Source organism: Variovorax sp. 10N420 (assembly GCF_056394705.1).
Genome location: NZ_JBFTIJ010000004.1, coordinates 1 through 226,874, shown reverse-complemented (window position 1 = coordinate 226,874; position 226,874 = coordinate 1). Strand labels below are relative to the sequence as shown.

208 protein-coding genes and 2 pseudogenes (1 of these 210 running past the window's edge) are annotated in these 226,874 nt (G+C 62.7%); 82 read left to right on the top strand and 128 right to left on the bottom strand.

Going from position 1 to position 226,874, the window contains the following annotated elements; genetic code table 11:
* Positions 1-756: the 5' portion of a Nif3-like dinuclear metal center hexameric protein gene (locus AC1DEK_RS12175; RefSeq protein ID WP_478125491.1), read on the bottom strand. 21 nt of this gene lie to the left of the window's left edge; 756 of the gene's 777 nt are visible here — the first part of the coding sequence; the start codon lies at positions 754-756; its stop codon lies off the left edge, out of view.
* A gap of 143 nt (positions 757-899) precedes the next feature.
* On the opposite strand from AC1DEK_RS12175, the gene AC1DEK_RS12170 reads away from it, so the two are divergent.
* The gene (locus AC1DEK_RS12170; protein ID WP_478125490.1) at positions 900-2,063 is read left to right on the top strand and encodes a Do family serine endopeptidase; all 1,164 of its coding nucleotides are present in this window, start codon (positions 900-902) and stop codon (positions 2,061-2,063) included.
* A gap of 19 nt (positions 2,064-2,082) precedes the next feature.
* Here the strand turns inward: AC1DEK_RS12170 and tatC are convergent, their stop codons facing one another.
* The 9 genes from tatC to AC1DEK_RS12125 form a co-directional block, all read right to left on the bottom strand.
* Positions 2,083-2,880: a twin-arginine translocase subunit TatC gene (gene tatC, locus AC1DEK_RS12165; protein ID WP_478125489.1), complete on the bottom strand. Its 798-nt coding sequence runs from the start codon at positions 2,878-2,880 to the stop codon at positions 2,083-2,085.
* 60 nt (positions 2,881-2,940) lie between these two features.
* Positions 2,941-3,399 carry a Sec-independent protein translocase protein TatB gene (gene tatB, locus AC1DEK_RS12160; protein WP_478125488.1) on the bottom strand — a complete coding sequence of 153 codons (459 nt, stop codon included), beginning with the start codon at positions 3,397-3,399 and terminating at the stop codon, positions 2,941-2,943.
* A gap of 13 nt (positions 3,400-3,412) precedes the next feature.
* Entirely contained in the window at positions 3,413-3,649 is a 237-nt protein-coding gene (gene tatA, locus AC1DEK_RS12155; protein ID WP_478125487.1) for a Sec-independent protein translocase subunit TatA, read from the bottom strand.
* Positions 3,650-3,714: 65 nt separating this feature from the next.
* Positions 3,715-4,074, bottom strand: a complete 360-nt coding sequence (locus AC1DEK_RS12150) for a histidine triad nucleotide-binding protein (protein ID WP_478125486.1) — start codon at positions 4,072-4,074, stop codon at positions 3,715-3,717.
* Entirely contained in the window at positions 4,064-4,453 is a 390-nt protein-coding gene (locus tag AC1DEK_RS12145) for a DUF4870 family protein (protein ID WP_478125485.1), read from the bottom strand. Before AC1DEK_RS12145 ends, AC1DEK_RS12150 begins: the two co-directional genes overlap by 11 nt.
* 17 nt (positions 4,454-4,470) lie before the next feature.
* Positions 4,471-4,854 (bottom strand): phosphoribosyl-ATP diphosphatase, encoded by a 384-nt coding sequence (locus tag AC1DEK_RS12140; protein WP_478125484.1) that lies wholly within the window; start codon positions 4,852-4,854, stop codon positions 4,471-4,473.
* The gene (gene hisI, locus AC1DEK_RS12135) at positions 4,851-5,252 is read right to left on the bottom strand and encodes a phosphoribosyl-AMP cyclohydrolase (RefSeq protein ID WP_478125483.1); all 402 of its coding nucleotides are present in this window, start codon (positions 5,250-5,252) and stop codon (positions 4,851-4,853) included. Before hisI ends, AC1DEK_RS12140 begins: the two co-directional genes overlap by 4 nt.
* Positions 5,253-5,269: 17 nt before the next feature.
* Positions 5,270-6,049, bottom strand: coding sequence for an imidazole glycerol phosphate synthase subunit HisF (hisF, locus tag AC1DEK_RS12130; RefSeq protein ID WP_478125482.1), 780 nt, complete (start codon positions 6,047-6,049; stop codon positions 5,270-5,272).
* A gap of 19 nt (positions 6,050-6,068) precedes the next feature.
* Positions 6,069-6,911, bottom strand: coding sequence for a D-hexose-6-phosphate mutarotase (locus tag AC1DEK_RS12125; protein WP_478125481.1), 843 nt, complete (start codon positions 6,909-6,911; stop codon positions 6,069-6,071).
* Positions 6,912-7,048: 137 nt separating this feature from the next.
* On the opposite strand from AC1DEK_RS12125, the gene AC1DEK_RS12120 reads away from it, so the two are divergent.
* Positions 7,049-8,356: a dicarboxylate/amino acid:cation symporter gene (locus tag AC1DEK_RS12120; RefSeq protein ID WP_478125480.1), complete on the top strand. Its 1,308-nt coding sequence runs from the start codon at positions 7,049-7,051 to the stop codon at positions 8,354-8,356.
* A gap of 12 nt (positions 8,357-8,368) precedes the next feature.
* Complete coding sequence (locus AC1DEK_RS12115; protein WP_478125479.1) at positions 8,369-9,322, top strand: amino acid ABC transporter substrate-binding protein; 954 nt, start codon at positions 8,369-8,371, stop codon at positions 9,320-9,322.
* Positions 9,323-9,426: 104 nt separating this feature from the next.
* On the opposite strand, the gene hisA is transcribed toward AC1DEK_RS12115, so the two are convergent.
* The 32 genes from hisA to AC1DEK_RS11955 all read right to left on the bottom strand — a co-directional run bounded on the left by hisA (position 9,427) and on the right by AC1DEK_RS11955 (position 41,986).
* Positions 9,427-10,170 carry a 1-(5-phosphoribosyl)-5-[(5-phosphoribosylamino)methylideneamino]imidazole-4-carboxamide isomerase gene (hisA, locus tag AC1DEK_RS12110; protein WP_478125478.1) on the bottom strand — a complete coding sequence of 248 codons (744 nt, stop codon included), beginning with the start codon at positions 10,168-10,170 and terminating at the stop codon, positions 9,427-9,429.
* 153 nt (positions 10,171-10,323) lie between these two features.
* Positions 10,324-10,974 (bottom strand): imidazole glycerol phosphate synthase subunit HisH, encoded by a 651-nt coding sequence (gene hisH, locus AC1DEK_RS12105; protein ID WP_478125835.1) that lies wholly within the window; start codon positions 10,972-10,974, stop codon positions 10,324-10,326.
* Positions 10,971-11,600 (bottom strand): imidazoleglycerol-phosphate dehydratase HisB, encoded by a 630-nt coding sequence (hisB, locus tag AC1DEK_RS12100; protein ID WP_478125477.1) that lies wholly within the window; start codon positions 11,598-11,600, stop codon positions 10,971-10,973. Before hisB ends, hisH begins: the two co-directional genes overlap by 4 nt.
* The gene (hisC, locus tag AC1DEK_RS12095; protein WP_478125476.1) at positions 11,597-12,688 is read right to left on the bottom strand and encodes a histidinol-phosphate transaminase; all 1,092 of its coding nucleotides are present in this window, start codon (positions 12,686-12,688) and stop codon (positions 11,597-11,599) included. Before hisC ends, hisB begins: the two co-directional genes overlap by 4 nt.
* Before the next feature lie 5 nt (positions 12,689-12,693).
* The gene (locus AC1DEK_RS12090) at positions 12,694-13,059 is read right to left on the bottom strand and encodes a hypothetical protein (RefSeq protein ID WP_478125475.1); all 366 of its coding nucleotides are present in this window, start codon (positions 13,057-13,059) and stop codon (positions 12,694-12,696) included.
* Positions 13,060-13,086: 27 nt separating this feature from the next.
* Positions 13,087-14,403, bottom strand: a complete 1,317-nt coding sequence (hisD, locus tag AC1DEK_RS12085) for a histidinol dehydrogenase (RefSeq protein WP_478125474.1) — start codon at positions 14,401-14,403, stop codon at positions 13,087-13,089.
* A gap of 13 nt (positions 14,404-14,416) precedes the next feature.
* Positions 14,417-15,058 (bottom strand): ATP phosphoribosyltransferase, encoded by a 642-nt coding sequence (hisG, locus tag AC1DEK_RS12080; RefSeq protein ID WP_478125473.1) that lies wholly within the window; start codon positions 15,056-15,058, stop codon positions 14,417-14,419.
* Positions 15,055-16,341: a UDP-N-acetylglucosamine 1-carboxyvinyltransferase gene (gene murA / locus AC1DEK_RS12075; RefSeq protein ID WP_478125472.1), complete on the bottom strand. Its 1,287-nt coding sequence runs from the start codon at positions 16,339-16,341 to the stop codon at positions 15,055-15,057. Before murA ends, hisG begins: the two co-directional genes overlap by 4 nt.
* 18 nt (positions 16,342-16,359) lie before the next feature.
* Entirely contained in the window at positions 16,360-16,614 is a 255-nt protein-coding gene (locus AC1DEK_RS12070; protein ID WP_478125471.1) for a BolA family protein, read from the bottom strand.
* Positions 16,615-16,621: 7 nt separating this feature from the next.
* A complete protein-coding gene (locus AC1DEK_RS12065) occupies positions 16,622-17,386 on the bottom strand; it encodes an ABC transporter permease (protein WP_478125834.1) in 765 nt (254 codons plus the stop codon).
* Entirely contained in the window at positions 17,386-18,333 is a 948-nt protein-coding gene (locus tag AC1DEK_RS12060; RefSeq protein WP_478125470.1) for an ABC transporter ATP-binding protein, read from the bottom strand. Before AC1DEK_RS12060 ends, AC1DEK_RS12065 begins: the two co-directional genes overlap by 1 nt.
* A 34-nt stretch (positions 18,334-18,367) precedes the next feature.
* A complete protein-coding gene (locus AC1DEK_RS12055; RefSeq protein WP_478125469.1) occupies positions 18,368-18,640 on the bottom strand; it encodes an STAS domain-containing protein in 273 nt (90 codons plus the stop codon).
* A 6-nt stretch (positions 18,641-18,646) separates the two neighbouring features.
* A complete protein-coding gene (locus tag AC1DEK_RS12050) occupies positions 18,647-19,309 on the bottom strand; it encodes an MlaC/ttg2D family ABC transporter substrate-binding protein (protein WP_478125468.1) in 663 nt (220 codons plus the stop codon).
* 127 nt (positions 19,310-19,436) lie between these two features.
* A complete protein-coding gene (locus AC1DEK_RS12045) occupies positions 19,437-20,141 on the bottom strand; it encodes an MlaA family lipoprotein (RefSeq protein WP_478125833.1) in 705 nt (234 codons plus the stop codon).
* Between the two features lie 20 nt (positions 20,142-20,161).
* Entirely contained in the window at positions 20,162-20,650 is a 489-nt protein-coding gene (mlaD, locus tag AC1DEK_RS12040) for an outer membrane lipid asymmetry maintenance protein MlaD (protein ID WP_478125467.1), read from the bottom strand.
* 26 nt (positions 20,651-20,676) lie between these two features.
* Positions 20,677-21,459 carry a lipid asymmetry maintenance ABC transporter permease subunit MlaE gene (gene mlaE, locus AC1DEK_RS12035; protein WP_478125466.1) on the bottom strand — a complete coding sequence of 261 codons (783 nt, stop codon included), beginning with the start codon at positions 21,457-21,459 and terminating at the stop codon, positions 20,677-20,679.
* Positions 21,456-22,280 carry an ABC transporter ATP-binding protein gene (locus AC1DEK_RS12030; protein ID WP_478125465.1) on the bottom strand — a complete coding sequence of 275 codons (825 nt, stop codon included), beginning with the start codon at positions 22,278-22,280 and terminating at the stop codon, positions 21,456-21,458. Before AC1DEK_RS12030 ends, mlaE begins: the two co-directional genes overlap by 4 nt.
* 148 nt (positions 22,281-22,428) lie before the next feature.
* On the bottom strand, positions 22,429-23,907 hold the full coding sequence (locus AC1DEK_RS12025; RefSeq protein WP_478125464.1) for a glutamate synthase subunit beta: 1,479 nt from the start codon (positions 23,905-23,907) through the stop codon (positions 22,429-22,431).
* A gap of 33 nt (positions 23,908-23,940) precedes the next feature.
* A complete protein-coding gene (locus tag AC1DEK_RS12020; RefSeq protein ID WP_478125463.1) occupies positions 23,941-28,689 on the bottom strand; it encodes a glutamate synthase-related protein in 4,749 nt (1,582 codons plus the stop codon).
* Between the two features lie 181 nt (positions 28,690-28,870).
* Positions 28,871-29,566 carry a transposase gene (locus tag AC1DEK_RS12015; protein ID WP_478125462.1) on the bottom strand — a complete coding sequence of 232 codons (696 nt, stop codon included), beginning with the start codon at positions 29,564-29,566 and terminating at the stop codon, positions 28,871-28,873.
* A 25-nt stretch (positions 29,567-29,591) separates the two neighbouring features.
* Complete coding sequence (locus AC1DEK_RS12010) at positions 29,592-30,452, bottom strand: class I SAM-dependent methyltransferase (protein ID WP_478125461.1); 861 nt, start codon at positions 30,450-30,452, stop codon at positions 29,592-29,594.
* The gene (locus AC1DEK_RS12005; RefSeq protein WP_478125460.1) at positions 30,449-31,024 is read right to left on the bottom strand and encodes a DUF1415 domain-containing protein; all 576 of its coding nucleotides are present in this window, start codon (positions 31,022-31,024) and stop codon (positions 30,449-30,451) included. Before AC1DEK_RS12005 ends, AC1DEK_RS12010 begins: the two co-directional genes overlap by 4 nt.
* 1 nt (position 31,025) lies before the next feature.
* Positions 31,026-32,288, bottom strand: coding sequence for an MFS transporter (locus tag AC1DEK_RS12000; RefSeq protein ID WP_478125459.1), 1,263 nt, complete (start codon positions 32,286-32,288; stop codon positions 31,026-31,028).
* Complete coding sequence (locus AC1DEK_RS11995) at positions 32,285-33,415, bottom strand: deoxyguanosinetriphosphate triphosphohydrolase (RefSeq protein ID WP_478125832.1); 1,131 nt, start codon at positions 33,413-33,415, stop codon at positions 32,285-32,287. Before AC1DEK_RS11995 ends, AC1DEK_RS12000 begins: the two co-directional genes overlap by 4 nt.
* 20 nt (positions 33,416-33,435) lie before the next feature.
* Positions 33,436-34,536 carry a 3-dehydroquinate synthase gene (aroB, locus tag AC1DEK_RS11990; protein WP_478125458.1) on the bottom strand — a complete coding sequence of 367 codons (1,101 nt, stop codon included), beginning with the start codon at positions 34,534-34,536 and terminating at the stop codon, positions 33,436-33,438.
* Between the two features lie 36 nt (positions 34,537-34,572).
* A complete protein-coding gene (locus AC1DEK_RS11985; RefSeq protein WP_478125457.1) occupies positions 34,573-35,118 on the bottom strand; it encodes a shikimate kinase in 546 nt (181 codons plus the stop codon).
* Between the two features lie 189 nt (positions 35,119-35,307).
* Complete coding sequence (locus AC1DEK_RS11980) at positions 35,308-36,861, bottom strand: Ig-like domain-containing protein (RefSeq protein WP_478125456.1); 1,554 nt, start codon at positions 36,859-36,861, stop codon at positions 35,308-35,310.
* Positions 36,862-36,913: 52 nt separating this feature from the next.
* A complete protein-coding gene (locus tag AC1DEK_RS11975) occupies positions 36,914-39,046 on the bottom strand; it encodes a type IV pilus secretin PilQ (RefSeq protein WP_478125455.1) in 2,133 nt (710 codons plus the stop codon).
* A complete protein-coding gene (locus AC1DEK_RS11970) occupies positions 39,043-39,582 on the bottom strand; it encodes a pilus assembly protein PilP (RefSeq protein WP_478125454.1) in 540 nt (179 codons plus the stop codon). The genes AC1DEK_RS11975 and AC1DEK_RS11970 overlap by 4 nt, the downstream gene beginning before the upstream one ends.
* A complete protein-coding gene (locus tag AC1DEK_RS11965; protein ID WP_478125453.1) occupies positions 39,579-40,253 on the bottom strand; it encodes a type IV pilus inner membrane component PilO in 675 nt (224 codons plus the stop codon). The genes AC1DEK_RS11970 and AC1DEK_RS11965 overlap by 4 nt, the downstream gene beginning before the upstream one ends.
* 9 nt (positions 40,254-40,262) lie before the next feature.
* Entirely contained in the window at positions 40,263-40,910 is a 648-nt protein-coding gene (locus tag AC1DEK_RS11960) for a PilN domain-containing protein (RefSeq protein ID WP_478125452.1), read from the bottom strand.
* Positions 40,907-41,986 (bottom strand): pilus assembly protein PilM, encoded by a 1,080-nt coding sequence (locus tag AC1DEK_RS11955; protein ID WP_478098530.1) that lies wholly within the window; start codon positions 41,984-41,986, stop codon positions 40,907-40,909. Before AC1DEK_RS11955 ends, AC1DEK_RS11960 begins: the two co-directional genes overlap by 4 nt.
* Positions 41,987-42,226: 240 nt before the next feature.
* On the opposite strand from AC1DEK_RS11955, the gene AC1DEK_RS11950 reads away from it, so the two are divergent.
* A complete protein-coding gene (locus tag AC1DEK_RS11950) occupies positions 42,227-44,635 on the top strand; it encodes a penicillin-binding protein 1A (RefSeq protein ID WP_478125451.1) in 2,409 nt (802 codons plus the stop codon).
* Between the two features lie 46 nt (positions 44,636-44,681).
* On the opposite strand, the gene cyaY is transcribed toward AC1DEK_RS11950, so the two are convergent.
* Entirely contained in the window at positions 44,682-45,014 is a 333-nt protein-coding gene (gene cyaY, locus AC1DEK_RS11945; RefSeq protein WP_478125450.1) for an iron donor protein CyaY, read from the bottom strand.
* A gap of 12 nt (positions 45,015-45,026) precedes the next feature.
* On the opposite strand from cyaY, the gene lptM reads away from it, so the two are divergent.
* Together lptM and lysA are read left to right on the top strand one after the other, a co-directional pair.
* On the top strand, positions 45,027-45,323 hold the full coding sequence (gene lptM, locus AC1DEK_RS11940) for an LPS translocon maturation chaperone LptM (protein WP_478125449.1): 297 nt from the start codon (positions 45,027-45,029) through the stop codon (positions 45,321-45,323).
* Positions 45,320-46,603 carry a diaminopimelate decarboxylase gene (lysA, locus tag AC1DEK_RS11935; protein ID WP_478125448.1) on the top strand — a complete coding sequence of 428 codons (1,284 nt, stop codon included), beginning with the start codon at positions 45,320-45,322 and terminating at the stop codon, positions 46,601-46,603. The genes lptM and lysA overlap by 4 nt, the downstream gene beginning before the upstream one ends.
* Before the next feature lie 30 nt (positions 46,604-46,633).
* On the opposite strand, the gene AC1DEK_RS11930 is transcribed toward lysA, so the two are convergent.
* The 5 genes from AC1DEK_RS11930 to AC1DEK_RS11910 all read right to left on the bottom strand — a co-directional run bounded on the left by AC1DEK_RS11930 (position 46,634) and on the right by AC1DEK_RS11910 (position 52,609).
* Positions 46,634-47,281, bottom strand: coding sequence for a protein-methionine-sulfoxide reductase heme-binding subunit MsrQ (locus tag AC1DEK_RS11930; protein WP_478125447.1), 648 nt, complete (start codon positions 47,279-47,281; stop codon positions 46,634-46,636).
* Positions 47,282-47,292: 11 nt separating this feature from the next.
* Positions 47,293-48,291, bottom strand: a complete 999-nt coding sequence (msrP, locus tag AC1DEK_RS11925; protein ID WP_478125446.1) for a protein-methionine-sulfoxide reductase catalytic subunit MsrP — start codon at positions 48,289-48,291, stop codon at positions 47,293-47,295.
* An 85-nt stretch (positions 48,292-48,376) separates the two neighbouring features.
* On the bottom strand, positions 48,377-49,693 hold the full coding sequence (gene ccsB, locus AC1DEK_RS11920; RefSeq protein ID WP_478125445.1) for a c-type cytochrome biogenesis protein CcsB: 1,317 nt from the start codon (positions 49,691-49,693) through the stop codon (positions 48,377-48,379).
* Positions 49,690-51,828, bottom strand: a complete 2,139-nt coding sequence (locus AC1DEK_RS11915; RefSeq protein WP_478125444.1) for a cytochrome c biogenesis protein ResB — start codon at positions 51,826-51,828, stop codon at positions 49,690-49,692. The genes ccsB and AC1DEK_RS11915 overlap by 4 nt, the downstream gene beginning before the upstream one ends.
* Positions 51,829-51,934: 106 nt before the next feature.
* The gene (locus AC1DEK_RS11910) at positions 51,935-52,609 is read right to left on the bottom strand and encodes a c-type cytochrome (protein ID WP_478125443.1); all 675 of its coding nucleotides are present in this window, start codon (positions 52,607-52,609) and stop codon (positions 51,935-51,937) included.
* Between the two features lie 70 nt (positions 52,610-52,679).
* On the opposite strand from AC1DEK_RS11910, the gene yihA reads away from it, so the two are divergent.
* Together yihA and AC1DEK_RS11900 are read left to right on the top strand one after the other, a co-directional pair.
* A complete protein-coding gene (gene yihA / locus AC1DEK_RS11905) occupies positions 52,680-53,438 on the top strand; it encodes a ribosome biogenesis GTP-binding protein YihA/YsxC (protein ID WP_478125442.1) in 759 nt (252 codons plus the stop codon).
* Between the two features lie 75 nt (positions 53,439-53,513).
* The gene (locus tag AC1DEK_RS11900; protein ID WP_478125441.1) at positions 53,514-54,449 is read left to right on the top strand and encodes an alpha/beta fold hydrolase; all 936 of its coding nucleotides are present in this window, start codon (positions 53,514-53,516) and stop codon (positions 54,447-54,449) included.
* Here AC1DEK_RS11900 and AC1DEK_RS11895 read toward each other — a convergent pair.
* Together AC1DEK_RS11895 and AC1DEK_RS11890 are read right to left on the bottom strand one after the other, a co-directional pair.
* Positions 54,443-55,327 (bottom strand): LpxL/LpxP family acyltransferase, encoded by an 885-nt coding sequence (locus tag AC1DEK_RS11895; RefSeq protein WP_478125440.1) that lies wholly within the window; start codon positions 55,325-55,327, stop codon positions 54,443-54,445. The two genes, AC1DEK_RS11900 and AC1DEK_RS11895, sit on opposite strands and share 7 nt — an antisense overlap.
* Positions 55,324-56,214 (bottom strand): lysophospholipid acyltransferase family protein, encoded by an 891-nt coding sequence (locus AC1DEK_RS11890; protein WP_478125439.1) that lies wholly within the window; start codon positions 56,212-56,214, stop codon positions 55,324-55,326. The genes AC1DEK_RS11895 and AC1DEK_RS11890 overlap by 4 nt, the downstream gene beginning before the upstream one ends.
* Before the next feature lie 183 nt (positions 56,215-56,397).
* On the opposite strand from AC1DEK_RS11890, the gene metK reads away from it, so the two are divergent.
* Positions 56,398-57,579 carry a methionine adenosyltransferase gene (gene metK, locus AC1DEK_RS11885; protein ID WP_478125438.1) on the top strand — a complete coding sequence of 394 codons (1,182 nt, stop codon included), beginning with the start codon at positions 56,398-56,400 and terminating at the stop codon, positions 57,577-57,579.
* Between the two features lie 74 nt (positions 57,580-57,653).
* On the opposite strand, the gene AC1DEK_RS11880 is transcribed toward metK, so the two are convergent.
* Together AC1DEK_RS11880 and AC1DEK_RS11875 are read right to left on the bottom strand one after the other, a co-directional pair.
* Entirely contained in the window at positions 57,654-58,286 is a 633-nt protein-coding gene (locus AC1DEK_RS11880) for a phosphoribosyltransferase (protein WP_478125437.1), read from the bottom strand.
* Positions 58,287-58,305: 19 nt separating this feature from the next.
* Positions 58,306-60,423 carry a TonB-dependent receptor family protein gene (locus AC1DEK_RS11875; protein ID WP_478125436.1) on the bottom strand — a complete coding sequence of 706 codons (2,118 nt, stop codon included), beginning with the start codon at positions 60,421-60,423 and terminating at the stop codon, positions 58,306-58,308.
* Positions 60,424-60,541: 118 nt separating this feature from the next.
* Between AC1DEK_RS11875 and AC1DEK_RS11870 the strand changes: the two genes are divergently transcribed.
* From AC1DEK_RS11870 to AC1DEK_RS11830, 9 genes are all read left to right on the top strand, one after another.
* On the top strand, positions 60,542-62,140 hold the full coding sequence (locus AC1DEK_RS11870; RefSeq protein ID WP_478125435.1) for a phospholipase D family protein: 1,599 nt from the start codon (positions 60,542-60,544) through the stop codon (positions 62,138-62,140).
* Between the two features lie 128 nt (positions 62,141-62,268).
* Complete coding sequence (gene gnd / locus AC1DEK_RS11865) at positions 62,269-63,303, top strand: phosphogluconate dehydrogenase (NAD(+)-dependent, decarboxylating) (protein ID WP_478125434.1); 1,035 nt, start codon at positions 62,269-62,271, stop codon at positions 63,301-63,303.
* A gap of 19 nt (positions 63,304-63,322) precedes the next feature.
* Positions 63,323-65,392, top strand: a complete 2,070-nt coding sequence (tkt, locus tag AC1DEK_RS11860; protein ID WP_478125433.1) for a transketolase — start codon at positions 63,323-63,325, stop codon at positions 65,390-65,392.
* Positions 65,393-65,403: 11 nt separating this feature from the next.
* Positions 65,404-67,059, top strand: a complete 1,656-nt coding sequence (pgm, locus tag AC1DEK_RS11855) for a phosphoglucomutase (alpha-D-glucose-1,6-bisphosphate-dependent) (protein WP_478125432.1) — start codon at positions 65,404-65,406, stop codon at positions 67,057-67,059.
* 107 nt (positions 67,060-67,166) lie between these two features.
* Complete coding sequence (locus tag AC1DEK_RS11850) at positions 67,167-67,799, top strand: response regulator (protein WP_478125431.1); 633 nt, start codon at positions 67,167-67,169, stop codon at positions 67,797-67,799.
* 77 nt (positions 67,800-67,876) lie between these two features.
* The gene (locus tag AC1DEK_RS11845; RefSeq protein ID WP_478125430.1) at positions 67,877-68,251 is read left to right on the top strand and encodes a hypothetical protein; all 375 of its coding nucleotides are present in this window, start codon (positions 67,877-67,879) and stop codon (positions 68,249-68,251) included.
* Between the two features lie 136 nt (positions 68,252-68,387).
* Positions 68,388-68,549, top strand: a complete 162-nt coding sequence (locus tag AC1DEK_RS11840; RefSeq protein ID WP_478125429.1) for a hypothetical protein — start codon at positions 68,388-68,390, stop codon at positions 68,547-68,549.
* Entirely contained in the window at positions 68,549-68,962 is a 414-nt protein-coding gene (locus AC1DEK_RS11835; protein ID WP_478125428.1) for a hypothetical protein, read from the top strand. The genes AC1DEK_RS11840 and AC1DEK_RS11835 overlap by 1 nt, the downstream gene beginning before the upstream one ends.
* Before the next feature lie 43 nt (positions 68,963-69,005).
* Positions 69,006-69,401 carry an FHA domain-containing protein gene (locus AC1DEK_RS11830; protein WP_478125427.1) on the top strand — a complete coding sequence of 132 codons (396 nt, stop codon included), beginning with the start codon at positions 69,006-69,008 and terminating at the stop codon, positions 69,399-69,401.
* Between the two features lie 244 nt (positions 69,402-69,645).
* On the opposite strand, the gene AC1DEK_RS11825 is transcribed toward AC1DEK_RS11830, so the two are convergent.
* The 5 genes from AC1DEK_RS11825 to AC1DEK_RS11805 all read right to left on the bottom strand — a co-directional run bounded on the left by AC1DEK_RS11825 (position 69,646) and on the right by AC1DEK_RS11805 (position 75,605).
* The gene (locus AC1DEK_RS11825; RefSeq protein ID WP_478125426.1) at positions 69,646-70,086 is read right to left on the bottom strand and encodes a DDE-type integrase/transposase/recombinase; all 441 of its coding nucleotides are present in this window, start codon (positions 70,084-70,086) and stop codon (positions 69,646-69,648) included.
* A 151-nt stretch (positions 70,087-70,237) separates the two neighbouring features.
* Complete coding sequence (locus tag AC1DEK_RS11820) at positions 70,238-70,993, bottom strand: TniQ family protein (protein ID WP_478125425.1); 756 nt, start codon at positions 70,991-70,993, stop codon at positions 70,238-70,240.
* 939 nt (positions 70,994-71,932) lie between these two features.
* Positions 71,933-72,898: a TniB family NTP-binding protein gene (locus AC1DEK_RS11815; RefSeq protein ID WP_478125424.1), complete on the bottom strand. Its 966-nt coding sequence runs from the start codon at positions 72,896-72,898 to the stop codon at positions 71,933-71,935.
* Positions 72,899-72,915: 17 nt separating this feature from the next.
* Positions 72,916-74,892: a hypothetical protein gene (locus tag AC1DEK_RS11810; RefSeq protein ID WP_478125423.1), complete on the bottom strand. Its 1,977-nt coding sequence runs from the start codon at positions 74,890-74,892 to the stop codon at positions 72,916-72,918.
* A 14-nt stretch (positions 74,893-74,906) separates the two neighbouring features.
* Positions 74,907-75,605: a hypothetical protein gene (locus tag AC1DEK_RS11805; RefSeq protein ID WP_478125422.1), complete on the bottom strand. Its 699-nt coding sequence runs from the start codon at positions 75,603-75,605 to the stop codon at positions 74,907-74,909.
* Positions 75,606-78,579: 2,974 nt separating this feature from the next.
* On the opposite strand from AC1DEK_RS11805, the gene AC1DEK_RS11800 reads away from it, so the two are divergent.
* The 3 genes from AC1DEK_RS11800 to AC1DEK_RS11790 all read left to right on the top strand — a co-directional run bounded on the left by AC1DEK_RS11800 (position 78,580) and on the right by AC1DEK_RS11790 (position 81,020).
* Positions 78,580-79,413 carry a DNA adenine methylase gene (locus tag AC1DEK_RS11800; protein ID WP_478125421.1) on the top strand — a complete coding sequence of 278 codons (834 nt, stop codon included), beginning with the start codon at positions 78,580-78,582 and terminating at the stop codon, positions 79,411-79,413.
* A 176-nt stretch (positions 79,414-79,589) separates the two neighbouring features.
* Positions 79,590-80,249 (top strand): HAD domain-containing protein, encoded by a 660-nt coding sequence (locus AC1DEK_RS11795; RefSeq protein ID WP_478125420.1) that lies wholly within the window; start codon positions 79,590-79,592, stop codon positions 80,247-80,249.
* 153 nt (positions 80,250-80,402) lie between these two features.
* Positions 80,403-81,020 (top strand): hypothetical protein, encoded by a 618-nt coding sequence (locus AC1DEK_RS11790; RefSeq protein WP_478125419.1) that lies wholly within the window; start codon positions 80,403-80,405, stop codon positions 81,018-81,020.
* Positions 81,021-82,622: 1,602 nt separating this feature from the next.
* Here the strand turns inward: AC1DEK_RS11790 and AC1DEK_RS11785 are convergent.
* Positions 82,623-85,070, bottom strand: coding sequence for an ATP-binding protein (locus tag AC1DEK_RS11785; protein ID WP_478125418.1), 2,448 nt, complete (start codon positions 85,068-85,070; stop codon positions 82,623-82,625).
* Positions 84,964-87,201: an ATP-binding protein gene (locus AC1DEK_RS11780; RefSeq protein ID WP_478125417.1), complete on the bottom strand. Its 2,238-nt coding sequence runs from the start codon at positions 87,199-87,201 to the stop codon at positions 84,964-84,966. The genes AC1DEK_RS11785 and AC1DEK_RS11780 overlap by 107 nt, the downstream gene beginning before the upstream one ends.
* Positions 87,202-87,398: 197 nt before the next feature.
* On the opposite strand from AC1DEK_RS11780, the gene AC1DEK_RS11775 reads away from it, so the two are divergent.
* On the top strand, positions 87,399-87,617 hold the full coding sequence (locus tag AC1DEK_RS11775) for a hypothetical protein (RefSeq protein ID WP_478125416.1): 219 nt from the start codon (positions 87,399-87,401) through the stop codon (positions 87,615-87,617).
* A gap of 134 nt (positions 87,618-87,751) precedes the next feature.
* On the opposite strand, the gene AC1DEK_RS11770 is transcribed toward AC1DEK_RS11775, so the two are convergent.
* Both AC1DEK_RS11770 and AC1DEK_RS11765 read right to left on the bottom strand, forming a co-directional pair.
* Positions 87,752-88,063 carry a hypothetical protein gene (locus AC1DEK_RS11770; RefSeq protein ID WP_478125415.1) on the bottom strand — a complete coding sequence of 104 codons (312 nt, stop codon included), beginning with the start codon at positions 88,061-88,063 and terminating at the stop codon, positions 87,752-87,754.
* Between the two features lie 380 nt (positions 88,064-88,443).
* Entirely contained in the window at positions 88,444-89,691 is a 1,248-nt protein-coding gene (locus tag AC1DEK_RS11765; protein ID WP_478125414.1) for a hypothetical protein, read from the bottom strand.
* A gap of 1,221 nt (positions 89,692-90,912) precedes the next feature.
* On the opposite strand from AC1DEK_RS11765, the gene AC1DEK_RS11760 reads away from it, so the two are divergent.
* The gene (locus AC1DEK_RS11760; protein WP_478125831.1) at positions 90,913-91,326 is read left to right on the top strand and encodes a TRAP transporter large permease subunit; all 414 of its coding nucleotides are present in this window, start codon (positions 90,913-90,915) and stop codon (positions 91,324-91,326) included.
* Between the two features lies 1 nt (position 91,327).
* On the opposite strand, the gene AC1DEK_RS11755 is transcribed toward AC1DEK_RS11760, so the two are convergent.
* Positions 91,328-91,456, bottom strand: coding sequence for a hypothetical protein (locus AC1DEK_RS11755; RefSeq protein ID WP_478125413.1), 129 nt, complete (start codon positions 91,454-91,456; stop codon positions 91,328-91,330).
* On the opposite strand from AC1DEK_RS11755, the gene AC1DEK_RS11750 reads away from it, so the two are divergent.
* Positions 91,449-92,507 carry a Bug family tripartite tricarboxylate transporter substrate binding protein gene (locus tag AC1DEK_RS11750; protein WP_478125412.1) on the top strand — a complete coding sequence of 353 codons (1,059 nt, stop codon included), beginning with the start codon at positions 91,449-91,451 and terminating at the stop codon, positions 92,505-92,507. The genes AC1DEK_RS11755 and AC1DEK_RS11750 overlap by 8 nt on opposite strands.
* 25 nt (positions 92,508-92,532) lie before the next feature.
* On the opposite strand, the gene AC1DEK_RS11745 is transcribed toward AC1DEK_RS11750, so the two are convergent.
* Positions 92,533-93,975, bottom strand: a complete 1,443-nt coding sequence (locus AC1DEK_RS11745; RefSeq protein ID WP_478125411.1) for an alpha/beta fold hydrolase — start codon at positions 93,973-93,975, stop codon at positions 92,533-92,535.
* Positions 93,976-94,055: 80 nt separating this feature from the next.
* Here AC1DEK_RS11745 and AC1DEK_RS11740 point away from each other — a divergent pair, with 80 nt between their 5' ends.
* Positions 94,056-94,844, top strand: coding sequence for a class I SAM-dependent methyltransferase (locus AC1DEK_RS11740; protein ID WP_478125410.1), 789 nt, complete (start codon positions 94,056-94,058; stop codon positions 94,842-94,844).
* 208 nt (positions 94,845-95,052) lie between these two features.
* Here the strand turns inward: AC1DEK_RS11740 and AC1DEK_RS11735 are convergent, their stop codons facing one another.
* Positions 95,053-95,364, bottom strand: a complete 312-nt coding sequence (locus tag AC1DEK_RS11735; RefSeq protein ID WP_478125409.1) for a polyhydroxyalkanoic acid system family protein — start codon at positions 95,362-95,364, stop codon at positions 95,053-95,055.
* A gap of 160 nt (positions 95,365-95,524) precedes the next feature.
* Positions 95,525-96,760, bottom strand: a complete 1,236-nt coding sequence (locus AC1DEK_RS11730) for an alpha/beta fold hydrolase (protein ID WP_478125408.1) — start codon at positions 96,758-96,760, stop codon at positions 95,525-95,527.
* A gap of 182 nt (positions 96,761-96,942) precedes the next feature.
* Between AC1DEK_RS11730 and AC1DEK_RS11725 the strand changes: the two genes are divergently transcribed.
* Complete coding sequence (locus tag AC1DEK_RS11725; protein WP_478125407.1) at positions 96,943-97,653, top strand: hypothetical protein; 711 nt, start codon at positions 96,943-96,945, stop codon at positions 97,651-97,653.
* A 585-nt stretch (positions 97,654-98,238) separates the two neighbouring features.
* On the opposite strand, the gene AC1DEK_RS11720 is transcribed toward AC1DEK_RS11725, so the two are convergent.
* The 3 genes from AC1DEK_RS11720 to AC1DEK_RS11710 form a co-directional block, all read right to left on the bottom strand.
* Complete coding sequence (locus AC1DEK_RS11720) at positions 98,239-99,561, bottom strand: M16 family metallopeptidase (protein WP_478125406.1); 1,323 nt, start codon at positions 99,559-99,561, stop codon at positions 98,239-98,241.
* Positions 99,562-99,564: 3 nt separating this feature from the next.
* Positions 99,565-99,822 carry a helix-turn-helix domain-containing protein gene (locus tag AC1DEK_RS11715; RefSeq protein ID WP_478125405.1) on the bottom strand — a complete coding sequence of 86 codons (258 nt, stop codon included), beginning with the start codon at positions 99,820-99,822 and terminating at the stop codon, positions 99,565-99,567.
* Positions 99,823-100,231: 409 nt separating this feature from the next.
* Positions 100,232-101,089 carry a helix-turn-helix domain-containing protein gene (locus AC1DEK_RS11710; protein ID WP_478125404.1) on the bottom strand — a complete coding sequence of 286 codons (858 nt, stop codon included), beginning with the start codon at positions 101,087-101,089 and terminating at the stop codon, positions 100,232-100,234.
* Between the two features lie 225 nt (positions 101,090-101,314).
* On the opposite strand from AC1DEK_RS11710, the gene AC1DEK_RS11705 reads away from it, so the two are divergent.
* The 3 genes from AC1DEK_RS11705 to AC1DEK_RS11695 all read left to right on the top strand — a co-directional run bounded on the left by AC1DEK_RS11705 (position 101,315) and on the right by AC1DEK_RS11695 (position 104,382).
* Positions 101,315-102,184 carry a fumarylacetoacetate hydrolase family protein gene (locus tag AC1DEK_RS11705; protein ID WP_478125403.1) on the top strand — a complete coding sequence of 290 codons (870 nt, stop codon included), beginning with the start codon at positions 101,315-101,317 and terminating at the stop codon, positions 102,182-102,184.
* 11 nt (positions 102,185-102,195) lie between these two features.
* Positions 102,196-102,978, top strand: coding sequence for an alpha/beta fold hydrolase (locus AC1DEK_RS11700; RefSeq protein ID WP_478125402.1), 783 nt, complete (start codon positions 102,196-102,198; stop codon positions 102,976-102,978).
* A gap of 63 nt (positions 102,979-103,041) precedes the next feature.
* Complete coding sequence (locus AC1DEK_RS11695; protein WP_478125401.1) at positions 103,042-104,382, top strand: metal-dependent hydrolase family protein; 1,341 nt, start codon at positions 103,042-103,044, stop codon at positions 104,380-104,382.
* A 265-nt stretch (positions 104,383-104,647) separates the two neighbouring features.
* Here the strand turns inward: AC1DEK_RS11695 and AC1DEK_RS11690 are convergent, their stop codons facing one another.
* Positions 104,648-105,232, bottom strand: coding sequence for a flavin reductase family protein (locus AC1DEK_RS11690; protein ID WP_478125400.1), 585 nt, complete (start codon positions 105,230-105,232; stop codon positions 104,648-104,650).
* Positions 105,233-105,394: 162 nt separating this feature from the next.
* On the opposite strand from AC1DEK_RS11690, the gene AC1DEK_RS11685 reads away from it, so the two are divergent.
* From AC1DEK_RS11685 to AC1DEK_RS11675, 3 genes are all read left to right on the top strand, one after another.
* Complete coding sequence (locus AC1DEK_RS11685; RefSeq protein WP_478125399.1) at positions 105,395-105,826, top strand: VOC family protein; 432 nt, start codon at positions 105,395-105,397, stop codon at positions 105,824-105,826.
* A 10-nt stretch (positions 105,827-105,836) separates the two neighbouring features.
* Positions 105,837-106,736, top strand: coding sequence for an amino acid ABC transporter substrate-binding protein (locus AC1DEK_RS11680; RefSeq protein WP_478125398.1), 900 nt, complete (start codon positions 105,837-105,839; stop codon positions 106,734-106,736).
* Positions 106,737-106,862: 126 nt separating this feature from the next.
* A complete protein-coding gene (locus AC1DEK_RS11675) occupies positions 106,863-107,057 on the top strand; it encodes a nuclear transport factor 2 family protein (protein WP_478125397.1) in 195 nt (64 codons plus the stop codon).
* On the opposite strand, the gene AC1DEK_RS11670 is transcribed toward AC1DEK_RS11675, so the two are convergent.
* On the bottom strand, positions 107,023-107,976 hold the full coding sequence (locus AC1DEK_RS11670; protein ID WP_478125396.1) for a LysR family transcriptional regulator: 954 nt from the start codon (positions 107,974-107,976) through the stop codon (positions 107,023-107,025). The two genes, AC1DEK_RS11675 and AC1DEK_RS11670, sit on opposite strands and share 35 nt — an antisense overlap.
* A gap of 279 nt (positions 107,977-108,255) precedes the next feature.
* Positions 108,256-109,185 carry a class I SAM-dependent methyltransferase gene (locus tag AC1DEK_RS11665; RefSeq protein ID WP_478125395.1) on the bottom strand — a complete coding sequence of 310 codons (930 nt, stop codon included), beginning with the start codon at positions 109,183-109,185 and terminating at the stop codon, positions 108,256-108,258.
* 880 nt (positions 109,186-110,065) lie between these two features.
* Here AC1DEK_RS11665 and AC1DEK_RS11660 point away from each other — a divergent pair.
* Positions 110,066-111,512, top strand: a pseudogene (locus AC1DEK_RS11660) (IS1182 family transposase).
* 254 nt (positions 111,513-111,766) lie between these two features.
* Here the strand turns inward: AC1DEK_RS11660 and AC1DEK_RS11655 are convergent.
* On the bottom strand, positions 111,767-112,666 hold the full coding sequence (locus tag AC1DEK_RS11655; RefSeq protein WP_478125394.1) for a LysR family transcriptional regulator: 900 nt from the start codon (positions 112,664-112,666) through the stop codon (positions 111,767-111,769).
* 97 nt (positions 112,667-112,763) lie between these two features.
* Between AC1DEK_RS11655 and bla the strand changes: the two genes are divergently transcribed.
* Both bla and AC1DEK_RS11645 read left to right on the top strand, forming a co-directional pair.
* Positions 112,764-113,621: a class A beta-lactamase gene (gene bla / locus AC1DEK_RS11650; RefSeq protein ID WP_478125830.1), complete on the top strand. Its 858-nt coding sequence runs from the start codon at positions 112,764-112,766 to the stop codon at positions 113,619-113,621.
* A 50-nt stretch (positions 113,622-113,671) separates the two neighbouring features.
* Positions 113,672-114,043 carry a hypothetical protein gene (locus AC1DEK_RS11645; RefSeq protein ID WP_478125393.1) on the top strand — a complete coding sequence of 124 codons (372 nt, stop codon included), beginning with the start codon at positions 113,672-113,674 and terminating at the stop codon, positions 114,041-114,043.
* 144 nt (positions 114,044-114,187) lie between these two features.
* On the opposite strand, the gene AC1DEK_RS11640 is transcribed toward AC1DEK_RS11645, so the two are convergent.
* From AC1DEK_RS11640 to AC1DEK_RS11615, 6 genes are all read right to left on the bottom strand, one after another.
* Complete coding sequence (locus AC1DEK_RS11640) at positions 114,188-114,736, bottom strand: P-loop nucleotide/nucleoside kinase family protein (protein ID WP_478125392.1); 549 nt, start codon at positions 114,734-114,736, stop codon at positions 114,188-114,190.
* A gap of 124 nt (positions 114,737-114,860) precedes the next feature.
* Positions 114,861-115,427 carry a TetR/AcrR family transcriptional regulator gene (locus AC1DEK_RS11635; protein ID WP_478125391.1) on the bottom strand — a complete coding sequence of 189 codons (567 nt, stop codon included), beginning with the start codon at positions 115,425-115,427 and terminating at the stop codon, positions 114,861-114,863.
* A complete protein-coding gene (locus tag AC1DEK_RS11630; RefSeq protein ID WP_478125390.1) occupies positions 115,424-115,966 on the bottom strand; it encodes a dihydrofolate reductase family protein in 543 nt (180 codons plus the stop codon). Before AC1DEK_RS11630 ends, AC1DEK_RS11635 begins: the two co-directional genes overlap by 4 nt.
* A 316-nt stretch (positions 115,967-116,282) precedes the next feature.
* Entirely contained in the window at positions 116,283-116,780 is a 498-nt protein-coding gene (locus AC1DEK_RS11625) for an N-acetyltransferase family protein (RefSeq protein ID WP_478125389.1), read from the bottom strand.
* Between the two features lie 132 nt (positions 116,781-116,912).
* Positions 116,913-117,239 (bottom strand): hypothetical protein, encoded by a 327-nt coding sequence (locus AC1DEK_RS11620; protein WP_478125388.1) that lies wholly within the window; start codon positions 117,237-117,239, stop codon positions 116,913-116,915.
* Positions 117,240-117,469: 230 nt separating this feature from the next.
* Positions 117,470-118,657: an MFS transporter gene (locus tag AC1DEK_RS11615; RefSeq protein WP_478125387.1), complete on the bottom strand. Its 1,188-nt coding sequence runs from the start codon at positions 118,655-118,657 to the stop codon at positions 117,470-117,472.
* Positions 118,658-118,848: 191 nt separating this feature from the next.
* Here AC1DEK_RS11615 and AC1DEK_RS11610 point away from each other — a divergent pair, with 191 nt between their 5' ends.
* Positions 118,849-119,364, top strand: a complete 516-nt coding sequence (locus tag AC1DEK_RS11610; RefSeq protein ID WP_478125386.1) for a winged helix-turn-helix transcriptional regulator — start codon at positions 118,849-118,851, stop codon at positions 119,362-119,364.
* 434 nt (positions 119,365-119,798) lie between these two features.
* Here AC1DEK_RS11610 and AC1DEK_RS11605 read toward each other — a convergent pair.
* Both AC1DEK_RS11605 and AC1DEK_RS11600 read right to left on the bottom strand, forming a co-directional pair.
* A pseudogene (locus AC1DEK_RS11605) lies at positions 119,799-120,977 on the bottom strand (IS91 family transposase).
* A 10-nt stretch (positions 120,978-120,987) separates the two neighbouring features.
* A complete protein-coding gene (locus tag AC1DEK_RS11600; protein ID WP_478125385.1) occupies positions 120,988-121,860 on the bottom strand; it encodes a tyrosine-type recombinase/integrase in 873 nt (290 codons plus the stop codon).
* A gap of 447 nt (positions 121,861-122,307) precedes the next feature.
* On the opposite strand from AC1DEK_RS11600, the gene AC1DEK_RS11595 reads away from it, so the two are divergent.
* The 9 genes from AC1DEK_RS11595 (at position 122,308) to groL (ending at position 133,032) form a co-directional block, all read left to right on the top strand.
* Positions 122,308-124,248, top strand: a complete 1,941-nt coding sequence (locus AC1DEK_RS11595) for an ATP-binding protein (protein WP_478125384.1) — start codon at positions 122,308-122,310, stop codon at positions 124,246-124,248.
* Positions 124,248-124,994: a hypothetical protein gene (locus tag AC1DEK_RS11590; RefSeq protein WP_478125383.1), complete on the top strand. Its 747-nt coding sequence runs from the start codon at positions 124,248-124,250 to the stop codon at positions 124,992-124,994. Before AC1DEK_RS11595 ends, AC1DEK_RS11590 begins: the two co-directional genes overlap by 1 nt.
* A 6-nt stretch (positions 124,995-125,000) precedes the next feature.
* The gene (locus AC1DEK_RS11585) at positions 125,001-125,663 is read left to right on the top strand and encodes a PIN domain-containing protein (RefSeq protein ID WP_478125382.1); all 663 of its coding nucleotides are present in this window, start codon (positions 125,001-125,003) and stop codon (positions 125,661-125,663) included.
* Between the two features lie 383 nt (positions 125,664-126,046).
* Positions 126,047-126,343: a hypothetical protein gene (locus AC1DEK_RS11580; protein WP_478125381.1), complete on the top strand. Its 297-nt coding sequence runs from the start codon at positions 126,047-126,049 to the stop codon at positions 126,341-126,343.
* Between the two features lie 53 nt (positions 126,344-126,396).
* Positions 126,397-128,103, top strand: coding sequence for an ATP-dependent nuclease (locus tag AC1DEK_RS11575; RefSeq protein WP_478125380.1), 1,707 nt, complete (start codon positions 126,397-126,399; stop codon positions 128,101-128,103).
* Positions 128,096-129,529 carry a UvrD-helicase domain-containing protein gene (locus tag AC1DEK_RS11570; protein WP_478125379.1) on the top strand — a complete coding sequence of 478 codons (1,434 nt, stop codon included), beginning with the start codon at positions 128,096-128,098 and terminating at the stop codon, positions 129,527-129,529. Before AC1DEK_RS11575 ends, AC1DEK_RS11570 begins: the two co-directional genes overlap by 8 nt.
* Before the next feature lie 487 nt (positions 129,530-130,016).
* Complete coding sequence (locus AC1DEK_RS11565; protein WP_478125378.1) at positions 130,017-130,247, top strand: helix-turn-helix domain-containing protein; 231 nt, start codon at positions 130,017-130,019, stop codon at positions 130,245-130,247.
* 793 nt (positions 130,248-131,040) lie between these two features.
* On the top strand, positions 131,041-131,331 hold the full coding sequence (groES, locus tag AC1DEK_RS11560) for a co-chaperone GroES (protein ID WP_340341724.1): 291 nt from the start codon (positions 131,041-131,043) through the stop codon (positions 131,329-131,331).
* A 48-nt stretch (positions 131,332-131,379) separates the two neighbouring features.
* Positions 131,380-133,032, top strand: a complete 1,653-nt coding sequence (gene groL, locus AC1DEK_RS11555; RefSeq protein ID WP_478125377.1) for a chaperonin GroEL — start codon at positions 131,380-131,382, stop codon at positions 133,030-133,032.
* Between the two features lie 78 nt (positions 133,033-133,110).
* Here the strand turns inward: groL and AC1DEK_RS11550 are convergent, their stop codons facing one another.
* Complete coding sequence (locus AC1DEK_RS11550; RefSeq protein ID WP_478125376.1) at positions 133,111-134,577, bottom strand: sensor histidine kinase; 1,467 nt, start codon at positions 134,575-134,577, stop codon at positions 133,111-133,113.
* Positions 134,574-135,290: a response regulator transcription factor gene (locus AC1DEK_RS11545; protein WP_478125375.1), complete on the bottom strand. Its 717-nt coding sequence runs from the start codon at positions 135,288-135,290 to the stop codon at positions 134,574-134,576. Before AC1DEK_RS11545 ends, AC1DEK_RS11550 begins: the two co-directional genes overlap by 4 nt.
* Before the next feature lie 98 nt (positions 135,291-135,388).
* Between AC1DEK_RS11545 and AC1DEK_RS11540 the strand changes: the two genes are divergently transcribed.
* From AC1DEK_RS11540 to msrA, 4 genes are all read left to right on the top strand, one after another.
* Positions 135,389-136,024 (top strand): cytochrome b/b6 domain-containing protein, encoded by a 636-nt coding sequence (locus AC1DEK_RS11540; protein ID WP_478125374.1) that lies wholly within the window; start codon positions 135,389-135,391, stop codon positions 136,022-136,024.
* Entirely contained in the window at positions 136,021-136,821 is an 801-nt protein-coding gene (locus tag AC1DEK_RS11535) for a molybdopterin-binding protein (RefSeq protein ID WP_478125373.1), read from the top strand. Before AC1DEK_RS11540 ends, AC1DEK_RS11535 begins: the two co-directional genes overlap by 4 nt.
* Before the next feature lie 114 nt (positions 136,822-136,935).
* Positions 136,936-137,187, top strand: coding sequence for a pentapeptide MXKDX repeat protein (locus AC1DEK_RS11530; protein ID WP_478125372.1), 252 nt, complete (start codon positions 136,936-136,938; stop codon positions 137,185-137,187).
* Positions 137,188-137,233: 46 nt separating this feature from the next.
* Complete coding sequence (gene msrA, locus AC1DEK_RS11525; protein WP_478125371.1) at positions 137,234-137,977, top strand: peptide-methionine (S)-S-oxide reductase MsrA; 744 nt, start codon at positions 137,234-137,236, stop codon at positions 137,975-137,977.
* A gap of 10 nt (positions 137,978-137,987) precedes the next feature.
* On the opposite strand, the gene AC1DEK_RS11520 is transcribed toward msrA, so the two are convergent.
* The 3 genes from AC1DEK_RS11520 to tal form a co-directional block, all read right to left on the bottom strand.
* Positions 137,988-138,338, bottom strand: a complete 351-nt coding sequence (locus AC1DEK_RS11520; RefSeq protein ID WP_478125370.1) for a DUF805 domain-containing protein — start codon at positions 138,336-138,338, stop codon at positions 137,988-137,990.
* A 63-nt stretch (positions 138,339-138,401) separates the two neighbouring features.
* Positions 138,402-139,958 (bottom strand): glucose-6-phosphate isomerase, encoded by a 1,557-nt coding sequence (gene pgi / locus AC1DEK_RS11515; protein ID WP_478125369.1) that lies wholly within the window; start codon positions 139,956-139,958, stop codon positions 138,402-138,404.
* Positions 139,955-140,905 (bottom strand): transaldolase, encoded by a 951-nt coding sequence (gene tal, locus AC1DEK_RS11510; RefSeq protein WP_478125368.1) that lies wholly within the window; start codon positions 140,903-140,905, stop codon positions 139,955-139,957. Before tal ends, pgi begins: the two co-directional genes overlap by 4 nt.
* A 112-nt stretch (positions 140,906-141,017) precedes the next feature.
* Between tal and AC1DEK_RS11505 the strand changes: the two genes are divergently transcribed.
* Positions 141,018-141,686 (top strand): lipocalin family protein, encoded by a 669-nt coding sequence (locus AC1DEK_RS11505; RefSeq protein ID WP_478125367.1) that lies wholly within the window; start codon positions 141,018-141,020, stop codon positions 141,684-141,686.
* On the opposite strand, the gene AC1DEK_RS11500 is transcribed toward AC1DEK_RS11505, so the two are convergent.
* Genes AC1DEK_RS11500 through AC1DEK_RS11485 form a run of 4 tightly spaced genes read right to left on the bottom strand, consistent with a single transcriptional unit; the run spans position 141,632 to position 146,603 of the window.
* On the bottom strand, positions 141,632-142,261 hold the full coding sequence (locus AC1DEK_RS11500; RefSeq protein ID WP_478125366.1) for an HAD-IA family hydrolase: 630 nt from the start codon (positions 142,259-142,261) through the stop codon (positions 141,632-141,634). The two genes, AC1DEK_RS11505 and AC1DEK_RS11500, sit on opposite strands and share 55 nt — an antisense overlap.
* Positions 142,262-142,296: 35 nt before the next feature.
* On the bottom strand, positions 142,297-143,343 hold the full coding sequence (locus AC1DEK_RS11495) for an ABC transporter ATP-binding protein (protein WP_478125365.1): 1,047 nt from the start codon (positions 143,341-143,343) through the stop codon (positions 142,297-142,299).
* A gap of 10 nt (positions 143,344-143,353) precedes the next feature.
* Positions 143,354-145,579: an ABC transporter permease gene (locus AC1DEK_RS11490; protein WP_478125364.1), complete on the bottom strand. Its 2,226-nt coding sequence runs from the start codon at positions 145,577-145,579 to the stop codon at positions 143,354-143,356.
* A 1-nt stretch (position 145,580) separates the two neighbouring features.
* Positions 145,581-146,603 (bottom strand): ABC transporter substrate-binding protein, encoded by a 1,023-nt coding sequence (locus AC1DEK_RS11485; protein ID WP_478125363.1) that lies wholly within the window; start codon positions 146,601-146,603, stop codon positions 145,581-145,583.
* A gap of 141 nt (positions 146,604-146,744) precedes the next feature.
* Here AC1DEK_RS11485 and zwf point away from each other — a divergent pair, with 141 nt between their 5' ends.
* Positions 146,745-148,214, top strand: coding sequence for a glucose-6-phosphate dehydrogenase (zwf, locus tag AC1DEK_RS11480; RefSeq protein WP_478125362.1), 1,470 nt, complete (start codon positions 146,745-146,747; stop codon positions 148,212-148,214).
* 121 nt (positions 148,215-148,335) lie between these two features.
* Here zwf and AC1DEK_RS11475 read toward each other — a convergent pair whose 3' ends face one another.
* From AC1DEK_RS11475 to AC1DEK_RS11445, 7 genes are all read right to left on the bottom strand, one after another.
* Entirely contained in the window at positions 148,336-149,328 is a 993-nt protein-coding gene (locus AC1DEK_RS11475; protein ID WP_478125361.1) for an ABC transporter ATP-binding protein, read from the bottom strand.
* Complete coding sequence (locus tag AC1DEK_RS11470) at positions 149,325-150,317, bottom strand: ABC transporter ATP-binding protein (RefSeq protein WP_478125360.1); 993 nt, start codon at positions 150,315-150,317, stop codon at positions 149,325-149,327. Before AC1DEK_RS11470 ends, AC1DEK_RS11475 begins: the two co-directional genes overlap by 4 nt.
* Positions 150,318-150,330: 13 nt before the next feature.
* Positions 150,331-151,242: an ABC transporter permease gene (locus tag AC1DEK_RS11465; protein WP_478125359.1), complete on the bottom strand. Its 912-nt coding sequence runs from the start codon at positions 151,240-151,242 to the stop codon at positions 150,331-150,333.
* Positions 151,243-151,311: 69 nt separating this feature from the next.
* Positions 151,312-152,907, bottom strand: a complete 1,596-nt coding sequence (locus AC1DEK_RS11460) for an ABC transporter substrate-binding protein (protein WP_478125358.1) — start codon at positions 152,905-152,907, stop codon at positions 151,312-151,314.
* 26 nt (positions 152,908-152,933) lie between these two features.
* Positions 152,934-154,187: a M20 aminoacylase family protein gene (locus tag AC1DEK_RS11455; protein WP_478125357.1), complete on the bottom strand. Its 1,254-nt coding sequence runs from the start codon at positions 154,185-154,187 to the stop codon at positions 152,934-152,936.
* A complete protein-coding gene (locus tag AC1DEK_RS11450; protein ID WP_478125356.1) occupies positions 154,187-155,167 on the bottom strand; it encodes an ABC transporter permease in 981 nt (326 codons plus the stop codon). The genes AC1DEK_RS11455 and AC1DEK_RS11450 overlap by 1 nt, the downstream gene beginning before the upstream one ends.
* A gap of 150 nt (positions 155,168-155,317) precedes the next feature.
* Positions 155,318-156,601 carry a porin gene (locus tag AC1DEK_RS11445; RefSeq protein ID WP_478125829.1) on the bottom strand — a complete coding sequence of 428 codons (1,284 nt, stop codon included), beginning with the start codon at positions 156,599-156,601 and terminating at the stop codon, positions 155,318-155,320.
* Positions 156,602-156,894: 293 nt separating this feature from the next.
* Here AC1DEK_RS11445 and coq7 point away from each other — a divergent pair, with 293 nt between their 5' ends.
* Positions 156,895-157,524: a 2-polyprenyl-3-methyl-6-methoxy-1,4-benzoquinone monooxygenase gene (gene coq7 / locus AC1DEK_RS11440; protein ID WP_478125355.1), complete on the top strand. Its 630-nt coding sequence runs from the start codon at positions 156,895-156,897 to the stop codon at positions 157,522-157,524.
* Between the two features lie 15 nt (positions 157,525-157,539).
* Here coq7 and AC1DEK_RS11435 read toward each other — a convergent pair whose 3' ends face one another.
* Positions 157,540-157,989 carry an OsmC family protein gene (locus AC1DEK_RS11435; RefSeq protein WP_478125354.1) on the bottom strand — a complete coding sequence of 150 codons (450 nt, stop codon included), beginning with the start codon at positions 157,987-157,989 and terminating at the stop codon, positions 157,540-157,542.
* A gap of 246 nt (positions 157,990-158,235) precedes the next feature.
* Between AC1DEK_RS11435 and ilvA the strand changes: the two genes are divergently transcribed.
* Positions 158,236-159,798: a threonine ammonia-lyase, biosynthetic gene (ilvA, locus tag AC1DEK_RS11430; protein WP_478125353.1), complete on the top strand. Its 1,563-nt coding sequence runs from the start codon at positions 158,236-158,238 to the stop codon at positions 159,796-159,798.
* Between the two features lie 10 nt (positions 159,799-159,808).
* Here the strand turns inward: ilvA and AC1DEK_RS11425 are convergent, their stop codons facing one another.
* Positions 159,809-160,378, bottom strand: a complete 570-nt coding sequence (locus AC1DEK_RS11425) for a type II secretion system protein N (RefSeq protein ID WP_478125352.1) — start codon at positions 160,376-160,378, stop codon at positions 159,809-159,811.
* Between the two features lie 63 nt (positions 160,379-160,441).
* On the opposite strand from AC1DEK_RS11425, the gene gspG reads away from it, so the two are divergent.
* From gspG to AC1DEK_RS11360, 13 genes are all read left to right on the top strand, one after another.
* Positions 160,442-160,882 carry a type II secretion system major pseudopilin GspG gene (gene gspG / locus AC1DEK_RS11420; protein WP_478125351.1) on the top strand — a complete coding sequence of 147 codons (441 nt, stop codon included), beginning with the start codon at positions 160,442-160,444 and terminating at the stop codon, positions 160,880-160,882.
* Positions 160,857-161,360: a prepilin-type N-terminal cleavage/methylation domain-containing protein gene (locus tag AC1DEK_RS11415; protein ID WP_478125350.1), complete on the top strand. Its 504-nt coding sequence runs from the start codon at positions 160,857-160,859 to the stop codon at positions 161,358-161,360. The genes gspG and AC1DEK_RS11415 overlap by 26 nt, the downstream gene beginning before the upstream one ends.
* Positions 161,357-161,746: a type II secretion system minor pseudopilin GspI gene (gene gspI / locus AC1DEK_RS11410; protein ID WP_478125349.1), complete on the top strand. Its 390-nt coding sequence runs from the start codon at positions 161,357-161,359 to the stop codon at positions 161,744-161,746. Before AC1DEK_RS11415 ends, gspI begins: the two co-directional genes overlap by 4 nt.
* Entirely contained in the window at positions 161,746-162,393 is a 648-nt protein-coding gene (locus AC1DEK_RS11405) for a PulJ/GspJ family protein (protein WP_478125348.1), read from the top strand. The genes gspI and AC1DEK_RS11405 overlap by 1 nt, the downstream gene beginning before the upstream one ends.
* Entirely contained in the window at positions 162,390-163,466 is a 1,077-nt protein-coding gene (gene gspK, locus AC1DEK_RS11400; protein ID WP_478125347.1) for a type II secretion system minor pseudopilin GspK, read from the top strand. Before AC1DEK_RS11405 ends, gspK begins: the two co-directional genes overlap by 4 nt.
* Positions 163,467-163,602: 136 nt before the next feature.
* A complete protein-coding gene (gene gspL / locus AC1DEK_RS11395; protein ID WP_478125346.1) occupies positions 163,603-164,805 on the top strand; it encodes a type II secretion system protein GspL in 1,203 nt (400 codons plus the stop codon).
* Positions 164,802-165,377 (top strand): type II secretion system protein GspM, encoded by a 576-nt coding sequence (gspM, locus tag AC1DEK_RS11390; protein WP_478125345.1) that lies wholly within the window; start codon positions 164,802-164,804, stop codon positions 165,375-165,377. The genes gspL and gspM overlap by 4 nt, the downstream gene beginning before the upstream one ends.
* A 7-nt stretch (positions 165,378-165,384) precedes the next feature.
* Positions 165,385-166,182, top strand: coding sequence for a type II secretion system protein N (gene gspN, locus AC1DEK_RS11385; protein WP_478125344.1), 798 nt, complete (start codon positions 165,385-165,387; stop codon positions 166,180-166,182).
* Positions 166,183-166,184: 2 nt separating this feature from the next.
* Entirely contained in the window at positions 166,185-168,488 is a 2,304-nt protein-coding gene (gene gspD, locus AC1DEK_RS11380) for a type II secretion system secretin GspD (RefSeq protein ID WP_478125343.1), read from the top strand.
* A 10-nt stretch (positions 168,489-168,498) separates the two neighbouring features.
* On the top strand, positions 168,499-169,914 hold the full coding sequence (gene gspE, locus AC1DEK_RS11375) for a type II secretion system ATPase GspE (protein ID WP_478125342.1): 1,416 nt from the start codon (positions 168,499-168,501) through the stop codon (positions 169,912-169,914).
* Between the two features lie 125 nt (positions 169,915-170,039).
* A complete protein-coding gene (gene gspF, locus AC1DEK_RS11370) occupies positions 170,040-171,275 on the top strand; it encodes a type II secretion system inner membrane protein GspF (protein ID WP_478125341.1) in 1,236 nt (411 codons plus the stop codon).
* A 3-nt stretch (positions 171,276-171,278) separates the two neighbouring features.
* The gene (locus AC1DEK_RS11365; RefSeq protein WP_478125340.1) at positions 171,279-172,178 is read left to right on the top strand and encodes a 5'-nucleotidase; all 900 of its coding nucleotides are present in this window, start codon (positions 171,279-171,281) and stop codon (positions 172,176-172,178) included.
* A 31-nt stretch (positions 172,179-172,209) separates the two neighbouring features.
* Complete coding sequence (locus AC1DEK_RS11360; protein ID WP_478125339.1) at positions 172,210-173,628, top strand: 8-oxoguanine deaminase; 1,419 nt, start codon at positions 172,210-172,212, stop codon at positions 173,626-173,628.
* A 21-nt stretch (positions 173,629-173,649) separates the two neighbouring features.
* On the opposite strand, the gene AC1DEK_RS11355 is transcribed toward AC1DEK_RS11360, so the two are convergent.
* The 4 genes from AC1DEK_RS11355 to AC1DEK_RS11340 form a co-directional block, all read right to left on the bottom strand.
* Positions 173,650-174,777, bottom strand: a complete 1,128-nt coding sequence (locus AC1DEK_RS11355) for a TIGR03364 family FAD-dependent oxidoreductase (RefSeq protein WP_478125338.1) — start codon at positions 174,775-174,777, stop codon at positions 173,650-173,652.
* Positions 174,774-176,381, bottom strand: a complete 1,608-nt coding sequence (locus AC1DEK_RS11350) for a putative 2-aminoethylphosphonate ABC transporter permease subunit (RefSeq protein WP_478125828.1) — start codon at positions 176,379-176,381, stop codon at positions 174,774-174,776. Before AC1DEK_RS11350 ends, AC1DEK_RS11355 begins: the two co-directional genes overlap by 4 nt.
* Before the next feature lie 92 nt (positions 176,382-176,473).
* Complete coding sequence (locus AC1DEK_RS11345; RefSeq protein WP_478125337.1) at positions 176,474-177,538, bottom strand: ABC transporter ATP-binding protein; 1,065 nt, start codon at positions 177,536-177,538, stop codon at positions 176,474-176,476.
* Positions 177,535-178,569 (bottom strand): putative 2-aminoethylphosphonate ABC transporter substrate-binding protein, encoded by a 1,035-nt coding sequence (locus AC1DEK_RS11340; protein ID WP_478125336.1) that lies wholly within the window; start codon positions 178,567-178,569, stop codon positions 177,535-177,537. The genes AC1DEK_RS11345 and AC1DEK_RS11340 overlap by 4 nt, the downstream gene beginning before the upstream one ends.
* A 238-nt stretch (positions 178,570-178,807) precedes the next feature.
* Here AC1DEK_RS11340 and AC1DEK_RS11335 point away from each other — a divergent pair, with 238 nt between their 5' ends.
* Complete coding sequence (locus AC1DEK_RS11335) at positions 178,808-180,580, top strand: ABC transporter ATP-binding protein/permease (protein ID WP_478125335.1); 1,773 nt, start codon at positions 178,808-178,810, stop codon at positions 180,578-180,580.
* Here the strand turns inward: AC1DEK_RS11335 and queC are convergent.
* Genes queC through AC1DEK_RS11320 form a run of 3 tightly spaced genes read right to left on the bottom strand, consistent with a single transcriptional unit; the run spans position 180,559 to position 184,011 of the window.
* Entirely contained in the window at positions 180,559-181,260 is a 702-nt protein-coding gene (gene queC, locus AC1DEK_RS11330) for a 7-cyano-7-deazaguanine synthase QueC (protein WP_478125334.1), read from the bottom strand. The two genes, AC1DEK_RS11335 and queC, sit on opposite strands and share 22 nt — an antisense overlap.
* A gap of 10 nt (positions 181,261-181,270) precedes the next feature.
* The gene (locus tag AC1DEK_RS11325) at positions 181,271-181,738 is read right to left on the bottom strand and encodes a cyanophycin metabolism-associated DUF1854 family protein (protein WP_478125333.1); all 468 of its coding nucleotides are present in this window, start codon (positions 181,736-181,738) and stop codon (positions 181,271-181,273) included.
* A complete protein-coding gene (locus AC1DEK_RS11320; RefSeq protein WP_478125332.1) occupies positions 181,735-184,011 on the bottom strand; it encodes a cyanophycin metabolism-associated ABC transporter in 2,277 nt (758 codons plus the stop codon). Before AC1DEK_RS11320 ends, AC1DEK_RS11325 begins: the two co-directional genes overlap by 4 nt.
* 127 nt (positions 184,012-184,138) lie before the next feature.
* Here AC1DEK_RS11320 and AC1DEK_RS11315 point away from each other — a divergent pair, with 127 nt between their 5' ends.
* From AC1DEK_RS11315 to AC1DEK_RS11295, 5 genes are all read left to right on the top strand, one after another.
* Complete coding sequence (locus AC1DEK_RS11315; protein ID WP_478125331.1) at positions 184,139-186,379, top strand: cyanophycin synthetase; 2,241 nt, start codon at positions 184,139-184,141, stop codon at positions 186,377-186,379.
* Between the two features lie 96 nt (positions 186,380-186,475).
* Complete coding sequence (gene cphA, locus AC1DEK_RS11310; protein ID WP_478125330.1) at positions 186,476-189,043, top strand: cyanophycin synthetase; 2,568 nt, start codon at positions 186,476-186,478, stop codon at positions 189,041-189,043.
* A 128-nt stretch (positions 189,044-189,171) separates the two neighbouring features.
* On the top strand, positions 189,172-189,549 hold the full coding sequence (locus AC1DEK_RS11305) for a hypothetical protein (RefSeq protein ID WP_478125329.1): 378 nt from the start codon (positions 189,172-189,174) through the stop codon (positions 189,547-189,549).
* 112 nt (positions 189,550-189,661) lie between these two features.
* Positions 189,662-189,913, top strand: a complete 252-nt coding sequence (locus tag AC1DEK_RS11300; protein ID WP_478125328.1) for a hypothetical protein — start codon at positions 189,662-189,664, stop codon at positions 189,911-189,913.
* 30 nt (positions 189,914-189,943) lie between these two features.
* Positions 189,944-191,467, top strand: coding sequence for a CYTH and CHAD domain-containing protein (locus tag AC1DEK_RS11295; RefSeq protein WP_478125327.1), 1,524 nt, complete (start codon positions 189,944-189,946; stop codon positions 191,465-191,467).
* Between the two features lie 10 nt (positions 191,468-191,477).
* Here AC1DEK_RS11295 and AC1DEK_RS11290 read toward each other — a convergent pair whose 3' ends face one another.
* The 9 genes from AC1DEK_RS11290 to AC1DEK_RS11250 all read right to left on the bottom strand — a co-directional run bounded on the left by AC1DEK_RS11290 (position 191,478) and on the right by AC1DEK_RS11250 (position 203,519).
* Positions 191,478-193,214 (bottom strand): IlvD/Edd family dehydratase, encoded by a 1,737-nt coding sequence (locus tag AC1DEK_RS11290; protein WP_478125326.1) that lies wholly within the window; start codon positions 193,212-193,214, stop codon positions 191,478-191,480.
* A gap of 32 nt (positions 193,215-193,246) precedes the next feature.
* Complete coding sequence (gene yjfF / locus AC1DEK_RS11285) at positions 193,247-194,281, bottom strand: galactofuranose ABC transporter, permease protein YjfF (RefSeq protein ID WP_478125325.1); 1,035 nt, start codon at positions 194,279-194,281, stop codon at positions 193,247-193,249.
* Positions 194,278-195,339, bottom strand: coding sequence for an ABC transporter permease (locus AC1DEK_RS11280; protein WP_478125324.1), 1,062 nt, complete (start codon positions 195,337-195,339; stop codon positions 194,278-194,280). Before AC1DEK_RS11280 ends, yjfF begins: the two co-directional genes overlap by 4 nt.
* A gap of 130 nt (positions 195,340-195,469) precedes the next feature.
* Positions 195,470-196,996: a sugar ABC transporter ATP-binding protein gene (locus tag AC1DEK_RS11275; protein ID WP_478125323.1), complete on the bottom strand. Its 1,527-nt coding sequence runs from the start codon at positions 196,994-196,996 to the stop codon at positions 195,470-195,472.
* Entirely contained in the window at positions 196,993-198,216 is a 1,224-nt protein-coding gene (gene mmsB, locus AC1DEK_RS11270; RefSeq protein WP_478125322.1) for a multiple monosaccharide ABC transporter permease, read from the bottom strand. Before mmsB ends, AC1DEK_RS11275 begins: the two co-directional genes overlap by 4 nt.
* Positions 198,206-199,729, bottom strand: coding sequence for a multiple monosaccharide ABC transporter ATP-binding protein (mmsA, locus tag AC1DEK_RS11265; protein WP_478125827.1), 1,524 nt, complete (start codon positions 199,727-199,729; stop codon positions 198,206-198,208). Before mmsA ends, mmsB begins: the two co-directional genes overlap by 11 nt.
* A 73-nt stretch (positions 199,730-199,802) precedes the next feature.
* Positions 199,803-200,876, bottom strand: coding sequence for a multiple monosaccharide ABC transporter substrate-binding protein (gene chvE, locus AC1DEK_RS11260; RefSeq protein ID WP_478125321.1), 1,074 nt, complete (start codon positions 200,874-200,876; stop codon positions 199,803-199,805).
* A 174-nt stretch (positions 200,877-201,050) separates the two neighbouring features.
* Positions 201,051-202,016 (bottom strand): ABC transporter substrate-binding protein, encoded by a 966-nt coding sequence (locus tag AC1DEK_RS11255; protein ID WP_478125320.1) that lies wholly within the window; start codon positions 202,014-202,016, stop codon positions 201,051-201,053.
* A 51-nt stretch (positions 202,017-202,067) separates the two neighbouring features.
* Positions 202,068-203,519: an aldehyde dehydrogenase family protein gene (locus AC1DEK_RS11250; protein WP_478125319.1), complete on the bottom strand. Its 1,452-nt coding sequence runs from the start codon at positions 203,517-203,519 to the stop codon at positions 202,068-202,070.
* Between the two features lie 88 nt (positions 203,520-203,607).
* On the opposite strand from AC1DEK_RS11250, the gene AC1DEK_RS11245 reads away from it, so the two are divergent.
* Positions 203,608-204,567 (top strand): LysR family transcriptional regulator, encoded by a 960-nt coding sequence (locus tag AC1DEK_RS11245; protein WP_478125318.1) that lies wholly within the window; start codon positions 203,608-203,610, stop codon positions 204,565-204,567.
* Positions 204,568-204,585: 18 nt separating this feature from the next.
* On the opposite strand, the gene AC1DEK_RS11240 is transcribed toward AC1DEK_RS11245, so the two are convergent.
* Entirely contained in the window at positions 204,586-205,350 is a 765-nt protein-coding gene (locus tag AC1DEK_RS11240; RefSeq protein ID WP_478125317.1) for an SDR family oxidoreductase, read from the bottom strand.
* 190 nt (positions 205,351-205,540) lie between these two features.
* On the opposite strand from AC1DEK_RS11240, the gene AC1DEK_RS11235 reads away from it, so the two are divergent.
* The 4 genes from AC1DEK_RS11235 (at position 205,541) to AC1DEK_RS11220 (ending at position 211,456) form a co-directional block, all read left to right on the top strand.
* The gene (locus AC1DEK_RS11235; RefSeq protein ID WP_478125316.1) at positions 205,541-208,327 is read left to right on the top strand and encodes an ATP-binding protein; all 2,787 of its coding nucleotides are present in this window, start codon (positions 205,541-205,543) and stop codon (positions 208,325-208,327) included.
* 177 nt (positions 208,328-208,504) lie between these two features.
* A complete protein-coding gene (locus AC1DEK_RS11230; RefSeq protein WP_478125315.1) occupies positions 208,505-209,242 on the top strand; it encodes a response regulator transcription factor in 738 nt (245 codons plus the stop codon).
* 45 nt (positions 209,243-209,287) lie between these two features.
* Entirely contained in the window at positions 209,288-210,646 is a 1,359-nt protein-coding gene (locus AC1DEK_RS11225; RefSeq protein WP_478125314.1) for an alpha/beta fold hydrolase, read from the top strand.
* Positions 210,647-210,664: 18 nt separating this feature from the next.
* The gene (locus AC1DEK_RS11220; protein WP_478125313.1) at positions 210,665-211,456 is read left to right on the top strand and encodes an SDR family NAD(P)-dependent oxidoreductase; all 792 of its coding nucleotides are present in this window, start codon (positions 210,665-210,667) and stop codon (positions 211,454-211,456) included.
* A gap of 3 nt (positions 211,457-211,459) precedes the next feature.
* Here AC1DEK_RS11220 and AC1DEK_RS11215 read toward each other — a convergent pair whose 3' ends face one another.
* Together AC1DEK_RS11215 and AC1DEK_RS11210 are read right to left on the bottom strand one after the other, a co-directional pair.
* Positions 211,460-211,891, bottom strand: a complete 432-nt coding sequence (locus AC1DEK_RS11215) for a glycine zipper 2TM domain-containing protein (protein ID WP_478125312.1) — start codon at positions 211,889-211,891, stop codon at positions 211,460-211,462.
* A 98-nt stretch (positions 211,892-211,989) separates the two neighbouring features.
* Positions 211,990-212,865: an RNA polymerase sigma-70 factor gene (locus AC1DEK_RS11210; RefSeq protein ID WP_478125311.1), complete on the bottom strand. Its 876-nt coding sequence runs from the start codon at positions 212,863-212,865 to the stop codon at positions 211,990-211,992.
* Positions 212,866-212,993: 128 nt separating this feature from the next.
* Between AC1DEK_RS11210 and AC1DEK_RS11205 the strand changes: the two genes are divergently transcribed.
* Positions 212,994-213,887 (top strand): SDR family oxidoreductase, encoded by an 894-nt coding sequence (locus AC1DEK_RS11205; RefSeq protein WP_478125310.1) that lies wholly within the window; start codon positions 212,994-212,996, stop codon positions 213,885-213,887.
* Positions 213,884-214,276, top strand: a complete 393-nt coding sequence (locus AC1DEK_RS11200; RefSeq protein ID WP_478125309.1) for a nuclear transport factor 2 family protein — start codon at positions 213,884-213,886, stop codon at positions 214,274-214,276. The genes AC1DEK_RS11205 and AC1DEK_RS11200 overlap by 4 nt, the downstream gene beginning before the upstream one ends.
* A 17-nt stretch (positions 214,277-214,293) precedes the next feature.
* Here the strand turns inward: AC1DEK_RS11200 and AC1DEK_RS11195 are convergent, their stop codons facing one another.
* Positions 214,294-215,244: a LysR family transcriptional regulator gene (locus AC1DEK_RS11195; RefSeq protein ID WP_478125308.1), complete on the bottom strand. Its 951-nt coding sequence runs from the start codon at positions 215,242-215,244 to the stop codon at positions 214,294-214,296.
* Positions 215,245-215,298: 54 nt separating this feature from the next.
* Between AC1DEK_RS11195 and AC1DEK_RS11190 the strand changes: the two genes are divergently transcribed.
* Complete coding sequence (locus AC1DEK_RS11190; protein ID WP_478125307.1) at positions 215,299-215,736, top strand: GlcG/HbpS family heme-binding protein; 438 nt, start codon at positions 215,299-215,301, stop codon at positions 215,734-215,736.
* 46 nt (positions 215,737-215,782) lie between these two features.
* Here the strand turns inward: AC1DEK_RS11190 and AC1DEK_RS11185 are convergent, their stop codons facing one another.
* The 6 genes from AC1DEK_RS11185 to AC1DEK_RS11160 are packed head-to-tail and all read right to left on the bottom strand — an operon-like array spanning position 215,783 to position 221,878.
* Positions 215,783-216,859: a tartrate dehydrogenase gene (locus tag AC1DEK_RS11185; RefSeq protein WP_478125306.1), complete on the bottom strand. Its 1,077-nt coding sequence runs from the start codon at positions 216,857-216,859 to the stop codon at positions 215,783-215,785.
* 24 nt (positions 216,860-216,883) lie between these two features.
* The gene (locus tag AC1DEK_RS11180) at positions 216,884-217,846 is read right to left on the bottom strand and encodes a PDR/VanB family oxidoreductase (protein ID WP_478125305.1); all 963 of its coding nucleotides are present in this window, start codon (positions 217,844-217,846) and stop codon (positions 216,884-216,886) included.
* On the bottom strand, positions 217,843-218,691 hold the full coding sequence (locus AC1DEK_RS11175) for a fumarylacetoacetate hydrolase family protein (protein WP_478125304.1): 849 nt from the start codon (positions 218,689-218,691) through the stop codon (positions 217,843-217,845). Before AC1DEK_RS11175 ends, AC1DEK_RS11180 begins: the two co-directional genes overlap by 4 nt.
* Before the next feature lie 28 nt (positions 218,692-218,719).
* Positions 218,720-219,703, bottom strand: a complete 984-nt coding sequence (locus tag AC1DEK_RS11170) for a Bug family tripartite tricarboxylate transporter substrate binding protein (RefSeq protein ID WP_478125303.1) — start codon at positions 219,701-219,703, stop codon at positions 218,720-218,722.
* Between the two features lie 24 nt (positions 219,704-219,727).
* On the bottom strand, positions 219,728-221,062 hold the full coding sequence (locus AC1DEK_RS11165; protein WP_478125302.1) for a Rieske 2Fe-2S domain-containing protein: 1,335 nt from the start codon (positions 221,060-221,062) through the stop codon (positions 219,728-219,730).
* Positions 221,063-221,071: 9 nt separating this feature from the next.
* The gene (locus AC1DEK_RS11160; RefSeq protein WP_478125301.1) at positions 221,072-221,878 is read right to left on the bottom strand and encodes a hydroxypyruvate isomerase family protein; all 807 of its coding nucleotides are present in this window, start codon (positions 221,876-221,878) and stop codon (positions 221,072-221,074) included.
* Between the two features lie 87 nt (positions 221,879-221,965).
* Between AC1DEK_RS11160 and AC1DEK_RS11155 the strand changes: the two genes are divergently transcribed.
* Positions 221,966-222,871, top strand: a complete 906-nt coding sequence (locus AC1DEK_RS11155) for a LysR substrate-binding domain-containing protein (protein ID WP_478125300.1) — start codon at positions 221,966-221,968, stop codon at positions 222,869-222,871.
* Positions 222,872-222,956: 85 nt separating this feature from the next.
* On the opposite strand, the gene AC1DEK_RS11150 is transcribed toward AC1DEK_RS11155, so the two are convergent.
* Entirely contained in the window at positions 222,957-223,343 is a 387-nt protein-coding gene (locus AC1DEK_RS11150) for a carboxymuconolactone decarboxylase family protein (RefSeq protein ID WP_478125299.1), read from the bottom strand.
* A 162-nt stretch (positions 223,344-223,505) separates the two neighbouring features.
* Here AC1DEK_RS11150 and AC1DEK_RS11145 point away from each other — a divergent pair, with 162 nt between their 5' ends.
* Positions 223,506-224,375 (top strand): LysR family transcriptional regulator, encoded by an 870-nt coding sequence (locus AC1DEK_RS11145; RefSeq protein ID WP_478125298.1) that lies wholly within the window; start codon positions 223,506-223,508, stop codon positions 224,373-224,375.
* A gap of 54 nt (positions 224,376-224,429) precedes the next feature.
* On the opposite strand, the gene AC1DEK_RS11140 is transcribed toward AC1DEK_RS11145, so the two are convergent.
* The 3 genes from AC1DEK_RS11140 to AC1DEK_RS11130 all read right to left on the bottom strand — a co-directional run bounded on the left by AC1DEK_RS11140 (position 224,430) and on the right by AC1DEK_RS11130 (position 225,950).
* Complete coding sequence (locus tag AC1DEK_RS11140) at positions 224,430-224,867, bottom strand: VOC family protein (protein ID WP_478125297.1); 438 nt, start codon at positions 224,865-224,867, stop codon at positions 224,430-224,432.
* Positions 224,868-224,930: 63 nt separating this feature from the next.
* Positions 224,931-225,518 (bottom strand): hypothetical protein, encoded by a 588-nt coding sequence (locus AC1DEK_RS11135; RefSeq protein WP_478125296.1) that lies wholly within the window; start codon positions 225,516-225,518, stop codon positions 224,931-224,933.
* 81 nt (positions 225,519-225,599) lie between these two features.
* Positions 225,600-225,950, bottom strand: a complete 351-nt coding sequence (locus tag AC1DEK_RS11130; RefSeq protein WP_478125295.1) for a hypothetical protein — start codon at positions 225,948-225,950, stop codon at positions 225,600-225,602.
* Positions 225,951-226,874: the final 924 nt, after the last annotated feature.

Below are 226,874 nucleotides of genomic sequence, written 5' to 3'. Positions count from 1 at the left end.
GATGAATTCGTGCGCGAGACCCAGTTGGGCGGCCACATGGCCGGCGACCGCAGGTGCGCCGTAGCGTTCCGTTGCGTGATGCCCGCACGCTAGGAACGCCACGTTCATTTCACGCGCATAGTGAGCCTGGGGTTCGGAGATTTCGCCGGTGATGAAGGCGTCCGCGCCCGCCGCGATCGCCGCCTCGAAGTAGCCCTGGGCCCCGCCCGTGCACCAAGCCACGCTCCTGATGGGACGCTGCTGCGCGGGACCCACCAATGTGACTTTCTTTTGGAGCGCTTTCTCGGCATGCGCCGCCAGCGCGGCGGCGTTGGCAAAGACTTCGCCGTCCGCTCGTCCACCGAAAAATCCGAGTTCCTGATCCCCGAACCGCCCCGTTGAGCCGGCGTGGGCGGTCAGTCCGAGCTTTGCGCCCAATTGAGCGTTGTTGCCCAACTCCGGATGTGCATCAAGGGGCAAGTGATATGCGAAAAGGTTGACGTCATCGCCGAGCAGCAGGCCGAGGCGCTGACGCATCCAGCCAGTCACGCGCCCGTCCTGGCCGCGCCAGAAAAGCCCGTGATGGACAAAGATGGCATCGGCTTCGGCGTGAATGGCGGCTTCGATCAGCGCGCGGCTCGCAGTCACGCCGGAAACGATCTTCCGGACGGTCGTGCGGCCTTCGACCTGGAGGCCGTTCGGTCCGTAGTCCTTGAATCGCTCGGGAGCAAGCAGCACGTCGAAGGCGAGAAGTAGTTCATGGCGGGTCGTGCTCATCGCGCCATTGTGGACCCGGCAGACGCCGGCTGCATGCCAGGGGCGCGGCTGCAGACCCGGAAACCTGTCGCGCGTTGAGGGACAATGAAAAGCACTGCGCCCACCCACAGAGGCGCATTTACTTCCTCGGATCAGTTCTTTTCATGAAACGCATCTGGCTGCTGTTTGCCCAAGCCGTTACCGTTCTTCTCGCGGCCTATTTTGTCGTTGGAACACTCAAGCCCGAGTGGCTCGACAGGCAAGCAAACGGGCTGCGAGGCACGATTGCCTTGACGCAGGCGCCCCCCGTAAATCCACAGGCGACGGCGCCCGGTAGTCTGAGCGGCGCGGCCAAGAAGGCGTCGCCCGCGGTTGTCAGCATCAACACCAGCAAGGCGGCACAGCTGAATCCCCGCAATAACGACCCTTGGTTTCGCTTCTTTTTCGGCGACCCGGGCGCCAACCAGCCGCAGGTTGGACTGGGCAGCGGCGTGATCGTCAGCGCGGACGGTTACATCCTCACCAACAATCACGTGGTCGAGGGCGCCGACGAAATCGAAGTCACGCTCAACGATGGCCGCCACGCGCACGGCAAGGTGATCGGGACCGATCCGGATACGGATCTGGCCGTCCTCAAGATCGATCTGGACAAGCTGCCGGTGGTGGTCCTCGGCGACTCCGATGCGTTGCAAGTGGGAGACCAGGTGCTCGCCATCGGCAATCCGTTCGGGGTCGGTCAGACCGTCACGAGCGGCATCGTTTCGGCGCTCGGGCGCAACCAACTCGGCATCAACACCTTCGAAAACTTCATCCAGACCGATGCCGCCATCAATCCGGGCAATTCGGGCGGCGCGTTGATCGACGTCAACGGCAATCTCGAAGGCATCAACACCGCCATCTATTCGCGTTCGGGCGGCAGCATGGGGATCGGGTTTGCCATTCCGGTCTCGACGGCCAAACAGGTGCTGGAGGACATCGTCAAGACCGGCAAGGTCACGCGCGGATGGATCGGCGTGGAGCCGAACGAACTGTCTCCCGAGCTGGCCGAGACCTTCGGCGTCAAGGCCAAGACTGGCGTGATCATCACTGGCGTGCTGCAAAACGGGCCGGCGGCGAAGGCGGGCGTTCGCCCTGGCGACGTCATTACGGGCGTCGGCAATAAGGACATCCGAAATGTCCAGGAGCTGCTGACCGCCGTGGCCGGTCTCAAGCCAGGCAATTCGACCCGATTTGCCATGCAGCGGGGCGGCGACAAGCTCGAACTGGAAGTGACCGCAGGCGCGAGGCCCAAATCGCCGGTCCGACGCGTGCCCTCGGAGACCGAGTGACAGAGGCGACCGCTGCCGCTCAGGGCTGAGCGGAGTCGGCGCTTTCTTCCGGCGCCTTGGTGTACTTCGAGAAGTAGCGCGCACCGATGATGCCGACTTCGTACAGCAGGCACATCGGGATCGCGAGCGCAAGCTGAGAAACGACATCCGGCGGCGTCAGCACCGCCGCGACCACGAAGGCGACGACGATGAAATAACCGCGGAATGAGCGCAGCTTTTCGACGGTAACCATCTCGAAGCGCACCAGCAACATGACCACGATCGGCACCTGGAAAGCCACGCCAAAAGCGATGTAGAGCGACAGGATCGCCTCTACGTACGACGAAATATCCGGAGTGGCGGCGACAGACGGCGGCGTGAATCGCTGGATGAAGCCGAACATCTTATCCAGAACGAAGAACTGGACGAACGCGATGCCGGCGTATGCGAGCAGGCTGCCGAAGATGATCAGCGGCAGCGCAAACTTCTTTTCGTGGCTGTAGAGCCCCGGCGCCACGAACATCCAGACCTGGTACATGAGCCAAGGCAGCGCCAGGAGCACCGCGGTCATTGCCAGCACCTTGAGCGGCACGAAAAATGGCGAGAAAACACCCACCGCGATCAACTTCGCGTCGTGTGGCATGTGGTTGCGGATCGGCACGGCGATCAGGTCGATCAAACCGCTGGGGCCCGGCCAAATGGCAAGCAGGATGCCGGCAACCACGAGGCCATAGACGCAATAGAGCAGGCGATCCCGCAGCTCCATCAGGTGTTGGACGAAAGGCTGCTCGGTGCCAGCCAGTTCGTCTTCTTTGTTCTTGTCGGTGGAGTCGGCCATGTGGGGGGCGCTGCGGACGGGAATTCAGGGCGCGCTCGATGCACCCGGATCGCGCCGAAACTAGTTGATCTTGTGAGGACGGTAACGGGCTACACGCGCTGCGCCCGAGAGCGCCTTGGTGCGCACCCCGTTGCGCGCCTTGTACCACTGCGGCGTGGCGCCCTGCTTCAAGCGCCAATTCTTGCGTGGGTGCTTGTATTGCGGATAAGCGGCGAGCACCGGCTCTTGATCGGCGGGCGTGTGGCCGATATCAGAAATCTGCTTTTCGAACTCGCTCGCGCCCGATTGGATGCTGTGCTGGACATCGCGAGCGGCATCCTGCACCGTATCTTTCATCTTGCGCAACTCGTCCAGGTCCATCGATCGATTGACCTCGGCCTTGACGTCGTTGACGTAGCGCTGCGCCTTGCCGAGCAGCGTGCCCACAGTGCGGGCAACGCGCGGCAGCTTTTCAGGTCCGATGACGATGAGTGCGACTGCGCCGATCAGCGCGAGTTTCGAGATGCCGAGATCGATCACGGACGTTTGTGGCTCAGGACTTCTGACGCGCTTCGACGTCGATCGTCGACTTGTCGGCAGCGCCGGTGTTGGTCACCTGAGCGTTCGGGTTGGCTGGCGTTTCAGGTGCCGAGCCGTCGCGCATGCCGTCCTTGAATCCCTTGACCGCACCGCCGAGGTCCGAGCCCATGTTGCGGAGCTTCTTGGTGCCGAAGATCATCACCACGACGAGCAGCACGATCAGCCAGTGCCAGATGGAAAGTGAACCCATGGATTACTCCTGAAGAATATGAGAGATTTTAGACGGCGCGCAAATGCCGCCTGATGGGGCGGGAATCACCCTCTGAGCCATGGCCGGGGGCCGCCCATGACGTGTATGTGGAGATGGTGGACCTCCTGCCCGCCCTCGGCCCCGGTATTGACGACGATACGAAAACCGCCGTCCGGATAGGGCCTGCAACCCTGCTCGGTGGCCAGCTTGGGAGCCAGGACCATGATCTTCCCGAGCAAAGGCGCGTCTTCAGGGCTGACCTGTGCCATCGAAGGGACATGCCGCTTCGGCACGATCATGAAATGCACTGGCGCCCACGGCGCAATGTCGTGGAAGGCGAAGAGTTCTTCATCCTCGTAGACCTTGCGCGAGGGAATCTTGCCCTCGATGATCTTGCAAAAGACGCAGTTCGGGTCAGAGGACATTCGATGGCTCCATGGATCGGCCCGCGTTCATTCGCACCATCCCCTTGACGATGCGATAGAGGAACCAAAGGGAAATCAGGGCCCAGGCGATCCAGCCCGGCACGAAGAGAAGCAGCCACAGCCATGCCGTGAGCACATACAGCACGCCGGCCAACACGACCGTTCGAATGCGCCAGCTGAAATGCGATGCCTGCCAAGTGCCTGCCGCCTCGTCGCGCTTGACGAGGTCGATGATCAGGGCGATCAGCAGCAGGCCGACGGAAGCCTGTGCACCAGGCAGGACCGCGCCGATTGCCACCACGAGGTGCAGGATGTAACTGACCCAGCCCCAGGTCTTGAGGGAGTCGTTGGGTTCGACAGTCACGATGTCGTTGGGCATGGTGTCCTCTCGTTTCCTCAGTCGTTGGAAGCTTCGCGATCCTGCGCCTTGCGCAGGGCTTTTTCCTCGATGCCGCTGGTACCTTCACGGCGCTCGAGCTCTGCGACCACGTCGCTTGGCGAAAAGCCGTAATGCGCGAGCGCCACCATGCTATGGAACCAGAGATCGGCCACTTCGTTCACCAGTTTGGAGCGATCGCCGCCATGGTCAGCATCCTTGGCCGCCATGACAACTTCGGTCGCCTCTTCGCCGATTTTCTTCAGGAAAGCGTCCGGCCCCCGATGAAGAAGGCGCGCGACGTAGCTCTTGTCGGGATCGCCGCCGCGCGCAGGCAGCCGGCTCTCGATCACGGCAGCCAGCCGCGCCAGTGCGTCCGCGGAGTTGGATTGTGTGTCGCTCATCTTGGGGACGATGTGTAGATCGCGGCAGGGTCTTTCAAGACCGGTTCGGCAACTGTCCAACGGCCGTTTTCGTATTTGCTGAAAAAACAGCTGTGGCGGCCCGTGTGGCATGCAATCCCCGGCTCGTGTCCGAGCTGAGTGACCTTCAGTAACACGACGTCATTGTCGCAATCGATACGAATCTCATGGACGGTCTGCACGTGGCCCGATTCCTCGCCCTTGAACCAGAGCTTGCCGCGGGATCGGCTGAAATACACGGCGCGACCGATTTCGGCGGTCTTTGCCAGTGCTTCGCGGTTCATCCAGGCGAACATCAGGACGTCCTTGCTGCCCTGCTCCTGTGCGATCACGGGCACCAGTCCGTTTGCATCCCACTTCACTTCGTCGAGCCAATTCATGGCTGAATTGTCGGTCATCAAAACCGCACGGGAATGCCCCGCGCCGCCATCTGCGCCTTCGCTTGGCCCACGGTGAATTCGCCGTAGTGAAAGATGCTTGCGGCAAGGACTGCATCGGCGCCGCCCGTCTGTATGCCGTCAGCTAGGTGTTCGAGGCTGCCGACCCCGCCCGAAGCGATCACGGGCACGCTCACGGCGTCACTGACGGCGCGCGTGAGTTCGAGGTCGAAGCCGCTCTTGGTGCCGTCACGGTCCATGCTGGTCAGGAGAATCTCTCCGGCGCCGCGCCGCGCCATCTCGACCGCCCATAGGACTGCGTCGAGACCGGTGTTCTTGCGGCCGCCGTGGCTGTAGACGTCCCAACCCGGTCCACGGGTTGCAGCGTCCTCCACCGTGCGGCGCTTGGCGTCGATTGCCACCACGATGCACTGGGCGCCGTATTTCTGGGACGCGTCTTCGATGACCTGCGGATTCGCGATGGCTGCCGAGTTGAAGCTGGTCTTGTCCGCGCCGGCATTGAGCAAACGGCGCACATCCGCCACGGTGCGCACGCCGCCGCCGACTGTCAGGGGAATGAACACCTGCGAAGCCACGGCTTCGATGATGGGGAGGATGAGGTCCCGCTCGTCGCTCGTGGCGGTGATGTCGAGGAACGTGAGCTCGTCCGCGCCCTGTGCGTTGTAGCGCGCGGCGATTTCGACCGGGTCGCCGGCGTCGCGCAATTCGACGAAGTTGACGCCCTTGACGACGCGGCCGCCGGTCACGTCAAGGCAGGGAATGATGCGTTTGGCAAGCATGGATTCGAGGGTCAGGAATTCAGGAAATAGTGAGTTGCTGCCAGCCTTGCCACTGCGCACCCGGCACCAGAAGGACAGGCTCGTCGATTCGCGCCGCCTCGACGCAAAGCATGTGGCGCCATCCATCATCGGGCAGGTCGTCGAGCTTGGTGCTCAAGATGGGGCCGGGGTTCCAGACCACCGTCTCGGTGCAGCTCGCACTGTGCGATATCTCGAGCGTGCCTGAAGGCTGGATCAGCCGCAGCGGACGCGCGGGGGATGCATAAACGCTGTCGAATTCAGAGCCGAAGCTGAGCGCGGGCGCCAGTTCGACGTGGCGATCGTCACGCACGGCATCCCAGCGATTGGCGCCTTGCAGGCCTTCGAGCCGAAGCGAAGTCACGTCGTCGACACGCAAATAGGTGTGCAGCGCAGCCGCAAAGGACCAAGGGCCGCTCCCGGGATTGTCGACCGTGAGCGCAACGCGCAGCGAATGCGGCGCAAGAGTCACTGTCAGGCGCAGGCGAAACGCATGTGGCCAGATGGCGCGTGTTGCCTCGTCAGCCTGCAACAAGAGGACGGCCGTGCTGCGCTTGCCATTGGTTTCCTGCGATTCAGGCTGCCACGGCACATTGCGCACGAACCCGTGCTTGGGCAGCGACCCACGCATGTTGAACTGCGGCCAGCAGATCGGCACGCCCCCCCGAATGGCGCTGTGGCCGTCGAAACGGGCATCGGGGCTCAGGTATAGGCGCTCCACGCCATCAGCGGTCATCCAGGACAGCACGTGCGCACCGTGGAGGGCGACCATGCAACTGTCGCCGGCGGGAAGCGCAAGGCGCACCACCGGTTGGCCGCGAAAAGCTGACGTTTGGACAGACATGGCCCGATTCTAGGTTTCGCCTGTGTCGGGATTGCGGCCAACACAGATTTCGCTTGAAATCGCGTCAGCGGGCGCTCGCGACGGCGGGATGTCGGCCATAGAAGATCCTCCCGCACGTATTCGCAAGGAGAGCACCCATGAGAAGGAAACTGCCCCCAGCCGTTTGGATCCTGATCGCGATGGTGATTGGGATCATCGTGGGCTACATGGTCTTCGTGAACTTTCCGGACAAGAAGACCGCAACGGAGATCGCCGGCTACATATCGATCATGTCAGACGTGTTCTTGCGGCTGATCAAAATGCTGATCGGTCCGCTGGTGTTCTCCACGCTGGTGGTGGGCATCGCGCACATGGGCGACGCGGCCGCGGTCGGGCGCGTATTCGGCAAGGCGCTGGCATGGTTCGTCACTGCTTCGCTGGTATCGCTGATCCTGGGGCTGGTCATGGCCAACATCCTGCAGCCGGGCCACAACCTGGGTCTGCCGCTGCCGGACATTGGCTCGTCCGCCAACCTGGCCACCTCGAAGTTCACCCTCAAGGACTTCGTCAGCCACATGGTGCCGCGCTCCTTTGTCGAATCGATGGCCAACAACGAGATCCTGCAGATCGTCGTCTTCTCGATGTTCTTCGGCGTGGCGCTGGCCTCGCTCGGCGAGAAGGCCAAGACGCTGGTCAGTGCCATCGAGGAACTCTCGCACGCGATGCTCAAGATCACCGGGTACGTGATGAAGCTCGCGCCCCTGGCGGTGTTGGCAGCGATGGCAGCCACCGTTGCCGTTAACGGGCTGGACATCCTGCTGAAGTTCGCCGTCTTCATGGGCGGCTTCTACATCAGCCTGTTCATGCTGTGGGGCTTGCTGGCTCTTGCAGGCTTCATCTTCCTGGGGCCGCGAATCTTGAAACTGCTGAGCTACATCCGCGAACCGTTCCTGCTGTCGTTCGCAACGGCCAGTTCCGAGGCGGCCTACCCGAAGATCCTGATCGCTCTCGACCGGTTCGGCGTGAAGCGCAAGATCTCCAGCTTCGTCATGCCGATGGGCTACTCCTTCAATCTTGACGGCTCGATGATGTATTGCACCTTCGCGGTGCTCTTCATTGCGCAGGCCTATGACATCAACTTGCCCATCGGCACGCAGATCACCATGCTGTTGATCCTGATGCTGACTTCGAAGGGGATGGCTGGCGTGCCGCGCGCATCGCTGGTGGTGATCGCCGCCACCCTCAACCAATTCAACATTCCGGAGGCGGGGCTGCTGCTGATACTGGGTGTGGACACCTTCCTGGACATGGGCCGCTCGGCGACCAACGCCGTCGGCAACTCCATCGCCACCGCGGTCGTCGCGAAATGGGAAGGCGAACTGATGACCCAAAGCGAGGCCGAGGCGAACGCCCGATCACTGGACGCCGAGCTCGCCGCCACCATCGCCCATCCGGCCCATGCCTGAGGACGAACGGCCATGGCGCTCTTGCGAACGCGAATACTGTCGGGCGCAGCCGGTCTGATTTGCGGCTTTGCGGCCCTTTCAACGCCGTCGACGCGGGCGTGGGCACAGTCCGACCCAGCGCCCGCCACGCCCGCCGCGCTGGCCGGGACGCTGGCCAAGGTGCGCGATGCCGGAGCCGTCACCATCGGCTATCGCGAGTCTTCGATTCCGTTTTCCTACCTATCGTCACGCAATGAGCCGATCGGCTATTCGATCGAACTTTGCAAGGCGCTGGTCGAAGCGATGAGCGACTCGGTCCACAAGACGCTCGCGACCCGGTGGGTTCCAGTGACGTCCGAATCGCGCATCGATGCCGTCGTCAGCGGCCAGGTGGATCTCGAGTGCGGCTCCACCACGAGCAATCTCGAGAGGCAGAAGCGCGTGAGCTTTTCGCCCACGATCTTCGTCTCGGGCACCAAGCTGCTGGTCCGAAAGGATTCGCCGATCCAATCGTTCCGGGACCTGGCCGGGAAGTCGGTCGCCGTAACGCGCGGAACGACCAACGAAAAAACCATGCGCGACATCTCGGAACGCTTCAAGCTCAACCTGAATCTCGTGGTGTCGCACGACCATGCCGAATCATTTGCGCTGGTGAAGTCGGGCAAGGCGGAGGCATTCGCGACCGACGATGTGCTGCTGTACGGCCTGATCGCCCAAGACCGCGGAAGTGCGAACGCCCCGAGCGACTACCAGGTTGTCGGCGAGTTTCTGTCGTATGACCCGTACGGGGTGATGTATCGCAAGAACGACCCTCAGATGGCTGCCGTTGTCAATGACACCTTTCACGACCTCGCGGAGGATGGCGAGATCGAGCGCCAGTACAAGCGCTGGTTCCTGCGCAAACTGCCGTCTGGCACGAGCCTGAATCTTCCGATGAGCCCCCAGCTGGAAACAATCATCCAGATGATGGCAATCAAGGCGGAGTAGGTTTCAGTGCGCGAAGCGCCGCGGAACCGGCTTCGCCGGGCCGCTGGCGCTGCCCCCGGCAGGGGGTGGGCGACCACACGAAGTGAGTCAACCTGGGGGCGAGCCTATTGTTCGGCGAGTTCGTCCGCGCGGGCCTGCGCGGCGGCAAAGTCCAGGTCGCCGGAGTAGATCGCTCGACCGCAGATGACGCCCTCGACACCATCGGGTTCGACAGCGCAGAGCTTGTCGATGTCCGCCATGTTCGACAGCCCGCCAGAGGCTATGACGGGGATCGTGAGCGCCTGCGCCAGGCGCACGGTGGCGTCGATGTTGATGCCCGACAGCATTCCGTCGCGGCCGATGTCGGTGTAGATGATCGATTCCACGCCGTAGTCCTCGAACTTCTTGCCCAAGTCGGCGACTTCATGGCCTGTGAGCTTGCTCCAGCCATCGGTCGCCACCTTGCCGTCCTTGGCGTCAAGCCCGACGATGATGTGGCCACCAAAGGCACTGCATGCGTCTTTCAGGAAACCGGGATTCTTCACCGCCGCGGTTCCGATGATCACATAGCGCAGGCCATCGTCGATGTAGCGCTCGATCGTGTCCAGGTCGCGGATGCCGCCGCCGAGTTGCACGGGGATGTCATCGCCGACTTCCCTGAGGATCGACTTGATGGCGGCGTGGTTCTGCGGCTTTCCGGCAAAGGCGCCGTTCAGGTCGACCAGGTGAAGCCGCCTCGCGCCGGCTTCCAGCCATTTGCGCGCCATTGCGGCTGGGTCTTCGCTGAAAGTGGTGGACTGATCCATATCGCCCTGCTTGAGGCGAACGCAGTGGCCGTCTTTGAGGTCGATCGCAGGAATGAGGAGCATGGTGCGAAATTGCTTGGAACGAGCGATGGAAGAGGAATCGCGGGAAATCGAAGCGGACGGATGAAAGTGGGCGGCAGGAAGCGGGATCGTACTCAGATTCCGGCAGGGCCTGCGGGCGCAGACCGGAGCCGGGTATTCGGTGCGTTCACTGCGTCAAGGATTCCAGTGGAGGAAATTTCGGTAGAGCTGAAGCCCGTCGTTCGCACTCTTCTCCGGGTGGAACTGGGTGGCAAAAATATTATCGCGTGCGACGGCGGCGGTAAAGCGGCCGCCGTAGTCTGCCTCGCCCACACTGTGGGCGGCATCGGCAGGCTTCACGTAGAAGCTATGCACGAAATAGAAGTAGCTTTGGTCGGGCACGCCGGCCCACATTGCATGCTTGCGCGCCTGCACCACCTGGTTCCATCCCATTTGCGGGACCTTGTAGCGGCTGCCGTCCGGCTGCACGCGGCCGGCCAGGTCGAACTTGCGGACGTCGCCAGGGATCAAGCCGAGACCTTCGGTCGGTCCTTCGTCGCTGTGTGACAACAGCATCTGCATGCCCACGCACACGCCAAAGAGCGGCTTGGAAGCCGCGGCTTCGAGAACCGGCTCGAGCAAGCCCGAATCGCGCAACTCGCGCATGCAGTCGGGAATGGCGCCCTGCCCCGGCAGCACGATCCGCGTGGCCTTACGTACGACGTCCGGGTCTGAAGTGACGAACACTTCCACCCCCACCTGATCGGCCGCATGCTGGACGGCCTGCGACACCGACCGCAAATTGCCCATGCCGTAGTCGACGACGGCAACAGTGTTCTTTGTCAGAGCGAACCCTTCGTGGAAGGAATGACCCCGGCGGAACGCGGATCGAGTTCCAGCGCCGCACGCAGCGCCCGGGCAAAAGCCTTGAAGACAGTCTCGCACTGGTGATGCGCATTGACACCCTTCAAGTTGTCGACGTGCAGCGTGACGAAAGCGTGATTGACGAAGCCGTGGAAAAACTCGGAGGTGAGTTGGGTGTCGAAGGTGCCGATCATCCCGCTGGTGAAGGGGACATCCATCACCAGGTCCGGGCGGCCCGAAAAGTCGATCACCACGCGGCTGAGCGCCTCGTCCAGCGGTACATAGGCATGCCCATAGCGCCGGATGCCCGTCTTGTCGCCCACTGCCTTGGCAACAGCCTGCCCCAGCGTGATGCCGACGTCTTCCACGGTATGGTGGCCGTCGATGTGCAGGTCGCCCTTGCAGTCGATGTCGAGGTCGATCAGGCCGTGCCGCGCGATCTGATCGAGCATGTGATCGAAAAAGCCGATCCCGGTCGAGAGCTTCGAGCGGCCGGTGCCGTCGAGGTTGACCTGGACCGTGATCTTGGTCTCGGCGGTGTTGCGCGTGACGGACGCCACGCGCGCGCCAGCTGCGACGACTGCTTCGGGTGCCGTTGGAGTGTTCATAGTGAAGCTTCGAGCGCCGCGATCATCCGCGCATTCTCGTCGGCGGTTCCGACGGTCAGGCGCAGGCAATTCGCGAGCAATGGGTGCATTTTAGAAACGTTCTTGACCAGTACGCCGGCCGCCTTCATGCCCTCGAAGGTCTTCGAGGCATCCGGCACCCGGACGAGGATCATGTTGGCTTCGCTCGGCCAACTCTTCACGCGGGGCAGACGGCCCAAAGCCTCGAAAATCCGGTTTCGCTGTGTTCGAATGTCCGCTGCCTGGTTGGCGAACACGTCCGCATGCTCCAGCGCGAAAAGCGCGCACTCACAGTTCAGGACGCTGATGTTGTAGGGTGGCCGGACCTTGTCGATCTCGGCGACCAGCGCTGCCGGCCCCATCATGTAGCCCAGCCGAACCCCGGCCAGGCCGAACTTGCTGAGCGTGCGCATCAGCAGCACATGGTCATGGCGGCTCACGCGATCGATGTAGCTCTTGCCGGCGAAGGGCTGGTAAGCCTCGTCGATGACGACCAGACCACCCTGCGCGCCTTGCGCTTCGACGATCTTCTCGATCGCTGCGTCGTTCCAGAGATTGGCCGTCGGGTTGTTCGGATAGGCCAGATAGACGATGGCGGGCTTTTCGCGCTCGATGGCCGCGAGCATCGCTGGTTCATCCAGCTCGAAATCGGCCGTCAGCGGAACGCCAACGAAGCGCAGTCCCTGCAACTGGGCGCTCATCGCGTACATCACGAAACCCGGGACGGGCGCCACGATGGTTGCTCCCGGCAAGTCGCAGGCCATGGCAAGGAGCGAAATCAGCTCGTCCGAGCCGTTGCCGAGCATCAGGGCAAAACCTTCCGGCATCGCGGCGTATTTCGCCAGTGCGCGTTGCAAATCGGCGCCCCGAGCGCCCGGGTAGCGATTCAATGCAAGGGCACCGAGGCGCTGTCCCAAAGCCGTCTGCAACTCTGGCGACAGGCTGTATGGGTTTTCCATCGCATCGAGCTTCAGCAGGCCACGCGCGTCTTGGACGGCATAGGCGTGCATGGATTGCACATCAGCACGAATGCGGCCGAGTGCGCGGTTTATGGCGGTCATGGAAGTCATTCGATTCAAGGCGCGCAGCGATAGCTGTTACGCAAGGCAGCGGCAAGCACCAGCTGCACGGGCATGTCCGCTTCGTAGTTGTCGGCGTTGCGGGTCAGTTCGGTTTGGTAGAGCGAGCGCGCCATGACGGGCTCGAGTTTGCGGCCGTTGACGCAGAAGCGCGGCTTGAGGTGCTCCCGCTGATCCGCGTCATTGGCTTCACGCAGACCCTCCATGACCCCGACGAGGTAGTAGTTCGCGTAGAGCTTGCCGTCTTTCTCGTTCGCTTCGAGGGTGCGAAGCTCGCGGATGGTCATGGCTTGCGCACTTGCAGCGAAGACCCACACTGCCAACGCCAGCGCAGCGCGGAGCGTGTTCAGTCGGTTTTGCATCACTTCAGGAATTCCTTCCAAAGACCATCAGCGCAGTCGCATGCGTGCAGCCTCGGCGTGCGCGGACAGCCCCTCGCCCTCTGCCAGAACCATGGCGACGCGCCCCAGAACCTGCGCGCCGGCTTCGCTGACCTCGATGAGGCTCGAACGTTTCTGGAAGTCGTACACGCCCAGCGGAGAGCTGAAACGCGCCGTGCCGCTGGTCGGCAGAACGTGGTTCGGGCCCGCGCAGTAGTCGCCCAGGCTTTCGCTCGTGTACGCACCGAGAAAGATCGCACCCGCATGCTTGAGCAGCGGTTCCCAGCGATGCGGCTCACGGCTGCTCACCTCCAGATGCTCCGGCGCAATCCGGTTGCTGATCTCGCACGCCTCTTCCATGCTTCGCGTGTGGATCAGCGCGCCACGTCCGCTGAGGGACGCCGCGATGATTGCCGCGCGTGGCATGGAGGGCAGGAGTCGATCGATTTCCTGCTGAACGCGCTCAATGTAGGCCGCATCAGGGCACAGCAGAATGCTCTGCGCCAGTTCGTCGTGCTCTGCCTGGCTGAACAGGTCCATTGCCACCCAATCCGGCGGCGTCGTGCCGTCGGCAAGCACCAGGATTTCGCTGGGGCCCGCAATCATGTCGATGCCGACGGTGCCGAACACGCGGCGCTTCGCGGCAGCCACATAGGCATTGCCCGGACCCGTGATCTTGTCCACCGCGGACACCGAGCCAGTGCCGTAAGCCAGCGCCGCCACCGCCTGCGCCCCACCGATGGTGAAGGCGCGCGTCACACCGGCGACGTGCGCCGCGGCGAGCACCAGCGGATTCTTTTCGCCGCCGGGCGTCGGCACGACCATGATGATTTCGCCGACACCGGCAACATGCGCAGGAATGGCGTTCATCAGGACGCTCGACGGATAGGCGGCCTTGCCTCCAGGAACGTAGATGCCGACGCGGTCCAGTGGCGTGACTTTCTGCCCCAGCAGCGTCCCGTCCGCGTCGCGGTAGCTCCAGCTTTCGCCGCTCGCCGTCTTCTGCGCTTCGTGATAGCTGCGCACGCGGCTTGCAGCGGCTTCCAGCGCTTCTCGCTGGGCGTGAGGAAGCGACTCGAAAGCTTCGCGCAGTTCGACGGCCGTGAGTTCGAGTGCGTCCATGGTGGCCACGTCGAGCCGGTCGAACCGACGGGTGTATTCGAGCACTGCCGCGTCACCACGACGTTGCACGTCGGCAAGAATGTCCGCCACGACCTGCTCGATTGCAGCATCTGCCTCCGCGGACCAATGGAGGCGTGCCTTGAATTCGGCCTCGAAGGTGGCCGAACCGGTCGACAGACGGGCGGGGACTGCTTTCAGGTTCATGGCGGGTGCACTGTCACGAAGAAGGTATGGCAGATTCGAAAGCATCGACGATGCGACGGATCGCTTCACGCTTGAGCTTGAGCGCAGCCTGGTTGACGACCAACCGTGCGCTGATGTCCATGATGCGTTCGACTTCCACCAGTTGATTGGCTTTCAAGGTGTTGCCCGTCGACACCAGATCGACGATGGCGTCCGCCAGACCCGTCAGCGGAGCGAGCTCCATGCTGCCGTACAGCTTGATCAGGTCCACGTGCACGCCCTTGCTCGCGAAGAAGTCGCGCGCCAATCCGACGTACTTGGTCGCGACCTTGATGCGCGAACCCTGCTTCACGGCCGAAGCGTAATCGTAGTCGGCGCGAACCGCGACACTGAGGCGGCAGGCCGCGATGCGCAGATCGAGCGGCTGATACAAGCCCTGGTTTCCGTGCTCGAGCAGAACGTCGAGCCCGGTAACGCCGAGGTCGGCGCCACCGTACTGCACGTAGGTCGGCACATCGGACGCCCGCACCAGCACCACACGCACTTCCGGCCGAGTCGTAGCCAGAATCAGCTTGCGGGACTTCTCGGGATCTTCCGTCACCTCGATGCCGGCAGCAGCAAGCAGAGGCATGGTCTCCTCGAAGATTCGTCCCTTCGAGAGCGCCAGCGTGATCATGGCTGCACCTCGGCAGGCCCGGCGACGCGTTCAATGTCGGCACCGAGTCCGCGCAGCTTGGTTTCCATTCGGTCATAGCCGCGGTCCAGGTGGTAGATGCGATCCACCAGCGTCTCGCCGTCCGCCACGAGTCCTGCGATGACAAGGCTGGCCGACGCGCGCAAGTCGGTTGCCATCACCGTTGCACCCGACAGCTGCGGTACTCCCTCGAGCACTGCCACCTTGCCGTCGGTCTGGATGCGGGCGCCCAGGCGCAGCATCTCGTCGACGTGCATGAAGCGGTTCTCGAAAATCGTCTCGGTCACCGTCGAAGTGCCCTCCGAGATTACGTTCAGCGCCATGAACTGCGCCTGCATGTCCGTCGGAAAGCCGGGGTATTCGGTGGTGCGGAAGCTCTGCGCCTTGAGGCGGCCGCGACTTTGCACGCGGATGCCACCATCGACGGCGGTCACTTCAGCCCCTGCGGCGCGAAGCTTTTCGATCACGGCATCGAGATGGTCGGCCCGACCGTGCTTGAGGAGCACGTCGCCGCCCGTAGCCGCCACGGCGCACAGGAAGGTGCCCGTTTCGATCCGGTCCGCCACCACCTGGTGGGTGCATCCGCGCAGCTTGTCCACGCCCTGAATGCGGATGCGGCTGGTGCCGTGCCCTTCGATCTTTGCGCCCATGGCGATCAGCATCTCGGCAAGGTCGGCAATCTCGGGTTCCTGGGCGGCGTTCTCGAGCACCGTCTCGCCCTCTGCCAGCGCGGCTGCCATGAGGAAATTCTCGGTACCGGTGACGGTGACCATGTCGGTGGTGATGCGCGCGCCATGCAGGCGCTTGCGGCCCCCACCGACGCTCGCGACCATATAGCCGTGCTCGACCACGATGTCAGCGCCCATGGCCTGCATGCCCTTGATGTGCTGGTCGACAGGGCGCGATCCGATGGCGCAGCCGCCCGGCAGCGACACCTTGGCCTTGCCGAAGCGCGCAAGAAGCGGCCCCAATGCAAGCACCGAAGCGCGCATCGTCTTGACAAGTTCGTACGGCGCTTCGGGGACTTCGAGCGATCGCGCGTTGATGCGGACTGTGCCGTTGTCATCCCGCTCGGCTGCGACACCCATGTTGTGAATCAGCTTGAGCATCGTCGCCACGTCCTTGAGGCGAGGCACGTTGTGCAGCGTCACCGGTTGATCCGTCAGCAGTGCCGCGCAGAGTTCGGGCAAGGCGGCGTTCTTGGCGCCGGAAATGAGTACCTCGCCGCGAAGCGTACGCCCGCCGCGAATCAGAAGTTTGTCCATGTGAAATCCAGCGGAGGTCTAGCGAGAAGGCGAAGAGTTCTGGCTCGCCCATTCGGCGGGCGTATACGTTTTCATCGAGAGCGCATGCACCTCGTCGGTATGCATTTTGGCACCCAGGGTGGCGTAAACACGCTGATGACGCTGGATGGCGCGCTTGCCCTCGAACTCCGCGGAGACGATCGTCGCGTACCAGTGCCTGCCATCTCCTTCGAGCGCGATGTGCTCGCAGGCCATGCCTGCCGCGATGATCGATTGAAGTTCTTCAGCAGTCATATCAGGGTTATCCGCGAATCTTGTAGCCGATGCGCAGCAAGTGAACGGCGATCGCACTGACCACCAACCACGCAGTGCCGACGATCGCGAAACTCAGCCATGGCGACACGTCGCTGACACCGAAGAAGCCATAGCGAAAGCCGTCGATCATGTAGAAAAACGGGTTCAGGTGACTGACGGTCTGCCAGAAAGGGGGCAGCGAGCCGATGGAATAGAACACGCCCGACAGGAAGGTCATGGGCATGATCAGGAAATTCTGGAACACGGCCATCTGATCGAACTTCTCGGCCCAAAGACCTGCAATCAGCCCCAACGTACCCAGAATGGCAGCACCCAGAAAGGCAAAAATGGCGATCCACCACGGTGCGACGAACCCCGGCACGGCGAACAACGCCGTCACGACGAACACACCCAAGCCGACAGCCAGCCCGCGTACGATCGATGATCCGACGTAGGCAAAAAACCAGCCCCAGTGAGACAAAGGCGTGAGCAACACGAATACCAGGCTGCCCATGATCTTGCTCTGGATGATGGACGACGAACTATTGGCAAAAGCGTTTTGCAAGACGCTCATCATCACGAGGCCCGGTACTAGAAAAGCCGTATAGCTCACAGTCCCGTAGACCTTGACGTGGTCTTCGAGCACATGCCCGAACACCATCAGGTAGAGCATTGCGGTCAGCACCGGGGCGCCGACGGTCTGGAAGCCTACCTTCCAGAAGCGCAGTGTTTCCTTGTAGAGCAGCGCGCGCCACCCGAGCGCATTGACCATCATCTTGCGACCTCCAAGGGCGTCTGCTCGCCGGCCATGAGGTCGATAAAGACGTCTTCCAGGTCAGCCTTGCGCATTTCGACATCCTCGACATCCAGGCCGGCTTCGCGGATTGCGGCAAGCAATTGCTCGACTTCGCGAGCATTCTGGGCAGGCAGTTGGACGATGCGTCCGGTGACGCGCGCGTGCTGCGCAATGGACCATGGCAGCATGCCGTCGGTCTTGAAGCGCAAAACGTTGCTCGCGGCGGAGCGGAGGAGTTCGCTCGTACGGTCCAGCGCGATCACTCGACCCAGTTTCAACATGGCAATGCGATGGCATAGTGCCTCCGCTTCTTCCAGGTAGTGCGTGGTTAACAGCACCGTGCTGCCTTGCTTGTTGAGCTTGGCGATGAACTGCCATAGGGTCTGGCGCAATTCGACGTCGACCCCTGCGGTCGGTTCGTCGAGCACGATTACCGGCGGCTTGTGCACCAGCGCCTGGGCGACCAGCACGCGACGCTTCATGCCGCCGGAGAGCTGACGCATGTTGGCATTGGCCTTGTCGGCCAGCCCCAGGCTGTGCAGGAGCTCGTCGATCCAGTCGTCGTTGTTCTTGATGCCGAAGTAGCCGGATTGGATGCGCAAAGCTTCGCGCACGTTGAAGAACGGATCAAAAACCAGCTCTTGCGGCACCACGCCAAGTTGGCGGCGCGCTTCAGCGTACTGCTTCTGGACGTCGAAGCCGTGCACGCTGATTGCGCCTTCCGTCGGACGCGAAAGTCCGGCGAGCATGCTGATGAGGGAGGTTTTGCCTGCGCCGTTCGGGCCGAGAAGGCCGAAGAATTCACCTTCCTCGATCTGGAAGGTCACGTTGTCGACGGCGCGTAGACCCGGTGTTCCCTGGGCCCGTTGCTGGCGTGAGGCAGGATAGGTCTTTGAGACCGATTGAAAGGAGATCGCGGGCATGGGAACCCGCGATTTTAGAGGTCTGGCCGCTTCTTTATGGCGCGGCAGGCAAAAGTCCCGCAACGCCGTACAAAGAAGCAAGCTCTCGCAGGCGTGGTGGCAGGCCCTTTACGGCGAAGCCGCGTCCTAGCGCGCTCGACTCTCGCCGACATTCGAGCAGCACCGCGAGCGCTGAAGAATCGAAGTGCTGCAACGCAGTGGCATCGACCACCGTGGCGGTGTCCGTCTGCCCGGCCAGACCGCGCTGGAGCATGTAAACGCAAGCGGGCGCTTCGTCGTGGGTCAGCTTCTGCGGCAGGACCAGCATGGCCGATCAGCCCTTGCCGTTGGCAGAATTGCTCTTGTTCCGCGCAACCAGCGCGTCGATCAAGCCGTCGATGCCCTTGCTGTTGATCTGCTGCGAAAACTGCGTGCGGTAGGTGTCGACGAGCCAGACGCCCAGCACATTGATGTTGTAGATCTTCCAGCCGCCTGCTTCGCCGGGCGTTTTCTCAAGCCGATAGTCGAGCTGCACGGGATCGCCGCCGCCGCGGATTTCAGTGCGAACCAGCACTTCCTTCTCGTCTGGCGAGCCTCTGAAAGGCCGCACGCTCACGGTCTGATCACTGACTTGATCGAGCGCCCCCGCGTAAGTCCGCACCAGCAGCTTCTTGAATTCCTCTTCCAGCCGTTGCTTCTGGTCGGGCGTCGCCTGACGCCAGGCAGGCCCGACCGCGGAAGCAGTCATGCGCTCGAAGTTCACGTTGGGCATGATCTTGGTGTTCACCAGCGCCATGATCTTGTTGATGTCGCCGGCCTTGATCGACTTGTCAGCCTTGATGGTGTCGAGCACGTCCGCAGAAATGCGCTTGACGAGCGCGTCGGGCGATTCGTCGGCTGCGCGGGCAGGCTGTACCAACGTCAAGGCCGCGCCGACCATGAGCAGGCCGGCGAGCGCAAGGCGCCCCAAAAATCGGCGTTGAAAAATCTGATTCATCGGTCTAATCCCTTGTTCGAAGTCTTGATCGGTCGAGCGGTGTTGGACGCCGCACCAAGTGCCACGGTTCCATGGCCTCACGAGGCTCGCAGCAACGGATTGCAAACCCCGCAGTCATCCAACGGCTTCAGTCGTCGGACAATTTGCCATCGTTAATGTCATTGCGGCGACGTTGCAAGAAGGCGTCGCGGGTGAACGAATACTTGTCAAGCGCGGCATCCTGCAAAAGCTGCCCCGCGCGCAGAAGGTTGGAGCGCAGGTCCACCAAGCGAAGTGCATACATGGAGTTTCGCAGCGGAATATTGGTCACATAGTTGACGGGGTCGCCGTTCACGTCCACCACGAGCGCAGCGGTATCCCGGAACGTCGATGGACCGAGCAGCGGAAGCACCAGGTAAGGACCGCTTGGCACACCCCAGTGACCCAGCGTCTGGCCGAAGTCCTCGGTGTGGCGATCGATTCCGGCCTCTGTCGCGATGTCGAGCAATCCGCCAAGCCCGAAGAACGTGTTGACGTTCACGCGCATGAAGGTTTGTGCACTGTCTTGCAGCTTGAGCTGCGCCACGCTGTTGGCAAAGCTCCACACGTCCGAGAGATTGCCGAAGAAGTTGTTCACGCCCGTGCGAACCGGTGAGGGAAGGAATCGGCGATAGACCGTCGCGACCGGGCGCAGCACGGCGTCGTCCACGGTGTCGTTGAAGCGCGCGACCTGGCGATTGAGCGGCTCGAGCGGGTCAGCCGGATTGGCGTTCGGGCCAGTTGCGCAACCAGCGAGCACGACAAGAGCGCCGACGGTCAAGCCTCGCAGGCACGCAGCAAGCGCATTCGACATGGCAAAAAGGGATCGTGGGTTCATTTCTTGTTTGAATTGCCTGACGGCGTGCTGCCCTCTGCAGCCTTGCTGTATAGAAACTGACCGATCAGATTCTCGAGCACGACTGCGGATTGCGTCGACGTGATGACGTCGCCGGCCTGCAGGTTCTTTTCATCGGCGCCAGCTTCGATTCCGACGTATTGCTCGCCCAGCAAGCCGCTGGTCAGGATCTTGAGCGAACTGTCCTTCGGGAAACTGTATCGGCTTTGCAGCGCAATCGCGACGCTGGCCTGGAAGTTCTTGTCGTCAAACGTGATCGATTCGACACGCCCAACAACGACGCCCGCGCTTTTGACCGCCGTCTGCGGCTTCAAACCACCGATGTTGTCGAAACGCGCGGTCACTGTATAGGTCTTCTGGAAGTTGAGGCTCAACAGGTTGGCCGACTGGAGCGCGAGAAAAAGCAGCGCGGCGGCACCAATCAGCACGAACAGGCCGACCCAGATATCTTTGTTTGAACGTTGCATGTCTTGCACTCTCCTGATCGTTTTTTCTAGATGCTGAACATCATGGCGGTCAGCAGGAAGTCGAGCCCCAGCACGGCGAGCGAAGCGACGACCACAGTGCGTGTAGTGGCGCGGGAGACGCCTTCAGGGGTTGGCTGTGACGCATAGCCTTGCAGCAGTGCCACGAAGGTGACCGTCAGCCCGAACACGATGCTCTTGACGACACCATTGCCAACATCCTTCCAGACATCCACGCCAGTCTGCATCTGCCCCCAGAATGCCCCAGGGTCGACGCCCAGCATCAGGACGCCCACGACGTAACCACCCAACACGCCCACAGCGCTGAACACCGCAGCCAGCAGCGGCATCGTGATGACGCCGGCCCAGAACCGCGGGGCAAGAATGCGTTGCACCGGATCCACAGCCATCATTTCCATGGCACTGAGCTGCTCGCCAGCCTTCATCAGGCCGATCTCCGCCGTGAGGGAAGTGCCCGCCCGCCCGGCGAACAACAGCGCCGCAACAACCGGGCCGAGTTCACGGACGAGGCTGAGTGCCACGAGCAATCCCAGCGCCTCGGAGGAACCGTAGCGCTGCAATGTGTAGTAGCCCTGCAGCCCGAGCACGAACCCGACGAACAGACCGGACACCGCGATGATCGCAAGCGAATAGTTGCCAAGGAAATGAATCTGGTCGCGCACCAGTCCAAAGCGGCGCAAGCTGCCCGCTCCGCGTATGAACAATCTCAGGAATAGCCGGGCGCCAAGGCCCAGGTCCGCGAGCTTGCTGCGCACTGCGAAGCCAATGTCCGCCGGCCGATACCAACTCATGCCCGCCCTCCCTGGGCGTTGCCGAAGTCGTCCTCGACCGCTACGGCCGGATAGTGGAAGTGCACCGGTCCTTCGGGCAGCGCATTGACGAACTGATGAACCAGCGGGTCGTTGCTGCGACGGACTTCTTCAGGGCGGCCCTGCGCCGCAATGCCGCCGTTGGCAATGATGATCACGTGGTCGGCAATGCGGAATGTCTCTTCGAGATCGTGCGAAACGATGATGCTGGTCAGACCCAACGTGTCGTTGAGCTGCCGGATCAGTCGCGCTGCCGTGCCTAGCGAAATGGGATCGAGCCCCGCAAAGGGCTCGTCGTACATCACGAGATCGGGATCGAGTGCAATGGCCCGGGCCAATGCCACGCGCCGCGCCATGCCGCCCGACACTTCGCTGGGCATCAGCTGCCGCGCGCCGCGCAAGCCGACCGCGTCGAGCTTCATGAGCACGATGTCGCGAATGAGGGATTCAGAAAGCGCCGTGTGTTCGCGAAGGGGAAACGCGACGTTGTCGAACACACTCATGTCGGTGAAGAGCGCTCCGAACTGGAACAGCATGCCCATTCGGCGCCGTGCGGCATAGAGGGCGTCGGAATCGAGCTTGCCGACATCCTGCCCGTTCACCAGGACCTCACCGCGCTGCGCGCGCAACTGGCCACCGATCAGCCGCAGGACCGTCGTCTTTCCGCCGCCAGACGCTCCCATGAGGGCAGTTACCTTGCCGCGCGGCACGGAGAACGTAACGCCGTCGAGGATGGCACGCGCGCCGTATCCGAAGATGACGTTGTGAAATTCGACAACTGAGGTGGGAGGGGATGTGTCCATGGGCAATGAAAAAGCCGGGCACCCTAAGGCATCCCGGCTCGCGGTACGGCGCAATGATACGGGAAGCACAAGCGGCCGGCCGGCCCAGACAAATCCGAAAGCGGGGCCCCTTTTTCCGCCCGCTGCTTCCCTCGCTTCGGCCGCCGCTTCAGCGTGGCAGGTCGCTGAATCCCATCAGGAATTCATCCACCGCGCGCGCTGCCTGGCGGCCTTCGCGGATGGCCCATACCACCAGTGACTGGCCGCGGCGAATATCACCGGCGGCGAACACCTTGGGTACGTTCGTTGCGTAGCCACCGATGAAGTCCACCGTGGCCTTTGCATTGCCGCGCGCGTCCTTTTCGACACCGAACGCATCCAGCACATTGGCGACGGGGCTCACAAAGCCCATTGCGAGCAGTACGAGGTCGGCCTTGAGCACTTGTTCGCTGCCGGGCACCTCGACCATCTTGCCGTCCTTCCACTCGACGCGAACGGTCTTGAGGCCCGTGACCTTGCCTTTTTCGCCGATGAACTCCTTGGTCGAGATGGCGAATTCGCGTTCGCAACCCTCTTCGTGGCTCGAACTGGTGCGCAGCTTGTACGGCCAGTAGGGCCAGGTGAGCGGACGGTTTTCCTCTTCCGGCGGCTGGGGCATGAGTTCGAACTGCGTCACGCTCACTGCGCCATGGCGATTGCTGGTGCCCACGCAATCGGAGCCGGTATCGCCGCCGCCGATCACGATGACGTGCTTGCCGTCGGCGCGAAGCTGGCCCTTGACCTTGTCGCCCGCATTGACCTTGTTCTGCTGCGGCAGAAACTCCATCGCGAAATGGATTCCGTCGAGATCACGGCCGGGCACGGGCAAGTCACGCGACTGCTCCGCGCCGCCGGTGAGCAGTACCGCGTCGAATTCCTTGTCGAGCTGCTCAGGCGTGACGGTTTCCTTGGCCCAATTGGTGACCTTGGAGCCCTTGCCCAGCGGATCCTTGGCAGCACCGACCATCACGCCGGTACGGAAGGTCACGCCCTCGCCCTTCATCTGATCGACGCGGCGATCGATGTGCACCTTCTCCATCTTGAAGTCGGGAATGCCGTAGCGCAGCAGGCCGCCAATGCGGTCGTTCTTCTCGAAGAGGGTCACGTCATGGCCGGCGCGCGCCAATTGCTGGGCCGCCGCCATGCCGGCCGGACCGGAGCCGATGACCGCGACCTTCTTGCCGGTCCTGTGCTTGGCAGGGCGCGAAGTGACCCAGCCTTCATCCCAGGCCCTGTCGATGATCGCGTGCTCGATCGACTTGATCCCCACTGGATCGTCGTTCACATTGAGCACGCAAGCCGCCTCGCAGGGCGCGGGGCAGATGCGGCCGGTGAACTCCGGAAAATTGTTGGTCGAATCGAGCACCACGAAAGCGCTTTGCCAGTCGGCGCGATAGACCAGGTCGTTGAAGTCCGGAATGATGTTGTTGACCGGGCAGCCGCTGTTGCAAAACGGCGTGCCGCAATCCATGCAACGCGCGCCCTGCACCTTGGCCTGCGTGTCGTCCAGTCCGATGACGAATTCCTTGAAGTGCTTGACCCGTTCGTCGACGGGCTTGTAGCCCTCCTCGATACGCTCATGCTCCATGAAGCCGGTGATTTTTCCCATCGTGCTTTCCTCTGTTCTTCGTTCTCGTGCGCGTCAGACTGCAGCGACGGGCTTGGCAGCCGTTGCTGCATGCGGCTCCATGCCGGCATGCGCGTTGTTGCCGCTGCTGGTGAGTTCGACCTCGCGGTCGTGCATCTCGGCCAGTGCGCGCTTGTATTCGTTCGGGAACACCTTGACGAACTTCGTGCGGGCGACCGCCCAGTTGTCGAGCAGTTCGCGCGCGCGCTTGCTGCCCGTCCAGCGGTGGTGGTCTTCGAGCAGCTTCCTGAGCTGCGCTTCATCGGTCTCGCCGTCGTGCCAGATCTTGCGGTGCACGCTGGCCACCTGCTCGGCCGAGGTCAGCACCTTGTCCAGCGACACCATCGAGAGATTGCAGCGCGAAGCAAATTGGCCGTCTTCGTCGTAGACGAAAGCGACGCCGCCGCTCATGCCCGCCGCGAAGTTGCGGCCCGTCTTGCCGAGCACGGCCACCGTGCCGCCGGTCATGTATTCGCAACCGTGGTCTCCGGTGCCTTCGACCACTGCCGTGGCGCCCGACAGCCGAACTGCAAAGCGCTCACCCGCGACGCCGCAAAGATAGGCCTCTCCCGTGGTTGCGCCGTAGAGCGCGGTGTTGCCGACGATGGTGTTGCGTATGGCCTCTCCGCGGAAGTCCAGGCTTGGTCGAACCACGACACGGCCGCCCGAAAGCCCCTTGCCTGTGTAGTCGTTCGCGTCGCCGATCAGGTACAGCGTGATGCCGCGCGCCAGGAAGGCGCCGAAAGACTGGCCGCCTGTGCCTTCGAGCTGGATGCGAATCGAGTCGTCCGGCAAACCTTGAGGGTGCACCTTCGTCAACGCGCCGGACAGCATCGCACCGACCGAACGGTTCACGTTGCGCGCCACCTCGATGAACTGGACCTTCTCGCCCTTGTCGATCGCCGGGCGCGAACGCTCGATCAGCTTGTTGTCCAGGCTCTTCTGAAGACCATGATCTTGCGATTCGACGTGGTAGCGCGGCACGTCGGCCGGCACGTTCGGCTGCGCGAAGAGGCGGCTGAAGTCCAGGCCGCGCGCCTTCCAGTGCTCGATGCCCTTCTTGGTGTCCAGCAGGTCCGCGCGGCCGATGAGGTCGTCGAACTTGCGCACACCGAGCTGCGCCATGATCTGACGGACTTCTTCGGCGACGAAGAAGAAGTAGTTCACCACGTGCTCAGGCTTCCCGGAGAACTTCTTGCGCAGCGTCGGATCCTGCGTGGCCACCCCGACCGGGCAGGTGTTGAGGTGGCATTTGCGCATCATGATGCAGCCCTCGACCACCAGCGGCGCAGTCGCGAAGCCGAACTCGTCGGCGCCCAGCAGCGCGCCAATGGCGACGTCGCGGCCGGTCTTCATCTGGCCGTCGGCCTGCACGCGGATGCGGCCGCGCAAGCGATTGAGCACCAGCGTCTGCTGCGTCTCGGCCAAGCCGATTTCCCACGGGCTGCCGGCATGCTTGATCGACGACCAGGGCGATGCGCCCGTGCCGCCGTCATGACCGGCGATCACGACGTGGTCGCTCTTGCACTTGGCGACGCCGGCCGCGATAGTGCCGACCCCCACTTCGCTCACCAGCTTGACGCTGACGCTCGCATGCGGCGCGACGTTCTTCAGGTCGTGAATCAACTGCGCGAGATCTTCGATCGAATAGATGTCGTGGTGAGGCGGCGGCGAAATCAGGCCGACGCCAGGTACCGAGTAGCGCAACTGGCCGATGTAGTTGGACACCTTGCCGCCTGGCAATTGGCCGCCTTCACCGGGCTTGGCGCCCTGGGCCATCTTGATCTGCAACTGGTCGGCGGACGAGAGGTACTCGGCCGTCACGCCGAAGCGGCCGGACGCGACCTGCTTGATCTTCGAACGCAGCGAGTCACCGTCCTTCAGCGGAAGGTCCACCTCGACGTTCGCCTCGCCGATCACGCTCTTGAGCGTGTCGCCGACCTTGATCGGAATGCCCTTGAGCTCGTTGCGATAGCGGGCCGGGTCTTCGCCACCCTCGCCGGTGTTGCTCTTGCCGCCGATGCGGTTCATCGCCACAGCCAACGTCGAATGCGCTTCGGTGCTGATGGAGCCGAGCGACATCGCACCTGTGGCAAAACGCTTGACGATCTCCGCTGCCGATTCGACCTCGTCCACCGGAATCGCCTTGGCCGGATCGATCTTGAACTCGAACAGACCGCGCAACGTCAGATGACGGCGGTTCTGGTCGTTGATGATCTGCGCGTATTCCTTGTAGGTGTTGAAGTTGTTGGCGCGGGTGCTGTGCTGCAGCTTGGCGATCGCGTCGGGCGTCCACATGTGCTCTTCGCCACGCGTGCGCCAAGCGTATTCGCCGCCAGCGTCGAGCATGCGCGAGAGAACCGGGTCATCGCTGAAAGCCGCCTTGTGCATGCGGATCGCCTCTTCGGCGATATCGAACACGCCAATGCCTTCGACGCGGCTCGCAGTGCCGGTGAAATATTTCTCGACCGTTTCGCTGTTGAGGCCGATGGCTTCGAACAACTGGGCGCCGCAGTAGCTCATGTAGGTGCTGACACCCATCTTCGACATGATCTTCGACAGGCCCTTGCCCACCGCCTTGACGTAGTTGTAGATGGCCTTTTCTGCGCTCAGGTCGCCTGAGAGGTCTTCATGCATCGCGGCGAGTGTTTCCATCGCCAGGTAGGGATGCACGGCTTCCGCGCCATAGCCGGCGAGCACGCCGAAGTGATGAACTTCGCGCGCAGAACCTGTCTCGACGACGAGGCCCGCCGTGGTGCGCAGTCCCTCGCGAACGAGGTATTGATGAATCGCCGACAACGCCAGCAGCGCTGGAATGGCGATTTGCGTGGGACTCACGCCGCGGTCGCTCACGATCAGGATGTTGTGTCCGCCCTTGATTGCATCGACGGCTTCCGCGCAGAGCGAGGCCAGCTTGGCTTCGACGCCTTCTTCGCCCCAGCCGAGCGGATAGGTGATGTCGAGCGTATAGCTCTTGAACTTGCCCTGCGTGTACTTGCCGATGTCGCGCAGCTTGGCCATATCGGCAAAGTCGAGGATTGGCTGGCTCACTTCGAGCCGCATCGGCGGGTTGACCTGGTTGATGTCCAGCAGGTTCGGCTTCGGTCCGATGAAGGACACGAGCGACATCACGATGGCTTCGCGGATCGGATCGATCGGCGGGTTCGTCACCTGCGCGAACAACTGCTTGAAGTAGTTGTAGAGCGGCTTGTTCTTGTTTGAGAGCACGGCCAGCGGGCTGTCGTTGCCCATCGACCCGATGCCCTCTTCGCCTGCCGCGGCCATCGGGCTCATCAGGAACTTGATGTCCTCTTGCGTGTAGCCGAACGCTTGCTGGCGGTCGAGCAGGCTCACCTGGCTCGACGGCGGCTGCACCGTCTCAGCCTCGACGCTGTCGAGCTTGATGCGCAGGTTTTCGATCCATTGCTTGTACGGCTTGCTGTTCGCGAGGGTCGCCTTGACTTCCTCATCGTCGATCATGCGGCCTTGCTCGAGGTCGATGAGGAACATCTTTCCCGGCTGAAGACGCCACTTGCGGACGATCTTCTGTTCAGGCACGGGCAGCACGCCGGATTCCGAACCCATGATGACCAGATCGTCATCCGTCACGCAGTAGCGCGAGGGACGCAGGCCGTTGCGGTCGAGCGTAGCGCCGATCTGCCGGCCGTCCGTGAAGACGATCGAAGCCGGGCCATCCCACGGCTCCAGCATCGCGGCGTGGTACTCATAGAACGCGCGGCGACGCGGATCCATGGTGGCGTGCTGTTCCCACGGCTCGGGGATCATCATCATCACGGCCTGGCTGATCGGATAGCCAGCCATGGTGAGCAGTTCGAGGCAGTTGTCGAAGGTCGCGGTGTCAGACTGGCCGGCAAAGCTGATCGGATAGAGCTTCTGCAAGTCGGCGCCCAGTACTGGCGAAGACATGACGCCTTCGCGCGCCTTCATCCAGTTGTAGTTGCCTTTGACAGTGTTGATCTCGCCGTTGTGCGCCACGTAGCGATACGGGTGCGCGAGCGGCCACTCGGGGAAGGTGTTGGTCGAGAAACGCTGGTGCACCAGGCCCAGGGCCGAGACGCAACGCTTGTCCTGAAGATCGAGGTAGTAGGTGCCGACCTGATCGGCGAGCAGCAGACCCTTGTAGACCACCGTGCGGCTCGACATGCTCGGAACGTAGTATTCCTTGCTGTGCTTGAGCTTCAGGCGCTGGATGTTGGCGCTGGCGGTCTTGCGGATCACATAGAGCTTCCGCTCCAGCGCGTCCTGCACGATGACGTCGTTGCCACGGCCGATGAAGACCTGACGCAACAGCGGCTCCTTGGCGCGCACGTTGGGCGACATCGGCATGTCGCGGTTGACCGGCACATCACGCCAGCCCAGCAGGACCTGGCCTTCGACCTTGATGGCGCGTTCCATTTCCTGCTCGCAGGCTTCGCGCGAGGCGTGCTCTTTGGGCAGAAAGATCATGCCGACGCCGTACTCGCCAGGAGGGGGAAGCGTGACGCCCTGCTTTGCCATCTCTTCGCGGTACAGCAGGTCCGGCAGCTGGATCAGGATCCCCGCGCCATCGCCCATCAGTTTGTCAGCGCCTACTGCGCCGCGGTGGTCCAGGTTCTCAAGTATCTTGAGGCCCTGCAACACAATGGCATGGCTCTTTTCGCCCTTGATATGGGCCACGAAGCCAACGCCGCACGCGTCGTGCTCGTCAGCGGCGGAATAAAGACCGTGTTGTTGGAGATGCTCGATCTCGGCAGCCGTCGTCATGGGCGTGCTCCTTCAGTTTTCGCAGGGAAAAGGAGCATATTGCTTTGCACAAATAATGCCAAACAGTTTAAAGGGGGTCAGATCAATATTTACCGGCGACGGTTCCGTTTTTTTATTAATCGGGGACACATCAAAAAGCATAGCGCTCGATCACCGGCTGGCGCAGCGTGCAGCCGGTCCATCAATGTCCGCGCGTCGCCCGCGGACGTCCCGGACGGCCTTTGTGCGTCCGACGGCCTGTCGTTTTTTGTAACGACTCCAGAAAACCGCCGTCGCCGACCGCCCAACCATGGAGTGTGGCGTCCGTCAGCATTGCCTGATCGACACTCGAAACGCCTCTGCGCACCAATTCGGCATACGCGGCTTCTCGAGCGAACGGCGTGTTCCCCAGCGCCCAATAGAGCGAATGCGGCGTGACCAGCTTGTCGTGGCGCAGGCCCGCATAGTGGCCGTAACTTGACCACGGATAGTCTCGCGCGTCCTCGACGATGCCGGCGCGCACGGGGTTCAGGTCCATGTACGCCATGCATGCCAGCAGATAGCGATCCGTCTGGATCAAGGTCGACTTGTAGCGCCCTTCCCACAAGGTGCCAGAGCGGCCGTGCCTGTCGTTGAAATACCGAACGTAGCGCCTGCCGATCGCCTGCATCCATTGCGGCAGCGCTTCGGCGGTCGATGGCGTCGCCAGGAGATGGAAATGGTTGTCCATCAGCACGTAGGCATGAAGGGCGACGCCCGAAGCGATGGCGTTCTCCCCGGCGAGGGCCAAAAACATTTCGTGGTCCGCCCGATCGACGAAGACAACTTGTCGATTGTTGCCACGCTGGATGATGTGATGCGGCTGGTCGGCCAGCGTGAGGCGGGGCAGTCTTGCCATGGCGCGAATATGGAGGATGAACGACTCAGGAAAGCCTGAAGCGTGTCTCCATCAGCGACTCGAGACCGAACTCGCCCAGCAGGTCCCGCAAGCGCGCCGCCGCACTGGCCTTTCGTTGCCCCGTGTGGCGCGCGATGATCAGCTCGTTCTTCATGCTGTGTTCCCAGCCCACCAGTTCGGTGACGGTGACCTGATACCCATTGGCTTCGAGGTACAGGCAGCGCAACACGTTGGTGAGTTGGCTGCCAATCTCGCGCGTGTGCAGCGGATGACGCCACAACTCGGCCAGTGGCGTACGCGACAACGCCAGCGCCTTCGTCTGGCGCAGACACGCAGCAATCTCCGCCTGGCAGCAAGGCACAAGCACCATGAAGCGCGCCTCTTTCGCGAGTCCGAAAGCGATCGCGTCGTCGGTGGCTGTGTCGCAAGCGTGCAGCGCGGTCACCGCGTCGATGCGGGGCGGCAAGGCGGCAGATGCCGCAGATTCCGCCACCGTCAGGTTGAGAAACGACATGCGACTGAATTGCAGCCGCTCGGCGAGCGCGCGTGATTTGTCGACGAGATCCGCCCGAGTTTCGATGCCGTAGACGTGACCGCCCTCTCGCGCACGAAAGAACAAGTCGTAGATGATGAATCCGAGGTACGACTTGCCCGCGCCGTGATCGGCCAGCGTGGCTTGCGCGCCTTCTGCGGGCAGTTCATGCAGCAGCTTTTCGATGAACTGGAAGAGGTGATAGACCTGCTTGAGCTTGCGCCTCGAATCCTGATTGAGCCGGCCTTCGCGCGTGAGGATGTGCAGTTCCTTCAAAAGCTCCACCGATTGCCCCGGGCGCAGTTCGTTCAACACGTCGGCTTCAGCCTTGGAGGTTTTTGCTGTCTTGTTCATCGCCCCGCCCCTCCCGGCCCGACGTCCAGCGCGCGCCATCCCTCGGCGCCCAGCGTTTCCAGCGTCTCGATGTTGCGGCCAAAGATGGCTTCCGCGTCAGGAAAGGCTTCAACCGCGCGGCTTACGCTGTCTTCGCGCAGGAGATGCAAGGTCGGGTACGGCGCGCGGTTGGTCGAGTTGGTGATGTCGTCCGCAGCGGTGCCGGCGAACTGAAACTGGGGATGGAAACTGGCCAACTGGAATTCGCCACCATAGCCTTCGCGCGCCAGCCGCCGCTCGGCGCGGGCGGTAAAGTCATTGAAATCGAGAAAATCTGCCAAGGTATTCGGTGCAATCAAGAGTGTGGTGTCGCGCTCGGCGGCGGCCATGGCGCAAAGCGCTTCGGCTTCGACAAGCAGCACGTCGATGAGTTCGGAGTCGCTGTCGGGCAGATAGACCGAATAGTGGATCTGGCCCCTGACATGCACCGCCTTGGCAAACGGGCACAGGTTGAGCCCGATCACGGCGCGCTCGAGCCATCGGCGCGTATCCGCCTCGGCCTGTAAAGGTGACACGACCCTGGGAGCGCTCATCTCATGCCGCTTCCGTACGCGGAACTGCCGGCGAAAGCCTGGCGGCGAATGCGAGGCCCGCCAGTGAGCAGGCCAATGTGACCACCCAGGTCCACTGCCAGCCGCCTGCGCGGTGCGCGATCCACGCGACGACTGGCGGCGCGATGAACTGGCCCAGCGACGACGCCTGCTGCATCAGCCCGATCGTCGTCGACACCGTCGATGGCCCAGGAGCGAGCCGCACGCCGAGCATGAACAACGTCGCCGGCACCACGCCCCCGCCGAGCGAGAACATGCAAACTGCCAGGTAGCGCAGCGCGGGAGGAAGGCCGAGCGCGTCGTGCGAGCCGCCGATTTGCGCGAACGCCGCAACACTTCCGAGCGCCATCACGACGAAGCCCCACCGCAGCAATCGATCAGGCGCCACCCCGCGCTGCAGCAGCCGCCCACCCGTCACATTGCCGACGATGTTCATTGCGGCGGCAAGCGCCGTCAACGCCGCAGTCCATGTCGCCGGAACGCCTGCTTCGACATAGATGGCCGGCAAAAAACCGATCACGGCCATCCATTGCGACGAGTACACCGCGAAAGCCAGCGCGAGCGTCCACGGCCCGCTGGCGCCCGCCGTGACACGCAATCGCGCCGTCCAGGGCTCTGTCGATGCGCTCGCCGCCGGTCGTCGGGCGCTGTCGCGAGGAACCACCAGCGCCACCCAGATGGCCGCGGCCGCGGAGACGCACGATAGCGTCCACCACCAGCCCTGCCAGCCAACGCGCGAGATCAGCGCCGGCCCGACAAGCAGCGCCAGCGCCACGCCGATGGGCATGTAGGCGCCCCACAAACCCATCGCAGCCTTTTCTGCGCTGGCGGGCGACAAAGCCCGGATCAGCCCGGGCCCAGGCATTGCCGCGAGCAGAAAGCCGAATCCCTCGATCGCCCGAAGCGCAAACAACAACGGCAGCGCCTGCGACTTGTCACCAGCCCAGACTCCGACCGCGCCGCCCAGCAAACTGGCGAGGGTGACGACGATCAGTCCGGTCAGCATGCTCCGCCGGAGCCCGATGGCATCCGCCGCCAGGCCGACGAAAAGGCCGAGCGTCATGCCGGCGACCTGCACGAGCGAAAGCAGGAACCCGGCTTCGACCAAACCGATGCCGAGGTCGAGTTGCAGAGCCGGGACTGCCGGCGGAAGCTTGCCAAGGTGCAACGCGGCGGCGACGCCCGCGGCAATCACCGCCAGTGCGGCGGCGGGTATGCGTGTTCCGGCTCGGCCAGGCGTCGTCATTCGGTCCACCGCTGCCCAGTGAGGCGCTCGTATTCGCGGATCGCAAATCGATCGGTCATGCCGGCAATATAGTCCGCCACCGCGCGGTACCGGTCGTCGCGCGCGGCATAGGCTTCGGGCATCAGGGCGGCATCGTTGACATAGGCAGCGAAGAGCGATCGGACGACGTCCTGCGCCTGATTGGCCGTTTGCATCACGCGCGGATGCCGATAGAGATTGCGATACAAAAAACGCTTGAGTTCGGTGGACTCCAGTCGCATCGCTTTGCTGAACAACACCAAGGGCGGCGCCTTGCGCACCGCGTCGGCATCCGAAGGCGCAGTCGATTCCAGGGCCGCCGTCGTCGCATCGATGACGTCGTAGACCTGATCGCTGAGCATGCGCCGGATGGTTTCGTAGAGGACTCGCCTGCCTTGCAGCTCCGGATATTCGTCCAACGTTTGGCGGCGGTACCGGTCGAAGAGCGCGACTTCGCTCAGCCGCTCGATGCCGATCAGGCCCGACCTCACGCCATCATCGATGTCGTGCGCGTTGTAGGCGATCTCGTCCGCGAGATTGCAAAGCTGCGCCTCGAGGCTCGGCTGCGTGCGATCGCAAAAACGTCGCGCGACGCCGCCGGGTTCCTGAGCCTCGATCCGCTCGGCGTTGGCACGCGAGCAGTGCTTGAGAATGCCTTCACGGGTTTCGAAGCTGAGATTCAGGCCGTCGTACTGCGGATATCGATGCTCCAGTTCGTCCACCACGCGAAGGCTCTGCAGGTTGTGCTCGAAACCGCCGTGATGCTGCATGCATGCATCGAGCGCATCCTGCCCCGCATGGCCGAATGGCGTGTGCCCCAGATCGTGCGCCAGCGCGATGGCTTCGACCAGATCCTCATTGAGTCGAAGCGCGCGGGCAATCGATCGCGCAAGTTGAGCCACCTCGATCGAATGAGTCAGCCGCGTCCGGAACAGATCCCCTTCGTGGTTGAGGAACACCTGGGTTTTGTAGACCAGCCGCCGGAACGCCGTCGAATGCACGATGCGGTCGCGGTCGCGCTGGAACGCGTCCCGCGTCGGTGCGGGCGCTTCGGCATACCTGCGCCCGCGCGAGTGCGCGGCATGGCTTGCGTAAGGAGCGAGGCTCACTTCGGCTGCGGCGGTGCCGCTCAGTGTGCGCTGCAATGCGCGATCACCTCTCGCACCATCGCATCGGGGGCGCTGCGCATCACAGCCGATCCCGGCTTGTCGATCACGACGAAGCGAATCTCGCCGGCCTCGGACTTCTTGTCGATGCGCATCAGTTCCAGATAGCGATCTGCGCCAAGCGCCGGCGCGACCACCGGAAGGCCGGCCTTCTGGATCAGTGCCGTCAACCGCCGCACAAAAGCGGCGTCGACGCCGCCAAGGCGCTGCGACAGGTGCGCGGCCATCACCATCCCGCAGCCGACGGCTTCGCCGTGCAGCCACTCTCCATACCCCAGGCCGGATTCGATGGCATGCCCGAAGGTGTGGCCGAAGTTCAGGATCGCGCGAAGCCCGGTCTCCCGCTCGTCCTGGCCGACGACTGCGGCCTTGATCTCACAGCTCCGCTTGACGGCGAGCGCCAGTACAGCGGGTTCGCGCGCCACCAGAGCGTCGATGTTCGCTTCAATCCACGACATGAACTCCATGTCATAGATCGGGCCGTACTTGATGACTTCCGCCAGCCCGGCGCTGAGTTCGCGGGCCGGCAAAGTCGCGAGCGTTGCCAAGTCGCACAACACGAGCTGCGGCTGGTAGAACGCGCCGATCATGTTCTTGCCCCTCGGATGATTGATGGCGGTCTTGCCGCCAACCGATGAGTCGACCTGGGCGAGCAGAGTGGTCGGTACCTGGACGAACGGGACGCCGCGCATGTAGCTCGCGGCGGCAAAGCCTGTCATGTCGCCCACCACGCCACCGCCGAGCGCGAACAATACCGTCTTGCGATCGCTCCCGTGAGACAGCAGTGCGTCGAAGATCAGGTTGAGCGTTTGCCAGTCTTTGTGTGCCTCGCCGTCGGGGAGTTCGAGGACGTGCACGGAGGGGTAGCGTTCGGCCAGTGCATCACGCAGGGCAGTGGCATAAAGCGGCGCCACAGTGGTGTTGGTGACGATCAGGGCCGTTGCTGCTGCGGGCAACGCCGCGAAACTGTGCGGGTCTTCGAGCAGCTCGCTGCCGATGAATATGGGGTAGCTGCGCTCGCCGAGGTGGATCTCAACGCTTTCAGGGGGGACGGACAATCGCATGACCCCGAGTTTAGGTCCATGCCGCCGCTGGCCGACTCAGTCCGGAAGATCGCCTTCTGCGCCCGGCGAAACGATGCCCGCGAGTTCGAGTTGCATGACGATGATGTTGACGAGCATGGCCACAGTAGGGCGGCCTGTTTCGACCACGTCGTGTGCGGTTTCGCGGTAGAGCGGGTCGCGTGCTCCATAAAGCTCACGCAAGCGGCCCAGAGGATCTGCCACTTGCAATAACGGGCGCTTTACGTCATGGCGCAACCTGCGAAAGAGGTCCTCGGGCGCTGAGCGCAGATAAATGACGTGGAAACCCTTCCGCAGCTGGATACGGTTGATCTCGCGCAATACGGAGCCGCCGCCGGTCGCGACCACACCGTACGGCGTCGCTGCCAATTCTGCGATAACCGTCTGCTCCAGTTCACGGAAACGGGCCTCCCCTTCACGTTCGAAAAAGTCCCGGATCGAGCAACCGATCCGCTCCTCGATCACATGGTCGCTGTCAATGAAGGGCAGTTCAAGGCGCTGGGCGAGGCGTCGACCCACTGCGGATTTTCCGGCGCCAGGCAAGCCGACGAGTGCAACCGCCATGCTATTCATCCATCGCGGACTGAAGCGACGGGCTGCCGGGACTCTGGAAGTATGAGCGCAAGATGGTTCGCATAGTAGATGCAAAAGATAGCATCCCAATTGACCGGAAGCCGAACGTACAAAGGCCTCCGGGTGCCGAGGCAGCCGGAGGCCCCAGGGCGGCAATGATGCCGCCCCTGCCTGGTACTACTACCTCAGGTAGTTCACCGTCAGGCGACGCGACGAGACGATTCCGTCGGCCGCGAATTCGACGTCGAACGAAGCCGTAGTCGGGGTGGAGCCGGCGGGAGCGCAAGGATTCGTCGTCAAAGCGCTCAGATCCAGTTGGAAGTCCATCGAAATACGGCTTGGGACCACGCTGAGTTGATCCGTCACCGGTGACGCCGAGATCAGCTTGGCCGTCAACCCGGCAGTCACCGGCTTGAGGGTGATCGTCGTTCCGGCCGCGGGTGGGAAATTCGCCGGAGTGCCCACGAACGCAGAGAACGTCTCAGCGGCGCACGCGTTCTTGAACACCTGTGCGACCACGGTCCCGCCGGTACTTGCACTAAACACATTGAGCAATCCTGCATCAACCATGCGGAAGGACAGCGACTTGCCGATCGGCGTGCCATCACCGAGTGCAGTCGACGCGGTCACCGTGGCCGGCACGCCATCAGCGGGCCGCGGATCCTGGACAAGATAGTCAACCGAACACGCGCCGCCCGATGTGACACAACCACCGCGAGTGGACGTGCCAACCACGCCGTAGTCCGCAGTCACGACGATCGGAAGGCCGTCTGACACGGGGTTGCCATGTGCATCCCGAACCCGGATCGTGACTGTGGATTTGTCACCCGTCTTGTTGAGGTTCAGGTTGTATTTGCTCGCCGACATGTCAAAGCCCTCTTGGGTCGCGACACCGGTGGTCACAGTCAACTGATCAGACTGGGTGCTGACTGTCTTGCCGTTGATCGTGGCTTTGACGACAACGGCAGTCGGGACCGTTTTCGAGGAAACAGTGGTCACCACCACTCCGTCGGAATCGCTTGTGGCAGTTGGGATGTTCAACGTCACGTCCGCCGCGGGGGTAACGGAGAAGGTCGCACCAGCACCTTTGACCGGACTGTTGTTCGAGTCCACGATCCGGAAGCGAAGGGTTGCGGACTCAAGCCGGCCATTGCCGCCCGAACCCTTCAGGACAATAGAACTGTCCGAAGGATTGACATCCAGGAAGTTGATTGCCGTCGCCAGGAGTTGCGGATCGGTCGTACCGCTGGAAGGCGCGCTCGTAATGGCTATGGCCTTCTGCGCGGTGACCGCGGTCGTCCCGACTGTCGCGCCCGCGGAAACAGCTGTGGCGCCGGTATTCGCCGCAGACGCAGCGCGGATTTCCACCACGGCGGTCCCCGTGGCATCCGTCAGAGCGGTCTTGGAGGACGGTGAATAGGTGAGAAGCGAGCCGCCAGTTTCGCTGAAGGTAACGATCGCGCCTGGTACCGCAGCCCCCTGGGAGTCCTTCAACACCGCCTTGACCTGGGCGATTTCCACGCCAGAGATGCTGGAAGTGGAACTTCCACTTCCATTGAACACATCGACCGAGACTTTCGGCGCAGGCGTTGCCGGTTGACCAGTTGAGCCGCCGGGGGCGGTACCTGTACCGGTATTCGCCACGGGTGGCAGGCCGGGGCTGCCGCCCCCACCACCACACGAAATCAATGCGCCGGCCATCAAAGCGACAGCCAGGAATTTCCTATATCTCATCAGTTCCCTCAGATTTCGTGTCACGTGTCACGTGATATGGTGAATTAAATTGTCAGCGAGCCGCATTGCGGTCGGTGATCATCTTGGGCGAAATAAAGACCAGCAATTCAGTCTTGTTCGCCGTGCGATTTCGCGTACGGAAAAGCGCTCCGACGTAAGGCACTTCGCCGAGGACCGGGATGCGCGATTCATCGGTCGCTTCCGTCAATTCAAAAATACCGCCGATCACCACGGTGCCGCCGTTTTCAACGAGCACCTCGGTTTGAACGTGCTTGGTGTTGATGGCAAAACCAGCCGTTGTGTTTTGGCCGACGGTGTCCTTGTTGACGTCGAGCGTCAGGATGATGTTGCCTTCCGGGGTGATTTGCGGCGTCACCTCGAGCTTCAGGTTGGCCTTGCGGAAAGCGATGGAAGTGGCACCGCTGGATGTCGCGACCTGGTACGGGAGTTCCGTACCCTGTTCGATCAAAGCCTTGGTTTGATCGGCCGTCACGACACGTGGGCTCGACACGACCTTGCCCTTTCCGTCAGCTTCAAGTGCGGAGATTTCCAGATTCAGAATTCTCGACAAGCTCGAATTGAACAGCGAAATCGCGAAGGTTCCAGCCGCATTTCCGTTGCCTGCAACACCCGTCGAAGGCAGGTTCACGAAATTGGAATTCGTGAAAACCGTCGTTGCCGTTGGCTGGTTCTGGAACACGCCATTCACGACCGGATTCGGCGTGACGATGGGGTTGGCTCCAACTGTGCCGTTGGTGTTGATGATGCCGCCGCCGAGCTTGACGCCGAGCGACTTACCGAACGTGTCGGTCGCCTCGACGATGCGCGCCTCGATCAGCACCTGGCGAACAGGCACGTCCAGTTTCTGGATCAGTTCGGCCACCTGCGCCAGGCGCGAGGGGATGTCGGACACAAAGATCTGGTTCGTCCGTGCTTCGGCGAGCACGCTGCCCCGAGGGCTCAGGATTCGCGTCGCCGTACCGCCGCCACCACCGCTGCCCGAACCCGTGCCGGTCAGGCCCTGCGCAATCTGAACTGCCTTGGTGTAGTTGAGCTGAAAGGACTGCGTGCGCAGCGGCTCCAGGTTCTGGATGGCGTTCTCGGCTTCGAACTGAAGCTTTTCCTTGGCGTTGATCTCATCCTTCGGAGCAATCCAGAGGACGCTGCCGTTCTTGCGCATGCCGAGGTTCTTGGCCTGCAGGATGATGTCCAGCGCCTGATCCCATGGAACATCCTTCAGGCGAAGCGTCAGCGCACCGGTGACCGAATCTGACGTCACGATGTTGAAGTTCGTGAAATCGGCAATCACCTGGAGGAGCGACCGCACCTCGATGTTCTGGAAGTTCAGAGACAGTTTTTCGCCGCTGTAGCCAACACCCTGGGTCAGCTTGGTCGGGTCGACCTTGCGTGGACGAACTTCAACGACGAACTGGTTTTCGCTTTGGTAGGCGCTGTGCTCCCACTCGCCCTTGGGCTCGATGGTCATGCGCACGCGATCGCCGACTTGCTGCGTCGTCACCAACTGAACGGGCGTTCCGAAATCGGAAACGTCGAGCCGGCGACGCAAGCCTTCCGGCAGGGTCGACTTGGTGAACTCGACGACCAGGTTCTTGCCTTGCTGGCGGATGTCCACGCCAACCTGGTTGTTGGCAAGATCGACAATCACGCGACCGGTGCCATCGGATCCGAGCCGGAAATCGACGTCTCGAAGAGGCAGCATGTCCCGGTTGCGGTTTTCCGCAAAGGTCGACTGCGCCATGGTGGTCGCCAGGGCCGCGCCAGCGACGGGCTCGAGCGACACCAGGAGCGACTTGCCCTGGATTTCGGTCTTGTACGCCGTCGCCTGCTTCAGGTTAAGGACCAGACGCGTGCGTTCGCCAGCCTGAACCACATTGACGGACTTCAGGTTGCCCTGGTTCACTTCGACGGCCGAGCGTCCGATGGCATTGGTGACGCCCGGAAAATCGAGCGCGACGCGTGCCGGCGATTGGATGGCAAAGCCGGTCGGCGGCGCAGCCAGCGGTTGCGTGAAGTCGATCCGGACGACCTCCGAACCGGACTGCATCGAACTCGTGACCGACTCGATCGCGTTCTGGGCATGGACGACGGCAGCGGCACTGAGGGCCAGCACGGCCGCGCCGGCAGCGCGCAGCCACTGCGCAAGCATTGATTTTTCTTGGTTCATTTCGTCCTCTCTTGCAACTGCAGCGTCGCCACGCGTTCGATCCATTCACCGGCGGCGTCCTGCACGATTTCACGCAAGCCGAGTTCGGTTTCACTGATATGGGTGATGCGCCCGTAATTGAGTCCGAGGTAGTTGCCGACCCGGACCTGATAGAGCAACTTGTCGACACTGATCAACGCGACCGGTTGGCCATTGCGATTCAGGCTTCCCACCATCGACATCGAATCGAGCGGGAATGCTTCCAGCGCTTCCTTGCGGCGGGTCAATTCCGGAGCGATGAGTGCGGAGGTGCTGGGCTGGCTGGAGTCGCGACGCAGCGCCTGCGTCAGCTTCTGCATGTCGAACGGTTCGACGGCGCTGCCTTCCGTATAGGCTTGCGGAGTGAACTTCTTGGGCTCCGTGATCGGAGGCACGGTCGGCTTGACCTGCGCGCGCTGCTCGTCCATCCAGCGCTGCAGATCCTCTTGTTCGGACCCCATGCAGCCGCTCAGGACCGCCGCGGCGACACAGAGACCCAGAAAACCGAGCGTTCTCATTTCTTCTTTGCCCCCGCCGCCGCACGCTTCTGCATGTTTTGCTCTTCCTCATCCAGATAGCGGTAGGTCCGCGCAGTGGCATCCATGACAAGGGCCCCGTCTTTTTGCGGAGTCACGGAAAGATTGTTCAGGGTCACGATGCGCGAGAGGTTCGCGACGTCGGCCGCGAATGCACCCATGTCGTGGTAGCGACCGGTCACGCGCACAGCGATCGGCAGTTCGGCGTAGTAGTCCTTCACCGAAATCTGCCCGGGCCGGAACAGTTCGAACTGAAGGCTGCGGCCAAGCCCCGCCTGATTGATGTCGGAAAGCAGGGCATCCATTTCAGCCTTGCTCGGCAATTGCTTTTCAAGCAGCGTGACGTATTGCTGGACCTGTTCGCGCTGCTTCTTGAGCAGTTCGAGGTTGGCCGCTTGCGCGACCTTCTTCTGGTAATCGGCACGGAGAGTGACTTCCTTTGCACGCGCCGCTTCGAGCTCGTCGTTCGAATTGGTCAGCCAGACAAACCACAGAGCTGCCAACACGGCTGCGGCGACGGCCACACACAGCGCATAGCGAGGCACAGGCGGCCATACCGAAGGATCGTTCGGATTCAGTCCCTGGAATTGCCGGCCCAGGCGCTGCACTGCGGCGCCCACGTCGAACTTTTGGGAAGAGCGTTTAGTTGCCATGATGAACGCCTAACCCTTGGCTGCTGGTGCTGCTGTTGTTGCTGGTGCCGCAGGCTTGCCGGCCGCGGGCTTGCTGGCCGCGGGCTTCTGCGCATCGGTGGGCCGTTTGAGGCCGATGCGCATCGTGAAGTTCGCTACTCGTCGCTGGTCGCGCGGGCTCAGGCTGACACTGCCCGATGTGATCTCGATCAGTTCCGGCTTGACGAGCCATGGACTGTTGTTGCCAAGATTGCGCAGCAACTCGGACACGCGCTCGTTGGACTGCGCCATGCCTTGCAGGGTCACCGTCTGGTTGTCCTGCTTCATGTTCGTCAGGTACACGCCGTCAGGAAGTTGCCTCACAAGCTCGTTGAGCAAGTGCACCGGCATATTTCGATCGCCCTGCAGATCTTCGACCGCCTGCTGCCGCGCGCGCAGTGCTGCGATTTCAGCTTGCAGGGTCGAAATTTCCTTGATTTCGGTTTCGAGCTTGGTGATGGAGGTTTGCAGCAGGCTGTTCTTGGCCTGCTGGCCTGATATCTGGGCCTGGTACCAGAGGTAAGTCCCGCCGGCGAGCACCGCGCCCAAAATGGCGGCAAGCCCCAGCGTCGCGTAAAAAGTCTCTCGACGACGCTTGCGCGCAGCTTCCCTGTGAGGGAGCAGGTTGATGAGGATCACTGCAGGAACCTCCGCATCGCCAAGCCGCACGATGTCAGGTAGGAGGGCGCTTCACGGCGCACCTTCTTTTCCCGGATCCCGCTGCCAATTTCCATTCCGTCGAAAGGATTGACGAGCGAACAAGCGAACGAAGTCTGGCGCGTGACCGCGCTGGTCAGGCCGGGGAGCGATGCCGAGCCGCCGGCCAACAGCACGTAGTCGACGCGGTTGTGCGGTGTGCTCGTGAAGAAGAATTGCAGCGCCCGGGCAATTTCCTGGGCGATGCTGGCGACGAAGGGCTTGAGCACGCCCGAGCCGTAATCTTCGGGCAGATCGCCGCTTCGCTTCTTGGCTTCGGCTTCCTCTGCGGAAAAGCCGTATTGGCGAACAATGAGCTGGGTGAGCTGAGCGCCGCCGAATGCCTGGTCCCGGTCATACAGCACTTCCTGGTTGCGCAGGACCTGCATGCTGGTCGTGAAGGCACCTACTTCGAACAATGCGACGACGGCGTCACGACCTTGACCGGGAAGTTGCTCGATGAGGCGCGCAGTCGCCAAACGCGATGCGTAGGATTCAACATCCAGAATCACCGCCTTGAGGCCCGACGCTTCAGCCAAGCCCTGGCGATCCTGCACTTTTTCCTTGCGCGATGCGGCAATCAATACCTCGACGTCGCCCGCCGAACTCGCGCTCTGGCCAATGACGCAGAAATCAAGACTCACCTCGTCCAAGGAAAAAGGAATGTATTGATTTGCCTCGGACTCGACTTGAATTTCGAGTTCTTGCTCGCTCATTCCACCCGGCAAGACTATTTTTTTGGTAATTACCGCAGACGGCGGCAAAGCAAGCGCGACGTTTTTGGTGCGCGTGCCGCTTTTGCGCACGACGCGCCGCACGGCCTCCGCCACCTCATCGAATTTTTCCACGTTGCCGTCGGTGATCCATCCGCGCTCGAGCGGCTCTATGGCGCATCGCTCCAGCACCAACTTGCCGCTCGCGTCACGGCCCAGTTCGACCAGCTTGACGCTGGACGAGCTGACGTCCAGCCCGAGCAATGGCGCGGGCTGGCGGCGAAACAACGATCCCAAGTCTGTCAAGTTCGATCCGTCCGTTTGTAACGATTGGAAAAATTTGCGTGTGGTTGCATGCTAGCAGCAGGTAGTACGCCAACCAAGAGACGAACCCCTCACGGCATCACCAATCGTTGTCAAAAGTCGACGCAACAGTTCCCATCTGCAACTTACGTCACAAATAGGAGTACTTGGGTCCTAACTGATACGAACTCTCCGCCTCCATCAAGCGCGTTTTTATAATGCTCAAAGACTCAAACAGCCTCAATGCCAGAAACTTCCCGACCCAAGGGCGCCGCAAAAGCCCCTGCTCCTGCCCCCAAACGACCGGCCTGGCTGAAATGGTTGATCCGAATCATATTGTGGTGCCTGGGCCTCGCTGCCGCGGGCGCGATCGCCGTCATTTGCGTCATTGCCGTCGCGTTGGCCGTCGCTTATCCGAACCTTCCGGACATCTCCGAGCTGGCTGATTACCGTCCGAAGCTTCCCCTGCGGGTTTTTTCGTCCGAAGGCATCCTGATCGGCGAATTCGGCGAAGAGCGCCGAAATCTGACGCCAATCGCCACCGTTCCCAAGGTCATGAAGGATGCCGTCCTCGCAGCCGAGGACGCGCGCTTCTACGACCATGGCGGCGTCGACTACAAAGGCATGCTGCGGGCCGGACTCGCGAACATGAATCGCGTCAAGAGCCAAGGGGCGTCGACCATCACCATGCAGGTCGCTCGAAACGTCTACCTGAGTTCCGAGAAAACCCTCACCCGCAAGATCTATGAGGTCTTGCTGACATTCAAGCTGGAGCACCTGCTCACGAAGGACCAGATCCTCGAGATCTACCTGAACCAGATCTATCTGGGCAATCGGGCCTATGGTTTTGCGGCTGCGTCGGAAGCGTATTTCGGCAAGCCCCTGCAGGACATCACCATTGCGCAGGCGGCGATGCTGGCGGGCCTCCCGAAGGCGCCGGGCGCGAACAATCCCGTCAACAATCCGACGCGCGCACGCGGCCGGCAGCTCTATGTGATCGACCGCATGCAGGAAGCGGGCTTCATCACCGCCGAACAGGCGGCCGAAGCCAAGAAGGAAGACCTTCACCTGCGCGACGCCGCCGACCCCACGCGCCTGCATGCCGAATACGTCGCCGAAACGGTTCGGCAGCTGATGTATGCGCAATACGGCGACAGCACCTACACGCGCGGCCTGAAGGTCTACACCACGCTGGTGGCGGACGATCAGGCAGCGGCGTACCGCGCGCTTCGCAAGGGCATCATGGACTACGAGCGCCGCCAGATCTACCGCGGGCCTGAAAAGTTCGTCGATCTTCCGAACGACCCGAAAGAACTCGACGAAGCCGTGGACGATGCGCTGGCCGAACATCCCGACAACGGCGATGTGATGTCGGCGGTCGTGCTCAAGGCCAACGCCAAGGAAATCACCGCGGTTCGCAGCAACGGCGACACCTTGCAGATCGTGGGTGACGGCCTGAGGCCCGCGCAATCCGGCCTCTCAGAAAAGGCACCGCCCAACATCAGGGTTCGCCGCGGCGCAGTGATCCGCGTGGTCAAGACGCCGAAGGGATCATGGGAAATCACCCAATTGCCCGAGGTCGAGGGCGCTTTCGTCGCAATGGACCCGCGCGACGGGGCCGTGAAGGCAATGATCGGGGGCTTCGATTTCGACAAGAACAAGTTCAATCACGTCACTCAGGCTTGGCGGCAACCCGGCTCGAGCTTCAAGCCATTCATCTATTCGGCGGCGCTGGAAAAGGGCTTCACGCCCAGCACGGTGATCAACGACGCGCCCTTGTTCTTCGACGCCGGCACGACCGGTGGCCAGCCCTGGGAGCCGAAGAACTACGACGGCGCTTTCGAAGGGCCCATGCCCTTGCGTCGCGCGTTGATGAAGTCGAAGAACATGGTGTCGATCCGGATCCTGCAATCGATCGGAACGCGTTACGCACAGGACTGGATCACCAACTTCGGCTTCGAGCGAGAAAAGCACCCGGCCTACCTGCCAATGGCCCTTGGTGCCGGTTCGGTCACGCCGATGCAGATGGCGACCGCCTATTCCGTGTTCGCGAACGGCGGATATCGCGTCAATCCTTATCTCGTGACGCGCGTGACCGACCACAAGGACAAAGTCTTGGTGGACAAGCAGCCGCCCTTGCTCAACGAATCGATGCGAGCGATCCCGCAGCGCAATGCCTACATCATGGACAGCCTGCTGCAATCAGTGGCGAGCGGCGGCACGGCGGCCAAGGCGCAGGCTACGCTCAAGCGGACGGACATTTACGGCAAAACCGGAACCACCAACGATTCGCTCGATGCGTGGTTTGCGGGATTCCAGCCAACAATGGCTGCCATCGCGTGGATGGGCTATGACACGCCACGCAAGCTCGGCGATCGCGAAACCGGCGGCGGCCTGAGTCTGCCGATCTGGATCAACTACATGGAGACCGCCATCAAGGGCGTTCCAGTCGCTGAAGTACCCGCGCCTGCCGGTGTCGTCAACGTGGGCGGCGAGTGGTACTACGACGACTACGCACCGGGGCGGGGCGTTGCGACGCTGGGTGTCGAAAGCGGCCCGACGCAGCCGGTGGAAGCAATCAGCGGAGCACCGATCAGCCCGACGCCGGCGCCGGAAGAACGCAGCAAGATCCTCGACCTGTTCCGCAACTGACCTGTCGAACCGGCCGAATCGAACGAGCCGGGCGAATGATGGGTCGTCAGTCGGCGGAGAACCTCAGAGGTTGACCGGCCTGGAGGGTCGCTTCGCGCGAGAGATTCTCGAAGAATTCCTCGCGCGTCTTGGTGTCCACCCAGGCGCTGCCGTCATGGCGGTAGTGATAACCGCCAGAACGCGCGGCCAGCCAGATTTCCTGCAAGGGTTTCTGCAGGTTGATGATCAACTGGCTTCCATTGCGAAACGTGATCGTGATCATCCCGCCAACGCGCTGGTTGTCGATGTCTGCATCGGTCGAATCGTTGATGCGATCGCAACCACGTTCGATCGCTGCGAGCGCTGCTTCTGCGCGGTCCATGTACTCGGGGTCGGTCATTACAATTTCGCCATGTTGAATGTTCGCCAAATTCTAGTGAGCGCCGTCGGCCTCACGCTCGTTGGGGTCGCCTTGACGGGCTGCGGCCAGAAGGGTTCGCTCTACCTGCCTACGGATCCCGCCGCGAAGGAGCGTGCCACGCTGCCGCAGGCATTGCTTCCGGGCATTGGAAAGCCCGACTCGGCGACAAAGACCGCCCCTGGGCCAGAACAATCGACACCTCCGACGAACGCCGCCCCGCCGCCGTCCACACTGAACGACTCGACTGCGCCGAACGCACCGGCGACGCCGCACGGAGATACCAAGTGAGCGAAGTCGCACGACTCCCCGGCCACCCTCACATTGCGCGCAGGGACGGCGAATTGCATGTTGAAGGACAGAAGCTTTCCGCACTCGCCCGGGAGCACGGCACTCCTCTCTTCGTCTATTCCAGGCAATGGATGCTGGACGCGCTCGCGGCCTACCAGCGCGGCTTCGAAGGTCGCGACGCGCTGATCTGCTATGCCATCAAGGCAAATTCATCGCTCGGCGTGCTGCGCGTGTTCGCGGAGGCCGGCTGCGGCTTCGACATTGTTTCCGGCGGCGAACTGGCACGCGTGCTGGCAGCGGGCGCTGATCCCGCCAAGGTGATCTTTTCCGGAGTCGGAAAGACGCGCACTGAGATGCGCCAGGCGCTCGCCGCCGGCATCGCATGTTTCAACGTGGAAAGCGAAGCGGAAATCGACGTGCTCAACGCAGTCGCCGTTGAAGAGGGGCGCCGCGCTTCCATCAGTGTGCGCATCAACCCGAATGTCGACCCGAAGACGCACCCCTACATTTCCACCGGCCTCAAGGGAAACAAGTTCGGCGTCGCCCACGACCGGGCAGTGGCAATTTATCAGCACGCGGCTTCTCTCAAGGGATTGCAGGTCGTCGGCATCGACTGCCATATCGGCTCGCAGATCACCGACACATCCCCCTACCTCGAAGCGCTCGAGCGTGTATTGGACCTCGTCGAGGCTATCGAAAAGACCGGCATCAAGCTGCACCACCTCGACTTCGGCGGTGGGCTCGGCATCGATTACAACGGCGATACACCCCCCGGTGCCGATACGCTTTGGCGCCAGATGCTGGCCCGTCTCGATGCGCGAGGCTTCGGCGGGCGTCGGCTCATCGTCGAACCTGGCCGTTCGCTGGTGGGCAACGCGGGCGTCTGCGTGACGGAGGTGCTCTACACAAAGCCCGGCGAAGAAAAGAACTTCTGCATTGTCGATGCGGCAATGAACGATTTGCCGAGGCCGGCCATGTACCAAGCCTTCCACCAGATCGTTCCTGTCGCGGAGCGGCAGGACGGTGCTTTCGTGCTGTACGACGTGGTGGGCCCGATTTGCGAAAGCGGCGACTGGATCGGGCGTGATCGTGCCCTGCGTACCGAAGCCGGCGATCTGTTGGCTGTGCTCTCGGCCGGCGCCTATTGCATGGCAATGGCCAGCAACTACAACACACGCGGCCGCGCGGCTGAGGTCCTCGTCAGCGGACAAACCGCGAAACTGATCCGCCGCCGCGAAAGCGTCGAAGAGCAACTCCGAAGCGAACGCTTCAGCGACTGAGCGTCCGCCGCCGCAGACCGCCGAAAACTCTTACTTGCTCAACTGCGCGCGGGGGGCGACCGAGGGCGCCAGCTTCTGCTTTGTCTTGCTGGCGAAGTTCCACAGCCGCCATCCCAGCAGAACAGCAATGATCCCGGCGTAGACGAACACTTCAGAGAAGTTGTTCTTGCCCGCGCGCATCCAGAAGAAGTGCAGCAAGCCAAGCCCTGCGACCACATAGACCAGCCTGTGCAGCGCCTGCCAGCGCTTTGCGCCCATCGCCTTGATGGCCCGATTGAACGATGTCGCGGCGAGCGGCGTCAGCAGCACAAAACCGGTGAAACCCACCAGGATGAACGGCCGCTTCGCGATGTCCTTGGCGATGTCCTGCACTTCGAAACCCATGTCGAACCAGCTGTAGCTCAACAGGTGGACAACAACATAGAAGTACGCAAAGAGCCCCAGCATCCGGCGAAAACGCGCCAACGCGTTCGTCTTGGTGATCACCCGCAAAGGTGTCACGGCCAACACGATGCAGATGAAGCGAAGCGTCCAGTCACCGGTCGAGCGGATGAGGTGCTCCGCCGGATTCGCGCCCAGCCCGTCGGTGAGCGCGCCGTAGAACAACCACGCGAACGGCAGAAGACAGGCGACGAACACCGCCGGCTTCGCGGCCGGGTGCATCAGGAGCTTGTTCACGACAGGCTCGCTCAGTAGTACTTCTTGAGATCCATGCCGGCGTACAACTGACCGACCTGGGCCTCGTAGCCGTTGAACATCTGCGTCTTCGCCCGCTTGGCGAACAGGCCGCCGCCGTCTCCGATGCGGCGCTCGGTCGCCTGGCTCCAGCGCGGGTGATCGACGTTGGGATTGACGTTGGAGTAGAAGCCGTACTCCTGCGCCGCGGCCTTGTTCCACGCGGTGCCGGGCTCTTTTTCGACGAAGCGGATCTTCACGATCGATTTGCCGCTCTTGAAGCCGTACTTCCAGGGCACCACGATTCGCACGGGGGCGCCGTTCTGATTCGGCAGCACCTCGCCATACATGCCGAAAGTCAGCAAGGTGAGCGGATGCATGGCCTCGTCCATGCGCAGGCCTTCGGTGTAGGGCCAGTCGAGAACGCGCGAGCCGACAAAGGGCATGGTCTTCGGATCAGCGAGCGTCACGAACTCCACGTACTTCGCGTTGCCCTGTGGTTCGACCTTCTTGATCAACTCGGCCAGAGAGTAGCCAACCCACGGAATGACCATCGACCAACCTTCGACGCAACGCAGCCGGTAGATGCGCTCTTCCTGGGCGCTGAGCTTGATCAGGTCTTCGATTCCGTACTTGCCCGGCTTCTTGACGAGGCCTTCGACTTCCACCGTCCAAGGCTTGGTCTTGAGCGTGCCCGCGTTCTTGACCGGATCTTCCTTGTCGGTGCCGAACTCGTAGTAATTGTTGTAGCTGGTGACGTCCTTGTAGTCGGTCAGCTTTTCCATGGTCTGCGCACCTGGAACGGTCGACTTCACACTTGGAAGCGGCGCCAGCTTGCCGGGTGCGGCGACCTGTGCGAGCGCCTCGCGGGATGCCCACGACGCCATCGCGGCGCCCGCTACGCCGGTGGCGAGCCACTTCAGCGTGTCACGCCTGCCTTCGTACACGCCTTTGGGCGTGATTTCGCTCGAATGCGGATGGATAAAGCCGTTGTCACGAGACCGAATCAACATGGGACGCCTTTTCGACAGAATGGGTATGCATGACTGAGTTCGTTCCCGGCAACGATCTGGTTACGCGGCAAGCCGATTCACGGCTCTACAGGGTTCCGTAGCTGTGCAATCCGCTCAGGAACATGTTGACGCCCAGGAACGCGAAAGTGGTTACTGCGAGTCCGCCAAGGGCCCACCAAGCGGCCACAGTGCCGCGCAACCCCTTGACGAGCCGCATGTGCAACCAGGCCGCATAGTTGAGCCAAACGATCAGCGCCCAAGTCTCCTTCGGGTCCCAGCTCCAGTAGCCGCCCCAGGCGTCGGCCGCCCAAAGCGCCCCGAGCACGGTCGCGATGGTGAAGAAGGCAAAGCCGACGGTGATGGACTTGTACATGACGTCGTCCAGCACCTCGTTCGCGGGCAGGCGCGCAGCAATGCGGCGGCGGCCGAGCAGGATTCCTGCCGCGATCAGCGCCGAAATCACGGCATAGCCGACCCAGTAGCTGCCGCCGGCCTCCTGCGCCCGCTGGCGGAACGCCACGGGCACGAAGCACAGCGCCACCCCGAGCAGCCAGATAGGCGTGAGCTTGTACCAGCGGGTCTCATCCGCCTGTTCCTTGATCAGATAGGCGAAGGCCACCATGGCTGCAAGGGAGAAGGTGCCGTAGCCGATGAAATTGGCCGGCACGTGCAGCTTCATCCACCAGCTCTGCAGGGCCGGTACCAATGGCTGGATCTCGTGGGCATCGCGCACCAGCGTGTACCAAAGCAGAAAGCCCACCGCGGCGCTCACCACCAGCATCACGAAGGCGCCGAGCGCGCGCGTGCGATATCGCGACTCGAAGTAGAGATAGAAGCTCGCCGTCAGCCAGCAGAACAAGACGAATACCTCGTACAGGTTGCTGACGGGGATATGGCCGATATCCGGGCCCAGCTGATGGCTCTCGTACCAGCGAACCATCGTGCCGATCAGCGCCATCGTCACAGCGGCCCAGGCCAGCCGCGAGCCGATGAGATCCATGGCGTCACCCTGCTTGCCACCGAAGAAGCCGATCCAGTAGAACAGCGTGCTCATGAAGAAGAGCACGCTCATCCACAGGATGGCCGACTGGCTCGACAGGAAGTACTTGAGCCAGAAGACCGAATCGGCACGCGCCAGATCACCCTGGTAAGACGTGATCGCCAGCAGCGTCGCACACCCAACCACGATGGCGAGCACCCGCAGGGGCCGCCAGAACCAGCCGATCCAGACACCGGCGACCATCGCCGCGACCAGGATCACCTTTTCGTAATAGTCCATCGACCCGGCATAGCGCGAGAACGCAAAGAGCCCGCCCGCGACCACCAGGGCCGCAAAGATCCAGTCGAAGGTGTTTCGGCGCGACAGCCAGCTGTCGTTGAGCGTGAGGGTGGTGGTAGTCATGACGCCGTGTCTTTCCTGATGGCGAGCAGCTTGTCTTTCAGATGCTCGAATTCGCGATCGCTATCGATGGTCTTGCGATTGACCGAAAAAGCCATGGTGGCGGACGTTCCGGGTCTCGTCACGCCGTCCTTCGTCAGCCAGACCCACAGTCTGCGCTCCCGGACGTAAAGCATCGCAAAAATGCCGATGATCAGCAACAGGCATCCAAGATAGACGATGTTCTTGCCCGGCGCCCGAGCCACCTGAAAGACACTGGCCTGCACTTGCTTGAAGTCCGTCATCATCATCGCCACCGGGGCGGGATAGAAGTGCGCATCGCTGATCGCCAGGACGGCCTGGGTGAGAAATGCCTGCGAGGTCTCGTCAGGCGGCAGCGGAGCGAGACTCACCCTCTCCCGGCTCACATTGAGCACTTCAAAGAGCACATCGTTGAGGATGCGCACCAGCACCGCGCCCGCGCGTTCGCGCTCGGCCTCGGGCACGTTCGCCTCCATGAATTCGGCAATGGCCTGCCAGCCGCCGGTGCTCACCGCATCGGCCTTGGCCCGTTCCGTGCCCGCGAACAGCGCGAGCGCGCGCGCGGCCGACGTGCGCAGTTGGTTCGCCAGCTCGGGACGTTTCGGATCGGTGGTCCGCTCGATGTAGCGGTCGATGGCGAGCGCTCGCCCCTTGGGGTCCGCGAGCGTCTCGCGCATGCGCACGAAACCGTCCATTGAGCCCTTGTCGTCGGCGGGCACGCGAAGATAACGGAAGGGATCTTCAGGGCGATCACGCACGCCGAGCAGGAAGACCGGGTGGCCGTCGCCGGTGTCGACGGGGACCATGTAGTTCTGGTATTCGCGCGCTTGACCGGCGGCGTCGCGAAGCTTGTAGCCAATGCTCGGGCCGATGTTGCGCAACGTTTTCGGCTTGTTGGTCTTGTTGGCGGCGCCAAGGCGAGATTCGAGTTCCCCGCGCAGATCGACCTTGCGAACGTCAGCCCCGCTCGTCATCTCGCCAGTGCTATCGCCGAAGTTCTCGACGTTGATCACGCGCAGGGCCGTGTACTCGAGCGTGAGCCGATCGCGGCCGTTGGTGATCTCCGTGCTGCTCCCGATGGTGCCTTCGATCTCGAACGGCTTCGATGCCGCACCCATGGGGACGGCCTTGAGCTTCACGGTCGACCCGCCATCGTCGAAGCTCGATTGATAGATCTCGACGCCTTTGTAGCTGGCCGGATGGTTCACCTCGATGCGCGCCGGAATCTCCTTGCCCGTCTCGCGATCGTGCAGCACCACCTCGCTCGCGAACAGCTTGGGCATGCCGGTCGAGTAGTAGTCGACGATGAACTTCTTCAGCTCGATCGAAAAGGGCAGATCCTGGAGCAGCACCCCGTCTGCCTGATTCAGGATCGCCACGCTCGACTGTCCGCCCTCCGGCACCAGGATGTTGCCCCTGAAGGTCGGATTGTTCGGCGACAGCCGGTGCTGCGGTGCAACGTCGGAAATCAGTCCGCCGCCCGTGTAGACGCTCTTTCCGTTGAACCAGGTCTGGGCGCGCACGACAAGGTCACCGTCGAACAAGCCGCCAATGCACACGAGCACGATAGCGCTGTGCGCGGCGATGTAGCCGAGCTTGTGTGCGCCGCCCGCGCGCGCAGCGACCATCCAGCCTTTGCCCTCGCGCTGCTGGAGCTTGACCTTCCAACCGCCGCTGACCAGAAGTTGCCCGATTCGATTGGCGGCGACGTCAGGCGTTTCGTCGAGCACGGTTTCGGCGCGCTGGCCGAATGCCTTGAGGCTTTGCGCCCGGATGTCTTCCTTGTAGGTCTTGAGGTCCGCAAAGATGCGCGGCGTATTGCGCGCGATGCACAGCGACGTGCTGATGACCAGGAATGTGAGGATGAGCAGGAACCACCAGGCGCTGTAGATCGTGTCCAGCTTCGCCGTGTGAAAGAGCTCCGCCCAGAAAGGTCCGAACTGGTTGACATAGTTGCCGATTGGCTCGTGCTGCTTCAGCACGGTGCCGATGATGGATGCAGTGCAGATGATCGTCAGCAAGGCGATCGCAAAGCGCATCGAAGAAAACAACTCCACCGCCGCACGGACCGCCTGGGGACCGTGTCGTACTCGAAGCCCGTGCGTGGAAACTGACATGGAGAGCAAGTCGTTGAAAAGCAAAAAGGCGGGCCATCCTGTCTGGATCGGCCCGCCCTGTTTGGGGTTTGTTGTTGGCGGTTAGTTCACGATGAACCGCAGGGGGTCAACGCAGTCCGGCAATGTAGTCGGCCACCGCCCTGATTTCGCGATCGCTGAGCTTGGCGGTGACGCCCTTCATCTGCGGCGAATTGAGGCGCCCGCCGTCGCGGAACATGGTCAACTGCGCCACCGTGTACTCGGCATGCTGGCCACCCAGGCGCGGGTATTGCGCGGGAATGCCGGCACCGTCTGGGCTGTGGCAGCCGGCGCAGGCCGGAATCTGCCGATCGGCCAGGCCGCCGCGGAAGATTTTTTCGCCAAGGCCTACGAGGTCCTTTTCCTTCGAATAGCCGATCTTGACCTTCTTGGATCCGACGAACCAGGCGATGTTGCGCATGTCCTCTTCAGACAGGCGCTCGGCCATGGGCCTCATGATCGCGCTCTTGCGCTTGCCAGACTTGAAGTCCTGCAACTGCTTGAAGATGTATTCGGGATGCTGTTGCGCCAGCTTGGGATTGCCCGCAATGGCCGAATTGCCGTCGGCGTTGTGGCACGACGCACAGCTCTGGCTGTTCGGAGGTGCCGTATTGAAGAGGGTGTCCCCCTTGGCCGGATCCGGCTTGGCCGCTTTGGCGGGTGCTTCGGCAGCCGCCTTGTCGGCAGGCTCGTCAGCCGCGAAGCTGACATTGGCGGCGGCGCCCAGAAGGGCTGCAAGCAGAAAATGGGCAAACAACTTCATATCGGGGGCTTAGATTTATGGCGCAAAACCCGGCGATTCTACAATGGCGCCCCGCTACGAAAGCTCATTGATGACCACCCCGCCGCGCAAGCCGGCCGCATCCTATTCCCGCACGGCGCCCGCCGTCGACGCCGCGACCGCCGAGCGCGTTCGTGTCGCGCGCGGATGGCTGCACACCGCCCACTTCCTCACCAGTGCTCCGCAGCTGGAGCACCTGCCCATGTTCGACCTGCCGGAGATCGCCTTCGTCGGTCGCTCCAACGCGGGCAAGTCGACTGCCATCAATACGCTGACCCAGCAGACCCGGCTCGCCTTCGCATCCAAGACGCCGGGCCGCACGCAGCACATCAATCTCTTCGGCGTCGGCAAGCAGAAGGTCGACGACGCAGTGCTGGCCGACCTCCCCGGCTACGGTTACGCAGCAGTGCCCAGGGAAGCCAAGTTGCGGTGGCAGCGCGTCATGGGAAACTATCTGATGACGCGCGAGAACCTGCGGGGTGTCGTGCTGATGTGCGACCCGCGCCACGGCCTCACCGAACTGGACGAGATCCTGCTCGAGGTCATCCGGCCGAGGGTCGAGCAAGGGCTCAAGTTCCTCGTGCTGCTCACCAAGGCCGACAAGCTCACGCGCTCCGACGGAGCGAAGGTGCTGTCGATTACGCGACTGCAAGCCGGCGGCGGCGAGGTCAAACTGTTCTCGGCATTGAAGCTGCAAGGGGTGGACGAAGCCGCCGAGTTGCTGTGGCAGTGGGCGCATCCGGGCGACGCAAATGCTGCCGAGCCGACCGAACCGGCTGGGTCGGCCGGATCGGCTGACGAAGGGCCCTGACGCGACGGCGACTCCTTCTTCCTCTTGCCTCCGGACGAACCGTGACATTCAACGAAGCGCAATGAAGGAGACCCCGTGATCGAAACTTTCGCCCGCCAGCTCCCCAACGGCACCACGCTCAGCTGCAGGGCGACCGGCGCGCCCGGCCGGCCGCTGATGCTGTTCCTGCATGGCTTTCCCGAAGCGGCTTTCATCTGGGACGAATTGCTCGAGCACTTCGCGAAGCCCGAGCATGGCGGCTTTCGGTGCGTGGCGCCAAACCTTCGGGGCTTCGAGAAATCCAGTTCGCCCAAAGACGTGGCGGCCTATCGCCCGCATCTGCTCGTGCAGGACGTCTTCGAGCTTGCCGCAAGCGAAAGCAAGGACGGAAAGATCGACGTGCTCGTCGCGCACGACTGGGGCGGTGCATTTGGCTGGGGCTATGCAAACCAACATCCCGACAAACTCGGCAAGCTGGTCATCATCAATTCGCCGCACCCGGGCACGTTCATGCGAGAACTGCAGAACAACCCCGCACAGCAGGCCGCCAGCGCCTACATGAACTTCCTTGCACGACCCGATGCCGAGACGCTGCTTTCAGCCGACGACTATCGCCGCATGTGGCCGTTCTTCGAACTGATGAAGGCCGGCGCCGATGGCTTCGGCTGGCTTACGGAAGACGTCAAGAACCAATATCGCGAGGTATGGGACGCCGGCCTGACCGGGGCGTGCAATCTGTACCGCGTGACTCCGCTGAAGCCGCCGATGCCCGGGCAGCCGTCACAGATTCCGACGCTGCCGAGAGAACGCTTGACCGTCAGCGCCCCGACGCTGGTGCTCTGGGCCATGGATGATGCAGCGCTCCTGCCGGGTCTGCTCGACGGTCTGGACGACTACGTGCCGGACCTCGACATCAGGAAGATCCCGGGCGCTACGCACTGGATCGTTCACGAACAGTCTCAACGGGTCGCCGCCGAAATAGAAGCCTTCGTCAAGGGGAACCGAAATCCCTCTCGAAAGCCCTCTCAATAGACGCTCGCTTCTCCTTCGGGTCGCGTCTTGAAGCGGCGATGCACCCAGTAGTACTGCGACGGCATCGTGTCGATATAGCCTTGCAAGCGCTCGTTCATGAGCGTCGTATCGGCGATCACGTCATCGGTCGGGAAGTTCTGCCAGGCGGGCAGCACCTGGATTTCATAGCCCCCCTTGACGAGCTTCGACACGATCGGCACCACCTTGGCGCGCCCCAACCGCGCGAAGCGCGAGAGCGACGGCACGGTGGCAGCCTGTACACCGTAGAACGGCACGAACACAGTCTGGTCGCGGCCGAAATCCATGTCCGGCAAGAGGTAGAGCAACCCTCCTTTTCGCAGACCCGCGATGATGGGCTTGATGCCGTCGACGCGGTTGAGCGTGATCACGTTGCCGAAGCGCTTGCGGCCTTCGCTGATCCACTCGTCGATCAGGGGGTCGCGTTGCGTGGTGTAGATGGTGGTCGAAGGACGCGCCGTATGCATGGTCAGCGCCGTGGCTGCGGCATCGAGGCCGTAGAAATGCGGCGCGAACAAAATCATCGGCTCCTTGCCATTGGCAATTTCGTCGATTTCGCTGGCAGCGCCCACCACCTTGAGCCGGCTGGCGACAACGTGCTCCGGCGCATGCCAGAGCCAGCTTCGGTCCAGCCACGATTGCGCCACGTAGACAAACGTCTCGCGCGCGATGCGCCGACGCTCCGCCGCGGATTTTTCGGGAAAGCACAGCGCCAGATTGGCATCCACGACACGCCGGCGCGGCGCGGCGAGCGCGTGCAAGACCGGCCCGAGCGCCTTGCCGAAGCCGCGTATCAGTGGCAATGGCACATGCGCCAAGGCCCGCATGAACTCGATGCCGAGCTTGGAAGTCAGGCTCATGCGCGATCCCCTGGCGATGCCGCCGTGACCGTTTCGGCGCGCGGCTGCTTGTAGCGCGCGTAGTCCCAAACGTACTGGCCAGGAAGGCTGCGGATCAGCCGCTCGATGCCTTGGTTCATCGCGGTGGCGGCGGCCTCTGGCGTGGCCTTGGGATCGCTCATGGCGGTGCCATCGAATGGCTCGAAGCGTATGGCGTAGCCTGCGCCGCGAGGTAGCCGCTCGCACACGCCGAGGAAAACGCGAGCGCCCGTCTGCTGAGCAAGACGCGGCAGCAAGGTCATCGTGTAGGCCGGCCGGCCGAGAAACGGAGCCCAGACGCCCTGCCCGAGCGGCGGTACCTGGTCGGGCAGGATGCCGGTGTAGCCCCCCCCGCGCAACGTGCGGATGAGTCCACGCACGCCGGAAACAGTGGTCGGCAAGGTCTGCAGACCAGGCCTGTCGCGCGAGCCGGCAATCAGATTGGCCATGAATTTCTTGCGAGCGGGTCGAAAGAGTGCCGTGATCGGTCCGTACTTCTCGAAGAAGCGTTCGCCCACGGCTTGGCCAAACGTTTCCCAACTGCCGAGATGAGGCGACACGAGGATCACGCCCTTGCGTTCGGCCAGCGCTGCTTCGAATGCCTCGATGCCGTCCCATCGCACGATGTGCGGCAGCAGGCTTTCACCCCGTGGCCGAGCCCAGACCCACGGAAGTTCGCCCACCATGGCCCCCGCCGCGGCAATGGCCGGGCGGTACTCGCCGGGCGTGAAGCCGGCTGCCTCGGCGTTTTCCCTAAAGCGCCGGCGGTAGTCCGGCGCCGTCCACCAGACCAGCCAGCCCAGGCCGCCGCCGAGCGCGTGCATCCACGGCAACGGCACACGAGCAAGCAATCGGAACAGAAAAATCATCGAAGCAAGGGGGGTGAAACCATGACGCGCGCGCAGCCTACAGCGCGGCTCGAATAGAATCCAAATTGTCGCTGAGTTATGGAACTACTTGCAGGGCGACCTTAAACAACACTGCTAAAGCGTTCGCCAAAGCTCCAATAGGGTTGGCAACGCGCCAACCGACCAGCATGGAGTTACATCGAAATGGCGAACGACTTTCTCTTCACTTCCGAATCGGTTTCCGAGGGCCATCCAGACAAGGTGGCCGACCAGATTTCCGATGCAATCCTCGACGCGATCTTTGCACAGGACCCCCGCTCGCGCGTCGCTGCCGAGACGCTGACCAACACCGGTCTCGTCGTGCTGGCCGGCGAAATCACCACCAACGCGCATGTCGACTACATCCAGGTAGCGCGCGATACCATCAAGCGCATCGGCTACGACAACACCGACTACGGCATCGACTACAAGGGCTGCGCAGTAATGGTCTGCTATGACAAGCAGTCCAACGACATCGCACAGGGCGTGGACCACGCGAGCGACGACCACCTCAACACCGGCGCCGGCGACCAGGGCCTGATGTTCGGCTATGCCTGCGACGAGACACCCGAACTGATGCCGGCGCCCATCTACTACGCCCATCGCCTCGTCGAACGCCAGGCCCAGTTGCGCAAGGACGGCCGCCTGCCCTTTCTGCGTCCCGATGCCAAGAGCCAGGTGACGATGCGCTATGTCGACGGCAAGCCGCACAGCATCGACACCGTCGTGCTTTCCACACAGCACCACCCTGACCAGAGCGAGACCGCAACCCAGATGAAGCCTTCCTTCGTCGAGGCGGTCATCGAGGAAATCATCAAGCCGGTGCTGCCAAAGGAATGGCTCAAGGACACGCGCTACCTGATCAACCCGACCGGCCGCTTCGTCATCGGCGGCCCACAGGGCGACTGCGGCCTCACCGGCCGCAAGATCATCGTCGACACCTACGGCGGCGCTTGCCCGCACGGTGGCGGCGCGTTCTCGGGCAAGGACCCGAGCAAGGTCGACCGCTCGGCCGCCTACGCTGCACGCTACGTCGCCAAGAACATCGTCGCCGCCGGGCTGGCGCGGCAGTGCCAGATCCAGGTCGCCTACGCGATCGGTGTGGCAAAGCCGATGAACGTGACCGTCTATACCGAAGGCACGGGCGTGATTTCCGACGACAAGATCGCAGCGCTGATTCAAGAGCACTTCGATCTGCGTCCCAAGGGCATCATCCAGATGCTCGACCTGCTGCGCCCGATCTATGCCAAGACCGCGGCTTACGGCCACTTTGGCCGCGAAGAGCCCGAGTTCACGTGGGAGAGCACGGCACAAGCCGCCGCCCTGCGCGAGGCAGCCGGTCTCTGATTCAGTTCGGCGCATCGCCGACCAAGGCCCGCAGACGTTTCAAGCGTCCGGAGGGCCTTTTTGCTTTCTCGAAGTCAACGGCTGCCGGTCAGCAATTGCCTGACCTCTTCATCGCTCGTCTGCTCGAAGTCCTGGTACCAGAGGCCCACGGCACGAAAGTGCTCCGGCGCGAAAACACAAACCACCTCATCGGCAACCGCACCCACACTCTGCACGGCCTCTGAAGACGCTACGGGTATCGCGACGATGATCCGTTCAGGCTTGCCCGCCCGAGCCGCCATCACGGCCGCGCGCATGGTGGCACCCGTTGCCAGGCCGTCATCAACGATGATCAGCACGCGCCCTGCCAGTTCCAGCGGCGGCCGGCCGCTGCGATAAAGCTGCTCCCGGCGCACCAGTTCGGCCCGCTCGCGGGCAACCACCGCTTCGACCGCCTCTTCGGACACGGGCCAGGCGTGGCTCAGCTCTTCCATCACCCGCACGCCGCCCGATGCGATGGCGCCCATCGCGAACTCTTCGTGCCCCGGCAGGCCCAGCTTGCGCACGACCAGCACGTCCAGCGGCGCTCCCAATGCTTGCGCGACCTCCCACGCAACGGGCACACCGCCGCGCGGCAGCGCCAGCACTTGCACATCCTGACGCCCGCGCCATGCATCGAGCGCCTTGGCGAGCACGCGGCCCGCATCGTGTCGATCCTTGAATTCCATAGGCACCCCCTGTCGGAATTCAGAAACGATACGCCCCACTCACGCCCAGCGTCCAGTTGCGCCCTGGTGCCGGCTCGAAGTAACGAAAGTTGCCCTCGTTGACGATGACCGAGCCGATGTAGCGCTTGTCGAGCACGTTGTCGATGCGCGCGAAGGCATTGATTTCCCAGTGCTCCCAATGCTTGACGTAGCCCGCGAACAGCGCCAGCAGGCCATAGCCCGGCGCGCTGATCGTGTTGCGATCGTTGGCCTGCACGCTCGCCATCGCTCGCACTTCGGTGCCCGCGCGCCAGCCCTCAGGCGGCACCCAGCCGAACGAGGCGAAGAACATCTGCGGCGCAATGCCCGGGATGTGATTGCCGGCCGGCACGAAGCTGCTCGCGTTGCACGGCACGGTCGAGCAAAACGGGTCGCTGTAGCGCGCATCGAGCCAGGTGTAGGCAAGCTGGGTGCGCCAGTGGTTTTCCGTCTCGTGCTGCCAGGCCAGTTCGAAGCCATCGCGCCGGGTGCGGCCGGCGTTTTGGTAGGTTGCCCGGCCCCCGACGTTCGTGGCGGTCACGATCTCGTCGTCGGTGCGCGTCTGGAACACCGCGGCAGTGAGCAGGCCCCCTGCGATGCGCGCCTTGGCTCCCACTTCGACGCTTTCGTTGGTCGCGGGTTGGAGCGCGAAATTCAGCCCGCCCAGGCCGTCAGCGCGGTAGGACAACTCGTTGAGCGTCGGCGTCTCGAAGCCGCGGCCCACGGAGGTGTAGAACGCCAGGTCGCGCGTCGGCTGATAGCGCAGCGACGCCACCGGCAGCGTCTCGGCGTAGCGAGCGCTGCCGCTGTCGTCCCGGTTCGTACCGATGATGTATTGATCCCGCGAATCGAAGTCGACCGTGCTGCGGCGCACGCCCCCTTCGAGCGTCCAGCGCTCGGCAAAGTGCCAGGTGCCCTGCACATAGGGGTCCAGGTTGTGCACCGTATTGGTCTCGTTGCGCCGCAGCCTGCCCTGCACGCCCAGGATGGGCTTGGAAACCGCGCCGATGTAGTTCTCGTAGCCGGTGCGGTGCTCGCGCAGGTCGTCATAGTCCAGCCCCGCAACGAGCTCGAAAGGGCGATCGGCCAGCTTCATCTGCGACGTCCATCGCAGGTCGACACCGCCGAAGTCTCGCGCGAGGCCAATCACGCCACCGGCACTCAGCGGGCTCACCTGGGCCGAAGGCGGAATGGCCTGGAACTGGCTGGTCTTGCGCTCACCGCCATACACCATGAGGCGCAATGTGTTGTCCGCGTCGATGCGGCGGTCGTAGGTCAGGCCTGCTTGCGTCTGGTCGACGCTCTTGCGGGTGTCGAACTGCGTGGCCACGCTCGCGCTGCGGGGGTTCAGCGCATATTGATCGGCGGTGAGCCCCAGTGGGTCCTGGGCATCGAGGTGCACCGTGTTGGCGACCAGGCTGAGGCGGCTGCCGTCGTCGAAGGTGATGCCCAACTTGCCGTTGACGATGTCGCGCGTTGCGGCGCTGTGGTCGCGATAGCCGTCGGTCTCGAAGTGGCTGCCGCTCAGCAGGTAGTCCACCGCGCCGGAAGAGCCGCTGATGATCGAACCGATCCGCAGCGTGCCGAAGCTCCCCCCGGCGATCGAGAAGCCCAGTTTGGGCGGACCTTCGCCGGTCTCGGTAAAGGTCTGGATCACGCCGCCCGAGGAGTTGCCGTAGAGCGAGGAAAAAGGCCCGCGCAGTACTTCGACGCGGTCGATCGAGCCGATGTCGATGTTGGAGGTCTGCCCCTGTCCGTCGGGCAAGGTCGCGGGGATGCCGTCGACGTACAGCCGCACGCCGCGCACGCCGAAGCTCGAGCGCGCGCCGAAGCCGCGGATGGACAACTGCAGGTCCTGCGCGTAGTTCTGGCGGTTCTGGATCTGCAGCCCGGGCACTGAGTTCAGGCTCTCCGACAGGTTCACGCCCAGCCGGCTGTCGCGCATGTCTGCGCCTTCCACACGATCCACGGAGCCGGCGACATCGAAGACCGGCTCGGTCCCGCGCGGCGTGGAGACGGTGACCTCGCCGAGTGTCGGGGGGTTGCCGACGTCTTGCGCATGGGCCGCCAAAGAGTTGGCGAGCAACAGGCAGGCAGAGGCGACAACGGAAAACTTCATCGCGGCGATTCTGAGGCGGCCGCGCGCCTGCGATGCGGGGACTGACCCTAGGATCGCCCCTATGCAGCCAGGACGCGCGGGCGCGGCTACCATCCGCCCGCCGGTTCACCGGCGGTCCATGTCCAAATCTCGCGTGTTGCTTGCTACTGCGTTTCGTTGTTTCGCGATCGCGCTCGTCTGCCTGGTTTCGGCCTGCGCCAGCTTGCCATCGCGCACCGCAGTGAGCTATGAGCCGGCCGCCACCTTTTCCCCGGCTACCGAACTGGGCAGGCTGACCGCGGCCTTCCATGCGGAGCCCGAGGGCTTGTCCGGCGCGCGGGTGCTGCCGCAGGCGGCGTACGCGCTGGATGCGCGCCTCGCCCTCATTCGGCACGCCCAGACCGCGCTCGACCTGCAGTACTACCTGCTGGGCAACGACAAGACCGGCAAGTTGATCCTGCGCGAGTTGCGCGACGCTGCTCGCCGGGGTGTGCGCGTCAGGCTTCTGCTCGACGACTTCTACACCACCAAGCTCGACCCGATGCTGCTGGGGCTTGCCGCCTATCCGAACGTGGAGATCCGGCTCTTCAACCCCATCGTTGCGGGTCGGGACCACAGTGCGACCCGATGGCTCAACTTCGCGACCGACTTTCGGCGACTCAACCATCGGATGCACAACAAGCTCTTCGTCGTCGACGGTGCCATCGCGATCGCGGGGGGGCGAAATCTCGCTGACGAGTACTTCCTGCGCAGCGCCGGCGCCAATTTCATCGACCTCGACGTGCTGCTTGCGGGGCCGGTGGTGACCGAACTCGAAACCATCTTCGACAACTACTGGAACAGCGAAGTGGTCTATCCGCTGCACGACATCGTGCAGCCCACTGAACCACCAGAGGCGTCGCGCGCAAGGTTCGACAAGCTGACTTCGCCGACCGAGGCGCCGCCGCCTCCACCCCTCGCGGATGGCGACATGTTCGGCGACCCGTCCGTGAGCGCCGCCCTCGCGCAAGGCAAGCTGGAGTTGGTTCCGACCCGCGCCAATGCCGTTGCGGATTCGCCAACGAAGGCGCTTCTGCTGGAGGACGACGACGAGCCCCCGCCGAATCGCCCACCCACCGTCGCCGAGCGGATGCGCGAGCTTTTCGACGAGGCCAAGTCGGACATCAACATCATCACGCCGTACTTCCTGCCGGGCGATGCGGGCATGGATCACATTGCGCGATTGCGCGCGCGCGGCATCCGCGTCACCGTCGCAACCAATTCGCTGGCCGACACCGACGAGCCGCTCGTCAACTTCCACTACAACCGCTTCCGAGTCGAGATGCTGAAGCTCGGTGTCACACTCTATGAAGTGAGCTCCGAACAGATCAAGCGAAGCGTCAATCTGCGCAAGGTGTTCAAGCAGTCGCGCGGCGCCCTGCACGCCAAGCTCGCGCTGATCGATCGTGAATGGGCGCTGGTCGGCTCGCTCAACTTCGATCCGCGTTCGGCCTACATCAACACCGAACTCGGCGTGCGCCTGCAAAGCTATGAGGTGACGCACCGGTTGCTCGATGCGTTCCAGATCGACAACGTCGAAAGCGTCTACAAGGTCCGGCTGAAGCCGGGCACCGACACGATCCAGTGGGTCACCACCGACGGCGAAAACATGGTCCTCGATCGGGAGCCCGACGCCAGCGCGCTGGTCAAGCTGAAGCTGCTGCTGTTCTCGTGGTTCGTGCCGACCGACCTGCTCTGATCGCCTCTGAAGGATGGGTTCAGAAGCGCGGTTGGCCTACAGGGGCGCGCTCGACATTTCGGTTGGCCGGGAAGATGATCGCCGATCACGATCCTCAACCAATGGCTTTGAACGGGCAGGAGCAAACGATGCAACTCGGCATGATCGGACTCGGACGCATGGGCGCCAACATGACCAGCCGCCTGATGCGCGGGGGTCACCAATGTGTGGTGCACGACAACGCCCCGGCTTCGATCGAACGGGTTGCCGCGCAAGGCGCGACCGGCGCGGCCACGCTGCAGGATTTCGTCGCCAAGCTGACGCGCCCGCGCGCAATCTGGCTGATGGTGCCCGCTGCGGTTGTCGATTCGGCGCTCGAAAGCCTGACACCGTTGCTCGACGCCGGTGACATCGTGATCGACGGCGGCAACTCCTACTACCGCGACGACATCCGCCGCGCGACCCTGTTGCGCAATTCAGGCCTGCACTACGTCGATGTCGGCACCAGCGGCGGTGTCGCGGGATTCGACCGCGGCTACTGCCTGATGATCGGCGGCGAGCCTGAGACCGTTCAGCACCTCTCGCCGCTGTTCGCGACACTGGCGCCCGGCGCGGGCGATCTCAAGCCGACACCCGGGCGCGTACCCGGCAGCGGAACCGCCGAACAGGGGTATCTGCATTGTGGGCCGCATGGCGCAGGTCATTTCGTCAAGATGGTTCACAACGGCATCGAATATGGCTTGATGGCTGCCTATGCGGAAGGCTTGAACATCCTGCGAGGCGCCGGGATCGGCAAGCACACGCACGACATCGATGCCGAAACCACCCCCCTGCGCGACCCCGAGCTTTATCAGTACGACATGAACCTCCCGGAGATCACGGAACTCTGGCGAAGGGGCAGCGTCATCAGTTCATGGCTGCTCGACCTGACTGCCGCCGCGCTCACGACCGATCCGGGGCTGGAGACTTTCCAGGGGCGGGTTTCGGATTCCGGCGAAGGCCGCTGGACCGTGCAGGCCGCCATTGACGAAGGCGTGCCGGCGCCAGTACTGACCGCAGCACTCTACGCGCGCTTCAGTTCGCGCGGCGAGGCGGATTTTTCGAACCGTGTCTTGTCGGCACTGCGGCACCAATTCGGCGGACATGCGGAAAAGCCCGAGCGGCCGCCGAAAACCCAAGGATGATCCTTCGGAGACGGATGCGATGACGCAAGACAAGACCCTCGACCTGCTGTGCATCAACACGCTGCGCACCTTGTCGATCGATGCGGTTCAAAAGGCGAACTCGGGACATCCGGGAACGCCGATGGGTGCGGCGCCCACTGCGTACTGCCTCTGGCAGCGCTTCCTGCGCTTCGACCCGAACGATCCTGAGTGGCTGAATCGCGATCGCTTCGTCTTGTCCGCCGGACATGCTTCGGCGCTGCTGTACAGCATGCTGTATCTGTGCGGCGTGAAGGGCAAGGGACCTCACTACGAGGGCGAAGGCCTTGCGGTCACCATGGAAGATCTCCAGACCTTTCGCCAGGCCGGAAGCCGTTGCACCGGCCATCCTGAATATGCATGGACTTCCGGTGTGGAAACCACCACCGGCCCGCTGGGCCAGGGCGCGGCGACCAGCGTCGGCATGGCCATCGCGGGGGAATGGCTGGCGGGCACCTACAACAAGCCGGGCCATGCGCTGTTCGACTACAACGTCTATGCGCTGTGCGGCGACGGCGACATGATGGAAGGTGTATGTGCCGAAGCCGCATCGCTCGCCGGACACCTGAAGCTATCGAACCTCTGCTGGATCTACGACGCCAACCAGATCAGCATCGAAGGCTCGACCTCGCTGGCCTTCGACGAGAACGTCGGCGCCCGCTTCGAGGCCTATGGATGGAAGGTCCTTCGCGTTGCCGATGCAAACGACCTGGAAGCAGTGACCCGAGGCCTCGAGGAATTCAGCGAGACCCAAGACAGGCCGACGCTCATCATCGTCCGCAGCCACATCGGCTATGGCGCGCCGCACAGGCAGGACACCAAGGAAGCGCATGGCGAGGCGCTCGGCGCCGATGAAGTGCGGCTGGCCAAGCAGTTCTACGGCTTCGATCCGGACGCTCAGTTCGCCGTGCCGGACGGCGTGCGGGAGCACTTCCACGCGAACTTCGGCCAGCGCGGAACAAGCGCGCGCGATGCATGGAACGAACGCTTCGCCGCCTACCGCACGCAGCATGCCGACCTCGCGGCGCAAATTGAACACATGCAGCGCGGCGAACTCCCCGTCGGATGGGACAGCGATTTGCCGACCTTTCCGGCGGACGCAAAGGGCGTCGCCACGCGCGAATCTTCAGGCAAGGTGCTGAACGCCATCGCCAAGCGCATGCCGTGGCTGCTCGGTGGCGCTGCCGATCTGTCGCCGTCGACGAAGACCTCGCTCGGCTTCGAGGGCGCAGGCGAATTCGACAGTGCCGGACATCGCGGCCGCAACTTCCACTTCGGTGTCCGCGAGCACGCGATGTGCGCAGCCGTGAGCGGCATGACCCTGTCGAAGCTGCGCGCCTACGCGTCGACTTTTTTCATCTTCACGGACTACTGCCGCGGCGCGGTGCGGCTTAGCGCGATGATGGGCATCCCCGTGATCTACGTGTGGACGCACGATTCGATCAGCATGGGCGAAGACGGACCGACCCACCAGCCGGTCGAACAACTCGCCTCGTTCCGCGCCATGCCCGGCATGGTGTTGCTGCGTCCGGCAGACGCGAACGAAGTCGTCGAAGCCTGGCGGATCGTCATGCGCCTCACCGATCGTCCGGCAAGCCTCGTGCTCTCGCGGCAGGCGGTGCCCACGTTCGACCGCGGCAAGTACGCCAGCGCCAGCGGCGTAGCACGCGGCGCCTATGTGCTCGCCGATGCCGACAGCGGGCGACCGGACGTTCTGCTGCTGGGCACCGGAAGCGAGGTCAGGCTCTGCATCGATGCCTACGAGCAGTTGAAGGCAGAGGGCATCAAGGCACGCGTCGTCAGCATGCCTTCGTGGGACCTCTTCGAACAACAGCGCGATGAGTACCGCGACAGCGTGCTGCCGCCGGACGTTGCCGCGCGCGTCGCCGTCGAAGAAGCCTCGGCGCTGGGCTGGGAGCGCTATGTCGGCCGCGGCGGCGCGGTCATCGGCATGCGCAGCTTCGGGCTCTCGGCGCCCGGCAAGGTTGCCGAGGCGCATTTCGGCTTCGACGCGGCGCATGTCGTTGCTGCTGCCAAGGCGCAATTGGCGAGGCATGCGCATAACCCATAGGTGAGGCCTCCATGTCGACACGACTCAGTCCCCTCGCCGGAAAGCCGGCGCCCGAGGCGTCGCTGATCGACGTCGATGGACTCATCGCCGCTTACCGCGACAACGTTCCGGACCCCGGCGTTGCTGCGCAGCGCGTCGCTTTCGGCACGTCCGGGCATCGCGGCACGGCGCTGGAATGCTCGTTCAACGAATGGCATGTGCTTGCGATCACGCAGGCAATCTGCGACTACCGCAAGACCCAGGGCATCGATGGCCCACTGTTCCTCGGCATCGACACTCACGCGTTGTCGCGCCCCGCGGGCGAAAGCGCGCTCGAAGTCCTCGCGGCCAACGGCGTGGACGTCATGATCGCGACGAACGACGAGTTCACTCCCACGCCCGCCGTATCGCACGCGATCCTGACGCACAACCGCGGCCTTCCGGATCGCCTGGCCGACGGCATCGTGATCACGCCGTCGCACAACCCGCCGCGCGATGGCGGCTTCAAGTACAACCCGCCGAACGGGGGCCCGGCTGCCCAGGGCATCACGTCCTGGATGGAAGCCGCTGCCAACCGCTATCTCGAGCGGCGGCTCGATGGCGTCAAGCGCATTCCGCACGGCGCGGCATTGCGGGCTGCGACGACGCGCCGTCATGATTTCATCGACGCCTACGTGGGCGACCTGGGCAACGTCATCGACATGGACGCAATCCGTGGCGCCAAGGTCAGCATGGGCGTCGATCCGCTCGGCGGCGCAGGCGTGCACTACTGGGCGGCGATCGCAGACCGGTACAACATCGACCTCGCCGTGGTCAGCGAAGCGGTCGACCCCCAGTTCGGCTTCATGACGCTCGACTGGGACGGCCAGATTCGCATGGACCCTTCGTCCCCGTACGCCATGCAGCGGCTGCTCGACATGAAGGATCGCTTCGACGTGGGCTTTGCCTGCGACACCGATCACGATCGCCACGGCATCGTCACCCGCAGCGCGGGTTTGCTCGCGCCGAACCACTATCTGTCGGTGGCGATCGACTACCTGTTCCAACATCGACCCCAGTGGCCCGCCAGCGCCGCCGTGGGCAAGACTGTCGTCTCGACGCAGCTTATCGACAGGCTCGCCGCAAGGCTGGGCCTGCGCCTTTATGAAGTGCCGGTTGGATTCAAGTGGTTCGTGGACGGTTTGCAGGACGCGTCACTCGGGTTCGTCGGCGAAGAAAGCGCGGGCGCCACCTTCCTTCGGCGCGACGGCTCGGTGTGGACGACCGACAAGGACGGCATCACGGCGGCACTGCTCTCGGCCGAGATCACTGCGCGCACAGGCCGCGATCCGGGAGCGCTCTATGCAGCGCTTGCCGACGAATTCGATCATCCCGTGGGCGACCGGATCGATGCGCCAGCAACACCGCCGCAGAAGAAACAGCTGGCCGCGCTGTCTCCGCAGCAGTTGAGCGCGAGCGAACTCGCCGGAGACAAGATCGTGAACGTGCTGAGCCACGCACCCGGAAATGGCGCGGCCATCGGCGGCATCAAGGTCATCTCTGAAGGCGGATGGTTCGCGGCCCGACCCTCAGGGACCGAGAACATCTACAAGATCTACGGTGAAAGCTTTCGCGGCGCCGAACATCTGCAACGCATCTTGGCTGAGGCACAGTCCATCGTCGACAAGGCGATCGCGCCCGCCCCCTGACCTTCGGCGATCTTGGCCTCTCTCCTACGCGCCATCGGCGCCGAGGCAGACGGGCTCCTGCGTCCTTCGAGGGCATTCTCTCGGCTGCCAACAACGAGGGGAATCAGATGATCAAGATCGGAATCGTGGACGACCATGCCATCGTGCGTTCGGGTCTCCGCGACTTTTTCTCGCAGCATGTTGACCTGCGCGTCGTCGGCGAGGCATCCAGCGGCCGCGAAGCCATCGACCTCGTTCGCTCAACAGAAATCGACGTGCTGGTCATGGACCTCTCCATGCCGGGCCAGAGTGGCATCGATGCCATTGCGATGGTTCGCGCCAAGGCACCCGATACGGGCATTCTGATCCTGAGCGGCTATCCCGAAGAACACTACGCCATGAACCTGATCCGCCAGGGCGCGAGCGGCTACCTGAACAAGGAATGCGATCCGGCGGAGATCGTCGAGGCCATCCGCACGATTTCGCTGGGGCGTCGCTACATCACGCCCGGCGTGGCCGAACTCCTCGCGCGCCAGCTCGACCGGAACAACGATGTGGCACCGCACGAGCAGTTGTCGGAGAGGGAGTTCCAGGTGTTCCTCAAGCTCGCGACCGGCGAGACCGCCGGCAGCATCGCGGAACACCTCTCGCTTTCGGTCAAGACAGTGAGCACGTATCGCAGCCGCCTGATGGAGAAGATGAATCTTTCGTCCAACAGCGACCTGACCTACTACGCGCTGAAAAACCAGTTGATCAGCTGATCAGTTGACGAGTCGCAACTCTTCGGTCGAAACGCGCTCTTATCTTCATTCGCGCACCGCGTGAATGCGAGGTATCCATGAATGCGCGCTTCGTCTTTGCCGCAAGTCTTCTTCCGATATCGCTCGGGGCTCCGTGGTTTGCTGCAGCCCAGCAAGCCGTGGATGCTTCGCCGTTGTCGATCGAGCAACAGGAGGCCGACTACCGCGTGATCGCTGCGCGCTGTGGCACGCCGGCTTTCGAGAGGGGCTTCTACAAGCAGTCGAAGGCGGCCGTCGCCGCCGGCCTGGTCGTCAAACATCGGGATCCGGTGCAAGTCGAAAAGACCGTCACCACTCTGCGAAGAAACCCCGTCATGCTCATCGGAACCCAGGCCGATTGCCCTGCACAGCTGGATCAGCTCAGGCAACTGGAGAAAGACCGATCCAGGTTGCTCGGGTCGCGCCGGAAGTGAAGGAATCCGATGTCGAAAGCAATAGGTGCCGAAGGGCAACACCTGTCAACACCTGCCGACACCTGTCGATTGGCAGATATCCAATCGATCCGTCACGCTGCAGACTGCACGCATCGGAACAGCGAGGAATACGGACATGGAAACCGACTTCTACACCCTGGGCGTGCTTGCGATGGTGCTCATGTGCGGATGGCTGATGAACCATGCCGGACCATGGAGCAACTCCGATCTTGCGCGTGAACTCCGTCTGCAGCTCGGCCGGTCCGCTGACGCGATCGGCGGCACGCCAGACCGCTGATGGCGTCGATGCGGCCGCCGGCCGCCATTGCGTCGGTTCGTCGCAAATCTGCGCTTCTCGCCGCGGCGTCGCTCATCCTCGCGGCGCTGGGCCTGGAGGCATATACCGCGGGATATCCCCTTGCCATGGCGCTCCTGGCCGCCGCGACATTGCAGGCGCTCATCTGCTCCGCCATGTTTCCGAACCGATTGCTCGCGGTGGCGGTCGCAACCAACTTCCTTCTCTTCGTCATCCACGCGGTGGCTCTCAGCGGGTTTCTCGCTCAGCCGGATCCGGCGCCGGTGTTCCAGCTTGGCGACTTCTGCTTGGCCGTGTTTGCGAGCGCATCGCTTGTCTTCACCCCTGTCGAGACGATGGCGCTGATCGTTCGCGATGCCTACCTCAAGCGGCCGAGACATCGCACGCCCCCTTGACCGGGCGAAACAACTCATACTCCGCGACATGCCTCAATTGATCATGAAGACGATCTCTGGCGAAACGAGGTTGATCTCGCTCGCACCCAATGAAAACACCATCGGCCGAGGCCCGCAAAACAGCATCGCCGTCGACTCGCCCCAGGCAAGCCGCGTGCATGCGGTGGTCACGGTCGAGCCGGCATTCGTCACGATCACCGACCTGGGCAGCCGCAACGGCACCTTCGTCAATGGCGACCGGATCCTGTCCCAAATGCTGGTTCATGATGACGTGATCCGATTGGGCGAGTATGAAATCCGTTTCATCGCCGGCGACCAGGAGTTCAGCAAGGTCGAAGCCGAGCGGGTTTCCACCGTGCCACGCCTGCTGGTGGACCCGGACGAAGAGAACAGGCCGACCGCCCCGGGCGCAGCGCCGACCATCAGGGGTAAACCCTAAGACGCGGGTTCACGGGCCCAACCGGTCTCCCGTTCACGTGTCGATTCTCACTGAGCACCGAAGTCGGCTACCTAGGTAGGTAGCTGCTTTTCGCACCGAGCGTTGAACTCTCGTCCCGCTTAATGCTGAATCATCGCCAATCTGACTCGCTTAACTTTGAACTATTTCTTCGCGACAGCCAGAGTGCTTGCGGAAATTCGCGCCCTGATGGAACCGCCGTATCGCTGGCACCGTGGCGCGCAGATCAGCGCGACCACTTGCTGATGCAGCGGAGAACCTCGGCCTGCGCGCGATCGCGAGTCGGGTAAATCCCGTGACGAATTTGCTCTTTGCCAAGGAACTGGAAAAACCTCTCTGCGGCGCTCTTGCCGGGAAGGTAACGAGAACGACTCCAGGCAAGGTTGTGTTCGCAAAGGAACTCTTGCCAAACACGTCCGCTGTACAGTTGGCTGTGATCCGTCCTGACGGTGACAAGGCCTTTGGGCCGCCGACGTCGCAATGCGCTCCGCAACGCGCAGAGCACCAAGCCAGTGCCTTCGTGCTGACCCATGGACCAGCCAATCATGTCACGGAAGAACTGGCCCACGACGACGCTTAGATAAAGCGCACCTTCATGCGTCCCGATGCAAATGACATCGATCTCCCATGACCACTTTGGTTCACTTTCGGTGATACGCGCTGCCATGCGCCGATGCTCACGTCCCCGGACGGACCGGAGCCCGAAGCCATCCTGTACACGAATCTTGCTTTGCCTCATAGTCAATCTCCTTTGAAGCTGAACGAGCGGATCGGGGGCTACCGGTTTGAATCGAGGTCAAAAGTAGCGCTCCGGGCGCTCAAGCAGCTGTGCCCAGCTTGCGCCGTCGGATCGCGTCTGGTGAAGGAATCCAATCCCCAGGCAGGATTTCCAGTAAGTCGCCTTCCGACTGGAAAAGGTTTCCCGCACGAAACCACCGTGCAGTGAGGTCAAAAGCAAGCGCAGACGCGAATGCACAGCCGTTATCCAATTGCTCGCGTTCTTGCCAGCTCAAATCCTGGTAAGACAGCTCGCTCACGAAAACCGGCTCTGCCTTCGAAAGCAAATGACCACAGCACATGCACTGAGTCACAAATGCAATGGACGCTCGTGCAATTTCTGCACGCTGACGCGCCAACGTCACTGAGCGACCGCACAAAGAGCACATTCTTTCCATCAGGCATGAATGCCGGTAGCACATCTTGTAGGGCCGCAGCCTCCAATGAAGGGGAAAGAATGGCGTCTCCTGCTCGCGCAAACAAATGGAACAGAATTGGTAGGCAGCCTTTGAACCCGCCTGCAGTAGTGGGGGTTCGCCGTATCCCAAGGATTGGATCGACCTCAGCATTCGGCTTATGGGAAAGAAAGTGGTTTCCGCAAAACCGCACCTGCGCGCGATTGCCCGGACATTCGCTTCGGCGAAATTGATGTCTAAGTCGGGGCCATACTTGATTTCGAGCCATTTGCACAGCTCGTTTACTGGCACGCCTTGGCCAAGTGCGACGCGCACCAACCAACTGCTCGGCGCTTCCAAGAACTCGTATTCGCAAACCCCGTGAAGATCATGATCACTCATTGGCCAACTCCAAATAGTTCGAGTTGCCTTCCAACCCGTTGTTGGCGAAGACGAGCACCTGCGACCGGTCCAAATACCAAATCAAGAATGCTCAACGCGGCATCTCTGTCGGAGGCGATCGTCGGCCGCAGGGCTGTTGATTCCAAAGCGCCCTCCCAAACCAAGCCCCTCAGGTCCAGACCCGTGGCGCTCTCCAAAGTAGCCTCTCCCAGGAGACGCAGCCGCTTCAGTCCTCGGCTTACAAGTTCAGTCCACTCCCTGGTTGAGGTCCGATGCAGCGCTCCCCAACTGGGGGGCTTTGAGCTTGTCTGGACTCCGCATGCCAGCACGATCTGCATGAGACCGCTCAGCGAGATTGAGCGCCACCAAGGAAAGGCCTCCAAGAACGAGAAATCGCCCACGGTTGCTGCTCCAGAATCACCGCAGCACGATCTCGCGAGTACTTCGGAAGCAAACCAAACCACTTCAGACTCAGGCAGGCCGTGCCCGTCGTCATGCAGATAGGCGCCGCAATCGCAGACGTCCAACGCCGGGCGGAACCAACGTAAGCCACGCCCGCACCTTCCGCATCGATCAACGAGCCTGCACTCATGCGCCGTACAGACGCAGAAGCAAGAGAACTCCCACGCTGCATGGCAGAAGCCCGACTCATCAATGCACCTCACGCAAATCTGGGGCCGCCTCAATCGCAACAGAAACGGCGGCCAAATCAACTGACCCAAATAGCGAAGGGTCTCGCCGCTCCCGCCGCAACCGTCGACCTCGCGCGCCCTTGCAGCGCTCATCCATAGTCCGGTGCGCCTCACGTCGACATCACGCAGACCCCTAGCCCCCAACAGGCCAAGCAACTCGGGCATCGACAGGTCGTTGGCGACTGCCGTCCTAAAGAGCCAGCCGAGTGGAGCCTCCTGGTCATGCCTGCCCACCGCAACGGGAAGCTCATCGAGCGTTTTCATACGGGTTGACCATCGGTGTCGAGGAACCAAAGAAGGCGCGAAAAGCCTTCTTCACGTCCTCCAGCGTTATTTCTCGCGAGCCCCGTTCCGCCGCGCACAGCGCGCACTCAACTATAAACATTTTGAATAGCCCGGGGTTTCCAGTACAAACCGCATAAAGCTTTTCAGCCTGACCGTCCACCCAGAAGAAATTAAAATCAAAACGATTGCAACTGTCGAAAAAGGCCTTCACAAAGGACAACCAAGATTGCAATGCCTCAAAGTTACCTAGACGCTCAAATGTTTGAATACGACTTGCAAACAAGGGGTCGGCATCTTTTAGCGTCAACAATCGATCAGATCCAGCAAGAACGACGCCTATCTTCCGATCGTCCATTATTTGCGTGAGAACATCGGTTGCCGAGGATGCCGACCCCCGAGGCATTCCGGCCGGAACCAGCAAATTGTCGGCATTCCGGATGCAAATCACCTTCGTCCTTTTTTGTTCAATTGCAGCCAGAATAACGTTGATTCTCGCCTCAATTGAACCAGGACCAATTACCTTGATCGGATACCCATAGTGCCGAAGCAGCGCCGATAGGAGCGGTTCGGCGCGACCAGACCGAATGGCACGAATCATCACTATTTCGTGCCGCCTTACCGCGACGAGCTCACGCGACACGTGGGTTCGATAAAAATATTCCACAGCGGTCCATTTGCCCGTAAGGTGGGGGCCGTGAATGCAGAGCCCATACGGACGATCGGTGTCACGAGTCGAATGCGTATAAATGCGCTCAAGCGCATCTGTAACCTGGATAAACTCAGTCCACGCGACATTAACGGATTCTATCGACTCTACCGACTTCAATGCCAACTCGGAATAAGTCGCTTTGCGTCGAGTCAGCTGGGGCTCCTGGAAATATTCATACTCAGAGAAATCGGGATTAATGGCTTGATCTGACACTATCATTTCTGCACCTCATTAATTCAGAGAATAAAAGTTTCCAACGGCAGGATATTTTTAATATCCACAGGCGATTCCTCGCGTGCCACGAGTAGTCCAGGGCTAATTGATTGCGATGGAAGCAGCAACTGATTGGAGGAAATACCCATGAACTTAGCCCCTCTTTGCTGCGAAATTCGCTTTCTTGAATTCTGCATTTCGTTATGCCAAAAATCGCTGAGCGCGAGGCGCGATTGCATGAGAGCCTCTGCCCCATGGACAGCCTGGGAGCGTTTGAAGGTACGGATGGCCACGTGCTGCACCCACGACAGATCCTTGGTGTATTCGGGCTGCATGCTAGGTGCTATCACCCAAGCATCGTTCATCGGGTCCTTCACGTAAACAAAAGACAAATCGTCGGGACTCCATTTCACAAGCGTTTTGAATTTCGCTCCGGCGCGGCGCCGTAGATCACGCAGTTCAGAGCCTGCATAATTAAGCCCATAGAGCTCCACGCCGTGGTGGGCAATCGTCAATTCCTTGCTCATTGCCGCGATCAAGTTGAGGCGCTCAACGTCTAACGGAAATGCAGGGGGCGGCAAGAAATCCATGCCGTCCTTGAACACATCAAAGGGCTTTTCTAGACGCCGATTATTGAGCTCGAATGGATGAATCTCAACCACGAACTTGAGAAGACCAATCACGAAAGCCGAAAAGGTGATGCAGTTTTGTTTGGCTGCATCCGTGTACGTCACCTTCGGTGTTGGCTTTGCTATGCGGCCCTGCGTCAAAGTCAAATAGTCAAGCTCCGCAAAGAAACGTTCGACCCGCGGTTTTACCCAGGGCATTCGCGTGCGGCAGTACTTAATGTCTACACCGAGTTCCCATGCAACCAGGCGTAGCTGGCGCGAGTGAAATTCCAAGCCATTGTCAAATACAAGCATTTCTGGAATTCCAAACCCAAGCCACGGTTTCGAAAGGCCTGCCATTGCGGCCCAGTCATCCTTGGGCATGACTCCGTTCTTAATGACGTTTATCGCTGAAGTTAGGCCGGGTCCATAAAAGCTGACGTAAACGCCGACTATGTAGCCACTGTTTGAGTCGACCAGCACCGTCAGTGTTGGCCGACCCAATGGCAGCCACGTTCTGTCGCAGACGACGACGAAATTTAATGGCGTATGGTCACACTCCAGGCGCTGGAGGACGCGCGATGCACGATTTCCTTCGACCGTTGTGCGGTACTTCGCTCGGGCATATAGGGGCCCATACCGTGCTCGGTCGCGGTCATAGGGGTCGAACTCCTGCACCCGCCTGTGAATCGTTGCCAAGCTAACGCGAGCGTCACGTGCGGCCAGTTTCCCTTGGGCCACAAGGCTCTTGAGTTCCCTATGGATCAACTCATACGTATGCCGCAAAGTGTGGTGGAACGTCGTGAGGTAGACGGAGCGGATCTTTTTGTCCACGACCTCATTGACCTTGTCAGGAAGTCTCTTCTGCCGCCTTCTACAGCGATTACCGGACAGCAGCGCTGCTGGATTGCAAACCGACTTTTCGTAGACGCGCATCCACGTCATTACCGCCGCCGCGCTAGGCAAATTCTCTTTGGAACAATCGCCTGTCTTCTGGCGTGCTTCCTCTCGGCTCTTTGCGACTTTTGGAATTTCGTTTTCTATCCGAAATCGCTGACCTTTGGTGATATTTTTACGACGCATCCATAGGATGTAATCCATTGCGCGCTCAATTTGATTTCGATCCTTCTCCTTAAGTGACGCAAGGTCAATCAATATTACCGGCTGATTTTCTTGGTTTTCCGGATTAGAAGAATGCGGCGTATTCCCAAGTATCACCGTTAACCGCCCAGAGCCAATATCTGCAACAAGACGGCTTAACTTGAAATTTTGGACCATCCGGGTCCGCTTGTCCTCAAATTGGTATGTGTCCTTGTCGATTTGACGCAGATACTCCAAAGTTTGGCAACCACGCCGAAGGACCAAACCTTCTTCCAATACGAAGATGGACATGACCGCTCCTGCTCTTAATTTCCGCCATCGTTCCACGGCGAGCAGCCAAACCACTCTCCGAAGCTTTTCGAGCAATTACGGGGCAGCTTCGGCGCCAGGAAAACCGAGTCGTCATCGCTCATGTGGAGGTACCTGTCCAGCGAAATGACACGGCGGCACACGAGGTGGAGCACGTCCCATCTGGAAACACCGCACTTCTCCATCACTAGTCCGAATGCGAGCCCTTCAGGCCCCGCGATGGATAGCAGTTCCTCTACCGAGCTGCGTTTCTCGGGAGGGACCGTATGCATCCCGTACTTGCGGGCAATCTCCGCCCGCTCTGCTCTTCCTTCTGCATTGCTCTGCCCGTCATGGACGACGTAAAACTCGTAGCCTTTTGCACGAAGTTGGAATGCGACGTCGTTGAAGAGGCTGCGGTTCTCCTTCACGCGATTCCCCATCTTGACTTCTATAAAGGCTCCAGTTCGGTCCAGGAATTTCTGAGCAAAATCGGGCGTGTACTTGCGTGAACCGACCGTTAGCGTGCATGGCTGATGCACCAACGTGAGCAGCCACGGGCAAAGGAGCGCAGAGATGACGTAATTTCGTTCGTTGTCGCTTTCGTGTTCAACCGGGTGAGGCTGCGCCCAAGGCGCATTGACGAGACCCACAGTACGTGTGGGCGAGCGAGAGACGACCTCGCGGGCGCCGTCAAAAGGGATGTGTCCATGCATCGTTGCTCCTCAGGTTGATTTCCTGGAAAGCAGACGCAAGCGCCCCTTGACGCTATTGGCAGCACTGACGATACTGTCATGAGGGTCCCACAACCTCAGACGGCCCCGTCAGGGCGGTCGGCAGCGCCGGTTCTCGAAAGGGAGCTGGCGTTTGCTTTATCTATTTCAGCATCTGTGATTTAGGTAGTTGGGAGAAGATTAGAGTTCTTCTTTCTTTCAAGCAAATACCTCAACTGCCTAGAGTGAAACTGAATGTTTGAAGATTGCAGGCCCCATCTGCGCTAACGTCAATTCGCATTGCCGCTCGTGCCTCACGGACCGGAGGTACGTCTTCCAAACGGTTGCGTCAATCTGTTCGTCGCTCAAACTAATGCCTGTTCGCTTGCAGAAACGTCTGCGAGCGAACTCGGGGACATCTGCCATCCGGACAAATGCCGTTTGACCTGCGCGCGCGCGGATCGGTATCGAGCACAAGGCGGTCGGGAGCGCAGCGCACGCCTGCCGCCCCATCGTCGAGTTCACGGCCCAGACAACCGCACTTGCAGCGGTGTGTCTGATCATAGGCCCTGGCGAGCTAGCCTTCTCGACCAAGCTTTCATCCGTCACGATGCGGCACAAAAGATGTCGATCAGAGTATTCAATTTGGAGCAAAGTAGTCGCGAATACAGCTTGGGGATCCCGGCTTAAAGTGAGCGCCACCGTTGCCTCTTCGGGCAACTCCGAATTAAGCGGTTCGCTCAGGCCCCTCTGATTTAATAGCCGCTGCACAAGTACAACGGGCGATTCGACGTAGTGGGGATAGCTCTGGATCGCCGATACGCAGGAACCAGTAGCCAAGTCGAATAGTCGGACTGTGTCTACAAGCGACGGCCGCGATGACACTATTTCGCCTGTAAATCGGTTTACAGCCGAGCTTCCAATACTCACTTCAATCCGAATAAAACGATCCATTTGCGCACCTCACTGGACGAAAGATTGCGCCAGGTCGATTAAACGTGTCGATTAGCACATGCACTCTCTGGTGTGCGTCACACGCGAGGGACCATAGGATATGGAGCGAATTTAGTCTTAAGACGCATCGCTGATTTAAAGCAATTGACGCAGGAACGAGTTTGGTCGTCAAAGACGATGCGGCCAACTGGAAGTTGGCCGCATCAATAAATCACTTTAAGCCTCAGGCCGGTCAGCCAATCCCTGCAGACGGGTGCAGCGAAGCCGCTCTGCTTGAAGGGCAGCGTAAAGTTCAGCGACCAGCAATTGATGGTCTCGGCTTGCGCTCGATAGAGGTCTGGCCAGAGCTGCCCCAAGAGGACTGCGTTCGAGCTGCGCAAGCGTCGCAGACACGGCATCCTCCCCTCCCAAGAGGGCTTCGAGCTCGCTTAAACCGATCGCTCCGCTAGCGAGCAATACCTGGCTGGGTGGCCACTTTAAGTACACCGCAATGCTCTCGAGTGTCGGACGTTCACACCGGGCAAGGAGTTTAGGCGTTGCCCGCAAGCGATACCAGTGCGCGGGGTGCACTCCTATCGCGACAGCCAAATCCCGAACTGTGTGGCGCCGCCGAATCGCTTCGGACTCCAACGCTGCAACAAGCAATTGAGCGCTATACGGGCCCCTTCGCCCGCCCGCGCTGCTTTCACCGGCCGCCCTCAGCGCGGGCGGTCGAGAAGAAAAAGGTTCATTCATGTTGGCCTGACAAATACAGAGAGGGCCTCTGCGATCTGTCTAGCGATGCCGCCTAAGGCGGCCACGGGTTTCTGGCGACGGAGCCGAAGTTCGCTTAGCACGCAGCGTCCAGCAGTGCGCGCTGTGCTGAGCACGGCCCCTCATCGAGGAGCTTCACCCGAGTTCGCCTCTTCCAGGTCAAGGTGCAATCGGGCCAGCAGTTCGAGGTCCATCCACTCCCGCCCCGTCGCTCATGCCGCGCTACTGAACCGTGCGGAGAGGAGCCTTCGAATGCGCCGGGCGGGTGGGGGATGACGTGAACTTTTGAGCATGTCATCAGCATAGGGACGCGAAAGCGTCTACATGCGAGAAGAACTCCTATGACCCCTGCATGCCAGGAGACGTCTGCCTGCACGCGATGCGACATCACATGAGTCGCGGTTTAAAGTCAAGTAAAGCGCAGCCTTGCACTGCCCAGTCCGCGAATCTTTAAATCTATCGCAAGTTCGCCCCGTTTGCCCATACCGGTTAACGTAACGCCTGCTCGCTCGCCTGAATCAGAGTTCTCTCGTCAGCACCTGGGTTTAAGGTTCGCGTGCCGAAGCAGAGAAGCTCACTCGCATTGCCTTTCCTTCTGATCTTGAGCTCAAGGACACCGCTTCCTTGCTGGACTTACGCGACTTAAAGTGAGTGCCGTCGGCAACGCGGTCGCCACGGTCATACGCTCCGAAAGAAGACAGAGCTGGCGCTCGTTCATCGAAATTGCCTGCGTCCCGATGGCACTGAGGCGTGTGCCGATCCCATTCAGAAAAGCACCTCCAGATGTGGAGGACGGCGATAGCGTCCACCGCCTTCGACTAGTGATCGAGGCCGCGACGCTGAACGCCTAGGTCGGTGCATGAGCCGGCTCGGACCAGGTCTGCGCGGCCGCTGCTACGAGCCCCTTGTCCGCTGAATCGTTCGTCTCAGCGAACGTGGTCTTGACCAGATTGGCCAAACCCGCGCAACGGCAATCTAGCGTCCTCCGCATGACGCAACAGCGGCGAAACATGCCCTGAAGAATCCCGACAAGTGTGAGCGCGGCGACTGCAAGCGACCTGCCAATGTGGGCACATCGAGATGCGGGTATTACAAACTGACAAGGGCTTGCTGCGCCATTCGCGATATCTCGCCCGTCCGCTTCCCGTCCTCAGTCGGTTCGCCCGTCCCTTGATGGCGTGCAGTTTGTTCGCGAGACACACATTCGCCTCCCATCTTCGCAATTCCCCAGCCGCGTCGGGAAGGATAAACAACATCCGCTAGACGGCGGATGCACAAGCATCCAACCACCAGCACCCGTCCGTTCCTCAAGTGGGCCGGCGGCAAGCAGCGATTGCTCAAGTCTCTCCTTCCCCTTCTTCCGGCGGGCGCGCGTCTCATCGAGCCGTTCGTCGGTGCGGGCTCTGTCTTTCTGGCGTCCGACTACCCTGCGTACATCCTCAATGACGCCAATGCCGACCTCGTCGCGGTTTGGACGGCGCTGAAGCGGAGCCCCTGCGACTATGTGCGGGACGCTGCCGCGTACTTTTGCGAGACCAACCACAACCAGAGTAGCTATCTGGCTTTGCGCGAAACGTTCAACGCTTCGTCGGACCCGCATTTCCGCGCAACCTTGCTGCCGTATCTGAACCGTTTTGGATTCAACGGGTTGTACCGAGTGAACCGGGCCGGCGCATTCAACGTCCCCTACGGCAAGCCAGCCCAGCTACCTGTTTTCCCGATGGATGCCGCGCTGCAGGCCGCCAACCGTTTGCAGCGCGCGGCGGTCCAAGCGGGGGATTTTCAAGCTGCAATCGACCTCGCTGTGGCGGGGGACATCGTCTACTGCGACCCGCCCTATCACCGGTCAGCCCGCGGTGCCTCGTTTGCGGCGTATACGAGCGACGGATTCGGTGACGCGGATCACCTCCGCCTTGTCGACAGCGCCAGGGCCGCGGCGGCTCGAGGTGCGCGCGTCTTCATCTCGAACCACGACACCCCCGTCACCCGGGCTCTCTACAAGGACTTCAGAATTCACGAACTGCGTGTCAACAGGAGCATCGCATCGACGAAAGCCGGGCGGGGCACCTGCGGTGAGCTCCTCGCGGTACTCGAACGAAGCTGAGCGCGCCGTTCGGGCACACCCGGGCTTTCAAGTGATGTTTCTCCTTCGGGGCACTGGTTGCTCGCATGCCATGCATCAGGTAGCGTGCTTTCACTGCGTTTTTTTGAGCGGCGCGCATCTATGCTGGGGTGCATGCCGATAGCGCGTGGCAAGCCTCCAGACCTCGCATCTGCGAAATGGCGTGCCTTGAGAAGTTTGAGACCATGTCTCGGGGGACTCTGTACGGATGCCACTTTGCGGTGGCGCCGCTGGGCCCAGGAGCGCCCGTACTGAAGACAGAAGACAGTATGGGGTCGATGATCACGACAGCCAGTGCCCAAGACACAACGGAAAGGTGCGGGCCGGTTGTGTACCTTGACTTTGACGGTGTACTGCACAACGAAGAAGTGCTGTGGAGCCCAAAGCGAGGACCCTACCTGAAGACGCCGGCGAGCTACCGGCTTTTCCAGCATGTCGGATTGCTTGAATCGCTGCTGATGCCTTATCCCGACGTTCGCATCATCCTGAGTACCTCCTGGGTCTTGCGATATGGCTGTTTGCGAACCGCGCGCAGGCTTCCCATTGGATTGCGGGAGCGGGTTGTGGGCGCAACATTTCACAGCGCCATGGATTCGATCGACTTCCAGTCTCTGCCCCGCGGGTTGCAGGTTTGGGCGGACGTGCTTCGGCGCCAACCTCGGGACTGGCTCGCTCTGGATGACGACTACATGAATTGGCCAGCGTGGTGCAGAGACCAGTACGTCCGCACCGATCCTCTCGAAGGAATCAGTCACCCGAGCGTGCTGGGCGCCGTCCGGGAAGGACTGCGTCGGATCGCGGGGCCGGGCATACCTTAGGCCACTTCGCACTTCCATGGGCATGTCTCGCCGCAGCGAATAAACCGCGGGCATACACGTTAACGCGTGTCCCTTTGCGGACAACCCACCTGCATACCAACACCGGAGTGAATGCGAATGTTTCGAAAATGCGAACCCACCCTGAAGATGACCTTGCAGCAGGCTGCCGAAGGACAACCTGACTTTCTTCCCATTGTCCAGAGTCTTCGGGAGACCACCGATCGGCCAGGGGTCCTGGGCGGCGCTGTGGCGGGCGTCGTAAAGGCCAGGTACTTGCCCAAGATGAGCGCTGGCGAGCCGACTGTGGTCCTGATTTGTTTGCCCGAGCGAGTTCGCGACTCCTTGCCTGCCTTGCTCGAGGAAGACGCGGATATCGTGAACCTGACGTCTTTCGATTTGACGACATCGACCACCTGCCTGGTTCTCAAGGGGGGCGGCAAGTCCTTGGAGCTTGCAACGTATCCGATGGACGAATCTCTACGCAAACGAAGTGGAGCAATCGTTCTCGTCGTGGCTGTCGTGTGTGGAGAAGACGTCTGGGTACGGCGTCTCCACGCGGAGGATCCCGACCTATTGCTCGCTCGTGACCAAGCGTCAGGAATCGGGGCCGGCTACAACTTCGAGCCTTACCGTTGGTGGAGTGAAGAAGAACTGCAGCGTGCCGTAGTCGAGGCGCCGGCCGCTCAAAAGGCTTGGGAAGAAGAAGGATCCGCCTACCGACCGAAGTTCTGGGTCCATGCGCCGCTGGACGCCGCTACCGCCGGCACGTAAGAACGCCGAGGCCTAAGACTGGCTGCCAGCATCTGGTGCGATATGGCCGAATCTGTACGGCGCCCTCGCCGAACCGAAATGTCGCGAGGGCGCTCTTGCTGATTGGACTTGAGGTATGAGCAAGTGGGAAGTTGGACCAGTCGACGCTTTACCGACCAAAACGCTCGATGCTTGGCGAGTCTGTATCGTTCCCGCTGATGGACTAGACCGCCCCAGGACGGGCCACTTGTGGGGGTTTGTGCGCGAGACTTGCCGCGGCCGCGTCAGCACCGCGATTGCAAGGCTTGATCCGGTCAGTCGGCGTGTGTTGACTCGCTCAGGCCGCGTCTACCGGTTGGCCGGAGACTCCGGAGTCAATACTGACGCCCTGTACGTCTGGGGAGCATGGAAGCAAGCGAGAGGCATCCAGGTCGAAGATGAATTTGATGCTACTGACGAGGTCGAGACTGTTCTGTCTCGTCCTAGATAGATGACTGCCAAGCATCGACGCTTTGAAGAGGCGCGCTCGCACCGTCGCAACGGCTCTTAGGAACGGTTTGGGCTGAAAATCGTCTACTCTGGGTCGACCTTGGTCTGGGTCGACTGTGTCGAGGTGGCGCGCACAATATGGCCAAAGGAGAATTCGATGACCAGTATCGTTGGGCGCGCCATTTGTAGAGAGATGTCCCCGCGCGCCCAGCGGGTGCTCCGGAACATGGTCGAATCGGCAACCACGCCGTCCAAGTCATACAAGGTAAGAGCTGCCAGCGGAGGCTTCGTTATCTATCGGCCCGACCTACAGACCCGTCAGGGCATCTTCTCTCCGCGCCCGCCCATACTGAAGGCGGACGTATGAATCACTTATCTCGCAAGGTGAAGTGCCTGCTCCTCCGGCGTGGCCGGTAAGCCGTTAACGCGATTCGATTTCTTGATCTTGGGCCTGGGTTCCGGCGAAGCCCACCCGTGTTCTACGCCGTCGCCAAGTGAGCCGCTGCTGGTCGCTAGTCTTCGCGTCACTTTTCTATAGAAGCCCGCGCTGGAACTTGCCGTATCTTTTAATCCACTTGCCCTTGTCTGGGTGCCTTTGGTGGTCGTTGGTATTGACCTTCGGCGCTATCGCCCGGAATAGCCAACGACTTCTATTGGAGAGGTTGGTGAACAGGCAGTCCCGGCCATGAGCAACCGGTCGCGAGTCCACCCGCTACGACTGATCCACACTGGCTGCTGTCGGTCGAATTTTTCCGGCGAACGACGGAGATCGCCGATACCTGACGTCCGCGCCTTTCTTTGCGACTGACTGGTCTAGTCTGGAACTTGACTTCGGGATGCTCGTCCGCGGATCGGCGGGCGACTGGACGGCGAAAGTGACCGGAGCGGGTGAAGCAACCTGGCCGCGTCACATCGAATGGCTGCTTGCATCAGCGCCGGAATGGTGGTTCGGGCCCTAAGCGGTCACTGGGCTCGCTTCGAAGCAGTCATCTGCTGCGTGGTCATACCGGCTGTTTAATACCCCAGAAGCCGCTCGTCGATGCCGTCCGGAGGCATTCGCGTAAGGTGGGTTGATCCGGTGCAGCCGCGCAATCACCAGTGCCATCGACGACAACTCCGAGGCGCTCTCTGCGCCTACCTGCGCGAGGCCGCTGAGACTGTTTCCAACACGTCCTGCGGCGCGACAGGCTTCACCAGATGCCGGTCGAAGCCGACCTCGCGGGCGCGCGCCTTGTCCGCATCCTGCCCGTAGCCGGTGAGTGCGACAAGTTGGCAGTCGGTGCCGCAGATCGCGCGAATGCGCGCGCCCAGCTCGTAGCCATCCATGACTGGCAGTCCGATGTCGAGCAGGGCGACTTCGGGCAGCACCGCGCCGACGACCTCCAGTGCCGACACCGGGTCGTGGCACACGGTGACTTGGTACCCGTGCGCGCGCAGTAGTTGAGCGGTCGTGGAGGCGGCGTCGACGTTGTCGTCCACCAGCAAGATGCGCTGGCCGCGACCCACCGCGGCCGGCGCGTCGTCTGGGATGGTTGGTGCGCACGCCTCGGCCTCGGGAATAGCAAGCGGCAGATGCACCACGAATTCGCTGCCGCGACCGAGCCCTTCGCTTTGCACGTCAACGCTTCCGCCATGAAGACCGACCAGGCTGTGCACCAGCGCGAGGCCGATGCCCAGTCCGCCCTCGGCACGGTCGATGCCGCGCGGGCCCTGGTAGAAGAGCTCAAAGATGCGCGGCTGAATCTCGCGCGGAATGCCTCGGCCGTTGTCGCGAACGCTGATCGCGAAGCGCGCCTCGTCCACCGCCTTGCACGAGAGTTCGATGCAGCCGCCGGGTTCCGTGTAGCGAGCCGCGTTTATCAGCAGGTTGGCGACCACCTGCGCGATGCGAACGGGATCGCACACGCAACGCAGGTCGGGTTGCACGTCAACGCGCAGTTCGTGATTGCGCTGCTCCAGCAGCTCGCTCGCCTGTTCGACCGCCTTAGCGAGCAGCGCCTTTACATCGCTGGGCGTGCGCTTGAGCTCGATATTGCCGCGTGTGATACGCGAGATGTCGAGAAGGTCGTCCACGAGGCGCACCAAATGTTCGACTTGCCGCTGGATGATGCCCTGCTCACGCGCGGTGCCCGTGTCGCCGCGCATGCGCATCAGCTGCAAGGCCATCACGATCGGGGAGAGGGGATTGCGCAGCTCGTGGCCAAGCATGGCAAGGAATTCGTCCTTAGCACGGCTTGCCTCTCGCAGTTCTTCCAGCAGCTGCTCCCGCTCCGAAGCTGCGGCGAGTTGAGCCGCCTCACGCGCGATGCGCTCGGAGGCATCGCGGGTGAAGCAGCGCGTGTAGCGCAGCTCGCCGTCCTCGAAGTACCCGTTCGAGCAGATCAGGACCGTCTTTGTACTGCCGTCCCCGCAACGCATCTCGCCCGGTTCGTCGCGCAGCACCTCGCCGGCCCTGAGCCGGCGCAGAATTTGGTCGATCCGGGCAGGGTCGACATAGAACTCGGCGATGTTGTGGCCCACGTACTCCTCCCAGCGGTAGCCCAGCATCTCGAGCTCGGCCCGGTTGGCATAGAGGATTGCGCCGTCGCCGGCCACCTTGTGGATGCCTTCGCTCGCGTTGTTCAGGAAATCGGCGAGCTCGCGCTCTCGCTCGCGCAGCGTCTCCTCGGCGCGCTGACGCCTGCCTAGCTCGACGCGCAGCGCGCGCGTCTGCTGCTGCAGCTCGAGGAAGGTCATCGCCGCGGAGCCGGGCGGAGCCGCCGCTTCGTCGAGCGTATTGAGCACGCGCGAATGGGCCGCGCAGACATGTTGAAAGGCGCGAGCCTTCTCCGACGAGGAAAAGAGCTGCCAAGGATATGCGCAGAACAGCGCGAAGGCATAGCGCCGCGCCGCCTGGTTCCAGATCTGCTCTAGCTGCAGCGCGCCTTCGTAGTTGCCTTGCTCGCACAGCAGCGCCACCATTTCACCGAATGCGTGCAGCGGCTTGCCTGACCGTCCATTGCGCAACACCGGCCCCAGTGCCTCTTCGAACAACGCGGCGTCCGGCCGTCCATCGACCATGAAGCGCTCCAGGGTCTCTGCTGCATCGAGCATCACGAGCCGACCGGCAAATCCGCCGGTGATGTCGCAGGCTCCCTTGCCGAAGGCGCTCAGCCGCTGCGCAAAACAGGCGCGGTGCGCGGATGTCCCAATAGCCACGGCCATGCCCCCGGCGCGCAGAGCGGAGTCGAGGTGCTCGCAGACCTCATCGATCAACCAGTCGTCCCGGTCATAGAACCGGACTTCGTGGTCTTTGGGGAGGGACTCGGCGGTATTGGACATGTGTAAAGGCCGGGCTGGATCCGGAGTATGGACCACTCGACAGAAGACGGCAGAACCTACCGCGGCTTTACTCCGCCAGGATGCTTCGCCATAAATGACGTACCTTTTGGGGACCGAAGGGCGCGACGAACCGGGTGGCTGCTGGCGATCATTGCTATTTGTCGAGCACGTCACGTACCTTCGCGGCCAATTCGTCAAACGAAAACGGCTTCGTGATGAGCTGAACGCCCCGATCGAGGCGCCCATGGTGAACGATGGCATTGCGCGCATAACCGGTGGTGAAAAGCGCCTTGATGCCCGGCCACAAGGCTCGCGCGCGCGCCACCACCTCGGAACCGGTCATGCCTCCGGGGAGAACGACATCCGTGAACACGAGGTCAACGCTGCGCTTCTGCAGTACCCCGAGGGCCGCTGGGCCGTCCAGGGATTCGATCACCTGGTAGCCGAGCTCTCGCAATGCGTTGACTGTATACAGGCGCACGTCAGGATCGTCCTCGACCACCAGAATCGTCTCGCCCAATGCTTCGGGGGCCAACGCAGGCTCGGTCAACTCTTCCTGCGCCGTGTCGCCATGGCTGCGCGGCAAATACAGCCTGACAGTAGTGCCATGCCCCACTTCCGAATAGAGCTGCACATGACCGCCGGACTGCTTCACGAAGCCGTAGACCTGGCTCAGTCCCAAGCCCGTCCCCTTGCCTTCCGCCTTGGTCGTGAAGAAGGGCTCGAACACGCGGGTCATCGTTTGCGGGTCCATGCCGACGCCCGTGTCAGTGACGCTGATGACGACGTACTGACCGGGTATAACCTCAGCGTGCCGTGCAGCATAGGCTTCGTCGAGATGGCCATTGGACGTCTCGATCGTGAGCTTGCCCCCGGAGGGCATTGCATCCCGGGCGTTAACCGCCAGGTTCAACAGCGTGCTTTCCAGTTCGTTCGGGTCGACCTCGGTCGTCCAGAGCCCACCCGCTGCGACTGTTTCGAGTTGGACCGTTTCTCCGATCGCACGCCGCAACAGTTCCGAGATGCCCTGCACGACCAAATTCGCGTTCAAAGGCTTGGGATCGAGTGGCTGGCGTCGCGCAAATGCTAGCAGTCGCTGCGTGAGCGCTCCTGCTCGCCGGGCCCCGGACATAGCCTGGGCAGCAGCGCGGCGCAGGCGCGCCATTTCCTCGGGCAAGCTGCGCGACAGAATCTCGAGGTTGCCCACGATCACCTGAAGGAGGTTGTTGAAGTCGTGTGCGATGCCGCCGGTCAGCTGGCCTACCGCTTCCATCTTTTGGGCCTGGCGCAGGGCCTCCGTGCTCTGGACGAGATCTTCGGTACGCCGCCTGACCTGCTCCTCCAGGTCCAGGTTGAGTTCTCGCAATGCAGCTTCGATTCGACGGCGCTCGGCGATCTCTCGCTGCGTTTCCTCGAAAAGCCTAACGTTGTCGATTGCGACGGCCGCCTCGCCGGCGAGGCCGCTCAGATTGCGCTCTGAATCTTCCGTAAACACACCGCACTCGGAGTGGCCGAAGAAGAGACCGCCAATGACTGACCCGTTGCGTGAGATGACTGGCACCGCGAGGTAGCTGCACACTGGAAGGTGCCCCTTGGGCATTCCCCAGTGAGGCTCATTGTGTCCATACCGAGGATCGCGCGTGATGTCATCCGAGCGTACGATGCCGCTGCCTTCGAACGTCGGTGCGAAAACTTCGGTGTTCCGTGGCATGGGAAACTTTGAAAACGCCTCCTTTGGAACGCCGGAGATGCCGTAAAGCATGTAGCTCTCGCCGGCCGCATCCACCACGTTATAGAAGAACGCGCCGAACTGGGCGCCGGTCAGTGCCACGCCCGCGTCGGTGACGGTCTGAACGAGGGCGTCAAGGTCCGTTTCACGGGCGAGGGTCGCGCCAGCCTGGTTGAGGATTTCGAGCGCCCGCGTGCGCTCCCGCAGGGCCGATTCGACTTGACGGTGCGCTGTCCGATCTCTCAGGACCTTGACGAAGCCGCCACTGGGGTCCGTTCGATTCAAGGGCTTGGTCTCCCCTATCCCCCAGAAGCGCTCGCCGTTTTTGCGCAGACGCCAGCCCTCGGCGCCACCGGCGCCTTGTTCCACAGCAAGAGCGATCTCCGAGCGAAGCAATTGCTCACCGCCTTCCTCGATAGGGAATATTCGAGCGAGCGGCTGGCCCAGCATTTCCGCCTCGGTCCAACCGAGGATCTGGTGCGCGCCTTCGCTCCAGCCGGTGACGATGCCGTCGGCATCGATGGAGATGATGGCCGTCTCCGTCGCCCCATTGAGCACCCGGCGATAGCGGTCAATGACCGTTTGGCTCCATCGTGCATCGTCAGACCTTTCAGACGCGCTGTGAGTCGAGAGCGGAATCTGAACGCGGGGTTCGGGTGCCATGGCTGAATTTGGTGCTGAGGGTCTGGGCGTGGCTGTTTCGGAAGTAGTGCTAAATGTTACCGGACCCCTGGGGCAAGCGCCCAGTGGCCACATCCAGTCGGGCAAGGACGAGGCCCGCAGTTGGTGGCGTCCTACGACTGCGCTTGACGCTACGCCGAAAACTGCAAAAAGGAAATAAGGGAACAAGAAGGAACCCCGTGACCCGCCGTAGCGAGCTCGTTGATCTGATACAGGCCCTTTCGCGCGAGGAGAGCACCCGGCAACCCACGGCAGCTTCTTGGCTTGCGCAGCAGGACGCGAAGGATCGTGGTGGAAACAGCGAGCAGACTTCACACGACCAGGCTGCACCCGAAGGCAAGGTCAACGGCAACGAGTGGCGTACGACGAAAGATCCGTCGGATGCGCCCAAGTCCTAGCGAGCCCATAGAGGCTGGCGTTCGGCACCCGAAGAGGCTTTGCTTTGCCCCCGGCAACGACTGCTTCCAAGCAAATTCCGCCGGCAGGTTTAACTTCCGCTACTGGCCGCAACGCGCCTCTGCTCAGCCGAAGGCTAGTAGCCCGGCAGCCAAGGCTCCTTCTCAATAGCTGCGATGTTCCCCTCCGCCAAGCAACGCCACAGCTCCAGAATTTTGCTGGCCGGCACGTTGTCCATGTGCCGTTCGCCGCCGGTCTCCAGGTTCTCGCACACGACGTAGCCACCTCGGGAGACGGACACGCTCCATTCGGTCTCATGAGTAACGGCTACCGAGCCATGCTCGGTGTCTTCCGGGCGGTCGTCGAGCTCTCGCAGTAACGCCGCGAAATCAGATGACTGCTCCCCGGAGCTCATGCTGCCGTAGCGGTGGGTCAGGTGAAACGCCATAGTCGACGGTGGTTAGGGACCTTTGGAGGCGGCCGGGAAGGTAGATGACCTGCCGGATTCTGCCGGGATGCTGAAGGTCTGCAACTGGCCGGGACTGACTGTTCGCCAACCTCCCTGATAGCGGCCCTTGGGCTATCCGGGCGATAGCCCCGAGGGGCAGTAACAGGGACCGCAGCGGACTGGTACTCGCGGCCAGGAGCGGTAGTTCCCAAGGCCGCGCTGAATGTCGCCTTTCAGAACGGCAAGCAGTCAAACGCCGGGCTCATTGCTGGGGGCCGAACACGCTGCAGTTCGGTCCTACGAATTCGCTGACTCGCACCTGACCTTTCCGAGTGAACGCTATTCTGGGCTTCAGTAGCATTCAACTCACCTACGGCGCCTCACCGAAGCTCAAGTAAGCGCACCTGCTTCAGCCACGCCTGGGCCTCATTGTCGAGTTGCCTGAGGTCATCGTTGAAATGTGGGACGCGAATATGGACTAGGCAGAAGTCAGACTTCGTAGCGATGATCAGGATGTTGTCGTAGATGTAGTAAGTCGAGCTTTTTGATGGATCGTCCATTGCTAAAGACACTGCACGTCGGACTCTGGCGAATGACCCTGTATAACCCAGAGTGAGTTGTTCAATGTCGATTCTGCCCTCTTTGGAGGCTCCAAAAACATAAAAAAGAAGGCGTCCTATCAGCAGTCCGGTCTCGGGAGTAACATTCGTCAAGCTACCCATTCCGTTCCCGATCAGATGAGCTGGGAGATTTTGATATGAATCGAATAGTTGCTCAAAGTCCTTTTGAATGGAATCGAGGCTCGCTCCAATTTCCTCATTGTTCTTGCCAAGCGATTTGAAAAGCTGCGCGCGTTCCCGCGGGGTGAATAGCCATTCCATCCAACTGCCGACGAATTCATTCAGTCCCATTCTTTTTACTTTGTCCGTAATTAGTTTCACCTCTTCCTTTGAAAATCGTTTGTGAAGAAGATCATATGCGTCGGTCTGATATCGCTCAAGCATGGAAGATGCATCCTTGTTGATCGCCTTCATGAGCTTCTGTGCATCCTCTCTGGAGATCACTGACATTTGGATGTAGGGCAGCCATTCAGGATGGTGCTTGAGCTCTTGATCCTTTTCGATGGTCCAAATGAGTGGAGGATGGGCGCTATTGAATTCGAGAGTGGATGGCAACGTCTTGGCGGCAGAAGCGAGATCTGTCTTCGTGATTTCTGAGAGCAGAACTAGATCATTTCCCGCCTTTTTTCCTCCGGTGTCCGAAATGGTCAGGGGCATCCACCGCCCAGGCATTTTCCCCGTAAAGAGTTTTCCGTCGTGAGAGGTGACATAGCCGTTGTCGGCGACCTTCTGCGAAACAATGAAATCCTCAATCACAAACGGTCTCGTCTTGCCGTCAGATATGGCTACCTTTGCGAGGGTGTCGGTTAGGCGCGAATTCGCTTTTTTAAGCTCGAGAGCGCTGGGTGAAAGTTCGCCGCCAAGATAAAAAATACTCGACGCAACTCCGGCAGCGGCCGCCAAAGCAGCAGTTGCTTGTCCCAGAGTGAGCTTGGAAATAACCTTCCCCAAGGAAAAATCGAGGGGATTACTCTCACCTTTTTCATTCAAATTGGCTGGCCTAGTCATAAAGACCTTTCTCACAATGCACGCGCCAGAAGGAAGAAGGGCTCGCAAGACAGGACGAGCTAGCTTGCTAAGACTGAGGACCCAATGTATGCGAACTACATAGAAGACACCATCCCCAAGCTTCGGTAGCCGACGTTGGTCTGAAAAGCTCCCGTCGGCTCGCACGTGTTGTCAGGTCAGCGACCCCGTCGGTTCATATGCAACGCGGGAGGTAAGCCTGCCTTTTCGCGGGCATCGAATGGCAGACCCTTATGGCGATCCATCCATGTCAATCAATGTGCGGTTTCCGACCGGTTAGTCCACCGGATGCTGCGGTGGGAGCGGGGTTGCCCCGAGCGGCGTCAAAAATGCGGCAGCGCCCGGCTGAAAGCGCCCCGACCCCGCGCATCCCGTCGCGGACATTTGCTCGCTCGCGCACGGTCCTGGGCGAATGTCCGTTTTCCCGAGGCCGCTACTCCGCAATGGCACACAGTGGCCGAAGTGCCTTACTTCCGGCGAACCGCTTCGGTCATAGAAACCAGCCGTTCGGAGCGGCCCGCGTCTACGACCGGAATGGGCCCGAAGCTCCGATTCGCGCCTTGTGGAAGCTGTCGTCCGCGCACGATGCCGCCCTGCTCATCCGCTGCCACCCATGCTGAAGTTATCGCGACGTCGGCGAGGTCAAGTTCCAAAGTAGACCGGCCGTTCGTCAAGAAAAGGGCCAAGGTCGGGTTTCGGCGACCGCTGTCATTCGGCAGAGAAATTCGAACGACAGCAACAGTCTTTCTGAGACGTTCACCGCAAAAATCAGGCGTGACGCGCGCCGGAAAGGCCTCCCCCAGCTGCCGCGCCCGCTTGATCTCATCGGTATGAAGGTAGACGTCCCCGCTCCGTTGATGTCCAAGGGCTGCGCGAGGACTAACAACTCGCTCGCCAACTGCACATCACAGATCGCTGCCGAGCGGCTTGGCAGTCGTGAGGTTGATGAGGAGTTCGAAACTCGATCAGAGACTCGCTCTTAACCTTGGCGATCTCCTTCGGTTGCAGGCAGAACAGAATCTTGCGGCTGGCTCAAGCCTCTCCACTGCAAATGAGAAAGAGACTCCAAGCAGAGCGACTCCGAATCGCGTTCGGCACGCGCCTGCCCGCAGTGGCAGCGCGCCACTTCCATTGCAGGCCGTCCCAATAGGCGAACCGTGCAGGGCGAGGATCACCCTCAATCCTGTCGAGCCACCGGTGCCGATGCGCGAGATTCCGCTTATCACGCTTGACGCGTTGCCTGCATTGATGCTGCCGGTGGTGTTGCTGTTCGGCATCTACCGCGGCGTCATGACGCCGACCGAAGGCGCTGCCGCCGCAGCCGCCTATGCGCTGCTGGCGTCCGCAGTCATCTATCGCTCGATGACTTGGCGGCAGCTCTACAACGTGTTGCTGGGAAGCGCGCGGTCCACCACCTCGGTGGGCATGCTGATCGCCGGGGCCCTGGTCTTCAACTACGTGGTCACGATCGAGCAAGTCCCGCTGTCGGTGCAGCAGTTCATCAGCGGCTTACACCTGACGCCGCTCGTCTATTTTGCTGCTCGTGAAGGCCACGGCACTGCCCGCGCCTGCGATGTTGAACAGGTTCGGGAAGCCGGCCACCTCCAAGCCGGGTAATTCAATCGCCCGTCGCGCCACTTGTCCTGGATGCCGAGGCCGCCCTGGCGCGCAGGTCCAGCCGCATCAGTGTGCCAGTGACGGCGTCAAAACCGGTGGCCAGCACCAGCGTGCCGGATTGATTGGACACGCGCCAGACGCCCCATCACACTACTCTGGTGACCAAAGCGACGTCAAATAGTGTTGACAAGTCTGTGTCCCGCCCCACTGGGGTGGTGTCGCGGCGCGCGGTCTTCGCAGCCGGATGCGCCTTCGCCGCCTCATTCGTCGCGTCGGGTGCGCAGGGACAGACGCCATATCCTTCTCGGCCAGTGCGCTTGGTCGTACCCTTTCCCGCCGGCTTCTCGCCGGACGTGGTCGCGCGACTATGGGGCGAACGTTTCGCCAAGTCGACGGGCCAAACCGTCGTCGTTGAAAACCGCCCGGGCGCGGGCACGATCATCGGGGCGCAGGCCGTGGCCGCTGCCCCAGCTGATGGATACGCGCTGCTTTGGACGGTCAACAACACGTTCTCCATCAACCCCTTCATCTACCGCAGCCTGCCGTACCGCGCCGAGGATTTTGTCCCCATCACGCGCATTCTGTCGGTGCCATTCGTGCTCATCGTCTCCGCCGAGTCGTCGATACATCGCCTCGGCGATCTGGTCCAGGCAGGCAGGGACCACCCGGGGGCGCTGAACTACGCCAGTTCCGGCATCGGCACCTCGACGCATGTGATCATGGCGCGGTTGCTGAATACGGCCGGCATCACGATGACGCACGTGCCTTACAAGGAGTCCTACCTCCCCGACGTGATCGAACAGCGCATCGCAGTTGCATTCGAGCCCAGCACCACGGCGATGGGAGACCTGAGGGGTGGCAAGGTTCGGGCACTCGGTGTGTCGAGCAGGTCGCGGCTCGAGGTCTTGAAGGACGTGTCCGCAATCGCCGAGACCTTTCCCGGCTTCGTCGGCGAATCATGGCAGGGGATCTTCGCCCCCAAGGGCACATCTGGCAATGTCGTGGCCACAATAGTCGAGCAGTCACAGCGCATCGTCGAGGATCGCGAGTTTCGCGCGACGCTGACCGACTATGGCCTTGTGCCAATCGGCGGCACATCGGCCGAGTTCCAACAGTTCCTTGTGGAAGACGCACGCGCCTGGGCTCAGGTGGTGAAAGCAAACAACATCACCGTCAATTGATGCCGATGTAATCGACACCGGGAAGCTAGCTCTCCAGGAATGACCTCACCTGCTCGAGAAACTGCCGGGACGCTGGCTCGGTCTCGAAGAACAGGTGATTGCGCCCATCCAGGGCGACGAAGCGCGCTCCGCAGATGCCTGCTGCCATGCGCCGGCCGGCTTCGAATGGAACGCGAGCGTCACCTCGTGCGTGCATGACCAGTGTCGGCACGCAGACACGTGCCAGCAGAGCACTGACGTCGATTTCGCCCGCGGTTTCGAACATTCGTGCAGCCATGTCCGCCGACACGGTGATCCGTTGCAACTCATTGAACCAGTCGGCCTGTTCCTTGGTCGCGTCGGGGACGAACTGGGAGGTGAAAAGCTGACGAAAGGCCGGGTTGTCCTTTCCCCACCCCACCCGCATCAGCGTCAGCAGCGCGGCATCCTCTTCGATTTGCCCCGCTGTGCGAACGCGCTTCTTCGCGCCCTTCGCGAAGCCTCCGTAGAGAATCAGATGCGAGACCCGTTCAGGATGTCGGACCGCGTAGGCGATCGCGACCGCACACCCTTGGGAGATACCCAACAGAGCGAAGCGATCGATTCCGAGCGCCTCGACCACCGCCTCCAAGTCACTGACGTAAGCGTCGAACGAGATGTCCGCTTCACGGTCCGACAGCCCGTTGCCGCGCGCATCGTATCGGGCAAGCAAGTGTCCTTTCGCCAGATCGCGGAAGAGATGGCCCCAAATCGGGCTTTGGAGGTCGTACTCCAGGTGAGTCATCCAGTTGCCTGTCTTCAACAGCGCCGGGCCTTGCCCGATCTTCGAATAGGCAAGCTGAATTCCGTCGAAAGCGCTGCAGAAGTGGATCTCCTGGTCGAGGACGGCGGCATCGGGAGACCTCAGAGAGGATGCGTCGCCGTGCTGAGCGGGTGAGATGGCAAAGACATCCACCCGCTGCACAATGTTCTTCAAGGCACGCGGCCCCCATGACTCGAAGTTCGCCTTCAGGGTGTGGTTCACCTGCTCGTATACCTGGCGCGAGATGCAGATGCCGCCAGGCTCTGCGATGCCCTCGAGCCGTGCCGCCACGTTGACTCCGTCTCCGTATATGCGCGACTCGTCGTGAATCACGTCGCCGAGATTGATGCCGATTCGAAAAAGCATGCGACGACGCGTCGAGACACTCTCGTTGCGCGTCGCCATCACGCTCTGGATTTCGAGCGCGCACTCGGTTGCATTGATCACGCTTGGAAAATCAGCCAGGATGCCGTCACCGGCCGTATCTATGACGTGGCCACCATAGCGACTCACCAGGGGCAGCACGACGGCCTGATGGCTCTTGAGCGCGGCAACGGTCGCGCCTTCGTCTTCCCCCATCAATCGGCTATAGCCGGCGATGTCCGCCGCAAGAATTGCGGCGAGCCGACGATTGATCGTAGGCCCGCCCGCATTCGCATCCCCGGGCACGGCAGGGTCCCTGGTCATGGCACTTGCCTTGATAATGAGAGCCCATGGTATGCCCGATCCGGCGCTGCAGGCAATATCAGCGCTGAAGGAGGAAGAAGATGCAATCCGAACCGGTCCACTTCAGCGACGGCGTCGCCTACGAAGAATTCATGGGCCGGTGGAGCCAGCTGGTCGGCGACTCGTTCCTGCGCTGGCTCGAACCTTCGCCCGGCTGGCGCTGGCTGGACGTCGGCTGCGGCAACGGCGCTTTCACGCAAATGCTGGTCGAGCGCTGTGCGCCGGCTGCGGTTCAGGGCATCGACCCGTCGAGGGAGCAGATTGCCTACGCCCGCGAGCGAGCGGGCCGCGGCTCAGCGCGGTTTGATATCGGCGACGCGATGGCTCTGCCCTACGCCGACGCGAGCTTCGACGCCGCCGTCATGGCGCTGGTTATCTTCTTCGTTCCCGATCCGGCGAAGTCGGTCGCGGAGATGGTGCGCGTCGTGCGACCCGGCGGCAGCGTCTCGGCGTACTCCTGGGACATCCTCGGCGGGGCCTTTCCGTATGCGGCGTTGCAGGAGGAAATGGCCAAGCTCACGACGGCTCCACCGTGGCCGCCGAGCGTGGAGGCGGCCCGCATGGAGACGAAGAGGTCGCTCTGGACGAGCGCGGGCCTGACGCAGATCGAGACGCGACAGATCGAAGTCGAGCGAACGTACGCCGATTTCGATTCGTTCTGGCTGATCGCGCAGACCGGGCCGCGCCTAGCGACCAGCCTGGCAGCGATGCCGGAAGACGATCGTCAGCTCCTGAAGGAACGCCTGCGCGCCCGGCTGAGCGCCGACGCCGCCGGCCGGATCACGTACGGCGCGCGCGCCAACGCGATCAGGGGGCTGGTTGCGGCATAGCGCCGCGTCGGCTTTCCCTTCGCGATGTCGCCCCCATCGCCGTTGCCACCTGCCGAATTCATGGCCGACGTCGGCAAGGTCAGGTTCCGAAGTGCGGATGCAACCGGTCGATGCAACACACTGAAAACTGCCGTAGGCAGAAGGAGTGTTGCAGATGGCTTACCGGACGATTGCGTCGGAACTTGTCCTGTGCCCCTGCACAAGTGCGCTACTTCCTCGTCAATAGCACTTGTCCCATTTTCTCAAGTCTTTCCTTGAGGCTGCTGGCGATGACGCGGAGGGCACCGGGCAGTTCAAGCTCCATGATTGCTGTGGCATCGAGGACTTGGATCACGCCGGAGACGGTCTGACCCAAAGCCGCAACGCTGAAGATGAGCCGGTCGCCGCCCCAGCGCTCGCTGGGGGCCCCGCTGCTGCCGGGCAACAAGTTGATGATCTTCGCAAAATCGCCCTCGATGCGACGTCGCGCTCCGGCGCGGCCGAGCTGATGTGGAATGGTGATGATGATGGGCGATGCCACAGGCATAGGGTGCAGCGAATCGACGCGCTGGGCAAGGGCCTGCAGGGGACGGGGCAACTCCGCAGCGAAAGCGGCCCTTCAGGAAGGCAAGTACGGAAGACCGCTAGCCAGCGCTCTGCAGATTTCCTTTGCTGGGTACGCGAAGGCCACGTCCATCGGTTCAGGCTCGGCCGCGGACCATGTCGAGCAGGCGACCCACGATGCGCTCGCCATCGGCCCGCAGCCCGTTGTGTACGTACTCGTTGGTAACCCAGGCCCGCAGCCCACGAACGCCACGGGCCGTCTCCTCGGCAAATGATCGCTCCACGTAGACATCGTCGACGTACACGGTCGCTGCCATTGGGACCTCATTGCGGGCGAGGCGGTCAGCGTCGTACAGGCGCGGCCATGGATGCTGGGCCAGAAGCTGCGCCACCTCGCGGTGCGCGCGTAAGCCAGCGTAGTCGTCCCACATCCAAGGGAAGACGTGCTCTGCGCCAAGGAGGTCGCCGGTCATCGCCTCCTCGGGCGCGAGCCGGTGTGCCGACCAGCGAGTGGCACCCCCGTCGGCGTACGAGGACTCATGGAGCGTCGCGTAGATCGGATTGCGCTCCCAGGGTGACGCCATCTGCGCGTCGACCATGAATGCGGCCGAGCCGAAGGGCAGCTCGAGCAGGTGGTGAAGCCGTTCAAACCCAGCGCTGTCGCCGAGCCACATTCCGGTCTGCCGAAACCGACGCGATGTGAGCCGGTCGCCGTTGGGCAAGCGGACATCTTCCTCGTCGAGCCGGCGCAGGATCTTCCGCAAACGATCGAGGTCTCCTGGGTATCGGGCGTGATAGCGCTGGTTCGCTTCGCGCACACGCGCCCATGTCGCCGCGTAGACCTCGTCGACCGGCCGATTCGTGATCGGCGCGAGGCCGCCGGTAATCAATACCTCCCGCAGGCCCGCGGGCGCCAGCGACAGATAGGTGAGCGAGGTGAATCCCCCGAAACTCTGACCGAGCAGACTCCAGCAGTCGACGCCGAGTTCAGCGCGGATCAGTTCGAGGTCGCGCACGATCGAGTCGGCGCGAAAATGCGTGAGGTACTCGGCCTGATCGGCAGGCGCTGCTCCAGGAATGACTGGCCCGACGGGCGTAGAGCGCCCTGTGCCCCGCTGGTCAAGCAGCAGGACCCGGAAGTCCGCAAGGGCACGCGCCATCCACCCTGAGGGCGGGCTCGTCGGGCGGGCGGCCTCGAAGCCTGGGCCGCCCTGCAGGAACACGAGGTAGGGGCGATCAAGACCGCCGTCTGGCGCAGCAAGCTCGCGCGTGAACACACTGATCGTGCCACGCAGCGGGTCGCCGTGAACCAAGGGAACCGAGTGCTCGCGCTCGGTCAAAACTGCCCCGGGCATGCGGTAGGTCGTATCCATGGCTCGCATTAGAACCCGAACGCCCCCGGAGCGAGCGTCTCTGCGGCCCGGCGGCGAAAGCCGCCGTTCCTCTGGGTGAGCCCCGCCGTGATGGACGCGCTCCAGCCGGACAGGATCGGCGGGGGGCCCAACCGCGTCTGCGCACCACGAGGCGCGCACCCATGGTCGGCTAGCATCTCGGTATGAACCCAATGCCGTTCGAACTCGATCGCCTATACGGACTGGGTGCGAGCGCCTCGCACGGCGCTGCCCCAGCGGCGGCCCAGGGCGTTCGAGCGTTGGTGTTCGAGTTGAGGCCACCCGCGGGGTGGGCCCAGCTTTCTTCGGTGTGGATCGGCGTCCAATCGGACCTCGGCCTTCCTCCCCCTGCCATCGCGGTCTCAGGCGTCGACGCAGTGCAGCTCTGGTTCTCCCTTGCATCGCCGACGTTGCCGAGTGCCGGCGAGCTGCAGGGCCTGCGTGCACGGTATCTGCCCGACTTAGGATCGACCCACTTACGTCTGATCGCCGACGCGGCGCAACTCCCGTCCGCGCCGCCCTTGGAGACCAGCCCAGATCGCTGGTCTGCGTTCGTCGCCCCCGACTTGGCTTCGGTCTTTGCCGATATGCCGTGGCTGGACCTGGCCCCAAATGGCGAAGGGCAGGCAGCGCTTCTGCGCGCGCTCGAGCCCATCCGGCAAGTTGCCTTCGAAGCCGCGCTAAGACAGCTTGGCGTCTTGGAGGAAGTGCCAGCTGAGTTGAAGCTGTCCGGCTTGCCCGAAGTGCCCACCCACGATCAAGGGCGCGAAGACGCGGAGCGCTTCCTGAGACGCGTCATGAACGACGAATCGGTGCCTATGGCTTTGCGGATAGAAGCCGCAAAGGGCTTGCTTGGCCATGCCAAGCGTTCGTAGGCAGATCGCCGGACCATCAGGCAGATCCTTGGACAAGACTGCAATCTCGACTTTGGCTCGGTCAGCTGGATGTTTCTGGGCGGAAAGCATCGTTGACTATCGATGCTGAACTATTGGTCGCCGCAATCCGCACGGTCCGTCGTTCCGTGGGGCCTCCCACGGCAGCAGTGCATGCTTACAAAGAGGCAAGCCGTTCTGCTCGACGTAAGTGTTCTAGCTCTGAAGCGACGTCGCGTTTTCGGCCAGCCAAAGCTCCTCGCGACGAGCCGCTACGGCCGCGGCAACACCGGAGGTCATACGTCCAGCCGTTCTGGATGTCGCGACGCAGCGATAGGCCAAACCGGAACGACGGCAGTCTGCCGTCTACCCGACGGTCGGGATAGTCTTGAGAGTGTCGGAATCAAGATGGCCTTCCTCGGCTTCGCGAACAAATGCGAAGTGTCAACGACACAGTCGAATGTCTGATAAATCCCTTCCCAGTCCCCGGCCGCGACTGCGCGCGCCTTGACGCCGATCCTGCGGACGCAGTTCACAAAGAGCTCGTGGCCGCAATCAGTTCGCAGAGGTGTCCTTGACCACGGCCGATCAGCAGCCACCCGCAGCGAGTCGCGCTGCCAACTGCCTCGCCGTTCGTGCGCTAGCACCCTTGCCGGCAATCGCCACCGCCGGAGGGTTGGCCAGCATTCGCTCGAAGACAGCCTGCACCTCTGCTGCACAGATGTCGTCGATCACCGCAATCGCTCCGGCTATTGGCGTCACGGTTGCGCTGGCAAAGAGCTCCTCGACGGCCTGCTCCATCGCCGGGTAGGTCCGTTCTCCGGCACGCACACGCGACACGATCAGTTGGTTCTTCGCCCGCTCCAGGTGCACCGGATCGATATTCGTGGCCTGCTCACGCAACAAGCCGGCCGTCGACGACACCAGCGCGTCGACCTTGTCCGGGGTCGTGACCGCATGAATGACGAAGTTGGCCCAGACGTCCCCGGTGTCCATCGTGGAGTGCGCTGTGTAGGCCAAGCCGAGCTGCTCCCGGATTCTGTCGACCAGGGGCGCCGACATCCCGCCTCCAAACAGGTTGGCGGCCACCGACGCCGCAAGGCGCCAGCGCTGCTGCGAGATTTCATCGTCCCGCACAGGCGATAGTGGGTAGGCGATGTTGAGGAAGACTTGAGACACCTGCGGAAATCGCCGGGCCACGGCCAGCCCCACGTACTTCGCGGGCTTTGGCGGCAGCGGCCCGGGCAGCGGGGCCGAGGGCATCGCGTAGAAGAGTTCCCCGGCGAGCGCCAGCCAGGCTTCCACATCGAAGTTCCCGGCCGCCGCGACGACGGTGTTTTCCGCGACGTGGTGGGACTGGACATGCCGCACCAGTTCCTGCCGGGTAAAGCCTTCAATGTTCCCGACAGTGCCGATCACCGGCATGCCCATAGGGTCGTCGCCCCAGACGGCGCGGTCAAGCAGTTCGCTGGAAGCGTCCTCCGGGTCCTCCTCGTATTCGATGGCTTCCTGGCGGATCACCTCCAGCTCCCGCTGAAGTTCGTCTTCGGGAAACGTGCTGTTCAGGACGATGTCGGCCGTTATACGCAGCAGATGCTCCGCATGCCGGCCCAAGCCGGTCATGAAGTAGCCGGTGGTGTCCTTGCCTGTGAACGCATTGACCTCCGCGCCCAGCCGCTCCGCGTCCAGGTTGATGGCCTGCACGGAACGGGTGACGGTCCCCTTGAACGCCATGTGCTCAAGGACATGGCCGATGCCGTTCGTGAGCGGGGTTTCGTCACGGGAGCCAACGCGCAGGAACACACCCACACTGACGCTCTGCACGTGGGGCATGGGAAGCGCGAGCAGCCGCACCCCGTTCGCAAGCGTGCGAAGGACTACGGGGGTGGGCTCTGTCGAGAGCAAACCCATAGCTCAACGGTCCTCTGGCTGCTGCAGTCTCACGCCGATGCCGTAGAGCGCGAGCAAACCCAGCACGTGCCCGACAGCAACGCCGGGCTCCCCCGCTTCGATGCGCCCTATGGTTTGGATATGCACGCCCAGGCGCACGGCCGCTGCGGCCTGTCCCTCCCCGGCCGTCGTCCGGGCCAGCCTGGCCGCTGCACCCAATTCCCGAATCGAATGCAGGGCGTCACCACCGATGTCTGCCGAGATGCGCTTGCCTTTGGTCATGAGGGCATTGTCGCTGCCCGCACCTTGCCCCCAACTGTGACCCAGCGGCGGGGTGCCTTCGACCCCATGAGAGATTCTCAGCAGGCGACCCCGCGCCCGACGGGGCTTCCAATGGACGGTTTGCGCGGACGCTCGTTGAGCAGCGGCTCCGGTCCTTCCAGGTTGGATGGCGAAAGTACGCCGTCGCCCCGTTTCCAGTCGTCCAAGTCCGAGGACACCTCCGTATGGACGGCCGGTCCCAAGGCATTGCAGTCATCGCCCCTGCTTGCCCTCTAGAAACCTTGCCTTCGAAGAGTCAACGTCCGCTGTGTCCGGCGTCGAAATGGGAGTTCGGGCCCTGTGCTGCCGGTCGCGATCGACCGTCCTACGTCCAGTTTGCGGGCGAAAACAGACATCGATGTCGCTACCCCTAGATCCGCTCCCTGGGGATGCCGGTCACGGTCACAGGCGAGGGATCGCGCGTCGCCCGCTTGAAGATCGACGGCGAGACGCCGGTGTGCTCCTTGAAGAAGCGCGAAAAGTTGCCCGGCGCGGAAAAGCCCAGATCCATCGCGACATCCGTCAGTACACCACCTTCGGCGACTCGGCGCATGGCTTCCTCGACCCGCACGCCGCTCCAGAACACCTGTGGTGTCGTGTTGAGCTGATCGCGAAACAGGGCAAAGAAGTGCGCGCGCGACAGGCCGACTTTTGCCGCGATCTCATCAATGGTCGTGAGCTCCGACACGTGCTCGCGCATGTGTGCGATGGCGCTGCGAAGCCGGTGGTCGAGCATCACGCCCACACCTGCCACAGGCGCCTCCGCGCCGTCCGTGGTCGATGCCGCAATGGCGGCCTCCAGCAGTCGCTCTACCTCGTCATCGATGGCCGGGCGCGACTTGTCCGCGGAGATGATCAGGTCGAGCACGCGCCAGCACGAGCGGCGCATCGCCGAGCTGATGGGAACGCGCGGTGAAGGGAAGCGGAAGTTGCGCCCGGTTGAATTTCCCAGCGCGTCCAGCCATTGCTTTGAGATCATGAAGACGAGAAAGAGGCAGGAGCCGTTGCCTTCCATCACCATGTCGTGCGCCTCGAACGCGTTTACGCCCAGCGCGAGGTTTTCGCCGTAGGGCACGACCTCGGCGCCCACTTTCGCGACGGCGCGCGTGCCACCGAGCCACAGGGCCAGCTGCGATTCAGAATGGGCGTGCGACACCAGGTTGGCGCGCGATTCGAGAACGATCGCCGTCCCAAAAGCTCCCTCGTGCAGCGCGTAGGCCTCGGCCATGAATCCAGTCCTTCAAGGTGGTCGACGGGTGCAATTGTTCGCCTTCGCGAGGCCTGAAGCGGCCTGAACCCCGGGTAAGTCCCTAGCACTCCACCAGACTCCCTGATACGTCGCCGGATTCGTCGATAAGCGCCCAAAGCGCTGCGTTCTTAAAGTTGCTCCATGCCCGCGGCACCTTCACCGGAACCGCAAATCCGCAGAGAGAAATCACAGGAGCCAACAGAAATGCGCATCGCCACCTACATCGCCGACGGCATCCGCCGCGTGGGACTTGTATCCGACGACGGCCTCACCCTCCAACCCCTCGAACTCACGCCGCAGCAAGCAGCCGCGGGTGCCTTGAGCATCATCGAATCCATGGCCGAGGGTGGCGCTGCACCGGTCGCGACCGGCGCTGCCATCAAGGTCGCGGATGTCGCGCTCGACGCGCCGCTGCCCAAGCCCCGTCGCAACCTCTGGTGCGTGGGCCGCAACTACCACGCGCACGCCAAGGAACTCTCGGCATCGGTATTCAAAGACAGCGGCGCGAAGACCGACGAGTGGCCCATCGTGTTCACCAAGGTGCCCGAATGCGTGGTCGGCCCGCACGACGACGTGCTGGTGCCCAGCGCGATCTCGACGCAGATCGACTACGAGGCAGAACTCGCCGTGGTCATCGGCAAGGGTGGCAAGAACATCACGCGCGCTGCCGCCATGGAGCATGTCTTCGGCTACACGGTCGTGAACGACGTGACGGCGCGCGACGTGCAGATTCGCCACGGCCAGTGGGACATGGGCAAGTCCTTCGACACCTTCTGCCCGATGGGCCCGTGGATCGTGACGGCCGACGAGTTCGACGGCACCAAGACTCGCGTGCGCTGCTGGGTCAACGGCGAGTTGCGCCAGGACGGCCCGACCGAGAACATGATCTTCGACATCCCGACGCTGATCGAAACCATCTCGCGCGGTATCACGCTGTATCCGGGTGATGTCATCGCCACGGGCACGCCGGCCGGCGTCGGCATGGGCATGTCGCCGCCGCGCTACCTGAAGGCGGGCGACGTGGTGCGCGTCGAGATCGACCGCCTTGGCTCGATCGAGAACAAGTTCGTCTGAAGCGCAGCGCAATGACGACTCGATTCATCAACGAACTGGCCGTCGAGATCGACGGCAACGGCGAAGCGCTGCTGTGCATCCACGGACTCGGCGGCTCGTCGAACACATGGACGCCTTTGCTGGCCGCCCTGTCGGGCTTCAAGGTGATCCGGCCGGATTTGCCCGGAAGCGCACGCTCGGCGCTGTTGGCGGAGCCGCTCTCGATTGAAGGCTATGCCGCAGCGCTCGAAGCTTTGCTCGCTGAGCTGGGCGCCGAATCGGTGCACGTGATGGCGCACTCGCTTGGCACCGTCGTTGCGCAGCATCTCGCCGTGCGCAACCCTGGCAAGATCAAGTCGCTGGCCTTGTTCGGGCCGCTGGTTGCGCCACCCGAAGCGGCTCGGCCGAACATGGTGGCGCGTGCGGCGGCAGCGCGCGGCGGCGCGGCGGCCATACAAGAGATTGCCGACGCCATCGTCAAGGGCGCCACCAGCCAAGAGACGAAGGCTGAGCAGCCCGCAGTGCTGGCACTGGTGCGCGAAAGCGTGATGCGCCAATCACCCGAGGGCTACGCCCAAAGCTGCGAAGCGCTCGCCGCCGCGCAGTCGGCCGAGATCGACCGCATTGAAGTGCCAACGCTGCTCGTGACCGGCGACCAGGATGGCGTTGCGCCACCGGCCAACGTCGCCGCGATGGCGGCGCGCATCAACGGTTCGCGACAGGTGGTCCTTGAAGGCTGCGGCCACTGGACGACCTTTGAGAAGCCGCAACGCTGCATGCAGGAACTCGAACAGTTCCACGCATCGTTGCGCTGAATTTTTTCCACCGCCACACGTTCATCAACCCATTTCCGGCACCTCGGGCCGGAGGAGACAAGCATGACCCGCATCGCATTCACCAACGTCCGCATCTTCGACGGCACGGGCGAAGACACCTACACCGGCGACGTGCTCGTCGAAGGCAAGCGCATCGTCGAAGTCACCCGCGCACCGAAGCGCGTGAGCGTCGACGACGCCCGCGTCATCGACGGCAAGGGCCGCTTCCTGATGCCCGGCATGACCGAGGCGCACACGCATTTCTCGTGGAACGACCAGCCGAGCCTCGCCGCCATCCAGTTCATGCCGCCCGAGGAGCACATGCTGTGGTGCGTGCGCGTGGCCAAGCGCTATCTCGACATGGGTTGGACCTCGGCTATCGGTGCCGCTGCCGCGAAGCCTCGACTCGACGTGGTGCTGCGCAACGCCATCGATGCGGGCGAGTTCCCCGGACCGCGCTACCTCGCGGGCAGCCAGGAAATCACCACCATCGGCGCGCTCGGCGACAACACGCTGCCGCACATGAAGTTCGAGGAACTGAGCTTCGGCAGCGTGTGCAGCGGCCCGGAAGAAATCCGCAAGTCGGCGCGCACCTTCATCAAGTACGGCGTAGATCATCTCAAGATCAACTTGTCCGGCGAACCCATTGCCGGCCTGCCGGCCGAGATGTCACCGTTTGCGGAGGATGAGGTCGCGATGCTCGCGCAGGAAGCCAAGCGCTATGGCAAGCGCATGGCCGCGCACGCCCGATCAAGCGAGTCGGTCAAGCAGTGTGTGCGACATGGCATCGAGATGGTCTACCACGCCAGTTTTGCGGACGAAGAGGCGCTCGACATGCTCGAGGCCGCCAAGGACAAGCACTTCGTCGCCCCCGGCATCGGCTGGCTCATTCGCACGACCTTCAACGCCGCCGAGTACGGCATCACCGAGGCCGTCGCGACGCAAATGGGCTACAAGCGCGAGTTGGAGATCGCCTCTGCATCGCTGCGCAAGATGCATCAGCGCGGCATCCGCATCCTGCCGGGTGGCGACTACGGCTTTGCTTGGATGCCTCACGGCACCAACGCCAACGACCTGCAGTATTTCGTCGACTACATCGGCATGACGCCCAAGGAAGCGCTGCTCGCAGCGACCAAGCTGGGCGGCCAGATCATGCTGCGTCCGGACGAACTGGGGCAGTTGAAGGCGGGCTACCTGGCGGACATCGTGCTGGTGGATGGTGATCCGCTGAAGGACCTGTCGATCCTTACCGATCCGGCGAAGATCCAGCTCGTGATGAAGGATGGCGTGATCTACAAGGATTGCGCGACCCCCGTGCCTGCGGAGGCTGCGCTGCATCTGGAAGGGGCTGACTTTCCGCTGCGTGAGGAAGGCGTCAAGGAAGCGCTTGCTGAAATGCATTGAGCCAAACTAACCCAACGGGGGCGGTGGCAACGCCCCCGCTCTTTTCTTTCGACCGCAATGCAAGCGCAAGCTGACGCTGAAAATCACGCCACGCACGACGGCTTGTGGCCGACTGAAGCCTCTCGGCTATCCGGCGCTTCGGGCCCGTGGCTGCCGGTCAATTCGGCGCGCCAGAAGTCGGCTTTGAGTGCGAAAGCGGGCATCGGCCTCTTCGCATGAACCCGAGGTGTTGAGCGCGTACGTGCCGCGAATCTTTGAACAACAGTTATGGCGCAGTTGCACGGACGACACTGCCGCCACAAATGAAGTTGCCGCCTCCTAGATGATGGATCGTCTGCAGCGCAGCGTTGCTATCGTCGAACAACCAATGACCGTTCCTGAAGATCCGTGCATCGGCTGCTGCGCCGACGACTTCGGCGAAGCAGGTGTCGTAGGCATCTTCGCTGTGCGGCTCAGGAATCAAGCGGCACTCGAGCCAGGCTGAGCAACCGGAAGATAAGACCGGCAGTTTCAGTACTGGGCTGGTCTCCGTTCCGATGGCGAAGTGTTCAAACTTGTCCATGGTTCGACCGCTCGTGCTGCCCACCGCGTGAGTGAGGTCAACGAGCGCATTGCCGGGTAAGCAGATGGCAAATGTTCGGCTGGCTGCAATCAACTCGCGGGTGAATGTGTGCTTGTCGATGACCACGGCGATGCGCGGGGGCGTGAACTCCACCGGCATCGACCACGCCGCGGCCATGACGTTGCGGCGGGTGCCGTCAGAACTGGTGACCAACACCGTCGGTCCGTGGTTGATCAGGCGACTGGCGTGCTCAAGAGCCACTGGCTGAAAGTTGTTTGTGTTCGACATGCCGGCGATTGGACAGCAAGACAGAAAAGCTCGCCAGTCGAGGCGAATCGACAAAAAAAGCATTGGGAAAATTGATGCTCAGAACCGTTTTATATCGTTTTCGGTTATGCGAATCGCTCCTTACAGTCTCCTTTCCCTGAACTACATCACCACGAGGACACCATGAGCGAAACCCATCAACGTATTCCGTTCCATCTTGCTTTTCCTGTGCGCGACATCGCAGAAGCACGCGCCTTCTACGGGGAGCTGCTGGGTTGCCACGAAGGACGGAGCGCGCCCGAGTGGGTTGACTTCGACTTTTACGGTCATCAGATTGTTGCGCATCTGGCACCCGACGAGTGCGGCCACAAGCAGAGCAGTGCCGTCGACGGCCACGATGTGCCGGTCAAGCATTTCGGCGCCATCCTGCCGACGGACAAGTGGCAAGCCATGGCGGACAAGTTGGTCGCGAACAAGACCGCGTTCGTCATTGAGCCGTACATCCGTTTCAAAGGCGAACCTGGCGAGCAAGCCACGATGTTTTTCCTGGATCCATCGGGCAACGCCATCGAAATGAAATCGTTCGCCAATCTCGACTCTCTGTTCGCGAAGTAAGGAGACCCCAATGAGGCTTCAATCATTGGTCGCCACCAGCGTTGCCGCTGCCTTCCTGACGTTCTTGGGTTCGGCGGCTGCGCAGACAGACACGCTGAAAAAGATCAAGGAGTCGGGCGTTGTCACCGTGGGCGTGCGCGATGCCTCGGGCGCCATGTCGTTCACCACCGGACCCGGGAAATACACCGGCTTCCATGTCGAGATTTGCGAGCAGATCATTGCAGACATCAAGAAGGCGACGCAGCTCGAGAAGCTGGAAGTGAGATACCAACTGGTCACGCCCCAGAACCGCATCCCGCTCGTGCAGAACGGCGCGGTGGACATCGAATGCGGCACGACGACCAACAATGCGGCACGTCAGAAAGAGGTCGCCTTCGCCCCTACCCTTTACGTGGAAGGCGTGCGCATCGCTGTCAAGTCAGCGTCCAGCATCAAGTCGACCGCGGATTTAGCGGGCAAGACGGTGGTAGCGACCACCGGAAGCACTTCCGTGCAACTGCTGAGAAAGCTAAAGAGCGATGCGACGGAGCTGACGGCCAAAGACAACAGCGAAGGCTTTCTGCTTCTGGAGACCGGCCGCGCCGACGCTTTCGTGGCAGATGGGCAGATCTTGGCGACGCTCATTTCAAAGAGCAGGGAACCCGCGCAATACAAGCTGCTGGACCAAGTGCTGAGTACAGAGCCCATTGCCATCATGTTGCCGAAAGGCGATGCGGCGTTCAAGAAGCTTGTCGACCAGAGCGTCGTGTCGCTGGCCAAGGGCGGGGATGCAGCGCGCATCTACGACAAATGGTTTCTGAAGCCGATCCCGCCGCGAAACGTGATCGTGGGCCTGCCCGCGACCGAGATGACCAAGGCCGCCTGGGCAAATCCCACCGACAAACCCATGGAAGAGTACGAGGCGCGCTAAGGCCTCGAAGGAAACACAACGGCGGAAGTGTCGATGGCGTGGCCAGTGCCTTTCATCCGGGGCCTTGATGTACGGCTTCACGAATGGGCAGTTGCTGGGCGGCCCAATCCAGAATCCTTTCGATTCGTGCAGAAGAACGGCAAGGTGCGGGAGATCGTGACGCATCTGGATGTGCTAGCCGTCACGCCGACCACCGCACTGGTTCGGGTTGACATGGAAAAGGACGCCATCGGTGCTGACTACAACGACTTCCTGACGCTGATCAAGACCAATGGCGACTGGAAAGTCATCGCGAAGGTTTACCACCAATTCGAGGATTGAGGCGGCGCTTGCTCGATGCACTGCGTCGAGTGCCTGTCGTCTCCACGATGGCCTCAGAGGCCTCCACAAGGCAGCGCGAAAATTGGGCAACGATCGGCGAGCTTGTCCTGGTCCGGCGCTGGAGCAGCCCGATCTCCCGATAAAAGGTGTGTTCGCCCAATGACACCACCCGGACGCTGTCCGGCAGCGGCAGGTGGGCTTCGACCATCGGAACGAGCGCCACACCAACGCTGTTCGCCGCAAGCTGGATGAGTCCGGCGATCTCGTCCAACTCGATGGCCTCCTTCACGGTGACGCCTTGTCGCCGCAGGAAGCCTTCGACCATCCGGCCGCCAAAAGACACGCGGTCGTAACGCAGAAACGGCCGCTCTTCCAGCAGCGCACGCCAGTCCCTGCCCCTCGACCCATCCCTAGGAACAACGAGAACGAACGGTTCATGGACGAGCGCCTGCCACGTCATGTCGTGTGGCATGCCGAAGGGCGGTCGAATCATCACAGCCGCATCAATCTTTCCGGCGTCGAGATCGTCCATCAGCCGCAGAGACACGCCAGGCGCAACATGGACGCGGACCAAGGGAAGCGCTTGACGGAGGTTCTCGAGCGCACGCGCGACAAGCGTGGACTGCGCGGAGGCGATGGCGCCAATGCGCAAGACACCTTGGGTCGATTGTTCATCGGGCGGATCGCCCAGCTTCGCGTAGAGCGCGCAGAGCACCTCTGCACGCGCAAGGACGATTTGCCCGGCACTGTTCAGCGTCGCGGAGCGCCCCGTCCTGTCAAACAGGGAGAAGCCCAGGCTCTCCTCGATTCGCCGGATCTGGCTGCTCACCGCCGATTGCGTCAGGCCGATGTGCTCGCCAGCGGAAGCGAAGGTTCCATACTTGCAAACGGCTATGAGGGTCTTGAGCTCTGCGATCATGGGCCGAGCATGTCCAGGATCGATCGAAAAATCAACAACTGAGCAGGCGGCGGAATGCGATTATTCGATCGCTCACTACATCCGTACGGCCATCCTGGCGCGTCACCCGAAACGCTGAGTCTGCGCCTATCTGAACGCGGCGCTCTGGCCGTGCCCACAGCGCGTGCGGATGCCTGCTAACGCTCCAAAGCCGACCTCTGCTGCTCGTGGTCCACATCCACCGAGGTCTCAGACAACTCTGATTTCGACCAATCGCGCTACGCGAGCCACTGCCCCGTTCTATGCAAGCGACTCGGCGCCGACCAGCCGCACATGGGCCATATGCGCAGCTTTAGAGGTCCTGAAGGCGTTGAGGCCGCCAGCGTCGTAGCGAGCAGCGGCTTGGTTTCCATCCAGATCCTCGAGGAGTCGTAGCCCGGTTTCGAGCAGCAAATCGTTGATGGTTCGGGGGTCGAACCCAGATAGAAACGCTTCTCCGGCAGCAGCGACGTTGCTCTTGAGTCTGAGAAACTCTTCATCGACTGCATGGTGCGGGCCAAGGATGGCCTCGTCAACATACGTGAAGACCATCTCGCTTCCCGCACGCGCGCAGGTGGCAATTGATCGAAGGGCTTTGAGGTTTGCCTCCCGGGTCAGGTAAGTCGTGACGCCCAACCAGGAAAAAAAGGTGAGACGGTCGCCCTGAAACGAAGATCTCGTCAGCGCCGTTCCCAATGCCTCCATCGACAGGTCGGCTTCGACGAATTCCACGGAGCCGGGGACGCTCACGTCACAGGCAGCCAGGCGTTCACGCTTCAGCCGCTGCGTCGCCGGATGATCCACCTCGATGATCGTCACGCCCTCTGCCCATGCTGGGCGCCGGCAGATGAAGCTATCGAACCCGGCGCCGATGATGACGTATTGAACGATGCCGCTCGCTACGGCCTGCTTGAGCGCGTCCTCCGTGTATCGGGACCGAAGGATCACGCCCCCGTAGGCGGGATTGGACCGAAGAGCGAGGTCGAGACCCTGAACGCCATCCAGTGTCAAACCCGGCTTGGTGGCCTCTATGCGTGCCATCGCACGCTGAAGCAAGGTGGACTGCGCCGATTCCGAGACAAGGCGATCTCCCCACGTATCGCTCAGGAGTGGCAGGGGGTCGTTGCGCGAATGAACTGCTCGCATGAGCGAAGTTGCAAGTGCGGTGCGGCTGGGTGTCGACGGGTTCAACAGATTCTCCAAGATTGCTGCCTAGACGAGCGAACGGCAGCTTACAACCGAACCGTGAGGCTGCAATGGGCCCGGACCACCATTCCGGCGCTGATGCAAACAGTCATTCGGTGGCACGCAGTCAGCGCGGCCATGCTGCTTCAACCATCCGATCACTGTCGCCCGCTCCGTCCGCCGATGATGCCGGTGAAGGTCAAGTTCCGAAGTAGATCAGCCGGTCGCAAAGGAATGCGCCGATGTCATCAGGTATCGGCGATCTCCCTCGTTCGACGGACAGATTCGACCGGCTGCAACCAAGTCTGTGGCTGAACTACCTGCCAAGCTTTGCACTCCCTCCTGGCACTCCCAATGCCACTCGTACGCTAGTCGCTAGTCGCTAGTCGCTAGTCGAGCAGCTGGAAACTTTTAGCCGAAAATATCCACAATCCAATTTGTTAGCAAATTCGCCCCCCTGCCCTCGCAGAAAATATCCACAACCTTAGCAAATCGACGTTGGACGTAAGTTTGCTAAGGTCAGGGACATTTTCGACTAAGGCATCCCGAGTTGCGGATATTTTCGGAACTTCAGCACCGCTGATGTCGCTCCAGACTCACGCTGGCGAGCGCGTAAAAGTCCTTCTCTGAAGTGCGGCCCCACACAGCTAGGACGTAGCCGAGCCGAAGAGATCGGCCTGTCCTCTCTACTTTCCCGATATCGACTCCGCAGGGCGGTGGACTCACCGCCTGCGAACGCCTGCTTTCGAGGGCGGCCGCTGGAGTTGCTGAAGGACCGGATTGGGCCTGTGGCGGAGGTCGCTTTTGGGCCGAGGGCGTGTGAAAACGCTTCATTGATCGTCTCACTCAAAATAAAATTCGCCAACCCGTTGCAGCGAGGTGGCCCATGAAGCGATTCATCGAAGGCGAAGATCGACAGCAGGTGACACTGCTGCCCGAATGCCTTGACGACTACATCGGTGAGGACAATCCGGTGCGAGTCGTCGACGTCTTCGTCGAGGAATTGGACCTGCAGGCGATGGGCTTCAAAGGCGTTGAGCCCGCAACGACGGGTCGCCCTTCCTACCACCCCTCTGTCCTGCTCAAGCTCTATATCTACGGCTATCTCATTCGCATCCAGTCGAGTCGTCGCCTGGAGCGCGAGGCGCAGCGCAACGTGGAGCTGATGTGGCTCACCGGCCGTCTGGCGCCTGACTTCAAGACCATCGCCGATTTCCGCTACGACAACGGCCCGGGCATCCGAAACGTCTGCAAGCGCTTCGTTGGCCTCTGTCGAGAGCTCAAGCTGTTCACTCACGCGATCGTGGCCATCGATGGCAGCAAGTTCAAGGCGGTCAACAGCCGCGACCGCAACTTCACTGCCGGCAAGATCGACGGTCGTCAGAAGCAGATCGAGCAAAGCATCCAGCGATACCTCGATGCCATGGAGACGGCGGATCGCACCCAGCCGGTCGAGTTCGAGGCAAAGACCGAACGGCTGCGCGACAAGATCAAAAAGCTGCGCGAGCAGATGAAGCAGCTTGATGAGACGAGGGAACAGCTGAAGAAGGAACCCGACGGGCAGCGTTCGCTCACCGACCCTGATGCGCGCTCGATGCTTCAGTCAGGCAAGAGCACGGGCATCGTTGGCTACAACGTCCAGACCGCCGTCGATGCAAGGCATCACCTGATCGTGGCACACGAGGTGACCAACGAACCACGACCGGGCGCACCTCAACAAGATGTCACTGGCCGCGCGCGAGGCGATGGGCAAGACCAAGCTGCAGGCCCTCGCCGATCGCGGGTACTTCAGTGGCAAGGAGCTCAAGGACTGCGAAGACGCGGGCATCACGACCTACGTTCCCAAGCCGATGACCTCCAACGCGAAGGCCGAGGGGCGCTTCGACAAGAGCGACTTCATCTATATCGCCAAGGACGATGAGTACCAATGCCCCGCGGGGCAGCGGGCCATCTACAGGCTCAATACATTGGAGACGAACGGCAACGAGATGCGTGTCTACTGGACCAGTGCTTGCCCCCAGTGCCCGATCAAAGATCAATGCACGACGAGCACGTATCGGCGCATCCGTCGATGGGTGCACGAGGAGGTGCTCGAACGTGTTCAGCAACGCCTGGACCGCAAGCCCATTGCCATGACGCTGCGAAGATGTACGGTGGAGCACGTGTTCGGAACACTCAAACACTGGATGGGCTCGACGCACTTCCTGACGAAGAAGTTGGAGCACGTGAACACCGAGATGAGTCTGCACGTGCTGGCTTACAACCTGAAGAGGGTCATCGCGATCATGGGTATGAGCCAAACGATGAAGGCGATGAGGCTGCTGGGGGCCTGAACCTCTTTAATGGCCGGTGCAACGCTCTCGGCCATTCAGGCGCGTGCCAAGTCACCCGTTTCTGCGACGAGGCCACTGGATGACTCCGTGACGTCGATGACGGCTTCGCGATCGCGAATTCTTGCTCGCGCCGAAGCCGTTTCCACACGCCCTCGGCCTTAAGCGGACATCGGGCCTTCCCGGAAGCGACCATGAAAACAGAAGCTTAAGTCGCCACAGACGCTTGGCGCAGTTTGCCGAGTTCAGCGGGCAGTTCATGCACTGTTAGCCGTCTCAGCGGTCTTGCACACTGCGGCGTCCCCTGCTAGCAGCCATTCGCGAAACTGCGTCATGGCCGGTGATAGAGCCTTCGACTGCAATCGAGTGAGCCAGTAGCTGCCCACCCGGACCTCTACGGCGAAGGGCTGAACAAGACGACGCATCTCCAGGTCGTGCTGCAACATGCTCGCCGGAAGCAAGGCAACGCCGGCCCCCTGTGCGGCCGCTGCCGCTAATGCCAGGGAGGAATCGAGCACAGGCCCTCGCATAGGCTTAGGCGATGCGCCTGCTCCTGCAGCGGCAAACCATCGGCTCCACTCATCGCTGCGATAGGAGCGCAACAGTGTTTCTCCCAAAAGGTCCGCCGGGCTGGCGAGCCGCTGTGCGATCGAGAGGGTACAAAGGGGAGTCAGGGGAGCGTCGAGCAGCAGTTCGGCATGCGTTCCGTGCCAAGCGCCCTCGCCAAATCGGATGGCGAAATCGAGGCCCTCTCCGGCCAAGTCGACCTTGTTGTTGTGAGTCATTAGGCGCAGGTCGACAAAGGGATGGTTCTTCTGGAACGACTCGAGTCGGGGCATCAACCAGCCCACTGCAAAGGTGGAGACTGCTGCAACAGTAAGGGGAGCGTGGTGAGCACCGCCACGGAATTGCTCGACGATGGTGCCAAGGCGTCCAAATGAATCAGACAGCATGGGCAACAGGGCCTGGCCCTCGTCGGTAAGTGTGAGTCCGCGCGGCAGCCGACGAAATAGGCGCACTCCAAGGCGCGTCTCCAGGTTCTTGACTTGAGCGCTCACTGCTGCCTGGGTGACGTTCAGCTCCAAGCCGGCGCGCGTGAAGCTCAAGTGCCGTGCAGATGCTTCGAACGCACGCAATGCGTTGAGGGGGAGGGACATGGCCAAGATTATCTTGGGTATTCCCCCTGAAATCATCGTTTGTCGCCGTATGTGCGCGTGGATATCGTTGCGGCTCTTTAAAGGAGCCCAACAAATCATGAACCGACGCGACTTCAACGCTCACTTCGCCGCCATTGCGACCATTGCCCTTCCGGCATGTGCGCAGCCCACCCACTCCCCGGTGCAGGAAAGCCCCTGGGGCTATAGCGAATCGCTCAGCGGCGGGAGGCTGGGGGTGGCCGTACTTCAAGCCGATGGCCGGATCGAAGGTCACCGCCTGGACGAGCGCTTCCCAATGTGCAGCACTTTCAAATGGCTGGCTGCCGCGCACGTTTTGCAGAGGGTGGATCGCGGAATGGAAAAACTTGGTCGACGCATCAGCTATGGGCGTGATGTGTTGCTCCCCCACTCGCCTATCACCGAGAAACATGTGGACGGGGGAATGACTTTGGCCGAGCTGTGCCATGCCACGATCACCACCAGCGACAACGCCGCCGGCAACCTTCTTCTAGCCTCTTTTGGGGGCCCGCCAGGCTTGACTTCTTTCGCCCGACGCCTCGGTGACGATGTCACCCGGCAAGATCGATGGGAGCCTGAACTCAACGAAGCTACGCCCGGTGACCCCCGCGACACGACCTCACCTCGCGCAATGGCACATCTGCTGCACGCCACCTTGCTTGGCAACGCTTTGTCACCCAGCAGCCGTGAACAGCTCGCGCGGTGGCTCGAGGGATGTGAAACGAACGGGAAGCGCCTGCGCGCCAACTTGCCTGCGGATTGGCGTATGGGGAGTAAGACGGGGACAGGGGGCCGCGGCTCGGCCAACGACGTCGGCATCTTCTGGCCGCCAAAGCGGCCACCAATCCTGGTGTGCGCCTTTGTCACGAATACACAGGCCACCGAAGCTGATCGAAACGCCGCAATCGCTGCCGTAGCGCGCCGGGTCACAGCATAGGCACCACCACGTTACGCCACGCATCCGACGAACCATAGTGAGAACCACAAATGAAAACCTCCTTGCAACCTGCTGCCATCATGCTCACCGCCTCCGCCTTCATGGGCTCGCTCGCTGCAAACGCAGAAACGTATCAGGGCGTACAAACTGTCGCCTCCGTGCGCAGCCGTGATGTGGTCACGCAAGAGGCGCTTGGCGCCGCGCGCGCACCGATTTTTGGGGAGGCCGCTTACTCAGGCAACCAATCGGTACGGCCCTCTCTGCGAAGCCGCCGGGATGTGCAACGCGATGCCATCGCAACCGCATCAGGCGATCCCTACTCGGAAGCAGCCTCATCGGGCGTTCTTGCGACTCCCGAAGGAGCCGCAAGTCGTGCAGACATGCGCTCAGAGGCGCGGCATGAACGGACTCGGCTGGAGTAAAAGTCGAAAGGACTTGCGAGCGCCGTGATGCAACACGGGGGCCAGCTTGTCACATCGCCTGTCCCCTCTTATCGCAGCTCGGTCGGGATTGCAGGTTCTGGCCCGCGAGCGAGCCGACGCTTCGTTGTCTCAGAGCAGCCGCGGCTAGTGAGGCGCCATCAGGAGTGTCAGACACAAGGTTTCGGCAATCGCGCGCGCGGCCTCTGCAGGCGCGAGAGCGGATGTATCAATGACTAGCTCCCCTCTCGGCATCGCCCGCTCGGACGCCTCAAATTGCGTGCGCAATTCACGCAGAAGGTCCACCGACTGAAGCTTTCCAAAAAGCGCCCGGCTCGGCGCTGTCAGACGTTCTTCTTGTACCGCCACAGGAACGGTCAGCTGAACAAAATGGGTGCTGCCGCCAGCGGCCCTCACGCTTTCAACGACTCGCCTGTCGAAGCCTTGGATGACTGTCGGCTCTGGTGCAAAGGTGAAGATGAGAGAACGCTTAGCCATTGCTGCCTCGCGTATCACGTCGAGCCACATACTCTCGCGCAGCCTCACGAACTGCTCAGTGCCGAAAGGGAATACCGCTGCCACAGCATCGACCACTAAGTGGTTGTGGAAGACGGCGTAGCCAGTCATGCGCCCGAGTTCGTTCGCGATGGTCAGCTTTCCAGAGGCCACCGGGCCATGAACAAAAACAAGTTTCATGCTGCGGATTATGGTTATGTTACCGAAAGCGCTCAGTTGAAGCTCGGTTCTCGCCCGACCGACGGCCGTGCTGGTGGATGGAGCCGGCAGTGTGTGTAGCACAACACTGGCAAGTGTCCGTGCATCAGCGCGATCGCGCGGGAAGTTGACGCAGCAGGCAATCGAGAGCCAAGTGATAACGGTCTTGAGGCGCTTCAGTATGGGTCAGCTCACCTCTGGCTGAACAAAGGGCGAGGCCGCTGCCATGTGCATGGTCGATCAGAATATCGCGCCACATGACTGGGTCGGGCGTGACTGCGGTGAGCAGGCTCGTTAAGCGGTTGGTGATTCGGCGGGTCGTTCCTGTAAGGGCTTCGGGCGTGGCAAAGAGCGCGAGCGTCAACTGGGGGTGGCGGCCTACGACTCCGTAGTAGCGACTAAGTAGGTCCCGGATCTCCGAAGTGGGATCTTCCGACTTGCTCACTCCTGCCAGAGCTTCCGCATAGACTCGATCCGACACTGCCCGAAGCAAGCCTGCGTAGTCCCCAACGTGGTGGTAGAGACTCATCGGGGTCACTCCCAGTCGAGTAGCCAACGCGCGCAGGGTCAGGGCCTGGCCAGCGCCTTCCTCGAGCAACGCCAAAGCGGCAGCCAGGATGGCCTCTTGAGTGACTCCTTGTCCCGAGGAGGGCCGCCCGCGCGGGCGAGTCATGCCGCCAGCCGATAGGTGGATTGGACCAAACCAGAAGGGAAATTGCGACAGGACACCAATTTCAGATTGATGTCTTGCGAGAGTGCGCCAAACAGAGGCCTGCCGGAACCGATCAAGACGGGAACAGTTGTGATCACCATGTCGGCAATCAGCCCATCGCGAAGGAAGGACTGCACCACTTGGCCTCCATCAACGTACACCCGGCGCACGTTTTGTTCGGAAAGGGCCTCCATTTCGTCCCTGGGCGCACGGTCGGAGAACCGAACTTTGCCTGTCAATGAGTGCGGAACGGGCTTGCCCGCCAGCTGCTTGGAAAGAACGACCACGGGTAGCACGTAGGGCCACGGGTCGGACGCGATTGCTTTTTCATAGCTTCCTCGACCCATAACGATGACGTCCTTGTCGGCGATGAACGCTGGATAGCCGTGGTCCTCCCGCGGGTCGTCGCGCTGCAACAGCCATGCAATGTCACCATCTGCTCTCGCGATGAAGCCGTCGAGACTGGTGGCGATGAAAACGTGTGCGGTGATGAGCGTCATGGATTCAAATATACATCGTATATATATGACGCTCAAGGCGTTCGGAAGCCATCTCACTGCCAGCCTGCCATGCGCCTGAGGCGCACCTCAACTGGCCCGGCAGCCGCTTCAGGTCGCGGGTGTGGCTTCGAGGGCCGTACGAACGGCCGCACCAAGGGGCCAGCGCATGAATTCGTGGATCATGCCGTCGGAACGTCTCCCCCGGCACTTTCACGCCGGCTTGGCCCAAGCGCACGCCATAGGCATCCCCTTCATCGCACAGCGCGCGGCGAGTTTGGCTTGGTCATCGGGGTTGGCCGACTTCAGCCTTCCGATACTAGTGGTCTCGCAGAAGAGCCATGGCTGTTGCGTCGTAATACACCCCGTCCACCATAAAGGCCCGGCGAAGCAATCCCTCGGCTAGGAAGCCATGCCGCCCGTAAAGAGCCTTAGCGCGTGGGTTGTCCTCACGTACAGCTAGCTCGATGCGTGTCAGACCGAACGCCCAGGCCACGTCTATCGCCGCGCATAAAAGAGCTGAGCCAACACCTTGGCCCCGTGCCCCTGCGACGACGCCTATCCCCAAGCTTCCAACGTGTGCGCGAGCCTGACCACGACCGCGCAAGATGTCGCACCAACCCACGACGACGCCGTCCAACATCGCGATTCGCATGCATTCTTGATTCGAGAGGACGGATGCGTAGAACGCGTACGCCTCTTCAAGACGTGGCGCCTCTGTGAACGCAAGAAACCTTTTCTCGCGTGCAACCGAATCCAGCGCTTCGCGAAGAGCTGAAAAATGGCACGCGTGCAAGGGTTCAATGGAAAGATTCATGGTCTAGCGAACACTGGTTGCGGGAAGCCAAGGCGATGGCGCCTTAGGTACACCATCAAGTTCGCCGCGCACAACTGGGCGGCGTGCTCGATGGTCCGCTTCTGGCGTGTGCTGAAGTCTGCCGGGAATCCATCACTCATGCGGCGCCGTGGAAGACCTTCCAAGCCTCTTCTTCAAGCTGGCCGCCGGTGGAGAGGACGTGCCGTCCTCGTCGTGAATTCTGAAGGTCTGCTGGTCTCGACCGATGCTTGCAGCGCCGTCCAACCCGAGTAGTAGGGTGTACATCGTGTCCCGCAGAGCTCCGTCGAGGACGACGCGAAGCTGGGTCATCTGTGCAGCGGTCAGGCCCATGGCCTCGACCCTCTTGGCCACTTCTGCATGTCCGTGGTCACCCATGAACGCCCCAAGCAGCTCTGCTCTGAGGTCACTCCAGTTCTTGACGAAGTTTGCTGCGTCCATGTTCGTACGGTCGTTCTGGTTTGAATTCTGACCCGGCCTTGTACGTCCGGTCTTGGCCCGCGAGCACCAATTCGCGGCCGTGCCTAAAAGCTGAGCTTCGGCGCGATCGCCCTTGGCCAACGACCGCTTCAGGCGAGTTTGGCGAACAGGCAGTCCCGGCCAAAAGCCGACCTCCGCGACATCCCCCAACCGCCCGGCAGCCGTTGAGCACAATGCAGGCATGGAAGCTATCAAGACTCTTGGACTGTTTCCCTGGCACCCAAGGTGATCGCAGCGGCGACTGCGATCAGCGCTGCGATGATCGCGCAGCTCGCTCCCCAGCCGACCCATCCGACCGCCGCGGCACCGAACATTGTCCCAAGAGTTCCGCCTATAAAATAAGCCATCATGTAAGCGCTGTTGAATCGAGCGGGTGCTGAAGGGTTGAGTGCAAGCACAGTGCTCTGATTCGCGACCTGAGCAGCGAATAGCCCTGCGTCGAAGATTGCAAGGCACACCAAAGTGGCGACCGTGTTATGCAGTACAAGCCCGCCAATCAGCACAGAGCAGCCTGCAAGTGCCAGACCGAAAAGAATGACTTTTCGAGCGCCGACCCGGTCGGTCCACACTCCAGCAACGCGCGTCGCGGCGATGCCAGACAGGCCAGCCAAGGCATACATTCCGATCCGCTCCGCGGAGTAGGAAAACGGCGGTTGGGAAAGTGCAACTGCCAGGCCAGCCCAGACTGCGCAGAAGCCGAAGAACCATAAGGCGCCACGCAATGCTGCCAACCGGAGAATGGCATGTTTCGCGAACAGACTCGGGATGGATAACAACCCAGCTAAATACCCGTGCGTAACGCGTCCTCGTACGGCTGGAAGTACTAAGCGGCAACAGACTGCAAAGACCCCGCAGGCTGCGGCGAAGACGAAAAGCATTTCTCGCCAGCCCATCTGATCGGCAAGCCAGCCACCAGCGATTCGACCCGACAAAATTCCGGCTGAGATTCCTGCGGTGACGATACCAAGATTGGTTGCGCGACGGTGCGGGAGAGTCAATCTGCTTGTCAGGGAACTCATTCCCGCGCCTACAACTGAACACGCACCGGTGACCCCCATTAACAAGGTCAGGATGGCCGCACTCGTGACGGTTGCGCTCAGCGCGAGGGCGAGCCCAAGCAACGCAAACTGGATTCCAAGAACCTTGCGAGGTGAAAAGCGGTCGACTAGAGGGACAAGCGCCAACAATCCCACCAAATAGCCGATCGGCCCACCGGCGAGTGCAACTCCTATAACTGCAACTTCTGTGTGCATCGAGCCTGCTACATCTGCGATTGACGGCTGCAGCACGTAAATGCTTGATGTTCCAAGCGCAGCAGCTAACGCCATGAACATCACCTCGAGCCCTCCGAGATTGCCCGCACGTTCTTGCTTACTCATCGGAGAACACTCCGATTCTCGGAGTTAACAAAAGTCTGCACACGCACCGCTGAGCGAATTTTTTCTACGCCCTCATGTCTGTCTAGGGCCTTGGAAATGATGTTCATGGTTGTTTTTTGAGGTTCGGTTAGTGAACCTCATGAAGCTTATCACGAACAGGTCTGCTTTTTGAACTTCAGTAGACTTGGGGTATGGCAACTACTTATGACGCACAGAACTGCACTCTGGCGCGTGCGCTGGAACTAATCGGCGAGCGCTGGACGCTTCTGATCCTCCGCGATGCGTTTTACGGAGTCCGGCGGTTCAACCATTTCCGCGACCACCTTGACATCCCCCGTGCAGTGCTTGTCGAGCGCTTAGAAACCTTAGTCGACAATCGCATCCTCTCGCGCAACCCGGATCCCGAACACGCCGCGCGACATCTATACGAGTTAACTTCATTAGGCCGCGATCTTTGGCCTGCTCTTTATGCCTTGCTGTCCTGGGGCGCTCGCCTTGCCGGGCCGAATCAGCTGCGTTTCGTTCATGTCGTCTGTGGCAATGAGATCGACGACCACGGCGACTGCCAAGCGTGTCATGTCAAGCCACCACCGGCCGCTGTCGCAACCGAACCTCGCCAAAGCAAGCCTGGAGGACGGACCGACGCAGTTGCCATTGCATTGCGAAAGCGCCATGTGCTCCTTGAACCACTGGTTACCGAGAACTGACATGGACGATGCGAGCGGCTTAGCGGCTGAACCTGACGGTCTGAACGACTGCTTTCAGAACTTGGCTACTTCCGCTTCGGTTAAGGGTTGTCCGACACCTGCCTTGCGGCGCGCACATGGTGCGACCCTACAGCCTGCGGGCAGGTGTTGGACTGGCCTCCAGGGAGGAAACCGCGGAACTCAACGAAGGCGCTCGCGAAGGCGTGGAGCTATGGCGATTTGGGCTTCGGTCCACGCGATGAACCTGGAGAGTGAGCTCAAGGACGGGCCGGTCGTGCTTGCAAGCGCGAACTGATTGCACCCAACGGCCCCGTTGTGCACAGGGCGCAGTGGCTGCCCCAAAGAACTTTTCAGGTCACAGGCAAGACTGCGCCCCATCGGCACTGGCAGATGAAACCCGAGAGCAGCGTGGACAGCTCGACTCAGTCCTGTCGTCATGGCGGTCGAGCCTGTAGCGGGATGGGATGGCCCCGCACGAAGATCGCCAGGACCACCATGGGATGGCCGCAGTGCGGGCAGGAGAAGGCCGCCGAGGCAGCGCTTGAGTCGCCTTCGACATCGGGAACCACCTCAGCCTCTTGATGCAGCAAGGCGCGAGCCAGCGCCAGACTGGCGGTACGTGCTCCATTGGCCAGCAGCCCATAGTGGCGGAGGCGATGGAATCCGCTGGGCAACACGTGCAGCAGGAAGCGGCGCATGAACTCGTCGGCCCCAAGCGTCACCGTCTTCAAGCGTGTAAGGCCCTTGGCCCGGTAGTCCTTCCAGCGGAACGTGACACCGCGCTCATCCAGGCAGATCAACCGGCTGTTGGAGATAGCCACCCTATGGGTGTAGCGCGACAGATAGGCCAGCACGGCCTCGGGGCCCGCGAACGGGCGCTTGGCGTAGACCACCCATTCGCATTGACGCAGCGGTGCAAGCCAGTCGGCGAACGCCCGCGTATCGGCGAGCGCGGCATAGTCGCCGAAGAACTCCAAGCGACCGGCCCGATGCACAGCCTAGAGCTCTTCAAGGAAGCGCCGCCGGAATAGGCGCGACAGCACGCGCACGGGCAGGAAGAAGCCTGGCCTGCAGGCAATCCAGCGCCCGCCATCGGGCGATATGCCGCCGCCCGCAACGATGCCGTGGACGTGCGGGTGATGCGTCAAGGCGGATCCCCACGTGTGCAGCACCAGCGTGGCCCCGATGTGGGCGCCAAGATGCTTCGGATCGGCTGCGATGGTCATCAGGGTCTCTGCGGCGATGTCGAATAGCAGCGCGTAGATCGCGGCCTTGTTGCAGTACGCGATGGCGCTGATTGGCGCCGGTAAGGTGAAGACGACGTGGTAGTAGTCCACCGGAAGCAGATCGGCCCTACGCGCCTCGAGCCAGCGTTGTGCAGCGCTGGCCTGGCACTTCGGACAGTGCCGACTGCGACAAGAGTTATAGGCAATCTGATCTTGCCCGCAACCTTCGCAACGCAACACGTGGCCTCCCAGCGCCGCGCTGCGGCACTGTTCAATGGCCGACATGACCTTGAGCTGGCCGAGGCTCAGGTGGCCGCGCTGCGCCTTGCGCCAGTCGGGACCGTGGGTGCGGAAGATGTCGGCGACTTCCAGGGCGCTGTGCGCCATGGACGCACGCTCAGGCGCAATGCGCCTCCAGCGGGCTGACCACCTCGCGCAGCATCCGGGTGCCTACGTGGGTATAGACGGATGTGGTGTCCAACTTCTTGTGACCCAGCATGACCTGGATCACACGGATGTCCACCTTCTGCTCCAGCAGGTGGGTGGCGAAGCTGTGGCGCAACGTGTGCATCGACACACGCTTGTTGATGCCGGCGGCGACTGTGGCGGCGGCAATGGCACGGTTGAGCTGACGCGCAGTCAGCGGATTCAGCGGATTCATGCCTGGGAACAACCAGCCGTGAGGCAACATCTTCCCCTGTGAGTGGGCCAGGCGCCACCAGGCGCGCAGCAGCTCCAGCAGGACGGGCGAGAGCATCGCATAGCGGTCCTTCTGGCCCTTGCCCTGCTCGACGCGCAGCGTCATGCGCTGGCTGTCGATGTCATCGACCTTCAATGCGACGATCTCGCCGACGCGCAGTCCGGTGCCATAGGCGATGGAAAGCGCAGTCTGGTACTTGAGGTTGGATGCGGCCGCGATGAGGCGCACCGCTTCGTCGTGGCTGAGTACCACCGGCAGCTTCTGCGGAACGCGCACATAGCTCATCTTGGCCATTGCGTCATCGCGCCCGAGCGTGACGTCGAAGAAGAACCGCAGGGCCGTGATGGTCGCGTTGATCGTGATGGCCGAGACGCCGCGATCAACCATGTGCAGCTGGAATCGCCGCAGGTCCTCGGCAGTTGCGGTGTCCGGTGAACGCTGAAGAAAGGCGGCCAGGTACCGCACGGCACGAATGTACCCAGTCTGGGTCTTGGGTCGGAGCTTGCGCAGACGCATGTCATCGAGCATGCGTTGGCGCAAGGGCGAGATGGCTTGGGTGGATGCGGTCATGATCGTGCTCCTGTCAGAGGACGAGGCGGAATTGCCTCGCTCTGCACATTGACAGGGACGCGACGACTGATTGACTCCGCGGTCTTGCGGGCGGGCTACCGCGGCAGCGGTTTAGTCCTTGGGCCCGGTACGGCCTGTCAACATCGTTTGCCGTCCGGCCGGTCCGCAGCGTAAGCCGTCTTTCGACCCCGAGTTGCCAGCGGCAGCTTTCTTCTAGGGACCGGCCCACTCGCGCGAATGACCGGGAAGCAGCTTTGCTGCTTTTGGCGTGCATACGCTCCTAAACATGTTGGGGGGCAAGATGCGCTCAAGTTCGGAGAGAATGCCTCTCGCAACAAGTAGATCAGCTCGTGATTGAACCCCAGCCTTTGGCCATAGCCGCCTTCAGCTTTGCGATGGCGTGGGCGTCAGATGGATTTCATTGCATCAAAAATGGAGGGGCGGTCTGTGCAACAGGAAAACATTTTTTATGAAGATCGGTTTCTTGAAAGCTGGGCTGGTTCCATCATCACCAACCCCAGCACGGCCATTGTTGAGCTCGTTGCCAACTGCTGGGACGCTTATGCGACGAAGGTCGACATAAGCTGGCCCGATCCGAAGCGGAACAAGCAGTTTTCCATTTCGGACAACGGCAAGGGCATGACCAAGGCCGAGTTCGACTACATCTGGCGTGCCATGTCCTATGACCGAATCGCCAAGACCGGACCCACGGCTGCACCGCCACCAGGAGTGGAGGGTCTTCCACGCTTCGTCTTCGGGAAGAACGGCAAGGGCCGTTTTGCCAGCTTCTGCCTCACCAAGAACTACGTCGTCACCTCGGTCAAAGACGGCCAGAAGATCGTCTACAAGGTCAGCCGCACGGCCAACAAGCCCCTCATAACTGAACTCGTGGAGATCGTTGAGAAAGGTGTTGAAGGGCATGGCACGACGATCACAGGCGAAGGCGAAATCCGTCAGACCAACCTCACGGTTGAACAGGCTAGAGAGCTCCTTGGTGGTCGGTTCCTTGCCAACCCCTCCTTCAAGGTCAGCCTGAACGGCACTCCCATTTCGTTTGCCGACATCAGCAAGTCGTCCCTCTCAATCGTGGACGTTGAAGTGCCCGGCTACGGAACGGCCAAGATCTATCACATTGACACCGGCAAGGCCGACAAAACTACCAAGCAGCACGGCATAGCTTGGTGGGTCACGAACCGTGCGGTGGGTGAGTGCAAGTGGCGAGGTGCCGACGTTGAGCGCATTCTTGACGGCAGAACCGAGAAGGCCAAGCGCTTCACCTTCATCGTCCAGGCTGACTTTCTAAACAAGGAAAACGCCGTCAAGGAAGACTGGTCGGGCTTCATCGAGAAGAACGTCGCATGGGACACCACCAGGCCAATCGTTCAGGACAAGATTCGAGAGATCATTGACAACACCAGTGCCGCAGAGCGTGAGGACAAGCGAAGTGCGGTCCTTCAGAAGGTGGGGCAGTCGGTCAACTCGTTGCCTCTGCTGAGCAAGGATCGAGTCACGGGCTTCGTCAATGAGGTCGTGGATACCTGCCCGAACTTCGGTGAGCAGGAGATCGTGCAACTGACCTCCATCTTGGCAAAGCTTGAGAGGAGCAAGTCCCAGTACGGCTTGCTCGAAATCCTACACAACCAAGAATCGCATGACTTGGACGCCCTGCATGAAGTGCTGAGCCAGTGGACCATTGGCATGGCGAAGGTCGTACTGGACGAGATTCAGGGCCGCTTGAAGGTCATCAACGAACTGCGAATCAAGGTTCAAATCGCGTGCATTGACGAGGTGAAGGAACTCCAGCCGCTTTTTGCCAAGGGCCTCTGGATGTTCGGCGATAAGTTTGAGTCCATTCACTTCACGTCCAACAAGGGCATGACGACGGTCATCCGCGAACTCTTTGACGGGAAGGCCGAGAAGGCTTCGCTCAACCGCCCTGACTTCGTCATTCGCGGCGACGGCAGCACCGGCTTCTACTCCTTGCCTTCGTACAACGAGGATCACCAAGAAGCTGGCGTGCAGCACCTCGTCATAGTTGATCTGAAGACCACCAAGCTTTCCCTCGGCTCCAAGGAGAAGGAACAGATTTGGAAATACGTGAAGGAGTTGAAGAAGCGGGGCCACATTCAGCCTGACACCCGCATTGACGGCTTCGTCCTTGGCGACCAGATTGAAAGCGGTGAAGGTGGCACTCGGACCGAAGACAACGACAAGGTCAAGATTCAGCCGCTGCTCTACGGCACGATTTTGAACAGGGCGGAACAGCGGCTTCTGAAGCTCTACGACAAGGTCAAAGACGCCCCGTTCCTGCTCACCCAGCAAGAAGAGTTGGCGAAGTTCATTGAGCCGATCCCTGTTGCTCAAGGCTCGCTTGAGAGCGTTGCGTAGTGTCGCCGGTCAACTGGATCGCCGCCTACAACTATCTGTTCGCGGCCCTGAACAGTGAGAACAAGGCGCTCTATGTAAGTGGGTCGACGTTCTGCCGCATGGTTCAGCAGGTAGATCCGGGCTCGCCCAGCTACCAGCAACTTCTGCCTTTGCGCACGAGCCAAGGCAAGTCCAACTCCCGGAAGGACTTCTACTGGGATCTCATACAAGCTCAGCCAGAGCCGCAGCGCTTTGCCTTGTACCGGGTGTTCGTGGATCACATTGAGCCCCATGACAGGGCCCAAGCGGACACGATCAGGGACATCGTTTTCGGCGGTGGCCGTGCCGTGCCCACCACGGTTGTGCCGGTCGACCTGTGGAACTCGGAAAAGCTCAACCACAGCTTGACCGACATCGACAATGCGACTGACGCCCACCACTACAACCGGGCGACGACCCTGAGCTACACGTGTCTTGAAGGGCTCTACAAGACCTACGTGCGCAAGCATGTGCCTGACCAGGTGGGCCTGACTGACCTCATGCCGCTGTGCAAGGTGGTCAAGGACGATATTAGTCGCAAGCTCCAGGCCCAAGGGCCGTTCCCGGTGGAGATCGTCAATGCCATGCCCACCTTGACCAACGCGATTGCGAACTCAAGGAACGGGTTCTCGGAGTCGCACTTCGGAGACGATTCGCAGCGTTGGCTCGCCCTCTTTGCTCGTGACCTGACCAACTCGGTGGGTCGGCTCATGCTCAACTTCATGTGAGGCGACATGAGCAAGAAACTGCTTCTCGTTGACCTTGAGAACAAGCACAAGGTAGATCTCTCTGTGCTGGACGAGAGCTACCGGGCCATCATCTTCGTCGGTGCCAACCAGAACCCGCCCAAGGCTTCCAAGAAGCCAGCCACGGCCCATAGGTTCAGTCGGGTGGACTTCCTGAAGATTTCAGGCACTGGCAAGAACGCCTTGGACTTCCACATTGCCTTTGAGCTTGGCAGGACGTTTGAGACGACCCCCGACACCCAGTGCTTCGTTTTGAGCGGCGACAAGGGCTTTGATCCCTTGCTGACCCACCTCCAGAACAACGGCATGCACTGCCGCAGAATAGAGAGCATTGCTCAGCTCGTGCCCGTCGCTGTGGTGCCTGCTTTGCAGGTTGATCTTGTTGCATGTCGGCACTGCAAGAAGGCCAGCACGATTGAACACCATGGCGGCCTGTGGTGTTCCAACTGCGGCCGGTTCGCCAGCCCACCAGATCTGAAGCTCCTGCCTTCAAATCAGCCGGGCTTCGTGGAGGCCGAACCTGCTTGGGAAGACGATGGCGGGATCGTTGCCGAGTGTGGTTGGTGCCACCAGAAGACGGACATGACGGGTGGAATCTATGACGACGGCGAGTGGATGTGTGGGAACTGCATAGCTCGCTACGCAACATGATTCACCTTGCCCAAACCACCGGCTGCCGCCAGCCCCAAGGGGCTTCATGTATTGAGAGCGGTCGTGGCCGTTCAGCTCCGCACCATGACAAGCAAGACGGCTAGTCGGCTAGTCGGCAGATTGCTGAAGCGTTCCTGGCTGGTGCGAAGGCAAGAAGTCTTGAGAACAGAAAGTCGTTCGGTCTGCTGTACGAACAGGGTTGCCACGGCGTGTGCATTGGCCTCATGCGTCAAGAGCTTGATATCTTGCTTCGCCTGTCCTTCCTCTGGCGTCCTGAGACAGCAGCGGACGTTGCGGTGTCCCTCATGGAGAAGACCGTCACGAAGGGGGCAAGGTGGTCATATCAGTAAAACGGCAAGAAGGTCATGCTGAGCGATAGGAGCATGGTGGCCTTCGCCCACTTCTTGGGTGGCTGGGAGCGGGTTGCCTACGAATTCGGTTGCAAGGCCATTCACTTGTCCGATCTTCATGCCTACCAGGCGGGCGACCCCATGAAAAACCTGAGCGAGCATGAGAGGCAGGAGATTTCTCAGTATCTGAGCAGCTACCACGGTTACGACGGCAAAGATCTGACCATGGACGACATGGTTTCTTACCTGCCCAACGTCATGGAAAAGATCAGCAGCAACGTGGAGTTTTATCTGGAGGAACTGGAAGAGCGCTATGTGCATGCCGGCTGAGTTTGTCGGCACATGGCCTCTTCGGTTCGAATCAACACTAGGGAGCGGGCTTCGTGAGAATCAGAAAAATATCGATCAGGAACTTTCGCGGAGTCAACGACCTTGACTGGAGCCTTCCGACAGCGGACATCTTTTGTCTCATTGGGAAGGGCGACTCGTCCAAATCCACGATCCTTGAGGCAATCAGGTATGCGTTCCATCCTCAGTGGAACCTGACCCTCAGCGACTCGGATTTCTACACGGGCAAGGTAGAAAACGCCATTGTCATTGAGGTGTCCATAGGCGATCTCGTTGAAGACTTCCTCTCCCTCAACATGTACGGCCAGTACCTGCGAGGTTGGGACGCCAAGACCGGCAAGCTCGTTGACGAGGCCGACGACGCTCTTGAATCCGTCCTGACAATCCGCCTCACTGTCGGCAAGGACTTGGAGCCCAAGTGGCTGGTGGTCTGTGATCGCAATCCTGACGGTGTGCCCTTCAAGCAAGCTGATCGCAACAAGGTCAGCGTGGGCCTGATCGGAGCCTACAGCGAGAGACAACTTTCATGGGCGACAGGCACGGCCTTAGCAAAGCTCACTGAAGCGCAGAGCCTGAACGAGTTGCTTGCCAATGCTTCAAGAACGGCCCGCACCTCGCTTGACGCCGACAGGCCCAACAGCCTGAAGAACTTTGACGCTGCCGCCGTGAAGTCTCAGGAGGTGGCCAAGATTTTAGGTGTGCCTGTCGTGGAAGCCTACAAGGCCCACTTGGACTTGAGTTCGGTGAACCTGAAGGTCGGCGGACTCGCTCTGCATGACGGCGACATTCCGCTTCGCCAGTTGGGATTGGGGTCACGGCGAATGCTGTTGTGCGGCATTCAAAAAATGGGTCTTGAAGAAGGCCATGTGACCCTCTTTGACGAGGTTGAGTTCGGGCTCGAGCCTCACCGCATTTCTCGGCTCTTGAAGCATGTGCGGGAGGACAAGCGGGGTCAGTATTTCTTGACCACCCATTCACCTGCCGTGCTTCGTGAGCTCACCGTCAATGAGCTCTACATTGTCCACAGCAAGGCAGGCACTGTGCGGGTCATCCCCGCCTTCTGCGAAGGCTTGGTGGCCCATGAGGCACAGGGGAAGATTCGATCCAGCGCTGAAGCCTTTCTGTCGAAGAAGGTCGTAGTCTGCGAAGGGGCCACTGAGGTGGGCTTCTTGAGAGGCTTTGACGACTACCAGGTCGGAAAAGGCAATGATCCGTTCTCATACCACGGGGTGTCCTTGTTGAACGCTGGTGGTGCGAGCAAGATTAAAGCATTGGCCGAGGCATTCAAGCTGCTTGGCTATGAGGTCTGCGTCCTTGCTGACGGAGACGCCGAGAAGCAGTTCTCGCCTGCCCATGAAGCGGAGTTGAGAGACAAGGGCATTCCGGTTCATGTGTGGACCGACAGGCTCTCATTGGAGGAACGGGCCTTTCAGGACTTGCCGTGGGCAAGCGTGATCGCCAGTGTGAAGCTTGCCCAAACCGTTCCCAGCTTGACCGTCTATGCCAACGTGCGTTCCAAGTATCAAAAGGAACTCAGTGAAGACGTTGGCACGTGGGCGGAAAGTGCCGATCTGAGACTTGCCATCGGGAAGGCGGCGAAGGGTTGCGACTGGTTCAAGGACATCACCCGAGGCGACTTGTGGGTTCAGGCTATCAGTCCTTCTTTCGGCGATCCCGATTTTTCAAAGAAGGACATTCCTGTGAAGCTCTCCAAGCTCTGGGAATGGGCTGAGCATGTCTGAGGAACTGGCAATCAAGCTCGGTGAATGCACAGGCAAGGGGTATGTCATCGCTCCTGCTGGCTACGGCAAGACGCACTTGATTGCCATGGCGGTGAAGGCGGGAACCCACCGGCAGTTGATCTTGACGCACACGTTCGCCGGGGTCAATTCCATCAAGACGAAGATGAGCACCCTCGGTGTTCCTGCGTCCCGGTACCAGATTGACACCATTGCCAGTTGGTCCCTTCGTCTTTGCCTTGCATACCCGAAGAACTCTGGGTGGAAGATTGAAAACCCAACGAGCAAGCAGTGGGCGACGCTCTATGAGGCATGTTCAACCCTGCTGAAAAAGGACTTCGTTCGCCGTATCGTCAAGGCCACTTACGCCGGCGTTTACGTGGACGAGTACCAAGACTGCTCGGATCTGCAGCATGGTCTTGTGTGTGCCTTGGCCGAAGTGCTGCCTAGCCGCATTCTGGGCGATCCCATGCAGGCCATTTTTGACTTTGACGACGGCAAGCCCGTGGATTGGGACGCTAGCATCTATCCGCATTTCGCCTGCTTGGGTCAGTTGGAGAAGCCATGGCGTTGGGACAATGCGGGACAGCCGTTGTTGGGTGCATGGCTCAAGGCCGCGAGAAAGAGCTTGGAGCAGGGTCAGAAGATCGACCTTATCAACGGCCTGCCTGCATGCGTAAAACGGGCCTACACCGATCCCCAGTACCTGCCCAACAAGCAGTACGCTCTTCTCTGTGAGCACTTAGGCAACACCGCCTCCGTCATTGCCTTGCATGGCGGGGATCAGGAGTCCAAGAACAAGACCCACCGCCTGGCTCGGACCATGGGAGGCCGTTTCTCTTCCATTGAGGAAGTGGAAGGCAAGGCGCTCTTCTCGTTCGTCAAGAAGCTCGATTCCGCCAAGAACACGAAGGCTAGGTTCCTGCACGTCTTGGATTTCGCCAAGGACTGCTTCACTGCCGTCGACAAGACGCTGACCGCTGGCACCAAGCTTGGAAACATTGCCAAGGAGACGAAGGCCACAAAATATCCCAACTTGCTGGCGGCCGCGAACCTGTACCTCACAACGCCGACAAGCAAGAACCTCAAAGCCTTTATCTTGCTGCTGAAGGATAACCCTGAGACTGCGGCCTACCGGCGTGATTTGCTCTACCGCTTCATGAGCGTCCTGAAGTTGCACATTGACGGGGCAGGGGCGACGTTCCTTGAAGCGGCGAACCTGTACCAAGAAGAAATGCGGCACACGGGCAGGCCGATCAGACATCAGAAGCTCATTGGGACGACATTGCTGGTCAAGGGGCTTGAGTACGACCATGCGGTGATTTTGGACGCCGACTCGCTCGGTACCAAAGACCTCTATGTTGCAATAACGAGGGGTGCAAAGTCGTTAACGATCATTTGCAGCGGCGGAACTTTGCCGAGCGTCTAGGGTTGCCGTTGCCAGGATGCCGCGGTTGCGCGGCACGAAACTATCCGGGTGCACCGGCTCCACTTCGCCGCAAGCGGTTGACGACGGCAATGCTAGCGTCGCAGATGCCCGGTCTCAGGACTACCGGTCGTTCGAACATCGGACGTCAAAGACTGTTCTCAGTCTGGAGCCGAACTAGCGGGACTTCGTCTGTGTCTGTAGTCGGGTGTGAAGCGGTCTTTGAGTTGACACAGATCGATCGGCTGCAATCAGTCTTACTCGGACATCCATTCAGGGGCGACTCGCAGTTCCTCAGGGCCAAATGCGCGGCATGAGCAACATCGGTTCCGTCTTGAAGTCTGAGATCTCTCGCGTTGCGCGCAAGCAGAAATGGACAGCCTCAACAAACAAGCTCGCAGTATCCCAGCGAGATCGCCGACTTGACGCGCCAAGTAGCCGGGCGGCACAAGCAGCTCAACCAGTTAGCCCTCAGGCGAAGACCGCTTCGATGATCACCGCCGTCGACGATGCCGAGACGCCTCGTCGCTTCAGCGCCACTCGTTTTGCTGCCCAAAGGGCCGAGCTTGGCTTGTCTGGGGCTTTCTACGGAACGCTTGTGGGCATGAGCGGCGCTACCATTTATCTTTGGGAAAGCCGCGCGCCAACGAACAGCAGCTTCAGCGCTTGGTCGCAGTTCGCGCTCGGCAAGCGCACAGCTCTCGAGAAAGTGAATAAGTAGTCAGTCGACGCTGGACGACATGGAGTTGGCGTGCGGCGTGAGCAGCTACATGCTTCCTACGACAGCGGCTGATTTTCACAATTGGAGCGGCCTGCGCTTGACCGCTCTGTTGAACGCGCCGCCACGTCCAAACTTCACAAGCTTCCGCAAGTTCTGCTCCGACTCTCAACCAATTCGGCAGGGAGAGCGCTTGCTTGACCGCTCTCCCAATCGCACCAGCGACATGATGGTGATCGTCGCCCCTTCTTGACCGCACTGACCGACCATGCTGCTGTCCGCACCCCGGGGATTTGAGGTTTCGGCAGTTGTAACCGACCAGCGATTGGATGGAATTTTCCGACGGATGTTGATTAACCGCGACAGACCTCAATACTCCCCAACAAAGGGGACATGCCGCGCTAGCCTCTCCGCCGCGGCCACGCTCTTCGCCAAATCGCGCGGCATGTCCACGTTCCATACACCGGACCTCCTCTGGCCCGAAAGGCGCCTGTTCGTCGAAGCCCAGGGCCTCCAGGGCTGAGTGGCTAGCTAGGTATTTCCCCTAGCAGGCACCGCAAGAGTCCCCTACCGCGGGAGGCCATGTGCGCACGTGTTCAGAACTGAGAGAGAAAAGTTCAGGACTGATTGAGAATCGACAGATCTGCTCTTCAACGCGCGCGCTCTTGAAACCGGGCAAAACACCCTTATGATTAGCACTCGTCGAAGTTGAGTGCTAACAGCACCGCACTTCGCGATGCGGAGCCGGCACCATGCCGGCTTCGGACCAAACCCCCGTTTCTTATCAGGAGATGCAATGAAACTTCGTCCTTTGCACGATCGCGTGATCGTCAAGCGCATTGAAAGCGAAACCAAGACCGCCTCGGGCATCGTGATCCCCGACAACGCCGCGGAAAAGCCCGATCAGGGTGAAGTCCTGGCGGTCGGTCCTGGCAAGAAGAACGACAAGGGCGACCTCGGGGCGATGAGCGTCAAGGTTGGCGACCGCGTCCTCTTCGGCAAGTACAGCGGCCAGACCGTCAAGGTCGATGGCGACGAACTGCTGGTCATGAAGGAAGACGACCTGTTCGCAGTCGTCGAGAAGTAATTTCTCACCCTTCATCCCTCTCATCCAACTGAATCTCGGAGAAAACTCATGGCAGCAAAAGACGTAGTCTTCGGCGGCGAAGCCCGCGCGCGCATGGTCGAAGGTGTGAACATCCTCGCCAACGCAGTCAAGGTCACCCTGGGTCCCAAGGGCCGCAACGTGGTCCTCGAGCGCTCCTTCGGCGCCCCCACCGTGACCAAGGACGGCGTGTCCGTCGCCAAGGAAATCGAACTCAAGGACAAGCTCCAGAACATGGGCGCCCAGCTCGTGAAGGAAGTGGCCTCCAAGACTTCGGACAACGCCGGTGACGGCACCACCACCGCGACCGTGCTGGCACAAGCCATCGTTCGCGAAGGTTTCAAGCTGGTGGCTGCCGGCATGAACCCGATGGACCTGAAGCGCGGCATCGACAAGGCAGTGACCGCCCTGGTCGCCGAGCTGAAGAAGGCTTCCAAGGCCACCACGACCTCGAAGGAAATCGCGCAAGTCGGCTCGATCTCGGCCAACAGCGACGAAACCATCGGCAAGCTCATCGCTGACGCAATGGACAAGGTTGGCAAGGAAGGCGTGATCACCGTTGAAGACGGCAAGTCGCTCGACAGCGAACTCGACGTCGTCGAAGGCATGCAGTTCGACCGCGGTTACCTGTCGCCCTACTTCATCAACAACCCCGAAAAGCAAAGCGCGATTCTGGAAAACCCGTTCGTGCTGCTGTTCGACAAGAAGATCAGCAACATCCGCGACCTGCTGCCCACGTTGGAGCAAGTGGCAAAGGCCGGCCGTCCGCTGCTGATCATTGCCGAAGAAGTCGAAGGCGAAGCCCTGGCGACGCTGGTCGTGAACACGATCCGCGGCATCCTGAAGGTCGTGGCCGTCAAGGCACCTGGCTTCGGCGACCGCCGCAAGGCCATGCTCGAAGACATCGCCATCCTGACGGGCGGCAAGGTCATCGCTGAAGAAGTCGGCCTGACCCTCGAGAAGGTGACGCTGGCTGACCTCGGCCAAGCCAAGCGCATCGAAGTGGGCAAGGAAAACACCATCATCATCGACGGTTCGGGCGCCGCTGCCGACATCGAAGCCCGCGTGAAGCAAGTCCGCGTGCAGATCGAAGAAGCGACCAGCGACTACGACCGCGAAAAGCTGCAAGAGCGCGTGGCCAAGCTGGCCGGCGGCGTGGCAGTGATCAAGGTTGGCGCTGCCACCGAAGTCGAAATGAAGGAAAAGAAGGCTCGCGTCGAAGACGCCCTGCACGCCACCCGCGCTGCAGTGGAAGAAGGCGTGGTTGCCGGTGGTGGCGTGGCCCTGCTGCGCGCCAAGCAAGCCGTGGGCGACAAGCTCAAGGGCGACAACGCTGATCAGGACGCCGGTATCAAGCTGGTGCTCAAGGCCATCGAAGCGCCTCTGCGCGAGATCGTCAACAACGCCGGCGGCGAAGCCAGCGTGGTCGTGAACGCTGTGTTGGCCGGCAAGGGCAACTACGGCTTCAACGCCGCCAACGACACCTACGGCGACATGCTCGAACTGGGCATCCTGGACCCGACCAAGGTGACCCGCACCGCACTGCAAAACGCCGCTTCGGTTTCCTCGCTGCTGCTGACGACCGAAGCCATGGTCGCCGACGCACCGAAGGAAGAAGCCGGCGCTGGCGGCGGCATGCCAGACATGGGCGGCATGGGTGGCATGGGCGGCATGGGGATGTAATCCCGGCCCGGCTTCCAGCCAGTCCAAAAAGCCCCGAGGCGTGAGCCCCGGGGCTTTTTTTCGTCTGAAATGCGGCTCTCAGGTGCTCAGCAGAAAAGAAAACACGGCCCCTTTGTCGACACGCGGCAGCAAGCGGATGTCACTGCCATGCAGCTGGAGGATGCGCTTCACGATCACCAGCCCCAGCCCACCGCTTCGGCCTCCCGCCGACGAGAACATCGGCCGCGTGAAGATGGCGGTGCGAAGCTCGCTCGGAATACCCGGCCCGGTGTCGCTGATCTCGACCTGCACGCCGGCCTTGTCCTGGCGCAACTGCACCATGATCTCGCCGCCAGCGGGTGTGTGGCGGATGGCGTTGTCCAGCAGGTTGGTCAGCACGCGTTCGATCATGCCGAGGTCTGCCGACACGCCGGGCAGGTCCGGTGCAATGTCGGCCACCAGCCGTTGATGCCGCGCCTCGGCGGCCAGCTCGAACTTCTGGAACACGTCCTGCACAAGGTCAGCGAGCGCGAATTGCTCCTTCTCGAGTTTGACCACGCCATATTCCAGTCGCGCCAGTTCGAAGAGCTCCTGCGAAAGCCGGGTGACCTTGCGACTCTGTGCCAGCGCGATTTCGAGGTAACGGCGCCTTTCCGCCGTGTCGAGCGTGTCGGCCTTGATCAACAGCGTCTCGAGGTAGCCGTGCAGTGACGTCAGCGGCGTGCGCAGGTCGTGCGAGATGTTGGCGAACAGCTCGCGCCGCTGCTGGTCCTGCTGCGTGAGTTCGCGCCATTGCTCGGCGATTCGCCGCGTCATCTGCGCGAAGGCCTGGGCAAGCGTGGCGATCTCGTCTCCTCCGCGGCCGACGCGCTCGAACGCCGGTTCCACATCCTGGAGCGCCGCCACGCCATCGTTCTCGAACTTGCGCACCGCACCGGTCAACTCGCGCAAGGGCCGGGTGATGAGCCGAAAAGCCACCAATCCTGCAATCAGGCCCAGCAGGGCGACCAGCGCCACGGACCACAGTGTCGTGCGCAATACATTGCTCGCCACAGCGTCCGCCAGCAGCGCGTCACGCTCTTCGCCCGACAGGACCACGTAGACATAGCCGACCTCCTGCCCGCCCACCCGCAACGGCGCGGCGCTGAATACCTTGCGCGTGCCATTGCCGCGCGGATCGTCACCCAGGACCGGCAATGGCGCGCCGTCGAGCAACCGCCGTATCGGCGCCATATCGACGCGGTCGCGCTTCAGATGTCCGGGCGGGGCCGCCTGCCCTTGGATGCGGCCATCGAGCCCCAGCAGGTAAAGCTCGACGCTGGGATTCACGGCCATCAGCTTGTCGAAAAGGTCGCTCACCGCCGCAGGGTTGGGCCCGTCGCGCTCCATCAACGTCGAGTTCTCGGCAATGTGCGCAGCCAGGCCGAGCGAAAGCCGCTGCGTCACCTCCTGCTCGTAGCGGCTGCTCGCATGCATCTGCAGCCAGATCGAGGCACTGCAGCACGCCAGCAGCAGCACGGCAAAGACCACCGAGATGCGGCGCGACAAGCTTGCATGCAGGCTCATGGTCCGGCCTCCTGCGGCGCCAGCTTGTAGCCGCGCCCCCAGACGGTGAGGATGCAGCGCGGCTGCGACGGGTCAGCCTCGATCTTCATGCGCAGGCGATTGATGTGCGTGTTGACTGTGTGCTCATACCCGTCGTGCTGGTAACCCCAGACATGGTTGAGCAGGTCGAGCCGCGAGAACACCTTGCCCGGATGGCGCGCAAAGAAGTGCAGCAGATCGAACTCCCGCGGCGTGAGTTCGACAGGCTTGCCATCGACCTGCACTTCCCGGGCGACCGGATCGATGCCGAGGTTGCCGATGTCCAGCCGTCCTGCCTCCATTCGCGCATTGCGCGCCAGGGCGTCGGTGCGCCGCAGCAAGGCCCTGACCCGCGCCACCAGTTCCAGCACCGAGAACGGCTTGGCCAGGTAGTCGTCAGCGCCGAGTTCGAGGCCCAGGATGCGATGCACCTCGCTGGACCGCGCACTCGTGATGATGATCGGGGTATAGCGCGTCATGGCCCGCGCCCTGCGGCAGATTTCCAGCCCGTCCACGCCCGGCAGCATCAGATCGAGGATCAACGCGTCCCAGCTTCCGCGCTCCAGTTCGCGCAAGCCGGCATCGCCATCGGCGGCATGCGTGATGGCGTAGCCCTCGTCCTGAAGATGCATGCCCATCAGTTCGGCGATGTGCGCATCGTCCTCGACGATCAGAACGCGTTTGGCTGAGTCCATGAAAACGGATTGTGCGGCGATATCGGCGGCGCATTTATCACGATTAATTGAACTCTCCGTGATGAATCGGCCATGGGGTCCGCCCAAGAATCTGCCCCATGCAAAGCGAGTCCACTCCATCCGCTTCATCTGGCAAGGCACCCATCCACCCGCTGTGGATGCGCATCACGCACTGGCTCAATGCCCTGGCCGTGCTGGTGCTGGTCACGAGCGGCTGGCGCATCTACGACGCATCACCACTTTTCGGATTCGAGTTTCCTCCTTCGATCACCCTGGGCGGTTGGCTCGGCGGCGCGCTGCAGTGGCACTTTGCCGCGATGTGGCTGCTGGCGATCAACGGCCTGACCTATCTGGTGCTCAACGTGGCGAGCGGCCGGCTCTGGCGCAAGTTCTTCCCGCTGTCGCCGGCCGGCGTCTGGCGAGATGCGCTTGCGGCCTTGCGCGGCAAGCTGTCGCACGCGGACCCGCGGCGCTACAACAACGTGCAGCGCCTGGCGTATCTGTTCGTGATGGTCGACATTGCCGTGCTGGTGGTTTCCGGCTTGGTGCTATGGAAGTCAGTGCAGTTTGCGGGTCTGCGTGAACTGCTCGGCGGCTACGAGTTCGCCCGCCGCATTCACTTCTGCGCGATGGCCGCGCTGGTTGCCTTCGTCGCCGTCCATCTCGTGATGGTCGCGCTGGTCCCGCGAACGCTGCTCACGATGCTGGGCAGCCACAGCAAGGAGGCCGCATGAACTTCTTCAAGCGCACCCCCCAGGCCACTCTGGCCGACATCGACACCGATGCGGCTCTGGCCGAGGCGCGCAAGCTCATCGGCCGGCGGATCGAGCAGCCTGCGCGTCGCGCATTCCTGCAGCGTTCGTTGACACTCGGCGGACTCTCGCTGCTGAGCGGCTGCAGCATCAGCGACAACTCGACGGTCGAGGCTGCGCTCACCCGCATTTCACGTTTCAACGACGCGGCGCAAGGTTGGCTGTTCGATCCGAACCGGCTGGCGCCGACGTATCCCGAATCGATGATCACGCGGCCGTTTCCCTTCAACGCCTACTACGGCGAAGACGAGGTGCGCGAAGTGGCGGAGGACGGCTATAGGCTCGAAGTCACCGGCCTTGTGGCTGACAAGCGAAGCTGGACCTTGCCCGAACTGCGCGAAATGCCCCAGCAGGACCAAGTCACGCGCCACATCTGCGTTGAAGGCTGGAGCGCGATCGGCAAATGGGGCGGCGTCCGTTTCGCGGATTTCCTGCATCGCATCGGTGCGGACACCAGCGCCCGATATGTCGGCTTCAAGTGCGCCGACGACTACTACACCAGCATCGACATGCCGACCGCATTGCATCCGCAGACCCTGCTGACGCTCACCTACGACGGCCAGCCGCTTCCACCGAAGTACGGTTTTCCGATGAAGCTGCGCATGCCCACCAAGCTTGGCTACAAGAACCCGAAGCACATCCGGGCGATTTTTGTGACCAACACCTATCCCGGAGGCTACTGGGAAGACCAGGGCTACAACTGGTTCGGCGGCAGCTGAGTCGGCTTCGACTCGGCGCTGCTGAAAGCGTGCAGCGCTGTTCTCCGGAACCGCGCGCACTGAGACTTTGAAAAACTTAACAAGCTCGAAATTCACTCATACAAGGACACTGAAATGAACAAGCTCACCGCAACGCTCCTCGCCGGCTTCCTGGCCATCGGCTCGGCTTCCGCATTCGCGGCCGACGACATGAACAAGGACGCCATGTCCAAGGATGGAATGAAGAAAGATTCAATGGCCAAGGACGGTATGAAGAAAGAATCCATGGCGAAGGACAGCATGTCAAAGGACGGCATGTCAAAGGACGGCATGAAGAAGGATTCGATGTCGAAGGACGGCATGGCCAAAGACGAAATGAAGAAGTAGCCTCGGTCTTCCGCCACCGAGGTTTCACCCAAGGAGCAGCACTGTCATGAAATCACCTTTTTCCATGGGCGCGGGATCGCGCATCTCGCTGACTCGGCGGCCCTTGTTGGCTGCACTGGCCCTCATCGCGGGGGCCGGGCTGTGGCATGTGGCACCCTCGCTCGCTGCGGAGGCCGCGGTCGTGATCCCGGCGCCGGCCGAAGACGCGTCCACCCCGCCAGGCACGACATCGGAAACCGCCGTGATCGCGGGCGGCTGCTTCTGGGGTGTGCAGGGCGTGTTCCAACACGTCAAAGGGGTGACGAGCGCCGTCTCCGGCTACGCGGGCGGCCAGCCATCGACGGCCAAATACGACGAGGTCGGCTCAGGCCGCACCGGCCATGCCGAATCGGTCCGGATCACCTTTGATCCTCGACAGATCAGCTACGGACGGCTGCTGCAGATTTACTTTTCCGTGGCGCACAACCCGACCGAGCTGAACCGCCAAGGCCCCGACACCGGCACCCAGTACCGCTCGACCATCTTTGCCGCCAATGCCGAGCAGGCGCGCGTCGCCAAGGCATACATCGCGCAGCTCGACAAGGCAAAGATCTACGGCAAGCCAATCGCCACGACTGTCGAAACGCTCAAGGGCTTCTATCCGGCCGAGGCGTACCACCAGGACTTCATGACGCGCAACCCCGACCATCCGTACATCGCCTTCAACGATCTGCCGAAGGTCGAGAACCTGAAACGGGTCTTTCCGGACAGCTATCGCGCCAAACCCATGCTGGTGGGTTCGGGCGCCTGAAAAGCGTTTGTCAGATGCTGGCCGGCAGGGGCTCGGGCGGTGGACCGTAGAGGTTGGATTCGGGCTGGCTCGGCTGAACCATGAAGTACAACAGCACGAGCGAGCCCACCACCGGAATCAGCCCGAGCAGCAAAAACCAGGCGGACCTGCCCACGTCATGCAGGCGACGCGCACCGGCCGCCAGCATCGGCAGGATGAAGGCAAGGACCACCAGCAAGTTGACGTATTCGTGGATGAAGCCGGTGACAAAGGCCAGGATGAAGTAGGCCAGGAAGAACCACCAATACTCGGGACGCGATGCGCGGCCGGAAAAATCGACGTACTTGCGAAAGCAGGTCTGTACGGCCTGTTGAAAGTTCATGAACGACTCCTCTTGTTGATTCCCACGGGAAAACCCCGCGGTCATCATATCGAGCAGTCCGCGTCAATGGCTCTGCCGCAGCCTTCCGAGCAGGCCGGCTGTGGACGCATCCAGCCCATCGACATTGCCTGATGCCAGGCGCGGCTCGATGTCCTTGGCCAGGACCTTGCCGAGCTCGACGCCCCATTGGTCGAAGCTGTTGATGCCCCAGACAGAACCGCTGGTGAACACGCGATGCTCGTAGAGCGCCAGGAAAGCACCGAGCGACTCGGGCGTCAGCTTGTCCAGCACGAAGAAGGTGCTGGGCCGATTGCCCGGGAAGTTCTTGTGCCCGCCCGCATCGCTCTGGCCGACCATGAGTGCCTGCGCCTGGGCCAGCGCATTGGCGAGCAGCTTCGGGTGATGTCCTTCGAGGTCATGCGCCGGGTCGCGCACTGCGAGAAAGTCCAGCGGGATCACGTCCGTGCCCTGGTGCAGCATCTGGAAATAAGCATGCTGCCCGTTGGTGCCCGGCTCGCCCCAGAGCACGGGCGACGTACCGAACGTTACGGGCTTGCCTTCCATGTCCACCTGCTTGCCGTTGCTCTCCATTTCGAGTTGCTGCAGATAGGCCGGGAGGCGCTTGAGCGAACTGTGATACGGCGCAATGCAACGGCTGGTGAAGCGATGAAAGTCGCGATACCAGACGTCGAGCAGGCCAAGCCGCGCCGGCAGGTTCTGGTCCAGCGGCGCGGTGCGGAAGTGCTCGTCCATCGCGTGTGCGCCAGCCAGCAGGCTGCGAAAGCCTTCGGCGCCGATGGCCAGTGCGATTGGAAGCCCGATCGATGACCAGAGCGAATAGCGTCCGCCGACCCAGTCCCAAAATCCGAAGGTCGTCTCGATGCCGAATTCGCGCGCCGCGGCGACATTGGTGGTCAGCGCGGCGAAATGGCGCGCGATGTCAACTCCGCCGGATTGCTCGAACCACCGCTTCGCCGACTTGGCGTTGGTCATGGTCTCGGCGGTGGTGAACGTTTTCGAGGCAATCAGGAACAGCGTGTGCTCGGGCGCAAGCCCCCGAAGCACGCCGGCGAGTTCATGGCCGTCGACATTCGAGACGAAATGAAAACGCTTGCCCGGCGCAACATCGGCCTCCAGCGCAAGAACGGCCATCTGCGGGCCCAGGTCCGAGCCGCCGATGCCGATGTTCACCACGTCAGTGATGGTGTTGTCGGCGCGGATCGATTCCGCGAAATCGAGCATGGCCGTCAACGTGGTCTGCACCTCATTGAAGGCGCCAGCCAGCTTGGCGGGAGGCGGCGATGACGCGGGCCTGCGCAGCAGCGTATGAAGCACCGCGCGGTCTTCGGTCGCGTTGATGTGGTCCCCCGCGAACATCGCGTCCCGATGCGCCTCCAGACCGGTTTGGCGCGCCAGGGCCATCAACAGTTGCTCGGCGCGTGCGTCGATCAGGTTCTTCGACAGATCGGCAAAGACGCCGGGCGCCGACTGGCTCAAGCTCTCGAAGCGCTTGGGATCAGCAGCAAACGCCCGACGCAGGTCGAAGCCCTTGCCGCTTGCTTCGTAGTGCGCATGGAGCTCAGTCCAGGCGGCCGTCCGATCGCCGCGGGTGCGCGTCATGTGGTCTCCATGAGTTTTTCGAGTTTGATCGCGTCCGCTGCAAAGGCGCGAATGCCTTCGGCGAGCTTTTCGGTAGCCATCGCGTCTTCGTTCAGTGCAAAGCGGAACGAGGGCTCGTCGAAGGTGACTTTTTCAGTGTCGCTGCGCTGTGCGGCTTCGGCGTCCAGAGCGTGCTTGAGCGGGGCCTCGCTGGCCGCCAACTCCCCCAGCAGTTCGGGGCTGATGGTGAGCAGGTCACAGCCCGCGAGAGCGGCGATCTGCCCCACGTTGCGGAAGCTGGCGCCCATCACTTCCGTCGCGATGCCCTGCTTCTTGTAGTAGTCGAAGATCTGCCGCACGGACTTCACCCCCGGGTCATTGGCACCCGCGTTGGCCGCCTCGTCCCATTTGGCGCCGGCCGATTTCTTGTACCAGTCGTAGATGCGGCCGACGAAAGGCGAGATCAATTGAACCTTGGCTGCCCCGCAAGCCACCGCCTGCGGGAATGAAAACAGAAGCGTCAGGTTGCAGCGGATGCCCTTCTGTTCGAGTTGGCGCGCGGCCTCGATGCCTTCCCATGTCGAGGCAACCTTGATGAGCACGCGCTTCTCCACGTCGACACCTTCGGCGCGATAGAGCGCGACGATGCGCTCGGCCCGCGCCATGGTGGCTTTCGTATCGAAGCTCAGCCGCGCATCGACTTCGGTCGAGACGCGGCCAGGAATGATCGAGAGGATCTCGGTTCCGAAGCGCACCAGCAGCCGATCGATGACTTCGTCGATGGGCTTGCCCCCGCGCTTCTTCACCACCTCGTCCAGCAGCGGACGATAGTCGGCCTTCTGCACCGCCTTGAGGATCAGCGACGGGTTGGTCGTCGCGTCTCGCGGCTTGAACTGGGCCAGTTGACGGAAATCACCGGTGTCGGCGACCACGGTGGTCCATTGACGGAGGGCATCGAGTTGGTTCATCGGATCATTATCCCGCTGCAAAACTACAGGCCGTGTCGTCCATGACTGACGTAGGGTGGTTCGATCGGTAACTATTCTTCGGCCTTGTCGACTCGCCCAAGGGAGAAAAGCCATGGCTATTCGCAACCGCCGCGCCCCACCGCCAGCCGCCTTCGACGACCGCGCCCACAGCGCCTCGATCGGCACGCTGGCAGCCGCTTTCTGCGTTGGCGGCGCGCTGACGCTGCTGGCGATGACGAACCCTCGCAGCGCGCGCGGCGAAGCCGTCGCCGGACCGCCGGATGGCGCACCGCTCATGCGTGCGCCGCTCCAGGTGGTGGCACCGGTCGACCTCAAGCGCTATGCGGGCCTCTGGCATGAACAGGCCCGCCTTCCGAACCGGTTCGAGAAGCAATGCACGGGGGCGGTCACCGCCGAATACAACCTGCGCGACGACGGCACCATGGAGGTGCGCAACCGCTGCATGCTGGCGGACGGCAAGTTCGAAGAATCGGTCGGTTTGGCCCGTGTGGTGCCGGTCGCCGGCCAACCGGGCGCGGGCCGGCTCGAAGTACGCTTCGCACCCGACTGGCTTGCCTGGCTGCCGATGGTTTGGGGCGACTACTGGATCCTGAAGCTCGATCGCGACTATCAGGTGGCTCTGGTCGGCACGCCCGACCGCAAGTACCTCTGGGTACTGTCGCGCGCGCCCACGCTGGATGAAGCGTCGCTTCGCGCCGAACTCGACTACGCCCGCACGCTCGGTTTCGACGTGGACAAGGTCGTCTTCACCGGCAAATAGGCTTCGACCTGCGCCGGCAGTTCGGTCGGCCGCTGGCAGTGGATCGCCTTCCAGCCGAGTTCGCGCGCGGCAAGGACATTCGGAAGCGAATCGTCGATGAAGAGGGTGTCTGCCGCCACCAGCCCGTAGCGCTCCGTGAGCAAGTCGTAGATCTCGCGCTGCGGCTTGATGAGCTTGACGTCGCCCGAAAAGATGCCGCCGTCGAACCAGCGGAAAAACGCGTGGCGGTATTCGAGCACGCGCGCATAAGGCTCGGGCATGTTCGACAGGTAGTAAAGGCGCAAGTCCTCGCCGGCATCGCGACGATCGCGCAGGCTCGCAAGAAGATTGACCGTGACCGCGACCGGCTCCAGCCTTTCGCCGATGGGCGCAAGGACGTTGCTGAGCCGGTCGGCAGGCAGCGACAGCCGCAACGCCATGCGGCCGATCGCATCGTCGAGCGTGTGCGTGCCGCGATCGAAACCCAGCCAGTCCTCGTGATGAAACATCTGGACCGCCAGGGCGTGCGCTGCATCGGCAGTGGGTGCATGAGGCGCGAGTTGCGTCTGCACCAGGGCGACGGGCTCCCAAGTCAAGAGAACCGCGCCAAGATCAAAAACGACATGGGTGGTCATAGGGCGGCAGGCACGATGGAAACTCCGTGGTTCGTCAGGGAAAGGGTCGTCTCCGCGCCGGCGGCCAGAGGGTGCGCCAGATCGGTGGAAATGACGAACACTGAGCCGAGCGCGGTATCGAAAGCATATTCGTAGAAATTGCCCAGGAACGCGGCCTTGCGAAGGGTCGCCGCAAGCCCGACCGCCGCGCCGATATACCAAGCCTCCGGCCGCACCGCGACTTTCACGATCCCGGGCGCGATGGCGGGGCGCGGGGTCAAGGTCAGCGGACCCATCTGCACGCGCCCGTCGGGTTGCGCGAGCGCCGGGAACACCATGGCCTCACCCATGAAGCCGGCAACGAATTCGCTCTCCGGCTGGCCATAGAGCTGCTCGGGCGTACCGCGCTGTGCGATGACGCCGTGGTCCATCACGATCACCTGGTCGCTGACGGCGAGCGCTTCGCTCTGGTCGTGCGTGACATAGGCGACGGTGAGCTTCAATCGCTGCTGCAGATTGCGGATCTCCTCGCGCATCTCGCGGCGCAGACGGGCGTCGAGATTGCTCAGGGGCTCGTCGAAGAGCAGCACGGCAGGCTCCAGCACCAGTGCTCGCGCGAGCGCCACGCGTTGTTGTTGACCGCCGGACAGCTCGCTGGGCAAGCGCTGGTCGAAACCCACCAGCCCCACGCCCTTGAGCATTTCGCGCGCGCGGCCGGCGGCCTCGTCCTTGCGCACGCCGCTCGTCCTCAATCCGTAGCTCACGTTCTCGATCACGTTCATGTGAGGAAAGAGCGCGTAGCTCTGGAACATCATGCTCACGTTCCGATCGGCCGGGCCGAGCGCGGTGACGTCGCGGCCGCCCATGAAGATCGAGCCGGAAGTCGGCGATTCGAGCCCCGCAATCATCCGCAGGATGGTCGTCTTGCCGCAGCCGGAGGGGCCGAGAATCGTCGTCAGCGTTCCCGCGGGCACATCGAAACTGATGCCTTTCACAGCGAGCGGCGCGCGCGAGTCGCCTCCGTAGCGCTTGGTGATGTCGCGAAGTTCGATGCCGTTGCTCATGAATGCTTTCTCAGGGTACTGCCGGGACGATGACCGGAGCGCCCACCCGCCTGCGCCCCAGCTTGCGCTCACCGACGATCCATTGCACCAGCGCGACGGCGATCGCCATCAGGATCATCAGTACCGTGCAGTAGGCAAGCGCGACACCGTAGTCGCCATTGCCGACGCGGCCAATGATGTAGGTCGTCGCCAGTTCGTTCTCGGCCGTGACGAGAAAGATCACCGCGCTGACGGTGGTCATCGCGCGCACGAAACTGTAGACCAGCGCGGCAACCAGCGCCGGCTTCAGCAAAGGCAGCACGACCTTGAAAAGCGTCTGCGACGTCGAGGCGCGCAGCATCAACGAAGCCTCGTCGAGCGAACGGTCGATCTGCCTGAACGCCGCCGTTCCGGCGCGCACGCCGACCGGCAGATTCCGGAACATGAAGCACAGCACGATGATGAGCCCGGTGCCCGTCAGCTCGAGCGGCGGCACGTTGAAGGCCAGGATATAGCTCACGCCCAGCACCGTGCCAGGGATGGCAAAGGCAAGCAGCGCTGCGAATTCGAAAGCGCCTTGCCCCTTGAACTCATTGCGCGCCAGCAGCCACGCGATCAGCAGGCCCAAGCCTGCCGTCAATGGCGCGGAGATGCCGGCCAGCTTGAGCGTCGTGATCAGCGAATTCCATGCGGTGCCTGCCCAGACGATGCCGAACTGTCCCCATTCGAGCGCGAAGGCAGTCCTGAAATGATTCAGCGTCAGCGTGTAGTCGCGCCCCCAGGTCTGCACGAAGCCGCCCGCGAAGGCGAAGAGATAGACCACGACCGTGAAAGCAATCCAAGGCAGCGCAACGCAATAGATGGTGCGCCTGACGCCGTCAGGCAAGGCCATGGCGATCCCGGAGTCGCCCTTTCCGCTCACCGTCGTGTAGTTGCGCTTGCCCAGCACGCCGCGTTGAACGGCAAAGACGGCCAGCGCGAACAACGTCAGCACCCAGGCGAGCGATGCGGCGCGGCCCTGGTCGTATTGCGCGCCCACGATGGCGAAGAAGATGTCGGTCGAGAGCACCGAGAACTGGCCGCCCACCACGATCGGGTTGCCGAAGTCGGCAATGCTTTCAATGAAGCCCACCAGAAACGCATTCGCGAGTCCCGGCTTGAGCAAAGGCAGCGTGACGGTGAAGAAGGCCCGGCGGCGGTCCGCCCGAAGCATCAGCGCCGCCTCTTCGAGGTTCGGCGAGACACCCTGGACAACGCCGCGCATGATCATGAAAGCGATCGGCGTGAAGGCGAAGAGCTGCGCCACGAGCACGCCCGGCATGCCGTAGAACCAGCGCGTCGGCTCGACGCCAAAGGTGCTTTCGAGCAACTGGTTCACGACGCCCGCGCGACCGAACAACAGGATCAGCCCCAGCCCGACGACGAAGGGCGGCGTGACGATGGGCAGCAGCGCCAGCAGCCGCAACGGTGCCTGCCAGCGCCGGCTGCCGCGCTCGGACATCAGCGCCATCAAGGTGCCGAGGAATGTCGTGCCCGCGGCCGTGAGCAGGGCCAGCGCGAGCGTGTTCCAGGCGACTCCGCAGCGAACGCCGCCGGCGAGGCAACCCAACCCCCAGACTCGTTCGGTGCCGATCCGCGCAGCGAACGCCGCGATCGACCAGCGGCCGTCTTCATCGAGAAAGGCCCCGGCCAGCGCCTTGGCCACCGGATAGGCAATGAACAGCGCCATCAGCACGCCGCAGGCGACCACCGCGCCGGAAACGAAAAGATCGCCCTTGAAGAACCCCAGCCGCGCGAGTCCGAACGCCGTCAGCAGGACGAGCGCGGATATCGCCACGAAACCGCCGGCGCCGATTCCGAACTGATGGACCGGCAGTTCACCGAACTGCGCCTCCAGGATCGGAAGCGTCCAGCCCTTGGCACCGATGAGGAAGCCGCTGAGCGCAAGCCCGATGGCGCCGACTGCGCCGCCCACCAGCAGCATGCGGCCCTGCGCCCGGCCGGCGCGCAGCAGCCCGCCCAAGGCGCACAACGCCAGGCCAATGAGCCCGATGTAGAGCCAGGTGCGGCCCTGCAAGGCCGCCTGCACCACGCCATCAGCGGCTTCGCCTTCATTCAGGACCTGCGGGATCACCTCGTACCAGGCGGTGTCCTGAATCGCATACCAGGGCAGCGCAACATAGCCGATCAAACCGGCCGCAATGCATGCCCAGATGGATCGGTTGGGGCTGCGGCGCACGTTGGAGGTCGCGTACACGCTAGCGCGGCAGCGAGTTGACGTCCTTTTCCCAACGCGCGATCAAGCGCCGGCGCTCGGCGCTGGCGCCGTACTTCGCATAGTCGTAGTTGATCATCTTGATCTTCTTGAAGTCCGGCACGTTCGGGTCCACCGGCGTTGCCTTGTTCGAGGGCAGTTGATACTGCTTGGCTGTCGCCCCGAAGGTCTGGGCCTGCGGCGTGAGCGCCCATTCGTAGAACCTCTTGGCCTGGTCAAGATTGCGGGCGCCTTTCACGATGCTCATCGAGCCGATCTCGGCGCCCGTGCCCTCCGACGGCGTTGTCGTCTCGACCGGGAAGCCCTGCATCTTTTCCTGCGGAGCGTCATGCACGAAGCTGATCGACACCGCCGTCTCGCCACGAGCGACCGCCTTGATCGGGCCGGTTCCCGAACGCGTGTATTGGCCGACGTTGCGATGCAGTCCCTTGAGATATTCGAAAGCCTTGTCCTCGCCCATCAACTGCACGAGCGTGGCGATCATCGTGTAGGCGGTGCCGCTCGATGCCGGATTGGCCACCTGGATGTCGCCCTTGTATTCGGGCTTCAGCAGATCGGCCCAACTGCGTGGCACGCCCAGCTTCTTTTTCTGGACGAGCTCGGTGTTGTAGCCAAAGCCCAGCGGGCCCGAATAGATGCCCACCGTTCGGTAGCCCGACTGCTGGGCCTGCTGCTGTGCCCATGGATAAAGTTGCGGGAGCGTGGGCGACTTGTATTCGAGCGTGAGGCCCAGTTCGGCCGCCTGCAGGTGCGGGTCGCCGGTGCCACCGAACCAGACGTCGGTCTTGGGGTTCTCCTTCTCGGCGATCAGCTGGGCAAGCGCTTCGCCGGAGCCCTTCAGCGACATGTTGAGCTTGACGCCCGTGGTGCGCGCATACACCGTGGCGATCATGTTGCACCACTCGGCCTGTACAGAACAAATCACATTGACCGTCTGGGCAGACGCAGCGCCCGACGCAGCGATCAAGACGGTCGCAATGGCCGCGCTCACGAGTTTCTTCTTCATCCGGACCTCGTTTAAAAATAGAAAAAGGCCCCAAGGGGCCGCCTGCAGCTTAGCGCGGGGTCAGCTGCGAGCGGATCGGTACAAGTACCATTCGCTGGGCAAGCTGCATGCTCGCGCTTTACTACCCATAGGGATGTATCCATGAGTTTCGATCTCGTTCTTTTTGGCGGCACCGGCGACCTCGCATGGCGAAAGCTGATGCCTGCCTTGTTCCAGGCTTTTCGGCACGGCAGCCTGCCCGAGGGCGGACGCATCATCGGCGTTGCGCGCGACGACCTGAGCGACGACGGCTACCGCGAACTGATCCAGTCGCGCTTCCAGGCCGTCGAAGGCGCCAAGCGGCCGACGCCGGAGGAGTTCAAGAAGTTCGCCTCGCTGCTGTATTTCCAGCGCATGGACCTTTCGAAGCCTGCCGACTACGACATGCTCGCCACGCTTCTGAAGACTCGCAATGCGGACACGGTGGTGATGTATCTCGCGACGGCGCCGGCGCTCTTCACGCAGGTGGTCGAGCAGATCGCCGCGGCCGGGCTGAACGGGCCGCACACGCGCCTCGTGCTCGAAAAACCGCTCGGGCATGACCTCGCATCCAATCGCGCAATCAACCAGGCGGTGCGCAACGTCCTGCAGGAACAGCAGGTGTTTCGCATCGACCACTACCTTGGCAAGCCGGCGGTGCAGAACCTCTTCGCGATGCGTTTCGGCAATGCGCTGTTCGAGCCCATCTGGCGGCGCGAGCACATCGCCAACATCCAGATCACGATCGCGGAAGACCTGGGCGTCGAAAAGCGCGGCGCCTTCTACGACCAGACCGGCGCACTGCGAGACATGGTTCAGAACCACGCGCTGCAACTGGTCTGCGCGATCGGCATGGAGCCGCCCATCAACGCACACGCCGACGCGATCCGTGACGAAAAGCTCAAGGTGCTGCGCTCGCTCAAGCCGTGGACTTCCGAAGACATCGGCCTGCATGCGATTCGCGGCCAGTACGTCGCGGGCACCGCGTATGGAGAGCGCGTGAAGGGCTACCGCGACGAGCCAGGCGTCGACCCCGAAAGCCGCACCGAGACCTTCGTGGCGCTGCGCACCGAAATCGAGAACTGGCGCTGGGCCGGCGTGCCGCTCTACATCCGGACCGGCAAGCGGCTGGCATCACGCGACGCGCGCATCGAAGTCAACTTCCGCCAGACGCCGCATGCGATCTTCCGTGCACCCGCCAATTCGGTGAACAAGCTCGTGATCAACCTGCAGCCCAAGGACGGCCTTGAACTGCACATGCTCGCGCAGGCACAGGACAGCCGCCAGCGCAACGGAAGCCGCCACGCCGCGCCCCAGCTCGCCCCGGTACAGCTCGATCTCGATTTCGACAAGCGATTCGGCTCCGAGCGCGTGGGTGCCTACGAACGCCTGCTGCTCGACGTGATCGCCGGCCGGCTGAACCTGTTCGTGCGCAGTGACGAGCAGGAAGAAGCCTGGCGCTGGGTCGAGCCGCTGATCGACAGCTGGTCGTCCGACGGAGTGCCCCGCCCCTACGCGGCGGGCACCTGGGGCCCCAGCGCGTCGAGCGCCATGATCGCCCGCGACGGCTACTCCTGGGGCGAGGAGCAATAGGCCGGTGCGGCATGAGCCAGGCCCGTTCGTGGAACACCGCGGAACCGGCTTCGCCGGGCCGCTGGGTTGCCCCCGGCAGGGGGTAGGCGGCTACACGAAGTGAGCAAGCCTGGGGGTGAGCCTATGTCCTGCCTTCTTCTACGGCGTGGCAGGCCACCTGCACGCCTCGAAGCGTCTGAAGCTTCGGCCGTTCGATCCTGCAGCGCTCGTTGGCCAGCGGGCAACGCGGATTGAAGGTGCAACCCGAGGGCGGATTGAGCGGGTTCGGCACCTCGCCCTGCACCGGCGTGCGTGAACGGCCCACGTGCTTCATCTGCGGGATGGCATCGAGCAGCATGCGCGTGTAAGGGTGCTGCGGTGAGGCAAAGAGCTTGTGCTTGTCGGCAACTTCGACCAGCCGCCCGAGGTACATCACGCCCACCTGGTCGGCCACGTGACGCACGACCGCCAGATTGTGCGAGATGAAGAGATAGGTCAGGCCCCGCTCGCGCTGCAAGTCCTTCATGATGTTGAGCACCTGCGCCTGCACGCTCACGTCGAGCGCCGAGGTCGGCTCGTCGCACACCAGAAACTCGGGCTGGGTCGCCAGCGCGCGCGCAATCGAGATGCGCTGGCGCTGCCCTCCGGAAAACTGGTGCGGGTACTTCACCATGTCCAGCGGGCTCAGGCCGACTGACTTGAGCAGTTCGCCCACGCGCGCCTTCAGTTCCGGCCCTTCCTTCAGGATGCCGTGCTCGCGCAGCGGTTCGCCGACGATGTCCTCCACGATCCAGCGCGGGTTGAGGCTCGCGTACGGATCCTGAAAGATCATCTGGATGCGCCGCCGAAGCGCCTGGCTTCCGCTGCTGCGGTAGACCGCGTGTACGTCCTGCCCGTCGAAACGCATGCCGCCCTGCGAAGGCTCGTAGAGGCCCACCAGGAGCCGCGCCACAGTGCTCTTGCCGCATCCGGATTCACCGACGAGCGCCAGCGTCTTGCCGCGTTCGATCGAGAAACTCACCCCATCGACCGCCCGCAGCAGCACGCGCGGCTTGCGCTCCATCACACGGTTGAGCCATGGCGGAGAGACATCGAAGCTCTTGGCGAGGTCGTTCGCCTGTACCAACGCACTCATGCGGTCTCTCCGTAGGCTGGCTGTGCGGTGTGCGCCGCGTGCAGCCAGCAGGCGGCGCGCGTGGCGCCCGCGTTCATCAGATCCGGCCTTTCGGCCAGGCAGCGGTCGAAAACGCGCGGACAGCGCGGGTTATAGGCGCAGCCCTTGGGAATCGCATTGAGCCGAGGCATGGCGCCGTCGATCTGGTTCAGGCGCTCGCGGTCCATCGTCATGTCGGGGATGGAGGCCATGAGGCCGCTCGTATAGGGATGCGCCGGCTGATGAATGACTTCCTGCACCGGGCCGACTTCGGCGATCCGGCCTGCGTACATCACGGCCACCCGATCGCAGGTCTCGGCGATCACGCCCATGTCGTGCGTGATCAGCATCACGGCCGCGCCGCGCTCCTTGCAGATGCCCTTGAGCAACTGGATGATCTGCGCCTGGATCGACACATCCAGTGCCGTGGTCGGTTCGTCTGCGACGATCAGCTTCGGCTCGGCCGCCAGCGCGAGCGCAATCACCACGCGCTGGCGCATGCCGCCGGAGAACTGATGGGGATAGTGATCGATGCGCTGCGCGGCGCCCGGGATGCCGGTGTCTTCCAACAGGCCGATCGCGCGGCGTCGCGCTTCGTGCTCGGTCACCGGCAGATGGGTGCGGATGGTCTCCGTCAGCTGCCGTCCGATGGTGTAGAGCGGATTCAGCGACGTCAGCGGATCCTGGAAGATCGCGCCGATCTTGCGGCCGCGAATGTGCCGCATCGCGTCGTGCCCGAGGTTGTCGATGCGCTGTCCTTCGAGCCGGATCTCGCCGCCGGCAATGCGACCCGGCGGTTCGAGCAAGCCGATGATCGCCGCGCCCGTGAGCGACTTGCCCGCGCCGGATTCGCCGACCACGCCGAGAATCTCGCCGGGCGCAATGTCGAATGAAATGTCGTCGATCGCCCGCAAGGTGCCGCGGCGATGCGGAAACTCGACGACCAGGTTGCTGACTTGCAGGAGAGTCATCGGAAGTACCGCGTCAACGGAGTTTGGGATTGAGTGCGTCGCGAAGCCAGTCCCCGAGCAGGTTCACGCTCAGCGCGATCAGCACCAGCATCAGCCCCGGAAAGACCGTGATCCACCATTCGCCGGAGAAGAGATAGTCGTTGCCGGTGCGAATCAGCGTGCCCAGCGACGGCGAGGTCGGCGGCACGCCCACGCCCAGAAACGACAGCGTTGCCTCGGTGATGATCGCCGTCGCAACCTGGATCGTCGCGAGCACCATCACCGGCCCTGTCACATTGGGCAGCACGTGCCGCAGCATGATGCGCAGCCGCGAGACACCCGTGACGCGCGCGGCCTGCACGTATTCCTTGTGGCGCTCGACCAACGTGGAGCCCCGCACCGTCCGCGCATATTGCACCCAGCCGGTCAGCGATATCGCGAGGATGAGCACGCCAAACGCGACGGGACCATGCGCTTCAGGAAAAAGCGCGCGACCAACGCCGGCGATCAGAAGCGCAACCAGGATCGCCGGAAACGACAGCATCACGTCGCAAAGCCGCATCAGGATGGCATCGAGCCAGCCGCCGAAGAAGCCGGCAATCAGCCCCAGCAAGACACCGACAACCATCGACAGCATCACGGAGACCAGGCCGACCACGAGCGAAATGCGCGCGCCGTACATCACCGCGGAGAGGATGTCGCGCCCTTGATCGTCGGTGCCGAGCAAATACTTTCGCGTGCCCTCCGCAGTCCATGCCGGCGGCAGGCGCGCGTCGCCGAGTTCGAGCACCGCGAGGTTGAAGGGATCGTGCGGGGACACCCAGTTGGCGAAGACCGCGCAGAAGAGGCATGCGAATGCGATCAGGGCCGCGAACATCGCAACGGGCGAGTTGCGAAAGCTATGGCCGACATCGCTGTCGAGCCAACTGGCGATTCTCTTGTTCATCGTGGAGAGTGAAAGCGTGAAAGCGGGGTCCGCCGCGGCGGACCCCAGGCGCTCGAATCGAGCCGGGCGTCAGGGTTGCTGCTGCGCCTTGATGCTCATCCACTTGAAGAACATGAAGTTGTCGGCGAGCTGCGTGAGCTCCACCTTCTTGCTCACACCCCACGCAAGCGATTGTTGATGCAGCGGCAGGTGCCCGACATCGTCCGCATGGATCTTGAACGCTGCCTTGATCAGCTCGTTGCGCTTGGTCTTGTCGGTCTCCGACTGGATCTGCTTGGTGATCTCGTCCAGCTTCGGATTGCAATAGGCACCGAGGTTGAACTGGCCCGCGCCCTTGTCATCCGGGCAGGCCATCAGCGAGCTGAGTGCGTTGTGCGAGTCATAGGTCGTCGGCGTCCAGCCCAGCATGTAGAAGCTGGTATCGCGGCGCAGCACCTTCGGGAAATAGCTGCCCTTGGTTTCGGCGATGAGGTTGATCTTGACGCCGATGCGGGCGAGCCCCGCGGCGACGCTCTGGCAGATCTGCGCGTCGTTCACGTAGCGGTCGTTCGGGCAGTTCATCGACACTTCGAAGCCATTGGGATAGCCCGCGTCCGCCAGCAGCTTCTTGGCGGCATCGACGTCGTAAGGCAGGCGCTTGTCCTGCTCGGCGGTCCAGCCGTTGACGCCCGGGCCAACCAGCAGCGCCGTCGGCCGCGATGCGCCGCGCATCACGGTGCGCTGAATGCCTGCGATGTCGATGGCCTGGTAGAAGGCCTGGCGCACGCGCTTGTCCTTGAACGGGTTCTTGCCCTTGACGCTCGAATAGAGGAGTTCGTCGCGCTTCTGGTCCATGCCGAGGAAGATGGTTCGCATCTCCGGGCCGGTGATGACACGCGCACTGGGGCTTGCGTTGATGCGGGCGATATCCTGCACCGGCACGGGCTCCATCACGTCGACTTCGCCGGAAATCAGCGCAGCGACGCGCGTGGCCGGATTGGCGATGGGCGTGAAGACGATCTCCTGCGCGTTGCCTTCGATCTTGCCCCAGTAGGTGGGATTGCGGACGAACACGGTTCGCACGTCAGGCTGGCGCTCTCGCACGCGGTACGGGCCCGTGCCATTGGCCTTGAAGGAAGCGGTGTTCTCGATGCCCTTGCGCTTGTCGACCGGCTTCGCGGCGCCGTTCTCCTCGCACCACTTCTTGCTCATGATCATGGTGAGCGTGATCACGTCCGGCAGGATCGGCAGCGGCCCGTTCGTCTCCATCTCCACGGCGTAGTCGCCGACCTTGCGCACTTCCTTGATGTCGCTCAGCGTGGCCTTCATGTCCGAGCCCTCGCCCTTCGCGCGTGCAAAGGTGAACACGACATCGTCGGCAGTGAACGGCGTGCCGTCATGAAACTGCACGCCCTTGCGCAGTTCGAAGCGCCAGACGTTCGGCGCGGTCTGCTTCCAGCTCGTTGCGAGCAACGGTGCCAGGCTCAAGTCCTTGTTGCGGCCGACGAGCGGCTCGTAGGCATTGGCGGTGACGCTCAGTTGCAGCGATTCATTGAGCGAATGCGGGTCGAGCGAAAGTGCATCCCCCTGGTTTGCGACGCGGATGGTTTGAGCACCGGCCACAAGGCTCGTCGCCGTCAGCACGGACAGGATCGCTGCCGCGACCACGCTTTTCTTCAGACTCATGAGAAGCTCCTCGGGGTTGGAAAGGATCAAGAGGCCGTCTGGGCCAACTTGTTTCTGGATTTGCCGGCCGTCGCGGCCAGCGGCATGCCCTGCTCGATCAGTCCCGCATGCAATGCGGCGCCGAGCGGCAGGATCTCGTCATTGAAGTCATACCGGCTGTTGTGCAGGAAGGCGCCGCCCCTGGCGTCCTGCCCGATGCGCAGATAGGCACCCGCCTTTTTCTGCAGCATGAAGGAGAAATCCTCGGCGCCCATGCTCGGCTCCATGTTGCGCTCGACGTTGTGCGCGCCGACCAGTGATTGCGCGACGTCGCCGGCAAACTGAGCTTCCGGCGCGGTGTTGATGGTTGCGGGGTAGATGCGCTCGAACTTCACTTGCGCGGTCGCGCCGAAGCCAGCCGCGACGGCACTGCACAGTTCGGCAAGCCGCTGCTCCACCTGCTCCTGCACGCGCGAACTGAAGGTCCGCACCGTCCCCACGAGCGTTGCCTTTCCGGGCACCACGCTCATGGCACCGAGATCGCCGGCGCTCACCGCGCAGATGCTGATCACGGCGGCATCGATGGGCCGCACGTTGCGCGACACGATGCTCTGCACCGCCGTGATGATGTGCGCGGACACCACCACCGGATCAACCGTGAGATAGGCGTGCGCACCATGCCCGCCCTTGCCTGTGACCTCGATCGTGATGCGGTCCGCCGCGGCCATCATGGCGCCGCGATTGATGCCGACAGTGCCTGCGGGCATGCCGGGCCAGTTGTGCATTGCATACACCGACTGCACCGGAAAGCGATCGAAGAGGCCGTCCTCGATCATCACGCGCGCACCGGCAAAGCCTTCTTCGCCCGGTTGGAAGATCAACACGGCGGTGCCGTCGAAATTGCGTGTTTCCGCGAGATAGCGTGCCGCACCTACGAGCATCGTCGTGTGCCCGTCATGGCCGCAGCCATGCATGAGCCCCTTCTTGGCGGAGCGCCATGCGAAATCGTTGTCTTCGCACATCGGCAATGCGTCCATGTCGGCGCGCAGTCCGATCATGCGGCCGCTGGCCGTCGAGTTGCCGCGGACCACACCCACCACGCCCGTCTTGCCGATGCCGGTATGGATCTCGTCGACGCCACAGGCGCGCAGGGCTTCGGCGACGCGGCCCGAGGTGTAGATCTCCTCGAAACCGAGTTCGGGATGCGCGTGCAGATCGCGGCGGAATGCGGTGATCTCGGGATAGAAGCGGGCAATGTGCGCGAACGCTCTTCCGGCCGCTTGCAGACGTGGCTCAGTCATCAATGTGCTCCAGCATTACCGACACGCAATCGCGGATCGACCACAAAGTAGAGCAGATCGACCACAAGATTGATGACGACAAAGATAAGCGCGATCAGGCAAAGATACGCGGCCATCACCGGGATGTCGGCAAAGGTGACCGCCTGAATGAAGAGCAGGCCCATGCCGGGCCACTGGAACACCGACTCGGTGATGATCGAAAAGGCGATGAGCCCGCCCAGCTGAAGTCCAGTGATCGTCATCACGGGCACCAGCGTGTTCTTGAGCGCGTGCCCGAAGTGGATCGACCGATCGGAAAGGCCCCGTGCGCGTGCGAACTTGATGTAGTCGGTGCGCAGTACCTCGAGCATCTCGGCGCGCACGAGACGCATGATCAGCGTGAGCTGGAAGATGGCGAGTGTTGCAGCGGGCAACACGATGTGAATCCAGCCGTCCCTGCTGAGAAGGCCGGTGCTCCACCAGCCGAGCCGCACGGTCTCGCCGCGCCCGAAGCTGGGGAACCATCCGAGCAGCACCGCAAAGACGAGGATCAGCAGGATGCCGATGAGAAAGGTCGGCAGCGAGACGCCCAAAAGAGAGAGCGTCATGAACATCTGGCTCATGAAGCTGCCGCGCCGCAGCGCGGCGTAGACACCCATCGGAATGCCGATGACGAGAGCGAGGACCGCAGCGACCATGGACAGCTCGAGCGTGGCCGGAAAGCGCTCTGCGATGAGCCGCGAGACCTTCGCGCCTTGGCGGAGACTCAGTCCGAATTCACCCTGTGCGGCGTTGACAAGGAAGTGCCAGAACTGCACGAAAAACGGCTGGTCGAGCCCCAGGGCGGCGCGCAGTTCGCGAATCTGCTGGGGCTTTGCGTCCTGCCCGAGCAAGAACACGACCGGGTCGCCCACGTACTGGAAAAGAAGGAAGGCGATGAAGGCAACCGCGACCATGACGATCACGGCCTGGATCAACCGGCGCAATATGAAAGCGATCATTCAACAGACGAAATGTTCATTCATGCTAGCAGAGCAAAGTGCATGCCCAAGCAGGAGTTCCCCGAGGTCCGCACCATGAAAAAAGCCACCCGACTTTCGTCGGGTGGCTTTCAAGACTTCCCATTGATGCTGGCTTACGCCAGCGTCAGATCAGAAAGCGTGACGGATACCGAAGTCGTAGCCGACCGAGTGTTGTGCAACGGGCGTGAACGCCACACCGCCAACAGCAACCGGGGTCGTGTAGAAGGCCGGGCCGCCAACGATCAGAGCAGCGCCGTCCTTGTTGTTCACGTAGCCCACCGTTGCGTACAGGGCCGTACGCTTCGACAGGTTGTGCACGTAGCCCAGAGCCCACTTGTCAGCCTTCGGATCTGCGAACAGGCCGGTCAGCTGGTTGATGTTGCTGGTGTTGTTGTACTTGACGGTCGAGTACGAAGCGCGGATCAGGCCAGGGCCGACCGGCACGGTCACACCGATCAGGCCGCCATTGGCGCCCGGCTCGCGGAATGCGAACGGGTTGGTCAGGCCGGAGACAACGCCAGACGTGCTGTCGGTCTTGAGCTTGTTGTTCGAGTATTCACCGAACAGCTTCACAACACCGAAGTCCCACGAAGCGCCGAGGTTCCAGATGTCGAGGTTGTTCGTCGTACCGGCGAAGTAGTTCGAAGCAATGGTGCTTTGACCGTAAGCCAGAGCGACATCCAACGGGCCGTTGGCGTAGCCGACGCGACCACCGATGTAACGGCCAGCGCGGCCATTGGTACCAGGAGCGGTCGGGTTAGCGATGAAGGCGGTGGCGCCAGGAGGCGTCAGGCTGCCCGGATCGTAGCTAACGTTCTCGTTCATGGCGTACATCACCTGACCGTAGAAACCACCCAGGTTCGGCGGCAGGAAGTAGCCGACCGAGTTGTTTGCACGCACGTAGTTCGTGTTGGCGATGAAGCCGCTGGGTGCGCCAGGACCGTAGCCGCTAGCCGTCGAGATCAGGTTGGTGCCAACGCCGTTGGTGCCGAACGGATCGAACACGGTGTCGTTCCAGAAGGTCGGCACGTAGTCGCGACCGAGGCGGACTTCACCGAAAGCACCCGACAGGCTCACCGTCGAACGACGGTTGAAGAACTGGCTGCTAGCGGTCGTGATGTTGCCAACACCAGCGGTGCCGTTGTCGTTGCCCAGAGCAGCTTCGAGCCAGAAGCTGGCTGCAAGACCGCCACCCAGATCTTCCGTACCGCGGAAGCCCAGACGGCTGGAGTTGTAGCCCGAATTGCTCAGGGCGGTTTGGCTCGTCTTGATGCTGGTACCGAAAGCCGTTTCCGACGTATTCGAGTAGCTGCTGACAGCAGCGTCAACCACGCCGAACAGCGTCACGGACGACTGGGCCGAGGCAACACCGGCGACAGCCAGAGCAGCCAAGGCAACTAGGGATTTTTTCATTGCAAGTTTCTCCAAGGTTAAACATAGGGCTCCGGTGCGAAGGGCTCACCGTGACTGGCACTTTTGTGCTCCCACCGGACCCCGGGCCAACCTCCTTTTGGGAAGTTGTCGCTATTGCACCAGAGCCGATCGGTCAGGGCAAAACAATTCGCCCGAAAAACCAGCCGTGTCTGGCGTTTCGTTGCACTGTTGCAACAAAGCCAGCGCGCCAACCATGCCTTCACGATGTGAAACTTAAGTCGCACGATTTGTTACGGGCCGCAGTGGGGTCGCAGTTGGGTTCCAATCGCCTCATGAACCGATCGCTCGACTCCTTGCTCGGGGTAGCAGACGCGGCGCTGCGTACCCTCTTTGCCAAACCGCACGCCACCCGGCCGACCCCGCCGCCCGACTCCCCTTCGGGTGCCCTGAACGACGCGGAACGCCGCGAAGCGGGCGCCCTGATGCGGGTCAATCACGTGGGGGAAGTCTGTGCACAGGCCCTTTACACAGCGCAGGCGGCCGTGACCCGCAATGCCGAATTGCGCGTGCACTTCAGCAACGCGGCGCGCGAAGAGACCGACCACCTCGCCTGGACGCAGCAACGGCTCGACGACCTGGGCGCACGGCCTTCGATGTTGAATCCGCTGTGGTACGCCGGCGCTTTCGGACTGGGCCTTGTTGCAGGACGTCTTGGCGACGCGCTGAGCTTGGGGTTCGTGGCGGAAACCGAGCGCCAAGTCGAAGCGCACCTCGACGGCCACCTGGACAGGCTACCGGCAGGCGACACCGAATCGAGGGCGGTCATCAACCAGATGAAGCTGGATGAAGCGCGACATGCATCGCAAGCCTGGAGTGCAGGCGCCAAAGAATTGCCGCCGTCGGCCAAGGCATTGATGCGAGCGACGGCGCGCGTGATGACGACCGTCGCGCACCGCATCTGAGCGGGCCGCTTGCCCCTAGAGTTCGATCAGCTCGAAGCTGGTCGTGATTTCGGCCGTTTTGCCGAGCATGACGCTCGCTGAGCAATAGGTCTCATGACTCAGCGCGATTGCCCTTTCGACGGCTGTGGCGGGGACGCCTTTGCCGGCCACCGTAAAGTGCATGTGAATTTTCGTGAATACTTTTGGATCTTTTTCGGCGCGCTCGCTCGTCAGCTTGACGCTGCAGCGCTCGACCTGGTGCCGGCCCCGCTTCAGGATCAACACCACGTCGTAGGCCGTGCAACCGCCGGTGCCGGCGAGCAGAGTCTCCATCGGTCGCGCGGCAAGGTTCTGCCCGCCGTTTTCAGGCTTTGCCGCATCGGGGGCGCCGTCCATCATGAGGACGTGGCCGGTTCCCGTTTCGGCGACGAAGCCCATCGCAGATCTCGCGCCGGTATTGCCGGTCCAACTCACTGTGCATTCCATCTTGCTGACTCCAGGTTCTGCCGGTTCAAGAGGTTCCACCATCGGCAGACAAAAGCTCTCGCCAGCGTGAATTTGTGTTCGAAAAGCGCCACGCCCTTGTTGCAATGCAACAAACAGTCGATATACTTTATTTCATCGCACACGACACCGTGTGCACCGGTTGTCTCCTCCACCCTCCCAATTGGTGGATTTAGCCCCGAGCCGCAAGGCCCGGGGCTTTTTTCTTGAGCCTATGATCGCGGCCCTATGTCCACGACCAAGCCCCCTGGCGTCAACCTCACCCCGGCCGACTACCTCAAGCGAATCCTGACTGCGCGTGTCTATGACGTCGCGGTCGAATCGGCCCTCGAACCGGCACGCGCGCTCAGCGCCCGGCTGGGCAACACCATTCTGCTCAAGCGCGAAGACCAGCAGCCCGTCTTCAGCTTCAAGCTGCGAGGCGCCTACAACAAGATGGCGCATCTGAGTCCCGAACAGCTCGCCAGCGGCGTGATCTGCGCGTCGGCCGGCAATCATGCGCAAGGCGTGGCGCTGGGCGCGCGCAAGCTCGGAGCGCGAGCGGTGGTCGTGATGCCGGTGACAACGCCCCAACTCAAGATCGACGCCGTGCGAGCCCTCGGCGGCGAGGTGCATCTGCACGGCGACAGCTATTCGGATGCCTACGTGTATGCGCTCGAGCAGCAAAAGGCGCACGGCCTGACCTTCGTACATCCTTTCGACGATCCCGACGTGATCGCCGGCCAGGGCACGATCGCGATGGAGATTCTTCGCCAGCACCAGGGGCCGCTGCATGCGGTGTTCGTCGCCATTGGCGGCGGCGGGCTCGTGGCAGGCGTCGCGAGCTACATCAAGGCTGTGCGGCCCGAGATCAAGGTGATCGGCGTGCAGATGAACGATTCGGACGCGATGATCCAGTCGGTCGCGGCGCATGAGCGCGTGACACTGCCCGACGTCGGCCTGTTCTCCGACGGCACGGCGGTCAAGCTGGTGGGCGAGGAAACGTTCCGTCTGGCGTCGAATCTGGTGGACGAGTTCATTTCCGTCGACACGGACGCGGTCTGCGCGGGAATCAAGGACGTCTTCATCGACACGCGCAGCATCGTCGAGCCCGCGGGCGCGCTCGCGGTGGCTGCGATCAAGCAGTACGTCGAGGAACGCGGCACGCGCGGCGAAACCTATGCCGCCATCCTTTGCGGCGCCAACATGAACTTTGACCGGCTGCGCTTCGTGGCCGAACGCGCCGAGGTCGGCGAAGAGCGCGAGGCGCTGTTGGCGGTGACGATCCCCGAAGAGCGAGGCAGCTTCCGGCGCTTTTGCGAATTGGTCGGGCAATTGCCGGGCGCATCGCGCAACGTGACGGAGTTCAACTACCGCATCAGCGAAGCCAAGGAAGCCCACGTCTTTGTGGGATTGACGACGACGACCCGAGGCGAATCCAGGACGATTGCGGATACCTTCGTGGAACATGGCTTCGGCGCGATCGACCTCACGCACGACGAACTGGCCAAGGAACACATCCGGCACATGGTGGGAGGCCGCTCGGGGCTCGCGCACGACGAACGCCTTCTGCGGTTTGTATTTCCGGAACGTCCGGGGGCGCTTTTGAAGTTCCTGAGCCTCTTGCGACCGAACTGGAACATCAGCCTCTTCCACTATCGGAACCAGGGCGCGGACTACGGGCGCATCCTCGTCGGGCTCCAGGTGCCTGCGGCCGATACTGCGGCCTTCGACGAATTTCTGCAGGCGCTGGGCTATCCCTTCGTCGAAGAAACGGACAACCCGGCGTATCGGCTGTTCTTGCAGTCTTGAGGGAGCGCGTTCAGCGGCGCGGTGCTGGCGGCCTTGTCAGGGGCGGCGCGGATGCACCCGGCACTCCGAGCGCTCCCGGGGCCCTTGGCGCTGCAACTGCTCCGCCCTCGAGAGGCGTCGGCGGCGACATGACGGCCAGCGGACGCGTCGGCAATTGCAGCGTCAATGCCGGCGACGTGTCGACGCTGGCGCCAAGCGATGCGGCACGGGTGCTGACTGATTGCAGTACGTAACCTTCCGCAACGGTCGCGCCGACTTTGAAGGGGCGCGGCGGCTTGCCGTCGACGGCAATGAGCGCGGCCCCTTGCTGGTCGGCATCGGCCACCACGCCCAGCAGCGCAAAGCGGCTCGCCGCCTCGGGTGTCGCGGCCGCGGACTGCGCCGACACGGCTCCGAGCATCTGCGCCACAGCCGCGGGATCCGGCTCCGCCTGCGCCTTGGCCACGGCGGGCGGTGCGATAGCGTCCGAGGGCGCGGCCAGCCGCAATCCCCAGAACACGATGCTCGCCGCCGCGAGCGCCCAGAAAGCCGTCGTCGTGACGGCGACGGGCCATCGGGCGGGTGCGTAAGGAACTGCCATGGAGGCGGATTATCATTCAGCGGATGCGGCAGTCGCCGCCACTCCCACGCGTCAATTCCTTCCATGCCCCTTTCTCACCGCTCTCTTTCGCGCTCGCTCCAGCGCGGCTTCACGCTCATCGAGCTGATGGTCGTGCTGGTCATCATCGGGGTGCTTGCCGCGTTGATCGTCCCGAACGTCATCGAACGTGCCGACGACGCCCGCGTCACCGCCGCCAAGACCGACATCAACAACCTGATGCAGGCGCTCAAGCTCTACCGGCTCGACAACCAGCGCTATCCCTCGGGCGATCAAGGCCTGCAGGCACTGGTCGCCCGCCCCACCACCGGCCCGGCCGTACCCAACTGGAAGCCCTACATCGACAAGCTGCCCAACGATCCCTGGGGGCATCCCTACCAGTATCTGAATCCGGGCATCAAGGGCGAAATCGACGTGCTTTCGCTCGGCGCTGATGGCCAGCCCGGCGGCGAGGGCAAGAATGCCGACATCGGCAGCTGGCAGTAGGCTCCGCCGCCGTCGGACCCACGAGATTCGCGGCGGGACGGGCGGCTTCACGCTGCTCGAGTTGCTGGTGGTGATCGCGATCATCGCGCTGGCTACGGCAGGCGTCGGGTTTGCCATACGCGACACCAGCCAGGCTTCTCTCGACCGTGAGGCCGAAAGGCTCGCCGCCTTGCTCGAATCCGCCCGTGCGCAGTCGCGAGCCAGCGGAGTCGTCGTGCGATGGCGCCCCACGCCGCAGGGCCCAGGCAACTTCAGCTTCGACGGGCTGCCTTCGGGCTCGCTGCCTACGAGATGGCTCTCCGAAGGCATCTCGGCACAACCCATGGCCCCGGGCGGCGTCGCCGTCGGCGCGCTGCAGTTGGGCCCGGACCCCATCATCGCGGCGCAACAGGTGCTGATGACGGCGCAGGGACCGCCCAGCCGCAGCCTCATCATCGGCACCGACGGGCTGCGGCCTTTCGCGGTGATTCCACAATGAAGCTGACGCGCCCTCACGCCAAGGCCCGGTTCCGCCAAGCCGGCTTCACGCTGATCGAGGTGCTCGTCGCCCTGGGCATCGTCGCCATCGCGCTGATGGCCGGCACCCAGGCGACGATGGCGCTGACCCGAAATGCGCAGCGCCAATCGGACGTGATGCTGGCCCAGATCTGCGCCGAAAACGAGCTGATCAAGGCGCGCCTGGCAAAGCAGATGCCGGCCATCGGGGATGCGGGGCTGACCTGTACGCAGGCCAATACGGCGTTTGGGGTGATCGTCTCGACAACCCCAACGTTGAATCCGAACTTTCGCCGCGTGGACGTGCAGGTGCGCGATGCCGACGGTGCGCCCGTGTTCGGGATCTCCACGGTCGTGGGACGCTACTGATGCGGACGTCGCGCGGCTTCACCCTCATTGAGCTCCTGGTGGCGATCGCCGTCATGGCGCTGCTTGCGCTGATGAGCTGGCGCGGCCTCGACGGCATGGCGCGCTCGCAGGCCGTGAATCGCGAACGCGGCGACGGCGTGCTCACGTTGCAAACCACGCTGTCGCAATGGGGCGCCGACCTCGACGCCACCGTGGCCCTGCAGCAAACCCCCGCCATGGACTGGGACGGACGTGTGTTGCGGCTCACCCGGCGCAGCACCGACAACGCCGTGCCCTCCGTCTTCGTCGTAGCCTGGACCCTGCGCACCGACTCCGCCAACGGCACCCATTGGAGCCGGTGGCAGTCACCTGGCTTCGCCACGCACGACGAATGGCAGCAGGCATGGGACCGCGCTTCTGCCTGGGCGCAAGGCGGCGGCAATCAGGCGGGCGACGCGCAGGTCGACCTGATGCCGCTGACGGATTGGCAAATCGCCTACTTCCGCAACGACGCCTGGGGACCGGCCGTCAGCTCTGAAACGCTCGGGACGAGCACACCTCTGCCAGACGGCGTTCGATTGGTGATTGGCCTTCCGCCGGGCGCAGCCCTGGCAGGGCAGATCGTCCGCGACTGGGTGCGCCCTTCCGTGACGGTACCGAAATCATGAACATGCGCGGACACAAACCGGCTCAGCGTGGTGCGGCATTGCTCACCGCCATGCTCACCGTCACGCTGGTGGCGACCTTTGCAGTGGCGGCGCTCTGGCAGCAATGGCGTGCCACCGAAGTCGAAAGCGCCGAGCGCGCGCGCATGCAAGCCGGGTGGGTGCTGATCGGAGCGCTCGACTGGTCGCGCCTGATCCTGCGCGAAGACTCACGCGCCAACACCGGCGCCGACTACCTGGCCGAGCCTTGGGCGATTCCACTGGCAGAAGCCAAGCTGGCGAGCTTCCTGGCCGCCGACAAGAACATCTCCAGCGACCAACTCGAAGGTCTGCCGGATGCGTTTCTCTCCGGACGCATCATCGACGCGCAATCCAAGCTCAACGTGAGAAACCTCATCCAGAACGGGAAGCCGGTCGAAGCCTATGTGCAGGCGTTCAATAAACTGTTCACTCTCCTGGGGCTGCCCGCCAGCGAGGTCGAGACGCTGAGGAGCAACCTGCAACGCGCCCTTCCCGCTGCGGCCACGGTGCCGACCAACAACTCGGGCACGGTGACGGACACCACGTCGAGCACGGGGTCGAGCGACACCGCCGCGGCCACGGCGGCGGCGACAGTCGCACCCACGGGCGTCGCCACCACCGGCCCCTTGATGCCACAGCACACCTCACAACTGGTCTGGCTAGGCCTTTCGCCCTCCACCGCCGCGGCGCTCGAGCCCTACGTCACCGTCTTGCCCACCAGCACGCCCATCAATCTGAACACCGCCAGCGCCGAGGTGATCTACGCCAGCATGCCCAAGCTCGACCTGGCGGGCGCCAAGAGGCTGGTCGAAGCCAGGGCGCGGAAGTACTTCAAGTCCACCGCCGACGCCAGCGCGCTCGTCCAGGAAAGCTCGACCCAATTCGTCGAAGGACAGCAAGGCGTATCGACCAACTACTTCGAAGTGCATGCGCGGTTGCGCTTGGACAACGCGTGGATCGAAGAGCAAACGCTGCTCAGGCGCGACAACCTCGACGTCCGGATCGTGTGGCGCGAACGTGGCGCAGGCGCCACGTTGCCGCCGCCCAAGTCCTGAAGGTTTTGCCTTTGCTTTCGTTTTGGGTCACAAATGAGCGCGACGCCCATAGCATCAGGGCAAGTCGCTATCAAATCAGTAGCAACCACTGTGGTCACGCTCCTACAATGACGGCCCTTTACCTCCTCGGACGCCTGTGCTGCTTGTAACCATTCCTGTCACGTCCGGATCGGCCACCACCGAATACGGCTGGGCGGACTGGTCCAGCGATGGCCGCAAGCTGCGGTCGCAGGGGACCGCCCCCGCAGCCCTGTTGCCGACGAGCGACGAAACGATCGTCGGCGTACCCGCCGCCGCCATTTCTTGGCATCAGGTGATACTGCCGCAGGGCAGCCTGAGCAGCAGTGCGCGCCTCCGCTCTGTACTCAATGGCCTGCTCGAGGATCGCCTCCTCGACGATCCCGAATCCATGCATTTCGCCATTGAGCCCGGTGCTCGCGCCGATGTCCCGGCATGGGTAGCGGCATGCAACCGGCTGTGGCTGCAGAGCGCGGTGCAGACGCTCGAAGCGGCCGGCCGGCGCGTGACGCGCATCGTCCCCGAATTCACGCCGCGGCCCCCTGGCGTCCCATCGACGCTCACGGCCATTGGCGAACCGGACGCGCCGCTTTGCGTCGTCTGCGGCACCGAGGGCGTGGCCATATTGCCGCTGGACAGCGCCGCGCTGTCGCTGGCCGGCCCGCTTCCCCCGGGCTCGACCGCGCTGGCCGAACCGGCGGTCGCCGAATTGGCCGAAAGCGTGCTCGGGCAGCGCGTTCCCATCGTCCTGCCGGCGGAGCGTTGGCTCCAGGCCACGCAATCGCCGTGGGACCTGGCGCAATTCGAACTCGCATCCACCGGGCGAGCCCGCGCGAGCAAGAAAGCCGTCGCTGTCGCGCGCGAGCTCTGGCGCGCACCCCGGTGGCGCGCCGCCCGCTGGGGCGTGTTGATCCTGCTGCTGACGCAACTGATCGGCCTCAATGCGTGGGCCTGGAAAGAGCGCAACGCCCTGGCCGCTAAGCGCAGTGCCGTCCGCAATGTGCTCACGCAAACTTTTCCGTCAGTGCAACTGGTGGTCGATGCACCCGTCCAGATGACGCGCGAAGTCGCGGCACTGCAGCAGTCCACCGGCGGCGTCACCGCCAGCGACCTCGAACCCATGCTCAGTGCCTTGGCAGCCAGCCTTCCCAAAGGCCGAACGCCGACCGCCATCGACTTCACCGCCGGGCAACTGCGCCTGCGCGGCCTCGGCCTGCAACCCTCGGAGACGGGCACCGTGACATCCGCACTTTCATCGCGCGGATACAGCGCACGCACCGAGGGAGACCTGCTCCTGGTCCAGGCGGAGGCCGCCCGATGAAGGGGTTCAAAGCCCTCGAGGCGCGCCGCCAAGCCTGGTGGTCTGAATTGGACGTTCGCGAACAACGCATGATCCTCGGGGCGGTGACGCTGGTGCTGGTCGCCCTCTTCTGGTGGGTGGCGCTGGCGCCTGCCTTGCGCACCCTCACTTCAGCGCCCGCCGAACACGCCCAGCTCGATGCTCAGCTGCAGCAGATGGTCAACCTCCAGGCGCAGGCAAAGGCCTTGCAGTCGCAGCCCCGCGCGACCCGCGACGACGCCATGCGCAGCCTGGAAACATCGGTCCGTCAGGACCTCGGCGGCGCCGCCCAGCTTCAATCCGCCGGTGCCGGAGAAGGCGCGACCATCGCGCTGCGCGGCGCGACCGCCGATGCTCTCGCGCAGTGGTTCACACAGGCCCGCAGCAATGCGCGCGCCGTACCTCGTGAAGTGCACCTGACGCGCAATACGCAGTCACCGCAGTCCACCCCATCGACCCAATCCACCCAGTCCGACAAAGCGCCCCCGTCGGGAACGGGGCCCTCCGGCGCGCGCTGGGACGGCACCCTGGTCATGAGCCTGCCGGCACGCTGAGTCCGCAATGGCCACTTCTCGCTCAACCCCCACTTCAGCCGCTGCCGGCTGGCGCTGGGCCCTGCTGGGTTCGCTGATCGGCATCGCACTGGCGGTGTCGTTCTTCGCGCCGGCACGCTGGCTCGCCGCCGGACTCTCGCAGTGGACCAACGGCCATCTGCAGCTCGTCAATGCGCGCGGCACGGTCTGGACCGGCACGGCTGGCCTCGTGTTCGCGAGCGGTGTCGGCGGTGCCGAGCCCGTCTCCCTGCCGGGCACGCTCGGCTGGACGGTTCGGCCGCGATGGGATGGCGTGACGGCTGCGCTCGACATTCCGTGCTGCGCCGTCAAGCCGCTGGAGTTCCGGGCCCGCCCGCGCGGGAACGGGCTCGAACTCGACTGGCGCGACGGCCAATCCCGCTGGCCGGCGGCGCTGCTCACCGGCTTCGGTGCGCCATGGAACACGCTCAAGCTCGAAGGCATGCTGGACGTTTCAATGCAGGCATTCAACCTGCGCTGGAGCGGCCCCCGGCTGGCAATCGCGGGCCGCGCCACGCTCGATGCGGTCGATATCTCATCGAGCCTGTCGACCTTGCGGCCGATGGGCAGCTATCGCATTGCTCTCGAAGGAGGGTCGTCGCCGACCATCCTGCTGACCACCCTTGACGGGAGCCTGCAACTCAACGGCAGCGGCCGATGGAGTGGGACCGCACTGCATTTCGACGGCGAAGCCAGCGCCGCTCCGGGGCGGGAAGACGCACTTTCGAACTTGTTGAACATCATTGGGCGGCGCGAAGGTGCACGCTCGCTCATCACATTGGGTTGACCATGAAGCCAAGAACTTCCTACGGCACCCGCATCGGCACTCTCGCGCTCGCAGCGCAGATGCTGGTCGCGGCCTGCATGCCCCCCTTCGCGTTTGCGCAGGAAGTCGCTGCACCCCGCCGCGGCGAGCCGATCACGCTGAATTTCACCAACGCCGAGATCGAATCGGTCGCGCGAACCATGGCGGTCGTGACCGGTCGTGACGTGGTGGTCGATCCGCGCGTCAAGGGCACGATCACGCTGCAGACGGATCGGGCCATCTCCCCCGAGGCGGCCTTCAACCAGTTTGCCGCGGCACTGCGCCTCCAGGGCTTTGCGATCGTGCAGTCCGAAGGCCTCTCCAAGGTGGTGCCGGAAGCCGACGCCAAGCTGCAGAGCAGCGCGGTGACCACATCGACGCCCACGCCATCGAGCGTGAGCGGCAACCAGATCATCACGCAGGTGTTCAAGCTCAACTACGAGTCGGCCAACAACCTGCTGCCCGTGCTGCGCCCGTTGATCGCGCCCAACAACACGATCAACGTCAACCCTGGCAACAACTCGCTGGTCATCACCGACTATGCGGAAAACATGCGCCGCCTCGCACGCATCGTCGCGGCGCTCGACGTGCCGAACGCCTCCGACATCGACGTCATCCAGCTCAAGCACTCCGTGGCGACCGACATGGTGCCCCTGGTCACGCGACTTCTCGAAGGCGGCAGCAGCACGGGCGGCCCTGTGCAAGGGGCCGCGCCCGGTACGGCGGACGCATCGTTCCGCACGACACTGCTCGCGGACCCGCGCGGCAACTCGATCATCGTGCGCGCCGCCAATCCGGCACGCGCCCAACTGGTCCGCACGCTGATCGACAAGCTCGATCGCGCACCCCTCGACACCGGAAACGGGGCCGCGGGCAACGTGTACGTGGTCTATCTGAAGAACGCCGATGCGGTCAAGCTGGCGACCACATTGCGCGCCGCGATGTCCGCCGAGGCGCGCGGCGGTTCCGGCGCCACGGGCGCGGGCGGCGCGGGGACCAATCTGCAGCAAACCGGCGCAACGGCGCTTTCCGCAGCGGCACAGACGGGCGCCAACCAGAGCGGCGGCATGGGCCAGAACCCCGCGGCGACGGCGCCGCTGAACAATGCCAACCAGCCGTCGACGGGAGGCCAGATCCAGGCCGACCCCTCCACCAACTCGCTGATCATCACCGCGCCCGAGCCGCAATACCGGCAGATGCGAGCCGTGATCGACCGCCTCGATGGCAGGCGCGCGCAGGTCCTGGTCGAAAGCCTGATCGTCGAAGTCAATGCCCAGAAAGCGGCCGACTTCGGCGTCCAGTGGCAGACGGGCATCGGCAGCAATGGCGACCGCAACGTCGGCTTCATCGGCACCAATTCGAGCATCGCCGGGCAGAACATCGTCGACCTGGCCGTGGGCATTGCCACCAAGAATCCGGCGACGCGCCCCTCGACGGGCATCAACATCGGCGTCGGCAGGCAATACGGAGGCCAATACATCCTGAGCTTCCTTGCGCGCCTCTTCGAGAGCAACGGCGAAGGCAACGTGCTCTCCACACCCAATCTCCTGACGCTCGACAACGAGGAAGCGAAGATCATCATCGGCCAGAACGTGCCCTTCCTCACGGGGCAGTTCACCAACACCGGCGCCGCCAACGGCTCGGTCAACCCCTTCCAGACGATCGAGCGCAAGGACGTCGGCCTGACACTGCGCGTGCGCCCGACGATCAACGAGGCCAACACGGTCAAGCTGCAGATCTTCCAGGAGGTCTCGACGGTCGACCAGGCGACCGTCAACAACGTGAACGGGCCAACCACCAACAAGCGCAGCATCGAATCGAGCGTGCTCGTCGAAGACGGCAGCATCGTCGTGCTCGGCGGGCTGCTGCAGGACGAATACTCCAAGAGCAACGAGAAGATACCGCTGGCGGGCGACATCCCCATCCTCGGCAATCTTTTCAAGAACGAAACCCGGACCCGCACGAAGACCAACCTGATGGTGTTTCTGCGGCCCGTGGTGATCCGCGACAACAGCACGAGCGAACAGCTCACGCTCGATCGCTACGACTCGATCCGCGGCCTGCAACAGTCCTCGCAGCCCGAAAAGAACATCATGCTGCGCAACGTGGACGAGTCCGCCATCCTGCCGCCGCTGCCGGCGCTGCCCAATTCGGACCGCCGGATCGAAGGCACGCACCTCGTGCCGCCACCCCTGACGCCGACCGATCCGCTGCCGGCGAATCGCGCAACCCTGAAGGGTGCGTTGCCACCGACGGCAGACCCTGCAACGCAGCGCGAATTGCCCTAGAGTTCTGGCCGTGCGCTATCCCCTCCCCTACGCTTTCGCCCGCGGCCAGCAGTTGCTGCTTGAAGAATCAGACGACGGCTTCACGCTGTGGATGCCGAAGGTGCCGCCGCGCAGCGCGCTGGGCGAAGTCCTTCGCAAATACCAGGTCAAGACCTTCGAGCCGCTCCCACCCGAGCAGCTTGCGCAGCGCATCAGCGCGGCCTACGCGCAGGGCGAATCGAATGCGGCGGCGGTCGTCAGCGAAGTGCAGAGCGACGCCGATCTCTCGCGCATGATGCAGGAGCTCCCGGCGGTCGAGGACTTGCTCGAATCGGCCGGCGACGCGCCGATCATCCGCATGCTCAACGCGCTGCTCACGCAGGCGGCGCGCGACGGCGCGAGCGACATCCATATCGAGCCCTATGAGCGGACATCGTCGGTGCGTTTCCGTATCGACGGCACGCTGCGCGAAGTGGTCCAGCCCAATCGAGCCTTGCACGCCGCGCTGATCTCACGGCTGAAGATCATGGCCGACCTCGATATCTCCGAAAAGCGCCTGCCGCAGGACGGCCGGATCAGCTTGCGCATCGGTACGCGGGCGGTCGACGTTCGCGTGTCGACGCTGCCTTCGGCGCACGGAGAGCGGGCGGTGCTGCGCTTGCTGGACAAGTCCGAAAGCAAGCTCACACTCGAATCGGTCGGCATGCTGGGCGACACGCTCGCGCGCTTTGAACATTTGATCGAGCAGCCACACGGCATCATTCTCGTGACGGGGCCGACCGGCTCGGGCAAGACGACGACGCTCTATGCGGCGCTCAGCCGGCTCGACGCCGGCAGCAGCAACATCATGACGGTCGAAGACCCGATCGAATACGAACTGTCGGGAGTCGGGCAGACGCAGGTCAACGCCAAGATCGAGCTCACCTTCGCGAAGGCGCTGCGCGCGATCCTGCGCCAGGACCCGGACGTCATCATGATCGGCGAAATCCGGGACTTCGAAACCGCCCAGATCGCCATCCAGGCTTCGCTCACGGGGCACCTGGTGCTCGCGACGCTGCACACCAACGATTCCGTCAGCGCCGTCACACGCCTGACCGACATGGGCGTCGAGCCCTTCCTGCTCAGTTCGTCGCTGCTTGGCGTGCTGGCACAGCGGCTGGTGCGCAAGTTGTGCCCGGTGTGCTCGGTGCCCGGCCACAACGGCGAAGCGACACCGGTAGGGTGCGATGCCTGCGGCCAGACGGGCTACCAGGGCCGTACAGGCATCTTCGAACTGCTCGTGGCCGACGACACCGTGCAATCGCTGATCCACAACCGCGCCCCCGAAAGCCAGATCTTCGTCGCAGCCGAACGCGGCGGCCTGCGCTCCATGCGCGAAGACGGCGAACGCCTGGTGAAGACCGGCGTCACGTCGCGCGCAGAATTGCTCCGCGTCACTCGCGAATAGCTCGGCAAGCCGTCTGGGGCGTGCGTTCTGGCGATCTGCCGTTCTGATGTTCTGAAAGCCGCACGGCGAATCGGATTGCCGAGCGTTGACAATGCGGTCCATGCTGCACTCCATGCCTGCACTCCATGCCTGCCTATTCGTTTGAAGCCATAGACCAACAGGGGCAACCCCGCAAGGGCGTGCTCGAAGCCGATACCGCTCGCAGTGCGCGCGGCATGTTGCGAGCCCAGGCGCTGATTCCGCTGACGGTGACGTCGGTCGGCAGTGTCGAAAGCGGTGGAGCGCCCGCTTCGGGCGGTTGGCGCCGGATGTTCGGCGGCGGCCGCATCTTCAATTCCACGACGCTCGCCGTCTGGACGCGCCAGATCGCCGGCCTGGTGTCCTCCGGGCTGCCGCTCGAAAGAGCGCTCACGGCGCTGACCGACGAAGCCGAATCCGAAGCGCAGCGCAATCTCGTGGCGTCGCTGCGCGCGGAAGTCAACGCGGGCTCCCCCTTCGGCCGCGCGCTGGCGCAACATCCACGCGAGTTCTCGCCCATCTACACCGCGGTGATCGGCGCTGGCGAGCAAAGCGGCAATCTCGGCCTGGTGCTGGAGCGGCTGGCCGACGACCTCGAACAGCGACAGGCGCTGCAACAGAAGCTGGTCGGTGCCGCGCTCTACCCGGCCATCGTGACCCTGGTCGCGATCGTGATCGTGATCTTCCTCGTGAGCTATGTGGTGCCGCAGGTCGCCAACGTGTTCGCCGGCACCAAGCGCGCGTTGCCGATCCTCACCGTCGCCATGCTGGCGCTGAGTGACTTCGTACGCAATTACGGCTGGGTGATGCTGGGGATCGTTGTCGTCGGGGTCATCGTCAGCCGGATGGCGCTGGCGCGGTCGGCGTTCCGCGAAAGATTCGATGCCGCCTGGCTCAACCTGCCGCTGGTGGGCAAGCTTTCGCGCGGCTACAACGCTGCACGCTTTGCCAGCACCTTGGCGATGCTCGCCACGGCCGGCGTTCCCATCCTGCGTGCGCTCCAGGCCGCGTCCGAAACACTGGGCAACCGCGCCATGCGAGCCGATGCGCTCGATGCGCTGGTGCTGGTGCGTGAAGGCGCACCGCTGGCCTCCGCACTGGCGCAGAAGAAGCGATTTCCAGGCATCGTCTCGATGTTCGCGCGGCTGGGCGAGCAGACCGGCACGCTGCCGCTGATGCTTCAACGCGCCGCGAATCAACTCGGTGCCGAGGTCCAGCGGCGCGCGATGCATCTCGCCACCATTCTCGAACCGCTGCTGATCGTGGCAATGGGCGGCGTCGTCATGCTGATCGTGCTGGCGGTGCTGATGCCGATCATCCAGCTCAATCAATTCGTGAAGTAGCGTATGGCTGTCTCCCTCGAAGACAAGCTGGTCGTTGCGATCTCGTCGCGCGCGCTCTTCAATCTCGAAGAAGAAAACCGCATCTTCGAATCGGGCGACGACGCCGGCTACATGAAGCTTCAGCTCGAAAGACTGGACGTGCCGGCGAAACCCGGCATCGCCTATTCGCTCGTGCGCAAACTGCTGCGCTTCAACGACGACGGCAAACAGCGCGTCGAAGTCGTGATCCTGTCGCGCAACGACCCGGTCTCCGGCATGCGCGTGTTCCGATCAGGCGTGGCCAACGGCATCACGCTGCAGCGGGGTGTTTTCACGCAAGGCCGTCCGCCTTTCGGCTATCTGCGGCCCTTGCGGGCGCACCTGTTTCTCTCGGTCAACGCCGAAGACGTGCGCGAGGCGCTCGGCGCGGGCTTTCCGGCCGCACGGGTGCTGGTCGAATCGGTCCACGCGAGCGATGCCTATCCGAACGAAGTCCGCATTGCATTCGACGGCGACGCGGTGCTCTTCAGCGACGAAGCCGAACGCGTTTTCCAGGCCCAAGGGCTGGACGCCTTTCAGCAGCACGAATCCAGCAAAGCCGAACTTCCGCTGCCAGAAGGGCCTTTCAAGCCTTTGCTCGCAGCGCTGCACCGGCTGCAGCGTGCGAGCAATCCGGCCATGCGGATTCGCACCGCGCTCGTCACAGCGCGCAGTGCGCCGGCACATGAGCGCGCCATTCGCACGCTGATGAACTGGAACATCAAAGTCGACGAGGCCATGTTCCTGGGCGGGCTCGCCAAGGGCGAATTCCTGCGCGAGTTCGAACCCGATTTTTTCTTCGACGATCAGACAGGCCACGTCGATGCGGCGGCGCGGCACGTGCCCGCCGGCCATGTCTCCAGCGGCATCAGCAACGAGCGCTGAGAACGCGACTCATCAGAGGGAACCGATCGACATGTCCTCTCCGCCGACAACTCATCGCCCGCTGATCATCCGCCACGCCGACGTGCTGGTCACCATGGACGCTGCTCGCCGCGAGATCGCCGACGGGGCGGTCGTCGCCGAAGGGCCGGCGGTCGCATGGGCCGGACCGACTTCCGAACTGCCGGCGACCTACGCCGAGGCGTTGCGCAGTGGCGAGGCCGATGCAATCGACATGCAAGGCCACGTGGTGATGCCGGGATTGGTCAATACGCACCATCACATGTACCAGAGCCTCACGCGCGCGGTGCCCGAAGCGCAGGACGCGGAGCTCTTTGGATGGCTCAGCAATCTGTACCTGCTGTGGGCGCGCATCACACCCGAGATGATCCGCGTGTCGACACAGACTGCAATGGCCGAACTCATGCTGTCGGGCTGCACGACGACCAGCGACCATCTGTACCTCTTTCCGAACGGCTCGCGGCTGGACGATTCCATCGAGGCGGCCGATGCGATGGGCATGCGCTTTCATGCGTCGCGCGGGAGCATGAGCGTGGGCCAGAGCCTCGGCGGCCTGCCGCCGGACGAAGTCGTCGAGGCCGAAGACGCCATCCTGCGCGACAGCGAACGGCTCATCGACCGCTGGCACGACGCTTCGCGCCACGCGATGCGTCGCATCGTGCTGGCACCTTGCTCGCCCTTTTCTGTTTCGCGCGATCTGATGCGGCTTTCCGCCGAACTGGCGCGTGAACGGGGCGTGTCGCTGCATACGCACCTCGCGGAGAACGACAACGACATCGCCTATTCGCGCGAGAAGTTCGGCATGACGCCCGCCGAATATGCCGAAGACCTCGGCTGGGTCGGCCGCGACGTCTGGCACGCGCACTGCGTGAAGCTGGACGAGGCCGGCATCGCGCTCTTCGGCCGCACCGGAACCGGCGTGGCGCATTGCCCTTGCTCGAACATGCGCCTGGCGTCGGGCATCGCTCCCATCGGTGCAATGCGCCGTGCAGGCGTTCCGGTGGGCCTGGGCGTGGACGGCAGCGCGTCGAACGATGGCGCTCACATGCTGGGCGAAGCGCGGCAGGCGCTGCTGCTTCAGCGCGTCGGCTACGGACCGGCGGCAATGACCGCACGCCAAGCGCTGGAGATCGCCACGCTCGGCGGCGCGCGCGTGCTGGGCCGCGACGACATCGGCGCGCTGGCGCCAGGCATGTCCGCGGACATCGTGGCCTTCGATTTGCGTGGTGTCGGGCATGCAGGCGCCGGGCACGACCCGGTGGCCGCACTCGTCTTCTGTCAGCCGGCCCACGCGGCGTTGAGCGTCGTCAACGGGCGCGTGCGGATTCGCGAAGGTCGAATGGTCGACGTCGAGCTTGCCCCGCTGCTGGCGAGGCACCGCGAACTTGCCCGCACGCTGTATGAGCGCGCAAGGCACCCGCACACTGCCTGAACAGGGCTTGCTCGTGTCTTTTCACCATGCATCGAAGACATCGCGCGCGATGCCGAAGCCGGTGCTCGCACCCGTGCCGCTGGTGACCAGCACCACGCGCGTGGCATCGTCCGGTGTGTCGATCACGCAGGGCAGTTCGGGCGACGAGGGATAGACGCCGGCCCAGCGCTCCGTAATTTGCGCCTGCTCCAGATCGAGCGTGGAGCGCAGATGTCGCAGGATCAATCGGTCCACCTCTTCCATCGCGAAAGGTTCTGGCGCGGCGCTGTAGTGATGGGAATCACCGACCACCAGCGAGCCATCTGCGCTCTGCACGACGATCAGGTGAATGCCGTGCGCCAGCGAATCGGCTTCCTCTTGCTCCAGGCGCGTGCGCAACGCTGCCGCCTCAGGAAGCGTGCTGTAGCCCTCGTAGCGCACGAGGCTCAGATCCATCATTACCGAGCCCGGCAGGCGGAAACCGGCTTCCGGCCGGACGCGCAGCATCTGCAACCGACAGAGGCTCAGTGCATGGGGGGCGATGCGGTCCGCAAAGAGACCGTGCAATTCCGCGTTGGTGCAGACGACGACGCGCTCCGCGTGCAAACTGCCTAGTGACGTGCGCACGCGCGGTGTTTCGACTTCGAGCACGGCTTCGGAAAAGCGGAACTCCACGCCGTGTACTTCGGCCAGCCAGCGCGTCAGCAGGCCGATGGCCGTGCGTGACTCCACCCGCAGTTCATGCGGACTGAACAGCACGGAGCGCGCTTCTTCCAGGCGCAGCGCCGGCGCCTTGGCCTGGGCCTCGGCAACCTCCAGCAGTTGGCACGCCTCGCCCATCGGCGTGCGCAAGAACGCTTCGAGCACCGCATGAGCCTCCGGTCGATAGGCGGCCAGCCACAGGTGCCGATGAACAATGTCGATGCCGGCTTGCGGCGCGACGGCCGCCCACACGTTGCGCGAGTGCATCGCGCGGCGCCAGGTGTCGCCAGGAGCCTGTCCCGTGACAGTCACGAAGCCGAAGTTGCGGATCGATGCGCCGACGCATGCGGCGTCGCGCTCCACTACGCAGACCTTCAGGCCGCTCGTGGCAGCGGTATATGCATGCGCAAGGCCGACGATGCCGGCGCCCACCACGATCACATCAAAAGAGGGGCCTGCTGCACTCATCGATTTCTCCAGGCTTGGGTCTTGGCGAGCGCCGAACGTGCGGCCCATGCAAAAAGGCCGCGGCCGATCGCGGCCGTGAGCATGATCAGTGACGCCATGGCGGCGGCCGGCGCGACGTCGCCGGCATCGTCCATGTTCAGCACGGCGATCGCCGCCAGTGTCGTTTGGGGCGAGTAGAGAAAGACCACCGCCGACACCGTGGTCATCGCGTTGACGAAGAAGTAGCCCGCGACGTCGAGCACGGCGGGCAGTGTGACCGGCAAGTGCACGCGCCATAGCGTCCGCCAGAAGGGAATGCCCATCGATTCGGAGACGAGTTCGTATTCGCGGTCGAGCTGGCGCAGCGCGGTCAGCGACGTGAGGTGCGCGACCGAGAAGAAATGGGCCACCGTGCACACCACCAGGAGGGTCATGCCGCCATAGAGCCCGTGCAGCGGATTCGATGGCAAATTGAAAAAGAAGATGTAGCCCACGCCAAGCACCAGTCCAGGCACTGCGAGAGGCAGGTTCGCCAGGAGGTTGAGCAGTTCGCGCAGCAACCCGAAGTGGCGCGGCTTTTCGACGAGATAAGCCGAAAGAAAGGTCGCGACAGCCCCTGCCACTGCCGCGCCGACCGCAAGGCGCAGCGAATTGACATAGCTGCCCCAGCCGCCGCCATCCATGTTGCCGAAGTCGTAGTTCTTGAGCGATGGCGCAAGCTGGTAGGGCCAATAGGTCGCCAGCGACGCGAAGACCGCCATGCCGATCATCACGAGGATGCAGGCGGCGATCAGGACGCAGGCCAGCAACAGCGCACGGTCGCGAGCGGGCACCGGCTCGGGCACGTGCGGCGTGGCACGTGCCGACAAGGCCGCGGCTTGCCGCCGGCGAACGCGGCGCTCCACGATGAAAGACAGCACGGCCGGCACAAGCAGCACGAACCCCACGACCGCGCCCATCTGGAAATTCTGCTGCCCGACCACCTGCTTGTAGATGTCGGTGGCGAGCACACCGGTCTGGCCGCCCACCACCTTGGGGACGCCGAAGTCGGTGATGACGAGCACGAACACCACCATGCTTGCGACGATCAGCCCATAGCGCGACGCCGGCAAGGTCACCGTGCGGAAGATGCGCCAGCGTGACGCGCCGAGCGTCTCCGCGGCCTCGTAGAGCCGGCCGTCGGACGTCGACATGGCCGTGGTGAGGATGAGCAGCGCATGCGGCAAGGTCCAGAACACTGAGCCGAGGACGATGCCCAGAGGCCCATAGATCGACACGTCTCCGAGCCACGCCTTGAATATGCCCTGGTTGCCGAAGAGATAGACGAGGCTGATGGCCGGCAGCAGCGACGGCGCCAGCAGCGGCAAGAGCGCAACCGCACGCAGCAGCGCCTTGCCGCGCATGCACGACAGCGTGAGCCCGTACGCATAGACGTAGGCGATGCCCGTACACAGCAGCGCACTTACCGCCGCAAGCCAGACACTGTTGAACGCCGAGCGCACTAGCGCAGGGTTGTCGAGATACCGCGCGAAGTTCGCCAGGCCGACGAAGGCCCCGGCTCTGTCGAAAAAGCTCTGCCCAACGAGGGCGCCGACCGGGAGGGCCACGATGATGACCAGCACCATCAAGGCTATCGAAGCGGCAACGCCGACCAGCCAGCGGTCCCGATCGAAGACGCCACGCCGCCGCGACGGCTCCAGGCGATAGAGGAGCGTGCTCAACGCGCCAGCACCGACAACGCGTGCTGCGGCAACTGGATGTGCACCATGCTGCTGGGCACCAGCGGATCAGCGGCGCGATGGTCCATAGGCATATCCGCCTCGATCTCGATACCCAGCGGTTCGCAGGCCAGACGCGCCGCAGTGCGATGGCCGAAGAATTCGGTGCCGAGCAGCCGGGCCGCAAAGCTGTTGGGGCCAGCATCGTCGCCAAAGCGGCGGACCACCACATCCTCGGGACGGATGCCGACCGTCGCTTGCGCGCCCACGTCGACCTCGCCCGAAGCGCAAAGCAGCTCGCTGTCGCGCACGCGCACCTTGCCTTCGGGCAGCACAGTCGCAGCCAGCATGTTCATGCGCCCGACGAAGCTCGCGACGAAGCGCGTGCGCGGCCGGCGATAGAGCTCGCCGGGTGTGCCCGCCTGCTCGATGCGGCCGTCGTGCATCAACACGACACGGTCGGCCATCGAGAGCGCTTCCTCCTGGTCGTGCGTGACCATGATCGTCACCACGCCAAGCCGCTTCTGCAGTGCGCGGATCTCGCCGCGAAGGCTCGCGCGCACTTGCGCATCGAGCGCGGAAAGCGGCTCATCCAAGAGTAGCAATCGCGGATTCGGCGCGAGCGCACGTGCCAGAGCCACACGCTGCTGCTGGCCGCCCGAAAGCTGCACGGGGTACTTGTCGGCGTGCCCCGCAAGGCCGACGAGATCGAGCATCTCGCGCGAGCGCTTGGCGATCTCTCGCGCGAGCGCGCCGGTGGGCTGCAGGCCATAGGCGATGTTCTGCGCCGCCGTGAGGTTGGGGAACAAGGCATACGACTGGAACACCACGCCGAAGCCGCGCGCCGCCGGCGGCAGGTTGCCAATGTCCTGCCCATTCAAATGCAGCTTGCCTGCGTCCGAGTGCTCGATGCCGCAAACGATGCGCAGCAGCGTCGTCTTGCCGCAGCCCGAGGGCCCGAGCAGACACACGAACTCACCGGGCTCGACGTCCAGGTCGATACCGTCCAGCACCCGCGTGGCGCCGAACGACTTGCCAATGCCGCGCAGGGAAAGAAAACTCACTGCGGCGCCTTCTTCTCCGATTTGGATTCATAGCGGCTAGACCATTCGGCGAGGATGCGCTCGCGATTCGCCGCCGCCCAGTCGAAGTCGTTTTTGGCCAGCAGCTTCTCGACGTCGCCCGGCACGAATTCCAGCTTTTCCTGAATGCCTGGCAGCGCGAGCACTGCAAAGTTCTTCGCGTAGAGCTCGTTGGCCTGTTTCGTCGCGGCCCAGTCCGCCAGCGCCTTTGCGGCTTCGGGCTTTTTGGTGGTCTTCATGACGCCGGTAGCCTCCATGTCCCAGCCGAGGCCCTCCTTCGGCAACACGATATCGATAGGAGCGCCGTCGCGCTTGGTCTTGTTGGCGCGGTATTCGAAGGACATGCCCAACGCGAACTCGCCCGCACCCGCCTGGCGGCAAGGCTTGCTGCCGGACTGGCTGTAGATGCCGATGTTCTGGTGCAGGGCGTCCATGAACTGCCAGGCCTTCTGCTCGCCCATCATCTGGATCCAGCCCGAGACCATCAGGTAGCCGGTTCCTGACGCGGCCGGGTTCGGCATCGTGATCTGGCCCTTGTAGACAGGGTTCGTGAGGTCGGCCCAGCTCGTGGGCTTCGGCAAGTTCTTCTTCTGCGCTTCGACCGTGTTGAAGCAGATCGCGGACGACCACACGTCCATGCCGACCCACTTGGGCGGATTGGCGCTGTCACGCATGGTCGGTTTGACGGCGCTCAGGCCCTTCGGGGCATAGGGCTGGAGCATGCCTTCCTTGTCCAGCAGCATCAGCGATGTCGCGGCGAGTCCCCAGACGACGTCGGCCTGCGGATTGGCCTTTTCCGCCAGCAGCTTGGCAGTGACGATGCCCGTCGAGTCGCGGACGAATTTCAGTTCGATGCTCGGGTTGTCCTTCTCGAAGGCCGCCTTGTAAGCCTGCACCTGGTCCGCTTCGAGCGCCGTGTAGACCAGCAGCTCGGTACGGCCTTGCGCGGCCGCGCCGACGGCGATGGTCAGCAAGACGGCCGGCAGGGCCCATTGAAATGTGCGACGAAGCATGAGGTTCCTCTTCGGGTGGTGAATGGATGAAGGCAAGCTGCCCATCGGTGCGCATTCGGCGCAAGGCCGGCCGATCATCGGAGGCGGATATGACAGAGGTTTGTCAAATCCTTCATGAAGGTGACGGTCCGCCAACTGGCCGTCATGCCGCCGACATGTTTCAGCGCCAATTAAGACTGCGGGTCGCGCCGGCGGTACGATGAAAGGCAACGCGCCGTTCGGGCGTGCTTTCATGCTCATGCCAATGACCTCCCAAGACGGCTCCCAGAACATCATCTCCACCTTGCGGCGCATCGGCGCACTGGCGGCGCCCTACTTCCGATCCGAAGAGAAATGGGTCGCGCGCGGCCTGCTTGCCGCCATCGTTGCGCTCAATCTCGGCGTGGTCTACATGCTGGTGCTCAACAACCAGTGGTATGCCCGCTTCTACGACGCATTGCAGAACAAGGACCAGGCGGTTTTCTGGCGAGAGATCGTCTTCTTTTGCTGGATCGCAGCGGCGTACATCGTCATCGCGATCCTCAAGTTCTACCTGACGCAGTTGCTGCAACTTCGCTGGCGCGCCTGGATGACGCGCAGCTATCTGGCGCGCTGGATGGCCGACCACACGTTCTACCACCTCGAACTCGCGCGCTATGGCCAGCAGGACGGCCAGTCCCCGGACAACCCCGACCAGCGCATCCAGGAAGACATGCAGATCTTCACCGACTACACGATGACGCTGTCGATGGGCCTGCTCAACGCCGTGGTCACGCTGGTGAGCTTCATCGGCATCCTGTGGGGTCTGAGCGGTGTCACCAGCTTGTCCCTGTTCGGGACCAGCGTCACCATTCCGGGCTCGATGGTCTGGATTGCGCTGCTCTACTGCGCCGCCGGCACTGTCATCACCCACTACATCGGCCGTCCGTTGATCGGCCTCAACTTCCAGCAGCAGCGCTTCGAGGCCGACTTCCGGCATCACCTGGTGCGCGTGCGCGAATACAGCGAAGCCATCGCGCTGGACCGCGGCGAACAGGTCGAGCACGGCCAACTCAAGCTGCGCTTCGGCGCCGTGCTGAAGAACTACCTGCAGTTGATCAACAAGCAGAAGAACCTCGTGGCATTCACGGCTTCATTCAGCCAGGCGTCGGTGATCTTCGCCTTCATCGTGCAGGCGCCGCGCTTCTTCAGCGGCGCAATCCAGTTGGGCCAATTGATGCAGGTGAATTCGGCATTTGGACGCGTACAGGATTCACTCAGCTGGTTTGTCGACAACTACGACCGCGTCGCCGTCTGGCGCGCCACGGCGGACCGCCTGACTTCGTTCGAGGCCGCCATGCGCGCCCATGCCGACAGCAAGAGCGCGCTCGAACGCACGCCTTCGAAGACCGGCCAAGGCCTGCGCACCGCCGGCATCAACGTCGCATTGCCCGACGGCGCACCGCTGATCCGCAATGCCGCTCTTTCGGTGCAGCCCGGCGAAAGCGTTCTGCTGCAGGGCCCTTCGGGCAGCGGCAAGTCGACCCTGTTCCGGGCCTTTGCCGGGATCTGGCCTTTCGCGAACGGACAGGTCTCGATGCCGCCAAATGCAATGTTCATCCCGCAACGCCCCTACGTTCCGAATGGCAGGCTGCGCGATGCGCTCGCCTATCCGCACGCAGCCAGCGAATACACCGACGCGCAACTCGTTGAGGCGTTGAACGACGCCTTGCTGCCCGACCTTGCCGGCCGTCTCGACGATAGCGATGCTTGGAGCCAGAAGCTGTCGGGCGGCGAGCAGCAGCGCCTTGCGATTGCGCGCGTGCTGCTGCGCAAGCCGGCATGGCTCTTCGCGGACGAGGCCACCAGCGCGCTCGACGCCGAAGCCGAGGAAACGCTCTACAAGCGGCTCGCAGCAGGGGTGCGGGCTGCCGGCGGCGCGATGGTGTCGATCGCGCATCGCGCGTCAGTCGGCAGCTTCCATGACAAGCGCTGGACGCTGGTGCCCGAAGCCGACGGCGCCGCCTCTCGCTACAGGGTCGAAGCGACGTAGCGCTCCCAGCCCCTCGCGCGAAGTTCGCACGCGGGGCAGGTGCCGCAGCCATAGCCCCATGCGTGGCGGTGTGTGCGGTCGCCGAGATAGCAGGTGTGGGTCTCCTCGACAATCAGTTCCACCAGCGCCTCACCCCCCAGCCGATGGGCCATGGACCAGGTTTCGGCCTTGTCGATCCACATGAGCGGCGTCTCGATCACGAAGCGGCGGTCCATGCCGAGCGACAGCGCAAGCTGCATCGCCTTCATCGTGTCGTCGCGGCAGTCCGGGTAGCCTGAGAAGTCGGTCTCGCACACACCGGTGACGATCACCTGCAAGCCTCGCCGGTAAGCCAGCGCACCGGCGAGCGTGAGAAACAGCAGGTTGCGGCCGGGAACGAAGGTGTTCGGCAGGCCATTGGCCTGCATCTCGAAAGCGATGTCCTGCGTGAGCGACGAAGCGCTCACCTGCCCCAGCACGTCGACCGAGAGCATGTGGTCGTCGCCGAGGCGCGGCTTCCAGTTGGGAAAGGTCTCGCAGAGCCGTTCGAGCACTTTGGTGCGTACGTCCAGTTCGATGCGGTGACGCTGCCCGTAGTCGAAGCCGATGGTTTCCACGCGCTCATATTTGTCGAGCGCATCGGCCAGGCAGGTCGTCGAATCCTGGCCACCGGAGAAGAGCACGAGTGCGGTCGTGTGCATGACGATCCAATCAGAGAAAGCGTTCGAGCAGCTTGCGCGAGTGGCGGTCCAGCGCCTTCACGTCTGCAATCCGGAACTGCACGCCATGCGCGCTGGCGATCAACAGTGCGCCACCTTCCAGACGTCGAATGTCCTCTTCGGCCTTCAGCACGAAGCTGGTTTCGCCGCGGTCCGTGTTCACGTGCCACGTGCTCGGCACGCCGAAGCTCGACACGCGATGCAGCTTCAGCAGCGTCGGCGCGAAGTCGCGAGCAGCAAGTTCCTCATGCAGCATCGTGCGCAAATGCGCAGGCAGATCGGCAATGCGATCGACCCAGACGATTTCGCGTCCATCGCTCCCGACCAGCGAAATACCGTCGTCCGACGCGGTGAGCGGAAAGGCACGCACCGGCACCACGCCGACATGCCGGACGCCATCGGCGTCGATCAGCACGAGGCGCCCGAAGCGATCGCGTTCGAGTTCAAAACCGTTGTTCATGCATCCCCCGCCGGATGGGCTGCATGACCGCCCAGCGCCATCGCCACTGCGGTGCGCTCGGCAACCGCGCCGGCGCTCTCATCGTCGGCCTGACGCAGTTGCGCCTGATAGAGCCGCCAGTAGGCGCCCTGCTTTTCCATGAGTGCGTCGTGCGGTCCGACCTCGACGATCTCGCCGCGGTCCATTACCACCAGCCGATCGGCCTTGCGCAGCGTGGAAAGCCGGTGCGCGATCGCAATGGTGGTGCGGCCCTTCACGAGGTTGTCCAGTGCCTTCTGGATTTCCTTCTCGGTCTCGGTGTCGACCGCCGACGTGGCTTCGTCGAGGATGAGGATGCGGGGGTCGATCAGCAGCGCACGCGCAATGCTGATGCGCTGCCGCTCGCCGCCCGACAAACCCTGGCCGCGCTCGCCGACGAGCGAGTCGTAGCCGTGCGCAAGACGAAGGATGAAATCGTGCGCATGTGCCGCGCGCGCGGCGGCCACGATCTCCTCGCGCGTCGCATCGGGTTTGCCATAGGCGATGTTCTGCGCGATGGTGCCGAAGAACAGAAAAGGCTCCTGCAGCACCAGCCCGACATGGCGCCGATAGTCGGCCACGGCAAAGCGGCGGATGTCCGTGCCGTCGACCTTGATGGCTCCGTCCGTCACGTCGTAGAAGCGGCAGATCAGGTTGACCAGCGTGCTCTTGCCCGATCCGCTGTGGCCGACGAGGCCGATCATCTCGCCCGGTTCGATCACCAGGTTCAGGTCGCGGATCACCGCGCGACTGCCGTAGCGAAAGCCCAGGTCCGCCATCTCGATGCGGCCCTGAATGCGTTCGATCTTCACAGGGTTGGCCGGCTCCGGAACGTTGCTCACGTGGTCGAGGATGTCGAAGATGCGCTTGGCGCCGGCGGCGGCCTTTTGCGTGACCGACACAATGCGGCTCATCGAATCCAGGCGCGTATAGAACCGGCCGATGTAGGCGATGAAAGCCGTGAGCACACCGACCGTGATGCTGCCCCGCGCCACCTGCCAGATGCCGAAGCCCCAGACCACCAGCAGCCCGATCTCGGTCAGGAGCGACACGCTCGGCGTGAAAAGCGACCAGGTCTTGTTGAGCTTGTCGTTGACCTGCAGGTTGTAGATGTTGGCCGACCGAAAGCGGTCGGCTTCGCGCTTTTCCTGCGCAAAAGCCTTCACCACGCGGATTCCCGGAATGGTGTCGGCCAGCACGTTGGTGACCTCGCTCCAGACGCGGTCGATCTTTTCGAAGCCGGTGCGGAGCCGGTCGCGCACGACGTGGATCATCCAGGCGATGAAAGGCAGCGGGACCAGCGTGACCACCGCGAGCAGCGGATTGATCGAGAACAGGATGACCGCGGTCATCGCGATCATCAGCACGTCGGTGAGGAAATCCAGCGCATGCAGCGACAGGAAAACGTTGATGCGATCGGTCTCGGAGCCGATCCGGGCCATCAGGTCGCCGGTACGCTTGCCGCCGAAGTAATCGAGCGGCAAGGTCAGCAAGTGCTCGTAGGTGGTCGTGCGCAGGTCGGCGCCGATCCGTTCGGAGACGAGGGCCAACAGGTAAGTGCGTGCCCACCCGAGTGCCCATCCGACCAATGCGGCGGCCAGCAGCGCGGCGAGGAACATCACCACCTTGACCACGGCAATCTTCTGCCCGTTCTGGAACGGGATCAGGATGTCGTCCATGAGCGGGATCGTCAGGTACGGCGGGACCAGGGTCGCGGCGGTCGAGGCCAGCGTCAGCAGGAAACCGGTGATCAATTGCTTGCGATAGGGCTTGGCAAATCGGCCGAGCCGCAACAGCACCCAGGTCGACGGCGGCGTCTGCAACTCGGGTTCGACCAGCGCCGCTTCGTCCGCCTCGGCGGCAGGCCCTGTCGCCTGCGCGACTCCCGAAACCTGCTGATCGAAAAGCTTCTGCAGCCGCAGCGCCGCCGGCTGCTGGGCCAAGGTATAGCGCCAGCGAGCCAGCCGGCCATTGCCGTCTTGCAGGTCCAGGGTCCCGATTCCGGCGTGATCGGCCAGGTGCAGATCCAGCCCCTCTGCCTGCAGCGGCCATTCGGACCAGGCGCCGCCCGCGTCGCGCATCAGCAGGCGGCGGTCCGTCAGCGCCAGAAGGCCGGATGTAAACCGAAGTTCCCCGTCGAGGTCAACCGGAAGAGTTGCCAGAACGTTTTCCGCGTCTGAGAGCCGGTTTTTCAGCGCGTCTGTAGCCCCCTCTGATTCGCCCTCCGGGGTGCCGACTGGATCGTGATGTTGCATTGTGTTTCTGTATTTCCGGCCCGCTGCGGGACCCTTCTTGGCGCTCACCGGGCGCCGATTCTGACCGATCGCCATGGGCGCGCTTGAAGGCGCCGCAGTGCTCGGCCAAAGCACATCGAACGTTTTCATGACCCGTTTCGACGACATCCGCCTGCTGCGCATCAACTATTTGCGCGGCCCGAACATCTGGACCTACCGCCCCGTGCTGGAAGTCTGGCTCGACCTGGGCGCGCTCGAAGAGCATCCGTCCAACACCATCGCCGGCTTCACGGAGCGTCTCACCAAGCTGCTGCCGGCGCTGATCGAGCACCACTGCGGCGTCGGCGAGCGCGGCGGGTTCATCCAGCGCCTGACCGAAGGCACCTGGGCCGGCCACGTGCTGGAACACGTGGTGATCGAGCTGCTCAACCTCGCCGGCATGCCGACAGGCTTCGGCCAGACGCGCAGCACCTCGCAGCATGGCGTCTACCGGATGGTGTTTCGCGCACGCGATGAGCAAGTCGCCCGCGTCGCCCTGGCCGAGGGCCACCGCTTGCTGATGGCAGCGATCAACCACGACGCCTTTGACGCGGCGGACGTGCAACGCGCCGTCGATGCGGTCAAGGCCAAGGTCGAGGACTGCTATCTGGGCCCCAGCACCGCCTGCATCGTGGGCGCTGCGACCGATCGCGGCATTCCGCACATGCGGCTCAACAGCGGCAATCTGGTCCAGCTCGGCTACGGCGCGAACCAGCAGCGCATCTGGACGGCCGAGACCGACTACACCAGCGCCATCGGCGAATCAATCGCCAGCGACAAGGAACTGACCAAATCGCTGCTCGCAAGCTGCGGCGTGCCGGTGCCTGAAGGGCAGGTCGTCGCCAACGCCGGGGAAGCCTGGGAAGCGGCCGAAGACATCGGATTGCCAGTGGCCGTGAAGCCGTCCGACGCCAATCATGGCCGCGGCGTTTCGCTCGAACTCAACACGCGCGAAGAAGTCATCGCCGCTTTCGCGGTCGCCGAGCCCGAAGGCAGCGACGTGATGGTGGAGCGCTTCATCCGCGGGTCGGAGCACCGTCTGCTAGTGGTCGGCGGCCAGGTGGTCGCCGCCGCGCGTGGCGAAATCATCACAGTCACGGGCGACGGCGAATCGACCGTGGCCCAGCTCATCGAAAGCCAGCTCAACAGCGATCCTCGCCGTGGCGCGGAAGAGGAATACCCGCTGGATGTGATCGTGCTGGACACGGATGCCAAGCTGCAGCTCGAACTCAAGCGCCAGGAGCTCGATGGCAATTCGGTGCCTGCATCGGGGCGGGTCGTCACGATCCAGCGCAACGGGAACATGTCGATCGACTGCACCGACCAGGTACATCCTGAAGTCGCGCACGCCGCAGTGCTCGCTGCCCGCGTGGTGGGGCTCGACATCGCCGGCATCGATCTCGTGGCGCAGGACATCTCCCGGCCGCTCGCGGCGCAGGGCGGCGCGATCGTCGAAGTCAACGCCGGGCCCGGATTGCTGATGCACCTGAAGCCGGCCGTCGGATCGCCCCGCCCCGTGGGCCGCGCGATCTGCGATCACCTCTTTCCGGACGACGCTCCGGGCCGCATCCCTGTGGTCGGCGTGGCCGGCTCGCGCGATACCGCGGTGTTGTCCCGGCTGGTCGCCTGGCTGATCAGCCTCGGCGGCCGTCATACGGGCCTGGCCTGCCGCGACGGCCTCTTCCTCGATCGGCGCAGGGTCGACGCGCGCACGAGCGCCAACTGGCAAGCCGGCCATCGTCTACTGGTCAACCGTGCCGTGCAGGCCGTGGTGATCGAAAACGGCGCCGAAACCATCCTGCGCGATGGCCTTTCCTATGACCGCTGCGAAGTCGGCATCGTGACTGACCTGGACGGCTCGGACGCGCTCGGCGAATTCGACATCACCGAGAGTGACCAGATGGTCAAGGTGCTGCGCACGCAGGTCGACGTCGTGCTGCCCGAAGGCACCGCCGTGCTGAACGCGGCCGACCCACGCGTGGCCGGGCTGGCCCCGCTGTGCGATGGCGCGGTGATTCTTTATGCCGCGGACCCGCAGGCCGAAGCGCTGGCGAAACACCGTGCCGATGGCGGCAGGGCCGTCGTCATTCGGCAGGACCGCGTGGTTCTCGCCAACGGCACCAGCGAATCTTTCCTGCCCGGGCTCGGCCGGCTCACCATCTGGCGCGCCACGCATGCGGGCGTCAGCCTCGAAAGCCTGCTCGCCGCAGTCGCCGCCGCGTGGGCCATGGGCATTCCGCTCAACCTGATCGGCGCCGGCGCGGAAGCCTTCGAAGCAGACCTGCAGGCGGCGCTCGCATCGTTGCAGCTGTCGCAAACGCTGGTTTCACCCGAACTTCAATTTGCCTAAATGAACACCCCCGGGCCTGGCGCCCGCGCAAGCGCCGCGCGGCAGCGGCGGAACCGGCTTCGCCGGGAGCGAGCAAGCAACGGGGGGGAGATAGTTATGGAAATCACACGCACCCGCGCACTGCGCGGCCCCAATCTCTGGAGCCGCCACACCTGCATCGAAGCGATCGTCAACTGCAAGGATGACGAAAACGCCATCGAGCGCCTCACCGGGTTCGAGCCGCGCCTGCGCGCGCTCTTTCCAACCATCGGCGAACTGCATCCGATCGTGCTCGGCCAGCCGCTCGCACTGGCGCACGTGCTGGAAAACGCCGCAGTCGCACTGCAAGCGCAGGCCGGCTGCGCGGTGAATTTCGGCCACACCTCGCGCACCATCGATGAAGGCGTCTACCAGGTCACCTTCCAGTACAGCGAAGAAGCCGTCGGCCGCCGCGCACTGGAGTTGGCCAAAGAGCTCATCGATGCCGCGCAAGGCAATGCCGCCTTCGACGCCACGGCCGCCATCACCGAACTGCGCGACCTCGACGAATCCGAGCGCCTCGGACCGAGCACCGGCTCCATCGTCGACGCGGCGGTGGCCCGGGGCATCCCGTACCGGCGCCTCACCAGCGGCAGCCTCGTGCAGTTCGGCTGGGGTTCCAAGCAGCGCCGCATCCAGGCCGCTGAAGTCGACAGCACGAGCGGTGTCGCCGAAGCCATCGCACAGGACAAGGAACTCACCAAGCAACTGCTCAACGCAGCAGGCGTCCCTGTTCCGCTCGGCCGTCCGGTGACCGACGCCGAAGACGGCTGGGCTGCGGCGCAGGAGATCGGGCTGCCGGTGGTCGTCAAACCGCAGGACGGTAATCAGGGCAAGGGCGTCACGGTCAACATCACGACGCGCGAGCAGCTCGGTGCGGCTTATGCATCGGCGGCAGTTCATGGCGAGGTGATGGTCGAGAAATTCCTGCCCGGCTTCGACTTCCGTTTGCTCGTGGTCGGCGATCGGCTCGTGGCCGCGGCCCGCCGTGATCCGCCGCAGGTGATCGGCGACGGCGCAAAGACTGTTCGCGAACTCGTCGATGCGGTCAACCAGGACCCGCGGCGCGGCGAAGGGCACGCGACATCGCTCACGAAGATCCGGCTGGACGACATTGCGATCGGCCGCCTCGAAGCACAGGGCTTGAAGCCCGACAGCGTGCCCACGCTGGGCCAGCGGGTCGTCCTGCGCAACAACGCCAATCTTTCGACCGGCGGCACCGCGACCGACGTGACCGACACGGTGCACCCCGAAGTCGCCGCGCGTGCGGTCGATGCGGCGCAGATGGTCGGCCTGCACATCTGCGGCGTCGACATGGTTTGCGAGAACGTGCTGCGTCCGCTCGAAGAACAGCACGGCGGCGTGGTCGAAGTCAATGCCGCGCCCGGGCTTCGCATGCACATCTCGCCCTCGTTCGGCCGCGGCCGCGCGGTGGGCGAAGCGGTGATGGACACGCTCTTCGCCCATGGCGACGACGGCCGCATCCCGGTGGTGGCCGTGACCGGCACCAATGGCAAGACGACGACCGCAAGGCTGATCAACCACCTGCTCGCCGCCAGCGGCCTGCGCACCGGCATGACCAACACCGACGGTGTCTACGTCGACGGGCGCCAGACCGACAGCGGCGATTGCAGCGGCCCGAAGAGCGCGCGCAACGTGCTGCTTCATCCGGATGTCGACGCGGCCGTCTTCGAGGTGGCGCGTGGCGGCATCCTGCGCGAAGGCCTCGGATTCGATCGCTGTCAAGTGGCGGTCGTCACCAACATCGGCAGCGGCGATCACCTGGGCCTCAACTACATCACGACCGTGGAAGACCTCGCCGTGCTCAAGCGCGTGATCGTGCGCAACGTAGCGCCCAGCGGCTATGGCGTGCTCAACGCCGCGGACCCGAACGTCGCTGCGATGGCCGCGAGTTGCCCCGGCAGCGTGATCTTCTTTACCGCCGACCGGCAGCATCCGGTGATGGCCACGCACCGCGCGCAAGGCAAGCGCACGGTTTATGTGGACCAGGACGCCGTGATCGCGGCAGAGGGCTCGTGGCGCGAACGCATTCCGCTGCGCGACGTGCAGATCACGCGCAACGGCACCATCGGCTTCCAGGTCGACAACGTGATGGCGGCCATTGCCGCAGCCTGGGCCGTGGGCCTGGACTGGGATGCGATCCGCAGCGGGCTTGCCAGCTTCAAGAACGACGCCGCCGGTGTGCCGGGCCGCTTCAACGTGATGGACTATCGCGGCGCGACCGTCATTGCCGACTACGGCCACAACACCGACGCCATGCGCGCACTGGTCTCCGCCGTCGACACCATGCCGGCGAAGAAGCGCTCGGTCGTGATCAGCGGCGCGGGTGATCGCCGCGATTGCGACATTCGCGACCAGACCGCCATCCTTGGCGAAGCCTTCGACGACGTCATCCTCTATCAGGACGCGGCGCAGCGTGGGCGCGCCGACGGTGAAGTCATGGCGCTGCTCCGGCAGGGGCTCGAAGGCGCGCGGCGCACGCGGTTCATCGACGAGATCCGCGGCGAATTCGTCGCTATCGATTCAGCGTTGGAACGCCTGCAGCCGGGCGACCTCTCGCTGATCCTCGTGGACCAGGTCGAAGAAGCCCTCGCCCACCTCGCAAAGCGTATCGCCGAAGCTTGAGCCGGCGCCCGCCTTGAGAGCAGGTTGCCCGAGTGCTTGCCGGATTGGTCCGACACGAACGCGCGGCGAGGGGGGGTGGTTCGGGAACGGTTCGCCCCGCATACTCCAAGTTCCCATAAGGAGTACCCATGAAGAACGCCTTTCGAACGTGTCTCGCAGTCCTCGTGGCAACCGGTGGCCTTGCTGCTGGCTCGTCCGTCCTTGCCCAGTCGTCTTCCATGTCTTCGTCGCCCTCGTCACTCCCTTGCGATGGCGTGCACCAGAACAAACAGGCTTGCCTGCGCGAAAGGGGTGCAGCGGCCGAGACAGCGCGCAGAGGCGGCTTCCCGAAGGTCGATGACGCAACCCTGCGGCAGAACGCCCTGGCCCGCTGCAGCCGGCAGCCCCCTTCGGACCGCGCCGCCTGCGAGGCGCGGGTCACGGGCAGCGGTTCGACCACCATCACCGGCAGCGTGCTGGGTGGCGGCGTGATCCGGTCGACCGAAACACTCGTCCCGGCGCAATGAAGCGGCGGTCGTAGGACTCAAACCAAAGACCTACGCCGTCACTCGACTGTCACATTGGGCGCGACTGCGCTGGATATAGTCATGGGCTAGTTTTTAAGAGGAAAACTTCCCCATGAACGCCATCAAGGTCGCCCGTCGATTCATCGAGACCGACCCGACCAATGAGTCGGCAAAGATCCTGGCCCGTCTGGTACTGGCACTCGAATCGGAGCACAGCTTCGAACTCGTCACGCTGTATGAACTCGACTACAAGAGCTTTCAGATCGCGATGGACATCCTCAAGGAATGGCGGCTGGACCGCTATTACGCGAGCAAGTCCAAGCTGTTCGATCTGTCCCTCCAGGTCAGCGAGTTGCCGGGCTGACAGCGGCGTGCCGGCGGCAGCGAACGACCCGTGACCGAGTTCGAACTCAAGTTCCAGGTCGACACGCAGCACCGGGCGGCGGTCGAAGCGGCGGTGGCCCGCGGCCGCTCGCACGTCGAGCGGCTGCGCGCCCGCTATTTCGACACCGCCGATGGCGCCCTGGCTGCGCAGCGGCTGGTGCTGCGCCTCCGCAAGGAAGGCCAGGCGTGGCGCCAGACTGCCAAGGCCCCTACCGACAGCCTGCTGGAGCGCCATGAAGACAACGTGGATCTTCCTCCGGGCGGCGCACGCGACGTCCCTCTGCCCCGCATCGATCGGCATGACGGCACGCCCGTCGGCGACCTGATTCGCCAAGCCTGCCGCGAGGCCGGCCATGACCCGGCGACGGTCGAACTCGTTCCCCTGTACGGCACGGATGTCCGCCGCACGCTGCGCGAAATGCGGACCGGAGACGCGCTGGTCGAACTCGCCTTCGACAGCGGCGAAGTGCGTTCGGGCGAGCATGCGCACGCGCTGTGCGAACTCGAATTCGAGCTCAAGGGCGGCAGTCCAAGATCCATGCTCGAACTCGCCCAGCGCTGGCGCAACCGCTACGCGCTCTGGCTCGACACCGTGTCCAAATCCGAGCGCGGCCAGCGGCTGGCGCAAGGCAGGCCCTTCGGCGATGCGGTCAAGGCGCGCCCCCCTGAACTGCACAAGGATCAGGACGGGCCCGAAGTCTTCCGGACGGTGCTCAAGGCTTGCCTGGCGCAAATCCTCCCCAATGCGAGCGAAGTCGCCGCCGGCAGCACTGACGCCGAGCACGTGCATCAGTTGCGAGTCGGCATTCGCCGATTGCGCACTGCGCTGCGCGAAATGGCGGCACTGGCGCCTGCCATCAGCCCCGAATGGGACCCCGCGCTGACAGATGCCTTTCAGGCGCTCGGACGGCGCCGTGATCACGATCACCTTGTTCACATCGTGCAGCCGAAGCTCGAAGGCGTCGGTGCGCCGCCAGTCGATGGCTCAGTCAGCGCCGCCGATCTTCCCGATCCTTCCGAAGTGGTCCGGGCGGCGGCATTTCAGTCCGTGCTGATGGAACTGATTGCGGCATCGCTGCCGGTCGAACCCACGGACGAGGTCGAGAGCGAGCACCCCGCGCGCGACGAAACCGGCCCACCGCGCAAGGTGCTGCGCAAGCGGCTCTCCAAACTGCACCGGCAGGTGACGCGCGACGGCCGCCGCTTCGAAGAGCTGGAGCCTGCCGCCCAGCATCGTGTGCGCAAGCGGCTCAAGCGGCTGCGCTACCTGGGTGAGTTCGTGGCGCCGCTGTTCGGCGCGCGCCGCGCGAAGCGCTATCTCGAGCAGCTCGAGCCCGCACAAGACGCGCTGGGCGAACACAACGACAACGCCGTCGCCATTGCCGCCTACCGCGACAACGCCAGTCACGACGGGCAGGCGTGGTTCGCGGTCGGTTGGCTCAGCGCGCAACAGCCTGCCAGTGCCTCCGAGTGCCGCAAGGCGCTCGACAAGTTGGCCGATGCACGGCCATTCTGGAAGGCGTCGAAGCGCTGACGCTGCAACGTCAATGCGAGTGCCTGGGCACCGCGGCGCCGCGACAGCCCACCAGGAAATCGAAATCGCAGCCCTCGTCCGCTTGCAGCACGTGATCTACATAAAGCCGCTGATAGCCGCCGCCCTTGGCGACGACTGGCGTACGCGCGATGGTCGCGAGACGATCGGCCAGTTCGGCATCGCTGATGTCCAGGTGCAAGCGGCCCTGTTCGCAGTCGAGCTCGATCCAGTCGCCATCGCGCACGGCAGCCAGCGGGCCGCCGTCGGCCGCTTCAGGTGCGACGTGCAGCACCACCGTGCCGTACGCGGTGCCGCTCATGCGCGCATCCGAAATCCGCACCATGTCCTTGATGCCCGCGCGCAACAGCTTCGGCGGCAAGCCCATGTTGCCGACCTCGGCCATGCCCGGATAGCCCTTGGGACCGCAGTTCTTCATGACCAGCACCGAGCTCGCATCCACGTCGAGCGATTCGTCGGCGATGCGCGTCTTGTAGTGATCGAAGTCCTCGAACACCACCGCTCTGCCGCGATGCTTGAGCAGTTCGGGCGAAGCAGCGGAAGGCTTCAGCACCGCACCGCGCGGTGACAGGTTGCCGCGCAGGATGCAGATGCCGCCGTCTTCGATGAGCGGCTTGTCCAGCGGGCGGATCACCTCGTCGTTGTAGCTCGGCGCGTCGCGCACGTTGTCCCACAGCGACCGGCCATTGACCGTGAGCGCATCGGGATGCGGCAGCAAGCCGTTTTCACCGAGCCTGCGCAACACAGCCGGAAGACCGCCCGCGTAATAGAACTCTTCCATCAGGAAGCGCCCGGAGGGCATCAGATCCACGAGCGTGGGCGTGCCGCGGCCGATGCGCGTCCAGTCTTCGAGTTCGAGCGCAACACCGATGCGCCCGGCGATCGCTTTCAGGTGAATCACGGCATTGGTCGAACCGCCGATGGCGGCATTGGTGCGAATCGCGTTCTCGAAAGCTTCGCGCGTGAGGATCTTCGACAGCGTCAGCCCTTCGCGCGCCATTTCGACAGCCCGCATGCCCGACATCTGCGCGAGCACATAGCGGCGCGCATCCACTGCCGGGATGGCAGCGTTGTGCGGCAGCGAGACGCCCAGCGACTCGGCCATGCAGGCCATCGTCGAAGCCGTGCCCATCGTGTTGCAGGTGCCTGCCGAACGCGACATGCCCGCTTCGGCCGAGAGAAACTGATGCACGTCGATTTCGCCAGCCTTCATCGCCTCGTGCAACTGCCACACGGCGGTTCCAGAGCCGATGTCGCGACCTTCGAGCTTGCCGTTGAGCATCGGCCCGCCGGTGACGACGATCGCGGGAATGTCGCAACTCGCTGCACCCATCAGCAGCGCCGGCGTGGTTTTGTCGCAGCCCGTGAGCAGCACGACGGCGTCGATCGGATTGCCGCGGATGGCTTCCTCGACGTCCATGCTCGCGAGGTTGCGCGTCAGCATGGCGGTCGGACGCAAATTGGATTCGCCGTTCGAGAACACCGGAAACTCCACCGGAAATCCGCCCGCCTCCGAAATGCCACGCTTCACGTGTTCGGCGATCTTGCGGAAGTGCGCGTTGCAGGGCGTGAGCTCAGACCACGTATTGCAGATGCCGATGATCGGGCGTCCGTCGAATTCGTGATCGGGGATGCCCTGGTTCTTCATCCAGCTTCGGTACATGAAGCCGTTCTTGTCGGCCGACCCGAACCATTCGGTCGATCGCAGTTTCTTGGGTGTGTCGGACATGCGGGGATTTCGGTGATGACTGGCGGTGAGGACTAGGGGCGCTCTGCCGCACGCGCCGAGAACAGGCGCTGCAGCAGGCAGAAGACAAAGAGCAATACGCCGACGACGATGCGAGTCCACCAGGAACTCAGCGTGCCGTCGAAGGAAATGAGCGTCTGGATGACGCCCAGCATCAGCACGCCGAAGAGCGTGCCAATCACATAGCCGACACCGCCGGTGAGAAGCGTGCCGCCGATCACCACCGCCGCGATGGCATCCAGTTCGAGCCCGACCGCGTGCAGTCCATAGCCCGAGAGCATGTAGAACGTGAACACCACGCCGCCCAACGCAGAGCAGAAACCGGAGAACGTGTAGACGCCGATCACCGTCGAGCGAACGGGCAGGCCCATCAGCACCGCCGATTGTTCGTTGCCGCCAATCGCATACACCGTGCGGCCGAACGGCGTGTAGTGCGCGATGAAGACCGCGATCGCAACCATCGCGAGTGCAATCAACCCGCTGAGCGAGATCGACGCCGTGCCCCACACCGGCAGGCGCCACTGCGAGATTTCGGAGTAGACCTCGTTGGTGATGCTGATCGAATCGATGCTGATCAGATAGCAAAGCCCGCGTGCGAGAAACATTCCGGCCAGCGTCACGATAAAAGGCTGCAGCCGGAAGCGCTCGATCAGCACCCCCATGAAAGCACCGAACAGCGTGCCCATGGCGAGCACCAGCGGAATGACCACTGCAGGGCTCCAGCCGTGCTTTTCGACCAGCGAAGCGGAGACCATCGTCGTTAGTGCGATCACCGAGCCTACCGAAAGATCGATGCCGCCGGACAAGATCACGAAGGTCATCCCCACCGCGACGATACACAAGAACGCGTTGTCGATCAGCAGGTTCAGGAAAACCTGGGCCGAGAAGAAGCCGTTGTAGAAGATCGAACCCAGCGTCGCGACCAGCGCGAACAGCGAGATGGTCGCGGCCAGCGGCAGGTACTTCGGGTTGAGTCCCCTGCGCGGACGCGAAGCCGGCGCAGGCACTCCAGGCGCGTGCGCGCTCGATTCAGGCACCACCGCGCTCATGCTTGACCCCTCACACGTGGTGGCCGCTGCACCAGCTGGCGAATGCTCGCGCGGAACTCAGCCGACTGCACCAGCATCACCACGAAAACCACCGCCGCCTTCACCACCAGGTTGATCTCAGGCGGAACGCCGAGCGAATAGATGCCGTAGGTCAGCGTCTGGATGATCAACGCGCCAATCACGCTGCCCACCAAACTGAAGCGCCCGCCCGTCAGTGCCGTGCCGCCAAGCGTCACAGCCAGGATCGCATCGAGCTCCAGCAACTGTCCCGCGTTGTTGCCATCCGCGCTCTTGACGTTCGAGCTAATCAGCAAGCCCGCCACGCCCGCGCAAAACGCGCAGAACATGTAGGCACCCACGATGATCCGGCGCGCCCGCACGCCCGCCACACGCGCCGCGTTCGGGTTGATGCCCACCGACTGAACGAAGAGCCCCAGCGCGCTCTGCGTGATCGCGAAGTACACCAGCGCGAACACCGCTGCCGCAACATAGACAGAAAACGGCAACCCGAACAGATAGCCGCTGCCGATAGAGAAAAACGGCGCGTAGTAGATCGTGATGATCTGCCCACCCGTGATCAGTTGCGCGATGCCGCGCCCCGCCACCATCAGGATCAGCGTCGCAATGATCGGCTGCATGCCAACCCGCGCGACCAGCAGCCCGTTCCACAAACCGCACACCAGGGCCGCCCCAAGCGCCGCCACGATCGCCAGCCACATCGGAAACCGGCTCACCTCCGCCGCCGCCCCGTTGTTGACCACCAGCGACCCGCCGATCATCCACGCCGCCAGCGCCGCCGCGATAGCCACCACCGCGCCCACCGAAATATCGATCCCCCGCGTCGCGATCACCAGCGTCATACCCAGCGCAACCAGCACCAGCGGCGCCGCCCGATTGAGGATGTCGATCAAGCTCCCATAAAGATGCCCGCCCCGCACCTCCAGATGCAAGAAGCTCGGATTGAAGACAGCATTGATCCCCAGCAATATCAGCAGCGTGACCAACGGCCAAGCCAACCGATGCCGAAACGCCCGCGAAACCATAGAAGCCGACCCCATATCACTCATATCAGATCCACCATCGATCCCTTCTCAGAAACACCGCGGAACCGGCTCCGCCGGGCCGCCGGTGTTGCCCCCGGTAGGGGGTTGGCGAAGCGACACGAAGTGCGCGAAGCCTGGGGGCGAGTCATGTCTCGGCGATCAGGTCGTAGACGGCGTCCTCGGTGGCGCCACCGGGCAGTTCGCCCACCTTGTGCCGCTCGCGCAGCACCACAATGCGATGCGACACGCGCACCACTTCGTTCATTTCCGACGAAATGAACAACACCGCCATCCCGCCCCGCGCCAGGCGCAGGATCTCGTCCATGATTTCCTGCTTGGCCGCGACGTCGATTCCGCGCGTCGGCTCGTCGAGGATCAACAGGCGCGGCTCCGTTGCCAGCCAGCGCGCCAGCACCGCCTTCTGCTGATTGCCGCCCGAGAGCAAGCCGATCGGCGTCTCGATGCTGGCCGTCTTGATGCCCAGCGCCTTGACGAAGCGCTCCGCCAGCGCCGCCTGCTCGGCGCGCGACAGCGTGTTGCGCACACCGCGGCGAGCCTGCAAGGCGAGCGCGATGTTCTCGCGCAGCGACAAGTCGGCGATGATGCCGTCGGTTTTTCGTTCTTCGGGACACAACGCAAGGCCGTGCTTCACCGCATCCGCCGGACTCGCAAGATCGACCGCGACACCGTCGATCTTCAGACTGCCTTGATCCGGCTTCGCGAGCCCGAACAGCAATCGCGCCAACTCGGTGCGCCCCGAGCCGAGCAGCCCAGCCAGCCCCACGATCTCACCGGGACGCACCTGCAGGTCCACTGGCTGCAACTGCCCGCGCTGGGCCAAGCCTTCCGTTGCCAGCACCGCGGCAGCACCAACGTCAATGGGAGGCAGGTCCGCATGACCGGTCGCCTGTGCTGCGAACTCGCGCCCGACCATCGCCGAGATCAGCGCCTGGGGCCCGAGCTCGCTGGGCTTCCATTCTCCGACCCAGCCGCCATTGCGCAGCACGGTGATCCGGTCCGACACCGCATAGACCTGGTTCAGGAAATGCGTGACGAACAAGATCGCCAGCCCCTCGCCCCGCAACCGGCGCAGCACAGTGAAGAGGCTCTTCACTTCCTCGTCGTCCAGGCTCGATGTGGGCTCGTCCAGAATCAACACCTTCGACGACAGGCCCAGCGCACGCGCGATCGCCACCATCTGCTGCACGGCCACCGAATAGCTCGACAACAGCCGGCTGACGTCGATATGCACGTCCAGCCGCGCCAGCAGCGCACGCGCCTCACGGTTCACGGCCGCCCAGTCGATGCGAAAGCCCTGCGCCAACCCGCGTCGTGGATAGCGCCCAGAGAAGATGTTCTCCGCGACCGACAGATTCGGGCAGAGATTGACCTCCTGGTACACGGTGCTGATGCCCATGCGCTGCGCATCGATCGGCGAAGAAGGCCTGATGGGCGTACCCGAGAGCGTCATCTCGCCGGCATCCGCCGCATAGACGCCGGTCAGCACCTTGATCAACGTGGACTTGCCCGCGCCGTTCTGTCCCAGAAGCGAATGGATTTCACCGGCTCGCAGCCGCAGCGCAACCCCGCGCAAGGCCGGCACGCCGTTGAACTGCTTGTCGATGCCCGTGAGTTGCAGCACCGGCGCGTCGATGGAAGCGGGCGTGCTCATTTGTTCTTGTTGTAGACGTCGATGAACACCGCCGCCAGCAACACCAATCCCTTGATCACCTGCTGGTAGTCGATGCCGATGCCCAGGATCGACATGCCGTTGTTCATCACGCCCATGATGAAGGCCCCGATCACCGCGCCCATCACCTTGCCGACGCCGCCCGAAGCCGACGCGCCGCCGATGAAGCAGGCCGCGATCACGTCCAGCTCGAAGCCCAGCCCTGCCTTGGGCGTCGCCGTGTTGAGCCGCGCGGCGAACACAAGGCCCGCCAGCGCCGCCAGCACGCCCATGTTCACGAAAGTCAGAAAGGCCAGCCGCTGCGTCTTGATGCCGGACAACCTCGCCGCCTTCTCGTTGCCGCCCAGCGCATAGATGCGCCGGCCAATGGTCGTGCGGTTGGTGACGAAGTCGTAGGCGACGATCAGCACCGCCATCACGATCAGCACGTTGGGCAGCCCCTTGTAGGTCGCGAGCAGATAGCTCAGCAGCAGGATCGCCGCCGCGAAGAACAGGTTCTTGACGAGGAAGAAAGCGTAGGGCTCCTGCGCCATGCCATGCGCCGCGAGCTTCGCGCGGCCGCGCAACCTGAAGAACACCAGCGCCGCGGCGGCCAGCGCGCCGAGCACGAGTGAAGTGGTGCGCAAGCTTTCGCCGCCCATCACGTCAGGCACGAAGCCCGAACTCAGCTTCTGGAAAGCCTCGGGAAACGGCCCCACCGACTGCCCAGCAAGCAATGCCAGCGTGAGGCCCTTGAACACCAGCATGCCCGCCAGCGTGACGATGAACGAAGGAATCCGGAAGAAGGCTACGAACCAGCCCTGCGCCGCGCCGATCAATCCGCCGGCGATCAGGCACACGATGAAAGTCGGCACGAAATGCCAGTCGTACTCCACCATCAGCACCGCAGCCAGCGCGCCGACGAAGCCGCACACCGAGCCTACAGACAAGTCGATGTGGCCCGCGACGATCACCAGCAGCATGCCCAGCGCCATGATCACGATGTAGCTGTTCTGCAGCAGCAGATTGGTGAGGTTCAGCGGCCGCATCAGCGTACCGTCGGTCAGCACCTGGAACAGCGCCATGATCGCGACCAGCGAGATCAGCATGCCGTATTCGCGCAGGTTGTTCTTGATGAATCCCGCGTGTTCGGCGGCCGCTGTACTGGATGCCGGCGGCGTGATGGGTGTTGCCGGTTTCACGGCTTCTGCTTCAGGCTGCATTGATGCTGCTCCCGGAGGCCACGATCACTCGCATGATTTTTTCCTGCGAGGCCTCGGCAGCAGGAAACTCGGCGACGAAGCGCCCTTCGTTCATCACATAGATGCGGTCGCACATGCCGAGCAATTCCGGCAGTTCGGAAGAAATCATGAGAATGCCTTTGCCCTCGCTCGCGAGCTGGTCGATGATGGTGTAAATCTCGTACTTGGCGCCCACGTCGATACCGCGCGTGGGCTCGTCGAGGATCAGCAGCTCGGGCTTGGCAAAGAGCCACTTGCTCAACACCACCTTCTGCTGGTTGCCTCCGGACAGGTTGACCACGCGCTGGTCCACGCCGGCGCAGCGGATGTTCAGCGCGCGCCGATACTCGTTCCCCACTTTGAACTCGCGCCCTTCGTCGATCACGCCGCCCTCGGAGATGGCAGCAAGGTTGGCCATGCTCACGTTCTTGCGGATGTCTTCCTCCAGCACCAGCCCCGCGCTCTTGCGGTCCTCGGTGACATACGCGATGCCGTGGTCGATCGCCTTGCGAATCGTGCTCACGTCGACTTCCTTGCCATGCATGTGCACCGAGCCGCTGATGCGCTGCCCGTAGGAGCGCCCGAACACGCTCATGGCGAATTCAGTGCGCCCGGCGCCCATCAGCCCCGCGATGCCGACGATCTCGCCGCGCCGCACACGCAGGTTCACGCCCTTGATTTGCTCGCGATCGGCATGCAGTGCATGGTGAACGCGCCAGTCGCGCACCTCGAAGATGGTTTCACCGACGTGCGGCGTGCGCTGCGGGTAGCGGTGCGCCATGTCGCGCCCGACCATGCCGCGAATGATGCGGTCTTCGCTGATCGGCGTGCTGCGGCAGTCCATGGTTTCGACCGTCGCGCCATCGCGCAACACGGTGATCGAATCGGCCACCTTGGCGATCTCATTCAGCTTGTGCGAGATGAGAATCGACGCAATGCCCTGCGCCTTGAGCTCCAGCAGAAGGCGCAGCAAGGCATCGCTGTCGCTTTCGTTCAGGCTCGCGGTCGGCTCGTCCAGGATCAGCAGCTTGACCTCTTTCGAGAGCGCCTTCGCGATCTCGACCATCTGCTGCTTGCCCACGCCGAGGTTGGTGATGAGCGCGGTCGGCAGCTCCTTGAGCCCGACCTTGGCCAGCAGCGCACGTGTGCGGGCGTAAGCCTCGAACCAGTCGATCACGCCGCCGCGCGCGGTCTCGTTGCCGAGAAAGATGTTTTCCGCAATCGACAGCAGCGGCACCAGCGCGAGTTCCTGGTGAATGATGATGATGCCGAGCTTCTCACTGTCGGCGATGCTCCTGAAGCGGCGCACTTCGCCTTCGAAGTGGATCTCCCCTTCGTAGGAGTCGCAGGAATACACGCCGCTGAGCACCTTCATCAGCGTGGACTTGCCCGCGCCGTTCTCGCCGACCACCGCGTGGATCTCTCCCGCGCGTACTGCGAGGTTGACGTTGTCCAGCGCGTTCACCCCCGGAAAGCTCTTGGTGATGCCGCGCATCTCCAGAATCACATCTTTCACCCTGTCTCCCTTCGAACCTGCGGGGCCACCGGCCCCGCATCGCACGTCCCGGCTACTTGATCTGGCTTTCCTTGTAGTAGCCCGAGTCAACCAATGCCTGCTTCCAGTTCGACCCGTCCACGCTCACAGGCTTGAGCAGATAAGACGGCACCACCTTGACCCCGTTGTTGTAGGTCTTGGTGTCGTTCACCTCCGGCTGCTTGCCGGCCATCATCGCGTCGACCATGTTGACGGTGACCTTCGCCAACTCGCGCGTGTCCTTGAAGACCGTGGAAGTCTGCTCTTTCTTGAGGATCGACTTGACGGAGGGGATTTCCGCGTCCTGCCCCGTCACCACCGGCATCGGCTGCTGTGCAGAGCCATAGCCCACGCCCTTGAGCGAGGAGATGATGCCGATCGAAAGCCCGTCGTAAGGCGACAGCACCGCATCCACGCGGTCCTTGGTGTAGTAGGCCGACAGCAGGTTGTCCATGCGCGCCTGCGCCACGGCACCGTCCCAGCGCAGCGTCGAGACCTTGTCCATGCCCATCTGCTTGCTGCGCACCACCAGCTTGCCGCTGTCGATGTAGGGCTTGAGCACTGACATCGCGCCGTTGTAGAAGAAGAAAGCGTTGTTGTCGTCCGGCGAACCGCCGAAGAGCTCGATGTTGTACGGCCCCTTGCCTTCCTTGAGCTTCAGCGCGTTCTCGATGTACTGCGCCTGCAGCACCCCGACTTGGTAGTTGTCGAAGGTCGCGTAGTAGTCGACGTTCTTCGAGTTCTTGATGAGCCGGTCATACGCGATCACCTTCACGCCCTTGTCGGCGGCCTTCTGCAGCACGTCCGACAGCGTCGTGCCATCAATCGCCGCAATCACCAGCACCTTCGGCCCCTTGGTGACCATGTTCTCGATCTGCGCAAGCTGGTTCGGAATGTCGTCGTCGGCGTACTGCAGGTCCGTCTTGTACCCCTTCTCATTGAAGTACTTGACCATGTTCGACCCATCGGCAATCCACCGCGCCGACGATTTCGTAGGCATCGAAATCGCAACGAGCCCCTTGTCCTGCGCATGCACAAGCGGCACCACGCCACCCATCATCACAGCCGCAGCCCCAGCAAGCAGCGACTTAAGAAATACACGTTTCATGAGCGTCTCCAGTTTCAAAAAAATTCATCCCCAAAAATGACTGCAACCGCGGCCGCGAAGCGCGCCGCAATTCGTGGGCTGCCGCGGAACCGGCTTTGCCGGGCCGCAGGCAGCGCCCCCTGGAAGGGGGGAGGCGGCCACACGAAGTGGGCAAGCAACGGGGGTCAGTACTTGCTAGTACTTCCTATTCGGGAATTCGGACTTGGCAACCTCCATCGGGAAGATCCCTTCCTGCGTCAGGATGCGCTTGGGCAGCGGCTTGCCGGCCTTGATGTCCTTGACCGCACTCATCAGCTGCGGCCCAAGCAGCGGGCTGCATTCGACCGACACATTCAGTTTGCCGGCCATCATGGCCTCGAAGGCTCCCTTCACGCCGTCCACCGAGATGATGATGATGTCCTGCGCCGGCTTCATGCCCGCTTCCTCGATCGCCTGGATCGCGCCGATCGCCATGTCGTCATTGTGCGCATACAGCACGTTGATCTTCTTGCCCTCGGCCTTCAGGAAGGCTTCCATCACTTCCTTGCCCTTGGCGCGGGTGAAGTCGCCCGTCTGCGAACGGATGATCTTGAACTTCGGATCGGCCTTGATGATTTCCTCGAAGCCCTTCTTGCGGTCGATCGCGGGTGCCGAGCCGACGGTGCCCTGCAGTTCGACGATGTTGACGGGGCCCGCGTTGCCCTTTTCCTTCTCGACCAGCCAGCGGCCTGCCTTGCGGCCTTCCTCGACGAAGTCAGAGCCCATGAAGGTCACGTAGAGCGAGGTGTCCTTGCTGTCGACAGAGCGGTCGGTCAGCACCACCGGAATGCCAGCGGCCTTGGCTTCGCGCAGCACCGGATCCCAGCCGGATTCGACCACCGGCGAGAAGGCGATCACGTCGACCTTCTGGGCGATATAGGAACGAATCGCCTTGATCTGGTTTTCCTGCTTCTGCTGTGCGTCGGAGAACTTGAGATCGATGCCGGCCTCCTTGGCGGCCGACTTGATCGACTCTGTGTTGGCCGTGCGCCATTCGCTTTCGGCGCCGACTTGGGCAAAGCCCAGGACGATCTTCTGCTGGGCCAGCGCCTTGATCGGCAGCAGCGACGAGAGCGACGCGGTAGCGAGGGCGATGTTGAGTGTGCGACGGTTCAGTTTCATGTTGTCTCCTGTTTGAACGTGGTGAAAGAAACCCTGGTTTTGTCGACCCACTCAGGCCAGCACGTAGCCGGTCTTGACGGTGGTGTAGAACTCTGCGGCATACCGGCCCTGCTCTCGCGGACCGTAGCTGGAAGCCTTTCGGCCACCGAAGGGTACGTGATAGTCCACCCCCGCGGTCGGCAAGTTGACCATGGTCATGCCGACTTTGGCATGTCGCTTGAAGTGCATTGCGCGCGAAAGCGATGTGGTGCAGATGCCGGCGCAAAGCCCAAAGGGCGTGTCGTTGGCGAGTGCGAGCGCATGCGCGTAGTCGTCGGCGCGCAGCACGCAGGCCACAGGCCCGAAGATCTCGTCGCGCGCCACGCGGTGACCGGGCCGCGCGAGGAACAACGCCGGGCTCATGTAGTGGCCCGCTGTCGCGCGCTTGAGCCTTTCCCCACCCCAGACATGCTCGGCGCCCTCTTCGGTCGCGCTGGCGACAGCTGCCAGGTTCTTTTCGAGCTGTTCGGCGTCGACCACCGGCCCGATATCGGTGCCGCGCTCCAGTGCGTGGCCGACCTTGAGCGCGGCAAGCCGATGGCGAAGCCGCACCACGAAAGCATCGTGGACCGCGGCCTCGACGATCAGCCGGCTCGACGCCGTGCATCGCTGCCCGGTAGAGAAGTAGGCGCCCTGCACAGCGCAATCGACCGCGCGGTCGAGGTCGGCGTCCGCCAGTACCACCAGCGGGTTCTTGCCGCCCATCTCCAGCTGAATCCTGGCGTGGCGCTGGGTCGCGGCCCGCAGGATGTGCTCGCCGGTCGCGACCGAGCCCGTGAAGCTGATCGCATCCACCAACGGGCTGTCGACGATCGTCTGCCCCACTTCGCGGCCGCTGCCCATCACGAGGTTGAAAGTGCCCGCGGGCAACGCCGCGCGGCTGATGATTTCAGCCAGCGCCCATCCGCACGCCGGCACCAGTTCAGCCGGCTTGAAGACGACGCTGTTGCCATAGGCCAGCGCCGGTGCGATCTTCCAGGCAGGAATGGCAAGCGGAAAGTTCCATGGCGCGATCAATCCGACCACGCCGACTGGCTCGCGCGTGACGTCGACCAGTACGTCCGGCTGCACGGACGCCATGGCCTCTCCGCCGCCCCTGAGAGCCTCGCCCGCAAAGAACTTGAAGATGTGGCCGGCACGCGCCGCTTCGCCCACGGCCTCGGGCAAGGTCTTGCCTTCTTCGCGCGCCAGCAGCATGCCGAGTTCGTCGCGCCGCGCGAGGATCTCGCTGCCGATCTGGTCGAGCACGTCGGCTCGGCGCTGCGGCGTGGTGAGGCTCCAGTGAGGAAACGCATCGGCGGCGGCGCGGATGGCGCGCTCCGTCTGGCTGCGGTCGGCACGCGCATACTCCGCGACCACCTCGCGGGTGTCGGAAGGGTTGCGGCTGGCGCCCGTGGTCACGCCAGTCTCCCAGCGCCCGTTGATGAGCTGCCGTGCATTCTGCTGGAGGTCGCTTCGCTTCAAAGTGGGGCGAGTGTAGGAATCGCACCAATATCTTTCCAATCAATATTTGGATCGAATCGATACCAGAAGAAGCATTCAGGTAAACCCCATGACCAACTACACGCACTGGTTCATCCGTGCGCGCCTCAAGACCCGCCAACTGCTGCTCATCGTGGCGCTGGCCGAAGAGGGCAATATCCATCGCGCCGCACAGGTGTTGAACATGACCCAGCCCGCGGCCTCGAAGCTGCTCAAGGACCTGGAGGACGTCCTGGAAGTGCCCCTGTTCGATCGCCTGCCGCGCGGCATGCGGCCGACCTGGTACGGGGAAACCATGATCCGCCACGCGCGCGTCGCGCTCGCGAGCCTGAACCAGGCGCACGACGAACTCACCGCATTGAAGGCCGGCGGTGCCGGGCAAGTGAACATCGGCGCCATCACGGCCCCCGGCCTCGTGCTGCTGCCGCCAGCTGTCGCCGCAGTCAAGCGCGAGCATCCCAACCTGCGCGTGTCGCTGGAGATAGAGACCAGCCCGGTGCTGCTGGAGCGGCTCGAACAGGGCAAGCTCGACCTGCTCGTCGCGCGCCTCTTCGCGGAACACGACAAGACCAACATACGCTATGAGGCGCTCACCGAAGAGCCGGTGTGCGCCCTGGTTCGGCCCGGCCATCCGCTGCTGGGCATGAGCGGATTGGGCTTGCGCGACCTGGTGTCGGCGGGTTGGATCGTGCCGCCGGCCGGGAGCGTGTTGCGGCATCGGTTCGAACTGATGTTCCAGGAGGAAGGACTCGCGCCGCCGCTGAACGTCATCGAAACAGCGGCGCTGCTCTTCATCACGCGCATGCTGCAGCAGAGCGACATGGTGGCCGTGCTGGCGACCGATGTGGCCCGGTACTACGCGGCGCATGGCATCGTTGCGCTGCTGCCCGTGGAAATGCCCTGCCACATGGATGCATTCGGCATCATTACCCGCACCGATCGTCTCTTGTCGCCGGCTGCGAAGGTGATGATGAAGGCGCTGAAGGCGGAAAGCTTTGCCGCCTACGGGCGTCGGCTCGAGGCTGATTGAAGGGGATCAGGTGCGGGATCAAGTGCGAGTAATCGACGCACCACCATCCACCAGCGAGGCCGTGCCGGTGACGAACGAGGAGTCGTCGGACGCCAGGTAGAGCACCGTGCGCGCAATCTCCTGGGGACTCGCAATGCGTTTGAGCGCGTGCAGGTTCGTGATGAAAGCCGTCTTCTCCAGGGTGTCGTTCATCTCGCGATACATGTCGGTGTCGACCGCGCCCGGAAGAATGGCGTTCACTCGCACAGACTTCGGTCCGAACTCCGCCGCCAGGGTTTGGGTCAGGCCGATGAGCCCCGCCTTGCTCGCCGCGTAGGCAGCGACCCCCGGAAATGCAAAGGTGTGGCCGACGAAAGTCGAGGTGAAGATGACGGAGCCTCCGCCATTTCGGAGCATCTGCGCGATCTGGTGCTTCGCGCCCAGGAACGAACCCGTCAGGTTGACGGCCAGCGTGTGGGTCCAGCCTGCCTCGGAAACTTCCGTGCTCGGACCAGACTCGCCGAGCGTCCCGGCATTGTTGAACGCAGCGTCGAGGCGGCCGTACCGCGAGACCGCGAGCTCCACCAGGCCCTTGGCATAGCTTTCGTCCCGCACATCGCCTGCCAAAGTGACCGCGGAGCCTCCGGCCGCCGCGATCTCCGATGCGAGCGCGATCAGCTCAGTCTCGCGTCGAGCACCCAGCACCAGTTTGGCGCCTTCACGCGCGAAGAGCAGCGCCGTTGCCCAGCCAATGCCGGCGCTCGCCCCCGTGATGACCACGACCTTCCCGTCCATTCGCTTCATGGCCTACTCCCCAGCAAGTTTCCGCACTGCCGCATGAACATGATTTGCTCCTTGGGTATGGGTGCGGAAAGTTTCGCCGAAGCACAGCCGGCCGCCATCTTCCGATCGGAAGAGGGGCCTGTGTACCCGGCTGGCGGCCCCAGTTCGCGGGCTTTACACTGCCGACGCACGACAACCCTGAAGCGCGCTCATGACGTTGCCATCCCAGCCGGCTCCCTGTGATTTCGCTTTCGGCCGATACCGCGTGCTGAAGGACAAGCGCAGCCTGCTCGACGGCGACACTCCGGTGCGAATCGGCAGCAGGGCCTTCGATCTCCTGACGACGCTCATCGAGCGAGCCGGCGAGGTCGTCAGCCGCCGCGACCTGGAAGCGGGCGCCTGGCCAGGTTCGGTGGTCGAGGAAACGAGCCTGCGCGTTCACATGTCTGCGCTGCGCCGCGCAATTGGCGACGGACTGGACGGCGTCCGCTACATCGAGAACATTCCTGGCCGGGGCTACTGCTTTGTCGGAACCCTGGTGCGCGGGGAGCCGGTGCAAGCGGCTGCGCCGGTCGGCACCCGAGCGCAAGCGCCCTTGCCTCGCACCAAGCGAATGATCGGAAGATCAGACGCGCTCGCCACTCTCAAGGAGGCGCTCGATGCGCACCGCCTGCTGACCATCGCCGGCCCAGGGGGCATCGGGAAGACGACGCTGGCACTTGCCCTGGCCGACGCGTGCGCATCCGATTTTCGGGAGGGCGTGGTATTCGTCGACCTCACGCCCGTGGCGGATGGCAGCCTCGTGGCCGCCACGCTGGCAAGCGCGCTGGAGCTTCCGGCGACGCCCCAGGAACCGCTCGCCTCGTTGCTGCAATCGCTCGCTTCGATGGATGTCCTGGTCGTGCTGGACAACTGCGAACACGTCATCGAGGCTGCGGCGAGTCTTGCGGACGGCCTGCTCGCAGGCACCGGGATCACCATCCTTGCCACGAGCCGCGAACCGCTGGACGTGGAAGGAGAACGGACCTACCGGCTCGCGCCGCTCGGACTGCCTCCGGTCGACAATCCGCTCGACCGGGATGGGGCGATGCGGTTCCCAGCCGTCGAGTTGTTCGTTGAACGAGCTTCCATCGGGGGATTGCCTTTCGTGCTGACCGATGACAACGTCCGCGACGTCTGCTCGCTCACGCATCAGCTGGACGGCCTGCCGCTGGCGGTCGAGCTTGTCGCCGCACGGGTCGCGAGTCTGGGCGTGGTGGAACTCAAGTCGCGTGTCGGCGACCACCTCTCGCTTCTGTTTCGAGGCCGTCGCACGGCAGCCCCGCGGCATCAGACGCTCGCGGCCATGCTGGACTGGAGCTATCAGTTGCTCTCCACGCCTGAGCAGATCGTGCTGCGTCGCTTGTCGGTCTTTCGGAGCGCGTTCGACCTGAAAGCAGCGGCCGGCGTCGCGAGCGGCGACCGCATCACGGCCGAGGACGTGCTGCAGGCACTCGTGAGCCTGACCAGCAAATCGCTGATCAGCGTCGACGTGCAAAGCGGGCTCGCGAGCTACCGGCTGCTCGACACGACCCGATCGTTTGCGATGCAGAAAATGCGCGAAGCAGAGCCCGTGGACCCCGTATTCAGGCGCCATGCGCTGGAGATGCACGGCAAGCTGGTCGCTGCGGACGCGGGCCGCGACGGGATGCTTCGCGCGACGTCACTGGTCGCGCACGGTGGTCACATCGAGGATGTCCGCGCCGCGCTGGACTGGTGCTTTTCGGAGGGAGGCGAGCTGCAGATCGGCATCGAGATCATGGCAATCGCCATGCCGCTGCATGAACTCGGGGTGCTTGCCGAACAGGTCGATCGCATCGAGCGGGCGCTCAATCACCTTCGCCTCCTGAACCCGCCGCGACCCGATCTCGAACTGCGCCTGAACCTCGTGCTGGCGTGGCCCAGCGTCGAGCCCGGCTGGCGCGGACAGCGGACGCTCGCCATCCTTTCGCGCGCCTCCCAGCTTGCCCAAGGAATGGCGGATTCGACATCGCGAATCCTCGCGCTGTACAGCACGTGGCTGGGCAGCTTCGTCACGGGTGACTACGTCTCCGCCACAGCGGCTGCCGAGTCCGCTCTGGATGTGGCGAGCAAGTCCGAAGACGAGGCGGGCGTCGTGCTGTCGGAGCGGCTTCTCGCGCAGTGCCGCCACTTCATGGGGGACCATCAGGCATCTCGCCAGTACGCCGAACGGACGCTCGCCCGCGACGAACACAGCATGCGGCCGGAGTATCCGAGCATCGTGCCGCGCCAGGTCTCGATGCGGATCCTGCTGACACGAATGCTTTGGCTCGAGGGCCGCCCCGATAGCGCGATGCGCACCGTCGAGGAATGCCTCGCGGTGGCCGGTGACGCCCATCACCATGCGCTTTTGCAGACGCTGGCGATGGCTGCGATTCCGCTGGCGTTCTGGCGTGGCGAATTCGACCGTGCCGAGCATCTTGTCGTCCGTTTGGCCACGACCTCGCGCAAGAGCAATTCGCCGTACTGGGAGTCGTGGGCACATTCGTTCGAAGCGGTACTGGAGGCCGAGAACGACCGCCAGAGCGAGGCGATGCGCATGCCCTTCGTACAGACCCTCAACGCGAAAGAGCTGGACTGCATCGCCAGCGTGGCGAGCCGGTGGCATCACTCCGTCAGCCTGGAGCGCGCGAGCTCGGGCTTGTGCGGCTGGTGCGCTCCCGAGGTGATGCGCAAGCGGGGCGAGTACATGCTGCAACGCGGGGAACCCGGCGCGGTCGAGGCAGCGGAACGCGAATTCAGGCGCTCCATGGACCTCGCCCGTCGCCAAGGCGCACTGGCGTGGGAACTCAGGGGTGCCATGAGCCTTGCCCGCTCCTGGATCCGACAGGGCAGATTCCTGGAAGCGCGCGAGATGGTTGCGCCTTTGTACGGTCGCTTCGAGGAAGGGCTCGACACACCCGACCTGCGCGCGGCCCGGGATATCGTGTCAGCCTAGAGCCCGTGCGCGCGAGCGCGGCTCGCTTCGCGGAAATTCGCGGCAATTCACGCCGCTACGTTTTTCTTGCAGAGACTTCTCACGACTTCACTGGTCACCGCCGGCTCTTGCGACCATTCTTCGGACTCAGCAGAGCGCGCCAATGCATGGAGCGGCTTGATCAAAGGAGTCATGCGGATGAACAGAAAAATCTTCGTCGATGTTTCGCACGTCGATCCCGTCGTCGCGGTCGGCTTGAGCGGTGCGTTGCACTTGCAGGCTGACTTCAGCGTTTCGGAACGCAGTCCAGACGAGCCTCGCCGAACGGAATCGGCGCACGTGGTGGTCACGGACTATGACGCCGGCCTCGAGCTCGTCACGGGCCTGCATCAGAGGTCCACCGGAGCCGCCCCGCTTCCAGCCGTGCTCGTGGTGACACAGCGGCAAAAGGAATGGGAAATACGCCGCGCATTGCAGGCGGGGGTGCGGGGATACCTGTTGATCGGATGCGCCATCGATGAGCTGAACACCGCGGTGCGATCGCTCAGCACCGGCGTGCGCCATATCGGCGCCGTCGCAGCACGCCGCCTCGCCGACAGCGTTGCGCGGGAAGCCATGACCTCCCGTGAGGAAGAGGTGCTTCGGCTCCTTGTCGAGGGACTTGGCAACAAGGTCATCGCACGGGAAATGGGCATCGGGGTCGGCACGGTGAAGTCTCACCTGCGCTCGATCTACGGAAAGCTCGACGCGACCAGCCGAACCGAAGCAGTGACGGTGGCAGAACGCCGGGGACTGCTCGATCGCGCGGCGCAGCCGGCGCCGGCGACGCAGGCCATCGGGCGCGTGATCAGGCCGCTGGCAACCGTTCCTCGCCATCTGCCTGGCACGGGCACGAGCCCCCGGGTTTTCGCCGGATGGGCGGCGGCGGGCTCATAGGCGGCGAGGCACCGATCAACCAACCACACAACCTGGAGAAATAGCATGCGACTCAAACCCAAAGAGCATCTGTCACCTTTCCATTGGATTCGTTGGGGCCTTTTGCTTCTGCTCACGCTCACGGGCTATGCCCTCCCCGTCTCGGCGGCAGTCCAACCTTACCCAAAGACCTTCCGGATGCAGCAGATGGCCGTCAGTGGCGGCACGCAGTACGTGCGGGTCGGTGGCACCGGCCCCGCCGTCGTGCTCCTGCATGGCTTCGGGGACACTGGCGACATGTGGCAGCCGCTTGCGGTCGCACTCGCCAAGACGCATACGGTCGTCGTGCCCGATCTTCGTGGCATGGGGCTGTCATCGCACCCCGAGGACGGTTACACGAAGGCATCCCAGGCTCGCGACCTGATCGGGATGCTCGATCGTCTTCAGATCGGCGACTTCACGCTCGTGACTCATGACATCGGCAACATGGTGGGCTACGCCGTCGCTGCGCAGAATCCCGCGCGCGTGAATGCGTGGGCCATCATGGACGCGCCGCTGCCAGGCATGGGAAGCTGGGACAAGCAACTGACCAATCCCAAGGTCTGGCACTTCAACTTCCGCGGGCCAGACGTCGAACGCCTCGTCGCGGGCCGCGAACGCATCCTGCTGGACAGGTTCTACAACGAGCTTTCAGCGAATCCCGCGGGCATCGACGAACAGACACGCCGCCACTACGCAAACCTCTATGCGAGACCGGGGGCCATCCACAACGCATTCGGCGGCCAGTTCGCCGCATTCGCGACTGACGCAACGGACAACCAGGCACAGTTCGCCAAGACGGGAAAGTTGACGATGCCTGTCCTGGCGATTGGCGGCGATCACTCTTACGGCGCATCGATGGCGCCAGAGCTGGAAAGCGTGGCAACGAATGTGCGAGGCGCCGTCATCGCCAACTCCGGCCACTGGATCATGGAAGAGCAGCCGGAGCAGGCGCTCGCAATCCTCATCCCCTTCATTGAATCGGCACCCGTGCGGACAGCGCAGGTGCGGCTCACGTCGAAGGACATCGATGGATTGCCCGCCTCCACCGCGGGAACCGGGACATCGGGTGTCGCCGGCGTCTCCACACGGCTCTTGTATGGCGATCCGGCCAAGCCCGGCCTGTACAGTGTCGAACTGTCGGTGGCCCCCAACACGGTGATCGAGGCTCACCGCCACCGGGACGCACGTACCGCCACCGTCGTCTCAGGACTTTGGCATTTCGGCTATGGCGCTGCCAACGACGCGGCTTCCGAAGTGTCCTTGCCCGCGGGCAGCTTCTATACGGAGCCCGGGGGCGTCGCGCATTTCGCCACCACGGGTCCGGAGGGCGCGGTGGTCGTGATCACTGGATATGGGCCCTCCGACACCACCTACGAAAAGTAGGCTCAAAGGATGTAAATCATGGACATGCAACTCACAGGCAAGCTCGCACTGGTGTCCGGCAGCACCGCGGGCATCGGCCACGCCATCGCCGCCGGCCTCGCTGCGGAAGGCGCGCGCGTCATCGTGAACGGGCGAACGCAGGCGGCCGTCGATGAAGCTGTCGGCCGCATCGTCGCGGGAGATGGAGGCTCGGTTCAGGGCTTCGCCGGCGATCTGAGCAAGCGAGCCATCGCCGAAGACCTCGTGGGCAAGTTCCCCGGCATCGAGATCCTGGTGAACAACCTGGGCATCTTCGAACCCAAGCCCTTCGAGGACATTCCGGACGAAGACTGGATCCGCTTTTTCGACGTCAACGTGCTCAGCGGCGTTCGTCTGGCTCGCCTTTGCCTGCCGGCCATGCGAAAGGCCGACTGGGGCCGGATCATCTTCATCTCCAGCGAAAGCGCCGTGCAGATTCCGGCCGAGATGATTCACTACGGCATGACGAAGACCGCCCAGCTCGCGGTTGCCCGAGGCTTGGCCGAATCCCTCGCCGGCACCCGGATCACGGTGAACAGCGTTCTGCCCGGCCCCACCAAGTCCCGAGGCGTCGACGACTTCGTGGGCGCACTCGCCAAAGCCGGCAACCAGACCTTCGAAGAATTCGAGAAGGACTTCTTCGAGAAGGCGCGGCCCACCTCGTTGATCAAGCGCTTCGAGACGACGGCCGAGATCGCGTCCATGGTCACTTACATCGCGAGCCCGCTTTCATCCGGGACGACGGGCGCTGCGCTCAGGGTGGATGGGGGCTGCACGAAGAGCGTGGTGTGAGCGTCAGTTCCTCAGGATCGTGTTTCCCTTGACCGTCACCGGCTGGCCGACGGCAAACGAAATGCCGGAGTCAATCGTGCGCAGCGACCCGTCCTGCATCCGAACGTTGACCCTGAAGACAGTGTGCGTGTTGCGGTTTCTTTCGACCGCGTTGCCGGCCATGGCACCACCGGCGGCGCCTGCAACGGTGGCGAGCGTCCGCCCCCTGCCGCTGCCGACCTGATTGCCGACCACGCCGCCCACCACGCCACCGGCCACCGCGCCGAGCCCGGAGGCGGATGCGGAGGCCTGCACAGGGCTTACCGATTCGACGGTGCCACAGACGGAGCAGGTGCCTGCAGTGGTCTGGCCATGCGCCAAGCTCGCCATGCTGGCCATTGCCGCGAGCAGGCAGGCGGCTGCCCATCGCCCTTGGAAACTGAAACTCGATGCCATGAATCCTCCGTTCATCTTCAATGTCAATGCGTTGCCGTCCGGAATCCTGCACCAGGGTCGCCACGCACGCAAGCGCATCGAAGAGGAGCGAAGTGGACTCACGTCAACTCGGCCGCCTCACGCATCTTTGCGGGATTCGCCACGATGCTGATTGACGCGATCCGGTCATCGTTCGTCTCGAACGCCAGCACCGAATGCAGTGTGCCGTTGAAGAACCGAAGCAGCCCCAGTTCGCCATTGACGCGCACCGGACGATAGTCGAGGCGCGCGTCATGGGCGGAAGCTTGACGGGCAATCACGTGGAAGAGCCGGGCGATGCGTTCTGCGCCTTGCAAGGGCTTCAGCACGACGCGTGCCTTGCCGCCACCGTCTGCCACAACCTGGGCGTCGCTGGAGAGCAGCGCAACGATGCGCCCGACGTCGCCGCTCGTCGTCGCCGACACGAACTGCTCCACCAGCCAGCGATGCTGCGCGGGCGATGCTCCAAAGCGTCCGCGCGGTTCGCCCAAGCGTTGCCTCGCCCGATACATCAACTGGCGGCATGCGCCCTCGCTGCGTTGAAGGGCCTCGGCGATCTCGGTGTAGTTGAAGTCGAACACCTCGTGAAGCAGGAATGAAGCGCGTTCATCCGGGCTCAACCGCTCGAGGGTCAACAGAAAGGCGATGGACAAGTGCTGTGCCTTCTCCAGTTCGGTCTCTGGCGAGGCGAGGTCCGCCACGATCGGCTCCGTCAGCCACGGCCCGACGTAGGACTCGCGTTCCACTTTCAAGGTCCGCAGGCGATCGATGCACCAGCGCGTCGCCACGCTCACCAGCCACGCTTCCGGCGAGCGCACGCTGCTGGTTTCGGCTTCGAGCCACTTGAGGTAGACCTCCTGCACGGCGTCTTCCGCCTCCTGCCGTGTTCCCAACATCCGATAAGCGATACCGAACAGGCGCGGCCGCAGGTTCAAGAAAGCTTGGGTATCCGCCATCGCGTGACAAGTGAGAAGCGAGAAGTGAGAACAGTCGTGGGAGGCGAACCGGCACACGGTGGTGACGAAACCGGACCCTCAAACGTCTTGTATAGCGAGTCGATCAACCATTGACGTTGGAAGGAAATATGCTTGAACACACCAGCACAGATGAACAACGCGTTCTCGTCACAGGCGGTACCGGGCATCTCGGTCGCGACATCGTGGGCCAACTGCTGGCCCGGGGCAAACGGGTGCGAGTCCTGGCCAGGCTGCCGGGCCGCGACGCGCGCGTCGAATGGGCCCGCGGCGACCTCGCCACCGGGGCCGGCCTGAGCGAAGCGCTTGAAGGCGTGACCACGGTCATCAACGCTGCAACCTTCTCCCCGATCGCCCAGCGCGGCCGGATCCGGCTGGTGGACCTCTTCGCCACGCCTTCAGCGGTGGACGTGGACGGAACGGGCCGGCTGCTGCGCGAATGCCGCAACGCCAGGGTGCAGCATTTTCTGCACGTGTCCATCGTCGGGCTCAGCGAGGCTGCTTCGCTGCCTTACAGCAAGGTAAAACTGCAAGGCGAAACGCTGGTCCGAGAATCGGATGTTTCCTGGTCCGTGGTGCGCGCCGGACCGTTCTACTACCTGCTTGCACGTCTCTTCGCCAGCATGCGGTGGATGCCTTGGTGGATCCTCCCAAACGTTGTCGTCGATGCGGTGGACACCGCCGATGTCGCGTCGTATCTCGTCGATTGCGTCGGCGACGGCAGGCGCGGTATGCGTGACGAGATCGGCGGGCCCGCAGCACTGCCGCTCCCGGTTCTTGCCCGCCAGTATCTGCAAGCGCGCCGCCTGAAGAAGCGCGTGATCGGCTTCGATGTCGCTCCACAGACGGCGGTCCGGCTGGGCTTTGCCGAAGCGCACGGCCGCAAGGGGACCACCGCCTGGCATGAATGGCTCGCCGCCAACATCGACGAACCCAAAGGCACCGTCAGGCGTGTGGCAAAGCCTGCAACCGCATTCACTCACGATGAAAGGGGCGCAAATTGACTGCTACCAACCCACTCGACGCGTGGCATCGCATGGTCGTTACGCAAGACCCGAGCGGTCTGCGAGATCTGCTCGCCGATGACGTGGTGTTCCACTCTCCCATCGTTCACTCGCCGCAACGCGGCAGGGAACTTGCAGCGCGTTACCTGGAGGCCGCGCTGCACGCTTTCTTCAATCCGACCTTCCACGTCGTTCGCAAGCTCTTCGGCGACAGGGATGCGATGCTTGAGTTCGAGAGCGGCATCGACGGCGTGACCGTCAACGCGGTGGACATCGTCAGATGGAATGACGCCGGCCAGATCGTCGACTTCAAGGTGATGGTCAGGCCACTGAAGGCCATCGGCGTGGTGCAGCAGAAGATGACCGCGAGGCTCGAGGCAGGCAAGTGAGACTTGCCGCGCATGCTTCAAACCAGCGCCGCGGAACTCTCCTGGATCAGTTGCCCAAGCAGGTCCACCATCAACCTGACACGCGGCGAACGACGAACGTCGGGGTGCACGACGCACCATATCTCTCGCAGCAAGGGGCGCTCCAGGCCTGGTGGGCCTGGTGGGCGTGGCACTTCGATCAGGCCGTTGTCCGGCCTTGCGATGAAAGTGGGGAGCATCGCAAGCCCCATGCCGGCTCGGCACGCCTGGTGGACCGCCGCAAGATCGTTGCTTCGCAGGACGAAGGGTCGGTCCCCGGCAATGCGCGCAAGCAACTGCTGGTGAGGCACTTCGCTCATCGGCTCGCCATAGCCAATGAAGGTCCATTCCGACTCGGCCCGGGCGAGCCACGCCGGCGTCGCATAGAGCCGAAAGCTCAATTCTCCCAACTTGCGTGCGGCCAAGCCGGGTTCGTCAGGCCGCATGAAGCGAAGCGAAACGTCGGCTTCGCGCCGGTGGAGATTGGCCGTTCGAGCCTCGCCGACGAGATCCAGCTCGATCCCCTTCCAGCGGTCGGCGCAGCGTGACAGGTGAGGCACGAGGAACTGGCTCGCGAACACCGGCGGGGCGGATATCCGGACTGTTCCTTCAAGGCTCGTGGCCGCCGCGGCTGCCCGGGTGAACGCCAAGGCTTCGTGCTCCAGACGCTCCGCCGGAGCGATGAGCGCTTCGCCTTCGCTCGTCAACGTCCAGCTCCTCTGAAGCCGGTCGAACAAGCGCACGCCGAGACTCGCCTCCAGTGCACCGACACGCCGCGCGACCGTGGAGTGCTCGACATTCAATGTTCGCGCGGCGCCGGACAAGCTCCCTTCGCGAGCCACCGCCAGGAAGAAGCGAACGTCGTCCAATGCAGACGCCGTCTGCGCCGAGGAAATGCGTTGATCGGGTGATTTGTGCACAGCAGATGCGAAGGAATAGGGAATAGGCATGAGGTCGTCCCGTCCCTAGCATCGCGCGCTTCATTCACTTGCACGGATCTCGACATGACCTCGGTTTCACACATCATTCCATACGGCCCGCCCCTGTCGCTCGACACTGCGCGGATGATCGCCGCCGCCGCAGAGGCCGAAGCGAAGGCCAACGGCTGGCCCATGGTCATTGCGGTCATGGACAGCGGCGCCAATCTCGTCGTCTTGCACAAGATGGATCAAGCCCAGACCGGCAGCGTCACCATTGCGCAGGCAAAGGCGGAAAGCGCCGTGCGCTTCAAGCGCCCGACCAAGGTGTTCGAGGAAGCATTGACCGCCGGCGGCATCAATCTCAGGCTATTGGCTACGCAGGGTGCATGCCCGCTCGAAGGCGGACTGCCGCTGATGTCGGGAGGCCAGTTGGTGGGAGCGATCGGTGTTTCCGGCATGCAGTCGACGCAAGACGCGCAGGTTGCCGACGCAGGGGCCAAGGCGATGGCGGACGCTGGTTGATTCGCCAGGCGCTGGAGCAGCCGGTCGCCTTCTGCACCGCCTGTTCTTAGATCAACGCCGCAATCGCTTGTCCGAGTTCCTTGGTGCTCGCGTTGCCTCCAAGATCTGCCGTGCGTGGTCCTTCACGAAGTACATGCTCGATAGCACTCAGGATCGCGTCGTGTGCTTCACGCTCGCCGAGGAAATCCAGCATCAAAGCGGCCGACCAGATCATCGCGATCGGATTGGCTACGCCCTTTCCGTAAATGTCCGGAGCGGAGCCGTGCACAGGTTCGAAAAGAGAGGGAAAGCTTCGCTCGGGATTCAGGTTGGCTGACGGTGCCAGGCCGATGGTGCCAGTGCACGCGGGCCCCAGGTCCGAAAGGATGTCGCCGAACAAGTTGCTTGCCACAACCACATCGAATCGCTGCGGCTGCAGCACGAAGCGCGCAGTGAGGATGTCGATGTGCTGTTTGTCGACCTGAACCTCCGGGTAGTCCGCCCCGACTGCATCGGCGCGGCCGTCCCACCACGGCATGCTGATTGCGATCCCGTTGCTCTTGGTAGCCACGGTCAGCCGCTTGCGAGGCCGTGACTGGGCCAGTTCGTAGGCATACCTGAGCACACGGTCGGCTCCAAAGCGGCTCATCACGGTCTCCTGAACCACGATTTCGCGCTCGGTGCCGGCATACATCACACCGCCGAGGTTGGTGTACTCGCCCTCCGTGTTCTCGCGCACGATGTAGATGTCGATATCGCCTACCTTGCGGCCGGCCAGAGGGCACGGCACACCATCGAACAATCGTGCCGGTCGGAGATTGATGTATTGATCGAACTCACGTCGGAACTTCAGAAGAGACCCCCACAACGAGACGTGGTCCGGAACCGTATCGGGCCAGCCGACAGCACCGAACAGGATGGCATCCTGCGTTTCGAGCTGGGCTTTCCAGTCGGGCGGCATCATGTCGCCATGGCGCTGGTAGTAGTCGCAGCTGGCCCATTCGATGTGCGTGAACTGCAGATCGAGGTCGAACCGGCTCGCAATCTTTTCGAGCACGCGATGACCCTCGGGCATCACTTCCCTGCCGATGCCGTCACCGGGGATGCTGGCGATCTTGAGCGTTCTGCGGTGAGTCTTGGTCATGGGCGAGTCTCTCGAATCCGGAAATCAAAGGTCAAGGGTCAAGCTGTCGCTGCACGCACGCGAGCAGCACGGAAGAAACTGGTTGTTCAGGGTTCGCTCCTCGGGAGTGAGAAACATGTCCCGATGATCTGGAACGCCTTCGAGTACGTCCGTCAGGCACGTGCCGCATACGCCCTGCTCGCAGGATGTCGGCACGACGATTCCGATCCGGGCAAGCGCGCTCAAGGCGGTCTCAGTGGCGGCGACTGTCACGCGCTTTCCTGTTCGCGCAGCCAGGATTTCAAATGCCGCTTTCTTGCTGTTGTCCGGTGCAGCGACCGGCTGGAAGTGCTCGAAATGCACCCGGTCCTCGCCCCACCCCAAGTCGCGGGCCGTATCGAGAACATGCTTCATGAAGCCACTCGGTCCGCATACATACAGATGCGCACCGTCAGGCGCCTCGCTCAAGGCTGCACGGCAGTCGAACTTCGTCCCGGCTTCGTCATCGAGGTGCAAGGACACCGAGCTTGAAAACGGTGCGCCTAGAAGCTCTTCGGCAAACGCCATTCTGGCTCGCGATCGCGCGCAATAGTGCAAGGCGAACCGCGACCCCGCAGCCGCAAGCTCGGCCGACATGGCCATGAGCGGCGTGATGCCGATGCCGCCCGCAATCAGAAGAGCAAAGGGCGAAGGCTGCAATTGAAAGTGGTTTCGAGGGGCGCTGATCTTGAAGCATTGGCCCTCGTTCAAACGCTCGTGCACCTTGATCGAACCACCGCGAGAATCGATTGCGCGCAGCACAGCGATCTTGTATTTGAAGCGCTCGGACGGGTGGTTGAGCAGAGAGTACTGCCGCACCAGTCCGTCCAGGTGCACGTCGATATGCGCACCTGGCTCGAACGGCGGAAGCGCGCCACCCGAGGGGCGCTCCAGTTCGAGCGCACAGATGTCCTCGGCAACCAGGTTCCGTCGCGCGACGCGAACATCCAGAAGCGACGAGTTGCTCATTCCGCTTGCACAGGGTTGATCAACGTGCCAACGCCCTCGACCTCGACCTCCACGCGGTCACCCGGCCGCATGAACAGGGGCGGCTGGCGTTTGAAGCCGACGCCTCCGGGTGTGCCCGTGACAATGACGTCACCCGGCTCCAGCGCGGTAAAGGTCGAGATGTAGCTGATCAGCCGCGGAATCGGAAAGATCAGTTGTGCGGTTGTCGCGTGCTGCACCACCGTTCCGTTCAGGCGGGTGGTCAGACTGAGCTCCTGACCGTCGCCGATTTCGCCGCGCGTCACGAGCCATGGGCCGAACGCGCCAGTGTCAGGAAAGTTCTTTCCGGGAGTCCATTGCGTCGTGTGCGATTGCCAGTCGCGAATCGAACCGTCGTTGTAGGGCGCGTAGCCCGCCACGTGCTTCCAAGCCGCGCTCTCATCGATCCGTCGGCCGCCCTTGCCGATGACAACGGCGATCTCTCCTTCGTAGTCGAGCGAAGTCGACTCTCTGGGGAGGACGATCGGCTGCTGGTGCCCGAGTTGCGACGAGGTCACGCGCAGGAATACCGTTGGTTGCGTGGTCGTCTCCCGTTTGGCTTCGATTCGGTGCTCGTCGTAGTTCAAACCTATGCAGAAGATTCGAGGCGCATCGGGAACCACAGGCAGGTACTCGATTTGATCGAGAGGGATGGTCGCGGGGCGGGATCTCGCGAGGTCCTCGATCTCACTCAGGCTCATCTTGGCCAGGGCGCTTCGAAGCGTCGGAAAGCGCCCGTTCGCAGCTGCCTGCAGGTCGACGATACGCTGGTCGAAGATGGCACCCCAGCTCGAGGCGCCTCCATGGAAATAGCTCAGAAGCTTCATATGAACTCGGTTGGACTTGCTGATTGCGTCAATCGACGGTGATGCCTGCCGACTTCACGATCTTTCCCCACTTGTCGTATTCGGAGAGAAAGAAGCGCTTGAATTGATCGGGCGTTCCACCCGCCACGGAGGCGCCTTGAGACGAGAGGACGTCGCGAAGGTCTTTCTCCTTCAGCGCCGCTTTCGTCGCGTTGGAAAGGGTGTCGATGATGGGCTGAGGCGTGTTCGCTGGCGCAAGCAATCCGAACCATGTGCCCGCCTCGAACCCTTCGATGCCCGCCTCTTGCATGGTCGGGACCTGTGGGAATTGGGGCGAACGCTCTGTGGACGTGATCGCGACTGCGCGCAGCTTTCCAGCCTTCACCAACGGCGCCGAAGTCGAGAAGACGTCGAACATGACATCGATCTGGCCGGCCACCAAGTCCACCAATGCGGGTCCGCTTCCCTTGTAAGGCACGTGGACCATGTCGACGTGGGCGAGACTCTTGAAGTATTCGCCTGCGAGGTGCGCCGCACTGCCGTTGCCAAACGAGCCGTACGTCACCTTGCCCGGGTGAGCCTTGGCCTCCCGCACCAGGTCGTCGACCTTGGTGATCTTCAGCGCGGGGTTCACGACCAGCAGAAGCGGTTGGGTTGCCACCAGCGTGATCGGCTCGAAACCCTTCACGGGCTCGTACGCGAGTCTGGGGTAGGTATGGGGGGTCACCGTGAGGGGCCCGGCCGCGCTGAACAGCAGCGTGTAGCCGTCCGCCGGAGCCTTTGCCACGTATTCGTGTCCGATGCTTCCTCCGGCACCAGCCCGGTTCTCGACCACGATGGGCTGTCCGAGCCGCTCGGTCAGCGACTTCGCCAGCAGGCGCGCGGTCGCATCGGTCGAGCCGCCGGCGGCGTACGGAACAATCAGCTTGATGGGCTTGGCCGGGTAGTTCTGGGCGAATGCGCCAGTTGCTCCGATCAAGGCGCAGGCGGCAAGCGCCAAGGCACGCCGCCAGCGGAAATAGGTCGAAATCATCGTGGAGTCTCCTGTCGATTCTGTTTACTTCGCGGTCGCGAGATTGCCGGCCGCCTTTTCGGGGGCGATCCGCCCGACTGGGTCGCCAAAGCGCTCCAGCATGACTTGCTCGAAGGACACGCCTTCCGAGGCAAACCAGCTGCCCGAACGCAGCCTGTAGGCCTCATGGTTCATCGGAGCCTTGGGCTCGATCCCCGCTGCAAGCGCCTTGGCCGCAGTCAGGATCGTTCGGCGGAATCGCACCACTGCGGCGTCCGAGGCGGAAAGATGCTCCTGCGTCCGGTCCGCGATCCGCCCTTGACTGTCCTGGATCATGGCGTCCTGCTCAGCAACCCCGCGAACACCCGTGAAGCTGATGTGCTTTTGTTGGTGCCGGTCGATCAGGTATTCGTTCGATCGATTTCGGATCGGGATGAAATTCGCATCGACCTCCGCAACAACGCCATGTCCGCCGCCGAACTTGCTGACCTCGTCCTCTGTGAGCGGCCGGTCGGGATTCCAGGCATAGGTGTAGATCCAGCAGTTCTCATCGTCGATCGGCACCCAGGTGTAACCGAAGTGAGTTTCGCCCGGCAGCGTTGAAGGTGTGGTGCTGTGTGAAGGCACCGCGTACTGCGCGCTGCGCCAGTAGCGAACACCGTCGTCGGCGCGTCGAGCTCCTCCGACCACGAAGCCAACCTCGTGCTCGAGGATGGAAAACTTCGGCAATGGGTCCTCGCGTATCCAGCGCAGGCGCTTCTCGTCCGCTGGCGCATCCGGATTCGAGTTGGAGGGAACGCCCGGCGCCGGCATATGCAGGAACGAGAAGTGGGAGGTGTCCAACGCACCTTCAATGGACTGTGCCCAGTTGCACTCCTGGAGCTTCTTCGTCACGAACCGGTGCGAGGCCGGCAACGCACCAAATTCAAGGCGCGGCACTTCCGGCAGCGTTCTCTCCCAAGGATCGGGACCCATGTAGGCCCAGACGATGTCACCGTATTCGCGCGTCGGATAGGCCTTCAGGCGGAGAGACTCGTGATAGCTCGCGTCAGGAGGCACATTCGGAAGCTCGATCGGTCGGCCCTGCACATCAAACTGCCAGCCGTGGAACACGCAGCGAATGGCGCAGTTCTCGTTGCGGCCAAAGTACAGGTCGGCACCACGGTGCGGGCATTTGGAGGCAACAAGGCCCACCACCCCGTCACTGTTTCGAAAGGCCACCAGACGCTCACCCATGATGTTGACGCGCATTGGCGCACCATCGCGCTCGGGCAACTCACGCGAAAGCGCAATGGGCTGCCAGAAGCGACGGAAGAACTGTCCCATCGGCGTGTCTGCGCCAGTGCGGGTCAGCATCTCGTTGTCGGAAGCACTCAGCATGTTTGTCTCCTATGCGGTTGCGATGGAATGCCGGGGGTCTCGAATGCCGTATGGCGCACCCCAGGCGATCGTGTCCAGGGTCTCGCGCGAGGGTGCGTACTCGCAGCCGACCCAGCCCTTCCAACCCAGCTCTTCAATGAGGTCGAAGAGGTACGGGAAATGGATCTCGCCCGTACCGGGCTCGTGCCGCCCAGGCACGTTCCCGACCTGGATATGTCCGATGTAGGGCCAGGCCGCGCGCATCCGGTCGGCAATGGACCCCTCCTCCATCTGGATGTGGAAGGTGTCGAAGCAAAGCTTCACGTTGGCACGCCCAAGGGTCTTGACGACTTCGACGCCCTCGTCGATGCGGTGGTACAGGAAATCGGGAAACCGGGCGCGACAGCACGGCTCGAGGATCAGCGTCAAGCCGTGCGAGCCCGCTTGGTCCGCCGCCCAGGCGATGTTCTCCAGGAACAAGTCCATGCAGCGCACCCGATCCAGTTCGGGGCCCATGTTGCCCGGCATGACATGGATCATCGGCCCGCCCACCTGCGTCGCGTAGTCGATCGCAGCATGAATGCTGGACCTGAAATCCTTCTCTCTGCCAGGCAGCGCGGCAAGCCCGCGCTCTCCGCCGTTCCAGTCGAAAGGCGAGAGGATCTGAACCATCGAAAGCCCGTTGGCGCCAAGGCGCGCGGCGATTTCCCGCGCCGGATATTCGTACGGAAAGGCGACTTCGACGCCCTTGAATCCAGCCTTCGCCGCAGACTCGTACCGTTCGAGCATCGGCACTTCCGTGAACAGCCAGCGCAGATTGGGATCGAATCGCAACATCGTGAGGTCTCCTTGTTGCGGCCAATCGTAGGATTGCCTTATTGTTGAGGCAAGCCAGCAATTTTTAGCGGGCGTTGAGTTTTTCTCATGAATATTGGCAACGTTTCATTGCGCCAGGTCCGCGCATTCGTCGCTGTGGCGGACGCTGGAGGATTTGCTGCCGCCGCACGCAAGCTGCACCTCACGCCTTCGGCGCTGAGTCTCCTCATCAAGGAGCTCGAGTCAAACATCGAAGTGCGCCTCTTTGACCGGAGCACACGCACTACGGAGCTGTCGATCGCGGGCACCGAGTTCTATCCGCTAGCCCGCAAGGTGCTGACTGACCTTGAGCAGGCGCTGGTCAGCACCCAGGACTTGCAGCAAAAGCGGCGAGGGACGGTGCGCGTCGCATGCACTCCGCTCTATGCTGCCGCCACCCTTCCTGAAGTGCTCCGTCGATACCGGGAGAGATTTCCGGCGGTGACGGTTTACGTCCTCGACTCATTGAACCAGCAAGCGCTCGCGCGTGTAGCCAGTGGCGAGGCCGATTTCGGAGTCGCCCCTCAGCGGCAGGCCGCACCCGAGCTCATGCAGCAAAGCCTCATGCAGGATCGGGTGTGGATGGTCTGTCGACCCGACCATCCTCTTGCTGTGCACAAGCGGGTGAATTGGGCGCAGACCCTCAAGTACCCTTTTGTGAGCCTCACACCTGACTTCACCCGGCGCTTGCAAGCGGACTTGTTCCAGCACTCTTCCGCACTGGTGCTCAATCCAGCCCTGGAAGTGTCATTCATCACCACTGCGCTGGGGATGGTTCAAAGCGGATTCGGGATCACGGCTCAGCCTAGTCGCTCCCTTTCGCTGCTGCCCGCATTCGGCCTCGTCGCGCGTCCCCTGATTTCCCCAGTGGTGGATCGCCACTTGTCTCTCTTTTTCCTGAAAGGCAGAGACCTTTCGCCCGCGGCGGACAGCCTTCGTACATTTCTACTGGAGAACCTGGGTGAGCCGGCATGACCAGGCCCGCACGGAGAGGTCGTCGTCCCACAAGTCCGCAGACATGCGGGAGTCCGGCGTGAGCGTCGTTCATGACGGTGTGACTTCAGGTCAGTGGAAGCTCAATTTCAGCTTCTGCGAAAACTTCGCGCACGACAGACAGCCCGTTGAGCGCTGCCGGAAATCCCGCGTAGACCGCCATCTGCATCACAACTTCGACGATTTCTGCAGGCTTGCAGCCAACGTGCAATGCTGCATGCACATGCACACGGAGTTGGGGCTGCACATGACCCAGTGCGCACAGCGCCGCGACCGTCGCCAGCTCACGTTCGCGCAAGCCCAGGCCTTCTCGTGCGTAGATGTCGCCGAACGGAAATTCGAGCACATAGCGCGCGAAATCCGGAAATGACTTTGCGAGCGTCTGAACCGCATCCAGGCCCGCTGGGCCATCCACTGCGGTCAGCATGCGTGAACCGCGTTCGTACCGGTTCATTGCGCACCTCCTCTTTGATGTCGCCGAAAATTGTCAGTTGCTGTGGCATGGCGGAAAAACATCATGAAGTCCTCTGAAAAAATTGATGACGTTCACTCTAGAGGTGACGCCGGGAACGTGGAATGACCAAGTTCGTGATACCTTTTTGATATGTCGAGTCTTTTGGATTCCCGTGCACTGGCGCTATTCCTTGCCGTCGCAGACGCACTGAGCTTTCGCCAGGCAGCTGAGACGCTTCACCTCTCCCAGCCGCCGCTGAGTCGGGCGATTCGCGAGCTCGAGGAACGATTGGGAATTCGGCTTTTCGACCGGACCACGAAGGGCGTCAACCTCACGGACGCCGGGCAGAGACTGCTGCCCTATGCGCGCAAAATCGGGAGGTTGCTCCGCGAGGCAGAAGCGGAGCTCGCGACTCAGAACTTGCCGGCAATCCTGAGGCTTGGCCTTACTAGCGCAGCGGAGCCGACCTGGTTCCGTGGACTGGCAGAACGAATTCAAGCAACTCACCCGGGAACTGTCGTATCAATCCTGTCCGATACCTCACCGCGGCTCGTACGCCGTCTTCATGGTGGGAAACTCGATGCGGCCTTCGTCGCATTGCCTACAGATGTGCAGGGGTTGAATGTCTTGGAATTCGACCGCCTTCCGATGGTGGTAGCGATGCAGTCTTCCAATCGCTTGGCCAAGCGAAAGGCGGTTCGTCTGGCAGACCTGGCGGGTGAATCGGTCTTCTGGTTTGAGCGGGCGCGACAGCCCGCTTTCTACGACCACTGCCAGAAGGTCTTCTCCCGGCATGGCTTCGCCCCCTCAAAGCTCAGGGAGCCTACGGACCATCACGTCTTGTTGGGTGAAGTGGCCAGCGGGCGTGGTGTGGCGCTACTGCCCAAGTCTTTCACTGGATTGAGACGGGCGGGCGTCGTCTACAGGTCTTTGGTCGAGGGCGAAGAACTGGCTGTCGGCATCGGGCTTGTTACGCGCGGGGACCGGCAAGGAATACGCGACATACTGACCGCAGCGGCCCTGGTTTGCTGACCCTCGCCACGGGACCAGGCGCTCGCGCAGGGACCCACTCTCTCGGGAGATCTGCTAGCCGAGTTGCTGCGCGAGCCCAATGAGAATGCCTTCGGGCCCGCGGATATAGCAGAGCCGATAAATGTCCTGATACTGGACGACTTCGCCGACGAGCGTCGCGCCGCGGCCAACGAGCCGGGCCAGCGTATCGTCGATGTCCTCCACGGCGAACATGATGCGGAGGTAGCCGAGAGCGTTCACTGGGGCGCTGCGATGGTCTGCGACCAAAGACGGCGCGACGAAGCGGGACAACTCCAGCCGGCTATGGCCATCGGGCGTACGCATCATGGCAATCTCGACGCGCATACCGCGCAATCCAGTCACGCCATCTGCCCAGTCCCCTTCGATCGGGGCGCGCCCCTCAAGTTCGAGACCCAGTTCAATGAAGAACTCAACGGCCGCATCGAGGTCTTCCACGACGATGCCGAGGTTGTCCATGCGCTTGACCGTCATTCATGTCTCCTTGGGATCTAATCAGTTGCGTGCGAGGCTGCGGCCCTCCGAGATCGCCAGCGGCTAACAATTGCTCCTGTCATTCTTGAGTCGCCCTTGAAGGAACTTGCCAAGACCACCCTTAAGCTCGGTTCTTTCAAAGAGCCTGCCTTGGAATTGGAAATCTCGATCAATACGGATGATGAGCAACTGCTCAAAGTTTCCTTGACTCTTGACGAGTACACGATCGCTGCCCTTCTCAGGCGAGATGGTCTTCACCTCGACAAGCTTGCCCGCGATCGTGCCATCAGAGCCCGGCGAGTGCGTTGCGTGGCGGCGAAGCCCAAACTTGATCTCAGCGTAGATTTCTCCCAGTTCGCCCCAGACCTGCAAGTATCTGCCCGTGTTCTCGAAGTGGCGTGCCGCGCAGTCGACTAAGTCTTGGAAGATCTCTGTTTGCTCTAGGACGCTGAACGGAAAACCCTCTCTGCTCTGAAAAGGCTCAATTGAGTAGGCGTCATCTTCTGACTCATTTTCAAGTTGAGCGTCGATCCATTCGGTGCTTACGTACTCCCACTGCCAAGGAGCTACGCCAGAGCCGGCAGCATCGGCAATTTCCTCTGCGCTATAGCCACGCTCGTTCATTTCATAGAGAAAGTCCCAATCGCCCATGATTCCTCCCATGCTCAACCAGTTGTCGATAGCGCTCCGACGCGCCTGAGCCGCCAACGTCCGGAGTTGGCCCAACGTGTGTCACTCGATGTACCGGATGAATCCCGGCCCCGGCGCTCTCTCCGGCACTTCGTCAAGCTTCCGCGCGTTTGCGTAGAAGATGTCGAACCGAGGAGCGTTGCTCCAGATCTCATATGGAGGCGCGCTTTGCGCAACGGCCACGATGTCAGCCTCCCAGGCCATCTCGTAGCTTTCGGACGAGCCGCCTTGCAAGGCCTTGAAAGCAACCACGATTGTGCTGACGGTCTTTTGCCGGTCTTTGGAGAACGGCTGGCAGAACGCTATGCCTGCATTCGTCTCCACCCATTGCCCTTCCCATTCATAACGCTGTGGCAGGTTTTCTGGTTGGCGCGTGAATAGGGCTAGTTTCATAGGTATTCGTGCAATGAGAAGGTCTGAAGATCAAGAGTTCGTCGGCAATTTTTTGATGACTCTGCATTGCGGATTCTGCCGACTAAGTAGTACCGGAGCAAAAGTTCGACCAACGCTCGCGCGCGAAAGCGCAATCCAAGGGGCCCGTCCCTGCGAGCAGCGTCTACGTCTTCGGCAGTTTGGCGCTCGCATCTCAACCGAATCTGTAGCTCGCGCGGCGCGACAACAGACTTCATCCACCACTTTTGAAGATGCCAATGACTCTGCGCTGAAGGCCGCGCAAGTGCCGCCGATATACTCCCCGCGATCACGTGAAGGCGTGATCGGGTTTAGCAGCCCATTGCCATCTTTGCGACGCAACTTCGGAGGCCATTCAATGGCACACCCCACTTGCGCGCTCGCGCGCTCTCCAGACGCACCCTCAACTCATCGCACCGGTCCGCCCACGCAAGCTGCGGCTGCCCTGGACAATTTGCAAGAGGCATATCACGCCGCCTCATGCCTGCGCTGTCTACTCGTGCAAGTGGAGAACGTGCGCGAAAGCCATCGCTGCTTCACCCGCACCGAACTGGCTGCATTGCATGCAGTCGTAGATTCGGAAGTCGAACGCCGGTGGCAGATCGTCCACACGGCGGCCCATTCCACACCAGCCCCATCGTGATCCATGCGCAGCCTCTCACCATCAGCGACGGAGAGACAGCGCCAGAGACGCCCAGACCCGCCGAACACCCAAAGAGCCCGGTATGCTGTGCGGGCTGTGCGACCCTTCTGCGCCGCCGAAGCGCGCAGACTCAGGCGGATCAGGGCCGCGTGTGTCTGAGCGCAGCGAGTTTCACGCGGACCCCGCCTGAGTCGAGCACTGCAGGGAAGCCCGAAGGGCCGGCGCAGCGGGGTCGCACAGCCCGCACCGCATACCGGGCGGCC

What these genes read in the sequence shown, in the direction of transcription:
- AC1DEK_RS11780 (WP_478125417.1), bottom strand. Translation starts at nt 87,201, where the DNA reads ATGGCACCCGAACCCCGCGTTCAGATTCCGCTCTCGACTCACAGCGCG.
- AC1DEK_RS11545 (WP_478125375.1), bottom strand. Translation starts at nt 135,290, where the DNA reads ATGGACTCAGCCAAACGCGTTCTGATCGTCGAGGACGATGCGCACATC.
- metK (WP_478125438.1), top strand. Translation starts at nt 56,398, where the DNA reads ATGGCGAACGACTTTCTCTTCACTTCCGAATCGGTTTCCGAGGGCCAT.
- AC1DEK_RS11810 (WP_478125423.1), bottom strand. Translation starts at nt 74,892, where the DNA reads ATGTCCATCTTCGTATTGGAAGAAGGTTTGGTCCTTCGGCGTGGTTGC.
- AC1DEK_RS11985 (WP_478125457.1), bottom strand. Translation starts at nt 35,118, where the DNA reads ATGGCGGTTGCACTCGTCGGCTTGCCTGGCGCCGGAAAATCCGCAGTG.
- AC1DEK_RS11695 (WP_478125401.1), top strand. Translation starts at nt 103,042, where the DNA reads ATGACCCGCATCGCATTCACCAACGTCCGCATCTTCGACGGCACGGGC.
- AC1DEK_RS11760 (WP_478125831.1), top strand. Translation starts at nt 90,913, where the DNA reads ATGCGCGAGATTCCGCTTATCACGCTTGACGCGTTGCCTGCATTGATG.
- AC1DEK_RS12125 (WP_478125481.1), bottom strand. Translation starts at nt 6,911, where the DNA reads ATGTCTGTCCAAACGTCAGCTTTTCGCGGCCAACCGGTGGTGCGCCTT.
- ilvA (WP_478125353.1), top strand. Translation starts at nt 158,236, where the DNA reads ATGTCCACGACCAAGCCCCCTGGCGTCAACCTCACCCCGGCCGACTAC.
- AC1DEK_RS11715 (WP_478125405.1), bottom strand. Translation starts at nt 99,822, where the DNA reads ATGACCAAAGGCAAGCGCATCTCGGCAGACATCGGTGGTGACGCCCTG.
- AC1DEK_RS11680 (WP_478125398.1), top strand. Translation starts at nt 105,837, where the DNA reads ATGAGGCTTCAATCATTGGTCGCCACCAGCGTTGCCGCTGCCTTCCTG.
- AC1DEK_RS11450 (WP_478125356.1), bottom strand. Translation starts at nt 155,167, where the DNA reads ATGATCGCTTTCATATTGCGCCGGTTGATCCAGGCCGTGATCGTCATG.
- mmsA (WP_478125827.1), bottom strand. Translation starts at nt 199,729, where the DNA reads ATGCGCGGCATCACCAAGAGCTTTCCGGGGGTGAACGCGCTGGACAAC.
- AC1DEK_RS11315 (WP_478125331.1), top strand. Translation starts at nt 184,139, where the DNA reads ATGACCCGTTTCGACGACATCCGCCTGCTGCGCATCAACTATTTGCGC.
- AC1DEK_RS11170 (WP_478125303.1), bottom strand. Translation starts at nt 219,703, where the DNA reads ATGATTTCGACCTATTTCCGCTGGCGGCGTGCCTTGGCGCTTGCCGCC.
- bla (WP_478125830.1), top strand. Translation starts at nt 112,764, where the DNA reads ATGAACCGACGCGACTTCAACGCTCACTTCGCCGCCATTGCGACCATT.
- AC1DEK_RS11640 (WP_478125392.1), bottom strand. Translation starts at nt 114,736, where the DNA reads ATGAAACTTGTTTTTGTTCATGGCCCGGTGGCCTCTGGAAAGCTGACC.
- AC1DEK_RS11850 (WP_478125431.1), top strand. Translation starts at nt 67,167, where the DNA reads ATGATCAAGATCGGAATCGTGGACGACCATGCCATCGTGCGTTCGGGT.
- AC1DEK_RS11745 (WP_478125411.1), bottom strand. Translation starts at nt 93,975, where the DNA reads ATGACCAGGGACCCTGCCGTGCCCGGGGATGCGAATGCGGGCGGGCCT.
- AC1DEK_RS11620 (WP_478125388.1), bottom strand. Translation starts at nt 117,239, where the DNA reads ATGGACGCAGCAAACTTCGTCAAGAACTGGAGTGACCTCAGAGCAGAG.
- mlaD (WP_478125467.1), bottom strand. Translation starts at nt 20,650, where the DNA reads ATGCAACGTTCAAACAAAGATATCTGGGTCGGCCTGTTCGTGCTGATT.
- AC1DEK_RS11280 (WP_478125324.1), bottom strand. Translation starts at nt 195,339, where the DNA reads ATGGGGTCGGCTTCTATGGTTTCGCGGGCGTTTCGGCATCGGTTGGCT.
- AC1DEK_RS11840 (WP_478125429.1), top strand. Translation starts at nt 68,388, where the DNA reads ATGGAAACCGACTTCTACACCCTGGGCGTGCTTGCGATGGTGCTCATG.
- AC1DEK_RS11570 (WP_478125379.1), top strand. Translation starts at nt 128,096, where the DNA reads ATGTCTGAGGAACTGGCAATCAAGCTCGGTGAATGCACAGGCAAGGGG.
- gspI (WP_478125349.1), top strand. Translation starts at nt 161,357, where the DNA reads ATGAAGCTGACGCGCCCTCACGCCAAGGCCCGGTTCCGCCAAGCCGGC.
- AC1DEK_RS11615 (WP_478125387.1), bottom strand. Translation starts at nt 118,657, where the DNA reads ATGAGTAAGCAAGAACGTGCGGGCAATCTCGGAGGGCTCGAGGTGATG.
- AC1DEK_RS11610 (WP_478125386.1), top strand. Translation starts at nt 118,849, where the DNA reads ATGGCAACTACTTATGACGCACAGAACTGCACTCTGGCGCGTGCGCTG.
- AC1DEK_RS12020 (WP_478125463.1), bottom strand. Translation starts at nt 28,689, where the DNA reads ATGACGACGGCTGCCGAGATCGAGCATCTCCAACAACACGGTCTTTAT.
- AC1DEK_RS11910 (WP_478125443.1), bottom strand. Translation starts at nt 52,609, where the DNA reads ATGAAGTTGTTTGCCCATTTTCTGCTTGCAGCCCTTCTGGGCGCCGCC.
- gspG (WP_478125351.1), top strand. Translation starts at nt 160,442, where the DNA reads ATGCCCCTTTCTCACCGCTCTCTTTCGCGCTCGCTCCAGCGCGGCTTC.
- hisB (WP_478125477.1), bottom strand. Translation starts at nt 11,600, where the DNA reads ATGAACACTCCAACGGCACCCGAAGCAGTCGTCGCAGCTGGCGCGCGC.
- AC1DEK_RS11175 (WP_478125304.1), bottom strand. Translation starts at nt 218,691, where the DNA reads ATGAAGCTTCTGAGCTATTTCCATGGAGGCGCCTCGAGCTGGGGTGCC.
- AC1DEK_RS11770 (WP_478125415.1), bottom strand. Translation starts at nt 88,063, where the DNA reads ATGGCGTTTCACCTGACCCACCGCTACGGCAGCATGAGCTCCGGGGAG.
- AC1DEK_RS11825 (WP_478125426.1), bottom strand. Translation starts at nt 70,086, where the DNA reads ATGGCAGCGCGTATCACCGAAAGTGAACCAAAGTGGTCATGGGAGATC.
- AC1DEK_RS11405 (WP_478125348.1), top strand. Translation starts at nt 161,746, where the DNA reads ATGCGGACGTCGCGCGGCTTCACCCTCATTGAGCTCCTGGTGGCGATC.
- gnd (WP_478125434.1), top strand. Translation starts at nt 62,269, where the DNA reads ATGCAACTCGGCATGATCGGACTCGGACGCATGGGCGCCAACATGACC.
- AC1DEK_RS11805 (WP_478125422.1), bottom strand. Translation starts at nt 75,605, where the DNA reads ATGCATGGACACATCCCTTTTGACGGCGCCCGCGAGGTCGTCTCTCGC.
- AC1DEK_RS11870 (WP_478125435.1), top strand. Translation starts at nt 60,542, where the DNA reads ATGTCCAAATCTCGCGTGTTGCTTGCTACTGCGTTTCGTTGTTTCGCG.
- AC1DEK_RS11580 (WP_478125381.1), top strand. Translation starts at nt 126,047, where the DNA reads ATGGTGGCCTTCGCCCACTTCTTGGGTGGCTGGGAGCGGGTTGCCTAC.
- AC1DEK_RS11185 (WP_478125306.1), bottom strand. Translation starts at nt 216,859, where the DNA reads ATGACCAAGACTCACCGCAGAACGCTCAAGATCGCCAGCATCCCCGGT.
- AC1DEK_RS11245 (WP_478125318.1), top strand. Translation starts at nt 203,608, where the DNA reads ATGACCAACTACACGCACTGGTTCATCCGTGCGCGCCTCAAGACCCGC.
- AC1DEK_RS11340 (WP_478125336.1), bottom strand. Translation starts at nt 178,569, where the DNA reads ATGCTTCGTCGCACATTTCAATGGGCCCTGCCGGCCGTCTTGCTGACC.
- AC1DEK_RS11540 (WP_478125374.1), top strand. Translation starts at nt 135,389, where the DNA reads ATGCAAAGCGAGTCCACTCCATCCGCTTCATCTGGCAAGGCACCCATC.
- AC1DEK_RS11160 (WP_478125301.1), bottom strand. Translation starts at nt 221,878, where the DNA reads ATGTTGCGATTCGATCCCAATCTGCGCTGGCTGTTCACGGAAGTGCCG.
- AC1DEK_RS12170 (WP_478125490.1), top strand. Translation starts at nt 900, where the DNA reads ATGAAACGCATCTGGCTGCTGTTTGCCCAAGCCGTTACCGTTCTTCTC.
- cphA (WP_478125330.1), top strand. Translation starts at nt 186,476, where the DNA reads ATGGAAATCACACGCACCCGCGCACTGCGCGGCCCCAATCTCTGGAGC.
- groES (WP_340341724.1), top strand. Translation starts at nt 131,041, where the DNA reads ATGAAACTTCGTCCTTTGCACGATCGCGTGATCGTCAAGCGCATTGAA.
- AC1DEK_RS11895 (WP_478125440.1), bottom strand. Translation starts at nt 55,327, where the DNA reads ATGAGCCTGACTTCCAAGCTCGGCATCGAGTTCATGCGGGCCTTGGCG.
- AC1DEK_RS11335 (WP_478125335.1), top strand. Translation starts at nt 178,808, where the DNA reads ATGCCAATGACCTCCCAAGACGGCTCCCAGAACATCATCTCCACCTTG.
- AC1DEK_RS11155 (WP_478125300.1), top strand. Translation starts at nt 221,966, where the DNA reads ATGAATATTGGCAACGTTTCATTGCGCCAGGTCCGCGCATTCGTCGCT.
- AC1DEK_RS11320 (WP_478125332.1), bottom strand. Translation starts at nt 184,011, where the DNA reads ATGCAACATCACGATCCAGTCGGCACCCCGGAGGGCGAATCAGAGGGG.
- tatC (WP_478125489.1), bottom strand. Translation starts at nt 2,880, where the DNA reads ATGGCCGACTCCACCGACAAGAACAAAGAAGACGAACTGGCTGGCACC.
- AC1DEK_RS11880 (WP_478125437.1), bottom strand. Translation starts at nt 58,286, where the DNA reads ATGGAATTCAAGGATCGACACGATGCGGGCCGCGTGCTCGCCAAGGCG.
- AC1DEK_RS12060 (WP_478125470.1), bottom strand. Translation starts at nt 18,333, where the DNA reads ATGCCCGCGATCTCCTTTCAATCGGTCTCAAAGACCTATCCTGCCTCA.
- gspF (WP_478125341.1), top strand. Translation starts at nt 170,040, where the DNA reads ATGCCTGCCTATTCGTTTGAAGCCATAGACCAACAGGGGCAACCCCGC.
- AC1DEK_RS11875 (WP_478125436.1), bottom strand. Translation starts at nt 60,423, where the DNA reads ATGAAGTTTTCCGTTGTCGCCTCTGCCTGCCTGTTGCTCGCCAACTCT.
- AC1DEK_RS12010 (WP_478125461.1), bottom strand. Translation starts at nt 30,452, where the DNA reads ATGAACAAGACAGCAAAAACCTCCAAGGCTGAAGCCGACGTGTTGAAC.
- tal (WP_478125368.1), bottom strand. Translation starts at nt 140,905, where the DNA reads ATGAACCAACTCGATGCCCTCCGTCAATGGACCACCGTGGTCGCCGAC.
- aroB (WP_478125458.1), bottom strand. Translation starts at nt 34,536, where the DNA reads ATGCGATTGTCCGTCCCCCCTGAAAGCGTTGAGATCCACCTCGGCGAG.
- mlaE (WP_478125466.1), bottom strand. Translation starts at nt 21,459, where the DNA reads ATGAGTTGGTATCGGCCGGCGGACATTGGCTTCGCAGTGCGCAGCAAG.
- tatA (WP_478125487.1), bottom strand. Translation starts at nt 3,649, where the DNA reads ATGGGTTCACTTTCCATCTGGCACTGGCTGATCGTGCTGCTCGTCGTG.
- hisI (WP_478125483.1), bottom strand. Translation starts at nt 5,252, where the DNA reads ATGAATTGGCTCGACGAAGTGAAGTGGGATGCAAACGGACTGGTGCCC.
- hisD (WP_478125474.1), bottom strand. Translation starts at nt 14,403, where the DNA reads ATGAACCTGAAAGCAGTCCCCGCCCGTCTGTCGACCGGTTCGGCCACC.
- AC1DEK_RS11130 (WP_478125295.1), bottom strand. Translation starts at nt 225,950, where the DNA reads ATGAAACTAGCCCTATTCACGCGCCAACCAGAAAACCTGCCACAGCGT.
- AC1DEK_RS11415 (WP_478125350.1), top strand. Translation starts at nt 160,857, where the DNA reads ATGCCGACATCGGCAGCTGGCAGTAGGCTCCGCCGCCGTCGGACCCAC.
- AC1DEK_RS11505 (WP_478125367.1), top strand. Translation starts at nt 141,018, where the DNA reads ATGGCTATTCGCAACCGCCGCGCCCCACCGCCAGCCGCCTTCGACGAC.
- hisA (WP_478125478.1), bottom strand. Translation starts at nt 10,170, where the DNA reads ATGCTCCTCATTCCTGCGATCGACCTCAAAGACGGCCACTGCGTTCGC.
- gspM (WP_478125345.1), top strand. Translation starts at nt 164,802, where the DNA reads ATGAAGGGGTTCAAAGCCCTCGAGGCGCGCCGCCAAGCCTGGTGGTCT.
- AC1DEK_RS11915 (WP_478125444.1), bottom strand. Translation starts at nt 51,828, where the DNA reads ATGTCAGTTTCCACGCACGGGCTTCGAGTACGACACGGTCCCCAGGCG.
- yjfF (WP_478125325.1), bottom strand. Translation starts at nt 194,281, where the DNA reads ATGAGCGCGGTGGTGCCTGAATCGAGCGCGCACGCGCCTGGAGTGCCT.
- AC1DEK_RS11150 (WP_478125299.1), bottom strand. Translation starts at nt 223,343, where the DNA reads ATGAACCGGTACGAACGCGGTTCACGCATGCTGACCGCAGTGGATGGC.
- AC1DEK_RS11800 (WP_478125421.1), top strand. Translation starts at nt 78,580, where the DNA reads ATGCACAAGCATCCAACCACCAGCACCCGTCCGTTCCTCAAGTGGGCC.
- AC1DEK_RS11210 (WP_478125311.1), bottom strand. Translation starts at nt 212,865, where the DNA reads ATGGCGGATACCCAAGCTTTCTTGAACCTGCGGCCGCGCCTGTTCGGT.
- gspK (WP_478125347.1), top strand. Translation starts at nt 162,390, where the DNA reads ATGAACATGCGCGGACACAAACCGGCTCAGCGTGGTGCGGCATTGCTC.
- AC1DEK_RS11360 (WP_478125339.1), top strand. Translation starts at nt 172,210, where the DNA reads ATGTCCTCTCCGCCGACAACTCATCGCCCGCTGATCATCCGCCACGCC.
- AC1DEK_RS11255 (WP_478125320.1), bottom strand. Translation starts at nt 202,016, where the DNA reads ATGAAACTGAACCGTCGCACACTCAACATCGCCCTCGCTACCGCGTCG.
- AC1DEK_RS11980 (WP_478125456.1), bottom strand. Translation starts at nt 36,861, where the DNA reads ATGAGATATAGGAAATTCCTGGCTGTCGCTTTGATGGCCGGCGCATTG.
- AC1DEK_RS11465 (WP_478125359.1), bottom strand. Translation starts at nt 151,242, where the DNA reads ATGAACAAGAGAATCGCCAGTTGGCTCGACAGCGATGTCGGCCATAGC.
- AC1DEK_RS12045 (WP_478125833.1), bottom strand. Translation starts at nt 20,141, where the DNA reads ATGTCGAATGCGCTTGCTGCGTGCCTGCGAGGCTTGACCGTCGGCGCT.
- AC1DEK_RS11165 (WP_478125302.1), bottom strand. Translation starts at nt 221,062, where the DNA reads ATGCTGAGTGCTTCCGACAACGAGATGCTGACCCGCACTGGCGCAGAC.
- tkt (WP_478125433.1), top strand. Translation starts at nt 63,323, where the DNA reads ATGACGCAAGACAAGACCCTCGACCTGCTGTGCATCAACACGCTGCGC.
- AC1DEK_RS11950 (WP_478125451.1), top strand. Translation starts at nt 42,227, where the DNA reads ATGCCAGAAACTTCCCGACCCAAGGGCGCCGCAAAAGCCCCTGCTCCT.
- AC1DEK_RS11485 (WP_478125363.1), bottom strand. Translation starts at nt 146,603, where the DNA reads ATGAAGAAGAAACTCGTGAGCGCGGCCATTGCGACCGTCTTGATCGCT.
- AC1DEK_RS11355 (WP_478125338.1), bottom strand. Translation starts at nt 174,777, where the DNA reads ATGAGTGCAGCAGGCCCCTCTTTTGATGTGATCGTGGTGGGCGCCGGC.
- AC1DEK_RS11710 (WP_478125404.1), bottom strand. Translation starts at nt 101,089, where the DNA reads ATGGCCGAGGCCTACGCGCTGCACGAGGGAGCTTTTGGGACGGCGATC.
- AC1DEK_RS11230 (WP_478125315.1), top strand. Translation starts at nt 208,505, where the DNA reads ATGAACAGAAAAATCTTCGTCGATGTTTCGCACGTCGATCCCGTCGTC.
- AC1DEK_RS12055 (WP_478125469.1), bottom strand. Translation starts at nt 18,640, where the DNA reads ATGCTGGTCCTGCCGCAGAAGCTGACCCACGACGAAGCGCCCGCTTGC.
- AC1DEK_RS11705 (WP_478125403.1), top strand. Translation starts at nt 101,315, where the DNA reads ATGCGCATCGCCACCTACATCGCCGACGGCATCCGCCGCGTGGGACTT.
- AC1DEK_RS12070 (WP_478125471.1), bottom strand. Translation starts at nt 16,614, where the DNA reads ATGACTGCTGAAGAACTTCAATCGATCATCGCGGCAGGCATGGCCTGC.
- gspD (WP_478125343.1), top strand. Translation starts at nt 166,185, where the DNA reads ATGAAGCCAAGAACTTCCTACGGCACCCGCATCGGCACTCTCGCGCTC.
- AC1DEK_RS11550 (WP_478125376.1), bottom strand. Translation starts at nt 134,577, where the DNA reads ATGAGCCTGCATGCAAGCTTGTCGCGCCGCATCTCGGTGGTCTTTGCC.
- AC1DEK_RS11180 (WP_478125305.1), bottom strand. Translation starts at nt 217,846, where the DNA reads ATGAGCAACTCGTCGCTTCTGGATGTTCGCGTCGCGCGACGGAACCTG.
- AC1DEK_RS12015 (WP_478125462.1), bottom strand. Translation starts at nt 29,566, where the DNA reads ATGGCAAGACTGCCCCGCCTCACGCTGGCCGACCAGCCGCATCACATC.
- AC1DEK_RS12120 (WP_478125480.1), top strand. Translation starts at nt 7,049, where the DNA reads ATGAGAAGGAAACTGCCCCCAGCCGTTTGGATCCTGATCGCGATGGTG.
- AC1DEK_RS11965 (WP_478125453.1), bottom strand. Translation starts at nt 40,253, where the DNA reads ATGGCAACTAAACGCTCTTCCCAAAAGTTCGACGTGGGCGCCGCAGTG.
- AC1DEK_RS11290 (WP_478125326.1), bottom strand. Translation starts at nt 193,214, where the DNA reads ATGTCCGACACACCCAAGAAACTGCGATCGACCGAATGGTTCGGGTCG.
- AC1DEK_RS11685 (WP_478125399.1), top strand. Translation starts at nt 105,395, where the DNA reads ATGAGCGAAACCCATCAACGTATTCCGTTCCATCTTGCTTTTCCTGTG.
- AC1DEK_RS11820 (WP_478125425.1), bottom strand. Translation starts at nt 70,993, where the DNA reads ATGAGTGATCATGATCTTCACGGGGTTTGCGAATACGAGTTCTTGGAA.
- AC1DEK_RS11670 (WP_478125396.1), bottom strand. Translation starts at nt 107,976, where the DNA reads ATGATCGCAGAGCTCAAGACCCTCATAGCCGTTTGCAAGTATGGAACC.
- AC1DEK_RS11445 (WP_478125829.1), bottom strand. Translation starts at nt 156,601, where the DNA reads ATGAAAAAATCCCTAGTTGCCTTGGCTGCTCTGGCTGTCGCCGGTGTT.
- ccsB (WP_478125445.1), bottom strand. Translation starts at nt 49,693, where the DNA reads ATGACTACCACCACCCTCACGCTCAACGACAGCTGGCTGTCGCGCCGA.
- AC1DEK_RS11470 (WP_478125360.1), bottom strand. Translation starts at nt 150,317, where the DNA reads ATGACTCTCCTGCAAGTCAGCAACCTGGTCGTCGAGTTTCCGCATCGC.
- AC1DEK_RS11970 (WP_478125454.1), bottom strand. Translation starts at nt 39,582, where the DNA reads ATGAGAACGCTCGGTTTTCTGGGTCTCTGTGTCGCCGCGGCGGTCCTG.
- hisG (WP_478125473.1), bottom strand. Translation starts at nt 15,058, where the DNA reads ATGATCACGCTGGCGCTCTCGAAGGGACGAATCTTCGAGGAGACCATG.
- AC1DEK_RS11140 (WP_478125297.1), bottom strand. Translation starts at nt 224,867, where the DNA reads ATGACGGTCAAGCGCATGGACAACCTCGGCATCGTCGTGGAAGACCTC.
- AC1DEK_RS11700 (WP_478125402.1), top strand. Translation starts at nt 102,196, where the DNA reads ATGACGACTCGATTCATCAACGAACTGGCCGTCGAGATCGACGGCAAC.
- AC1DEK_RS11425 (WP_478125352.1), bottom strand. Translation starts at nt 160,378, where the DNA reads ATGGCAGTTCCTTACGCACCCGCCCGATGGCCCGTCGCCGTCACGACG.
- AC1DEK_RS11975 (WP_478125455.1), bottom strand. Translation starts at nt 39,046, where the DNA reads ATGAACCAAGAAAAATCAATGCTTGCGCAGTGGCTGCGCGCTGCCGGC.
- AC1DEK_RS11300 (WP_478125328.1), top strand. Translation starts at nt 189,662, where the DNA reads ATGAACGCCATCAAGGTCGCCCGTCGATTCATCGAGACCGACCCGACC.
- groL (WP_478125377.1), top strand. Translation starts at nt 131,380, where the DNA reads ATGGCAGCAAAAGACGTAGTCTTCGGCGGCGAAGCCCGCGCGCGCATG.
- AC1DEK_RS12000 (WP_478125459.1), bottom strand. Translation starts at nt 32,288, where the DNA reads ATGACGACGCCTGGCCGAGCCGGAACACGCATACCCGCCGCCGCACTG.
- AC1DEK_RS11890 (WP_478125439.1), bottom strand. Translation starts at nt 56,214, where the DNA reads ATGATTTTTCTGTTCCGATTGCTTGCTCGTGTGCCGTTGCCGTGGATG.
- AC1DEK_RS11730 (WP_478125408.1), bottom strand. Translation starts at nt 96,760, where the DNA reads ATGGATACGACCTACCGCATGCCCGGGGCAGTTTTGACCGAGCGCGAG.
- AC1DEK_RS11635 (WP_478125391.1), bottom strand. Translation starts at nt 115,427, where the DNA reads ATGACTCGCCCGCGCGGGCGGCCCTCCTCGGGACAAGGAGTCACTCAA.
- AC1DEK_RS11275 (WP_478125323.1), bottom strand. Translation starts at nt 196,996, where the DNA reads ATGAGCACGCCCGCTTCCATCGACGCGCCGGTGCTGCAACTCACGGGC.
- AC1DEK_RS11495 (WP_478125365.1), bottom strand. Translation starts at nt 143,343, where the DNA reads ATGAGCAACGGCATCGAACTTCGCGACATCACCAAGCGCTACGGAGGC.
- AC1DEK_RS11720 (WP_478125406.1), bottom strand. Translation starts at nt 99,561, where the DNA reads ATGGGTTTGCTCTCGACAGAGCCCACCCCCGTAGTCCTTCGCACGCTT.
- AC1DEK_RS11520 (WP_478125370.1), bottom strand. Translation starts at nt 138,338, where the DNA reads ATGAACTTTCAACAGGCCGTACAGACCTGCTTTCGCAAGTACGTCGAT.
- AC1DEK_RS12005 (WP_478125460.1), bottom strand. Translation starts at nt 31,024, where the DNA reads ATGAGCGCTCCCAGGGTCGTGTCACCTTTACAGGCCGAGGCGGATACG.
- AC1DEK_RS11830 (WP_478125427.1), top strand. Translation starts at nt 69,006, where the DNA reads ATGAAGACGATCTCTGGCGAAACGAGGTTGATCTCGCTCGCACCCAAT.
- AC1DEK_RS12145 (WP_478125485.1), bottom strand. Translation starts at nt 4,453, where the DNA reads ATGCCCAACGACATCGTGACTGTCGAACCCAACGACTCCCTCAAGACC.
- coq7 (WP_478125355.1), top strand. Translation starts at nt 156,895, where the DNA reads ATGAACCGATCGCTCGACTCCTTGCTCGGGGTAGCAGACGCGGCGCTG.
- AC1DEK_RS11740 (WP_478125410.1), top strand. Translation starts at nt 94,056, where the DNA reads ATGCAATCCGAACCGGTCCACTTCAGCGACGGCGTCGCCTACGAAGAA.
- AC1DEK_RS11725 (WP_478125407.1), top strand. Translation starts at nt 96,943, where the DNA reads ATGAACCCAATGCCGTTCGAACTCGATCGCCTATACGGACTGGGTGCG.
- AC1DEK_RS11655 (WP_478125394.1), bottom strand. Translation starts at nt 112,666, where the DNA reads ATGTCCCTCCCCCTCAACGCATTGCGTGCGTTCGAAGCATCTGCACGG.
- gspN (WP_478125344.1), top strand. Translation starts at nt 165,385, where the DNA reads ATGGCCACTTCTCGCTCAACCCCCACTTCAGCCGCTGCCGGCTGGCGC.
- AC1DEK_RS11205 (WP_478125310.1), top strand. Translation starts at nt 212,994, where the DNA reads ATGCTTGAACACACCAGCACAGATGAACAACGCGTTCTCGTCACAGGC.
- AC1DEK_RS12115 (WP_478125479.1), top strand. Translation starts at nt 8,369, where the DNA reads ATGGCGCTCTTGCGAACGCGAATACTGTCGGGCGCAGCCGGTCTGATT.
- hisC (WP_478125476.1), bottom strand. Translation starts at nt 12,688, where the DNA reads ATGACTTCCATGACCGCCATAAACCGCGCACTCGGCCGCATTCGTGCT.
- AC1DEK_RS11215 (WP_478125312.1), bottom strand. Translation starts at nt 211,891, where the DNA reads ATGGCATCGAGTTTCAGTTTCCAAGGGCGATGGGCAGCCGCCTGCCTG.
- hisF (WP_478125482.1), bottom strand. Translation starts at nt 6,049, where the DNA reads ATGCTTGCCAAACGCATCATTCCCTGCCTTGACGTGACCGGCGGCCGC.
- AC1DEK_RS11240 (WP_478125317.1), bottom strand. Translation starts at nt 205,350, where the DNA reads ATGAAGCGAATGGACGGGAAGGTCGTGGTCATCACGGGGGCGAGCGCC.
- AC1DEK_RS11220 (WP_478125313.1), top strand. Translation starts at nt 210,665, where the DNA reads ATGGACATGCAACTCACAGGCAAGCTCGCACTGGTGTCCGGCAGCACC.
- pgi (WP_478125369.1), bottom strand. Translation starts at nt 139,958, where the DNA reads ATGACGCGCACCCGCGGCGATCGGACGGCCGCCTGGACTGAGCTCCAT.
- AC1DEK_RS11625 (WP_478125389.1), bottom strand. Translation starts at nt 116,780, where the DNA reads ATGAATCTTTCCATTGAACCCTTGCACGCGTGCCATTTTTCAGCTCTT.
- yihA (WP_478125442.1), top strand. Translation starts at nt 52,680, where the DNA reads ATGACCACCCCGCCGCGCAAGCCGGCCGCATCCTATTCCCGCACGGCG.
- cyaY (WP_478125450.1), bottom strand. Translation starts at nt 45,014, where the DNA reads ATGACCGACCCCGAGTACATGGACCGCGCAGAAGCAGCGCTCGCAGCG.
- msrP (WP_478125446.1), bottom strand. Translation starts at nt 48,291, where the DNA reads ATGTTGATTCGGTCTCGTGACAACGGCTTTATCCATCCGCATTCGAGC.
- AC1DEK_RS11350 (WP_478125828.1), bottom strand. Translation starts at nt 176,381, where the DNA reads ATGGTGCTGGTCATCATCGTGGCCCTCCCGGTCGGCGCCCTCGTTGGG.
- AC1DEK_RS11565 (WP_478125378.1), top strand. Translation starts at nt 130,017, where the DNA reads ATGATCACCGCCGTCGACGATGCCGAGACGCCTCGTCGCTTCAGCGCC.
- AC1DEK_RS12050 (WP_478125468.1), bottom strand. Translation starts at nt 19,309, where the DNA reads ATGAATCAGATTTTTCAACGCCGATTTTTGGGGCGCCTTGCGCTCGCC.
- mmsB (WP_478125322.1), bottom strand. Translation starts at nt 198,216, where the DNA reads ATGCAGCCTGAAGCAGAAGCCGTGAAACCGGCAACACCCATCACGCCG.
- chvE (WP_478125321.1), bottom strand. Translation starts at nt 200,876, where the DNA reads ATGAAACGTGTATTTCTTAAGTCGCTGCTTGCTGGGGCTGCGGCTGTG.
- AC1DEK_RS11455 (WP_478125357.1), bottom strand. Translation starts at nt 154,187, where the DNA reads ATGACTGAGCCACGTCTGCAAGCGGCCGGAAGAGCGTTCGCGCACATT.
- AC1DEK_RS11325 (WP_478125333.1), bottom strand. Translation starts at nt 181,738, where the DNA reads ATGAACAACGGTTTTGAACTCGAACGCGATCGCTTCGGGCGCCTCGTG.
- zwf (WP_478125362.1), top strand. Translation starts at nt 146,745, where the DNA reads ATGAGTTTCGATCTCGTTCTTTTTGGCGGCACCGGCGACCTCGCATGG.
- AC1DEK_RS11785 (WP_478125418.1), bottom strand. Translation starts at nt 85,070, where the DNA reads ATGCCATCGTTCACCATGGGCGCCTCGATCGGGGCGTTCAGCTCATCA.
- AC1DEK_RS11645 (WP_478125393.1), top strand. Translation starts at nt 113,672, where the DNA reads ATGAAAACCTCCTTGCAACCTGCTGCCATCATGCTCACCGCCTCCGCC.
- murA (WP_478125472.1), bottom strand. Translation starts at nt 16,341, where the DNA reads ATGGACAAACTTCTGATTCGCGGCGGGCGTACGCTTCGCGGCGAGGTA.
- AC1DEK_RS11365 (WP_478125340.1), top strand. Translation starts at nt 171,279, where the DNA reads ATGGCTGTCTCCCTCGAAGACAAGCTGGTCGTTGCGATCTCGTCGCGC.
- AC1DEK_RS11585 (WP_478125382.1), top strand. Translation starts at nt 125,001, where the DNA reads ATGAGCAAGAAACTGCTTCTCGTTGACCTTGAGAACAAGCACAAGGTA.
- AC1DEK_RS11135 (WP_478125296.1), bottom strand. Translation starts at nt 225,518, where the DNA reads ATGGGCGATTGGGACTTTCTCTATGAAATGAACGAGCGTGGCTATAGC.
- AC1DEK_RS11475 (WP_478125361.1), bottom strand. Translation starts at nt 149,328, where the DNA reads ATGAGTGCGTTGGTACAGGCGAACGACCTCGCCAAGAGCTTCGATGTC.
- AC1DEK_RS11305 (WP_478125329.1), top strand. Translation starts at nt 189,172, where the DNA reads ATGAAGAACGCCTTTCGAACGTGTCTCGCAGTCCTCGTGGCAACCGGT.
- AC1DEK_RS11835 (WP_478125428.1), top strand. Translation starts at nt 68,549, where the DNA reads ATGGCGTCGATGCGGCCGCCGGCCGCCATTGCGTCGGTTCGTCGCAAA.
- AC1DEK_RS11190 (WP_478125307.1), top strand. Translation starts at nt 215,299, where the DNA reads ATGACCTCGGTTTCACACATCATTCCATACGGCCCGCCCCTGTCGCTC.
- AC1DEK_RS12090 (WP_478125475.1), bottom strand. Translation starts at nt 13,059, where the DNA reads ATGCAAAACCGACTGAACACGCTCCGCGCTGCGCTGGCGTTGGCAGTG.
- lptM (WP_478125449.1), top strand. Translation starts at nt 45,027, where the DNA reads ATGTTGAATGTTCGCCAAATTCTAGTGAGCGCCGTCGGCCTCACGCTC.
- AC1DEK_RS11460 (WP_478125358.1), bottom strand. Translation starts at nt 152,907, where the DNA reads ATGAGTCTGAAGAAAAGCGTGGTCGCGGCAGCGATCCTGTCCGTGCTG.
- AC1DEK_RS11815 (WP_478125424.1), bottom strand. Translation starts at nt 72,898, where the DNA reads ATGATAGTGTCAGATCAAGCCATTAATCCCGATTTCTCTGAGTATGAA.
- AC1DEK_RS11795 (WP_478125420.1), top strand. Translation starts at nt 79,590, where the DNA reads ATGGCGTGCCTTGAGAAGTTTGAGACCATGTCTCGGGGGACTCTGTAC.
- AC1DEK_RS12030 (WP_478125465.1), bottom strand. Translation starts at nt 22,280, where the DNA reads ATGGACACATCCCCTCCCACCTCAGTTGTCGAATTTCACAACGTCATC.
- pgm (WP_478125432.1), top strand. Translation starts at nt 65,404, where the DNA reads ATGTCGACACGACTCAGTCCCCTCGCCGGAAAGCCGGCGCCCGAGGCG.
- AC1DEK_RS12065 (WP_478125834.1), bottom strand. Translation starts at nt 17,386, where the DNA reads ATGGTCAATGCGCTCGGGTGGCGCGCGCTGCTCTACAAGGAAACACTG.
- AC1DEK_RS11535 (WP_478125373.1), top strand. Translation starts at nt 136,021, where the DNA reads ATGAACTTCTTCAAGCGCACCCCCCAGGCCACTCTGGCCGACATCGAC.
- AC1DEK_RS11435 (WP_478125354.1), bottom strand. Translation starts at nt 157,989, where the DNA reads ATGGAATGCACAGTGAGTTGGACCGGCAATACCGGCGCGAGATCTGCG.
- AC1DEK_RS12150 (WP_478125486.1), bottom strand. Translation starts at nt 4,074, where the DNA reads ATGTCCTCTGACCCGAACTGCGTCTTTTGCAAGATCATCGAGGGCAAG.
- AC1DEK_RS11690 (WP_478125400.1), bottom strand. Translation starts at nt 105,232, where the DNA reads ATGTCGAACACAAACAACTTTCAGCCAGTGGCTCTTGAGCACGCCAGT.
- msrA (WP_478125371.1), top strand. Translation starts at nt 137,234, where the DNA reads ATGAAATCACCTTTTTCCATGGGCGCGGGATCGCGCATCTCGCTGACT.
- AC1DEK_RS11600 (WP_478125385.1), bottom strand. Translation starts at nt 121,860, where the DNA reads ATGACCGCATCCACCCAAGCCATCTCGCCCTTGCGCCAACGCATGCTC.
- AC1DEK_RS11845 (WP_478125430.1), top strand. Translation starts at nt 67,877, where the DNA reads ATGAATGCGCGCTTCGTCTTTGCCGCAAGTCTTCTTCCGATATCGCTC.
- AC1DEK_RS11235 (WP_478125316.1), top strand. Translation starts at nt 205,541, where the DNA reads ATGACGTTGCCATCCCAGCCGGCTCCCTGTGATTTCGCTTTCGGCCGA.
- AC1DEK_RS11630 (WP_478125390.1), bottom strand. Translation starts at nt 115,966, where the DNA reads ATGACGCTCATCACCGCACACGTTTTCATCGCCACCAGTCTCGACGGC.
- AC1DEK_RS11530 (WP_478125372.1), top strand. Translation starts at nt 136,936, where the DNA reads ATGAACAAGCTCACCGCAACGCTCCTCGCCGGCTTCCTGGCCATCGGC.
- AC1DEK_RS11765 (WP_478125414.1), bottom strand. Translation starts at nt 89,691, where the DNA reads ATGACTAGGCCAGCCAATTTGAATGAAAAAGGTGAGAGTAATCCCCTC.
- queC (WP_478125334.1), bottom strand. Translation starts at nt 181,260, where the DNA reads ATGCACACGACCGCACTCGTGCTCTTCTCCGGTGGCCAGGATTCGACG.
- AC1DEK_RS11195 (WP_478125308.1), bottom strand. Translation starts at nt 215,244, where the DNA reads ATGCCTATTCCCTATTCCTTCGCATCTGCTGTGCACAAATCACCCGAT.
- AC1DEK_RS12025 (WP_478125464.1), bottom strand. Translation starts at nt 23,907, where the DNA reads ATGGGAAAAATCACCGGCTTCATGGAGCATGAGCGTATCGAGGAGGGC.
- AC1DEK_RS11225 (WP_478125314.1), top strand. Translation starts at nt 209,288, where the DNA reads ATGCGACTCAAACCCAAAGAGCATCTGTCACCTTTCCATTGGATTCGT.
- AC1DEK_RS12140 (WP_478125484.1), bottom strand. Translation starts at nt 4,854, where the DNA reads ATGAGCGACACACAATCCAACTCCGCGGACGCACTGGCGCGGCTGGCT.